Here is a 230,686-nt window from a genome sequence, read left to right as displayed (position 1 = left end):
TGCAAAGTTCCTTCTGCTATATCGTGGGCGACCAGTCTGCCTTCCTCTACCTCGCGCAAAATGGTTCGCTCCGGCAGCATCGTGATTCCGAGCTGGCGTTCGACCATTTTTTTGACGGCGCTGAAGCTGTCCAGCTCCATGATGACGTTTGGAAAAATGCTGTTGCGCGCCAGAAAATGATCGATGCGCTGGCGATAGGGGGCGGTATGGTTGCCGAACAAAATCATCTCCTGCGACCCCCAGCCGGAAAAGCCGGGAAAATGATTGGCCCAAGGATGCTCGGGCGACATGACGAGCAAAATCCGGTCGCTGGGCAAAAACTCCTGGTGGATGTGCGGGTGATACATTTCGCTGCCGAGAAAGGCGATATCGGCTGTTCCGGTCAAGAGGGCGCTGAGCGATTCTTCATACAGCGTAGAGCGCACGTAACAGGTGAAACCGGGATTGGCCTGGCGGTATTCGCCGATCAGGCGGGGAAGCTCGTAGGCGACAAATGCTTTTCCGGCGACGATCGTCATCGACTGGGCTTGCTCCTTTTGTTCGATGAAAGAACGCATCTGCTCGACGATCGAGGCGGCAACAGGCAGCAATCTGCGGCCTTCTCCGGTCAGACTTACGCCAGAGGCGGTTCGCACAAACAGCGGACTGCCGATTTGCCGTTCCAACTGCTTGAGCCGATGGGTCAAAGTAGATTGGGCCAGAAACAGCGCCTGTGCAGCCCGATTGATGGACCCGTGGTGGGCGATGGTCAAAAACACTTCCAAACTTTCTTTGTCCACGAATGCCCCTCCTATCTAAAAACTCGATAACTGGTTATCAGTATTCTATAACAAAACCGCCAACGATTGGAATAGAATACAAGCAGGAGGTGGAACGATGGATAGAAGCGATGAAGTAAAACACGCGGTACAAGAGCAATTCGGCAAAAATGCGCAGCAGTATGTAGAAAGCAAGACACACGCCCAAGGAGATGACTTGCAACTTTTGGTGCAATGGCTCACTCCGCAGACAAGCTGGAAGGTACTCGACATCGCCACAGGTGGCGGACATGTCGCCCGGACGCTTGCGCCGCACGTTGCGCAAGTAGTGGCAACGGATCTGACGCGCCCTATGCTTGCAGCGGCGGCACAAGCCAACCAGGCGGAAAAAAACATTTTGTACGTCCAGGCTGACGCGGAGTCGCTGCCGTTTCTGAACGAGTCGTTCGATCTGGTCACTTGTCGGATCGCGGCTCACCATTTCCCCGACCCGAGCGCTTTTGTCCGGGAAGTCAGTCGCGTGCTGCGACCGGGCGGCTGGTTCCTTTTTATCGACAACGTTTCGCCGGAAGCAAACGAGCTGGCAAGCTTCGTGAACCTTGTCGAGCAAACACGCGATCCGAGCCACGTTCGCTGCCTTTCTGTCACGGAGTGGAGAGAGCTGCACAGCGCGCATGATTTGGTCGAGTGCAAGCAACGGCTACGCAAAAAGCCATTTGCCTTTTTGCCATGGGTGCAAAGAACGTCCGAGTCGCCCGAGCAAGAAAAAGCTGTGGAGCAGATGCTGCTTGCTGCCCCGAAAGACATCCAAGCTTATGTAGAATTGCAGATCGAGCAAGGAAGAGTCATGACCTACCAGATTGACGAATGGATGGTCATGTGCCAAAAACAGGGAGGAACACAACATGACACAAACATTTGAATGGGTAGGATTGGATCACATTCAGCTCGCAGCGCCACCGGGAGCCGAGGAGGAGGCGCGGCGCTTTTTCACCGGATTGCTCGGGATGCCGGAAGTGCCCAAGCCGGAAAAGCTTCGGGCGCGGGGAGGAGCCTGGTTTCGCTGTGGAGCGCAGTTGATTCACCTCGGGATTGAACAAGGTTTTATTCCCGCGAAAAAGGCGCATCCTGCCTTTGTTGTGCAAAATATTGAAGCGCTGATCGCCCACTTGGAAAAAGCAGGCGTTCCGCTCCGGCTCGACGACGAGATTCCTGGACTGATCCGCTTTTTCACCGAAGATCCATTCGGCAACCGATTGGAGTTCATGGAGGCGAAGTAGCATGAAAATGGATTTCCACGCGCAGGAAAATAAGGAAAGCTATACAGGGAGAGCGGCAGACGACACATGGGCGAGCACGATGCTCTCCATCGTCGACCCTTTGCAAAAACGGGTGGTCGATCTTGGCTGCGGTGGCGGGATTTACAGCAAGGCATGGGCAAAGCTGGGGGCAGGCAGCGTCACAGGAGTCGACTTTTCGCAGGTCATGCTGGAAGCGGCGCAAAAAGAGTGTGCAGACGAACCGGGCATCTCGTTTGTCCATGGTGACGCCCTGCACACAGGACTGCCGGAGCGAAGCGCGGATATTGTTTTTGCCAGAGCGCTCATCCACCATCTTGACGATCTGAACGGATTTTTCGCCGAGGTGAAGCGCATCCTCGCACCTGACGGAATCTGCCTGATCCAAGATCGGACGCTGGAAGACTGTGCTGTTCCGGCTTCGCCTGAGCACTTGCGCGGCTATTTTTTCGAGCAATTCCCCCGCTTGCTGGAAGTGGAGGCACAACGGCGACCAAAAGAACAGCAAGTAAGGCAAGCCATGCAGCAGGCAGGGCTGGAGCAAATCCAGATGCGTTCGCTGTGGGAGGTCAGGCGTGTGTATGACGACATCGCTGTTTTGCAGGCCGATTTGCGCTCGCGCAGAGGCCGTTCCTTGTTGCATGAATTGACAGACGGCGAGCTGGAGCAACTGATTTCCGCTATTTCCGCGAAAATGGCGGGACAACAGCCGATTTATGAACAAGACCGCTGGAGCATCTGGATAGGCAAAAACATTTGTGGCACAATAAAATAAAGGAATTGTGAATTTGTTTGTCACAAATTTGGATATGCTTGTCTCTTAATAGGCAAGGAGATATAATAATATTGCCATTGTATTATCGGTTAGCGTCATCATGGTGAAGGAGTTGTCGTACATGAAGATTGTGTTGTTTGATTTCCTGATGTTCGTCTTCACGTTCTTTATTGCTTGGGGCTGTCTTAACTCGATCAAGGCGAAGAACAAATTCGCGATCGGATTTGGCGTGGTTTCGCTGGTAGTATTCCTGTTTGCTGACGGCTTGATTATTTACTACATAACCAAGGGAGCCTAGTCGACCAGGCCAGCGTTTCCGCCAGAAGAGAGGTTGTGCGATACATGCACAGCCTCTTTTTTGCATGCTCCGAGGAAATTTTTAGCATACTAATGGCTGGAGGTGGAAAAGATGGGCAAGCGAAAAAGCCGCGGTTTTCTTACCTATACGGGAGTGATTGCTGCGGATCGAAAAACGAAGCAGCTTTGCAAGCGGCTCCACCCCCACCAGATCGCTGTCATCGATCATCCGGATGTGGATGAAATGGCAGCGCGATCGCTATTGGAAGCGGGAACGCGGGTGATTGTCAATCTTGCCCCTTTTATGACCGGGCAGTATCCAGCCGAAGGAGCGCGATTGTTGCTTGGCGCGGGCGTGGCTTTGTTTGAGGCAGAGTCCGATTCAGCCCAGCCGATCCCGACAGCCTGGGAAGCGTGGGACGGCCAGGATGCCGCGATCCGCGATGGCCGGCTGGAATTGCGGCGAGAAGCGCAATGGGAAATGGCGCTGCCGCTTCGCGAAGTAAGAATGGACGTCGTGGTCAGCAAATGGGCCGAGGCGCAAAGCAGACTGGACGACACCCTTTCTTTATTTATAGATAACACGCTGCTTTACGCGCAAAAAGAAAAAGACTTGTTTCTGAAGCCGCTGCACGCCACGCCGCTGAAAACGCCATTGGAAAAAAAGCATGTCGTGGTCGTTGTGCGCGGCAAGCACTACAGGGAAGACTTGCAGACGCTCTCGTCGTACATCCGCGAATACGATCCGGTTTTGATCGGAGTCGACGGTGGCGCGGACGCGCTGTTGCAATCGGGGTACAAGCCCGACCTGATCGTAGGCGATATGGACAGCATCTCTGATAAAGCTTTGCAATGCGGTGCAGAAATCGTTGTGCATGCCTATGTGGACGGCACTGCGCCGGGGAAAGCGCGAGTCGAGCGGCTGGGGATGGCTCACCACGTGCTGCCTGCTCCGGGGACAAGCGAAGATGTCGCCATGCTTTTGGCCTACGAAAACCAGGCCGAGCTGATTGTGACGATCGGGGCGCATACGAACATGATTGATTTTCTGGAAAAGGGACGCAAAGGGATGGCGAGCACGCTTTTGGTGCGGACGAAAATCGGACCGAGGCTGATCGACGCCAAAGGGGTCAGTCAGCTGTACCAGCCTTCCGGGTCGTGGAAGCTGTGGGGCTGGTGTCTCGCTGCGATGCTTTTGCCCGTTACGGCAGCCTTGATGGTCAATCCGATTGCCCGCCACGCTGCCCAAATGCTCTGGACGCAATGGCGGACATGGGCTTTCTAAGGAGGCGCTATGATTTCTTTCCGGCATCACCTGATTACACTGGCTGCTGTATTCATCGCTCTCGGAGTCGGTATCCTGCTGGGCGGAACAGCGGGACATCCCTGGTTTTCCCAGGGCGCTCAGGAAATTTTGCTGAAAATGGAGGCGAAGTACGACCGGGCACTCAAAAGCAACCAGGACTTGAAACAGCAAATCAATCGGCTGCTTCAGGAAGTCGAGCAACGCAACGAGGAAGCCGTCCACATGATGGCGATGCGCTACGGCAATGAATTGGGAGGAAAAAAGGTATACGTCTGGCAGGAGGGCGACAAGGAAGCCCGGCCTATTACCCGCTTGATGCGCGCCATGGGGGTTGAGGTTGTTCCTTACGAGCAGGGCAAGTCGTGGGAAGACGGTTTGTTGCTCGTCGTTGCCAAGCAGCCGCCGCCATGGCTGCAACAAGGGGCGACAGCAGGGAAATGGCTGCTGGTCGAGCAAGTGCCGGACTCGGTCGGCAAGCAGTGGGCCTTGCTGGAAAAAATGCAGCAGCGACTGACGGAAATGAGGGTAGCGCGTGAAAAAAGTTAGCGTCATCATTCCGGCCTATAACGAAGCAGAGGAGATTGGCGTTACGCTGCGGGCGATTCGCGAACGCTTCTTTTGCGATGAGCTGATCGTCGTGGACGACGGCAGCGAGGATGAGACAGCGACCTTGGCCAAAAAATGGGCAGATACGGTGATATCCCACCCGTACAACCTGGGCAAAGGGGCGGCTGTCCAACTGGGCTGGCAGCACGCGCGTGGCGATGTGATCATGCTTTTGGATGGAGACTTGCGGGAAAGTGCTGCCGAGGCTGAGCATTTGCTCCCTCCGCTTTTGGCTGACGCCTGCGACATGACCGTGGCGATTTTGCCGCCGCCCAAGCAAAAGGCCGGGATGGGCCTGGCAAAAGGGCTCGCTCATCAAGGGATCAAATGGCTGACCGGCTTTGAAGCGCGAGCGCCCTTGTCCGGGCAAAGAGCCATGCGCCGCGACTTGCTGGCCCATCTCGGCAAAGTCGACAAAGGCTTTGGCATCGAGGTCGGGCTTACAGTCGATGCGTTGCGCGCAGGATACCGCATTCACGAAGTGCCTGTCTTGTTTCAGCATCGGGAAACAGGCAACGACTGGCAAGGCTACGCTCATCGCGGCAAAGAATTTGTGGCAATCGGCAGGACGTTGTGCCGAAAGTGGTGGGAGGGAAAAGCTTGGAGATGAAGGTCGTCCTCGGGCTTGCGCTCGCTCTTGGCTTGCCGCTCGTCTGGCATCGCCCGCTGCTCGCGTTTTTTTCGCGGTTTCTGTTGAACCAGGGCATGACTCGACCCAATTACGCCGGAGAACAAGTGCTTACGGCGGGAGGATTGATGCTCGTAGCAAGCATGCTGCTGACAACAGTCGTCCAGCTTGGTTTTATGAGGTGGCGAGGCGCTTTCAGCCCTGTGCTGCTGCACGGCATTCTTCTTGCATGCGGAATGGCGGCAATGGCTTGCTGGGGCTGGATCGACGACCGCTCCAACGATGGCGCGACAAAAGGCTTTCGCGGTCATTTTCGCGTCTTGTGGCAAGAAAGGCGAGTGACCAGCGGCATGTGGAAGCTGATCGGCGGAGGGCTTACCGCAGTGGCTGTCTCGCTCTTCCTCACCAGAGACATTTTCGCCTGGCTGGTCGCCTGCGGCTTGCTGGCGATTTCTCCGAACATCCTCAACTTGTTTGACCTAAGACCGGGGCGGGCGATCAAAGTGTATTGGCTGCTCGTCTGCATGGCGATCGCTGTCGGGGTGCTTGCGGCGACGTCAGAGGAGGCGTTGTTTGTCTGGCTGTTCCTGCTGCCACTTCTCGTGGCCAGCGTCCTGTTGTTTCCGCACGACGCAGGAGGCAGGATGATGCTCGGGGATACCGGGGCAAATGCGCTTGGATTTTCCATTGGCTATTTGTATGTGACGACCGTACCGCTTTTGTGGCAAGTGACATTTCTCGCCGGGTTCGTGACGTTGCAGGTTGCGGCGGAGTTTGTGTCCTTTTCGCGGGTCATTGAACGACAGGCGTGGTTGCGCAGGCTGGATGAGTGGGGGAGATGAGCGGGGCATTAAAAAACAGGCAGATCATTACCTGCCTGTTCTACTCGTCGTCTTCTGGCTCGCGAATCATAAAGCGGGGCTGAACCCGATTTTTTTTTCGTTCATGGTGTAAAATGAAGCCCGCAATAAACAAAATAGGGATGACCAGAGCAAGCACGCCGAGGATCAGTTGACCCCACATGAAACCCACATCGGGTGCCGTGGAATAAAAGAAAGCATCACGGATCAGCTTGATTCCGTACATGGCAATCGCAGCCGGGATGACCATGATTAAAAGGGCAATGACTTTCTGTACGATCACTGGTGGTTCACACCTTTCTCTCTCATTTCTTCATCATAGCGAATGCCTGGTTGCTTGTCCACAAGTCCGTGTGTGCACACGAGCGAGCGCACGTTAGGGAGAAGAGCCTGTCCATCAACGGTTTGTTGCAGTACAATGGTAACGAGTAAGATGAAAAGTGAGGGGTCTAGCGCATGCACAAGCTGCTTATAGTAGGTGCTGGACGAGGCGGAACGGCTCTGCTGCGGATGCTGAACCAGATGGACAGGCTGAAAATTGTAGCCGTAGTGGATCATCGGCCTGACGCTCCCGGAATTGCCCTGGCGAAATCGTTTGGAATCAAGGTCGATGCGGATTATCGGCCTTATTTGGACGACGAGCTGGACGTCATTTTGGAAGCGACGGGCGACTTGAACGAATACGAGCACCTCAGGCAGCTAAAGCAGGACAAGACGGTGCTCATCCCAGGGACCTTTACGAGAATTGTCATGCGGCTCATTCGCGAGCGTGACAAGCTGATTGCCGTCATGATGCAAAACCAGCGGGAGCGCGAAACGATGCTCGACTCCACGCACGATGCGATTATCGGGGTCAATCGGCAAGGCATTATCACGTTGTTCAACAAAGCGGCAGAACGCTTGATGGACATTGAAGCAAGCGAAGTGCTGGATACAAAAGTATCCGAGCGTATACCCAACACCAGACTACATATTGTATTAGAGACGGGCTGTCCTGAACTGAATCAGGAGCAGATTTTGCCCAATCAGACGAGAATCATTACGAACCGCGTTCCCGTGCGAAACGACAAGGGAGAAGTAGTGGGAGCCGTAGCGATTTTCCGCGACATTACCGAGGTCATGGCGCTGGCGGAGGAAGTGACCGATCTGAAAGAATTGCAAAGCATGCTGCAAGCGATTATTCAGTCTTCCGACGAAGCGATTTCTGTCGTGGATCAAAACGGCATCGGTCTGTTAATCAACCCGGCCTACACGAGACTGACCGGGCTTTCGCCGGACGATATTATCGGCAAGCCGGCTACAGTCGATATCTCCGAAGGCGACAGCATGCACATGCAAGTGTTGAAGACGAAGCGGCCTGTCAGGGGCGTGCCGATGAAGCTCGGCCCCAAGCGCAAGGACGTCGTGGTGAACGTCGCTCCGGTCGTGGTTGATGGCGAGTTGAAAGGCAGCGTCGGGGTCATTCACGACGTATCCGAGTTCAAGCGGCTGACCGAGGAACTGGAAAAAGCGAGACGGATCATCCGAACGCTGGAGGCGAAATACAGCTTCGCAGATATTATCGGCTTCAGCGAACAGATGAAAAGCGCCATTGAGCAAGCAAAAAAGGCGGCGTTGACGCCAGCCACCGTGCTGCTGCGCGGCGAATCCGGCACGGGTAAGGAACTGTTTGCCCACGCGATCCACAACGCGAGCGAGCGCAAGTACAACCAGTTTATCCGCGTCAACTGCGCAGCGATCTCCGAAAGCTTGCTGGAGAGCGAGCTGTTCGGCTACGAGGAAGGGGCTTTCACAGGGGCGCGGCGCGGCGGCAAGCGCGGATTGTTCGAGGAAGCAAGCGGGGGCACGATATTTTTAGACGAAATCGGTGAGCTGTCCATGGGGATGCAGGTCATGCTTTTGCGCGTCCTGCAAGAGCGCGAAGTCGTCCGGGTCGGCGGTACGAAACCGATCAACATCGATGTCCGGGTGATCGCAGCCACGCATGTGAATCTCGAAGCGGCGATAGGAGCCGGGAAATTTCGGGAAGACTTGTACTATCGCCTGCATGTAGTGCCCATCCACATTCCTCCGCTCAGACAGCGCCTGGAAGACATCAAGCCGATTGCGATGTACTTGCTGCGCAAGGCGAATCTGGAATACGGCCGCAATGTCGAGGAGCTGCACGAAGAAACGTTGCAAATGCTGTTGACCTATCATTGGCCGGGCAATGTGCGGGAGCTGGAGAACGTTTTGGGCAGGGCGATGATACATATGCGCATCAATGAGCGCACCATTTTGCCTGAGCATTTGCCCCCGCTGGAGCGGAAAATAAGCCATGCCCGCCAGGAAGCAGAAGTGACGGCAAGCTCCACAGGGAAAACATTGAAGCAAGCGATGGAGGAAGCAGAACGTCAGCATATCATCCGGGAGCTGGCTGCGGCCAAAGGGAACCGGACCGTGGCGGCGAAGCGGTTGGGAATTGCCATTCGCAGTTTGTATTACAAGATGGAAAAATTGGGAATCATGGATGAGCAGGAAGAAAGAAATTAAACGTGCAATTTTTTGCATGCAAATTCCTGCGCGACCATGCAAAAACATGCACACTTGACGGATGGAGATTTCATCCACGTCCCTAATAATAAAGCGCTTTCAAAACGCAGAGGGTGTTGGCATGACTTTTGCATAAACTGCTTGACGGGAAATTCTCCACACGGAGCCCACTGTTAACCCAGAAGAATGAGACTAGGGAGGTTTCTTCATTGAACATCTTTGACTACATGCAAAAGTACGACTACGAGCAACTGGTATTTTGCCAAGACGAAAATTCCGGTTTGAAAGCAATCATTTGCATTCATGATACGACACTCGGACCAGCATTGGGCGGCACGCGCATGTGGCCGTACAAAACCGAAGAAGAAGCGATCATCGACGTACTGCGTCTCGGTCGCGGCATGACTTACAAAAATGCTGCTGCTGGCCTCAATATCGGCGGTGGTAAAGCCGTGATCATCGGAGATCCGCGCCAGCATAAAAGTGAAGAGCTGTTCCGCGCATTCGGCCGTTACATCCAAGGTCTGAATGGCCGTTACATCACAGCAGAAGACGTAGGTACGACTGTTGCTGACATGGACATGATCCACCTGGAAACCGACTACGTAACAGGCGTTTCTCCTGCATTCGGCTCCAGCGGCAACCCGTCTCCGGTCACAGCTTACGGGGTATATCGCGGTATGAAGGCATCTGCGAAGCTCGCTTTCGGATCTGATTCCTTGTCCGGCCGTGTCGTTGCTGTACAAGGTGTAGGAAACGTGGCATACAACCTGTGCCGCCACCTGCATGAGGAAGGCGCACACCTGATCGTAACCGACATCAATGAAGAAAACGTAAACCGCGCTGTCAACGATTTCGGAGCAAAAGCAGTTGGCGTCAACGACATCTTTGGCGTAGAGTGCGACATCTTCTCTCCTTGCGCGCTTGGTGCGATCATCAACGACGACACCATTCCGCTGTTGAAAGCAAAAGTAATTGCCGGTGCGGCGAACAACCAGCTGAAAGAAGAGCGTCACGGCGATCAAATCCACGAAATGGGTCTGATCTACGCGCCAGACTATGTGATCAACGCAGGCGGCGTTATCAACGTGGCTGACGAACTGCAAGGCTACAACCGCGAGCGCGCCCTGAAAAAAGTAGAAACCATCTACGACACGATCTTGAAAGTGTACGAAATTGCTGAGCGCGACGGCATGCCATCCTACAAGGCGGCTGACCGCATGGCAGAAGAGCGCATTGCCAGCGTGGGCAAATCCCGCAATACTTTCCTGCAAAACGGAAAAACGGTTTACCACCGCTAATCGTTCTTAAATGAAACCATTCCCCTGCTCCCGCTCTTTCTTTTTCTCGATGAATGGGCGGTCAGGGGGTACATATCCTCTGTTCTTAGAATATTCTCATTCTCATAAAAACGTAGGCAAACGCCACAAAAGAGCAGCAACCAGCTTTTTCGACTGTCTTCGCCAATGCGTGAAGGCGCTTCTATGAAAGGAGAGCTCAAGCATGTCACAAGAATTTGATCTGGTCGTTCTCGGTGGAGGAACCGGCGGCTATGTAGCAGCGATCCGTGCGTCCCAGTTGGGAATGAAAGTCGCGATTGTGGAAAAAGAAAAGCTGGGTGGAACGTGCCTGCATCGCGGCTGCATTCCGTCCAAAGCGCTTTTGCGCAGCGCAGAAGTATTTTCGACCTTGAAGGAAGCGGACAAATACGGTGTATCGGCAGGCGCGGTTGGCTATGATTTCAGCAAAATCCAGGAGCGCAAGCAAGGCATTATCGACCAACTTCATAAAGGGATTCAATACTTGATGAAAAAAGGCAGCATCACGATTTTCGAAGGCTTCGGCCGCGTGATGGGTCCATCCATCTTTTCGCCGCAAGCAGGTGCTGTCCGCATTGAAAAAGAAAACGGCGACCAGGAAATGATCGTGCCGCGCTTTTTGCTGCTCGCGACGGGTTCCCGCCCGCGTACGCTTCCTGGGCTGGTCATTGACGGCTCTTATGTAGTGACGAGCGACGAGGCACTCCAGTGGGAACAGTTGCCGAAGTCGGTCGTGATCGTCGGAGGCGGCGTGATCGGAATCGAGTGGGCGTCCATGCTGAACGACTTTGGCGTCGATGTGACGATTGTCGAGTACGCAGATCGCATTTTGCCATTCGAAGACGAAGAAGTGAGCAAGGAACTGGCTCGCTTGCTGAAAAAACGCAAAGTCAACATCGTCACAGGGGCGAAGGTGCTTCCCGAGACGCTGGAAAAAGGCGAGGGCAAAGTCAGCATTTCGGCTGAGACGAAAAACGGCGTCGACCGTTTTGAAGCAGAAAAAGTTCTCGTCTCGGTAGGCCGCCAAGCCAATGTAGAAAACATCGGCCTCGAAGCGACCGAGATCAAGATCGAGCGTGGAGTCGTCGTGGTCAACGAACATTTCCAGACGGCAGAATCGCATATATATGCCATTGGCGATGTGATTGGCGGCTTGCAGCTGGCTCACGTTGCTTCGCACGAAGGAATTTTGGCTGTCGAGCACATGGCTGGGCTGAATCCGCATCCGCTCGATTACACGAAGGTTCCCAAATGCACGTACAGCCGTCCGGAAGTGGCGAATGTCGGCTTGACGGAAAAAGAGGCGCGCGAGCAAGGCTTTGAAGTAAAGGTAGGCAAATTCAGCTTCAAGCCATTGGGCAAGGCACTGATCCATGGCGAGAATGACGGCTTTGTGAAGTTGGTCGTTGATGCCAAAACGAATGATTTGCTAGGGGTTCACATGATCGGTACGCACGTGACCGACATGATCTCCGAGGCGGGCTTGGCCCGGGTACTGGATGCGACGCCATGGGAGATTGGACAGACCATCCATCCGCATCCATCTCTCTCAGAGGCGATTATGGAAGCGGCATTGGCCGTCGATGGAAAAGCGATTCACAATTAGCAAGGAGGGTATCCACAATGACAACCAAACGGCATGAACAAGTTGGTTTGACAGATGCGCAAGTTCTGGACATGTACTATTACATGCTGCTCGCGCGAAAAATTGACGAACGCCAGTGGCTGTTGAATCGGGCGGGCAAAGTGCCATTCGTCATTTCCTGCCAGGGCCAGGAGGCAGCACAGGTAGGAGCAGCTTTCGCTCTGGAGACGGACAAAGACTTCTTGTGCCCGTACTATCGCGATCTCGGCCTGGTGCTGGTATTTGGTCAGACTGCCCGCGATTGCATGCTCTCCGCTTTTGCCAAAGCAGAAGATCCGAACAGTGGCGGCCGCCAAATGCCTGGTCACTTCGGCGGTAAAAAATACAACATCCTGACAGGTTCCAGCCCGGTTACGACCCAAGTGCCGCATGCGGTGGGCATGGCCTTGGCAGGCAAAATGCAAAACAAAGATTTTGTCGTGTACACCTCTTTCGGGGAAGGCTCCAGCAACCAGGGGGATTTCCACGAGGGTGCCAACTTCGCGGGCGTGCACAAGCTCCCGGTCATCTTTTTCTGTGAAAACAACAAGTACGCTATCTCTGTTCCATTGAAGAAGCAACTGGCTTGCGAAAGCGTGGCGGACCGCGCTCTTGGCTACGGCTTCCCGGGTGTCAGCGTAGACGGCAACGATCCGATTGAAGTGTATCGCGTCATGAAGGAAGCTGTTGATCGCGCTCGTCGCGGTGAAGGAGCAACCTTGATCGAAGCGGTCATGTACCGTCTGGTTCCCCATTCGAGTGACGACGACGACCGCGTCTATCGCACGCGTGAAGAAGTCGAAGAAGCGAAGAAAAAAGATCCGTTGATCGTTTTCGCGGCTTACTTGAGAGAAATCGGCTTGCTCGATGAAAATACAGAAGCGGATATGCTGGCTCGTGTGCAGCTGGAAGTGGACGAAGCGACCGAGTATGCGGAAAACGCACCATATCCGACACCTGAATCGACATTGACTCACGTATACGGGAACTAAGGGGGGATCTTTCATGGCAGTCATTTCGTTTATTGATGCGATTACGATGGCGATGCGGGAAGAAATGCGTCGCGATCCCAATGTGTTTATTCTTGGCGAAGACGTAGGGGTACGCGGTGGCGTATTCCGTGCGACCAATGGATTGATTGATGAATTTGGCGAGGAGCGCGTGATTGATACTCCGCTGGCTGAATCGGCGATTGTCGGGGTAGGGATCGGGGCGGCTGCTTACGGCATGCGGCCGATTGCGGAAATCCAGTTTGCCGACTTCATCATGCCAGCCGTCAACCAGATTGTCAGCGAAGCGGCGAAGATGCGCTACCGTTCCAACAACGACTGGAATTGCCCGCTCACGATCCGGGCTCCATTCGGCGGCGGCGTGCACGGCGCTCTCTATCACTCGCAGTCGGTGGAAGCGATGTTTACGAATATCCCTGGGCTGAAAGTGGTGGCTCCGTCCACCCCTTACGATGCAAAAGGCTTGCTCAAAGCGGCGATCCGCGACGAGGACCCGGTTCTCTTTTTCGAGCACAAGCGTTGCTATCGCCTGATCAAAGGCGAAGTGCCTGAGCACGACTATGTCCTGCCGATCGGAAAAGCGGACGTCAAGCGTGAAGGTACGGACATTACGGTTATTTCTTACGGGCTCGCCCTGCACTTCTGCCTGCAAGCAGCCGAGAAGCTCGCACAGGAAGGTATCAGCGCGCATGTTCTCGACTTGCGCACCTTGTACCCATTGGATAAGGAAGCGATTGCAGAAGCTGCCTCCAAGACCGGAAAAGTGCTGATCGTGCACGAAGACAACAAAGAGGGCGGAGTCGGCGGAGAGGTGGCGGCGATCGTTGCCGAACATTGCCTGTTCGATCTCGATGCTCCAATCAAACGTCTGTGCGGACCGGATGTACCTGCAATGCCGTACAGTCCTCCGATGGAGAAATTTTTCATGCTGAATCCGGATAAAGTGTTGGAAGCAATGCGCGAGTTGGCCAACTTTTAAAGGCGAGGAGGACCACAGGTCATGGCAACGAAAGTACTTATGCCCCAACTGGGTGAGAGTGTAACCGAGGGGACTATCAGCAAATGGCTGGTCAATGTTGGCGATACCGTCAAAAAATACGATTCATTGGCTGAAGTGACGACGGACAAAGTGAATGCGGAAGTTCCTTCTACCGTATCCGGTCGGGTAACGGAGATCGTGGTTGCGGAAGGAGAAACTGTAGCAGTCGGAACGTTGATTCTCTATATCGAAGAAAGTGGCGGAGGATCGGCGGAGCAAGCGAGTCCGGCAGCTGAGGCGGCTACCCCAGCTACACCTGCCGCGGCAGCCAGCCAACCGAGCGCAGCGCCTGCGGTGGCAGCGATCTCGGTGCCATCTGCTCCTGCCGCTGCTCCACAGGCAGCTGGAAACGAAGGGCCTAAGCAACGTTATTCTCCTGCTGTGATGATGCTTTCCCAGCAGCATGGCATTGATTTGTCTCGCGTCGCAGGTACGGGTGCGGGAGGGCGCATTACGCGCAAGGACGTGCAAGCAATTATTGATGCAGGTGGTCAAAAACCTGCTGAACCAGTAGTGGAAGCTGTTGCCCAAGCGCCAGTGGCGGCAACGCCTGCGCCTGCTGCGACAACCCCTGCACCACAAGCGACCGCTGCTCCAACTGCGACACCAGCAGCTTCAATCGACATCCCGGTTGCCAGCGGCGATCAAGTCGTTCCGGTGACGCCTATCCGCCGCACGATCGCCAGCCGCATGGTACAGAGCAAGCACGAAGCTCCGCATGCCTGGACGATGATCGAGGTGGACGTAACCAATCTGGTCAACTTCCGCAACCAGGCCAAATCCGAGTTCGCCAAAAAGGAAGGGCTCAATCTGACTTTCTTGCCGTTCTTTATCAAGGCGGTCGTGGAAGCGCTGAAAGAATTTCCGATGATCAATTCCACCTGGGCGAATGACAAGATCATCGTGAAAAAAGACATCAACATCTCGATCGCCGTTGCGACAGAAGATGCCCTGTATGTGCCTGTCATCAAGGATGCCGATCAAAAATCCATCCTGGGCATCGCCAAGTCGGTTGACGATCTGGCTGCGCGCACGCGCGCCGGCAAGCTGACGATGGACGACATGACTGGCGGTACGTTCACCGTGAACAATACCGGATCTTTCGGCTCTGTTCTGTCCCAGCCGATCATCAATGCACCACAGGCAGCGATTCTCAGCGTGGAATCCATCGTAAAACGCCCGGTTGTCATCAACGACATGATCGCGGTACGTTCGATGGTGAACCTGTGCATGTCTTTGGATCACCGCGTGCTCGACGGGCTCATTTGCGGACGTTTCCTGCAAAGCGTGAAGCAGAAGCTGGAGAGCATCGGGCCGGACACCAAGCTGTACTGATTTTGCCGAAGGACGGGTTACACCCTGCAACCAGGTCGAAGCAGACCTGGTTTTTTGCTTGATAAAAATTTTTGAGCTGTTTCTTTTTGGACTGTAACTTTTTCGCGGGCGACATCGTCTTAGCAATAGTAGCCAATGGGTCTCGAATCTTCCATAGAAGAGATTCCCACCAGATATCATTTATGGTAGACTGGTAGCGACCTGCTAGAGAAAAATTTCCAGATTATAGGCAAATGTGGGAGGAAAAACATGGAGAAAAGTAAAAAAGCACTACCATTAGTGCTGGCATCCGCGCTGGCCGCTACACCTTTTGTTGCTATACCGCAAGAGGCGCATGCCGTAAGCAAGGTGTCTGTCACGGCAAAAGATGACGGGGTAGATGAAGATAGCAAGTACACGATTAAATTTACGATGGAAGACGACCTGGAAAAAGGCGACTCCATCACAATCGAATTTGACTCTGATTTCAAAATCAGCAAAAACATCGATGAAAGTGATATCGATGCCGATTTCGATATAAAAACGGTAAAAGTCAGCAGCAATGAAATCAAGATCACTGTAAACGAGAGCGTTGACGCAGGAAAAATTACCATCGACATCACTTCGGGCATCACCAATCCGAAGAGCAAAGGCACGTACGATGTCACCGTAGGTACAAGCAATGACGACGATGAAGATACGGGCGAGATCGAGATCAAAAAGAGCGGCAGTTCCAGCTCCAGCAGCGGTTCCAGCAACGACTATGCAGTATCGCTCGGTTCCAAGGGAGCTGGCGACGAAACCAGCATCAAGCTGGGAAAAATCTCGCTCAAAGGCAGCGACGAGCTGGAATCGAACGAATACATCACTGTAGTTTTCCCAGACAAAAACATGCTGCCGTCCAGCATTGATTCGAGCGATGTCAAAGTCAACGGAACGACTGCCAAGTCTGTCAGCGTGAGTAAAGGCGAAGTGGAAATTAAAGTTCCAAGCTCCGTTGACGGAGATGACTACATGACCATCGAGTTCAGCAAATCGGCTGGTATTGAAAATCCGAGCAGTGCTGACAAATATACATTCAAAGTGAAGTACGACGGAGTTACATACGAGTCCGAAAAATTCGAGATCACCAAATCCGGTTCCAGCACCAGCACGGCTACCAGTGCTTTCTCCGTCAATTTGTCTGATCCAGCAGCTGGCGCGCGCACCAGCTACACTTTTGATGCGGACTTCGGCAACAAACAGCTCCGAGCGGACGAAGACCTCATTTTGGAATTTCCTTCTTCCGACATGGTGCCAGGCATCTTGAGCGCATCCGAATTTACGTTGAACGGAAAAACAGCGAAGCGTGTAAGCGCTGCGGGCAACAAAGTATACGTAACAGCTCCTTCCAACTTCTCTTCGACCAGCGAAGTGAAAGTCGTTGTTGCTGTGGGAGCATGGATCACCAATCCGAAATCGGCGGGTAGCTACACGCTCAAAGCAACGGTTGCAGGCCGCACTTTGGAATCCAAATCGTTTTCTGTTAGCGGATCTTCGGTAAATCCAACGCCAAATCCGACTCCAACGCCGACTCCAGTGCCGAACACCACAGTGAACAACAGCACTGCGACGATCGGTCTGACTTCCACAGCGGTTGGAAAAGCGACAGGCGTCAATGTGGCAATCAAAACATTGGGTGTAGGGCTTGTGAAGCAACGCGATTTCGTTGAGCTTGTATTCCCGGCAGGTTACAAAGTTCCGGCTTACATCGCTCCGGCGAACGTGTCTGTGAACGGCGTGGCAGCCAACTATGTTGCTGTGCGCGGCCAAAACGTGCTGATTTACCCATCCCAGGACATCCCTGCTGCCACTGCGGCGAACATCAGCATCAATGCAGCGGCGAATATCGTAAATCCAGCGGTGAAAAGCACTTACAGCATCAGCGTGTTTACCTCTGAAGAAAAAGGTCTGCTGTTTGCACGGGCGGTAGGTGTAGGTATGCCTGCTCCAGCTCAACCTGCTCAGCCAGCACAACCTTCTGTAGCTGTGCCTGCAAATGCGGCTCTGTTCAAAGTAGGTACTGCGAACTTCACCGTAAACGGAAAAGCGTATCCGCTGCAAGTAGCGCCTACGATTGTGAATGGCAACACGACAATGGTGCCTGCGCAATTTTTCAAAGAAGCGCTGTCCTTGACTACACAATGGAACAACAAAGACGTCGCGGTAATCAGCGGCACAAAAGTGTTGAAGTTTACTGTTGGCTCCAATAAAGCGAAGCTGGGCGCTCAAGAAATTACGCTCCCTGCGCCAGTTGTTTTGAACAATGGCATGCCGATGGTTCCAATCCGTACGGTAACCGATAACCTCGGTTATAAAGTAGGCTGGGATGCGAAAACATCCAGCGTGTTTGTCTACAAATAAAAACAAGGCAACAAAACGAGAAACCCCCTGCGCAGCTTGACAAAGGCTGCAGCAGGGGGTTTTTGCTTGCAAGACAGTTGAGTCTCGCCGCTTACAGATAGTAAAAGAACGTTGGGATGATCAGGGAGAGAATCAACAACCCGATGAGGATTTTTGCGAACAGGGATTGAAATTTCATAACAGAAAAAACCTCCTTTCAGATCGGAAAATGCCCAAATAAAAGGAAAAGATCAGGTAATTTCGACCCTGGCTATGCTAGAATAAAAAAAGTACGATCGAATGACCTCAACAGGATTGTACCGAAATGTCGCTTTCGAGACAACCATTTGAAAAAGGATGATGGCTGTGAGCACCCCAAACAAAATTGCCCATATCGGGATCGCGGTGAAGAGTCTGGAGAAGACGCTTCCTTTTTACACGGAGCAGCTGGGCTTGCGATTGGTAGGATCAGAAGTGGTAGAAAGCGAGCAGGTCAAGGTAGCGTTTCTGGCAATCGGAGAAAGCCGAATTGAGCTTTTGGAGCCGCTTGGCGAAGACAGCCCGATTGCCAAGTTCATCGAGAAGCGGGGAGAAGGAATCCACCACATCGCACTGGATGTAGACGACGTCACAACCCGTTTGCAGCAGTTGAAGGAACAGGGAGTGCCGCTCATTCACGAAACACCCAAAGCAGGTGCGCATGACGCCCTGATCGGGTTTTTGCATCCAAAAGCGGCTGGCGGAGTGCTGTACGAGCTGTGCCAATACCCGAAAAACGAAAATTCGCATGTGGACGAGCAATGAGTGAAAAAGAATCGCGAGTGATTTCGTAGTAGAAAAAATTTTTTTGCGGTATACTGGAACTTGTGAATATGTACCAAAATCGGGCAAGTAATCGGGAGGTAACGAGTGTGAGTGTGATCAACGAAGAGCGTTTGCTAAACGAGTTTCTGGAGCTTGTGCAAATTGACAGCGAAACGAAAAACGAAGCAGCCGTAAACAAAGTGCTGAAAGAAAAGCTGATCGAGATGGGCTTTACCGTCCAGGAAGACGATGCGGCAGCGAAAACAGGACACGGCGCCAACAACCTGATTGCTACCTTGGAAGGCACAGGAAACGGCCCGGTTATTTTGTTCAGCAGCCATATGGACACGGTAGTGCCAGGAAACGGGATCAAACCGCAAATCCGCGATGGCTATGTATACTCCGATGGCACGACCATTCTGGGAGCGGACGACAAAGCCGGCATTGCTGCGATTTTTGAAGGCATTCGCACGCTGAAGGAACAAAACCTGCCGCATCCAACGATCCAGGTTGTTCTGACAGTCGGAGAAGAATCCGGCCTGGTAGGTTCCCGCGCTTTGGATTCCAGCCTGCTGAAAGCGGAGATGGGCTTCATTCTCGACTCCGAAGGTCCGGTTGGCAAAATCACCGTTGCAGGTGCTGGGCAGTACAGAATCATCACCAAAATCCACGGCAAGGCGGCTCACGCTGGCGTGAATCCAGAGGATGGAATCAGTGCGATTACTGTTGCTAGCAAGGCGATTTCCCGCATGCCTCTGGGGCGCATCGATGCGGACACGACTGCGAACATCGGTCGTTTTGAAGGTGGCCGGGCGTACAACATCGTTACGGACTACGTGGAAATCTGGTCGGAAGCGCGCAGCCTGGTCATGGACAAGCTGGAAGCGCAAGTGAAAAAAATGACGACGGCATTCGAGGAAGCGGCTGCCGAGATGGGCGCTACGTGCGAGAACGAAGTCATTTTCATGTACCATGGCTATAAATTCGATGAATCTACCCCAGTTGTAAACAAAGCGATTGGAGCGGTGAAGCGTATTGACCGCAATCCGGAGCTGGTTGCAAGTGGCGGAGGCAGCGACGGCAACGTATTCAACGGATACAACATTCCGAGCGTGAACTTTGCGATCGGTTATGAAGAAATCCATACGAAAAGCGAGCGCATGCCAATCTCCGAGCTGAACAAAGCGGCAGAACTGGTGCTGGCGATCATCGCAGAAGTACAAGAGTAAACGACAGGTGGCGGAATCCTTCAGAGGGTTCCGCTTTTTTGCTTCTTTTCGGGTTGGATGATTGGGACAATCGTGGTCTGTCATACACTGTAGGAAGGAGCGGACGAGGGGGAAGAGCATGCTGCATTTGGCAACGGGTACGGTCATTCGCGTGTTGGAGCGGCAAACAGGCATGCAAGTGCTGGAGGTAAAGCTGAGCAGGCAAGAAGCGGGAAACCTGCAAACGCAAAAGGCGATTTCTTTTGCCCGGGAGGAATACTCCCCAGGAGACAATCTTTTGCTCAACACGACAGCGCTTCAGTTGCAGTTGGGGACAGGCGGATTTCATCTGGTCGTGGGCAAAAGCGCCGGGGAAGTCGATTGTGATGTGGCTCCGAGCGAATGGGGGCATATTATGAAAATGCGTTATTCCCCGTGGCAATTGGCAGTGGATGCCGTGGAAGAACAGGCAAGCCCTTTTCATGAGCTGTTTTTGCAGGCAGACTTGACGCTGGAAGGTACGCCTGTGTTGATCGGAGAGCTGCACAGCTTGTTGCCGCCAGCTGTTCTTGCCTTAAAAGAGAAACATCCGCAGTTGCGGATCGTCTATGTGATGCCTGACGCTGCTTCGCTGCCGATTGCTTTCAGCCAGCACGTCCGGCAGTTGTCGCGAGCAGGCCATTTGACAGCGACAGTCACGACTGGACACGCCTGGGGAGGAAATCGCGAGGCGGTGACGATTCACAGCGGTTTGCTGGCCGCACGTCATGTGGAAAAGGCAGATGTCATCCTGTGCATGCTTGGGCCTGGCGTCGCAGGTACGGGTACGGCGTACGGATTTTCCGGCGTTCAACTGGCGGAAGTCATTCACGCCGTGTCGGCTCTTGGCGGGACCCCTTTTTTTATCCCGCGCATCAGCTTTGCTGACCAGCGCAGCAGGCATTACGGAATCAGCCATCATACGACCGTAATTTTGGGGCGGTTTGCCCTGGCGCCGACAATCGTGACGTTGCCTGTTCTCGGAGACGAGCGCGATTGTCTCATTGAGCAGCAGGCGCAGGCGATTGTCAACAGTTCCGCCAAACACGTTCTGGTCAGAGGCAAGGCTCCTGCAAGCGAGCGTTTGAAGGCGTTGGAGCAAAGGCACGGCTTGTCCTTTTCTACGATGGGCAGAAGCTGGGAAGTGGACTGCGTGCCGTTTCAAACCGCTGTGTTGGCGGCAGATATGCTGGGAAAAAGCATGCAAAGCGGCAAGCTCGCTGCTAACGGCGAGCCGCGTTTGCCCGTTTCGTCAGGTACTCTTGAAGCGTTAGGTCTTTACTTGACCAGGAACGAAGAGCAGCCTTGATTTCCCAAGCTTTCCCGACCATTCGCAATTGCTTTTCGCTGACATAGGTTTTCATCCACAATCTCCTCCGATACAATAGGGTGGACAAGCTTCATGCTCCCAACTTATGGAGAGACAAGTGGATTTAGAACGCCAAGCTGAAAAAAGGATGATGAATGTGAGCAAGCAAGATCATTTGTACGAAAAAACGATTGCCAGCCAATCGATTTACGAAGGGCGAATCATTAAACTGAAAGTGGATGACGTGCTTTTGCCTAACGGAAATACGGCGAAGCGCGAGATTGTCAATCATCCGGGGGCTGTTGCGGTTCTCGCCTTGACCGACGATAACAAGCTCGTAGCTGTACGCCAATTCCGCAAGCCGCTGGAGCAAACGATCGTGGAAATCCCGGCGGGTAAGCTGGAAGCGGGCGAGGAGCCGTTGACTTGCGCCATGCGCGAACTGGAAGAAGAGACAGGCTATGTGGCGAGCCATTACGAGCCGCTCAGTGCTTTTTACACGTCTCCGGGATTTGCCGATGAGCTTTTGCATGTGTTTGTCGCTACAGGGCTGACAAAGGGCGAGAGCAAGCCGGACGAGGACGAATTTGTGGACACCCTCGAATTGACGCTGGAGGAGGCGCGCGAATTGCATAAAAACGGGGAGATTCGCGATGCCAAAACGGTCGTAGCCTTGTTTGCCTGGGAGAACAAATTGCTGAGAGAGCAGTTGAAGGGCTGATGCACAACTACTTTTGCGACATGCACATCCATATTGGCGGCACGTGGACGGGCAAGCCGGTGAAAATAACGGCTTCACGGCAGATGACGCTGACCAAAATATTGGAGGAAGCTTCGGAAAAAAAGGGCATGGACGTCATCGGGATCATTGATTCGCACTCGCCCGAGGTGCAGGACGAGCTGCTGTCCCTTCTGGAAGCGGGTGTAGCGGCGGAGCACGAGCACGGAGGGATTTTGTACAAGGGAACGATGCTCATCTTGGGCTGCGAACTGGAAATCAAGGAGCCGGGCAGGGGAGAAGCGCATTTTCTTGTCTACTTGCCGACGCTTTGCGCCATGCAGCAATGGACACGCTGGCTCTCGCAGCGCTGCAAAAATGTCCAGTTAAGCTCGCAGCGTGTGTCTGCGCGTTTGCGCGAGCTTCAGGAATGGGTGGAGCACCTTGGCGGCCTGTTGATTCCTGCCCATATTTTTACGCCGCACAAGGGGCTGTACGGCAGTTGTACCGATCATTTGGCTGACGTGCTGGACCCAACCTTGGTACATGCTGTGGAGCTTGGGCTGAGTGCCAATACGGACATGGCGGATCGGTTGTCCGAGCTGCACACCAAAACGTTTCTCACCAATTCGGACGCGCATTCGCTCGGGAAAATTGGCAGGGAGTATCAGAGCATCCGCATGGCTGAGCGTTCTTTTGCCGAATGGGAAAAGGCGATTCGCCGCCAGGACGGCAGAGCTGTTGCGGTCAACTACGGTTTGCATCCGCAACTGGGCAAATATCATCAGACGGCTTGCCAAGGCTGCCAGTCGCTCTTGCCGGCCGATGCTGCGGGGAGATGCCCGGAGTGCGGTCACAAGCGGATTGTGCGGGGTGTGGCAGCCCGCATTGATGAGTTGGCCGATCGAGAGGCGGGAGCGCACCCTGCGTTTCGTCCTCCTTATATCGAGCAGTTTCCGCTGGAGTTTATCCCCGGAATCGGGCCGAAACTGCTTGAGAAGCTGTACCAAGCCTTCGGGACGCAAATGAATGTGGTGCATAGAGCCACGGAGGACGAGTTGGCAAAGGTCGTCGGAGAAAAAATCGCCAAGCTCATTGTCGCGGGCAGGGACGGATCGTTGAACGTGCAAAAAGGCGGCGCGGGTACTTACGGAAAGGTGATTTTGTCATAGCGGTCATAGTCGCCACCCCCGGCGCATAAGCTGTACAGTAATCAGCGAAGCGGGAGGGGACGAACCGTGCGTTCACGAGTCGGACAAACTATCCAATCCTATATGAGAGAACATCAGTCGCTCTATTGGTTTACGATCGTCCTGTTTACCATGGGGATCATCTTCGGTGCTGTGCTCGTCAACTCGCTGCCGCTCTCGCAAAAGCAGGAGTTGTACGGATTTCTCCAATATTTTTTTAACAGCCTGAGCACAAGCGGCATCCCGGAAACGAGCGCCCATTTTCAGCAGTCGTTCGGGCATTATTCGAAGACAGTTGCGATCATGTGGGTATTGGGCTTGTCCATCATCGGCCTGCCAATGATTTTGTTGATGCTGTTTCTCAAAGGAGTCGTCATCGGATTTACTGTCGGCTTTTTGGTCAGCCAGTTGCAGTGGAAAGGAGTAACGTTCGCCATGCTGGGCGTTCTCCCGCAAAACTTGCTCGTCGTCCCGGCCTTGTTCATTGTAGGCGTAAGCGGAATTTCTTTTTCCATGCGGCTGATTCAAACCCGGTTGTTAAGCAAGCGAGACGGGATCATGCCACATTTTATGGGCTACACCGTCCTTGTCATATCGATGCTCGGCGTGCTGACGCTGGCTGCTTTGTTCGAGACTTTTGTTTCACCGAGGCTGATGCAGCTCGTAATTAATTAAGAATTATTATCAGGTAATAACTTATGCATTTGACTTATTCGACGCCCCTCTACTATAATAGGAACAGGTTTCATGCGAGCGGGGAGGGGCATTAATGTTGGAAGAAAAATTAGAGAAGATCAAGCAACAGTTGCATTCACAGAACTACAAGCTGACACCACAGCGTGAAGCCACTGTTCGCGTCTTGCTGGAAAACGAAGAAGATCACTTGAGCGCGGAAGATGTTTATTTGCTGGTGAAGGATAAAGCTCCGGAAATCGGGCTTGCTACTGTATACAGGACACTTGAGCTTTTGAGCGACTTGAAAATCCTTCATAAAATGAACTTTGGCGATGGGGTAGCGAGATACGATTTGCGCGATGACAACGCAGCTTACCACCACCATCACCTGATCTGCCTCAATTGCGGAACCGTGGATGAAATTTTTGAAGACTTGCTTGTCAGTGCAGAAGAAAAGGTCAAGAATGTTTATAACTTTGCTATTACCGACCACCGACTTACCTTTTACGGCGTTTGCAGCCGCTGCATCGATAAAGTGAACGTAGAGGACTTCAAATAAGCCAACTTCTCTGGGAACGGAGAAGTTTTTTCTTTTTCCGGGAGAGCTTTTGTAATGGCCTGCGTTTTCCTGTGGCATCCTAAAACAGTACATGGAGACAGGAGGCGAGATGGCTTTTGATTATTGGTGTGCCAAAAGAAATCAAAAACAATGAAAATCGCGTCGGACTGACGCCTGCTGGTGCAAGTTCCTACAAGCAAGCGGGGCATCGCGTGCTGGTGGAGACGCAAGCAGGTGTCGGTTCCGGCTTTACCGATGAAGACTACGCAGCAGCCGGGGCCGAAATTCAGCCGTCCGCTGAGGAAGTATGGAAAAAGGCGGACATGATTTGCAAGGTGAAAGAGCCGTTGCCAGACGAGTACGCTTATTTTCGGGAAAATCAAATCTTGTTTACGTATCTGCACCTCGCCCCTGAACGGGAATTGACCGAACAGTTGCGGGCGAAAAAGGTGGTGGCGGTTGCGTACGAGACGATTCAAACCGACAGCGGTGCCCTGCCTTTGCTCATGCCGATGAGCGAAGTGGCGGGGAGAATGTCTGTCCAGATCGGAGCGCAGTTCCTGGAGAAGCCGCACGGTGGCAAAGGCGTTCTCCTGGGAGGAGTGCCTGGCGTACTGCCCGGCCATGTCGTCATCGTCGGCGGTGGCATCGTCGGAACGAATGCGGCGCGGATGGCAATCGGGTTGGGAGCGAACGTTACGCTGCTCGATATTAATGCGAATCGGCTGCGCGAGCTGGATGAGATGTTTGGCGGCAGACTGCATACGCTGATGTCCAACTCGTACAATATTGCCGAAGCGGTAAGGCGCGCAGACTTGCTGATCGGCGCGGTACTCATTCCCGGCGCCCGCGCTCCGCGGCTGGTCACAGAGGAAATGGTCAAGTCCATGACGCCTGGCTCTGTCATTGTCGATGTGGCGATTGACCAGGGAGGCTCCATCGAGACGGTAGACCGGATTTCTACGCACAGTGATCCTACGTATGTCAGACACGGCGTTGTCCACTACTCGGTCGCGAATATGCCGGGAGCTGTGCCGCGCACCTCGACGATTGCGCTGTCCAACGTCACGCTGCCGTACGGGCTGTTGCTGGCAAACAAAGGGTACCGGGCGGCGATTGCCCAACACCGTGCTTTGGCGAGAGGCGTCAACGTGCTGAACGGCCATATCGTTTACGAAGCCGTTGCCCGTTCCTTGTCTTTGCCGTACACCCCTCTGGATGATGTGTTGCAGGACTTGCCGCTGTAGGGCAGAATGGGCGAGGTGGCAGATGCATACATATGGAGAGAGCAGGGAGGTGGACAAAATGGGGGTCCCGTATCGCCGGATTATGGAGGCGCTTCGCTTTTTGCTGTTATTCGTGACATGCTCATTGCTCTCGTACGGTATCGTCACCTTGTTGGCGGATAAACTTTTGCCCGCTGATCCTTATCATGAACCGCACGGCAATGCCGTCAAGGTCGTAAAAATCATCAACTCCCCACAGACACAAGATTGGGACGGTTATCTCGCCCGTTTGCAGCTGTTTTATTTGACGGGAGAGTAATTGCACATTTTTTTGTGTACGGGCAGCAGGAGATTTTTACTTGGTGTGGAAAGCAATACTGGATACTTATCACCTTGAAGGGGACAGCTTCATGGACAGTCTGATTGATCAATTTATCCACTTCCTTTCTGTGGAAAAAGGGTTAGCGCGCAATACCCTGGAATCGTATCAGCGCGATATGGTGGCCTACACCTCGTATCTGAACGAGCAGGGCGTAACCCGTATCGAGGAATCGGCGCGGACACATATCATTGGCTATTTGCTCGTCTTGCGGGAAAAAGGACGGGCAACGGCAACGCTGTCGCGCAACATGGCATCGATCCGTGCTTTTTACCAGTTTCTCGTTCGGGACAAACTCATTGACAAAGACCCTTCGATCCATCTGGAGACGCCCAAAATCGAGAAGCGCTTGCCAAAAGTGCTCTCGGTTGACGAAGTGGAGCGCCTTTTGGACAGTCCTCCTGTCAATCATCCTGCCGGACTGCGGGATAAAGCCATGCTTGAGCTGTTGTATGCGACAGGCATTCGCGTTTCCGAGCTGGTCAATCTGGATAAAGCGGACGTCAATCTGGACATGGGCTTTGTCAAATGTATGGGAAAAGGGTCCAAGGAACGGATTATTCCGCTTGGCTCTGTTGCGATTCAAATGGTCCGCCACTACTTGCAGGCCGGACGTCCCAAATTGGTGAAGGGAAGCGGCGACTCCGCGCTGTTCCTCAATCATTTGGGCAAACAGATCACACGCCAAGGATTTTGGAAAATCATCAAGCGCTATGCCTTGAAAGCCAACATCCGGGCAGAGATTACGCCACATACATTGCGCCATTCCTTTGCGACGCACCTGCTGGAAAACGGAGCAGACCTGCGTTCGGTGCAGGAGATGCTCGGGCACGCGGATATTTCCACGACGCAAATATACACGCATGTGACCCGAACGAGAATCAAGGACATTTATGCCAAAACGCATCCAAGAGCGTAAGGCGGATGCGGCAAACAGATGACTCCGCCCGAGTCTGAGGCGGAGCAAACTTATCTCCATCAGGTCAGACGTCTGACGACCTGTTTTTTGGAACACTATTCCTTTTTTGAACTGGAGGCGTTAACATTGCGGTATTCTCGCGTATTTTTAATCGTTATGGATAGCGTAGGGATTGGCGAACAGCCGGATGCTCCGAAATTCGGGGACGAGGGAGCGCATACGCTTGGTCACATTGCGGAGCGCGTCGCCGGCTTTTCCTTGCCGAACCTGCAAAAGCTCGGTCTCGGCAACATTGCGCCGCTAAAAGGAGTGCCTGCGGCAGAAGCTCCTGCGGCTCACTACGGAAAAATGCAGGAAATCTCCATGGGGAAAGATACGACGACAGGCCATTGGGAGATCATGGGTCTGCATGTGTCTACGCCGTTCAATACGTACCCGGACGGTTTTCCCGCCGAACTGATCACAGAATTTGAGCAGCGCATCGGACGCAAAGTGCTGGGCAACAAAGTAGCTTCCGGCACAGATATTCTCGACGAACTTGGCGAAGAGCACATGAAGACAGGTGCTGTCATTGTGTACACTTCCGCTGATAGCGTTTTCCAGGTGGCGGCTCATGAAGAAGTTGTGCCATTGGACGAGCTGTACCGCATTTGCCAAATTGCGCGTGAGCTGACTTTGCGCGATGAATTTGCCGTTACCCGCGTGATTGCCAGACCGTTTGTCGGCGAGCCGGGCAACTTCGCGCGTACCTCCAACCGTCACGACTATTCCGTAAAACCATTCGAAGCGACCGTCATGAACCGTTTGCAGGATGCCGGGCTGACTTCGATTGCGATTGGAAAAATCAGCGACATTTACGCCGAGGAAGGAATCACCCAATCGATCCGCACCAAAGACAACATGGACGGCGTCGACCAATTGCTCGGTACGATGAAGCAGTCTTTTACAGGTCTGTCCTTTGTGAATCTCGTGGACTTTGACGCGAAGTTCGGTCATCGCCGTGATCCGGAAGGGTACGGTCAGGCGTTGATGGAGTTCGATGCGCGCATCCCGGAGATTTTGGCTGCGATGCAAGAAAACGATTTGCTCGTCATTACGGCAGACCACGGCAACGATCCGGTGCACCACGGAACCGACCATACGCGCGAATACGTTCCGCTGATCGTCTATCACAAAGGAATTGCGAACGGCGAGAACCTCGGCATTCGCGAAACATTCGCTGACTTGGGCGCAACGATTGCAGACAATTTTGGCGTAGCTGCTCCGGCAATCGGAAAAAGCTTCCTGAATCGTGTATAAAGGTTAAGTAATTATAAACATTTATATAGAAGAAACAAAATAAAGAGGAGTGTTCAAACATGGCAAACTTGCATGAAGCAGTAGCGTTTATCGAACCAAAACTTTCGGAAAAACCGACAATCGGCCTTGTACTGGGATCGGGTCTTGGCGTTTTGGCGGACGAAATCGAAAATCCGGTCGTCATTCCATACCATGAAATTCCTGGCTTCACCGTTTCCACTGTAGTGGGACACAAAGGACAGCTCGTGATCGGGAAGCTGCAAGGCAAGCAAGTCGTAGCGATGCAAGGGCGTTTTCACTTCTATGAAGGCCACGGACTGGACGCAGTTGTGTTCCCGATCCGCGTGATGAAGCTTCTCGGCGTGGAAACGATTATCGTAACCAACGCAGCGGGCGGCATTAACGAAGGCTACGATCCAGGCGATCTGATGCTGATTTCTGACCACCTCAACATGACTTTCCGCAACCCGTTGATCGGGCCAAACGACGACGAGCTGGGCGCGCGTTTCCCGGACATGTCCGAAGCGTACTCCAAAGAACTGCGCCAATTGGCTCGCCAAGTTGCGTCCGAACAAGGCATCAACCTGCGCGAAGGCGTATACGTAGGTCTGCTTGGTCCTAGCTACGAAACTCCGGCAGAGATCCGCATGCTGCGTCAATTGGGCGGGGATGCCGTGGGCATGTCCACCGTTCCTGAAGTGATTGTGGCGCGTCATATGAAAGTAAACGTGCTGGGCATTTCTTGCATCAGCAACATGGCAGCGGGCATTCTCGAACAGCCGCTTTCCCACGATGAAGTAATGGAGACAACCGAAAAGGTTAAAGCGCAGTTCCTGGCGCTGGTCAACGGGATTGTAGCGAAGCTGTAAGACACAGAAACGGAGGGACCACCTATGCGCATGGTCGATATCATCATCAAAAAGCGGGATGGCGGCGAGCTGACGACTGAGGAAATTCAGTTTCTCGTGGACGGATATACAGACGGAAGCATCCCTGACTACCAGATGTCCGCATGGGCAATGGCTGTGTTGCTCAAGGGCATGACTGCGCGCGAGACAGGCGACTTGACACTTGCCATGGCGGGATCGGGCGAACAGCTCGACCTGTCCTCGCTTTCAGGAATCAAGGTAGACAAGCACAGCACAGGCGGAGTAGGCGACAAGACCACACTTGTCGTCGCGCCTCTGGTGGCGGCAGCAGGGATTCCTGTGGCCAAAATGTCCGGACGCGGCTTGGGCTATTCAGGCGGAACGATCGACAAGCTGGAGTCCTTCAGCGGCTTTCAGGTAGAGCGCACGCGCGAGCAGTTTTTGCAGCAGGTGCGCGATATTGGCGTGTCCGTCATCGGGCAGTCCGGCAACCTGACTCCGGCAGACAAAAAGCTGTACGCCTTGCGCGATGTGACGGGCACAGTAGACACCGTTCCCCTGATCGCCAGCTCTATCATGTCCAAAAAGATCGCAGCGGGTGCTGATGCGATCCTGCTCGACGTGAAGGTAGGCAAGGGAGCCTTCATGAAAAACCTGGAGGAAGCCGAAACGTTGGCGAAAGCGATGGTAGCGATCGGCACCCAGGTAGGACGCAAAACAGTGGCGGTCATCAGCGACATGAACCAGCCGCTGGGCTTTGCCGTGGGGAATGCGCTGGAAGTGAAGGAAGCAGTAGAAACATTGGCTGGCAGAGGTCCAAAAGACTTGACTGAGCTGGTGCTTTCGATCGGCTCCCGCATGCTCGTATTGGGCGGACTCGTTGCAACCGTCGAAGAAGGACGTGCGAAGCTTGAGGACTTGATGGCGACTGGCAAGGCTGTCGACAAGCTGGCTGAAATGGTGGAAGCGCAAGGCGGCGACAAGCAGGACGTGTATGACCTGTCCCGTTTGCCGCAAGCGAAGATCATCCATGAGGTTGTCGCGTCTGAGGACGGCTATGTCGAGGCGATTGACGCCGAAGCGGTAGGCCATGCTTCTGTCGTGCTTGGCGCAGGCCGTTTGACCAAGGAAATGCCGATTGATCTGGCAGTGGGCTTCGTCCTGCACAAAAAGCGCGGGGATCAGGTGCGTGCCGGAGAGGTTCTTGTTACCGTTCATGCAAATGACGAGAAACTTTTGCAAAGCGCCCTGGAAGAATTGGGCAATGCCTTCGCGATTTCGACAAAAATCCCGCCTGAGCAGCCGCTGATTTATAAAATCATCGAAGCGTAAAGCAGGCGGATGTTTGAAAGATCAACAAAGAAAGGAGTGTGCCTCAAGCGGGGTACGCACTCCTTTCTTGCTTAAAAATACAGTTTTTCGAGAAAATATAGTTGATTAAATTGTCATTTTCCTTTTCAATATGTAAGAGGAAGTGCTTGTTTGATAATATAAAAAATTTTTTACTGTTCGGCTTCACTTTATAATGTTTTATAATTCTACTTGTCAAATTTCGTTGACACCGCTATCATTTCAGATTACTTTTAATGTAACAGACAAATTATTAAAGTTTTTTTCGAATTTCGTAAAAATAGGATGGAGGTTCCCGGAAAAACGTATTTATGAAAAAGCTGGACCATGTTGACAAGCAGATTCTGCAAATCCTCCAGGAAGACGGACGAATCCCGTATACAGAAATCGCGCATCAACTTGGCGTGAGCGAGGGAACCATTCGATCGCGCATTACCCGTCTGTTACAAGATGGAGTCTTTCAATTCGTTATTCACCCCGACCCGGCGAAGCTTGGCTTGAAAGTACAAGCGATCATCGGGTTAACCACAAAGCTAGGTTTACAGAAAAGTGTGGCAGAAGAATTGAGCAAATTCTCTGCCGTCCGGTTTGTGGGTGCCTTTAGCGGTAAACACGACTTGATCATCCAAGCGTGTTTCCATAGCAATGACGAGCTGATCACTTTCGTTAACGAACGACTCTCTCAAATTGAAGGAATTGCCGCTGCCGATGTTTCACTGGAGCTGAAGCAGTACAAAGATTCTTTCTCTTTCGTTCCGGATGACGAAGTGACCCTGCAATGAAAGGGGTTGATGCCTTCTAGCCGAAGTCAGGAAGCTTCGGAACATGTTCGTTTTTTTCGTCCTTTATTTTCTGAAAAAAGACAAAAAAGAAAACGTACGGGGGGTTATTGCGTTGAAAAAGAATGTGTTTGCACTTGTAAGCTCGATTGCGGTATTGGGTACGGCATTGGCAGGTTGCGGTGGCGGCCAACAGGCTTCAACTCCAGCTCAACCAGCGAACAATACGACTACCCAGCAGCCTGCGGCAACACCAGAGGCAGAGAAAAAACCACAAGTTCTGAAATTGAACCTGCACTCTGAGCCACCTACGGCTGACCCTGGTCTCTCCGAGGACACAACTTCTGCAGCAATTATCCGCGCTACCTTTGACGGTCTCACCCGCATCGGTCAAGACGGAAAGCCGCAAATGGCTGCTGCTGAAAAAGTGGAAGTTTCCGAGGACATGCTGACTTACAAGTTTACCATTCGCGATGCAAAATGGAGCAATGGAGAGCCTGTAACAGCGAAAGACTTCGAATACGCCTGGAAGCGGGCGCTGGATCCGGCAACCGGAGCCAACTACGCATATCAGCTCTACTATGTAAAGAACGGTGAAAAAGCGAACAAAAAAGAAGCAAAGCTTGACGATATTGGTGTGAAGGCACTGGATGACAAGACGCTGGAAGTAAAACTTGAAAATCCAACTCCATTCTTCCTGGAGCTGACTGCATTCCCAACCTACTTCCCGGTTAACGAAAAAGTGATTTCTGCCAATGCGAAGTGGGCTGGCGAAGCGAAAACACATGTGGGCAACGGCCCGTTCAAAATGGAATCCTGGGAGCACAAGAGCAAGCTGGTGCTCGTGAAAAACGACAACTATTGGGACAAGGATACCGTAAAGCTTGATCGCATCGAGTTCTCCATGGTAGAAGACGAGAACACAGAATTGTCCATGTTCGAAAACGGCGAGTTGGATTGGGCTGGTGCACCGATGAGTGCGCTGCCGACAGACGCGATTCCGGCCTTGAAAGAGCAGGGTAAAATCACTACCCAGCCAATCGCGGGCACGTACTGGTACAAATTCAACGTAGAAAAGCCTCCGTTCGATAATGTGAAGATTCGGAAAGCATTCGCTTACGCGGTTAATCGCCAAGCCCTGATTGACAATATTCTGCAAACGGGACAAATCCCGGCTACAGGCGCAGTACCGCCATCCATGGTTCTCAATCCGAATGGCTACTTCAAGGACAACGATCTGGAGACAGCGAAAAAGCTCTTGGAAGAGGGCCTGAAAGAAAAAGGTCTGACCAAGCTGCCGCCGATCACCCTGTCGTACAACACCTCTGAAGGCCACAAGAAGATTGCCGAAGCGATCCAAGACCAATGGAAGAAAAACCTTGGCGTGGACGTGAAGCTGGAGAACAAAGAGTGGAAAGTATACTTGGAAGACATGCATGCGGGTAACTTCCAAGTGGGCCGCATGGGCTGGCTGGGTGACTTCAACGACCCAATCAACTTCCTGGAGCTGTACAAGGACAAAATGGGTGGAAACAACGATACTCGTTGGGAAAATCCGAAGTTCAAGGAACTCCTGAACCAATCCGCTCTGGAGGCTGATCCGGAGAAGCGTAAGAAAATTCTCGCAGATGCTGAGCAAATCCTGATGGATGAAATGCCAATCATGCCAATTTACTTCTATACCAACTCTTGGGTGGCAAAAGAAAACATCAAAGGCATCGTCATTGGCGGTCTGGGTGACGTTGACTGGAAATGGGCGACTGTAGAGTAACCTAACTGAAGGATCGGGTATTGCGGCAGAGGGTATATGGAAACCCATATACCTTCTGCTATGCAGTCCCTTCCCATAAATACCAGCTGGCAAAAAAGTCAGCGAAGAAAAAATAGAGAGAGAAGCTTCAACGCAAGAGATCATTTGGGTTATTTACACAGCCGATTTTTGCACTGTGTCGGTAACGTCCGCAGTGTAAAGATGGGACGTGAAAGCATTCAAAATCTGTCAAGGGGGTAAGTTAGTTGATCCGTTATCTTGGTAAGCGCATCATCTTCATGCTCATCTCGCTCTTCCTGATTGTAACGGCCACCTTCTTCATTATGAAAGCGGTACCGGGTGGACCATTTACATCAGAGAAAAACGTTCCGGATGAGATCAAAGCAGCTCTTGAGGCTAAATACAAACTCAATTTGCCAATGCATGAGCAATATCTCGAATATTTGAAGGGTGTCGTTACTTGGGATCTTGGCCCATCGTTCACAGAAAAATCTTCTACTGTAAACGAAATGATCAATCGTGGTTTCCCTGTATCTGCTCACTTGGGCGCACAAGCACTGCTTCTTGCAATCTTCGGGGGTATCATCCTTGGGGTAATTGCCGCACTGAAGCATAACAAGTGGCAAGACTACTCCGCCATGGTGATAGCGGTTTTGGGGCTATCCGTTCCAGGATTCATCTTGGCATCATTTTATCAGTATTTCTTCGCGATTCAATGGGGCCTTCTGCCTATCGCAAAATGGGAAGGTTTCGAGTACACGATTTTGCCATCTCTCGCACTCGCCGCGTCGCCAATGGCCTTTATCGCCCGCTTGACGCGTTCCAATATGATTGAAGTTCTTGGACAAGACTACATCAAAACAGCAAAAGCGAAAGGTCTTCACACTTTCACTATCACAGTGAAGCACGCTATTCGTAACGCCTTGCTGCCTGTTATTACTTACCTCGGTCCACTGATTGCCAACATCTTGACTGGTGCATTCGTTATCGAGCGTATCTTTGGTGTTCCTGGTCTGGGTCGTGAGTTCGTACTGTCTATCACTAACCGTGACTACACGGTTATCATGGGGACAACGGTCTTCTACTCCATCATCCTCGTTGTGATGATTCTGATCGTAGACATGGCGTATACCTTGGTAGACCCACGAATTAAACTGGCAGACGCAGGAAAGGAGTAATGTGAACATGCAGCAATTGACTAAAGAGCATTTTCAACCGGTTTCAGTCGATCTTCGTCAAGCTGAAGCGATCAAGCGTCCTAGCCTTTCTTTCTGGGCGGATGTATGGCGTCGCTTGAAAATGAATAAAGTTGCTATGGCTTCCCTGATTTTTATCGTTGCACTGATGGTATGTGCAATCGTCATCCCGATGGTGTCTTCCAATGACTATTTCACTACAGACCTGGCTGGCAAAAACAAAAAGCCGTCTGCTGAACACTGGTTTGGTACCGATGACCTCGGTCGCGACATGTTTGTCCGTATCTGGTATGGTGCTCGTATTTCCTTGGAGGTTGGTCTTGCTGCTGCCTTCATCGACTTGATCATTGGTGTAATCTGGGGCGGTATCGCTGGTTTCTACGGCGGAAAAGTAGATGAATTGATGATGCGTTTCGCTGATATTTTGTTCGCTATTCCTTACTTGCTCGTTGTTATTTTGCTGATGGTCGTCTTATCCCCGGGGGTCGGAACGATTATTATCGCCTTGACGATAACGGGGTGGATTGGGATGGCCCGGATTGTGCGCGGGCAGATTTTGCAGCTCAAATCACAGGAGTTCGTCCTGGCAGCTCGCTCCCTTGGTGCTGACAGCGGTCGCCTGATCTTCAAACACTTGATTCCAAACGCTTTGGGTCCAATCATCGTTACACTGAGCTTGACTGTACCTTCTGCGATTTTCGCAGAGTCCTTCCTGTCCTTTATCGGTCTGGGGGTAGCGGCGCCGGTTGCGTCGTGGGGAACCATGTCCTCTGAAGGCTTGCCTGCCATGAAGTACTATCCGTGGCGTCTGATGTTCCCGGCCATTTTCATCTCCGTGACCATCTTGGCATTCAACTTGTTTGGTGACGGTCTGCGCGATGCAGTAGACCCACGCCTGCGTAAATAGGAGGGATCATCGTTATGGAACGCATTCTCGAAGTAAAAGACCTGCATGTTTCCTTCCATACGTATGCAGGTGAAGTGAAAGCAGTACGAGGCGTTAATTTTCACGTAAATCGCGGGGAAGCAGTAGCGATTGTAGGGGAGTCCGGTTGCGGTAAATCCGTAACCGCTCAAACCCTCATGAAGCTGATCCCGATGCCGCCAGGCGATATTAAAAAAGGCGAAATCCTCTTCAATGGAGAGAATATCGTCAAAAAGTCCAATAAAGAAATGGAATCCATCCGCGGGAAAGATATCGGGATGATCTTCCAAGACCCGATGACATCGTTGAACCCAACGATGACCATCGGGAACCAAATCACAGAAGGTTTGATCAAGCACCAAAACATGAGCCGCGCAGCTGCTCGTGATCGTGCGATTGAACTGTTGACCATGGTTGGCATTCCGCAACCGGAAAAACGTGTGGAGCAATATCCACACGAGTTTTCCGGCGGTATGCGCCAACGGGCGATGATCGCTATTTCCCTCGCCTGTTCGCCCAAGCTGTTGATAGCAGATGAGCCGACAACAGCTTTGGATGTAACTATTCAGGCTCAGATTTTGGATTTGATGAAAGATCTCCAAAAGAAAACGGGTACCTCCATTATCCTCATTACACATGACTTGGGTGTCGTTGCCGAGATGTGTGACCGCGTTATCGTTATGTATGCGGGGAAAGTGATTGAAACCGGAACGGTAGATGACATTTTCTACAATCCGCAACACCCGTATACAAAAGGTCTGCTGCGCTCTGTACCGCGCCTGGACTTGAACCGCGACGAGCCGCTGACGCCGATTTTTGGAACTCCACCGGATCTTCTGCGTCCGCCAGTGGGCTGTGGTTTTACCGCTCGCTGCGAATCGGCTATGCGTGTTTGCCAGGAGATCGATCCTGAGTTGAACGAAATCAGCACGACCCAACGAGCAGCTTGCTGGTTGCAGCATCCGCTCGCTCAGAACCACGCAGGATCGTAGGAGGAGGGTAAACAGTGGATAACCGCGATACACTCATTGAAGTACGCAACTTGAAAAAGTTCTTTTCCATTGGAGATAATACTCTGAAAGCTGTGAATGATATCTCGTTTGAAATTAAACGGGGAGAAACTCTCGGCGTTGTAGGAGAATCAGGCTGTGGGAAGTCCACCGCGGGTCGTACGATTTTGCGTCTATATGACGCGACTGGCGGGGACGTCCTCTTTGAAGGCAAAAGCATCATGAATTTGAATCATCAGGAAATGAAGGCGATGCGCCGAAACATGCAAATGATTTTCCAAGACCCGTACGCTTCCTTGAACCCGCGTATGACGGTTGGAGACATCATCGGCGAAGCGCTGGACATTCACAATCTGGCATCCGGGCAAAAGCGCAAAGAGCGCATCCAAGAGCTGCTCTCTTTGGTTAGCTTGAACCCTGAGCATATGAACCGTTTTCCACATGAATTTTCCGGTGGTCAGCGTCAGCGGATCGGGATTGCCCGTGCGCTGGCGGTAGAACCGAAATTCATCGTTTGTGACGAGCCGATTTCCGCGCTGGACGTATCCGTTCAGGCGCAGGTTGTCAACTTGCTTGAGCAGCTTCAGGAAAAAATGGGCCTGACATACATGTTCATCGCCCATGACCTGTCGATGGTAAAATACATTTCGGACCGTGTAGCCGTTATGTACCTGGGTAAAATGGTTGAATTGGCTGAAAGTGATGCTTTGTATGAAAAGCCGCTTCATCCGTATACGCAAGCTCTGCTGTCTGCAATTCCGATTCCAGACCCAGAGATCGAGCGCAACCGTGAGCGCATCGTCCTGCAAGGCGACGTGCCAAGCCCAATGAACCCGCCAAGCGGTTGCCATTTCCGCACGCGTTGCCCGAAAGCAATGCCGGAATGCGCTGCTTCTGTGCCAGTATGGAAGGAAGTCGAGCCAGGACACTTCGCTGCTTGTCATTTGTACAACTAGTCCTTTCATGAAGAAAGCGAGCTCTCGGTTGAGTCTGACCGGGACTCGCTTCCCTTTCATAAATGGAGGTTTTACCACTTGGAAAACGGGGTATAAGTACCCTTGATAGCTTTCTCAGGGGTATTTTTTTTCAACACCATTACTGGTAAAATGTAGGGTATGAAAAGGGGGCAGCATCATGAGCCGATTTTTGTCGCCGAAATGGAAAAAGAAAGGGGCTGGATTCTCGCTTTCAGGTAAAGTAAACATCAAGAGCCTGCTCGCAACGGAAAAACTGCGCGGCTCCCTGGCAACAAAGATGATAGTCTTTGGCCTGATTCTTGTACTTATCATTATTGGTTCTTTGCAATACATAGCGCTTTCTTTCTCCAAATCAACTTTGTTCTCCATTACATCCAAGCAAGCAAAAATGTTGGCAGAGCAGCACGCAGCCAGCATGGAAGACTGGATACAGACGATCGTCAAAACGAGCGAATCGACAGCATCCAAGCGCGTGATGATGACAGAGCTGGAGCCGCTGATCATGGAGCAGTTCACGCTCATGCGTCAATCCCATAAGGAAATCTCCAAAATTTACTTAGTAGACAGCAATACCGGGAAATCGCTCTACTCGTTGACCGGGAAAAACGAAATCGACTTCAAGCAAAAGCAGTATTTCCAAAGGGTCATGAGTACCGGGAAAACGGTCATTTCTGACGAGGAAATCGCTGAAGGCATTAATAAAAGTTTTCTTTATATTGCGACACCTGTAGGAGAGAAAAACAGCGACAAGAGCCGCTTGTTTATTGTCGGATTCACGATCGATCAAATGATCCAGAAAATCCCTGAAATCTCCTTCATGCAAAATGGCTACGCTTTTGTTGTTCGCCAGGATGGTCTGGTTGTGGCGCACCAAAACCCGCAAAACAACAACAAGCTTGTTTTGGCGGGACAAGCAGACTACGCAGAAATGCTCGAACTGATGAAGCACGATACAAGCAACAGCTTGTTGTACTCCGATCACGGCAAAGGCTCTTTTGCAGCTTTTGCACCGATTCAACTGTTGAAGTGGAATATCGTCCTGTCGACAGGCAGCGATGAAGTATACGGGGAAGTAAACGGAATGTGGCTGTACTTTGTCCTGTTCAGCCTGCCGATTATCGGTTTGTCTGTATGGGCAATCTGGTGGTTCGCCAAGCGGATTCGCCTCTCGCTGTTTGCGATTGCAAGAGACATGGATCGCATCGGTTCCGGTCACTTCGATGTTCATGTCAAAGTAAACGGCAATGACGAGCTGGCGATGGTCGGCCGCAAAATGAATGAGATGGCTGCCGAGTTGCGCAAGCTGATTGCGCTTGTACAAGGACAAGCAACCCAGTTGAACGTGGCGACTGACGAACTGACGCAGTTTGCCCAGGACAACAAAGGGGCAATCAGCGTCATTACGGATAACATCTCGACGATCGCGCAGCGCGTGTCCACTCAAACCAACGAAGTGCAGGCGACGGCAACGACCGTCTCCGAGATTTCGCAAGGGGTTGAGCAGGTAGCGATTGCAGCGGAGTCGACGTCTATTGCGACGACACGGACGTTTGAGCGTGCCCAGGGCGGTATGCAGCTGGTGGAAAACGTAATCGACACCGTTCGCAAGGCGACAGACGAGGTAGAGCGTACCGCTACGCAGATGCACAGTTTGCGCGAGCGTGCGCGCGAGATTACCAGCATTGTCGAAATGATTACGAGTATCGCATCGCAGACCAATTTGCTGGCGTTGAACGCGGCGATTGAAGCTGCACGCGCTGGCGATGCCGGACGCGGCTTCTCTGTCGTAGCAAGCGAAGTGCGCAAGCTGGCCGAGGAGAGCAGTTCTTTCTCCGAGCGGATTGCGGCGATTGCCCATTCGATTAACGACGAAGCGATGGACATGAGCAAGCACATGGACGAAATCGTCACCATGGTCGGCGGCGGACTGAAGTCTGTCGAGTCTGTGGGTACGACCTTCCAAAACATCGTAGCCGAGATTCAATCGGCTGCCGAGCAGAGCGAATCGATGACGGCGACATCTGAGGAAATGGCTGCGGGCAATCAGGTGGTCACCAACTCGATGCAACGTCTGGCAAGCATGTCGGATGAGATCAGCGATTCGATCTCAGGCGTCGTCGAGACGGTCGATGAGCAGCTCAATTCGATTGCACGCATCAATGAAAATGTGGAACAACTGAAAAAGATGGCAGACGACTTGACCGAGAACGTCAGCCGGTTTGTGATCTAAAACGAAACCCTTCTGCGAAATGTGGAAGGGTTTTTTCTTGTGAATATTTTCCTTCCCCCTGGGTGAGAATAAAACCATGAATGGAGGGAAGAGACTGCTATGAAACGGATAGGATACTTGGCTTCTTGCTTCATCATGCTTGTAACCATCTTTTCTCCGATGGGTGCTTTGGCAAAAGAAAAAGCGGCTCCGCAACAAGGGGAGATGAATTTTGCCCCGCATGCCTCGTCTGCCATTATGATCGAAGCAGATACAGGAACGGTTTTGTACGAAAAAAATGCGAATGAAAAAATGCCACCCGCCAGCATCACCAAGGTGATGACGATGCTCTTGATTATGGAGGCGGTGGAGCGGGGAGAGCTTAAATTTACAGATAAGGTCAGGGCCAGCGAACGGGCGGCTTCGATGGGAGGATCGCAAATCTTTTTGCAACCGGGCGAAGAAATGACCGTGGAAGACATGATCAAAGGAATTGCGATCGCTTCCGGAAACGACGCCTCGGTAGCGATGGCTGAGCATCTGGGCGGAACGGAAGAGGGCTTTGTGAACCGCATGAACGAGCGGGCCAAACAACTAGGGATGAAAAACACGCACTTTGTCAACTCCAACGGCTTGCCTGCGGAAAATCACTACTCTTCTGCGGCCGATATCGCGATCATGTCGCGCGAGCTTTTGAAGCACGATGGGATCACGAAGTTTACAGGCACGTACCAGGATTACTTGCGCAAGGATTCGGCAAGTCCTTTCTGGCTGGTCAATACGAATCGACTTGTCCGCTTTTACGAAGGCGTAGACGGCCTGAAAACAGGCTATACAGGCGAAGCCAAGTATTGTTTGACCGCGACGGCCAAGCGCAACGACATGCGGATCATTGCCGTCGTCATGGGCGAGCCGGATGTCAAAACGCGCAACAACGAAGTTTCGACCATGTTCAATTACGCTTTCACCCATTTTCAGGTGATGCCGATGTACAAAAAAGGCCAGGCGGTTCAATCGCTCACCGTGGACAAAGGGCAAGTGCCACAGATTAATGTGGTCACGCCGCACGCTGTCAGTTTGCTGATGAAAAAAGGAGAATCAGCGGACACGTACACGAAAGAAATCGTCATGAATCCTGCTGTCAACGCTCCGATTTCCAAAGACCAGGTCGTCGGCCACATTTTTATTCGTACAAAAGACGGCCGCGAAGTGAACAGGATTGATCTGATGCCTGAGCAACAAGTGAATAAGGCAAACATGTGGGAGATTCTCAAGCGGACAACCAAGAGTGTTTTGATCAGCTACTGACACACGACAACAAAGCGCGAAAAGAATCGAGTTGCCTCGAATGCGATGGCGCGGCTGCTCGATTTTTTTGTTCTTTTGTCGCCTGGCAGGAATTGGTTTGTCCGAAGCAGAAAGAGAGGTTTATTCAAGGGAGAAGGAGTGAGTCAGCCATGAGTTTGCGGATTGCGATGGAGACCCGGCAAGACGTGCTGGTGATCCGCCTGCAAGGAGAGCTGGACCATCATACAGCGGAAGAGCTGCGGAGCAAAGTGGATGAACTTTTGCGCACCCCCAACATTCGTCATATCGTGCTGAGCCTGGCTGATTTGGCCTTTATGGACAGCTCCGGTATCGGCGTGATTTTGGGACGCTACAAGCAAATATCTGCCCGTTCGGGTGAAATGTACGTGTGCTCGATCAACCCGACCATTTACCGGATCTTTGAAATGTCTGGCCTGTTCAAGGTAATCAAGTTCCGCGAAAATGAAGCAGATGCACTGCTTGTTCTGGGGGTGGCGTAAGTGAAGGTACAGCGCAATTTTATGTCCGTATCATTTGCTGCAATGAGCCAAAACGAGGCGTTCGCACGAATTGCTGTCGCCTCCTTTATCTCGCAGCTCGATATCACGATGGATGAGCTGGAGGAAATCAAGACGGTCGTATCGGAAGCCGTCACCAATGCGATCATTCACGGCTATGACGAAAATCCGGAAGGGGTCGTACATATTTCTGTGCGGATCGAAGAGGGAGCCATTGATCTGGTCGTGGAAGACAACGGAAAAGGAATTGAGGATGTGGAGCAGGCGATGCAGCCGTTGTATACGACCAAGCCTGAGCTGGAACGTTCGGGTATGGGCTTTACCATTATGGAGAATTTCATGGATTCTTTGGAAGTCGCGACGGCTGTTGGTAAAGGGACAACCGTTCGTTTGACCAAACGCCTGTCGTTTGCCAAAGCCTTGCAAAATTAGGGGTAGTGCCAATGGGTGCCGATATCAAAAATGCGAGTCAACCATTTCTGACCAATGACCAAGTGAAAGAGCTAATCGCCAAAAGCCAGGCTGGAGATACCGATGCGCGTGAGCTTCTTGTGAACAGCAATATCCGGCTGGTCTGGTCCGTCGTCCAGCGTTTTATCAACCGTGGATACGAAGCGGATGATTTGTTTCAAATTGGGTGTATTGGCCTCTTGAAAGCCGTAGATAAATTTGACCTATCCTATGACGTGCGCTTTTCGACGTATGCGGTGCCGATGATTATTGGAGAGATTCAACGGTTCTTGCGTGATGACGGGACAGTCAAGGTAAGTCGATCGCTCAAAGAGACCGCGAACAAGGTACGACGAACAAAGGATGAGCTGTACAAGCAATTTGGCCGTGCACCCACGATCGCGGAGGTAGCCGAAGCCGTGGGGATCACACCGGAGGAAGTCGTGTTTGCCCAGGAAGCGAATCGGGCGCCTTCCTCGATTCATGAGACGGTTTTTGAGAATGACGGAGATCCGATTACACTGATCGACCAGATCGCCGATGAGGGCGTAAACAAGTGGTTTGAAAAAATTGCGCTCAAAGACGCGATCAGTCGGTTGAGCGAGCGTGAGCAGCTCATTGTGTACTTGCGCTACTACAAGGATCAGACCCAATCCGAAGTCGCAGAGCGGCTCGGAATCTCGCAAGTCCAGGTTTCGCGTCTGGAAAAGCGCATTTTGCAAACGATCAAGGATCAGATTGAACACTGATAGCATGAATGAATGTACGTGCGAAAACACTCAAGCCAACGCGCCTGGGTGTTTTTTCATGTATTCATGCGGGCAGTGCGGTGCTTTGCTCTTTCAGCGCTACCTTTTCGGGTATGCGTTTTGGCTGCGGGTACATACTACCGGATAAATGAGTAGCTCGTAGCAGGGAGGAGATTTCATGAAAGACGCGCTGTTTCTTCGTCTGAGAAAGCGGTTGGCCGTCAAGCCGGAAGCGATGATTGCCTTGGGCGATATTTGCCAGCTTTTTTGGGACGGGGAACGCGAGGAAGCGTTGAAGCGAATGCCGATTTATCAAGTAAAGCCGACAGACGGGAATTTGATCGTCATCGATATTATGCAAGTGATCCAGCGTGTTCGTTCCGTCTACCCGGAGGTGGAGCTGGAGATTCAAGGTTCGCCGCAAATTATCGTGGAAGTGTTGAATCCGCGCAAAAAAGCAAATCCCGTCCTGGTCGCTCTCGTCTGGGTGCTTTTGTTTATCGGCTCTGGCCTTGCGATCATGAACTTTCACACCGATGTCAGCATGCGCGAGGTGCACGAACGCATTTTTTATTTGATCACAGGAGAGCGAAGCGAGCAGCCGCTCTGGTTGCAAATCCCATACTCCATCGGGATCGGCATGGGGATGATCCTGTTTTTCAATCACATTTTCCAGAAAAAAATCAACGAAGAACCAAGCCCCCTGGAAGTGGAGCTGTTCATGTACCAGCAAAGTCTCGATCAATACTACATTCAAAACGAGAATAAAGAAAACCAGCGGACGAAGCTATGAGTGTATGGGAATGCGGTTTGCTGGTCTTGATTGGACTAGGGGGCGGGCTTGCGGTCGGGAGCGGGCTTGTCGCTTTCATCGCCGTGCTGGACATTATTCCGAGGCTGACGCAACTGACCAATGCTCACCGTCACATCCGCGCTTTCGAATGGGCCTTGGTGATGGGGGCGCTTTTTTTTACGTTGATCGACTTTTTTCATCTCGGTGCTCATTGGCCGAATGTGGTTACGGCTGTTTACGGCCTGTTTGCGGGAATCTTCGTCGGGACATTGGCGGCCGGGCTGACGGAAGTGCTGAACGTCTTTCCGATCCTGGCAAAACGGCTCAGCATGGACGGCAGCCTGTTGTTTCTGTTGATGGCAGTCGTGTTTGGCAAAGTGACCGGATCGCTCTTGCAGTGGCTGTTGCATCTGTGAATTGGTAAATACCGCTATTCATAGGCAAAGTTTGAAAAAGGAAAGATAGAGGTATGAGACGTCTTACCTCGCAGGAAATATGGACTCACAAAGGAGTGAAAGGGCATGGCAACCAAAACGAAATCGAAGCCGGCTGGATCGTTGCAGATGACGAAGCAGCTATACCAGCAGCAGGCTTCCAAATTTCAGCCCAAGCGTAATGTCCTCCTGAACTCGTTGCGGGCGTTTTGGGTAGGAGGTACGATCTGCCTTCTCGGACAGGCCGTACAAAACATGTACATCCATTTCTTCGGCTTTACAGAGAAGACGGCGAGCAATCCGACGGTTGCCACGCTGATCTTTTTATCGGTTTTGCTGACGGGGCTTGGCGTCTATGACAACATCGGCCAGTATGCCGGGGCAGGCTCGGCTGTTCCGGTAACAGGGTTTGCCAACTCCATCGCTTCGGCTGCCATCGAGCATCGCAGCGAAGGACTTGTCCTCGGAGTGGGCGGCAACATGTTCAAGCTGGCAGGCTCGGTCATTGTGTTTGGGGTAGTGGCAGCCTTTGTCGCAGGCATTTTAAAAAGCTTGATCAACATGTTTTTCTAAGACGGGAGGGCTGGCTGTGTCGAGCAATCCACATCTGAAACGGGTGAGCCGCCAAACCTGGCACTTCGACCAGAATGTCCGCTTGCAAAGCTCGGCGGTAGCTGTCGGCCCCAAGGAAGGGGAAGGACCGCTCGCCTCTTTGTTTGACGTCATTCACGACGACATGTACGCCGGGCAGAATACGTGGGAGAACGCCGAGCGACAGCTGCTGGAGGACGCTGTTTCGGCTGCGCTGAAAAAAGCGGGGATCGCGGGCAGCGAAGTCGATGCCATTTTGGCGGGCGATTTGCTGAATCAAAACATCACGACCAATTTCACTGCCGAAAAGCTGGAGATCCCGCTTCTGGGCATGTACGGGGCGTGCTCGACGTCCATGCTCACTTTGGCTACGGCTGCCGCTCTGGTGAATGCCGGATATGCCAACAGAGCGATTGCCGCTTGCAGCAGCCACAACGCCACAGCCGAGCGCCAATATCGCTATCCGACGGAATACGGCGGACAAAAGCCGCCCACGGCGCAATGGACGGTCACGGGCGCAGGGGCTGGGCTGGTTGGCATCGGAGGGACGGGACCGCGCATCACGTATGCGACGATGGGCAAAGTAGTGGACATGGGAATCAAGGACCCGCTGGATATGGGCTCAGCGATGGCGCCAGCAGCCGTCTCGACTTTTTTGGCTCATTTTCAGGACACGGGCAGAAAGCCGCAAGACTACGATTTGATCGTGACGGGCGATCTCGCATCGGTCGGCTATCCGATCGTAAAAGAGCTGATGCTGGCGGAAGGCTACGACATGGATCAGGTGTACAACGATTGCGGCCTGATGATCTACACGCCCGATCAGGATGTGTTCGCTGGCGGCAGCGGCTGTGCAAGCAGCGCGGTCGTGACCTACAGCCATATTGTGGATCAGTTGAACCGCGGGTTGCTGAAAAAAGTGCTCGTATGCGCGACAGGCGCGCTGTTAAGCCCGGTCAGCACCCAGCAAGGCAATTCGATTCCGTGCATCGCGCACGCGGTCGCGCTCGAAGGAGGACAATGATGGAATATGTGATTGCTTTTGTCGTGGGCGGGCTTGTATGCGTCGTCGGACAGCTTTTGCTCGACGTCGGCAAGCTCACGCCAGCCCATGTCATGAGTACGTTGGTTGTCGCAGGTGTCGTGCTTGATTTTGTTGGCGTTTACGACAAATTCATCGACTTCGCCGGAGCGGGTGCTACGGTGCCGATCACAAGCTTCGGCCATGCGCTGTATCACGGAGCGATCAGCGAGGCGGAGCAACATGGCCTGATCGGGGTGACTACCGGCATTTTCGAGGTCACCAGTGCAGGGATATCGGCGGCGATCGCGTTCGGTTTTCTGGCTTCACTCGTCTTCAAACCAAAAGGCTGACGTCTAGGCGAGCAGAGGCGGTGAGCAAACGATGGAGCAAATGCGGCGCAAGGTCATTTTGGTAACAGATGGCGATCATATCGCACAAAAAGCTGTAGAAAGCGTCGCGAGAGAGCTGGGAGGCAGATGCATCTCGCTTTCGGCCGGAAACCCGACTCCTGTAAGGGGCGAACAGGTGGTAGAGCTGATCAAAATGACTCCGCATGATCCGGTCATCGTCATGTTTGATGACAACGGCGATTACGGCAAAGGGCGCGGGGAGCGGGCGATTGAGTACGTCGCTTTGCATCCTGACATTGAAGTAATCGGCGTCATTGCCGTTGCTTCCAATACGAAATGGGTTCATGGAGCGACTGTGGCCTATTCAGTCGACAACCAGGGACAGATCGTAGAAGAAGCGGTGGATAAGGACGGATATGCAGACGGGCAGCTCCAGCATCGCATTTACGGCGATACTGTTGACATTTTGAACACGTTGAAGCTGCCGAATGTCATCGGAATCGGGGATATCGGGAAAATGGACGGCCGTGACAGCTTGCAAAATGGCTGCCCGATCACCAAGAGAGCAGTGCAGTGGATCATGGAAAGGAGCGGCGCCTATGACGACAGTCACAGAGAAAAGACGGCCGATCTCAGAGCGGATTGAGGAAAACAAGGAGTATTTGAACGACAGGCTTGGCGTAGGAAAAAGCTTCGACATCGGAGTTCACGAATTTTTTGTGGGCAATACGAAGCTGCTCATGTACTACATAAACGGTTTTGCCGAGAGTATGCTCGTCTCGCAAATCATGCGCGAAATCAACGACTTGCGCGGCCGGGACATCACAGATAGCCTGTTTGAAACGCTGTTTTACAAATTCATTCCTTTCTACCAGCTTGCCAAGGTCGATACGACAGACGAATTTATGGACAAGCTGCTCGTCGGGCAAGTTGGCCTGATCCTCGATCGCTCGAATCACGCGATCATCATGGATACGAAAATTTTGCCGACGCGTTCCCCGCAAGAGCCAGACACCGAGCGGATCGTGCGCGGGGCGCATGACGGTTTCACGGAGACGCTTGTCATCAACACGGTTTTGACGCGCAGAAGAATCCGCGACGAGCGATTGCGGTTTGAAATCATGCAAGTGGGGGAGCGCACCAAAACGGATGTAGCGGTCGCCTATTTGCAAGATGTGGCGAACCCGCAGCTTGTCGATGAGTTGAAAGAACGGCTGCAAAATATCCAGATCGACGGGATTCCGATGGCGGAAAAGACGATTGAGGAGTTTATTATCGGAAAAACGTTGAATCCGTTTCCGCTCGTTCGCTACACGGAACGGCCAGACGTAGCCGCTGTCCACCTTTTGGAGGGGCACGTCCTGATCTATGTGGATACGTCTCCGAGCGTAATGATTACACCAGCGACTTACTTTCATCACGTTCAGCACGCGGAGGAGTATCGGCAAACCCCTGTGGTCGGTGCCTACTTGCGGTGGGTGCGCTTTTTCGGGATTTTCGCTTCCGTCTTCGTCCTGCCAATCTGGCTGCTCATGGTGATGCACCCATCGATGATTCCGGAGCAGCTTGATTTTATCGGAATGAAGGACAAGGGCAGTATCCCGCTGCTGGTGCAGTTTCTGCTCGCAGAGGTGGGGCTTGATCTCATGCGAATGGCGGCGATTCATACGCCTGCGCCGCTGTCAGTGGCCATGGGCTTGTTAGCTGCGATTCTGGTCGGTGACGTTGCGATCAAGGTCGGACTGTTTGCGCCCGAAGTCATTCTCTATCTGGCCGTGGCGGCCATCGGGATGTTTGCGACGCCTAGCTATGAGTTGGGACTGGCGAATCGGCTCGTCCGCATCTTTTTGATTCTGATGGTGGGCTTCTTCTCCACACCTGGCTTGATGATCGGCTTTTTGGCTGTGCTGGTCGGACTCGCTGCGACGCGTTCCCTCAACACGCCGTATTTGTGGCCGTTCATCCCTTTCAACTACAAGGCGATGAAGGATGTGGTCGTCCGGCTTGCCGTTCCTAGCAAAAATAATCGGCCCAGCATCGTTCGCTCCCAAAATTCCTCGCGGCAATAATATTCTGAAAACGGATGCCAACACCCATTGTCAAACGCACAGCCTTGTAGTACATTGAATGGGGAAGCCTTACGATGCTTGTTATGTTTGGCAACTGACGCTTTTTGTCGGTTGCCTTTCTCTATAGGATCTGGGCTATTAGGATCGGCGTGATCAGACTGGGAGGAGCCAAATATGTTTTTACACGGGACAAGTCGAGTAAACGAGCAGGGGCATCTTGAAATCGGGGGCTGTGACACAACAAGTCTGGCGGCTACGTACGGAACACCGCTGTACGTCTATGACGAGGCGCAAATTCGCGCGAAATGCCGCAGCTTTGTGGAGGCGTTCAGCCAGACGGGATTCTCTTTTCAGGTAGCTTACGCAAGCAAAGCTTTCTGTACGATGGCGATGTGCAAGCTGATCGAGGAGGAAGGGCTTTCGCTCGACGTCGTATCGGGCGGGGAGCTGTACACAGCCTTGCAAGCGGGCTTTCCTGCTGACCGCATTCACTTCCACGGCAACAACAAGTCGCTGGACGAAATCAACATGGCTTTGGATGCGAAGATCGGCTGTTTTGTGGTAGACAACTTTTATGAGCTGCACACGCTGGCAGAAGTTGCGAAGGAGCGCGGCGAAAAGGTTGCCGTCCTCTTGCGCGTAACGCCTGGCGTAGAAGCTCATACGCACGAATATATTTCCACCGGGCAAATCGACTCGAAATTCGGCTTCGATGTGCAAAACGGGCAAGCTCTGGAAGCGATCCGCTATGCGCACGAGAGCAATCATCTGCACTTATTGGGCGTTCATAGCCATATCGGCTCGCAAATTTTTGAGACAGACGGTTTCCTTGTTGCGGTGAAGCGGTTGACTGAGTTGCTTGGTGACGCAAAAGACAAGCATGGCTTCCTTCCAGAGGTACTGAATGTCGGCGGCGGCTTCGGAATCCGCTACGTAGAGGGCGATACGCCACAGCCAGCCGAGACGTACATCAAGGCGATTACCGATCTCGTGCGCGAGGAGCTGACAGCGCGTGAAATCCCGCTGCCTGAGCTGTGGATCGAGCCGGGCCGCAGCATTGTCGGAGATGCAGGCACCACTTTGTACCGAATCGGTTCGCATAAAGAAATTCCGAACGTGCGCAAATACGTTGCCGTTGACGGCGGAATGACGGACAACTTGCGTCCGGCGCTGTACAACGCGCAATACGAAGCGGCGATTGCCAACAAAATGAACGAGAGTGCCACAGAAGTCGTCTCCATCGCCGGAAAATGCTGTGAGTCTGGCGATATGCTGATCTGGGACGTGAAGCTTCCTCCTGCTGCGGCTGGCGACATTTTGGCCGTAACCAGCACGGGCGCATACGGATATTCCATGTCCAACAACTACAACCGCATCGCTCGTCCTGCTGTTGTGTTCGTCAAAGAGGGAGAAGCCGAGCTGGTAGTAAAACGCGAGACGTACGCAGATGTCGTCGGCCACGATCTTTTGCCGAAACGGGCGCAATTGCAGCGCTAAGCGATCCAAAAAAGCAGACCAAGACCCTTCCGAAAAGCACAGGAAGGGTCTTTATATTTCCTTCATCTGGCATTCACGAAAAATTAAATCTTCCCTGCCATAATGGAGGTGGCGAGGAGGACAGATACAGCATGTTGTCGACTCTCATCAAAAAGTTTCGGCGCTTTCCCTATTTTTCCCTGGATAAGCGTCAATGGATGAAGAACGTCATTCGGCAGGAAATCGAGAAAGGCCGCAACGTCGTCATGTTTTATGTCGATATTGTCAAAATGACGGAAGTGGAGCAGCGCTACGGCGATACGAGCGCCAAACGCGTGCTGCACATTTTTGAAGGAATATTGCCGGGAGTAGCTCGCCAGGCATTCGAAATAAAAGGCAAGATTTTGGCGATTCAGAAGCTGTGGGGCGACGATTTCGCCATTTATGTGTCTTTTGGCGGACAGGTAAGCGATGAAGATTGCCGCATGCTTTCCATCCATTTTCAGGAGCTGGCGGAGCGGCAGCTGAATCGTCAGGTCAGCTTCGTCAACCGGGAAGACTTGCGGGTGCATATCGGCTATGCTACCATCGCGGGTCATGATATCGTCCGGGAAATGTACACGTCGGTGAAACACGCCGTCCATATGGCGAAGTACGGGATTACATCGGAAAAGTACACGCACATGACCCAATTTCACAAGCTGCTTGCGGAAGAAAATGTGAACATGCATTTTATGCCGATCATTCACCTGCCAGACGGCCAGGCGTTAGGGTGGGAGGCGCTTGCTCGCGGCCCGCAAAACAGTCCGTTTGCGACACCCGCGACATTGTTCAGCTATGCGGAGGAGACGGATACCGTGTTTCGGCTGGAGCATATTTGCCGCAAGCGAGCATTGGAACAGCTGCGCTATTTAAATCCGAATGAAAAGTTGTTCATTAACCTTGATCCAAGGGCGATAGACGATCCCTTTTTGCTGAGGGGAAAGGTTCAGAGCTTGCTCGCCAATTACGGCCTGAACCCGCATAACATCGTCTTTGAAATAACGGAGCGTCACGCGATTACGAACTACGCGGTGTTTCGCAAAATTATCGAAGAGTACCGGAAAAAAGGCTATTTGATCGCCGTCGATGATGCAGGTGCGGGCTATTCCAGCCTGGAATCGATTACGGAGATTTACCCCGATTTCATCAAACTGGACATGTCGCTCATCCGCAATATCGATGTCGACCCGATCAAGCAGGCGCTGCTGGAGACGTTCGTCTCATTCGCGGAAAAGGTCAATTGCAAGATTATTGCGGAAGGCATCGAGACGGAGCGCGAGCTGGAGACGCTGATGGACGTAGGGGTGGTCTACGGCCAAGGCTACTATTTGGGCAAGCCGGACAAAGGGATGGCGCAAGTATCGGGTCAGGCGATGAACTTTTTGCGCTATATGCAGGAGAAGCAAAGAGACGGTGCGAAAGAGACGATCATCGTCGCACCAGACATGACGGAGATTTTGGCCAAGACGATTTGCGTGGAAAAGCACGTCAGGGTGCGGCGCGTCCATGAAATTTTCGAGCAAAACCAGCGAATTGAAAGCGTAGTCGTCCTGGAAGAGGGCAGACCGATCGGGTTGGTCATGCGCTTTTCGCTCTATCAAATTCTTGGCGGCCAGTACGGCATCGCCCTCTATTACGAGCGGCCTGTTTCCCACATCATGAACACGAACCCGCTGAAGGCCAGCAAAAACGACCGGCTGGACGAGGTAGCGAAACGAGCCATGGCGCGCGACGCCTATCATCTCTATGACGTCGTGATCATCGTCGGGGAGCAGAACGAGTATTTGGGCATTGTGACCGTGCAAAATTTGCTCGACAAGATGGCTTCGATCAAGCTGGAGATGGCCAGTTCCGCCAATCCGCTGACAGGGCTTCCAGGCAACGTGCAAATCGAGCGCGAACTGAACGGGCGGATCAAGCAGCGAGAGGCGCAGATGGTGATTTACTGCGATCTCGACCGCTTCAAATGGTTTAATGACCGCTACGGCTTTGAAGTGGGCGATCAAATCATCGTGCGGACGGCGAATTTGCTTCGGGATGCCTCCCGGCGCTTTGGAAGCGGCAATGACTTCATCGGGCATATCGGCGGCGACGACTTTATCCTCATCACCGCGGCAGATCATGTGGATGCGCTTGTCACGTATTTGATTGACTCGTTTTCCTCCTATTTTACGGACATCTACGAAAAATGCCGGATGGGAGACGATGTGCAATTGTCGATGTCCATGGCAGGCGTGGACTTGGGGCCAGGCATGTTTACGAGCGCGGAAGCCGTGGCGCGCCGGGCGGCCGATGTGAAAAAGTGGGCGAAATCGTATCCGGGAACGGTGTTTGTTCGCGACCGCGAGAGGGAAGAGCAGGCGAGTGTGGAGACTGCGGGTGGATGTTGAAAAAATCAAATAAAAAAGACACTAGCAAATTACTGCTAGTGTCTTTTTGTACTAGGTGAGTCTTATTCTCCCAATACCTTGACTTCTTTCATTTTATCGCCTTGCTTGATCGCGTCAACATGCTCCAAACCGGAAGTCACGCGGCCAAATACAGTATGTACGCCATCGAGGTGAGGGAACGCGTCGTAGCAGATGAAGAACTGGCTGCCGCCTGTGTCTTTTCCTGCGTGCGCCATCGAGAGGGCACCGCGTTGGTGTTTGTGCGGGTTTCCTTTGGTTTCACATTTGATAGTGTAACCAGGACCGCCAGTGCCAGTTCCGTATGGGCAACCGCCTTGTGCTACGAAGCCAGGGATGACACGGTGGAAAGACAGACCATTGTAGAAACCTTCGTTTGCCAGCTTTTCAAAGTTGCCGACAGTTCCTGGAGCTTCTTGATCGAACAGCTCCAGCTCGATTTGATTACCATTTTCCATGGTGATGTGCGCTTTTTTCATGGATGAGCCTCCAGACCTTGTAAAGTTAACGTTCCTATTTTACCACGCGTCATGGTTGTCGTCCAATTACATCCCGCTGGTTTAGTTATTTCAGCTTATTCCCCACAACACTGCCATTTTAAGCAAAAGTTATACAGGAAACTGTTAGATTCTGTCGAATCGGTTGTAATCAGGAGGGGGAGAAGAGAGTGGCTATAACGCAAAGAGGTAGACTTGATTTATTGAAAGAAGTGTACAAAAATCAACAGACAGAGGGAAAGTTTACGCATGAGACATTAAATTGCAACGATAAAAGTTCGCTATTAAAATATACAGCCTACTTGTATTTGGAGGATCATGGATGGCTTGCAATAAATGAGGTAAATCAAAGTGAATATGTAGTGAGAATAACTGGAAAAGGGATTGATATTGTAGAAAAGAGAGCCAAAAAGAAGCTCTTAAAAGTGTTTTTAAATTGGGCGGTAGTAGGCTATACACTCTTTGTTATTTGGTTCTTATTTCGATTGTTTCAGTTTGGGGAAATCAGTAACGGTGATAACAGCTTCATTGCTTTGGTTGGTTTCCTATTCACTATGTTGGGTACTTTAATTGCAGTGAATGACAGAGAATAGGACTTAGCCTTCGAATCAATTTTGGCTACTCTATTACTCTATTAATCAACGATTTGCGGCACCGACAGGCTTTTGCTTGTCGGTGCTTTTCTTTTCGCACGCCTGAAAAAGCCAATGACTCGCTCGCATCACGCCCGGCTCTTTCAGCCTGATATGCCAGCCTTGAAGAGACTTGTAAGCCTATCCATCTGCTGGTATCCTAGAAGGTAGACGATTTTTTGCCGAGCGAAGCCTGGGGAATTGCGCTGGGCTTTTTGCGAAGCTGTTAAGGGGGAACCAATGGATCTATTTCATTTTGATTGGAAAACGGTACCGTTTCGCATGATTGCATTCGTTATCGCTTTCAGCTTGCACGAATGGGCGCACGCCTTTGTCGCCTGGAAACTGGGCGACAATACCGCCAAAAACGAGGGCCGCTTAACGATAAATCCGATCCCGCACATCGATCCGTTCGGGTTGATTCTCATTTTGTTTGGACCGTTCGGCTGGGCCAAGCCTGTGCCGATCAATCCGCTGCAATTTCGCGGGAACAAGCGACTCGGTATCGTGTATGTGTCGGCAGCGGGGCCGTTGATCAACCTGGTGTTGGCGATTCTGTTCTGTATTGTTTACATACTTACACGTTATTACGGCGTGATGGACGGAATGAGCGAAAAAGCTGCATTCGCACTGAAAACAACACTGGAATACTGTGTCTTCATCAATGTGGGCTTGTTTGTGTTCAACCTGCTGCCAGTTCCCCCGCTCGACGGGTATAAGATTTTGCGCTTCCTGTCTCCGCGCAGATGGGATGGAGCCTTTTACAATTTCGAAATCTATGGTCCTTGGTTGTTGCTTCTGCTGATTTTCATCCCGGGTGTTAGCGCAACCATTTTCGGTATACCTATGGGATTAATGGTGATGTGGGTGCAAAAAGTTGCCGGAAGCATCATCAGCGTGTTCATTTAAAGGAAACGAGGGGACGTCTTTTGGCCTACAGCATCAAACTTGATTCATTTGAAGGGCCCCTTGACCTTTTGCTTCATCTGATCGACAAGGCAGAAGTAGACATTTACGACATTCCGATTGCGGAAATTACCGAGCAATACCTCGCGACGATCGATCGCATGCAGGAGCTGCAACTCGATGTGGCCAGCGAGTTTGTCGTGATGGCGGCGACCCTGCTTTCCATCAAAAGCAAAATGCTTTTGCCGCGAAAAGAAGAGCATGTGTTCCAGCCTTTTCTCGACATGGACGTCGACGAGGTCGATCCACGGGAAGAGCTGGTGGCGCGACTGTTGGAATACAAGCGCTACAAGCTGCTGGCTGAGCAACTGCGCGAGATGGAAATCGGCCGCAACCAGGTGTTTACCCGCCCTGCGGAAAATTTGGCTCCGTATGCGCGCGAGGAAGATACGACCGTCAAAAACGTGACGTTGTACGATCTAGTCAATGCGCTGGAAAAACTCGTGCAAAAAGCGAAAGACAAGGAACCGATGACAAAGGTTTCCCGCGATGAAATCTCCATCAAGGACCGGATGACGCAGATTCGCCAGCTGGTTCGCGTCGGAGGGGGCATGGTGCGCTTCTCCCAGCTTTTTGCCCAGGGAGCGACCCGCTCGGAAATCGTCACGACGTTTCTCGCTTTGCTGGAGCTGATGAAGGCAAAGCAAATTACGTGTGTGCAAAATCAACTGTTTCAAGACATCATGATCTGTGATGCGGAAGGAGCCCACAACGATGGACTATGACAAGCTCAAAGGCGTGATCGAAGGCTTGCTGTTCATCTCGGGAGATGAAGGAATCGATGCCAAGGAGATTAGTGAAATCGTCGAGGTATCGGAAGAAGAGGTCGTTGACTTGATCGAGGACATGAAAGCGGACTTTCGCCGGGCAGGGCGCGGCGTGCAAATCGTCGAAGTGGCCAAAGCGTATCAGCTGACGACCTTGCCCGAGCATGTTCCTTATTTCGAGCGTCTGGCCACTTCGCCTGGGCAATCGACGCTGTCCCAGGCAGCACTGGAGACGCTTGCCATCATTGCCTACAAGCAGCCGTTGACGCGCTCGGAAATCGAAGAAATACGCGGTGTAAAATGCGAAAAGGCACTCAATACGCTTTTGTCGAAACAGTTGATTCGCGAAGCGGGGAGAGCCGAAGGGATTGGACGCCCGATTTTGTACGCGACCACCAAAGAGTTTCTCGAGCATTTCGGACTGCGCGAAATTGCCGATCTACCCGAACCGCCTGTCAACCTGGATATCGAGGAAGTCCGCATGGAAGCCTCTGCTCTTTTTGGCAGACAGGAAGAAAAAGCAAACGATTAGTCGCTCCGGACAGTTTTTCGTACTACCGCCCGACTCGTCCCCATATATATGTACAAACCTGTGTATCGTTGTACTTTTGGGGATGGGGAGGACGTGTATGAACGTACGAAAACTTCTGTCCGGCGGACTCGTCGTTTTTCTTTTTATACAGCTATTGCTGGCTGGGCCACCCGCAGCACAGGCGCAAACGGTGCAGCCAAGCCTCTCGGCCGAAGGCGCTGCCTTGATTGATGTGGCGAGCGGGCGGATTCTGTATTCGAAAAACGGCACGAAAAAGATGCGGATCGCCAGCCTGACGAAGACGATGACGGCGATTGTCGCCATTGAGATGGGGAAGCTCGACGACCAAGTGACCGTACCGCCAGAAGCTGTCGGGGTCGAAGGCTCGTCTATCTACTTGAAGCGATCCGAAAAGCTGACGTTGGAAGAGCTGCTCTACGGTCTCATGCTGCGCTCAGGCAATGATGCTGCCGTTACGATTGCCACCCACATTGGCGGCTCGGTTCCGGGCTTCACTTATATGATGAACGAAAAGGCAGCCATGATCGGAATGGAGCATACGAATTTTACCAACCCGCACGGACTGGATGACAGCAACCAGCACTATTCTACGGCCGAAGATATGGCGAAGCTGTCCGCCTATGCTTTGCGCAATCCGGTTTTTCGGCAAATTGTTTCCACCAAGGTCAAAGACATCTCCTGGGAAGGGGAGCAGTGGGACAGACGGCTGCTCAACAAAAACAAGATGCTGCATCTGTACAACGGAGCAGACGGGGTGAAAACAGGCTACACGAAACTGGCGAAGCGTTGTCTCGCCGCCTCGGCTACCCGCGAAGGAAGGCAGCTCGCGACCATCACCTTAAATGCTTCGGACGACTGGAATGATTCTGCAAAGCTTTTGGACTACGGCTTTGCCAACTTTCCGGTCAAGCAGTTGGTCGGTGAAGGCCAGGACATCCAGCCAGAAACTCCGGTTACGATGGAAGCGGGCGCCCATTTGGTGACACAAAACGCTTTTCGCTACCCGCTCCAGTCTGCGGAAGAGGCAGCGATCAAACAACGCGTTGTGATGGGACAGTCGACAATCACCCCCCAGATGGAAGGGCAGCTCGTCGGTTTCTTGCAGGTGTACATGAAGGAAAACATGATCGGACAAGTGCCGCTCGTCGTGCGCGCCGACGCTCCGACGGCAAGTCAGCCTGCGAGCGGTGAGCACTTGTTCTGGAAGCAGTTCTGGGACATTGTGGCAGGGGGGCTGTGGCGTGCTTAATGTCATCTGGCTCGCTTTGATCGTCATCTCAATCGTCGTCGCCGCCTTCACAGGTCGCATGGAGGCAATCAACGCGGCAGCTTTTGAAGGCGCGAAGACAGGCGTCACCGTATGCTTCGGCTTGCTCAGCGTCCTCGCCTTTTGGCTGGGCATTATGCGCGTAGCGGAAAAATCCGGGTTGCTTGCGCTGTTGTCCAAAGCGCTGTCTCCGCTTATACAGCTGCTGTTTCCCGATGTGCCAAAAGGCCATCCAGCCATGGGCTATATTTTGTCGAACATGAGTGCCAACCTGCTCGGTCTTGGCAATGCCGCAACGCCGATGGGGCTGAAAGCGATGGAGGAATTGCAGAAGCTGAATCCTGACAAGCAAAAAGCTTCCCCGGCGATGTGCACGCTGCTGGCGATCAACACGGCGAGCATCACGATCATTCCGACGACCATGATTGCGATTCGCATGCAGTACGGCTCCGTCAATCCGGTGGAAATTGTCGGGACGACGCTCGTCTCTTCCTTTGCGGCAACGATCGTGGCCTTGTTGATTGATCGCTGGTATCGCTATCGTCACTTACGACGTCACAATTAGGGGGAAACCGTATGTATCAATGGGTATCCCTGATCTCGCTCTGGGCGATTCCCGTTACGATTGCGTTTGTCCTCTTGTACGGATGGCGCCGACAGGTTCCGGTATACGAGACATTTGTCGAGGGAGCAAAAGGCGGGCTTTCGACGACGATTCGCATTTTGCCCCATCTGATTGCGATGATGGTGGCGGTCAGCATGTTCCGCGAGTCTGGGGCACTTGACATGCTGTTGCGCGGCATAAAGCCTGTGCTAGACTTTCTCCACTTTCCCGAGGAACTGGTGCCGCTCGCTCTGTTGCGTCCGCTCACCGGGACGGGGTCGCTTGCCATCGCTACCGATTTGATCGCGCAGTACGGGCCGGACTCGTTTTTCGGAAGACTGGCGGCTACGATGCAAGGGAGCACGGACACGACCTTGTACGTCCTGACTGTTTATTTTGGGGCTGTCGGCATTCGCAACTCCGGCTACGCCTTGAAGGTCGGGCTATGGTCTGATCTGGCGGGGGTCATTTTCTCCTTGCTGATCGTCTCGTACGTTTTTTCCTGAACGCAAGAATTGTCAAATACGCAGGGAAAACTTCCTCGAAACATGGGGAAGTTTTTCCCTTTTTCTTGTCCACACTGGTAAGAATGGGTATGATGTTGTAGAGGTGATCCAACGATGGAACGATTGCAAAAGGTATTGGCGCATGCTGGAGTCGCCTCTCGCCGGCATTGTGAGGAATTGATCGCACAGGGACATGTGCAGGTAAACGGCAAGGTTGTTCACGAGCAGGGAATCAAGGTCGACCCTGCGACAGACAAGATTACGGTAAAAGGCCGGGAAATCGTGCTGGAGCAGCACGTCTACTATTTGCTGTACAAGCCGACAGGTGTGATTACGAGCGCAAGCGACCCTCAAGGACGCAAAGTGGTCACGGAACTGCTCGCGGGGGTAAAAGAACGCGTCTATCCGGTAGGACGGCTTGACTACGACACATCCGGCTTGCTGCTGTTGACCAATGACGGCGATCTGGCCAACAAGCTTGCCCACCCGAGCTACGAAATCGACAAAGTATACCGCGCCTGGGTAAAAGGCGTACCTAGCCAGGACAAGCTGAAAAAGCTCGCAACGGGCATTCTCCTGGAAGATGGCATGACTTCGCCGGGGGCGTCCAAATTGCTCAAAACCGAGCAAGGGAACGCCAAGGCGCTGATCGAGCTGACGATTCACGAAGGACGCAATCGCCAGGTGCGGCGAATGTGCGCGGCGATCGGGCATCCGGTGCTGACGCTGGAGCGTGTTCGCTTAGGATTTTTGACGCTGGAAGGACTGCGCGCAGGCCAGTTTCGAGCGCTGAGCAAGCAGGAAGTAGACAAGCTGAAGCAAGGATTGGTGCAAAACAGACGGAGCAAAGGGCCAAAAGCGTGATTCGTTCAAAATCTGTTCATAAGTTATGCGCTGGCGGAAAATCTAGGAACGCTATAATAGAATGGATAATGCTTGCAATTTACAAGTAGTAGATGGGAGTATGGGCATCATGAACAAAACCAACCGTACATATGTCAGGGTCGCGGTACTGGGTCTTTTGCTTGTCGCTCTGGTTTTTGCTCTCTATTCCAGCTTCGTGAAGGACCCGAATGCTGTCAAAGTAGGGGGCGATGCTCCGAATTTCAGTTTGGAGCAGCTGAACGGACCAGAACTGGCGCTTGACGATTTGAAAGGGAAGGGCGTCGTGCTCAATTTCTGGGGCACATGGTGCGAGCCCTGTAAAAAGGAAATGCCAGCCTTGCAGGAGCAGTACAACAAGTTCAAGGACAAAGGACTGGTTGTCGTCGGTGTGAACATTGGAGAAGCTCCCGTTGCCGTAGAGCCGTTTGTGAAGCAGTTCGGTGTCGACTTCCCGATTTTGCTGGATCGCCAATCGCAAATTACGAAGTTGTACCGGATCGGTCCTATTCCTACGACGTTTTTTATTGCGCCGGATGGAGAAGTGAAGGAGATTTTCATCGGGCAACTAAATGAAGCAATGATTGCGGACAAAATGTCCAAAATCTTGCCCAAGTGAGGAGCATTATGGATCAGCGAAAATGTGAATGTGGGCACACGAATCCGGTAGGGACGCTGCTCTGTGAGTCGTGCGGGAAGCCGTTGAACGTCGAAGTATACGAGCAGACGGCATTTCCTGACATGCGCTACGAAGGGATGGCACGGCGTTCCCAGACGTATACGAAAAAATGGATTGACCGGATCTGGAATTATTTTTCCTCGGTCAAAATTGCAATCGGTATCATTATTGTCATTCTGGTTGCTTCGGCGGTCGGAACGATCTTCCCGCAGCAGCAATACATCCCCGTTCCGGTTCCGACAGAAGCGGATGTGGCGCGATTCTACACGGATACATACGGAGTGCTCGGGACGGTTTACTACGGACTTGGCTTTCACAATCTGTACTCTTCCTGGTGGTTCGTGACTCTGCTCGTGCTTTTGGGAACATCGCTTGTCATCTGTAGTCTCGACCGGGTCATTCCGCTCTACAAGGCGCTCAGCAAACCGCGTCTCAATCAGCACAAGTCCTTTTTGAAGGGGCAAAAGCTGTTTGCCGAAGGAGAGCTTGCCCCGGATGTCGATCAGGCCGAGCTTTTGGACAGCTCCGCACTGGCTCTGAAGAAAAAAGGGTACCGGATTTTCCGGGCAGAGCGTGCGATCATGGCGGAAAAAGGCCGCTTCAGCCGTTGGGGGCCTTATGTGAACCACATCGGTCTGATTCTGTTTCTGATCGGCGTACTCATGCGCAACATTCCGGGATTTTACATGGACGAGTTTGTGTGGGTGCGGGAAGGGCAGACGGTCGCGATACCGGATACGCCTTATTACATAAAAAGCGAAAACTACCATACCGAGTATTGGTCGGAAGAAGAGATGCCGGCAAAGCTGGAGTTGAATGGAGGCGTCATTCCAAAAAGCTTCCAGACGGACGCCATCCTGTACGTAAACAAAAATGCAGAAGTGCCGGGGAAAAAGCCTGATTTGATCGAAGTGCAGAAAGGCCCTATTATCGTGAACCATCCGATGATGGAGGGGGACCTCGCGATTTATCAGTCTGGCGTTCAGGAAATGCAGCTTGGCGCTCTCAATTTTGTGCTGGTCGATGTGAAACAAGGGAACAAGGAACTGGGGCCAATCAAGATTGACTTGTACAATCCGGCGGCGGAGCAAGAGATTGCGGCGGGCATCAAAGTGCGCGTTCTGGATTACTTCCCGGATTTCGTCATGGGCAAAGACGGCAAGCCTGCTACGCAAACCAATTTGCCGAAAAATCCGATGGTCGCACTGGAAATTGCGGACGAGTCCACGAACCAGAACGAGAAGCTGGTCTACCTGCAAGGTTCGGTTTTGACGCAAAAATCCGATGGCCGCTTCGGGCTGGTTTTCAAAAAGCCTGATCTGATCGATATTTCCGGTTTGAACGTACGGATCGACAAAGCTGTGCCGCTCATCTACTTCGGAGCCTTCATTTTTATGATCGGGGTCGTAATGGGCTTCTTCTGGCAGCACCGTCGGGTCTGGGTGCAGACGCAGGAAGGAACGGTTCTTCTGGCAGCGCATACAAACAAAAACTGGTTCGGGCTTCGCAGGGAGGTCGACGGACTGGTGGAACAGCTCAAGCTTCCTGTAACGGTTGAAGAAAAAACGAAGGCGTAAAGCTCCAAGGGGGTACACTCGACGTGCAGCTCATACAATTGAGTGACTGGTTACTAGATATCGCGTTTTTGCTGTACGTAATCTCTTCGATTGTGTTTGTCGTAGCGATGACGGGGAAAAACTGGGCGGGACGCGATCCAAAGCAACATGAACAACGTTACGGCAGGATCGCGTACTGGCTCGCGGTGGTTGGCTTTTTGGCGCAGACGGGCTATGTCGTGGCTCGCTGGGTTGGGGGAGGACACAGCCCGACGAGCAACATGTTTGAGTTCATGGCCTTTTTGGATTACTGTATTATCCTGGCCTATTTGATCATTTACCGGATTTACAAGCTGAACGTAATCGGGGCGTTTGTGCTTCCGCTCGGGGTCATCATGCTGGCGTATTCGTACGTCTTCCCGAAAGAGGTAACCCCGCTGATTCCTTCGCTGCAAAGCTACTGGCTGCACATTCACGTGACGACAGCAGCGCTCGGGGAAGGGATTTTGGCAGTCGGTTTCGCAGCCGGGCTGATGTATTTGATCCGCACTGTGCCGCAGCACGTATCGGCACGCAGCACCAAGTGGCTGGAATTTGTACTCGCGGTTGTTTTGATGCTTGTCGGATTCATTTTGATGGAATCGACCTTTGCGAGAATGGATCACAAGACGATTTTTGAAATGAACAAAGAGCAGATGAACCCGGTCGGGACGATGGAAAAAGTGCGGGTAGAATACACGATGCCTGCGATTGTCGCTCCTGCCGATTCCAAAATCGTGCAAGCCGGACCGATGAATCCGTGGTTTGCTGCACCAAGCTGGATGGAAGGAAAAGACGCTGCCCGCAAACTGAATACGATGCTGTGGTCGGTCATCACGGGTGTAATTTTGTACGGCGGACTGCGCCTGATTTTCCGCAAGCGTCTGGGTGCTTTGATCCAGCCTTCTGTAGAAGGAATCGAGCCGGATTTGCTGGATGAGATCAGCTACCGGGCGATCAGCATCGGCTATCCTGTCTTCACGCTCGGTGCTTTGATTTTCGCCATGATCTGGGCACAGGAAGCGTGGGGACGATTCTGGGGCTGGGACCCGAAAGAGGTATGGGCATTGATCGTCTGGCTGTTTTACAGCGCGTACCTCCATCTGCGCCTTTCTCGCGGGTGGATCGGCGCGAAATCGGCCTGGATGTCTGTCATCGGATTCGTTATCATTTTAATTACGCTGGTCGTGGTCAACCTGGTCATTGCCGGTTTGCACTCCTATGCAGGCGTGTAACATACCCCTTCAAAAAGCTGGTGATTTTGCCAGCTTTTTGGACTATATTCAAATGAGTACGATAACATGAGGCCAAGAGGTGTTTTTGAATGGAAAAAATGGCACGAATTTTGGTAGTAGACGATGAGGAGCGCATCCGCCGCTTGCTTAAAATGTATCTGGAAAGAGAGAACTTTCTGATTGACGAGGCTGACAACGGCGAGCAAGCAGTAGAAATGGCTGTTGGCAGCGATTACGATATTATTTTGCTCGACTTGATGCTTCCCGGGATGGACGGGATTGAGGTATGCCAGCGCGTGCGCGAGTTCAAGGCGACTCCGATCATCATGCTGACGGCAAAAGGCGAAGAGACAAACCGCGTCCATGGCTTTGAAGCAGGCGTGGATGACTATGTGGTCAAACCGTTCAGCCCGCGAGAGGTCATGTACCGGGTAAAGGCGATTTTGCGTCGTTCCTCGGCTACCGCCTACCTCAAGACGGAGACGTTCAACAGCCATTCTGTGCTCGTCTTCCCTGAACTGACGATTGATCACGACGCGCACAAAGTCATTGCGAGCGGACAGGAAGTCAGCCTGACGCCGAAAGAGTACGAGCTGTTGCACTATCTCGCTTTGTCGCCGGACAAAGTGTTCACGCGCGAAGAACTGCTCAAAGACGTGTGGCACTACGAATTTTTCGGTGATTTGCGCACGGTGGATACGCACATCAAGCGTCTGCGCGAAAAATTGAACCGGGTTTCTCCGCAAGCGGCCAACATGATCGCCACTGTCTGGGGAGTCGGCTACAAGCTTGAGGTGCCGAAATAAGTGGACGTTATTTTTCGCAGCGTTGTCGGAAAGCTATGGATGACGATTATTGCTTTGTTTGCACTCGTTTTGACGATATTCAGCCTGTTGCTGGTGCAGTCTTTTGACAGCTTCTACAGCAACCGCCAGACGAAAAATCTGCAAGAGTTGGCGGAAGGGCTGTCGACAGGACTGGCGGCCAGCACCGACAAGCGCGGGGCGCTGGAGATGGCTTCGACGTTTAGTCTCGTTCACCATACCGGAATGCTGGTCTTGAACGACCAAGGCCAGGTGATTGGCAAAAGCGAAGGAACGGGCCTGCCGAACATTCCGGTTGAGCAACTGTTGAAAGACCAGACTTTACACCTGGCGGATGCATTGGCTGGCAAGCATCCCGCTCCGCAACGCATTTATTTGCAGGTGGCTTCGAACAACCCGAACGATCACATGAGCAGCGTGCAAATGCTCGCAGTCGCCGTCCCGCTTGAGGAAAGCCCTGGCAAGCAAGGGGCGGTCGTGATGTACCAGGCCATCGAAGACTTTGATGATACCGTAAACGAAGTGAGATTTTTGATTTTTGTCGTCGGAGTTATCGCCTTCGTTGCTACCACCGTGTTTGCTTTCTTCCTGTCGTCGCGGATTACGATTCCGCTGCGGCAAATGAAAGAGACGGCCCACCGGATCGCGGAAGGCGATTTCCATGCGGAAGTTCCGATTAAAACTGCGGATGAGACAGGTGAGCTGGCCGCATCGTTCAATACGATGGCGAGCAAGCTGAACCAGCTGGTCGATGCCTTGTCCAAAGAAAAGGAACAGTTGGCAAGCGTATTGCGCTCGATGGTGGACGGGGTTGTCATGATCGACGCGAACGGGAAGGTTGCGGTGACGAACCCGCCAGCCGAACGCTTTTTGCGGGACTGGGAATATGAACACCAGGACGAGCCTGTGCCGTTGTTTACGTTTTACCAGCAGGTGGTGCAGACAGGGCAGGAGGTCATCGAGGACATTCCTGTCCAAGGGCGCATTTGGGCGTTGGTGATGGTGCCGCTGAATGACCGGGAACAAATCCGCGGGGCGGTTGCGGTGCTGCGCGATATTACCCAGGAGCGCAAGCTGGACAAAATGCGCAACGACTTTGTCGCCAATGTCTCGCACGAGCTGCGCACACCGCTGTCGATGCTGCAAGGCTACAGCGAAGCGATCGTCGACGATATTGCGACGTCGCCTGAAGAGCACAAAGAGCTGGCGCAGATCATTTACGACGAGTCCGTGCGCATGACGAAGCTGGTCAACGAGCTGCTCAGTCTGGCGCGGATGGAAGCGGGACACGTGGAGCTGTTCCAGGAAGTGTTGGAGCTGCGCCCGTACATGGAGCGAATCCACCGCAAGTTTACCGGGTTGGCCCGGGAACGCGGAATTACGCTGTTGCTGGAAGTAACGACGACACACACCGATGTGAATATCGATCCGGATCGGATGGAGCAGGTGCTTACCAACCTGATCGACAACGCGCTCAGACACACGCCAAGCGGCGGCAGTGTCACGATTCGCGCTCGCGGAGACAAGACATTGCTGATCGAGGTCAGCGATACGGGCAGCGGCATCCCGCAAGAGGACTTGCCGTTTGTGTTCGAGCGGTTTTACAAAGCCGACAAGGCGCGTACGCGCGGGCGAGTCGGCGGCACAGGTCTGGGCTTGGCGATTGCGAGAAACATCGTCGAGGCACACGGAGGTACGATTGGCGTGCAAAGCAAATTGGGAGAGGGCACGACATTTACGATTGCCTTGGCGTTGCAGGCGAAAAATAAATAGGAGTGTAGAGAGAAAATGATCAAAACGATCTTGTTTGATGTGGATGGGGTTATGCTCAGCGAAGAACGCTATTTCGATGCTTCCGCTCTCACGGTTTGGGAGCTTTTGTTCAGCCCGCAGTATGCCGGTTTGCAAGGCGAGTCGTTTCATCCGGCGCCAGCGGAAGCGGTTATCCGACGCGTTCGCGAGCAAGTGTTTGTGCAGGATGAAGTGCTGAACTTCATCAAATCTCGTGGCATCAACTCAAACTGGGATATGGTCTTTCTCGCTGTTTCCTACCAGTTGGTCCGATTGATCGAAAGGCTTGTGCCGCATGTGCCGGAAGCGGCAAGTTTGCTTGCTGACGAGCTTGGACGGCAAGAGCTTGCCCGTCTGCGGCAGTGGGCAAACGACTACACTCCTGATTTTGCAGTCGATTACGCAGCAATTCTCCCTGATTTCGCCAAAAGCTCAGCGCAAAAGGCGGATTTGCTGCTGTATGTGAATCAATTGGCAAAAGAGCGCTGCGGGGTCGAGACGGACAAGTTTTCGGCTAACTGCGCGCTGTGGCAGCTAGTGCAGGAAACGTTTCAAGAATGGTACCTCGGCGATGAGCGCGTAGCGGCTTCCATTGGCCGTGAGACGATGCAGCCAGGCAAGAAAGGTTTTTTGACCGACGAGATTCCCATTGTTCCCCCGACAGAGATGGCGGAGCTGTTCCGCGTGTTGAATGAGCGCGGGTACACATTGGGACTTGGCACGGGGCGTCCGACGATTGAGACGCATGTCCCGCTGCGGGCGATGAACCTGCTGGAATGGTTTGATCCGAATCGGGTTGTGACAGCCTCGCATGTTCTCGAAGCAGAAGAGGCACACCCCGACTATGTGCCCTTGTCCAAGCCGCATCCTTTTTCGTACGTAAAAGGCTTGCTCGGTCTGGAGACGCCGCATAGCGATGTGCTTCGTCATCCTCTGCCGATCGAGAATGGAGAGGAAGTATTGGTAGTGGGAGATTCCCTGGCCGATCTGCTGGCGGCGCGCTCCATGGGCTGCCAGTTCGCCGCCACGCTGACGGGATTGTCTGGTCAAAAGGCGCGCAGCAAGTTTGCGGAAGAAAAGGCCGACTACATTTTGGATGACATTCGCGGTCTGCTGACGGTCTTGAATGAAAAGTAAAAAGGATGATGGCTGAGACGGCTTGGCGTAAGCAAGTTGTAACGTTGCTCTCTAAACAATCGTCCAAAAGGTTCTCGTAGAAAAAGACTCCACCGTACTTCATCCCGGTGGAGTCTTTTTGCAATTGCTTATGGAATCAAGCCCAGCGCAACGATGTCAGGCATTGAAAACGGAAGGCGTGGATGAGAAACGCGTTTTTCACATCCTCACGAACGATAGCTTCATAAGTGCCGTCCTCCCGCGAGTAAAACATGACATCGGTATAATCGCGGTTCTCATCGAAAAACTGGCGAACCTGCTTTAGCCGCGCTCGCATTTCTTCCGATTTTACTTCGATGACATAAGTCGTATCCTGCTGCGAGGCACGTTCCTGAATACTGATCATTTTTTCATCAAATGTATATTGGAGCAAGCATAGCCCTCCTCACCAAATAAAATAGCGCAAGTAGACGTACAAATGCGAGACGACGATCGACATGATCATCAGCGGGAAAGCCACCTTCATGAAGCTGACAAAGCCGATGTGATGGCCTTCCTTGGCTGCCAGCCCTGCGACGATGACGTTGGCGCTGGCTCCGATGAGCGTTCCGTTTCCACCCAGGCAGGCGCCGAGAGCAAGGCTCCACCAAAGCGGCTCCAGGTTGGTGATGCCCAAAGCGCCCATTTCTTTGATCATCGGGATCATCGTGGCGACAAACGGGATGTTGTCGACAAAAGCGGAGGCAATGGCGCTCATCCACAAAATCAGCAGGGAGGTCTTCAACGAATCGCCGCCTGTCAGCTGGATCGCCTGACTCGCCAGCTTGGCAATCACGCCTGTTTCCACCAGCCCCGACACGAGGACAAACAAGCCGATGAAAAAGAAGATCGTATTCCACTCCACTTTGCTGATCGCTTCCTCCAAATAATGCTCTCCGGTGATGAGGAGAAGCAGGAAAGCGCCAGTGAGCGCAATCGTGGCCGATTCGAGATGGAGCGCGCCGTGCAGCATGAAGCCGACAATCGTCAGAGCCATTACTGTCAGCGATTTTTTCAGCAAGACCGAATCCGTAATTTCGTCGCGCTCATTGAGCTGCATGATTCGCGCACTCAACTCAGGCGACGTATGTAGTTGCTTGCGATAAATGAACACGAGACACAAGATCGTCAGCGCCATGATGATGACAATGACCGGGCTTAAATTGACGAGAAACGCCATGAAATCCAGTTCTGGAACCGAACTGCCGATCATGATATTGGGCGGGTCACCAATCAATGTCGCTGTACCACCCGCGTTCGATGCAATAATTTCGCTGATCAAAAACGGGATCGGATTCAGTTCCAGCTGTCTGGCGATGCTGAAAGTAACTGGAACGATCAGCAGCACGGTTGTCACGTTGTCCAAAAAGGCGGAAGCAACAGCCGTGATGATGCTCAAGTACACGAGGATGCGAACGGGCTTGCCTTTTGCCAGCTTGGCGGCGCGAATCGCCACGTATTTGAACACCCCGGTTTTAGCCGTCACCGTCACGAGGATCATCATCCCGATCAACAGGCCCAACGTGTTGAAATCAATGTGATGTATCGCTTGCTCCTGCGAGACGATGCCAAACAGAACCATCAAAATCCCGCCGCACATGGCGACGATCGTCCTGTGCAATTTTTCGCTGATAATAAATGCGTAGGTAACTAAAAAGATGCCGATGGCGAACAACGCCTGGTTCGTCATAAGAAACTCCTTTCTTGGTGTAAAATCATCTCGTCCCATTATAGCGCTAACAAAAATAAGGGTAAAGGAAAAGACCCGGCAGATGAATAGCCAGGTCTTTTTGGCGATCAGGAGCAAAAGGGGAGGGCCCCTGTCTACAGTTCGATTTGCGTAACGCTTTTCACTTCAGCCAGCTCGCCCATCGTGTCGAGCAGCTCAGGCGTAAGCGGCTTGTCGACGGAGAGCATCATAATCGCGTCTCCGCCAATGTCGCGACGGCCCACTTGCATCGTTGCGATATTCACGCTGTTTTCGCCCAAAATGGAACCGACGCGTCCGATTACACCAGGGCGGTCGTTGTGGTGAATGTAGAGCAAGTAGCCTTCTGGAGCCACGTCGATCGCAAAGTCGTCGATTTTGACGATGCGCGCGCCGTATCCGTTGAGGCGCGTACCAGCAACGGTGCGAGTTTCCTGCGTCGTTTTCAGGCTGACGGTCAGCAGGTTGGTAAAGCCTTTGTTTTGCGCCGTTTTTTGCTCCGTAACGGTGATGTCCCGGACTTTTGCCAGAAGCGGTGCATTCACGTAGTTTGCAACCTCACCCAGACGGAAGGACAAAACGCCTTTCAAGACGGTGCGGGTCAGCGGCGAAGTATCCACATCGGTCAGCTCGCCGCTGTACTTGATCGCGACCTCGGAGATCGAGCCAACCGTGACTTGTGCGAGGAAATGCCCCAGTTTTTCGCCCAGTTGGAAGTACGGTTGCACCTTTTCCATGACGTGCGCAGGGATGGACGGCAAGTTCACCGCATTTTTGAACGGCTCGCCGCGCAGCACCTTCAAGATTTCTTCGGACACATCGACCGCCACGTTTTCTTGCGCTTCGACTGTCGATGCTCCCAGGTGAGGAGTGGTAACGACTTGCGGCAAACCTACGAGCGGGTTGTCTACTGGAGGCTCTTCCTCAAACACGTCCAGGGCGGCTCCGGCAACTTTGCCGCTTGTGATCGCTTCGTACAGCGCCTTTTCGTCGATGATCCCGCCGCGTGCGCAGTTGATCAGGCGGACGCCTTCTTTCATTTTGGCAAATTCGCGCGTGCTGATGATGTGGCGGGTTTCTTTTGTCAATGGGGTATGCACCGTGATGAAATCAGCTTGACGGCAAATGTCATCGACAGTGGCGTGGATGACGCCCATTTTTTGCGCGCGTTCCTCGGTCATGAACGGGTCGAAGCCCATGACGCTCATGCCGAATGCTTTGGCGCGCTTGGCAACTTCAGAACCGATCCGGCCCATTCCGACTACGCCGAGCACTTTTTTGTTCAGCTCGACCCCTTGGAAGCTTTTGCGATCCCATGTTCCGTCCACGAGTTTTTTGTGTGCTTGCGGGATGTTGCGGGCGACCGCCATCAGCATGGCAAAGGAATGCTCCGCCGTAGAAATCGTATTGCCGTCCGGGGCATTGATGACCGGAATACCAGCTTGCGTAGCTGCGGCGATATCGATGTTGTCTACGCCGACCCCGGCGCGTCCTACCGCCTTCAAATTTTTTCCGGCCTGGAGAACTTCCGCTGTCACTTGTGTCTGGCTGCGGACGAGCAAAGCGTCGTAATCGCCGATGATTTCCAAAAGCTCGGCAGGGGAGAGGTTGGTTTTGCGGACGACTTCCACGTCCTCGGCGTCCAGCAATTGTTGAATACCAAATTCGCTAAGTGGGTCAGTAATCAGAACTTTATACATGTGCGATGAGCACCTCCTGGGCAGCTTTGACACCGGCACCCAGCTCGACTGGGGCACCGATTTGGTGAAGCGACATTTCAATGGCAGAGATCACTTGCAGAACATCGAGCGGTTCGCAGTAGCCCATGTGTCCGATGCGGAAAATTTTCCCCTTCATGTGCTGTTGGCCGCCAGCGATGGTGATGTTGTACTGCTTCGTCAATACTTTGCGCAGCGCCTCCGCGTCAAAAGCGCCTTGTGGGTCGCAGGAGGTGACGGTGGCAGCGGCATAGGCGTCCTCGGCCATCAGGTTGACGTTCAGTGCGCGCATGGCAGCGCGGGTCATGTCGCGCATCAGCTCGTGGCGCTTGATGATCGCAGGCAGCCCTTCCTCATCGAGTATATCGAGTACCTCGGCCAGACCAAAAATCAGGGAAACGGCCGGAGTGTACGGTGTTGTCTGATCGGCGAGGCTTTTCCGGTACGCTTTCAGGTCGAGATAGAAAGCGAGCGGCTTGTTTGCCTCAATGACTTTCCAGGCTCGTTCGCTTGCAGCGAGGAAGGCGAGACCTGTCGGCAGCATGAACGCTTTTTGCGAGCCGGTTACGACGATGTCGACGCCCCAGGCATCCATTTCGCAAGCCACTGCGCCCAGGCAGCTGACTGCATCTACGATAAACAGGGCATCGGAATGAGTGCGGATCGTTTTCGCCAGCTCGGCAATCGGATTTTGCACCCCGGTAGAAGTCTCACAGTACGTTGCGAAAACAGCTTTTACTTGCGGCTTTTCTTTGAGAAAAGCTTCGACCAGCTCCGGTGTAACCGCTTCGCCCCACGGTACTTCCAGGCGGTGGGCAATCACGCCGTAACGCTCGCATATTTTCGCAAAGCGTTCGCCGAAAGCGCCGCTGATGAGCACGGCAGCTTCATCTCCGGGTTGCAGCGTGTTGACCACGCCTGTCTCCAGCGCGCTGGTTCCGCTGCCTGCGAGGATGTACACGTCTTGGGTCGTGCCGAAATAAGGTTTCAGTCTTTCCGCCGTGCGTGCGAACAGAGCAGAGAATTTGCCGCTGCGGTGTCCAATCATCGGCTGGCTCATCGCCAACTGCACGCGAGGGGGGATGGGGGTAGGGCCTGGAATGCGCAAAATCAGTTTGTCAGTGAACATGTCTCTCTCCTCCTAAATAAATCAATAAAAAAACCTCCCGTTCTCACACTGCTCCTATTACAGAACAGTGAGGGACGAGAGGCTTGCTTCGCGGTGCCACCCTCATTCGCTCTTCTTTTCTCAAAAAAGAGCCTTGGCAGGTACATGACCTGTAGAGATAACGGATCTACCGTTCGCGCCTACTTGTGACGACTTCATCGCCTGTTCGACGCAGCAGCTCAGAAGTGCTTATCTGTGGAAGAAACCGCCGATTCGCAGCAATTCATCGGCTCTCTGAGGATTTCTTTGGCACAGCATTTCTTCGTCATCGCTGTTGGTGATGTGGTGTTTCCTAAGATTTGTACTTAAGATATCACGGCAAAATGACAGCGTCAAGCAGAAAAACAAGAAAAAATGAACGATGCCAAGAAAAATAGATTTATCGTTCGTGAATATTAGTTGATTGGAGTGTGTTTAATGGTCAAAAACAACCTAAAACCGAACGTTAAGATATTAGTCTCACAAAAAGTGGAAAAAACGCGCGAGAATGTTCGGTTTTTCTGCATGATTTTATCTTACCGAAAAATCAAAAAATAAGAAACGGGAAAATGCCGACTGTCCGTTCAGAATGGCGGAGTAGTGGAAAAAAACTGAAAAACCTCTTACATACAAAGTACGTAAGAGGTTTGGTTGCTGGAATACTATTCCACTTTGATAGAATCGGTCGGGCATCCTTCTGCAGCGTCGCGAACGTCGTCTTGAAGGATATCCGGGATTTCAACGCTGTTTGCGTTGTCATCCAACTTGTTGAACGCAAGGCCCTCGTCGTCGTAATCAAAGACGTCAGGAGCCGTGGCGCCACAAGCACCGCAAGCAATACAAGTGTCTTTATCTACCCATGTAGTCATCGTGGTTTCACCTCCCGTTGCGAAGTGGTACGTCCACTATCATAGACCATTGTATGCTCTTGTTCACAAGATTTCAAGATTGAATCAGTCTAAAAATGTACGACTACTTGTAAAGCGGAATTTCAGGGGTACTTAGGACAGAATAAAGCTTGCCATTCAACTTTTTGAAATCACCAGCATGGACAGCATCTGTGGCGTTCAAAACCTTCACTGCCGCGGCCACGTCCTTGATTCCCAGCGTTTGCGACTCAGTAGAGGCCAGGAGCAGATCCAGACGCGCGGTCAAGTCTTCCGGATTGTAGCTGCCCCATTGTTTGTTCGCCGACATAAACAAAGCAGCCAGATAGGTCCGGTAGTGGAACGGATACTGCTTCCACTGTTCCACAGAAACGGTCGCAGGCGCTGCTTTTGGCATCGGCTTTTTCTCGACGTAGGCCGATTCCCAGGCAGCAACGGAATGGTAGACCATTTCCTGGGCCGTCAGCCAGCTGTTTTGGGCAAGCGTCAAGCCGGAAGCGATGACGGCAGGCGTTGAGGCATTACTATTCTGAGCGGATCGGATATTCTCCATACTATCCAAATAAGCCCGTACACTGTTCGTAAATTGCGTGTGGGCTTGTGCCAGCAGTGGGGAGGTCGGGAGCGGCACGGTTTTGTCCAGGTCTTTGATCGTCTGATCGGCTTGTTTCTCCAATTGCTTGAGCGCATCCGTGCGCGCTTTTTGATCGAGGCTGCCCCAGTTCGCCATCGTTTCGAAATGCGCCTGCTTCAGTTCAAGCACGGGAGCGTAAACCGCATAATAAAACCGGATGAAGTCCTGTTCACTGTAAAGCTTTTGTTCGCGCAGCATCTTTTCCTTTTCGGCTTCTTTTTGTTTGGCTTCCATGGCTGCCGCTTGCTCGGCCTCAATGGATGTCTTCATATAATGTGCGCCGAAAAAAAATCCACCAACGGTACATGCAAGTGTTATGATGATCATGTACGCCATCATAAATTCTGACTTTTTCAATCGTTTTGTCATAAAGAAATCCTCCAAATCCAATCCAGTGAAAAGTGTGCAGTCGTTAGGGCCGCAAAAAGAATAAAAGAACAATAGCAAGGAGTACACATGAACAGTCAAAACAGTGTGGCAGAGGAACGAGAGCTTTTATGCGCTGTCGCTCTGAATGCGATGCTTCCTCTGGCGAACGAAAGAACGCTTCAGGCAGCTTACTACATCCTTCGCGGCAGAAAAGCAAACCAGACTCTTCAGGATGTGCATTTGTACAACCTTTATCCGTATTATCGGATGTTTCCGGGTTTTTCAAAAGAGGATTGGGATAAAATTGTTGCAACTTTGTTTCAAAACGACTATTTGCAACCGTGCGAAGGGGAGGGACCAAGTCCCAAACCGACGTTTTTGGTCACGGCGAACGGACGCCAGTTTGCCGAGCATGCTTATGAGAAGTACGGTTTTGCTGTCTGGTTCGCGCCGTTTACCCGCTTTGATTTGGCAGCCCGCATCGAATCGTTCTGGCAGCGGCTGCACTTGCTTGTGCAAACTGTATCGCAATTGCTTGGAAAAGATCTTGGATTCGTGCCGGTCGTGATGGACAAGTCCGTCCAGCAGTGGGTAAAAGAGCAGGTCGGGCCAGCGAGGTTGCGGGAAGCATGGGAAGCGGGGCTGTCAGAGGAGCTTTTCCGCCTGTGGGAGCCGTTGCAGCCGCAAGTGCAGGAATTGTTGGTCGCTCAGCTATCTGGCGTCTCGCAAGTGGGGAAGACGCTCGGACAGCTGGCGAAGCAAAAGCAATCGTCCAAAGTGTATCTCACGCTGCTGTTTCGGTACGGGCTGGCTGCCTCCATTTTGCGACTGAGCGAGGAGAAGCAGGCATTTCCCCTGCTTTCACGGCTCGTCGTCCAGGAAAACAAGCTCGATCCACGGCTGAGCGACAGCGCGGCCCGCACGTATGCTTTGGTCCAGCGAGGAATACACAAAGCAGAGATTGCTGCGCAAAGACAAGTGAAAGAGAGCACCGTCGAGGATCATTTGGTGGAGATCGCCTTGCGCTGCCCGGAGTGGGACGATGCGGATTACTTGTCTTCGGAAACGCGCGCGGCGATTATGGCCGCCAGCGAGCAGCTGCAAACGAGCAGACTCAGACTCATCAAGGATCGTGTCGGCCCGACTGTCAGTTACTTGCAAATTCGGCTGGCTTTGGCCCGCAGGCAGGAGGAGTCGAATGAATAACGAATGGCAGCAGCAGTTGCAACAGCATTTTGGCTACGGGGAATTTCGACCCGGTCAAGAGTCGATCATAAAGAGGGTGCTGGCGGGAAAAAGCGTGCTTGGCCTGATGGCAACGGGCGGCGGAAAATCGGTGACCTATCAGCTTCCAGCGTTGTTGTTGCCGGGTATCACGGTGGTCGTTTCCCCGTTGATCTCGCTGATGGTCGATCAGGTGCAGCAGCTGCGAACGAAAAGAAAAATTCCGGCTGCCTATCTGAACAGCACACAGGAAGCGGCAGAAGCGCGGGAAGTGCTGCAAAAGATCGCGTCCGGCCAGTGCAAGCTGTTGTATATCTCGCCGGAAAAGCTGCAACAGCCGTATGTCCAGCAAGCGCTCAAACGCGCCACTGTCTCCCTTTTTGCCATCGATGAAGCCCACTGCATCTCTGCGTGGGGCCATGATTTTCGCACGGACTACTTGCGCTTGCCTGATACGGTCAAACAACTGGGGAACCCTCCCGTTTTGGCGGTGACCGCGACAGCTACCACTGCGGTACGTGAGGAAATTTGCTCCCTGTTTGGCATTGACCGGGAAAATGTGGTGGTGCAAACGCTCAATCGCGCCAACATTGCCTACGATTTGGCGGAAGTCGGCGGCGAGAGCGAGCGCCGCCAGCTGACCTTTGATCTGATTGACCAGCTTGCGGGGCCGGGGATCGTCTATTGCAGCACGCGCCAGGCGGTAGAGGTGCTCGTGGCAGCTTACCAGCTCGAAGGAAAACGGCACGTAGACGGCTATCACGGCGGCATGAACAGCATGGAGCGAATGCTGATCCAGACGCAGTTTCTGGCGGGAGAGCTGGATGTCATCATCGCCACGAACGCTTTTGGCATGGGCATTGACAAGCCGGACATCCGCTATGTCATTCACTACCAGCTGCCCGCCAGCTTGGAGGCGTATTCGCAGGAAATCGGCAGGATCGGGCGGGATGGCCAGCCTGGCTATGCGATGCTGCTTTACTCCCAGGACGATATCCACCTTCATCAGTACATGCTGGACAAAGAATATCCCACACCCGCGCAGATTCAGCAGTTTTGCCAACTTTACGGTGCGGGAGCGCCTCCCGATCCAAAAGCACTGGCTTCGATTGACATGTCTGAGGAAATGGCAGCGATGCTCACGTTTTATACCGAAAGAGCACTGGTCAAGGCGCAGGTGAGCACGACGACGGAAATGGCGAATCCTGTGCAGGACATTTGGCAGGAGACGGAAAAACGCAAAGCGGTCAAACAGAAAAAGTTGGCTGAGATGAGATCGTACGTACTGACGGATCGTTGTCTGCGCAAGCATTTGAATCAATACTTCGGGGAATCCGACCTCGGCTTTACCCGCTTTTGTTGCTCGCGCTGCGGCTTGCAGCGGGAAAGCTACGAAGGCAGACAGACAGCGCTTTTGCAAAGAGAAGTACAAAACAGTTGGAACTTGCGGCAGGCGTTGGACATGCTTTTGCCGAAAAAATAAGAAGGAGAGATTACGCAAGTGAAAGAAAGTGGGCTAGAGGTGGATGAAGCCACGCTGCGCATGAATCTGTGGCTGACGCAAGGATTGGTCTTGGCAGCAGCGGCGATAAGCAGCTTCTGGGTCCACGGATGGAAAGGCACGCTCGGCCTGTTCAGCTTTCAAGGCTGGCCGGGAATAGGGATTGCGTGCTGTGTAGCAGTAGGCATCGTTGTGCTTAACCTGGTCATGGAGATTTTTTTACCCAAGCGCTGGCAGGACGATGGCAGCTTGAACGAGAAGATTTTTGGAGCCATGTCTCCGGGCATGACCGTCATGATCTGTGTGATCGTCGGATTTGCTGAGGAGTGGCTGTTTCGCGGCGTGATCCAACCGTTTGCCGGAAATGGCTGGACGAGCTTTCTTTTTACGCTCGTGCATGTGCGCTATTTGAAAAAGCCGCTCCTGATCGTAAGCGTATTTGGCACTAGCTGGCTGTTGGGGATGCTGATGGAGCAGCAAATGACAATATGGCCGCCGATTGTCGCCCATATTGTCATTGATGTTTCGCTGGCGTTTTATTTGCAAAGGACACTCAAAAAGGCAAAGGGGGAGGAAGAGTGAATCTGGAAATGAACCAATTGCCGCCTCGACGCTCCCGGCATAATCGGACAAAAACGTCGTCGGTACGGTTTAAAACATGGGTCAAATCAGGACTCTTCGTATTCGGGATTTTGTTTTTCGGATTGATTGGCTTTGAACTGTATAAAGCGAACGTTGCCCGCAGCACAGAAGGAAACACGGAAGCCGTAGAGACACAAGCGGTTAGCGAGAGCGACGAGACGGTGGCGAAGGCGGAAAGCACTCCAACTACATCAGAGAGCGAACCGACTTCGGTTGTTCTTCCGGCTACGCCTGCCGAGACATCAGCAGCAGCCGAGCAAAAAGGGACAGAGGAAGCGACCAGCAAGCCTGCTCCTGCCCCTGTGGAGCCAACTTCGGGCGTTTCTGCCACCCCTGCTCCGGCCACTCCAGTCGCGAGCAGCACTCCGGCAACCACTCCCAAAAAGGAAAACAAGCCCGTTCAGACGCAAGCCAAGCCACCAGCGGCGCCCGCGACGGCAACTCCTGTGCAGAAGCCGGCAGAGACGGCGCAAAAACCGCGAGTCGTCAAGCATGTCGTGCAAAAAGGCGAGACGCTGTTCATGTTGTCTCGCAAGTACTTCGGCAACAATTCCAACGTTTCGCGCATCGCCAGATATAACGGCTTTCATACGCAGGCACAGCTTGTAGAAGGAAAAGTCGTGCTTGTCCCGCTCGCTCCGTAATGGTTTCGGAGCGCAGCGGTTATGCTAATGGCAAACCGTTGGAGCAGTGGGGGACTTGCGATGTACGATACCATCATTGTAGGCGGCGGAATTGCAGGACTCCAGACGGCAATTCAGCTCGCCAGAAGCTTGCGGCGCGTGGTCGTGATCGATGCGCCGGGAGGACGATCAGCAGTCGCCAAAGCCTACCGGAACATCCTCGGATTTTCCGAAGGGGTCAGTGGCGATTTTTTTCGTCAGGAAGGGCAAAAGCACGCGGCCCGGTTTGGTGCCGAGTTCATCGTGGATGAGGTTACAGACCTTTCAGTTGCTGCGAATGGAGAGTTTTTCGTGACAGTCAAGGGTCAGGCCAATAAACTGCGGGCGAAAACGCTGGTCATGGCAACGGGAATGGCCGATCCTTTCCCGGCAATTGCCGAGCTGCGCGACTGTCTTGGGCTATCGGTATTCATTTGCCCGGATTGTGACGGCTATGAATGTGTCGAGCAAACAACAGCGGTTATCGGCGATGGCAAGCACGCTGTCCGGATGGCCGAGGAGCTGTCGTATTACACGCGCAGTCTGCTCGTGATCAACCATGGGGGCAGCGCGGTCAGCGACCAGGAGCATGCCATCCTCAACCGTCTGAAGATCGACTACCATGAAGCGCGGGTCGAACAGTTGGTGCAAGCCGATGGCCTTCTGCAAACCGTGCAGCTTGCTTCCGGCGAAAAGCTGGCTGTGTCACGGGCGTTTTTGGCTTTCCCTGGTGCGACGGCCAAGACCGGACTGTTGCAAGCCTTTTCTGTACATATCGATGAAAAAGGCCACGTAAGAACGAACCCGCGCACAAAGGAGACGGATCATCCCAACGTTTGGGCAGTCGGGGACATCGCTTGCCACTCCCAGCAGGTTGCAATCGCCATGGGAGACGGCGCGCAGGCTGCTATCTGGATTCACAAGCGGCTGCGCGAACAGGAAAACAAGGCGTGAAGCGGACGCAGAAAGACAAACGGCAAAGCGAAGGGGCAACAGGAGAGCGAAAAAGGATTGCGCGAGAACAAACGCCCAAGCATGCGGCGTTTTTTTCTGTTCGGACTAGGCGCGCCCGGAACCCGAACGAGCGGGATTCAATATATATGGGGGGAAGATAAAAATCGGGAGGCTTTGAAAAATCATGCTGGTCATGGGGAGGAGCTTGTTCGTCGGACTTCTGGCATGGCTATTGGGAAGTGCTGCCCAGCAGGTTTTTCCTGCGAAACATTTGCATGCAGAGCGAATCGGGGATTGGGTGTCCATGTTTCTGTTTTCGCCTGTGGAGATCATTCTGTCTGCGTTCCTGTTCATCGGAGCTACTGCCTTGCTGTTCGGTCTGTTGCATTTTCACATCAGCCAGTACCTGTACGGCCGCATGCTGCAAACGGGCTGGCTCCATGGACCGTTATGCTTCTTCTCCTTTTTTGTCCTGCTGATCCAATTTGTCAAAATGCCCGTTCCCACCTTCCTGGCGGCCACAGTCGCGCTCATGATTGGATGGCGATAACGCGAGCAGCTTTTCCTGGGAAAGCGCAGGAAATGACAGGCTGCTACAAAGTTTGCTTTTCAAACGTCCGAATCGACACGTGTGTGCGAAAGTGCACGAAGAGCCGCGTAGAGTGTCAGGTGGCTATGTTCCCGCTACTAAATGTGATATGATAGGACTACCCCGGATTTTCCCAAATGCGAAAAAAATGGTTGAATGCAGCGCAGGCATTCGTCGGAAAATGCGGAGAACTCTTACAGGCTCAGCATCATATTTTGTAGTACGACTGGATGGCGAGGAGGGACAGTCATGCGTGTTGAACGCCTTGGTCAAGACAAAATACGAATCTTTTTAACGTTTGACGACCTAACAGAGCGCGGGATAGAAAAAGAAGACATGTGGCGTGACATTCCTAAAGTTCATGAACTGTTCAACGACATGATGGAGCAGGCTTATCACGAGTTAGGGTTTGAAGTGTCAGGGCCTGTTGCAGTTGAAGTGTTCGCCTTGCCAGCTCAGGGTATGGTCGTGATCGTTACTCGCGGCAAAACAGGCTCAAAGGACGGAAAAGAAGAAGAATTCGAGGACGAGGAAGTATATGAATTAGAAGTCACCCTAGAGGAAAGCGATCTAATCATTTACGCCTTCCGTGACTTTGAGCATATGGTTGAAGCTGCCCACCGTATCAATGCTTTGCTGACCAATGGAGGGGCGGCCTACTTCTACCAGGGGAAATATCATCTGGTGTTAGAAGAGGTGGAATTGGATCAGGAGCGATACCACAAATTGATTGCGATTCTCTCTGAGTACGGGGAAGCGACGCCGACAACGATTTATGTCCTGGAAGAATATGGCAAGGTTGTCGTTGCCGACGATGCTGTCAAGGAAATATGCAGACATTTCACGTGAGACGCAATGAAATGGTGAAGTGCCTGGGAGAATAAACAGCACCTAGTGGCTACTAGGTGCTTTTGCTGTCTCGATTATTTTCAGACGCCCATGCCCTCGAACAAGTCGGCTTCTTTTTTGTCAGCGGAAACGGAATAGCTAGGCAGATTGTGCCAGGCCAAAATGTAGTGGTTGCTTGGCGGGACTGCGTCAAATCCGCCGGAAGGAACACCCGGGAAGACGCGCTCTACCGAGAGGTGCTGCGTTTTGTGCGCACGCAGGGCGGCTGCCACTTGCGGTTTGTACTCGGGAGCGTTGATGATGGTAGTAATGTTCTCGATCGGATCGGAAAACGGCGGCTCGATCGCTCCGAACGGTCCATTGGAAGGGCGTGTCGCGTAGTAGAGCTTGCGCACGCTCGTCTCAGCACCCAACGTCTGGACAGCCTTGGTTGTGGCTTGGGAAATCGCCTGATGGTCCGGGTGTCCCGAGATGCCATGCGGGGCAAACGTAACGAGGACAGCAGGCTGCAATACCTCGATCGCTTGATGAATGCGCTTGACCAGCTCGTCGACGGGCACTGTATTCAACAGCTTATCCTGATAATCCCACAGCTCCACGCTCGCAAGTCCGAGAAGGGAAGCAGCCTCTCGCAACTCCTGCTCGCGGTATGCGGGCAATTGTTCGATGGAGCAAAGCGGGGGATTGCCTGGCTTGCCAGCTTGGCCTCTCGTGGCGCAAAGCAAGTGGCACTCTGCCTTGTTTTCCTGGGTGTATTTGGAAATCGTGATGCCGGACGCGAAGGTTTCGTCGTCTGGATGAGCGTAAACGAACAAAATGTTATTTTTTTTCATAAAAACGCCTCCATGAATAAACTTCCAGAATTACTGTTTCCATTATGACATAAATCGATGGGTTCGGTAATGAAAGTGTGCACTTTGGGAACACTACAACGACCAAGCAGTGTGCGTTTTTAGGGACAGGAAGCCGCGTCCGGGCCATTCGTTTGCTGATACAAGCGGCTGGTAAATAGTTGTATTTATATGCAGGCAAACAGAAGAAAACGTTTTCGAAATGGAAAAAAAACTTTTTTTCGCTTCTCATACCTGATACAAGCGTGTATACTAAAGGCTGCATTGACCGATAACATTTTTGAGGTGGTAAGTAATGGGTAATCAAGACGTGGTAACCGAAAGCACCGAAGGGAAAGAAAAGCAAGAAACATTGAACTTGCTGCACTCGACTCAAACGGTGATCAAGGAAGCACTGGATAAACTAGGTTACCAAGAATCGATGTTTGAACTCTTGAAGGAGCCGCTACGCGTTTTGACCGTACGCATTCCGGTTCGCATGGATAACGGCGAAGTAAAGGTGTTTACGGGCTATCGTGCTCAGCACAACGATGCAGTTGGTCCGACCAAGGGGGGCATTCGTTTCCACCCGGAAGTTACTGAGGATGAAGTTAAAGCACTTTCTATCTGGATGAGCCTCAAAGCCGGTATCGTCGACCTGCCATATGGCGGTGGTAAAGGCGGTATCATTTGCGACCCGCGTGAAATGTCCTTCCGTGAACTGGAAAGACTGAGCCGCGGTTACGTTCGCGCAATCAGCCAACTTGTGGGTCCAACGAAAGACATTCCGGCTCCGGACGTCTTCACGAACTCGCAAATCATGGCATGGATGATGGACGAATATAGCCGTATCCGTGAATTTGACTCGCCTGGTTTCATTACCGGTAAACCGATTGCACTTGGTGGTTCGCATGGACGTGAAACAGCAACAGCCAAAGGGGTTACCATTTGCATTCGCGAAGCAGCAAAACGCCGCAACATCGATGTAAAAGGTGCACGCGTTGTCGTTCAAGGTTTTGGTAACGCTGGTAGCTACCTGGCGAAATTCATGCACGATGCAGGAGCAAAAGTAGTAGGTATCTCCGATGCTTACGGCGCTCTGCATGATCCAAACGGTTTGGATATCGACTATTTGCTCGATCGTCGCGATTCCTTCGGTACCGTAACGAAGTTGTTCAACAACACCATCACGAACAAAGAGCTGCTTGAACTGGATTGCGACATTCTCGTACCAGCGGCTATCGAAAACCAAATCACTGCTGCAAACGCTCACAACATCAAGGCGCAAATCGTCGTAGAAGCGGCTAACGGCCCGACTACACTCGAAGCAACCAAGATTTTGACTGAGCGCGGCATTCTGCTTGTACCAGACGTACTGGCAAGTGCTGGTGGTGTAACCGTTTCTTACTTCGAGTGGGTACAGAACAACCAAGGTTACTACTGGAGCGAAGAAGAAGTAGAAGAGAAATTGGAAAAAGTAATGGTTCGCTCGTTTGAAAGTGTTTATTCCCTGTCGCAAACGCGCCGTGTGGACATGCGCCTTTCCGCTTACATGGTCGGTGCACGCAAAATGGCAGAAGCTTCTCGCTTCCGCGGCTGGGTTTAATCAAACAAACGACCCTCCATATATTGAGAAGAAACAGGCTTCGCCTCATGTGGGCGAAGCCTTTGTTTTTTGGTTGAACATTGAACATTGGTTGAACAAAGACGGAAAAACAATGAAAACCCCCTCCTTGTCGAAGCAAAGAGGGGGTTTGTTCATTTCATTTTTATTGATCAAACAACTTTTGCAATTCCTGGAAGTCGCGCGTCGTCTGCAAGGTGACGATCAGCTTGAGACGAGCTTTTTGACCATTCAGACCGTTAGAGAAAATAATGCCCATTTCTTTCAGCTTGCGGCCGCCGCCTTCGTAGTCGTAAATGTCCTGAACTTGTCCATTGTAGCAGCGGGACACGAGCACGATCGGGATTCCGCGATCCAGCAGTTGCTGCAGCGTCGGGATGATCGCTGGCGGCAGATTGCCGAGACCGAATGCTTCGATGACCAATCCGTCAATCGGTTGCTCCAGCAAAAATTGCAGCCAAGCTGGCTCCATGCCGGCAACGGCCTTGATCAGCGGCACATTCGCATCGGCGTGGGTGATGTTGTAATGCTCGCGATCCAATGGAGCGTGATGATACTGCACGCTTTTTTTCGCGATTGTTCCGATCGGGCCGTATTGCGGCGATTGGAATGTGGCGACGTTGCTCGTATGGGTTTTCGTCACATGGCAAGCGGCGTGGATTTCATCGTTGAACACGACAATCACGCCTTTGTTCAGACTGGCTGGATCAGCGGCAGCGCGAACGGAGGAAATCAGATTGACCGGACCGTCAGCGCCAAGCTCGTTGCTGCTGCGCATAGCCCCGGTAACAACGATCGGAACATTGACGGAAAGCGTCAGGTCAAGGAAATACGCTGTCTCTTCCAATGTATCGGTTCCGTGCGTGATGACGACCCCATCATACTGCTCCTGGCGAAATTCTTCTTCGATTTGCAGACGCAAGTCGTTCATGATCTTGGGAGTCATGTGCGGGCTTGGCAAATTCAGTACGTTTTTCATGGTGACGTCCGCGTAACGCTCTAAAAAAGGAAGGATTTTGTTTACAGCTTGGTCATCCAGCGGTTTGACGCCTTCTGTGTCATCTACGGACATGGCGATCGTGCCACCAGTATTGACTACCAATATTTTTTTTGTCATGATCTCTCTCCTGTAGCGGGTTTTCATCAACCATTATTCATGGTACGATGAATAACAGCCTTGTGTAAAGGAGCAATAAAAGATGATCGCAATGATCGGCGCGGCAATTGCCCCCGGTATCGCCATCATGAGTTATTTTTACCTGCGTGACAGTCTCGAACCGGAACCGATTTCCATGGTTATCCGGTCGTTTATCTTTGGGATGCTGCTGGTGATTCCGATTATGGTACTCCAGTACATCATGCAGAATGAATGGAACTGGCGGAGCGGAATTGTCGCGGAAATCATCCAGTCCGCTGTAGTAGAAGAGTTTTTCAAATGGATGGTCATCTTTTTCACAGTCTACAAGCATGTGGAATTTGATGAGCCTTACGATGGAATTGTGTATGCAGTCGCCGTGTCGCTCGGTTTTGCCACTTTGGAAAACTTGTTTTATTTGATCATCAACGGGATGAATATTGCCTTCTGGCGCGCCTTTTTGCCTGTCTCCAGCCACGCGCTTTTCGCTGTATGGATGGGCTATTATTTGGGGCGGGCCAAGTTCTCGCAAAACAGCAAGCAGGAAAAAACGTTTCTCTGGCTGTCCATCGTCCTGCCGATTGGACTTCACGCTTTGTACAACGCCATTTTTCTTTCGATCCAAAACTGGCTGGTAGTCATCGTGCCGTTCATGCTGATTCTTTGGTGGCAAGGCTTGAAAAAGGTGCAGCGCGCTCATGAATACGGTTCTAAAAATCTTTCTTCGCGTCCACAATAGACGATAAGGAGGAGACGAGACGTGCTGAAATCCGAACGAGCAAAAGTGACCATTCAATGCAATGTATGTGGAGAAAAATTTACCCTCCGCGGTCGCAGGGAACCAGGCGGGCAAGTGGAAACGGGATTCAAGCAATGCTTGTGCGACAACGACCAGCATTTTCGCATTGACGAATCGTAAAAAACAAATAGCAAGCCAGACAAAAAGACCGATGCCAAGCGTATCGGTCTTTTTGTGCTGGAAGCCTCTGGATTGGCGATTCCTCTCGCATTTTCATGCATAATCCATTCTTCCTCCACTAACACTATGCAAAGATTTCAATTCATGCCAAGGAGGACTTATGCCGTGCAAAAAATCTGGATCGCAGGTGTGCTGATCTTGTTCGTGGTGGCAGGCTTTTGCGGGTACGAGATTTTCTCCAATGAAAACAGCGCGGTGGCCGCACGCGGGACACAGATGGCAGCACCGGCAAAGCAAAGCCAGACAAAGTCCAAAGCGAGCTTTCATCCTTCGCGGATATCGGAGAACGACCTCAAGCTGATGGCGAATGCCGTGTACGGAGAGGCCAGAGGAGAACCGTTTGAAGGCCAGGTGGCGATTGCTGCCGTCATTTTAAACCGCGTCAAAAGCCCGTCCTTTCCCGATACGCCATCGGCTGTCATTTTTGAGCCGCGAGCATTCACGGCAGTGGCGGACGGGCAAATCTGGCTGGCCCCGAACGAGAGTGCGCGCAAGGCTGTCAAAAATGCATTGAACGGGTGGGACCCATCGGGAGGCTGCACCTACTACTTCAACCCGGTAACAGCGACGTCCAAATGGATTTGGAGCAGGCCGCAAGTCAAAAAAATCGGGAAGCATATTTTTTGCAGGTAAAGGCTTTTCAATCAGAATAGAAGGAGTGGCAAGGGATGGTATATGGAGCAACGGCGCGCGTCTTGTTACCCATAGCCTTGGTTGCCTTGGTAGGCGCGGGGATGTGGGGGTACCAGGAGCACAACGAAAAAAACTCGGTTTTGATCAAAGCGGAAAACTCGTATCAGCGGGCTTTTCACGACTTGACCTACCATATCGACAAATTGCATGACGAACTGGGCAAGTCATTGGTCGTCAATTCCCGCCGGCAAATGACGCCGACCTTGACCAACGTTTGGCGACTTGCCTACGCAGCCCAATCGGATGTGGGCCAGCTTCCGCTTACGTTGATGCCTTTCAGCAACACAGAGGAGATGCTTTCGCGTGTAGCCGATTTCTCTTACCGGGTTGCTGTGCGCGATTTGGACAAGGAGCCGCTTAGCGACAAGGAGTACGGCACCTTGAAAAGCTTGCATAAACAAGCCCAGGACATTCAGGACCAGTTGCGCAACGTCCAGGCCAATGTCATCGACAAGCAACTGCGCTGGATGGACGTAGAGACGGCGCTCGCGTCAGACGACAAGAAGTCGGACAACACAATCGTAGACGGATTCCAGACGATCGAGAAAAAAGTGCAGGAGTTTCCGGATTTGGACTGGGGAGTGGGCATCCAGAGCCTGGACAAGAAAAAACAGCAACGAATCCAAGGAATTGACGGCAAGCCCGCCACCGCTGAGGATGCGAAGAAAAGCGCACTGGAATTTTTGCGCATCAACGCGTCTGACGCCAAGGTGGAAGTCGATGAAAACGGAAAAGGACAAACGTACACAGCTTACAGTGTCCGCGTCATTCCGAACGGACAGAAAGCGGCGATCAACCTCGATGTGACCAAACGCGGCGGCAAAGTCGTCTGGATGATGAACGAGCGTGAGATCGGGGAAGAAAAACTCGATATGAAGCAAGCGCAAGAGAGAGGCGAAGAGTTTTTGCGCAAGCATGGCTTCGGGGATATGGTTGTTTCCGAGATCGACAGCTATGACCGCAATGCGCTGTTCACGTTTGTGCCCGTCCAGGATGGCGTGCGCATCTATCCGGATTCCGTGACGATTGAGATCGCGCTGGACAACGGAGAAGTGACCGCATTCAACTCTACGGAATACTTGTTCAATCACAAACAACGCCTGCTGTCCAAGCCGCGTCTGTCCAAAGAAGAGGCGCGCAAAAAAGTAAATCCGAGCGTGAAAGTCACCAGCGAGCGGCTGGCTCTGATCGAAGGAAAAAATGACGGCAAGGAAGTTTTGACCTGGGAGCTGACGGGCAGCTTTGAAGGAAATTCATACATGGTGTACATCAACGCCATGAACGGCGACGAGGAAGAAGTCGTGAAAATGGAGACTGGCACAGACCGGGAGAATCAGCAATAAGCGCGGAAAAATGCAAGGGGAAAGCTGAATTTGACGGCTTTCCCTATTTGCTGATTCGAAAGAAAAGAGTATATAATGAGGGGGTGAGAGGGAAAAGGAGGAACATTTGCTATATGATGCTTCCACGAGTAGGACAAACCATACGACTTCACTTCACGGGTTCCTCTGAAGAAGAAACAGAGTTGGATGCTTTCAAAAGCCGCGTCACCGACTTGACAGAAGAGGTAGCTTCTATCGAATTGCCGACCAGTGAAAACACGGGAAGAACCGGGGTATTTCGGCCCGGCACAAGCTGCCTGGTCTGGTACGTAGGAGAGGACGGCTCTCGCTATGAGTTCCATACCTCCATCGTCGGCAGAGAAAGCGCGCATATCCCGGTGCTGTTGTTGCAATTGCCGAATAAAGAGGAGATTGTGCGCACACAACGGCGCAATTACTTGCGTATCGAAACGACGCTGGACATCGCTGTAAAGCATCAGGACCCGATGCGGCGCTATCATTTTTTGGCGCGAACGATCGACATCAGCGGTGGCGGTCTGTCTTTCAGCTGCGACGAGTCCTATCGTTTGCGGGAAAAGGATTTGCTCCAGGTCTGGATATCGCTGCCTAGCCGAACTGGCCAGGTGCAGCATGCATTTGCCGAACTGGAGGTCGTCAGACAAAAGGCGCCGGAAGAGAAGGGCTTGCATCAGTGGATATCAGGGAAGTTTACGAATATCAGTGAACAGGATCGGGTAAAAGTGGTTAGGGCGTGTTACGAAAGACAGCTAGAGCTTCGCAAAAAAGGCGTCGAGGATTGACGCTTTGCCAAAAGGAAGTGACCCCATTGACCAGTCAGTACGACGAGCGTTTTCGCCGATTTTCCAGACGGGTAGAGAAAGGCATCATGATTGGAATTGTGGCCTGCGCCATCGCGCTGACAGCCGGGGAAATCCTGATACAATACGTTCCTGCTCGCGCTTTTCTGATCGAGACAGAACGCTTGGAAGGCGTGTCAGACAAGCCCTAAAGGTTTGCGCATGCTTCCATACTATGGTACTATTATAGATAACATAGAAAACGGCAACGATCGTTTTCGTAGACCGTTTACGGTCATATGTGTGTTTTTCTCCACATGAATGGGAACAGGCTTCGGGCAGAAGCTTTTCTTGTTTTACTCCCTTTCTGAACTACTGTACATAGCAGGTGAGAAGTGAATGAACATAGCAATTGATGGACCTGCGGGAGCAGGGAAAAGCACCGTCGCACAGAAGGTGGCAGGGCAACTGGAATACGTCTATATCGACACGGGTGCCATGTACCGTGCTCTTGCCTGGGGCGTTTCCCACGAGCAGCTTCCGATCAGCGACGAGTCCGCAGTTTCTGCGCTTTTGAAAAACAACAAGATTGGGCTGGTGCGCCAAGCTGGTCGCCAACGCGTGTTCTGGAATGACATCGACGTAACAGATCAGATTCGTTCCACAGAGGTCAGCCAGTACGCCTCTATTGTAGCGAGCTACGGTCCTGTTCGCGAACAAATGCTGGTACTGCAGAGACAGCTCGCCGAACAAGGGAATGTGGTCATGGACGGCAGAGATATCGGAACACATGTCCTGCCTGATGCCGAGGTGAAAATTTTTCTGACAGCTTCCAGTCGTGAACGAGCAGAGAGACGATGGAAAGAACTGCGTGAAAAAGGAACCGAGACAGACCTTGCCGAGCTGGAAAAAGAAATCGAGGAGCGGGATCGTCGGGATACACAGCGAGAGGTGGCACCGTTGCGCCAGGCGGAAGATGCCGTTTTGGTGGATACAACAGGCATGTCGATTGAGCAGGTGGTTGATCACATCTTGCAAATCTGCGAGCGAACGGGAGAGTCTGCCAAGTGACCTATTACCGTTTATTCCGCGGAATATTCCGCATCATATTTTCGCTTGTCTATCGTTGGCAAGTGATTGGGCGTGAACATATACCTAAGGAAGGCCCGGTGATTTTGTGTGCCAACCACATTTCGCTCTGGGACCCGCCTTTGCTCGGGTCCGGAATTGAACGACAGGTACATTTCATGGCCAAGGAAGAGCTTTTTAAAATCCCGGTATTATCTTTTCTAATCACGAAGTTCGGCGCTTTTCCCGTCAAGAGGGGCGCGGGTGATCGGGCGGCAATCCGCACGACGCTCAAATTGCTCGAAGATGGAAAAATCTTTGGAATTTTCCCTGAGGGAACCCGCAGCAAAACGGGTGAACCGGGAGAAGCGATGTCAGGCGTAGCGATGTTTGCGCTCAAATCGCAAGCCGCGGTCATTCCGGTGGCGATTGTCGGGCCGTATCGCGCTTTTCGTCCGATCAAGATCGTCTACGGAAAGCCGATTGATCTCGCCAGCCTGCGCGAAGCGAAAAGCAGCGCTGAAGTGCTGAAAGAGACGAGCGACCTGATCATGACCCACATCAAAGAATTGCGGAGCCAGCATCTTCCCTAAGTCCGGTATAGAATTGACAAAGGGACGAATACTACATTTGCTGGAACTTACTGGCTATGTCAGTGCTAACTGCCAGCCTTCGGGCGACAGTAAAAAATATACTTGCTCCCGCTTCGTGTAATGTGGTTGCTTACAACCTGTACATAGATGGCCTGGGACTGGATGGTATTCAAGGAGGTTTTTTGGATGATGGATGAAACAAACGTAAGCTTGACGGATGCAACAACCATTTCCGTAGGGGATGTCGTAAAAGCGACGGTAACGAAAGTCGAAGACAAACAGGCTCTTGTGGATGTGGGCTACAAATACGACGGCCTGATTCCGATCAGCGAGCTTTCCCCGCTGCACGTAGAAAAAGTGGCTGACGTCGTTTCGGTTGGCGACACGTTTGAAGTGAAAGTAATCAAGCTCAATGATGAAAAAGAAGAACTCGTCGTGTCCAAAAAAGCTGTCGCGATGGAATCTTCCTGGGCTGATCTGGAGCAAAAAATGCAGGCTGGCACCATCATCGAAGCAACCGTAAAAGAAGTAGTAAAAGGCGGCCTGGTTGTAGATGTAGGCGTTCGCGGCTTCATTCCTGCATCCATGGTAGAGCGTCACTTCGTAGAAGATTTCTCCGATTACAAAGGCAAGTCCCTGACGCTGAAAGTGGTCGAGATGGACAAAGAGAAGAACAAAGTGATTCTCTCCCACAAAGCGGTGCTGGAAGATGAAGCAAAAGCGCAAAAACAGTCCATTCTGGATCAAATCCAAGTAGGTCAAGTGCTGGAAGGAACCGTTCAACGCATGACTGACTTTGGCGTATTCGTGGACATCGGCGGAGTAGACGGTCTGGTGCACGTATCCGAGCTGGCTTGGAACCGCGTTGAAAAACCGTCCGATGTAGTGAAGGAAGGCGACAAAGTACAGGTGAAAGTGCTCAAGATCGACCGTGAAAATGAGCGCATTGGCCTGAGCATCAAGGAAACACAAGCAGGTCCTTGGGCGAAAGTAGCGGAAGAGTTCAAAGCAGGCTCTGTGGCTACTGGTACGGTTAAACGCCTTGTTTCCTTCGGTGCTTTCGTGGAAGTGGCTCCTGGAATCGAAGGATTGGTTCACATTTCCCAAATCGCGAATCGTCGCGTAAACACTCCTGGCGAGGTGCTCAAAGAAGGTCAGGAAGTGCAAGTGAAGATTCTCGATGTCGTTCCGCAAGAGCAGCGCATCAGCTTGAGCATTCGCGCGGTTGAAGAAGAGCGCGTTGAGCAGGCAGAGCGTGCGAGCAAGCGTGAGCAACAACAATTCACGCAAGAAAACAATCAGCCTATGGGCGTGACGCTTGGTGAACTGTTTGCCGATCTGAAAGACAAGTTCAAGTAAGCGGTATAGACGTGAAATGAGGGGGTACGCTTTTGCGTATCCCTTTTTGCTTGGCTGTCAATCAGAGAGGAAAGATAGTTTGACGGGAGGGATACATGCATGGATCGATCCACACGGAAGCTCGATCATATTCGCAACGCGCTGGCAACGGCTGAAAATGGGACAAACTGCTTCGATGATGTCAGTTTTGTCCCAAACAGTGTGCCGAATACAGGATATGAGGAGACGAAGCTTGCGACGGAGTTTGCTACGTTTCGTCTGCCATCCCCATTGGTCATTAACGCAATGACGGGGGGAGCCGAGGCGACGACGCCAATCAATCAAAAGCTTGCGATTATTGCCAGAGAACGGCAATTGGCGATGGCTGTCGGTTCGCAAATGGCGGCGCTCCGGGACCCGTCCCTAGCTTCCAGCTATCAGATTGTCCGCAAAAAAAATCCGCACGGCATCATCTGGGCCAATGTCGGGGCAGAGGCAACGGTTGAGCAGGCGAAAGCAGCGATTGACATGCTGGAGGCGGACGGCCTGCAAATTCATCTGAATGTGATGCAGGAGCTGTTGATGCCGGAGGGAGATCGCGACTTCCGCGGCTATTTGGAGCGCATTCAAAACATCAGCGAAGCAGTAAACGTCCCGGTCATCGTCAAAGAAGTCGGGTTTGGCATGACAAAGGAAACGATGCGCAAACTGCTGGAAGCCGGAATCCGCAGCATCGATGTCGGCGGAAGGGGCGGAACAAATTTTGCCAAAGTGGAAAACATGCGGAGCAGTCACCCGCTGACCATGTTTGAAGACTGGGGCTTTACGACTGTAGAAAGCTTGCTGGAAGCAGACAACCATATCCACGCCCAGTCGTCCGTTATGGCGACAGGAGGCGTGCGCCACGGGCTGGACGCATTCAAGGCAATCAGCTTGGGAGCGAAAGCGGTCGGTGTGGCCGGAGCTTTGCTTCGATTGATTCATACAAAATCGCTTGCAGAATGCCTGGAGGAAGTGGACGCGTGGCACCATCAGATTCGGGTGGCGATGACGGCGCTAGGGATTGTGCAGCTGGCAGACGCAATCAACGTGCCGCTTTTGGTTACAGGGAAAACAGCAGAGCGCGCCCGTTTGCGGGGAATCGTGCTTGATCAGTTGGCCCAGCGCTAAACACGGACAAGCGGGTGATTCATGAAAGGGGAGCGCTTGAGGCATACTTTGGGGAGACAACCACAATTTTGAGGAGATGAACATGAACGAGGGAACCATTGCGCTTCTCATCCAGTGGTCTCTGCTTTGTCTTGTCTGGATGGGAAGCTTTGACGCGCAGCTGCGGGAAATGAACATGGAAAGAAGACGCGTGCTTGCCGTGCTTTGTGTGTTTCTGATCTGCTCCTTTGTCAGCTGGAAATTGTTCTTCGCTCCCATCCAGGTGAGTCTCAGCGGAACGTTGTTGCCCCTTTTTGCAAGTGTGGTCCTCTACACGCGCCTCCCCAAAGCGACGAGAAGACTGTATGTGGTAGGTGCGTTAGGCATCTCTGTCATGGTCTTTTGGCTGCGCTGGCTGTTTTTTACCGATCCGATCTTGCTGTTTTGGGACGAGCGGGTCATTGTGCCAGGAATTAGTGTTGCGGTTGCCTTTTCCATCAGCAAGCTGAACGCGGCCCGGCTGTTCGCGCTTATGCTTGCGCTACCGATGGCGGATGCTCTCCACACGCTCTATTTTTGGCAAGTTTCTGGCACGTGCAGCCTGGGGACGGATTATGCGCAAGATCTTTTGTGGAGCGGCATCTCCTTGCTGGGGCTGGTCAGTTTGCTCTGGTCTGCCATTCGTCGGCTGTTTGGACGGAGAGAGACAGAGCCTTCCCATTCCGACACAGGCAGGTGATCGCGAGTGTTTAAAGAGCTGTTAGCCAATGAATTTGTCGTTCCTTTGACGATTGGATTCGTCTTCGGAATCATGTGCAGAATCAATTTGCTGCGAACGGATTATCGGCAATATCCGACCTATCCGCACGGAAAAATTATTCATGTTTCGCTCGGCGTAATCGCTTCGGCACTGGGGGCACTGGCTGTGCCAGCCTTGCTCAAGGAAAACTATACGGCCGTTACCTTTTTAACCGTGGCCGCTCAACAGTTCAGGGATGTGCGCAACATGGAGCGCACGACGCTGACGGAAATCGACAAGCAAGAACTGGTGCCGCGCGGCGGGCCGTATATCGAAGGGATCGCCATGGTGTTTGAAGGCCGCAACTACATGGTGATTTTTACCTCGCTGGTGGCGACGACTGCTACGATTTTGTTCAACTGGTGGGGCGGAATCATTGCCGGAGTCATCGCCCTTCTCATCTCGCGCAAGCTGCGTTCGGGAAAGACGCTCTCCCTGATCGCCGAGACGAGTCCGGCAGAGGTGCGGGTGGAAGGAAAGGATTTGTACGTCGGGGATATTTACATCATGAACGTGGGACTGGAAGATGCGCAGAACATCATCCGGGAGCATGGCGTTGGGTTTATTGTGAGTCCCAAAGACGCCAATGCCAAGGTGACGATCGCGCATCCCGGCCAGCGACAGGCGATTTTGCATGATGTCGCCACGCAGCTTGGCGTGTACACCGATACGGGGGAGCCTTCCTTGACCCCACTCGTGAAGCGCGACCTGCAATCAGGGCGGCTCGGCGTATTTTTGCTGCCGCAAGAAAAAGACGCGGAGCATGGCAAACAAGTCATCGATGCCGTGCCGATTTTGGAAAGCGTCTTCCGAATGCCGCAAAAGACCAAATTAGCGAAGAAGGAGCTGTAGACCATGACCGGGACCATTTTGGCCGTGATTACCGTGAACAAGGAGAGAATCGCGGGCGGAGCGCCCATTTTCATCGAGTCTACGCACGAGAGCATGCAGCAAACAGCCTTTACGCTGGAAAAGATTCTGGACGCCATGGTGCATGAGGTGAGCAAGGATACCCTTATCATTGTTCGTCACAAGTAGTGTATGGTATGATTAGCTAGTCAAAACGTAAATGAGAGAGAGTGTTGTTGATTATGGGATTACCTGTGGTAGCCATTGTGGGGAGACCCAACGTGGGGAAGTCCACGATATTTAACAGACTGGTCGGCGAGCGCATCGCGATCGTGGAGGATATGCCGGGAGTAACCCGTGACCGCCTGTACGGCAAAGGAGAATGGTTAACTCATACTTTCCACGTCATTGATACGGGCGGGATTGAGTTTGGCGAGACCGATGAAATTCTCACGCAAATGCGCTATCAGGCTGAGCTGGCGATTGATGAGGCCAACGTCATCATCATGATTACCGACAGCCGAACAGGCGTAACGGACGCTGACCTTGAGCTGGCTCGCATGCTGAACCGTACGGGTAAGCCAGTTGTTCTGGCTGTAAACAAAGCGGACAACCCGGACATGCGTGCCGATATTTACGACTTTTACTCGCTTGGCTTGGGTGAGCCGTTCCCGGTTTCCGGCAGCCATGGCCTCGGCTTGGGCGACATGCTGGAGGAAGTGGTTCGCTTTTTCCCGGCAGAAGACGACGAGGAGCGAAAAGAAGACGTCATCCGCGTGTCGATCATCGGACGTCCGAATGTAGGGAAGTCTTCCTTGACCAACGCCATTTTGGGCGAAGAGCGCGTCATTGTCAGTGATGTCGCAGGTACTACGCGCGATGCGATCGATACTCCGTTTGAGCGGGAAGGTCAAAGCTACGTTCTCGTTGACACGGCGGGTATGCGCAAGCGCGGGAAAGTGTACGAGACGACGGAAAAATACAGCGTCATGCGCGCCATGCGTTCCATCGAGGACAGTGATGTCGTTCTCGTTGTCATCAACGGGGAAGAAGGCATCATCGAGCAAGACAAAAAAATCGCCGGTTATGCCCATGAAGCTGGTCGCGGCGTGATCATCATCGTCAACAAGTGGGATGCCATTGAAAAAGACGACAAAACGATGCAGCGCTTTACCGAGCTGATCCGCGAAGAGTTCAAATACCTCGATTACGCGCCAATCATGTATGTATCAGCCAAATCCAAGCAGCGTGTTCACACGATCCTTCCAAAAGTAAACGAGGTAGCGCAAGCACACTCGATGCGCATTCCGACCTCCGTCCTCAACGATATCGTTACGGATGCAACGATCCGCACGCCGCCGCCATCTGACCGAGGCAAGCGTCTGAAAATCAACTACGCGACGCAAGCGACAGTCAAGCCTCCAACATTCATCCTGTTTGTGAATGATCCGGAGCTTATGCATTTTTCCTATGAGCGCTACATAGAGAACAAAATCCGCGAAGCATTTGTCTTTGAAGGTACTCCTGTTCGGATATGGACGCGGAAAAAAACGTAGGGAGAGGAAACCGCCATGGTGTTATTAGCCTGGGTGCTCAGCTATTTGATCGGCTCAATTAGCTTCAGCTATCTTATTGCCAAAAAAGTTGCAGGAATTGATATTCGCTCACATGGCAGCGGGAACGCAGGGGCGACGAATACGCTTCGCGTGCTGGGGAAAGGTCCGGGTATTGCCGTACTGATCCTTGACGCACTAAAAGGGTTGGCGGCGATGGGAATAACACACCTCATGACAGGTGATGCCGCTGCCTATGCAGTAGCGGGCTTGTTTGTCATCGCGGGGCACAATTGGCCTATCTATTTTGGATTTCGCGGGGGAAAGGGCGTTGCAACTACGCTCGGCGTGGTGCTCGGCTTCTCTCCCCTCGCCTTTTTGATTGCAGCGGTACTGGCTGTGCTGGTTATTGCCATTACCCGTTACGTCTCCCTTGGATCGCTTGTCCTCGTTACGGTAATTCCTATTTCTTTGTACCTGCTGGATAAACCGATTTCCTTTGTTTGGACAAGTTTGGTAATCGCGGTGTTTGCGTATGTTCGCCATTATAACAATATCCAAAATCTTATAGCAGGTACGGAACGGAAGCTGGGAGACAAGTCCAATCGCAAGCTGGGATAGATCTGAATGGGTCTGAATCGTTCTCGCAGAACGAAGGATGGAGGGGGATCTATTGAGAAAAGAGGTTACAGTAGTCGGTGCAGGTAGTTGGGGGACGGCTCTCGCTTCTGTGTTGGCTGAAAACGGCCACCAGGTTCGGCTGTGGGTGCGCGATTCCAAACTGGCTGACGAAGTGAACGCAAAGCACACCAATGCCAAGTATTTGCCTGAAGTGAAGCTCGCCGAAAGCATCGTGGCGACAACGGATCTGGAAGCGGCTGTTTCCGGCAAACCGATTGTTCTCTTGGCAGTGCCTTCGCACGCCATGCGGCAAATTTGCAGGCAGTTGGCACCGTTTTTACATAGCGACACACTTTTGATCCATGCCACAAAAGGCTTTGAGTTGGAAAGTCTGAAACGGATGTCTGAGGTCATCATGGAAGAGGTGCCTCGCGAAATATCTGGACGGCTTGCCGTCTTGTCCGGGCCGAGCCATGCAGAAGAGGTAGTCCGCAGGCAGCCTACTACGGTCGTGGTTGCATCCGAGTCGGAGGACAGCATGCTGCGTGCGCAAGATCTTTTGATGAACGCCAATTTCCGGGTGTACACCAACCCGGACTTGATCGGAGCGGAAATCGCCGGGGCGTTGAAAAACATCATCGCACTCGGAGCGGGCATGTCAGATGGGCTGGGGTTCGGCGACAACGCAAAAGCGGCGCTTTTGACGCGCGGCCTGGCGGAAATCAGTCGCCTCGGCATCAAGCTTGGCGCTATGCCGCTTACTTTCTCCGGGCTGGCTGGGGTCGGTGATTTGATCGTGACGTGCACGAGCCGCCATAGCCGCAACTGGCGCGCAGGCTACATGCTCGGACAAGGCAAAAAGCTCGATGACGTCTTGGCGCAGATGGGCATGGTAGTCGAAGGGGTGCGTACGACACATGCGGCACACGCGCTCGCACAGCGGGAGCAGGTTGAAATGCCGATCACGTCCGTTCTGTACGGCATCTTGTTCGAAGGCAAAGAACCGCGCCAAGGGGTAGAGGAACTGATGGGCAGAGGAAAGACGTTTGAAATGGGCTATCTGAATCCGGATGAGACGCAAGCGTAGCGTTTCACACATTTAGGCTCCTGCACATACGATAGGGTGAAAGCCCAGATGCAGGAGGAGAGCGCAGATGAATAACAATCTTTCCAAGCGTTTTTTGGAGCGTTTGCAGGGAAAAGGCAGCGAGAAGGTCGACGAGGGCAAATTGCGGTCGCTTGCGAGTCAGATGAAGCGCAGCGACTTTGAGGATGAAGCAAAGCTTCGGCAAATTTTGCAGACGCTCGCGACCATGAGCGGCAAACAGCTCAATCCGGAAAAGGAAGACAAGATCATCGAGATGTTCCGCAACAAGGAAATCAATTTGAATGACATGTCATCCTTGTCCAAGCTGCTAAAGTGAGAGAAATGGGCGATTATGCCCGTTACCTGCTGTCAAAAGCATCATACAGTAAAATTAGGAACAATCATGGCTCTACAGGGACATGGCTGACCTACAGATACCAAGAAAAAAAGAGGGATCTCATCCCTCTTTTTTTCGTTGCTTGCTTGAGCCGCTCACCGTCTGGGTCAACAGGTTTTGCACCAATGGAGATTGCAGCAGGCCGAGAATTTGCCCGATGTCAATGTTGCCGAGCGGGTTTCCTGAGCCAGAGCCTGAGGCTGCGCTCGATTCCTGGGGTGTTTCCACTGCTTTGGCTGTTTCTTTGCCCTTTGCATTGTCTCTCGCCGTTTCCACGTTTCCTTTGCGCTTGGTCGAGACTGGTTTTTCGGCAGCAACTTCCGGTTCAGCCGTACGTTTGCCCAGGTTCTCGATGATTTCCATGGCACCGTACAGCGTATCCATCGTTTCTTCCACCTGGCGAATCGTGGTGCTGATCCCTTTGATGTTGTTGCGCATTTTGGAGACGGAGGATCTAAGGTCCACGGCTGGCAAGATTTTTTTCGGGGTAATGGCTAATGAGACGTCGGCCACTTGGTCGCTCAATTTTTTGCTCGGTATGGGAGCGTACGGGTTTCGCCATTTTCGACCATTTACTTTGTTGCTCAACATTCATCCCTCCCATGGGCGGATTCATCAGAATAGTCTATGCGAACGTCCAGATAGAGGTTCACAAGGTCAGACGAGAGCTGGGAAGTATGGTATAATGAAGCAAAAAATGCAAAGGATGCTGCAAGCCAGATGTATATCGATCCTATGACGAAGATGAACATTTCACTACTGGCCATCGGCCTGATGTTCGTCTGCAATTTGTTGATGATCTTTGCCAGAAAAATGACGAATGCGCTTGTCAGATTTCTCGTGAAGACTTGCGCTTTCCTGATGTTAATCGCGGTATTTGTCATGATTTTGATCGTGATTTTTGTGTAAGGGGAGGATAGGGGATGTCTCAGGTAACACTGATCACTCGCTCAGGAACGTATGAAGTGCCTGTGGAGTTGAATGAGACGATCGTTGCGATTGCCAAAAAACATAAAGTTCCGTGGGGGCATGCTTGCCAGAGAGGCGTGTGCGCTCAGTGCCGCACGCAAGTGGTAGAAGGCGCGGAGTACCTGAGTGAGATCACGAGCGAGGAAAAGCTGCGCCTGCGCAAAGCAGAGCGGGCCGAAGGGTTCAGACTTGGCTGCCAAATCAAGATCGTCGGGCAAGGAACGGTGAAGCTGGCCCATCGCCCGTATTGAAAAAGGAGTGACGACATGGGGAAGGTGACTTTTCTTCCCGGCGGTAAAAGCGTGAAAGCGAGGGCGGGCCAATCGCTTGTCAGTGTTGCTGGCAATGCCCGGATCGTGATCCCGCAAAGGTGTGGAGGCCACGCCTCCTGTCTGATGTGCCGTGTCATTGTGGAGAGCGGGGAACTTGCTCCTCCGACCGTGCTGGAGCTGCGCAAAATGCCGGAGCAGGACTTGCGGCAGGGGCTGCGCCTGGCTTGTCAGGCCAAGGCGACAGAGAACGACTGCACGGTCCGAATCCCGGAGAGCCGGTTAAAATCGGTGGTGGCTGCGGCACTTGAGCGACAGCGCTTGGAAAACGAAGAATGAGGGTTTGAGGTGTATACATAAGATGTGGCAATCATGGCGTAAAACTTTCAAGCTGACGATCAGCTTGTGCATGCTTTCTGTTTTGTTGTCCGGATGTTTGTATCCGAACGAGCGGAAGGCGGAAAATCAGGTGCCCAGCTCATTTTTTCTGGAGGCGGCGCAAAAAGGTATCGACGAGTTCAAAAAAGATACCGCTGTGCTCCCGATTGTGACGAAACCGCTGGACACTCCCATTTTTGAGAAATACGAGATTGATTTTCGCAAAATGATTCCCAAGTACATCCCGGATGTGCCTGGAAACGCCTTTGAAAAGGGCGGACTGTACAAATACGTCCTGATTGACGTGGAGACGAAGCCAACGGTCAAGCTCATCCATCTGGGGGCTGTCAGCACGGTTGCCGATGTACAGACGGCTGTAGACCGCTATCGCGGCTATTTTAACAAGCTGCCGGTGCAAGCCGACCTCGGCAACGGCTACTACTCGATCGACCATACGGAGATCGGTGTGAAGGCGTGGCAAGTGCCATCGACCATGGGCAATTATTTGCTGCCGCTGGTCATGAATGCGGATGGGCAAGTAGGAATTGACTACGCGGCAGATATTGCGACGATGCTGCGCGAGAACAAAGCGACTGTCACGCCAAACACAGACCCGAGATACGTCCTGTCGCGCGTATCGATGTTTGTTCCCGCCAAATCGTTCCCGTACGAGTTGGTAGACGGTGAGCCGAGGCTGCTGCAAATCAAATAGCGAACACAAAAAACAACTCTGATCGGAGTTGTTTTTTTGTTCTAGTTGGTCCAGTCGCACATATACTTGTACTGTCCACGAAACTAGTACGAGATTCCCTACGAAAATACTGACGGTCAGGGATAATTCGGAAAATCGGTCATAGTGTAAAAATAGACAAATAGAAGGAGGTCATCGATGGTGGAACGAGTCGACATCTTTAAAGACATTGCCGAACGGACGGGCGGAGACATCTACCTCGGGGTAGTAGGCCCGGTTCGTACGGGAAAGTCGACCTTTATCAAACGGTTTATGGAGCAGGTCGTCATCCCGAATATCCAATCGGAAGCAGAGCGGATCAGAGCGACAGATGAACTGCCGCAGAGTGCTTCTGGCCGAACAATCATGACGACAGAGCCGAAGTTTGTTCCGAACCAAGCCGTAAACGTACATGTGACAGAAGGACTCAGCATCAATGTCCGCCTCGTTGACTGCGTAGGTTATACGGTTCAGGGGGCAAAAGGCTTCGAGGATGACAACGGTCCACGAATGGTGAACACTCCGTGGTATGAGGAGCCAGTGCCATTCGAGGAAGCAGCTGAAGTCGGAACGCGTAAAGTCATCCAGGAGCATTCGACTATCGGAATCGTTGTTACGACAGATGGCAGCATCGCGGAAATTCCGCGTGTAGGATACATTGACGCGGAGGAGCGGGTCGTCAATGAACTGAAGGAAGTGGGCAAACCGTTCGTCATCGTGGTGAACTCGACGCGTCCACGCTCTGACGAGGCGCAAAACCTGCGTTTGCAGCTTCAGGAAAAGTACGACGTGCCAGTAGTGGCCTTGTCTGTCGATCACATGACAGAACAGGAAATCCTCCTCTTGATGCGAGAAGTGCTGTTCGAGTTCCCTGTGCATGAAGTAAACGTGAACCTGCCTAGCTGGGTCATGGTGCTGGAGAACGGCCACTGGCTCCGTCAGAACTATGAAGAAGCCGTACGTGAAACCGTGCAGGATATCCGCCGGTTGCGCGACGTGGACCGCGTCGTCGGCTTCTTCAATGACTATGACTTCGTGGAGCGGGCGTCTCTTGCGGGAATGCACATGGGCCAAGGGATTGCGGAGATCGACCTGTTCGCGCCGGATGAACTGTATGATCGCATCCTGATGGAAATCGTGGGCGTCGAGATCAACGGCAAGGACCATTTGCTGAAGATTATGCAGGAATTTGCCCACGCCAAGCGAGAGTACGACCAGGTAGCGGAAGCCTTGCATATGGTGCGCAGTACGGGCTACGGAATCGCTGCTCCGTCGCTGCATGAAATGACCTTGGACGAACCTGAGCTGATCCGCCAGGGACCGCGTTTTGGCGTCAGACTGAAAGCGACTGCGCCATCCATTCACATGATCCGCGTCGATGTCGAATCGGAATTTGCTCCGATCATCGGGACCGAGAAGCAGAGCGAAGAGCTTGTCCGTTACTTGATGCAGGACTTCGACAAAGATCCGCTGTCGATCTGGAATTCGGACATTTTCGGCAGATCGCTGCACTCGATTGTGCGGGAAGGCATCCAGGCAAAAATTACGATGATGCCGGACAATGCGCGGTATAAATTGCAAGAAACATTGGGGCGGATCATCAACGAAGGCTCCGGCGGTCTGATTGCCATCATACTTTAAGGACTAGGTAAATAGACCTAGACAATTGATTCCAAAAGGGGGCACCCGGCGTGACGGGATGCCTTTTTTTCTTGTATTTCGTTCAATTTCGACAGGAGGGGCTTGAATTTAAGAAATCGGTGTATTACTATAAGCTTGTCAGATCGGTAAATACCACCAATCGTGTATAAAACGCTTCGTTTCGGTTAAGAAAAATAATAGCTAGGACTTGGTGTTCTTTGAGGGGAGGTGAAGAAAATGAACAAAACAGAATTGATTGCAAAAGTGGCTGAAACCACCGAACTCACCAAGAAAGATGCAACTAAAGCAGTTGACGCTGTTCTCGATGCAATTGCTGATGCTTTGAAAACTGGTGATAAAGTCCAACTGATCGGCTTTGGTAACTTCGAAGTTCGTGAGCGCGCGGCTCGTAAAGGTCGTAACCCACAAACAGGTGAAGAGATCGAAATCGCTTCCAGCAAAGTACCTGCGTTTAAACCAGGTAAACAACTCAAAGACTCCATCAAGTAGTTGTTTCTTTTGAGAACGAAGCACTTACATAAAAAAATCCACATTGATGAAATGTGGATTTTTTTTAACGTCCGGGATGCGAACGTTTGTGCACGTAGAGGACGGCTGCCCTTTTTGGTTGAAGACAGGCAACAAAGGGCGGACAACTTTGGCTTGGTGTACATACAGTTGTCTTGTCAGATGTTTTTGTTTTTTTGAAATGAGTATGGTAAGATTGGCGTGGGTTCGGCTGCGTACAACGGAGCATGACAAACGGATCTGGTCAGGGCCAGCCTGAGAAGCCGCAAGCTTCGCAAACGGGATGGGCCGCTAGGTAGGAGGTACAAATAATGAACGTTGATTTGGATAAAATTCAACAGGCTGTCCGCATGATTCTGGAGGCGGTCGGAGAAAATCCCGATCGCGAAGGATTGCTGGATACCCCTAAACGCGTCGCAAAAATGTATGCAGAAGTATTCGAGGGCATGCATATCAACGAGGAACAGTACTTTGAGACCGTTTTTAGCGAAGATCACGAAGAAATGGTTTTGGTCAAAGACATTCCTTTTTACTCCATGTGCGAGCATCACCTGGTTCCGTTTTTCGGCAAGGCGCATGTGGCCTACGTTCCACGCGGTGGACGGGTTGTCGGTTTGAGCAAGCTGGCGAGAGCGGTTGAAGCAGTAGCCAAGCGCCCGCAGCTGCAAGAGCGAATTACGACGACGATTGCCGAGTCGATCGTCCGCAAGCTTGACCCTCATGGCGTGATCGTCGTGGTTGAAGCAGAGCATATGTGCATGACCATGCGCGGCGTGAAAAAGCCCGGCTCGAAAACGATCACCTCTGCGGTGCGCGGCATGTTTGAAAAAGATGCGGCGGCGCGTGCAGAAGTATTCAGTCTCATCCGCTCCTGATCGGACAGGCGCTAGGCCTGGGATGAACTGCCAAATCCAGCAATTTTCTATTGACTCTACAGGTAAAATATTGTAAAGTACAGATGTACAGTCGGGATGTGGCGCAGCCCGGTAGCGCGCACCCTTGGGGTGGGTGAGGTCCAGGGTTCGAATCCCTGCATTCCGACCATCTGAATAAAAAACCAGGAAGCCTTTTGCGAGGCTTCTTTTTTTGTTCTTGACAATTGCCATTTTTGCTATTGGCTTCCTGATCTTTCTTTTTTATAATAGTAGGGAGACAAGCAAGGGAAGGGTTGTTTAGTGCCATGAAGGTGCCTGTATCGCTTCAGCCGTATTTACAATCAACACAGCAATCCTATTCAAGCAATCGCGCAGCTTCCTCCTTGTCCTACGAGGAGCAGGATCTCTTTTCTGACGTGTTGCAATCACAGTTGGCGCAAGGACAGCGTGTCATCTCCTCGCAAGAGATTTTGGCCAAGCTCGACGGCAGCAGAGAATGGAAGCTGGCCGCAGACTATGAGTCAGAGTTGAATCCGACGATGGAAAAAGGAGCAGCGGTTGCTCCCGGAGCTATTTTGGAGAAAATTGAACGAACCGCCAAATCGCTTGGCGTCGATCCCGATCTGATCCGGGAAGTTGTCAGAGCCGAGTCGAATTTCAATCCGAATGTCGTGTCCAAAGCGGGTGCCAAAGGTTTGATGCAACTGATGGACAAAACAGCACAGGCGATGAGTGTCCGCAATTCATACGACCCGGATGAAAACCTGGCGGGTGGAACGAAATATTTGAAATCGCTTCTCGACCGCTACGACGGCAATGTCAAGGTGGCGCTGGCGGCGTACAATGCAGGTCCGGGCCGGGTAGGCCGGCTGGGTATCGACAGTGACGAGGAGCTGGAGGCAAAGTACAGCCAGCTGCCTCGGGAAACGCAGAAGTATGTAGCAAAAATCATGGGCCGTTTGGAGACAGACGGGACATCATACTAGACGAGGCGCATCACGCACTGGTCAGGAGGAAACAACTTGTCACAGCCAACAATCAACCAGGACTATTTTGTCGTCAAAGCCAAGGAAAACGGCGTGCATGTCATCGGGCTTACGAGAGGCTCGGACACCCGTTTTCATCACACAGAAAAGCTCGACAAGGGCGAAGTGATGATCTTTCAATTCACGGAACATACTTCGGCCATCAAAGTTCGGGGAAAAGCCGTCATTTACTCGCAGCACGGTGTTGTCGATACGACAGAATAAACAGCTCCAGCGGAAAAGCAGGCATAGCCTGCTTTTTTTGTTTGTACAATGGTGAAGAGGAGGGATGTCTATGCCGCGCCAACTGCTCATGGCGATCGCTGTTTCCACTTTTCTGGCTCTGATGCTGTCGATGGTCCCGAGTGCTTTATGGAGGCAGGCAGATGTGCCCACTTTTCAGACATCACACCCTGTTCAACTGAGCGAGCGAAATGTCCTGGATTTGTTTACATTGACGCCCACACATTATAAAATGAAGCGTATAAAATGGGAAAATCCGTCGGTTTATGTCGATTTGATCGTGAAACCGGGTGAAAAAGTGGATGAAAGTCAAGTTTATCGTGATTTTTACGGATTGACATACGGCTTGCTAACGCACACGGATAATGTTGGTCAAGTGTATTTCCGTTTGCTGGAAGAAAGCGAACAGCCAAAAGAGTCGAGACTCCTTGTTGCCATTCAAACAACTGGGACGAATTTGAAGTCATTTTCCAAACCGGCGGCGGAGATCGCCGATGTGGATTCGTTTGTGAAAAACACATTTCCCGTGCGAATCGATCCGTATTTTTATGAGAGAATTAGTCCCTGATGGTAGAAGTATGGTATGATAGCAAGGACGGCCTTTTGACCGGATGGTAAAGGTAGACGGAAGTGTACGGAACAGGCAGACATCTTTAGGTTGCGCAGCTTGTGGAGGAGGACGCATGAGCAAAGAACATACCCCCTATGTAGAAGAGGTTCGATCGATCATCGAGCAGATCTACAAGCGAACCACCCATTCCTATGTAGAATATTACGTGGACGTTCCTTCCATGGCGGAGAATCGCCTGGAACTCTTGTATTTGTTTTTGCTGGAGCAAGGCATGACGAAGGAACGGGCATCCATTTTCTGCACAGCGACTGGACTTGTCCAGCTGGGACTGGACATGCATGAAAATGTGGAAAATCAATACGAACATTCCTTGAGCGCAGAGCGAAACAGACAGTTGACTGTGCTCGCCGGAGATTACTACAGCAGCCGCTACTACAACCTGCTGGCGGAAACGGGCGAGATTGAAGCGATTCAAGTGTTGTCCGGAGCCATTCAGCGCGTGAATGAAGCCAAAATGAAGCTGTACATTGCGGGACGCGATTCCAGAAGCTTGTCGGATGAAGAGTACTGGGAATTGCGCAACGCCATCGACACAGGTTTGTACGTAGCAATCGTAGAGAAGTATGCCGATTCGGATGATCGCCGCCGCCTGTGGGTCGATCTGATGAAAGAAACGGCCAAGGTAGAAAGCGTTATCGGAGAGTGGGAGCAAATCAAGTGGCAAGAGCAGGTTCCCTTTGGTTTTGCTCGTTTTTTGCTGCAAAAACCGGGTGCTACGCTTGCCCAGGTACTGTCGGGCGTTGAGATGAAAGCCATGGAAATGATCGGCATGTGCGAGCAAATGGTGCGTTCGCTGCCAGCAGAAACACGCAATGTGCTTGCTTCCATAACAGCTCGTTACTCCCATCGAGTGAATCGCCTGAAACGAGTTATTGAGGAGATGTAGCCTAGTGGACCAGACACAAATGAACGAGAAGGCAAAATACGTTCACTCCGTATTTGAAAGCATCGCGAGCGACTACGACAAAATGAACAACGTCATCAGTTTTGGCAGCCATCTGGCCTGGCGCAACTACACCATGAAGCAGATGAACATTCAACCGGGCCATACCGCATTGGATGTAGCCTGCGGCACGGCGGACTGGACGATCGCGCTTGCCAAGGCAGTAGGGAAAGACGGCCGGGTGGTCGGGCTCGACTTCAGCCAGAACATGCTGGATGTAGGCGCGTACAAGGTGGCGAATGAGGGAGTCAGCAACAACGTCAAGCTGGTGAATGCCGATGCGATGAATTTGCCTTACGAGGATAATACATTCGATTTTGCCACGATCGGCTTTGCCCTGCGCAACGTTCCGGATGTGCAGCAAGTGCTCAATGAAATGGCGCGCGTAGTCAAACCGGGCGGGAAAGTCGTTTCTCTGGAAGTGTCCAAGCCTCCATTCATTCCGTATCGCAAGCTATTTTACTTATACTTCTATAAAATTTTGCCATTGATTGCGAAAATGACCGTGAACAAATACGAGGAATATGCCTGGCTTCCGCACTCGCTGACCAATTTTCCAGACAGTCGCGAGCTTGCCGGGATGTTTAGAAAAGCAGGCTTGGACCCGGTTCAAGTCAAGCTGTTCATGGGCGGCGTATCTGCGCTGCACATGGGCACGAAGCCGTAACCGCGCCTCGACAACAACGGTATTTTTTCAGTAGATAGGAAGTGTCATAGATGGGTCTACGTAAATTGAAAATCATCTTGGAAATGATAAAATTCGAGCATTCCCTGTTTGCTTTGCCGTTTGCTTTTATGGGGGCGGTTTTGGGAAGTATTGTAGTGGAGAAGGCGTGGCCGACCTGGATGGAGATTTTCTGGGTGACGGTTGCGATGGTCGGGGCGCGCAGTGCAGCAATGTCGTTGAATCGGCTGATTGACCGCGTCATTGACGCCAAAAACCCGCGGACAGCTACACGAGCGATTCCGGCGGGGCTTATTTCCGTCCTGGAAGTTGTTTTGTTTATCGTCGTTTCGTTCGCTGTGCTGTTCATTGCGGCGTTCCAGTTGAACGATTTGGCAGTCAAGCTGTTGCCGCTTGCTGTGTTTGTCCTGGTGCTGTATTCCTACACCAAACGCTTCACCTGGCTGTGCCACTTTGTTTTGGGAGTAGCAATCGGGTTCGGACCGTTGGGAGGATGGGTCGCCACGACAGGTCAGGTAGACGCGGTTGGCTTGCTCCTGTTTGTGTCCGTTCTGTTTTGGACGGCGGGCTTCGATATTATTTACGCCTGCCAGGATGCTGACTTTGACCGCAAGGAAGGGCTGTTTTCCATGCCGAGCCGCTTTGGGGTTGCCAGCGCCTTGGTTGTGGCGAGACTGTGCCACATCATCACTTTTGTTGGACTGATGTCGCTGTATGTAGTGGCTGACTTGTCGATCTGGTTCCTGCTCGGCGTACTCATTTCCGGTGCGATCCTGATCTACGAGCACACGCTGGTGAAGCCGACGGATTTGTCCAAAGTAAACGTTGCGTTTTTCAACATGAACGGCATTTTGAGCGTGGTCATGTTCGTGTTTACTATGATTGATCTGGTGATCGCATGAGCCAACAAAAATGGGTAGTCGGAATTACAGGGGCAAGTGGCGCGATTTACGGTGTGCGTGTGGTGACCGAGCTTTTGCGCGCAGGTCATATCGTTCACTTGATGATTACCGAGGCAGGCTGGCAAGTCTTTCACGATGAGCTGGACTGGCATTCAGACGACCGGGAAGGTTTGCTGCGAGAAAAGCTGCAACAATCCTTCCCGGGAGAGCTGCACTACTGGGGGCTTCGCGATTTCAACTGCCCGGCGGCGAGCGGATCGTATCGCTGCGACGGCATGATCGTGGTTCCGTGCTCGATGGGAACGGTTTCCGGGATTGCACACGGCGCTTCGGGCAATTTGCTGGAACGCGTCGCTGACGTTATGATCAAGGAAGGCAGACGACTGGTCCTCGTTCCGCGGGAGACGCCGCTCAATGCGATCCAGCTGGAAAACATGCTGACATTGAGCAAGCTGGGTGTGCGGATCTTGCCAGCCATGCCTGGTTATTATCAAAAACCGCAAACGATGGATGACTTGATTAATTTTGTCGTGGGGAAAGCTTTGGATGCACTTGATGTACCACATTCGCTGTTTCGGCGTTGGGGGGAATAGACGCATGCAAAAGTCTTTGCGGATCGGGCAAATCTTGTATACCAACGTACTGCCTGTTTACTATTATTTTGAACAAGCAAAATTCGAGGATCGCATCGCGTTCATCCGCCAGGTGCCTGCCCAGTTGAATCTGGCGATGGCCAAAGGCGAGATTGACATGGGGCCGATTTCCTCGTTTAGCTATGCTGAGCATGCCTCCCAATATGTGGCATTGGCAGACCTGTCTGTCAGTGCCAACGGGAGAGTAGGCTCCCTTTTCTTATTCAGCAAAAAGCCGATTGAGCAACTGAACGGGGCCAAAATTGCCCTGACCAACACGTCGGCAACGACAGTGAACTTGCTGAAAATCATTCTCCACAAGTTTTACGATTACGAGATCACCTACGTTACACAAGAGCCGAATCTCGCACACATGCTGCAAGACGCGGATGCTGCCCTGCTCATTGGCGATGATGCGATTACCGCAGAGCGGACAGCTGGTGAGCTGCACGTATACGATCTCGGCGAATTGTGGCACCGCTTCACAGGCTATTCCATGACGTTTGCCATTTGGGCGCTGCGACGCGAGGTGATTGACGAGCATTTTGCGTTGATTGCGGAAGTGCACGCCTCTTTTTTGACGAGCAAGAAGAAGACGAAAGCAAATCCTGGCCCGTTGGTCGATTACGTATGCACGCATTTTGGCGGGACAAAAGAGGAGTGGCTTCGTTACTTCGCGGGACTGCAACACGATTTTGGCGAAGTGCAGCGGGTAGGACTGGAGTATTATTACCGATGCGCGGCAGAGCTGGGGCTTCTTGCGGCACCCGCGACAGTCGAGTTGTGGCAGGCGGATGGCCACAAGACCAATATTACGCTTGCGAGATAGGTGGAACGGATAACGGATGAACCTAGTCGATATTTACTTCAAGATGAAAAAGGATGTCCAGTACATTGAAGATGAGCTGGAAAAATCGATTGATACGGATGTGCGGGAACTGTATCAGTCCTCGACTCATTTGCTTAAAGCTGGGGGAAAGCGCATTCGTCCGGTTTTTGTGCTGCTCGGAGGCAAATGGGGCAAGTACGATGTAAAAGTATTGAAGCACGTAGCTGTGCCGCTTGAGCTGATTCATATGGCTTCGCTGGTTCACGACGACGTCATTGACGACGCCGACAAGCGTCGGGGCAAAGACACGGTGCGCATGAAATGGGACAACAAGGTGGCGATGTACGCAGGCGATTACATTTTCGCCCGTGCGCTTGCAGTCGCTTCCCAATTGCCGAATCCGAAGCTGCACCAGATTTTGTCCAGAGCGATTGTCGAGGTGTGCAAAGGCGAGATCGAGCAAGTCAAGGATTTGAACAACTGGGATCAAAACTTCCGGACGTATTTGCGCAGAATCAAGCGGAAAACGGCGCTGCTCATTGCGATCAGCTGTCAGTTGGGTGCCGTTGCCAGCGGTGCTACCGAAGAGCTGGTGCGCAAAATGTACTGGTACGGGTACAACGTGGGGATGGCTTTTCAAATTACCGATGACATTCTCGATTTCACCGGAACGGAGAAGCAGTTGGGAAAACCGGCAGGGAGCGACCTTTTGCATGGAAACATCACGCTGCCAGCCCTTTACACCGCTTTTCATGGCAAGGCGAGCGGACAGTTCCAGGAGTGGATCAAGGAAAATACGTTTTGGGAGCACACGGACGAAGCGATTCGCCTGGTGCGCGCCGACGAAGGAATCGCGTTTTCCCAGCGGCTGGCCGAGCGCTATATTGCCCGCGCGCATGCCATTATAAGCGATTTGCCCAATACGCAGGCGAAAACATCGTTGACAGGAATTGCCAATTTTATCGTCGATCGCAAATTTTAATGAGATTTTAACGGTCTGACTGTTGCTTGACCACCCCAGTTTTGATAAAATTTTCGTTGGTGTTGTATACACCAATACATAGCTTTGATGGAGGCATACTTACAATGGAAAAAACATTCCTTATGGTAAAACCTGACGGCGTACAACGTAACCTGATCGGAGAAATCGTATCCCGTTTCGAGAAAAAAGGCTACCAACTCGTTGGCGCTAAGCTGATGACTGTAAGCCGCGAACTGGCTGAAGAACATTATGCTGAGCACAAAGAGCGCCCATTCTTCGGCGAACTGGTTGACTTCATCACTTCCGGTCCTGTATTCGCTATGGTATGGCAAGGTAACAACGTGATCTCCACAGCTCGTGCTATGATGGGCAAAACAAACCCAGTAGATGCAGCTTCCGGCACAATCCGTGGCGATTTCGCTACTTCCGTGGGCATGAACATCATCCACGGTTCCGATTCCCCAGAAAGCGCTGAGCGTGAAATCGGTCTCTGGTTCTCCGCTGAAGAAGTTCTCTCCTTCGAGAAAACAATCCAACGCTGGATCTAAGATATCACCACAAAAACCCCTTTTTGGGGTTTTTTCTTTTTTTCGTCAAAAACTCCCGCGAAATGGATAGGAATTTGGCGAACGATAGCGAAATGATGAACAACAGGTATGAAAGGGGGTACGATTCTGAATGGAAGATAAAGACTTTCTCCAATTTATTGCAAGCGTTAAAAAAATGACCGGAATTGATCTTGCCCTCTACAAGGAAGCACAGATGAAGCGGCGCCTGACTTCGTTGCGGCAAAAGCGGGGCTACGGCACGTTTGTCCAATATTTTGATGCGATTGCAAAGGACAAGGAGCTTTTTTACGAGTTTCTCGATCGGATGACGATCAACGTCTCCGAGTTTTTCCGCAACCCAGGTCGTTGGGAGGTGCTGGAGAACAAAATTTTGCCGCGGCTTGCCAAGCAATCGTCGCGTGTCAAGTGCTGGAGCGCGGCTTGCTCCACTGGCGAAGAACCGTACACGCTCTCCCTGATTTTGCTGCGCAAGCGTCTGGATGCTACGGTGCTGGCATCGGATATCGATGAGGGCGCTTTGTCCAAGGCAAAGCAAGGCGTGTACACAGACCGTTCCTTGCAAGATTGTCCGAAAGAGCTTGTGGACAAATACTTCGTCAAAGACACGCTCAGCTACCGGATTTCCGAAGAGGTGAAAAAGCGTGTCACGTTCAAAAAGCATAACTTGCTGGCGGATACGTTTGATACCCAGTTCGATTTGATCATTTGCCGCAATGTGATGATCTATTTTACAGAGGAAGCCAAGCACGAGCTGTACCACAAATTCAGCCGGGCGCTCAAACCGGGCGGCGTGCTGTTTGTGGGCAGCACGGAGCAAATCTTCCAGCCGCAGCAATACCAGCTGGAGACGGAAGACACATTCTTTTACCGAAAAATGGGATGATTCTCTATGGCCGTGTGTATAACTCTGCTCCTTTTTCCCAAGACTAGGAATACTTACTTTGCCAAGGGAGGCAGCAGATGGATAAGCACAAGGTCATCGAAGCATACCGTCGGGGTTTGATTACGTTGCAAGAATGCGGACAAATACTTGGGGCTGAAAAAACTCAGCTGGATGATTTGATACGTGTGGATCATTCCAGAAGGCCGCTGAGCCCCAATCCATTTTTGATGGTCGATCCTTTCTAGTCAGCGCCATCTGCAAGCGAAGCGCTTCTCCATTGGAGGGGCGTTTTTTCTTCAAGCGAAAGGTTTTCGCGTAGGATTGTACTTTTTGTGTTTCCAGAGCGAGACAGGTATGATATTATAGCGCTTAAAAGTGATAAAGGACAGCGACCCGAACCGGAAGGAACTGGGGACATGAGCTGCCTGGAGGATGGAGGAAGGAAGAGATGCGTTACTTGACAGCGGGGGAGTCCCACGGACCGCAGCTTACAGCGATCATCGAGGGAATCCCAAGCAACTTGCCGATTTCCATTGAGGCAATCAACGAACAGCTGGCGCGCCGCCAAAAAGGTCACGGGCGGGGCCGGAGAATGCAAATTGAAAAGGACCAGGTGAAAATTTTGTCTGGCGTGCGCCACGGGTATACGACAGGAGCGCCGATCACGCTGGTTGTTGAAAATAAGGATTGGACGCACTGGCAGACGATCATGAGTGCCGAGCCGGTAGAAGAGGGCGCAGAGGAAAAACGCCGCGTGTCTCGCCCGCGCCCAGGCCATGCTGATTTGAACGGTGCGATTAAATATCATCAACGGGATATGCGAAATATTCTGGAACGTTCCAGCGCCCGCGAAACAACTGTGCGTGTTGCGGTCGGCGCCGTAGCGCGTCAATTGCTCGCCGCTTTTGGCATCCAGATCGGCGGACAAGTGTTGCAGATCAACGATGTCGTGGCAAAACGCCAGGAAGTCAGCCTGGAAGAGCTGATCGCCCGCACGGAAGAATCACCTGTCCGTTGCCTGGACAAAGAAGCGGAGCCGCTTATGATGGCAGCGATCGACAAGGCCAAAGAAGACGGGGATTCCCTCGGCGGCGTGGTTGAAGTCATCGTGGAAGGCGTGCCGATCGGCTTGGGCAGCCACGTGCAATGGGACCGCAAGCTGGACGGACGACTCGCTCAGGCGATCATGAGCATTCAAGCCTTCAAAGGCGTGGAGATCGGAATCGGGTTTGAAGCTGCGGATTTGAAAGGCTCCCAAGTTCATGACGAGATCGTTTGGAACGAGGAAACAGGCTACAGTCGCAAAACAAACCGGGCAGGCGGGCTGGAAGGCGGCATGACCACAGGCATGCCTGTCGTTGTCAGAGGCGTGATGAAGCCGATCCCGACGCTGTACAAGCCGCTGATGAGCGTCGATATCGACTCCAGAGAGCCGTTCTCGGCCAGCATCGAGCGCTCCGACAGCTGCGCGGTTCCGGCAGCGAGTGTCGTGGCAGAAGCTGTGGTGGCATGGGAAATCGCCCAAGCGATGTGCGAAAAATTCCCGAGCGATTCCATGGACGACATGATTGAAAACGTGCGTGAATACCGCGCGTACACGGAGAAATTCTAATGGATACCAACAGACTGACAGTAGAGCTGGGAGAGCGTTCCTACGAGATTGTGATCGGTGATTCTCTATTGCAGCAGGTGCCTGGTTTGCTTGCGGAGGCAGGGGTTGTCTCCACAAGCAAACTCATGATTATAACAGATGAGCACGTGGCGGTTCGTTACTTAGAGCCGCTGCGTGATGCTCTGCGCGCTGCCGGATACAACGCGACAGCGAGCGTAGTGGAAGCGGGCGAGCAATCGAAAAGTCTGCCTGTCTATGAGCGGCTGATGACCGAAGCGATTCAAGCGGGATTGGATCGCCAATCTGCGATTCTCGCATTGGGCGGCGGAGTCGTGGGAGATTTGGCTGGCTTCGTGGCAGCTACGTTTATGCGCGGCATTCATTTTGTCCAGTTGCCGACTACTTTGCTTGCCCACGACAGCTCCGTCGGAGGGAAAGTGGCGATCAATCACCCATTGGGGAAAAACTTGATCGGCGCTTTTCATCAGCCTCGCGTCGTGATCTATGACACAAAAGTGCTGCACACTTTGCCCAAGCGTGAAGTGGCTGCCGGCTTTGCCGAGGTAATCAAGCACGCCCTTATTTCCGATGCTTCCTTTGCAGATTGGCTGGAGGAGAACGCCGCAAGCCTGTGGGAGCTTGATTCAGAATTGTTAGGGAAAGCGATTGAAAAAGGCTGCGCAGTGAAGGCTGCGATTGTCTCTGCTGACGAGACGGAGCAGGGCCCGCGGGCGCTATTGAATTTGGGGCATACGTTCGGGCATGCGTTTGAAGCGTTGTCAGCTTACTCCACGCTGAATCACGGCGAAGCGATTTCAATCGGGATGTGTCTGGCTGCCAAACTAGCAGAGCGAATCGGTCTTGCGCCAAACGGTGTGTACGACCGCACGAAGCACTTGATTGGTTTGTACCATTTGCCTACGGCTTGGCCAAAAGGACTGCTGCCGCAAGATGTACTCGATGCGATGAAGCGGGACAAGAAGACCGTTGGCGGCAAGCTTGCCCTCGTATTGCCTAGCGCAATCGGGCAGGCGGAGATTGTGAAAAATGTAGACGAACAGCTCATCCTGACAGTAATGAGTGAAGAAGCGGGGGCTTTGTAATGGGAATGCGAGGAATTAGAGGCGCAGTCACGGTGGAAGCCGATACGCGAGACGAGATTGTCTCTTCCACCAAGTGGCTGCTGGAAGAAATGGTTACGCGCAATGAAGTGAATCCTGAAGAGATTGGCAGCATCATCATCACGACGACAGAGGATTTGTGTGCGACATTTCCCGCCCAGGCGGCACGTCTTCTTGAAGGGGAAGCGTGGCAGTATGTTCCCCTGATGTGCGCACGCGAAATTCCTGTACCAGGCAGCTTGCCGCTCTGTATACGTGTCATGATGCATGTCAACACAGAGAAATCGGCAAAAGAGATTCAACACGTCTTCTTGCGGGATGCTGTAAAGCTTCGACCTGATTTGACAAATCGCAGTTGACAATCAGGGCGCTCTCTTTTACCATAAGTGAAACGAGAGCGCCTCGTTTGTTCGTGAAGAGCCAATTCCGGCTGAGATGAGAATGAGTAGAGCAGAGTAGAGATGAGTTAGGTTGAGGAGAGAAGAGCAGGCTGGGTACATATTTATCTACCCGATCCAGTTCTTTTTGCTGGATTTTTTTGTATATTTTTTTCTCCCCCTACCTCTCGCTCTAGAAAGCGGGTGGTGAAAAGACGGGTGTCTTCGTCCTTTTCGCTCCCACTAAAAAGGAGATGAGAGTTCCATGTATTTTCCCTCCCTTGCCGAGGTCAAGACCCTTTCGGCGTCGTATTCCCTGATTCCTGTGAGCTTGAAACTTCTAGCTGACCAGGAGACTCCTATCCGTTTGTATCAGAAGATTCGCACCAGCGATTCGTTTTTGCTGGAAAGCGTAGAAGGCGGCGCGCGCTGGGCACGCTTTTCCTTCATCGGGATGAACCCTTTTCAGATCGTGGAAGCAAAAGGAGAAGACATCTCCGTTGTGTCGCGAAGCGGTGAGCGCAAAGCGATGACAGGCAACCCCGTCGACTTTTTGCGCGAGGAGACAGATCGCTTCAAAAGTCCCAAGCTGCCGGGCTTTCCCCGGCTTAGCGGCGGAGCGGTCGGCTTTTTTGGCTACAATACGTTGCGCTATTTTGAAAACCTCCCGGCCCATCGCAAGGAAGCGGTTCAAGCTCCTGACATGCGTTTTCTGTTCGTCGACGAGATGATCGCGTTCGACCACCTGAAACAAGAAATTCAGTTGATCGTGAATTTGCACGTCGAGCCAGGAGATTCGCCAGCCATTATTGACGAAAAATACAGGCTAGTCTGCGAACGGCTGGAGCAATTGGCGGAAAAAGTCACCGCTCCGCTGGAACAGGACAGCCGGATTCAAGTGGCAGTCGATTCGCCCAAACCGCTGCAGGTCGAGCCAAACATGAGCCGCGAGCAATACGAGCGCATGGTCGAACAGGCGAAAGAGTACATCGCCGCAGGAGACATTTTTCAGGTCGTGCTCTCCCAGCGCTTTTCCGTGAAGACCGATGTCGACCCGTTTGCCGTGTACCGGCTGCTGCGTACGCTGAATCCTTCTCCGTACATGTACTACCTCGAATACGCAGGCGAGACGGTGGTCGGAACATCTCCCGAGCTGCTCGTGCGGGTGGAGGATGAAAAAGTCGAGATGCGCCCGATTGCCGGGACGAGAAAAAGAGGCGCGACACCGCAAGAGGACGAGGAGCTGGCCGCAGACCTTTTGGCAGACAAAAAAGAGCGGGCCGAACATTACATGCTGCTCGATTTGGGCCGAAATGACGTCGGCAAAGTCTCCGCGTACGGAAGCGTGCAAGTGGAGGAGGCGCTCGTCATCGAAAATTACTCGCATGTGATGCACATGGTATCGCATGTGACAGGCAAGCTGCGCGAGGGACTGCACGCGTTTGACGCCCTGTTGAGCGCCTTTCCTGCGGGAACTGTCTCAGGCTCGCCGAAGCTGCGGGCGATGGAAATTATAGCCGAGCTGGAACAGGATGAGCGCCATTTGTATGCGGGAGCGATCGGCTACATTTCCTTTGACGGCTCGCTCGACAGCTGCATTACGATTCGCACTTTGTTCTTCCAGGATGGATACGCGCATGTGCAGGCTGGCGCAGGCATCGTGGCGGATTCCATTCCGGCAAGCGAATATCAGGAAACGGTAAACAAGGCGGCCGCGATGATTTCGGCTCTGGAAAAAGCAGAACAGCTATTTGCGCGCAAGGAGGAATTGCTATGCTGACCTATGCACTGGAACAAATTTTGCAAGGAAGCGATTTGACACGAGCAATCGCTGAGGAAGCAATGGGGGAGATCATGGACGGCAAAGCGACTCCTGCCCAGATCGGCGCCTTTTTGGCCAGCATGCGGCTCAAGGGAGAGCAGGTTGAGGAAATTATCGGGTTTGCCCAGGCGATGCGGGCACGAGCGATGCGTTTTCCGATCGATCATCCCGGCTTGGTCGATACGTGCGGCACCGGAGGAGACGGCAGCAACACGTTCAACATCTCGACGGCGAGTGCGATTGTGGCGGCAAGCGACGGCGTGCGGATCGCCAAGCACGGCAATCGTGCCGTATCGAGCAAGAGCGGCAGTGCGGATGTGCTGGAAGCGCTGGGAGTCCCAGTCAACCTGTCGCCAAAAGAGGCTGCGGATTGCTTGCGTGCTACCAATCTGTGCTTCCTGTTTGCGCCGCTGTACCATCAGGCGATGAAGCATGCAGCCGGACCGCGCAAGGAGCTGGCTGTACGCACCGTGTTTAATTTGCTCGGCCCTCTGACCAACCCGGCAAACGCCAGTCACCAACTCATGGGCGTCTACGATGCGAAGCTGCTCCCGACGGTTGCGGCTGTACTGCGAGAGCTGCACGTAGAGCGGGCGCTGGTTGTGGCTGGCTCGGACGGACTCGATGAGCTGACCGTGACGGGAACGAGCCAGATCGCTGAACTGCGAGATGGCCAGATTCGCACGTACGAGATCGATCCGGAGCAGTTCGGATTGCGCCGACACGACAAAGAGGCGCTGCGCGGCGGGGATTCGAGCGAAAATGCCGAGATCATTCGCGATGTATTCGCTGGCAAGCGCGGTGCGGCACGCGACATCGTGCTGTTGAATGCAGGAGCGATCCTCTACTTGTCTGATCGCGTGCGTTCCATTGAGGCAGGAGTGATTCGGGCGGCAGAGCTGATCGACGACGGACTGGTCATGCGCAAGCTGGAGCACATCCGGCAAATTGCAGGAGGAATGATTCATGCTTCTTAACATTGTGGAAAAGAAACGCGGAGAAATTGCTCACCTGAAACAAGTGACGACGATCGCAAACTTGCTTGAGCAAGCGAAAAACCAGGATCGTCCGCGCGGCTTCCATCAAGCGCTTGTGCAAAGTTCCCGTCCAGTCAGCGTCATCGCAGAAGTGAAGAAGGCGTCTCCGTCCAAAGGGCTGATTCGCCCGGATTTTGATCCGCTGCAAATCGCGCAGGCGTATCAAGCTGCCGAAGCAGAATGCTTGTCCGTCTTGACCGACGAGACATTTTTCCAAGGAAGTCTGGCCTATTTGCAAGGCATCCGCGAAGTGGTAAACCGTCCGCTCCTGCGCAAAGATTTTCTCATCGAGGACATCCAGGTCGTGGAAGCGCGGGCAGCGGGCGCGGATTGCATTTTGCTCATCGCGGCGATTCTCGATCACGAGCAACTGCGGCATTTGTATCAAACCGCAGAAGAGCTGGGGATGGACGTACTTGTCGAAGTGCATGACAAGCCGGAATGCGACCGCGTATTCCGGGCGATCGAACCGAAGCTGCTCGGAATCAACAACCGGAATTTGCGCACATTCGAGACGAATCTCGCTGTGACAGACGAACTGATTGGCGGACTGCCTGCCTCGTTGACAGTCGTGAGCGAAAGCGGCATTTCCAAAGCGGAGGATGTCGAGAAGGTAAGGAGAGCAGGTGCGCGCGCCGTTTTGGTGGGAGAGCATTTCATGCGTCAGCCAGACGTAGCGCAAGCGGTGATCGAGCTGGTTGGAGCGAAAGCGGGGGTGAGTTTGTGACCCGATTAAAAATTTGCGGGATCAAACGCCCGGAAACGCTTGCGCTTTTGAAAGAGCTGGATGTCGACTACGTGGGCCTGGTTTTTGCCTCGAGCAAGCGCAGGATCGACGCACGGACGGCTGGAGAGCTGCTTGCAGCCGTCCCGGCTCATCCGCCAGCGGTAGGCGTGTTCGTCAACCCGACGCTGGACGAGTTGGCGGAGGTGTTGCAGGAAGTGCCGCTCGCTGCCGTGCAGCTGCACGGGCAGGAGACGCCGGAATTTTGCCGTCAAGTGCGGGAACGTTTTTCCGTGGAAGTGTGGAAAGCGCTGGCTGTCGGCGGCGAAGAGGATGCAGCCCGGGCGATTGGAGCGTATCAAGGGATCGTAAGCGCCTTTTTGTTCGATACGTATGACCCTGCCCAAGCCGGGGGAACCGGGAAAAAGTTTTCGTGGGAGCAGATTCCTCTGTTGAAGGCTGCGTGCCAAGCGGCTGATTGCATCATCGCGGGCGGCATTCACGCCGAAAATGTCGGAGAGCTGCTCGAAACGTATCAGGCCCCTGTGATCGATGTGTCCAGCGGAGTGGAAACGGATGGAGAGAAAGACGGAGAAAAGATAAAAAAACTGGTGGAGAGGGTGAAGGCGCATGCCAAGCAATACACAGACAACCGCGCGGGTCGTGCCTGACGAAAATGGACGTTTTGGAGCGTTTGGAGGGAAATTCGTACCGGAAACGTTGATGAACGCTTTGTACGAGCTGGAGACTGCTTTTGAGGAAGCGCGACGTGATCCACAGTTCGTAGCAGAGCTGAATGAGCTGCTGAGCAAATACGCTGGGCGTCCTACGCCGTTGACGTACGCTGAACGGTTGACGCAAGAGCTTGGCGGGGCGCAAATCTACCTCAAGCGCGAAGACCTCAACCATACCGGGGCGCACAAACTGAACAACGCGCTCGGTCAAGCCCTTTTGGCAAAACGGATGGGCAAAAAATCGATTATCGCGGAAACAGGAGCGGGCCAGCACGGTGTCGCGAGCGCTACTGTGGCAGCGAAGCTGGGGCTTTCCTGCAAAGTATTCATGGGCGAGGAAGACATTCGCCGTCAGTCGCTGAACGTGTTTCGCATGAACTTGCTCGGAGCGGAAGTCATTCCGGCGGTATCGGGTTCGCGCACACTCAAAGACGCGACGAATGAAGCGATTCGCCACTGGGTTTCTCACGTAGAGGAAACGTTTTACGTCATCGGATCGGTCGTCGGCCCGCATCCTTATCCGTACATGGTCCGCGAGTTCCAGAAAATCATCGGAGAGGAAACCCGGCGTCAAGTGTTGGAACAGCTCGGCAAATTGCCCGACGAAGTGGTCGCGTGCGTAGGAGGCGGAAGCAATGCGATCGGCATGTTCTATCCGTTCATCCAGGATGAGTCTGTTGCGCTGCGCGGCGTGGAAGCAGCGGGAAAAGGAATCGATACGGACAAACACGCGGCAACCTTGACGCTTGGACGTCCAGGAGTGATTCACGGCTCGCTTACCTACTTGCTGCAAGATGAGCATGGTCAGGTGCAAGAAGCGCATTCCATCTCCGCCGGGCTGGATTATCCGGGTGTCGGCCCCGAGCATGCGTATTTGAAAGATACGGAAAGAGTGACGTATACGTCTGTCACAGATGCGGAGGCGCTGGCGGCAGTCGAGCTTTTGTGCCGGACGGAAGGCATCATCCCCGCGCTGGAGAGCGCTCATGCGATTGCGGAAGTGATCAAGCGCGCTCCGCAAATGTCTCCTGAGCAAGTGCTGGTCATTTGCCTGTCGGGGCGCGGAGACAAAGACGTGCTGACCATTCAGGAAGCGTTGGCAGAACGGACAGAAGGAGGCGAGGCGTAATGACGGCAGCTACCAATCGAATCGACCGTTTGTTTGCGGATCGCAGCCGCAAGCGTTTTATCCCGTTCATTACGGTGGGCGATCCAACTATCGAAGCGACTTTTCAGCTTGTGACCGCCATGGCGGAGGCCGGAGCCGATGTGATCGAGCTGGGCATACCTTACTCTGACCCGCTGGCAGACGGCCCTACCATTCAGCGAGCTTCCCAGCGCGCACTGGAAAACGGCGTGTCGATTGCAGACGCTTTGCAACTGGTGAGCCGTTTGCGCCAGTCGAAAGTAGAAGCGGGCATCGTGTTGTTCTCCTACTTCAACCCGGTGCTGCAATATGGAGTCGAGCGGTTTTTTGCGGAAATAGCGGCACACGGGGCAGATGGCGTCGTCATTCCCGATTTGCCGATTGAAGAAAACGGCCCTTGCGTTGCGGCGGCGAAGCAAAACGGCCTTCACGTTATTTCGCTGGTCGCGCCGACTTCCGAAGCGCGCATCCAAACGATCGGCGAACAGGCGACAGGCTTTTTGTATTGCGTCTCGTCGCTCGGCGTGACAGGGGCGAGGACGGATTTGCGCGAGGATCTGGCAGACTTTTTGCAACGGGTGAAGGCGAGTACGAGTGCGCCGACTGCTGTCGGATTCGGCATTTCTACACCAGAGCAGGTGCGGGCCGTGGCTCCTCATGCGGACGGGGTAATCGTGGGCAGTGCGATTGTGCAGCAGATTGAAAACTACGAGAACGAACTGAAAGATCCGGCACGAATGCCAGATGCTGTTGAAAAAATAAAAACGTTTGTACATCAGTTGGCGAGTGCGCTACAATAGTGGGAAAAATGTGACTGGAGTGAACGTGGATGCAACCGAAGCAACGCATACTCAATGCCCCGGTATATCAGCCAGGGAAACCCATTGAAGACGTCAAACGGGAGTTTGGTTTGACAGAAGTGATCAAGCTGGCGTCCAACGAGAATCCTTATGGCTGCTCGCCAAAGGCAAAGGCAGCTATTGCGGAACAACTGGACAATCTCGCTCTTTATCCGGACGGCGCAAGCCTCAACCTGCGTTGGGACTTGGCAGATGCCCTCGGTGTGAAGCCTAGTCAACTGATCTTCGGAAATGGTTCCGATGAAATCTTGTTGATGATCTCTCGCGCTTTCCTGAGCGAAGGCACGAACACCGTCATGGCTACGCCGACGTTCTCCCAATATCGCTCCAATGCGATTATCGAAGGGGCAGAGCTGATCGAGGTTCCGCTCAAGGATGGCGTGCACGATCTGGAAGCGATGGCGGCTGCCATCAACGAGCAGACGAAAGTCGTCTGGGTATGTAATCCGAACAACCCTTCCGGCACGATCGTTACGGCGACAGAGCTGGAAGCGTTCCTGCAAAAAGTGCCGAGCAGCGTTCTCGTCGTCATGGATGAGGCTTATTACGAGTATGTCGTTGATTCCGCGTATCCGCAAACCGTTCCGATGCTGTCCCAGTATCCGAACCTGATCATTTTGCGCACGTTCTCCAAGATTTACGGCTTGGCAACGCTGCGCATCGGCTACGGCATCGCCTCCGAAGAGCTTGTGTCCGCTCTGGAGCACGTCCGCGAGCCGTTCAATACCGGAGCGCTTGGTCAGGTGGCAGCGCGTGCGGCCCTGCACGATCAGGAGTTTGTCATCTCTTGCCGCGACCGCAACCGCGAAGGCTTGAAGCAATTGACTGACGCATTCGACGATTGGGGACTTTCCTACTTCCCGACGCAAACCAACTTCATTTTGGTAGACCTGAAAATGGATTCCGATGAAGTATTCAAAAAGCTCTTGATGAACGGAATCATCGTTCGCTCGGGCAATGCGCTCGGCTTCCCTGGATATCAACGGATTACAGTGGGAACAAAAGAACAGAACGAAAAGATTTTGTCTGTGCTAAAAGAAATCGTAACTGGCGCATTGAAATAACGGACACGAGATGCCGGGCGTTCCCCGGCATCTTTGTCTACGCGCATATGAGGAAGGACAGGAAGTGGAGATGAAAAAAGTAACCATCACTGTAATCGGTGTCGGATTGATTGGCGGTTCGATCGCTTTGTCCATGCGACGTGACCCCAATATCCGTGTTGTCGGTTACGATGTACGACAAGAACCATTAGATAAAGCGTTGACACTTGGAGTGATTCACGCTGGAACGACTGATTTGCAAACGGCTGTCCGCGAAGCCAATGTCATTTTCCTCGCAGCCCCCGTCGAGCAAATCGTAGCTACACTGCGCTTGTTGCAAGACATGGAGCTGCAACCAGACGTCATCGTCACAGACGTGGGAAGCACCAAGTCAGGCATTGTCAGACAGGCGGTAGAAGTCATTCCGCCGCATGTGACGTTTATCGGCGGGCATCCGATGGCCGGATCGCACAAATCAGGCGTGGAGGCGGCTTCGGACAGACTGTTGGAAAATGCCTACTACGTTTTGACGCCAGCCCCTGGCACGGCAGCAGAAAAAGTGGAGCGTCTAACCGAGCTTCTCTCCCTCACGCGGGCAAAAGTAGTACAGATGGACGCGGATTCCCACGATCAGGTAGTGGGAGCAGTCAGCCATTTCCCGCATGTCCTGGCATCTGCTCTGGTCAACCTGGTCGCCGGATACGACGAAGAGAACGCGTGGCATGCGCGTCTGGCCGCAGGCGGCTTCCGTGACATTACCCGCATTGCTTCGAGCAATCCGCGCATGTGGCGCGACGTATTGCTGCAAAACCGCGAGCATATTGTGAAGATCGCCAAAGACTGGGCAAAAGCTTTGGAAGATGTCGTCGAGCTTGTGGAAGAAGGCGACCCGGATGGAATCGAGCGGTTCTTCCAGACAGCCCGCGATTTCCGCGACGGTTTGCCTGAGCGCAAAACAGGAGCTTTGCCGCCTTTGAACGATTTGTATATCGACATTCCTGACCATCCAGGGGAGATCGGGCGCATTACGACGCTGCTCGGTGCGAAGCAAATCAACATCACCAACCTGCAAATCAGGGAGACGCGTGAAGATATATACGGTGCGCTGCGCATCACCTTCCATTCCCAGGAGGAGATGGAAAAGGGGGAGGAACTTCTCCGCTTTTTCGATTACAATGTATACAGGCGTACATGAGCCTGGTCGCGCAAACACGCTTTACAACGAAGACGCTTCACAGTATGACTAACGGGTGAAGAGAAAAAGGGGAGTGGCACTGTGCTTCGAGTTCGTCCAGCAAAAAAAATAGCAGGAACCGTACGTGTTCCGGGAGATAAATCCATTTCGCACCGTGCTGTCATGTTCGGAGCCTTGGCAGAAGGCGTTACGACGATCGAAGGCTTCCTGCCTGGCGCGGATTGCCTCAGTACGATCAGTTGCTTCCGCCGCATGGGCATCGAGATCGAGCAGCAGGGTGACAAAGTAACGGTACAAGGCAAAGGCTGGTACGGCTTGCAAGAGCCGATGCAGCATCTGGATGTAGGCAACTCCGGCACCACGATTCGCCTGATGTCCGGCATTTTGGCGACACAGCCGTTTCATACGGTCATGGAAGGCGACGAGTCGATTGCCAAAAGACCGATGCGCCGTGTCATCGGACCGCTGCGCCAGATGGGGGCAAAAATTGACGGCAGAAAAGACGGGGAGTTTACCCCTTTGTCCATTCGCGGCGGCAAGCTGCAAAGCATGGCGTACCAGTCTCCGGTCGCGAGCGCGCAAGTCAAATCGGCGATTTTGCTCGCCGGCTTGCAAGCAGAAGGCGTGACCAGCGTAACCGAACCGCACTTGTCCCGTGACCATACGGAGCGGATGATGCAAGCGTTTGGCGTTTCTGTCGTTCGCGATGGGCTGACGGTCTCTGTAGAGGGCGGCCAAAAGCTGACCGGACGAGCTATTTCCGTCCCGGGCGACATTTCCTCTGCGGCCTTTTTGATCGCGGCGGTCATGGTAGTGCCAGGCAGTTCGCTTTTGATTGAAAATGTCGGGATCAACCCGAGCCGTACAGGCATCATCGACGTGGTGAAAGCGATGGGCGGAAGCCTGGAGCTGCAAAACGAGCGAATTGTCAACGAAGAGCCGGTCGCCGACCTGCTCGTGACCCATTCGCAGCTGCACGGGATCGAAATCAGCGGGGATATCATCCCGCGACTGATTGACGAGATTCCGGTCATTGCCGTCATGGCTACGCAGGCAATCGGACAGACGGTCATTCGTGATGCAGAAGAACTGAAAGTAAAAGAAACCGACCGGATCGCTACAGTCGTGAGCCAGCTGTCCAAATTCGGAGGCCGGGTCACGCCGACAGACGACGGAATGATCATCGAAGGACAGACAGCCTTGACAGGGGCGATTATCGACAGCATGGGCGATCACCGTATCGGCATGGCGATGGCGATTGCTGGCCTTGCTGCGACAGGAGAGACGGGGATTGAGAACGAGGAAGCGATCAATGTATCGTTCCCGGGCTTTGAAGAACTGCTGAAAAACATCAGCCAATAAGGGAACCGGAGAGAGAGCCTGTTGTTGACGAGACAGCAGGCTCCTTTCTGTATGAGCAATGGGGCCTAGAAGAGGAGGAACTGCTCTGACGTTTTTTAGCAAAAATGATTTGACAAGCGCTTACATTCCGTTTATTATAAAAATACAGTATGGTTTCTCTCCACTCCTATCCAATATTATAAAAGCACACATGTGCTACCGCCGTTTGAATGCGCTTACAATCAACGGCGGTCTTTTTTTTGTGAAAAACGTCTCGACGTTTTTCATGAAACGGGATGTGACCGCTTGCGGTCAACAAAACGGCCATGGCCGTCTTGCATTTTTCCCCTTTTCCGCGCATATGCTCGTACAAATCGCAGCGCGATGCGAGGGTCGGGAGGGGACAAGCATGTCGGAGCAAGGAATGGTCATTCGAGGGGGAGCCGTTGTTACTGCATACGGAATCAAGGAAGCGGATTTGTGGGTGCACGAAGGAAAGATCGTCCGCATCGCCAAAGACACCTTGCCCAAGACGACAGGCGAGACTGCTTTTGCCGAAGTAGACGCGTCCGATATGTATCTTTTGCCTGGCTTTGTCGCACTGCCGACACAATCTTTATATAAAATAAAAGATAGGCACACATACATAGAAGTGATGCAGGGATTTGTCAGGAGCGGCTGCACCAGTTTCGCCGATGTGTTTTTGCACGAAAGCTGGATGAGCAAGCCGCAGATGGAATACCAGCAAACCTGCCATTTCAACAGTCCGCTGGATTACGTCTGGCATGTCGGGGTCGGGGCTGACCAGCTACAGGCGAAAACGGTGGCGAGATACGGTGAACATGGCTTGGCAGCCTTTCACGTATCGGTTCGCAGCCCAGAAGAAATTTCCACAATAAAATGGGAAACGCTTTTGCAACTTCATACGTCTAAACAAACGATTCTGCATTTGCACATACAAAATGATGCGTCCGTAAAAAAAGAACAGCGTGATCAAATTCGGCAGCTTTGGCTGGACGCTACTAAATACTGGAAGGTGCGTACCGTCATCGCTGATCCGTCAGTGGCCTTTGAAACAAGAGAACACGATCCGTTTTTGCACATTTTTCGTTTGCCAACAGAAGTGACAGACCGGGCCATTCGCCACATGCACCAGCACTTTTACGACAGTTGGCAAGTCGCTGCTCCTCTTCACGATGTTCGCATTGATTATCGCCGGAGATGGTGTTCGCCGGAAAGGTTGCTTTGTCTACTCGTCAGACTTGCTTCGACAAACGTTGCCAAGGCAGTCGGGCTTTATCCGCAAAAAGGGAGCTTGACACCAGGGGCAGACGCTGATATTGTCTTCCTGAAAAAGGAAAACTGGTTGACAAAGTATGATCTTTCCACTATTCTCAATTTTAGCGAAATGCATCTTCCAACATCTGTTATGTCGAACGGTAAATGGTTGTATCGAAACGCGCAGTTTAGCTCGTCTGTTGGGATGGGCAGACGCCTTTTCGACACAAAGCCCTACGCATATGTCATTTAACCCCAAAAATGGGGGTTTTTTCGTGAAGGATTCCCGCAGTCTGACGAGAAAAAGAATCGTAAGGTCGCGCAACTTTTTACATCCCCAGCAGTCTAATGTTACAAAGGCCGCTGAGGGATCGGAATCGCAAGGAGGTAATCCTGATCATGACCGATTCCCAGCTTATCCGAGAAATTAAAGAAGGTAATCTGGAATGCTATGCTGAACTGATTCGTCGATATGAAAAAAAGATCCTCTCATTTGTCACTCATCTTTTGCGTCAGGCACATCTGGAGCATATTGCTGAGGATATTTGTCAGGAGACGTTTTACAAGGCGTATAAGAGCATTCATTCTTTCCGTGATGTAGAAGCAACCTTCTCTACTTGGCTCTATACGATTGCCCGTAACTCTGTACTCAGCGAATTGCGCAAAAGCCGCAACTCCGACGTGTATCTCGATGATACACTGCAAGTGCCGATGGCATCTCCCAAAACTTTGCCCGAGCAGGTTTTGTTGCGCAACGAGCGGGAGAGCATGGTCAGACTGGCTATTAACAACTTGCCGGAGAAGCAGCGCTCAGCCTTGATTTTGCGAGAGTACGAACAAATGGATTACACAGAGATCGCCACGATTCTCGATTTGACCGTCAGCTCCGTGAAATCCTTGCTGTTTCGGGCACGCCAAAGTATAAAAGGCCAGCTGGAAACCTACATCCTGGACCCTCAATTGGATGAAGCTGAAGGGATGAATCGATGATGAAATGTGAAGAAGTTCAGGAAATTCTGCCTGAATACGCCGAAAATCTGTTGTCAGAGGTGACCCAACGCCGTGTTGATCACCATATGGCATCGTGTTATGCCTGTCGTGCCGACTATGAAATCTGGTCGGACAGCGGGGAGTGGATGGAAATGGACAAGGAAGAGTACCATTCCGTTACGCCTTCCCGTTCCATTGTTGATGCTGTCATGGCCCGGATTTTGTCCGAGGAGCAATGGGCGATCCCGATTGGCAGAAAAATTTTCAGTGTAACAGCCAGAATGAGACGCATGGGAGCAAGTGTAGCCGTTTTGTTGCTATTGTTGTTTACTTTTACTTTATATGTCAATTCCACTTCGACCGAGCAAGCCAATTCCCTCGTGATCAACGGGGAAGTGATGGCGATGAACACGCCAAAAGCGCAAGTCATCTCCTCTTCCATGCAGACAGACGATGGTACATACGTGGTAGAAGCACAGCCGCTCACTTCGCAAAGTGATGCACTGGCTAGTGCGACCGCCTCGATCGTTCCGCTGGATGGAAAACCGGCAGCAACGGATTCAGCGAAGCCGAACTACCCGATTGTGCTCAGTGTGTTCGGGATTTTGATGACCGTATTGACAATGAGCTGGCTTACACGTGCATAATGGTATATGATCAAGAGAAATGAAAAGACCGTCTTAGGACGGTCTTTTGTGGCTATTCATCCAGAATACGGCCTAAGCATAATACATATGAGGTGAGCACGATGCCAAAAAAATGGCTGTATGTCATAGATGAGGCAATTAAGCGAATTGAGAACGACGAAGTGGAACTGGGTTTGACAGCCTTGCAAAAAGTGCAGGAGCACGGGGCTGACTTGCCTGATGTCATGATGTATTTGGCGGAAGTGTGGTACCGTCTGGGCCATTTGGACGTGGCAGGCAAACTGTTGTCGGAGGTTCTGGAAAACAATCCGCAGCTGGACCCTTCCTTGCGCAGAGAGTGCCAATTGCTGCTTGCCGAAATCGCGCTTGATTCCAGTGATTTTGAAACGGCGCAGCATCTGCTCTATGAGTGCAAAGAATCGGGCTATGACAGCATTCAGCTCGATTTGCTATTGGCAGATTTGTACGCGCTGCAAGATTTGGACGAGGTGGCTGTCAAATATTTGGAGCAGGCCAGACAAAAAGAGCCTGACAATCAGGACATTTTGGCTGCGCTCGGCAACCTGTATTTCCGCATCGGGGAAGATGAAGTAGCGATGCAGCTTCTGGAGCAGGCGGGCAGTGAAAGTCTGGAGCTGCTCTTGACCAAAGGACGCTCGTTGGCGCAAAACGGGCAGTTCGAGCAGGCGTATCAAGTATTCCGCCAGGCGCTTGTGCTCGATCGCTCGCCGGAAGTGCTGTATGGAGCGACACTGATGGCTTTCCACGTGGGACGACTGGAGGAAGCGGTGGAGCTGGTAACCACGCTGCAAGCCATTGACGAAGAGTACGTGGCTTCGTACCCGCTGGCGGCAGACATTTACTTGTCGCTGGGCAAAACCGAGCAAGCTATCGACGCCTTGAAGCAATACGTGACGCTGTCCGGCTTTGACCTCGATCAAATTCGCCGACTGATTGCGCTGTTGACGCAAGCGGGACGATACGACGAAGCGAAAGAATACCAGCAATTGCACGATCAGTGGGATCACGAAACAGAAGAAGAGTAAGCAAAAAAAGCTTCAGTGCATAAAAAAATCGACGAACAGGAAGTCACTCATGTGGCTTCCTGTTTATTTTTCCGCTTATTGGCAAGAATGAGGGATACAAGAAAGCCATCGCAAAGAAGGGATGCACAGATGAACTTGGCTGAGATCTTGGTCTACACCGATATCCGGCAGCTCCATCAGATTGCCAACCACTACGGATGCGAATGCAACCCTCATTCCAAAAACGAATTGATCACTTCTCTCTTGTCCAGTCTGCGTCACCGGTTGACAATCTCTCAGGAAGTAGCGCAGTTGTCTCAAGCCGAAATACACTTTTTGCTGCAGCTTTTGCTCGACAAGCGAACCGTCATGTCGCTGGAGGATTTGCTCGCCAAAGCGGGCGTGGCTCTTTTGGCAGCAAAAGAAAAAAAGCAGGATTCGGCAAGGCAATTTGTCGCGGCGGCGATGAAAAGAGGCTGGATATTTCCTGCCAAAAGCAAAACGGTCGGGCAGTATCAAATTCCGTTGGACATCCGAGAACCTTTCATACAAGCCTGGCTCGATCAGTGGCGCGAGGAGAACGATCTGGTGATCCCCGGCCCGCAGGCGTACAGGGACGAAGGAACGGCTCTTTGCGACGATATCATGCAATTTTTACAATTCCTTCAGCAGGAGCCTGTACCGCTTACGGCTGAGGGAGGCATGTACAAACGGCATCAGCAGCAGTTGTTTCAATTTTTGTACGTGAAGGAAGAGCCGCTTTTGCCGCAAAAATGGCGCTTTGGATACGGACTGCACTTCGATGTATACCCGGATCGCTTCTCTTTGCTTTACGACTTCTGCTACTACAACAAATGGATGGAGGAGGCGGAGGGGAGAGTAGGCATTACCGAGGCGGGACGGGAGCGGTTGGAACAGCCGTATTCCGATCAGCTTTACCATGATGTGATCCGCTTCTGGATGCGATTGTACAAGCGGGCGATCCCGAATTTGCCGATGCTTGTCCAGTTGATTCCGCTCATCGCCTCTGGCGGCTGGGTGCGGCAGGAATCGCTGCTGCATACGCTGGTTCCCTGGATCAAAGAGTTCTACTACGATGCACCCGCAGATATTTTGATCAATCGAGTCTGCAAAATGATGGTGCATCTCGGATTGCTTCGAGTCGGCCAAGACGAGCATGAACAGTGGTTGTACACTGCCACCTATGCGAGCCAGACTTGGCTTCGAAAATACAACGGCTTTACGGAAACGACTATTTTATTGAAGTGAGGGATGGGTATGGAGTGGCCAAATTTCTATTCCAACGCGTACGGAACGAACAATCAAATGGTGTCCGGGTTGCTGTCCGAGATGGTAATCGACGAGCAAATGCGGCAGTACCGCAAGCGGACGCTGTACCAGGAAATTGACGAGGCGTTGGCTACGAAAAACAAAGAGCTGTTCATCCGCCTGACGGGCGAATTGAAAGAGATCATGGCTTACGAAAAGGCGTAGCTGCCTTGGCCGGAAGCTGTGTTGCGAGACTTTGCCGATTCATGGTACGCTAGTTTCCAGAATCTACACGAGAAGAGGAGACGGCGTTATGCAATGGAATGTAAACGAATTTGAAAATTGGGAGGAGCTGCGACCCTATGTGGATACCGCGCTGCTCCCTCTTTATTTGTACAAGGACGGTATCGGGGTAGAAGAACACGTGCTGCGCATGAACTATTTGCTGAATATAGCGGCAGGCATCGAACAGCGGCTCAAGGGGCGAGTTCTCCTGTTTCCGCTCAGCTATCAGTTTGCAGAAGCGAGTCAAGGCCAGAAGACGCCGCGAGACTTCGCTTTTTCAGTCGGATTGCATTTTTCGCAGGACAAAATTCGCTTGGACGAGCCGGGGCAGGAAGGCTGTCTCATGCTTCCGGTCGGAGAAGAAGATCTGGACTCAGCCTTGCGTTTTGAAGTGACTGTGGATGTTTTGGTCCAGGAAATTATTCGTCTGTGGCAGCGAAAGACCGCGCAATAGAGAAAGCGTTTTCCGGTAATACTACAGGAAAACGGGAGGGACAAGGAGCAAATTTTGACAAAATGGCAACAATCTATCAGCAGGCAGGGGTTGGCTTCTACCATGCCCGCTGGACATTCTTGACATCTTTATAGGCGTTAGCTATGATTGGGATTGACCTAGTGTATATGTATGAAAACGCCATCGTAGCGCTATTTTACAGGATAAGGAGGGAAAAAAGAGATGGGAGACAAACGCGAAATTTCCAGACGTACTTTTTTGAACTACGCTCTGATGGGAACTGGCGGGTTCCTTGCTGCGGGTATGATCACCCCGATGATTCGCTTTGCGGTTGACCCTTTACTGCAGGGACATGCAGGTGGAGATAAAGTAGCAGTTGGTTCTCCAGATGAATTCAGCGCAGTACCTAAGCGCGTTGAATTTAAGGTACATACCAAGGACGGTTGGTATGAATCCGAATCTACGTTGTCTGCATGGGTAACCAAAAACGACAAGGGTGAGATCCTTGCTCTGTCCCCAATCTGTAAGCACTTGGGCTGTACCGTTGACTGGAATACCAGTCCGGAACATCCAGATCAGTATTTCTGTCCATGCCACTTGGGCCGTTACACGATCAACGGTGAACACATCTTGGGTACACCGCCGACAGCATCTCTTGATGAGTACGAAACAGAAGTAAAAGACGGCAAGCTTTATTTGGGTAAGGTAAAGGCAAATCCTCGTCCGGGGGTGAACGGCTAAGATGTTACAAAAAATGTATGATTGGGTCGATGAGCGCCTGAATATCACTCCGATGTGGCGCGACTTGGCCGACCACGAAGTACCTGAGCACGTGAACCCGGCACACCATTTCTCTGCTTTCGTTTACTGCTTTGGGGGCCTAACGTTCTTTATTACGGTTATTCAAATCTTGTCTGGTATGTTTTTGACGATGTACTATGTACCAGACATTATCAACGCCTACGAGTCTGTTAAATACCTCCAGAACGAAGTTGCATTCGGGGTAATCGTACGCGGTATGCATCACTGGGGCGCGAGCTTGGTCATCGTGATGATGTTCCTACATACTTTGCGTGTTTTCTTTACAGGTGCATACAAAAAGCCTCGCGAGCTGAACTGGGTTGTGGGCATGCTGATCTTCTTCGTCATGCTGGGCCTCGGTTTCACAGGCTACCTCTTGCCATGGGACAACACCGCATACTTTGCGACAAAAGTAGGTTTGGAGATTGCAAACTCCGTTCCGCTCATCGGTCCGTATGTAAAAATGTTGCTCACAGGTGGAGACATCGTAGGTGCGCAAACGCTTTCTCGCTTCTTCGCGATTCACGTATTCTTCCTGCCAGGCGCATTGCTCGGCCTGTTGGGCGCTCACTTTGTTATGATCCGTTCGCAAGGTATCTCGGGTCCACTATAATGGGTCTTCGATAAAAAGGAGGAAATAGCATGGCAAAACAAGATAAAGATGCTACCTTCGTCGGAGATTCCCGAGTATCGGCGAAGCGTATCCCTAATATTTCTCCATCCTACTCCGACTTTCCGGGAAAAAATGAGCCGTTCTGGCCTAACTTCCTGCTGAAAGAGTGGATGGTGGCAGCTGTTTGCTTGGTCGGCTTCCTCGTGCTGACGGTTTCTCATCCATCGCCGCTGACTGACAAGGCAAACCCGAATGATACGTCATTCGTTCCGTTGCCAGACTGGTACTTCCTGTTCCTGTACCAAATGCTGAAATACCCTTGGGCTGCGGGAGATTGGGTAGTCCTCGGTACGATCATTATTCCGGGTATCGCCTTTGGCGGACTGATGCTTGCTCCTTGGCTGGATACCAGCAAAGAGCGCCGTCCTTCCAAGCGTCCGGTAGCAACTGGTTTGATGCTGACAGCTCTGGTAGGCGTTTTCTACCTTACGTGGGCTGCGGATCACGAGCACTCCCTGAGCCATCCATCCAGCAAGGATTCTGGTGGCGCTGGTCATGGCTCCAACGCAACGGCTCCGGCACCTGCTGACACCAGCTTTACAGCAGATGCGGTATGGAAAGCTCAAACAAGCTGCATGGGTTGCCACGGCAAAAACATGGAGGGCGGCATGGGTCCAAACCTCCAGAAGATCGGTGAAAAATACGATGCAACGCAGATTGCCGATATCATCAAAAATGGTAAGCCACCTGCAATGCCAGGCGGCATGATCAAGGATGATGCGGAAATCACGAAGTTGGCCGAGTACATGGCAACCTTGAAATAAGCTAATAGAGAAAAAGCTGGCTGACGATGCGGTCAGCTTTTTCTTTAGCGGCGTACACAGCGGGAGACGATAAACATGATCTGGATATGGGAGTGGTTCAAGCATTCTTTGGGGAAAAGATGGTTTCTATGGACGCTGTTTATCGTAAACCTGCTGGGAACTATATACGGATTCATCTGGTATAAAAACCAGCTGGCAGAAACGCCAGCGTACTTGACTCCTTTTGTCCCAGACAGCCCAACAGGTAGTGGCCTTTTTACTTTGGTCATCCTTACCTATTTGTTGGGTCGCCACATCCCGGTACTGGAAGCACTGGCAGGCATCACGAATTTCAAGTATGGTGTATGGGCCGTTTGCATTATCTTGGCGGGTTGGATGATGGGGAATGAAGTACGCTGGACAGATGTGATGTTAATTATTTCACATGCTGGAATGGCGGCTGAATCGGTGCTGTATGCACGCTTTTACAAATTGAGCATCCTGCCAGTGGGGATCGCTGCGCTGTGGACTTTAAACAACGACTTTTTGGATTACGTGATGGATATCCACCCATGGCTGCCGAGTGTGCTTGACCCGTACGATGGTTTCGTCGGGCTGTTTACTGTGCTTCTCAGCCTGGTATCCATATCGGTTATTTGGATTGCAAACAGCAAGCACACGATAAACAAGGTCTAATCTTGTCCTCCTTTCCATAGGCTGTACTAGGGGAAGGAGGTTTTTTGCGTTGAAGAAAAACATCCGGTTTTTACTGTTCTTTTTGGCGATCGGATTGTTTTTGTCCTGGCCGATACACAGTTTGTACTCCAAGCTGAATCAACCGATCGAAGCACAGCAATTAGTGGCTCTGGATCAGATTGCCAATGATTTTTTGAATTACGCAAAAAAAGGGGATATTGAAGGCGCACAAGAGCGGATTGTGCAACTGGCGGAGAAGTTCCCGAACCAGCATTTGACGTCTCCGCTCAAAATCGAGAGCCTGAACGCGGTAACGCAGTCGATTTTGGCGGCGAAAAAAAGCTTTTCTTCTGCCAACGTGAGCGAGCAGCAGCTGTTGTGGCACGCCACGCAAGTTCGGGTAGCGATTGATGCTTTGACGCATGAACATCAGCCGATGTGGCGCAGCTATTATCCCTCTCTTGTCACCCAAGTGCAAAACTTGCAGCAATCTGCGGTAGAGCGTAATTTCACCCAATTTCGCGAGCAGTTCGACGAGAATTATCGGCTGTTTTTGGCGATCAAACCGGGCATGAGCATCCAGCTGCCGGAGGAGCAATTGGCTTCGATTTCCTCGGCTTACGATGTCATTTCCAAAGAGATGAGAAACGCGCAAATGGACTGGCAGCTCATCAGGGAAGCTTTGCGCGATTTGAACGGTTCCATCCAGACGGCATTTGTTGGCGAGGAGAAGAGCACCTTTGCCCGCCTGATGATGCGGCCTGATTCGCCCATGACGATGCTGCTCTCGATTGCGATTGCGCTCGTTGCCGCTTTGGCTTATGTGGCGTGGAAAAAGTACGATGGCGAAATTCGCTCCACCTGAAAATGGAAGGAAGCGTACACAAAAAACCTTGCCCTTATGCTCAGGCAAGGTTTTGTTGCGTTTGAAGCTTTAATCATGCAGCGGTTTTTTATTCTCATCAAGCGTAAAGCCTTCGCCCAGCACCTCGTGCACGTCATTGACGATCACGAAAGCGTGCGGATCGATCTCTTGCACGATGTTTTTAAAGCGCATGACTTCGTTGCGGCTGACGACGACGTAAATGACTTTCTTTTCTTCCCCGGAGTAAGCTCCTTTACCCGCCAGAAGCGTTACGCCACGGCCGAGATCGAGAATTTGCTTCGAGATTTGCTCGGCGTGATTGGAAATGATGGTCAGCGCTTTTCCGGCGTAAGCCCCATCCTGGAAAAAGTCGATGACGCGCGCTGCGATAAACACGACGACGAGCGTGTACATCGCGCTCTCCAGGTTCAAGTAGATGAGCGATGCGCCGATGACGAGGATGTCGCCGAAAAACAGCGTTCTACCCATGCTGACACCCATGTATTTTTGCAGCAAGCGGGCGATGATGTCTACTCCGCCAGTCGTTCCGCCATAGCGGAAAATAATGCCCAAACCGACGCCGACAGCTACACCAGCGTACAGGGAAGCGAGCAGTCGGTCTTTCATCACGAGCGGCATGACGCCGTCAAAGACGGAGAGAAAGACGGAAAGGGCGACCGTTCCTAAAATCGTGTAGAAAAAAGACGTGCGGCCGAGAATTTTCCAACCTAACAAGAACAGCGGTACGTTCAAGACGAAGAAGACAATCCCTTGATCTACGACCGGGAACAATAGCTTGATCAAAATGCTAATCCCCGTGATACCGCCCTCGGCAAGATGGTTGGGGATGTTGAAGGCGTTAATGCCGAATCCCATGATGGCAGAACCGATAATGATGGCGATGATGCTCTTTAAACGGATGTTCATAGTGTCCTCCTGTTTTGCCGGAGCCGAAATGGATGCTTTTTTTGTCCGACATGTTGTGCAGTTGTGCGGGCGAAAACCTTGATGCCTGAGGGTCATACGAAAGCCATTATAAATGACCGATTATTTGATTGTCCATATGTTGGAAGAGGAAGTATTGAGATTTGGCAAACGCAGCCTTTTTGTGTACGATAGGTGAAAGAGAGAAGGATGAAAACAACAAAGGAGTGGGCGAATGGAACGGCAAAAAACGATGCAAGAAATCCAGCAGGAAGTGGACCAATACATATCGCAATTCAAGGAAGGGTATTTTTCACCGCTGTCCATGCTGGCTCGCATGACGGAAGAAGTCGGGGAACTGGCACGGGAGATCAATCATTTTTACGGCGAAAAGCCCAAAAAGAAAGACGAAGGCGAGAAAACGGTCGAAGAAGAACTGGGCGACGTCCTGTTTATTGTGATCTGCTTCGCCAACTCGCTTGGCATTGATTTGCAGGAAGCGTTTGATCGTATTATGCACAAATTCAACACACGCGATAAAGATCGCTGGACAAGAATTGAGGAGAACGATCCGCATGAATAAACAAATACGCGTAGCGGTGGCGGGCGCCAACGGACGCATGGGACAGGAAGTTGTCAAAATGCTGGCGCAGGACGACCAGATGATCTATACCGGCAATCTGGATACGCGCCTTGACGCGGAACAAATTGCCAAACAAATGGAAGAAATGCAGCCTGACGTGCTTGTCGATTTTACGACACCGCATAGCGTGTACAAAAACATGGAGCTGTGTTTGGCACACGGCGTTCGACCTGTGATCGGGACGACCGGGTTGACTCCCGAGCAGTTGCAGGAAATGACCGATCGCTACAAAGAAGCGGGTCTGGGGGCGATCATTGCTCCGAATTTTGCGATTGGGGCCATTCTTTGCATGAAATTTTCCGCGATGGCAGCGAAGTACATGCCGCATGTGGAGATCATCGAGCTGCACCACGACCGCAAGCTGGATGCGCCAAGCGGCACAGCACTAAAGACGGCGGAAATGATCGCTGCTGTGCGCCAGGAGCTGAAGCAGGGACACCCGGAAGAAGTGGAGACGATTCCGGGTGCGCGGGGAGCCGAGTACGAAGGTTTCCGCATTCACAGCGTCCGCTTGCCGGGAATGGTTGCTCACCAGGAAGTGCTGTTCGGTGCGACCGGGCAAACGTTGTCGATTCGCCACGATTCCATCAATCGCGAGTCGTTTATGCCAGGCGTCAACTTGGCGATCAAAGCTGTGATGAGCATGTACGGTTTGATTTACGGGCTGGAACATTTGATTGATTAAACGTTTGATTAAAAAAGCGATCTCTATCGAGACATAAGGGAGAGTTTCTCGTGAAAATTGCATTGATAGCGCATGATCGAATGAAAGAAGAGATTGTCCAATTGGCAACGGCCTACGAGTCGATCCTGGCCGAGCATGAGCTGTATGCCACGGGTACGACAGGCGCAAGAATCATGGATGCCACTTCGCTGAAACTCACCAGATTTTTGTCAGGACCTCTGGGGGGCGACCAGCAAATCGGGGCGAAAATTGCCCGAAACGAGATGGATCTGATTATTTTCTTGCGTGATCCGCTTACTTCGCAGCCGCATGAGCCGGACATTATTGCGCTGCTCAGGCTGTGTGATGTGCATAAAATTCCGTTTGCCACCAACCTTGGGTCTGCGGAAATCATGCTCAAGGCGCTGGAGCGCGGGGAGTTGTCCTGGCGCGAGGTGCTGCACGAGGAGAATGAGGCATGAGTTCACTCGACATTTTGGCGATTGGTGCGCATCCTGATGACGTGGAGATCGGCGCGGCGGGGAGCCTGCTTTTGGCGGCGCAATCCGGGAAGCGTACAGCGATTCTCGATCTGACGTACGCCGAGCTGTCGTCGAATGGCACGGTGGAGCGCAGACAACAGGAAGCGGCTGCGGCTGACAAGCTGCTAGGGGTTGCGGCGCGCTACAATTTTGGCTTGCCTGACCGCGGGCTGGAGAGCGTCAGGGAGCAAGCGATCGAGCGGGTCGTGAAGCTGATCCGCGAAACGCGTCCGCGTACAGTGCTCGCTCCGTATTTTTCCGATCGGCATCCCGACCATGAGAGCGTAAGCCGCATCGTGCGGGAAGCTATCTTCAATGCGGGTATCCGCAAGTATTTGCCTGATTCGGAGCTGCCAGCGTATCGCCCTGCTCAATTTCTGTACTATTTTATTAATTCGACAGTCACACCCCAGTTTGTGGTCGACATTACCGCGATCTACCCGCAAAAAATGGAAGTGCTCCGCTGCTACCGCAGTCAATTCGAGCTGGAAGAAGGCAGTGTGCAGACTCCGTTGACCAACGGGTATCTGGAATCGGTCGAGTATCGCGAGCGCTTGTTTGGGCAACAAGCAGGCGTGACGTATGCAGAAGGATTTGTCAGTGCTGCGCCTTATGTATTGAACAGCTTGTGAAAAGGGGTGACACCTAAGAAATGAACATTGGGATTACTTGTTACCCATCTTTGGGAGGCTCAGGGGTTGTCGCGACAGAGCTTGGCAAGCTGTTGGCGGAGCGCGGGCATCAGGTGCATTTTATTACCGGCGGGATGCCTTTTCGCCTGGGAGCCTTCCATCCGAATATTTTTTACCACGAAGTAGAAGTGAACCATTATGACGTGTTCAAATATCCGCCGTACGATTTGACGCTGGCAAACCGGATGGCGCAGGTGGCCAAAAATGAAAAGCTGGACTTATTGCACGTACATTATGCCGTGCCACATGCGCTGTGTGCGTTTTTAGCGAAACAAATGGTCGGGGATCATCTGAAAATCGTCACGACTCTGCACGGGACCGATATTACCGTGTTGGGGTATGACTCGAACTTGAGCGACATGATTCGCTTCGGCATTGAGCGCAGCGATCTCGTGACGGCTGTATCCAAAGATTTGATCAAGCAGACAAAAGAGCTTTTGCACGTCGAAAAAGAAATCGTTCCGGTGTACAACTTCGTCGACAAGCGGCGCTACTACCCGAAAGAGGTAGAGCACCTGAAAAAAGTGTTCGCTCCAAACGGGGAGAAAATCCTCATGCACATATCCAACTTCCGTCCGGTCAAGCGCGTTCCGGATGTCATTGACATCTTTGCGCGAGTCAGACAAGAGATGCCTGCGCGTCTGATCCTGATTGGGGAAGGACCGGAGATGGGGGCCGTCCGCAAGCAAATCGCCGAGCAAGATTTGACAGAGGACGTATGCTTTTTGGGCAAACAGGAGGACGTAGCGGAAGTGTTGTCCATGGCAGACTTGATGCTCTTGCCGTCGGAAAAGGAAAGCTTCGGCCTGGTTGCGCTGGAGGCAATGGCGTGTGGCGTTCCTGTCGTGGCTTCCGTGGCTGGCGGGATTCCCGAAGTGGTTGTCGATGGCGTCAACGGCTTTTTGCGTCCGATCGGAGACGTCGAAGGCATGGCGCAAGCGGCGATTCGTCTGTTGCAAAATGAAGAAATGTATCGCCAGTTTTCCGCGAACAGCATCGAACGCTCCTGCAAAACGTTTTGTCACGAAACGATTGCCTCCGAGTACGAGGCGCTCTACGCCAAGCTGCTCGGATAAGCACTCGATACGGGCAACAACAGCTATTGGCGGGACAATCGGCTTTTCACCAATTGATGCAACTTGGATACAAAAATGAACAGCCCATACAAAAATCTCATGAGTGTCGCCTCCTCATAACATCGGGTGAACCATGCGAGAAAGGGGGGAGCGGTATGACGCTCCATCTGGCAAACCGGGTTCTTGAGACGTTGGAGAATCACGGATTTGAAGCTTACTATGTCGGCGGATGCGTCCGCGATTGGCTGCTGTCTCGGCCCGTGCACGATATAGATATATGTACGAATGCCCATCCTGGCGACGTCATCCGCTTGTTTCCCGATCACGTTCCGACCGGACTCAAGCATGGGACAGTGTCTGTCAGGATCGAGGGGCAATTTTTTGAAGTGACGACTTATCGGACGGAAGGCAAGTATGAAGACTATCGCCGTCCGGCAGACGTCCAGTTCGTGTCCGATCTCAGACTGGATTTGGAGCGCAGGGATTTTACGATGAATGCCATGGCGATGAATCGGATGAAAGAGCTTCAGGACCCGTTTGGCGGTCAGGCAGATATGGCAGCGCGACTGGTCAGGGCCGTGGGACAACCGCTGGAGCGCTTTCGGGAAGATGCGCTGCGATTGCTCCGAGCCGTTCGCTTTGCGGCGCAGCTCGGTTTTGCGATTGAGGCCAGGACGCTTGCTGCCATGAGCGAGACGGCTTCGCTTTTGGCGCATATCGCTGTGGAGCGTGTCCGGGAAGAGCTGAATAAAATGCTCGGCAGCCAAGCCCCGCAAATCGGTTGCGATCTGATCAACGAAACGGAACTGTTTGGCTATTCACCTGTCTTGCAGCGATTGTTTCGCGATTCGGCTTCCCAATTTTGGCGGAGTGCGCATGTAAACAGTCTGCCGCAAAAATGGGCGCTTCTGTTCTACGCAGCGCAGTTTACCTCCGAGGAAGCGATCGCTGCCTGCCAGCTTTTGCGAATGTCCAAGCGGGAGACGGAAGCAATCGGTTTTTTTGTGGAGCAATTGCGGCATTTGCAACCGGAGTGGGATCAGCCAAAACCGCTTGAGTGGGGGCAGTTGTTGCTCGAAGCAGGCTGGGAAAAATGCGAGCAGCTCGCCCAGCTTTTGCTGGCATGCTGGTGGAATCAACAGCCGCAAGCCATGCTGGCGAGCCTGTCCGAACAATATCACGCGATGCCGGTCAAAACCATGAAGGAACTTGCGATAACCGGGCTTGATCTGCAACTCGCCCTGCAAAAGAAACCGGGGGAATGGATTGTCCACGTGTTGCGGACGCTGCTGCGGCAAGCGGCCCTGCACGGATTGCCGAACACCCCCCATGATTTGATTGAAGCTGCAAAGAAAGAGGTTGCGCAAGATGAACATTAAACAAGTCATTCTTCAAGCCTTTCGCGATCAGCCGGGACGCTTTATTTCCGGCGAAGAGCTGAGCCAGACGTGCGGCTGTTCGCGAACAGCGGTCTGGAAGCATATCGAGGAGTTGCGGCGGGATGGGTACGAGGTAGAAGCTGTCCGCAAGTCGGGCTATCGCTTGCTTGCAGCGCCTGATCGGCTGTCTGCGGCAGAAATCATGGCGGGGCTGTCTACCGCGCGGATCGGTCAGCATGTCATCGCCCATGACGAGGTCGTCTCCACGCAGCCGCTCGCGCACGAGGCTGCGGCAAAAGGCGCACAGGAAGGCACGCTCGTTTTGGCGGAGCAACAGACGGGAGGAAAAGGGCGGCTGGGACGTCCCTGGCACTCTCCGAAAGGGACAGGCATCTGGATGAGCCTGATCGTCCGCCCTGCGATCCCGCTGCCGAAAACGCCGCAGATGACCTTGCTGACAGCGGTGACTGTCGCGAGAACGATTCGCGAGGAAACAGGGCTTCCTGTCAAGATCAAGTGGCCGAACGATATTTTTATCGGGGACAAAAAAGTGTGTGGGGTATTGACCGAGCTGAACGCGGAATCGGATCGCGTCAATTACTTGGTGATCGGCATTGGGCTGAACGCCAACAGTGTACAGGCTGACTTTCCCGAAGAGTTGTTGTCTATCGCGACTTCTTTGCGAATCGAGTCAGGCACTCCGATCAAGCGCGTTTCGTTCATCCAGCGCTTTTGCCAAAACTTCGAGGAAGAGTACGACCATTACTTGCGCGCAGGCTTCGCGCGTGTGAAGCAAGAGTGGGAAGCCAACTCCTATTCGATTGGCCGCTGGGTAACCGTCCAGACGATCTCGCAAAAGCTGGAAGGTCAAGCGATAGGGCTTGATGAGGAAGGCGTGCTCATGGTGGAAGATCGGGCAGGCCAGATCCATAAAGTGTATTCGGCGGACGTCAATTATCGTGCAAATGTGTAGATGATTTGCTATACTCCAAAAGGGAGGCTGTATCTTTTCAAGAACGGTACTCCCGGAGTATTTTTGCAGCAAATGGTGTATAGATAAGGCAAATACGCAAGGACAAAAATCTGCTCAGAGCCTTTGTGGACCGAGACAGAAGGAATCCGTTCAAGACAAGTATGTCTCTTTGGCATGGACAACCTTCTCCCTTTTATGAGCGAGAAGGTTTTTTTATTCCTCTCTATCCACGAAGCTTGGCGCGAAAGAGGAGAAGACGCAAATGACAAAACAAGTCACGACTTCGGACATCCGCAAAAAGAAAGAAGCGGGCATTCCCATCACGATGGTGACAGCTTACGATTTTCCATCGGCAAAGCTGGTGGAGGACGCTGGCGCGGACATGATTCTCGTTGGCGACTCGCTCGGCATGGTCGTGCTTGGCTACGACTCCACGCTGCCTGTGACGATGGACGATATGGTCCACCATACGAAGGCGGTGACAAGAGCGGCCAAACGCGCTTTTGTCGTTTCGGACATGCCGTTTCTCAGCTATCACGGCACGATCGAAGAAGCGGTGAAAAATGCGGGAAGACTAATGCAGGAGGGACTCGCCAGAGCAGTCAAGCTGGAGGGCGGAAGCGAACTTGCGCCTCTGATCACCCGATTGGTTCAGGCAGGCATTCCGGTAGTGGGACATATCGGCCTGACTCCGCAGTCGGTTCATCAGCTTGGCGGTTATAAAGTGCAGGGACGCGATCTGGAAGCGGCAAAAAAATTGCTGGATGACGCATTGGCTTTGCAGCAAGCTGGCGCTTTTGCGATTGTGCTGGAATGCGTGCCGCAAGAGGTAGCCAAAATGATTGCCCAAAAGCTGGAGATTGCCGTAATCGGCATCGGTGCTGGGGCAGACTGTGATGGACAAGTGCTCGTGTTCCACGACCTGGTTGGTTACGCTTCCCAATTGACGCCGAAATTCGTCAAGCGCTACGCTGACATCGGCACATCCATTCGCGAGGCAGTCGCCACGTACGTCAAAGAAGTCGAGCTTCGTCACTTTCCGGGGCCTGATCACGTGTTTCGTGCATCGGAAGAGACGATCAAGGAGCTGTACGGAGAAGGAGTGACCCAATCATGATTCAAACGATGCAGCAGCTATCCACAATCGAGGATGTGCGCGTTCAAATACAAGCAGCACGGCGGCAAGGCAAGACAATCGGCTTTGTGCCCACGATGGGCTTTTTGCATGAAGGACACCTCAGTCTGGTCAAGGCAGCGAGAGAAAAGTGCGACCTCGTCGTCATGAGCATTTTTGTCAATCCGCTGCAATTTGGCCCGAATGAAGATTTTGAACGGTATCCGCGCGATATCGAGCGTGACAGCCGGATGGCGTCTGAAGCGGGAGTCGATCTGCTGTTCACACCAACTGTCGAAGAAATGTATCCCAAGCCGATCTTGACGACGGTATCGGTAGCGAACGTCACGACACCTTTGTGCGGCGCTTCCCGGCCGGGGCATTTTGACGGAGTGTCGACGGTGGTCTTGAAGCTGTTCTCCATCGTCCAGCCTGACTATGCGTTTTTCGGTCAAAAAGATGCACAGCAAGTAGCCGTGGTCACGCAAATGGTCAAAGACTTGTCCGTTCCGGTCGAGGTAGTGCCATGCCCGATCGTTCGGGAAGCAGATGGACTGGCGATGAGCTCGCGCAATGTGTATTTGTCCGCAGAAGAACGCTCACAGGCACTCATCCTGTCGCAAAGCTTGCAGCAGGCAGCAGAGTGGCTCGCAGAGGGCAAGCCGCTTGCCGAGATCAAAGAGCGTATCGAGCAAATGATTGCAGCAAAACCGCTGGCAGATATCGACTATATCCAAATTTTGGGTTATCCTGATTTGGAGCCAATCGAAAAAGAGACATCCGGACAAGACATTATCGTGGCGCTTGCTGTCCGTTTTGGCAAGACACGTTTGATTGACAACCTGATCGCGTCTGTCCGTTAATCATACGTGGTAAGCGAAAAAGTTCCATAAGGATGACAAGGGAGGTAATGCCTGTGTTTCGCACTATGATGAAAGCGAAAATCCATCGCGCAACAGTGACAGAAGCGAACCTCAACTACGTGGGGAGCATCACGATCGACAAAAATATTTTGGATGCGCTCGATATTTTGCCCAATGAAAAAGTGCAAATCGTGAACAACAACAACGGGGCGCGTCTGGAAACGTATGTGATTGAAGGAGCGCCAGGAAGTGGCGTAATTTGCCTGAATGGCGCAGCAGCCCGTCTCGTTCAGGAAGGCGATATCGTGATCATTATCGCCTACGCCATGATGACCGATGAGCAAGCTCGTACGTACAAGCCAAAAGTGGCGATCATGGACGAGAAGAACCGGATCAAGGAAATGCTTGGCGAGGAAGTACACGCGACGATCCTGTAGACAAAGCATTTGCCTTTGGCTTTGCGCATAGAGCCACCTGCCTTGTGAGACAATGAAACTACTCATGCCTCACAGGGGGGTGGCTTTTTCGTGAAGATCGAAGACTGGTTTCAGACGTTGCGCACAAAAGCACAGACGATAGAGGAACGGTGGCAGGAAGCATCGGAGCAGGAAAGGCTTCAATTAGCGGATCAACTGTTTTACTTGCGGCAGGTCAGCGATACGGTCGTCGATTTGTGGCTGCAATTTGAAGAGAAGCTGTCCAACGCGATCCGGCACATCAAGCAAATGGAAGGGCAGCTGCCGACAGAGACGCAAGAGGAAAAGGCCAAGCCCGTTTCCTTAAAAAAAGAACCGTTAGCGACGGACCATAAACAGGATGGCCAAAAAGGGACGGCAAGCGAGGCCAAGAACGAGACTAAAAGCGAGTCAAAATCCGAGCCGAAATTCGAAGCCAAAGCCGACAAACTGCCGCAAGCGATGCACGCCTATGAGCCTGTATTTCGCCGCGGAGAAGGGTTTTACCATCTGCGCATGTTCCAGGACGCGAAAAAGTGTTTTGCCGAGCTGGTGAAAGAAGCGCCGGACTGGGAAAGCGGTCGGCTGTATTACGCTTACAGCCTGTTGTTTTGCGACGACAAGGAAATGGCTTTTCGCGAGTTTCGGCTGTTGGGAAAATCGGCAAGCTCGCCTGCGATCGTGGCGATCAGCAGCAATGCCATCGGCTGCATATTAGCGGAGGAGAAGCAGTGGCTGGAGGCCGCGCAAGCTTTTAAAACCTCGCTGGAAGTAAAGCCTGAGCAGGACGAAGCCAAGTACAACCTCGCTCTCTGCTACTTGATGGACGGCGATGCCCAGGAAGCGCTCGATGAGATCGAATGTTATTTGCAAAAGCACGAGCAAGATTGGGAGGCACAGCTGTTATGGCTTCGCGCCGCCAAACTGCTGATGCAGATGGACGAGACGGCAGAGCTTGTTGCCCCATCAAGCCTGACTTTGCCCAACCGCGAGCTCGATAACGAGACGTTGCAGGAAATGGCTCATTTGTACGAAGCTGTGGGCAATTACCACCGGGCACAAGTGTGCTATCATTTTTTGACGGAACGGTTGCCCAAGGAAGGCTGGACGTGGCACGGGCTGGCATGGAACACCTGGCTGATCGCCGGGAGCAAACGAGCGCTGACGCTTGTGAAAAAAGCGATCAGTCTGGCGCCAGAGCAGGATGATTTCGTGTTCAGCTACGGCTGGATGCAGCTGTTTGATGGCAATATCCCGGGGGCCATTGCAGCGTTTCGCGGCATTTTGGCAAAAAACAGCGAAAACCGCCTGGGGCAGTCCGGAATGATCTCCGCTTTTGAAAAAGTCGGGGAGACGCTGGAAGCGAAGCGGTTGGCCAAGCTGTTTCTGGATGATGCGGACCCGTATATCCGTTCTCTTGGGTACTTCCACTTGGGGAGACTGGCGATGGTGGAGGAAAACTGGCGGCTGGCTGAGCAGTATTTCCAGCGAACGTTGCCCCACGCAGACCAGTTTCGGGAAATCCCGCTTTACTTGCAGCTGTGCGCGAGCAAGCTCGGCGCAGAAGCTGTGCAAAACGAGCTTGTGCAGCCGTAATTGCAGTCGGAAGCAGGAATATTTCCCACTGTTGCCGAATGTGAATGAGTGCGGATGACAGGTTCCGCCCAGGTTACGAGGTGACAACGCTTGAATCGATTACTGGTAGTAGACTTTGAAACGACGGGGAGCCATCCGCGGCAGGGAGACAGCATTATTCAGATCGGCGCTGTGGCGATCGACGACGGGCAGATCACAGAATGCTTCTCGACCCTGATTCATCCCGGACAGGACATCCCCCCTTTTATTACGCAACTGACAGGGATCACCAATGAAATGGTGGCTGACGCGCCTACTTTGGAAGAGGTGTTCCCGACATTTTTGCGCTTATTGGATGGACGAGCTTTTGTTGCCCATAATGCAAGCTTTGATCTCCAATTTTTACAAGAAGCCCTGCTGAGCCAGGGCTATTATGCGTTTGACGGATATGTGCTCGACACAGTCGAGTTGTCCCGCTTGCTTTTGCCGATGCAAAACAGCTACAGGCTTGGGGAACTGGCGTCGGAGCTTGCGATCGAGCATGACAATCCTCACCAGGCCGACAGTGACGCGCTGGCAACCGCCCAGCTCTTCTTGCACTTGCTCGATATTTTGCAGCAGTTGCCGCTCGTGACGATTCAACGACTGCAAATGCTCGTATCGTCGTTTCGTTCGGACATCGCGACACTTTTGCGGCAAATGGAAATGGAAAAGCTGGCGGAGCTGCCACAACTGGGCGACGAGCCAGCACGGCAAGCTTCACCGCTGTGGGATATATACCGCCAACTGGCTTTGAAAAAGCGCGAGGAAAAGCTGAAGGCGAGTTTCCAGCGCCCGCAGACGGAACGGAGCTACGGAAAAGCGTTCAGCGAGCAGCTGGAAGAAATGCTGAACGAAAAAGGCCAGATGCATGCCAGCATGAGCGGCTACCAGCGTCGGGAAGCACAGGAAGCGATGATGCACGCTGTCTTCGACGCCATGCAGGAGGGCACGCACCTTTTGGTGGAGGCAGGGACAGGCACGGGGAAGTCGCTGGCGTACTTGCTGCCCGGGATCATTTGGGCGTATCAAAATCAACAGCAGCTTGTAGTGAGCACGAACACGATTCAACTGCAAGAGCAGCTGTTCCATAAAGAGATCGCCACGTTGCAGCAGACACTTCCTTTTGCTTTTACGGCGTCGACGTTGAAAGGCCGGGGCAACTATTTGTGCCTGCGCAAATTCGAGATGGCACTGGAGGAGCCGGTAGAGGGCAGCAACCAGGAGATGCGGCTGGCAAAAGGTCAGCTTCTCACGTGGCTAACGCAGACCGAAACGGGCGATGTGGAGGAGCTGAGCCTGCCTCCGAGCGGACAGCTTTTCTGGCAGCAGGTGAAAAGCGATACAAGCTCTTGCTTGAACCGGGCCTGTCCGTGGTTTAGCCGCTGCTATTATTTTCAGGCGAAAGACCGGGCAAAAGAAGCAGATGTGCTCATCGTCAACCACGCTCTCTTCATCAGCGACTTGCAGGCAGAGAACCGGATTCTCCCGCCGTACGAGGTCGCGATTCTCGACGAGGCACACCATCTGGAAGATGCCGCGACACAGCACTTGGGCAAGCAACTGACAACGACACAGGTGATGTTTTTGCTGGATCGCGCTTCTGTCGAGGAGGGGGGAGCGATTGCACGCTTTGCCGAGGAAATGCAAAGCTGGCAGCCGTCTGTCCAGGAAGAGCTGTCCGCGGTTCTTCTGGAGTGCAAGAAGCTGTCTGCGTCTTTGCGCGACAAGGCTCAGCAATGGACGCAGTTTCTGTACGCATGGGCTTCCGAGCGCGCCGAGGAGACGACAGATGCAGGCAGGGAGACGGTGCGGTATCGGGTAGCTTCTTTCACAGGAAAACAAGAAAAAATTCGCAAGGTGACGAAAAAGCTGATCGACGCCATGACAGACTTCGCCTCCAGACTGGAACAGATGCTGAAGCTGGTTCCCGTTCCCCAAGAGGAGAAGCCGCCCTTCCTCATCCGCAGCTTGCAGACGGATTTGTTCGGGCTGGTGAAGGAATGGCAAAATGTGATGGAGCTGTTGCATTTCTTTTTGCAAGAGCAAGATCCGAACTACGTCTACTGGATGGAGGTCGAGTCGCGCACGGCCCGCAAGCAGGTGCACTTGTCTGCGGCGTTGCTCGATGTCGCGGATTCGCTTGCCGAGCCGCTTTTTTCCCAGAAGCGCAGCCTGATCATGACTTCCGCTACGCTGACGGTCAGAAACAGCTTTTCTTACGTCATGAGCCGCTTTGGCCTCGACAAGCTGCCTGCCGAACGGGTACGCACGCTGTCGCTGCCATCGCCGTTCCATTACGAAGAGCAGGGGCTACTATTGATACCTTCCGATTTTCCGGCGCCGGGAAAAGAAAACGACCAGACGTATCTCGAAGCGATCATCCAAGGCTGTGTAGACGTGGTTGTGGCATCAAAAGGCAGGACGCTGATTTTGTTCACCTCGCATTCGATGTTGCGGCTGGTGTACCAAGCCATGAAAGAGCGTCTGGCCGGGGAATCGGAGCCGTACACGCTGTTTGGACACGGCATCGACAGCAACAACCGCAGCAAGCTGGTCAGTCTGTTTCGTTCGATGGAACGAAGCGTTTTGCTTGGCACGAGCAGCTTCTGGGAGGGCGTGGACATCCAAGGAGAGTGGCTGAGCAGTCTGGTTATCATCAAGCTGCCGTTCACGCCGCCCAACCACCCGGTTTACCAGGGACGCGCGGAAGCTTTGAAAGCAGACGGAAAAAACGCATTCATGTCGCTGGCGCTGCCGCAAGCCGTCATTTTGTTCAAGCAAGGAGTCGGACGGTTGATTCGTCACCATTTGGACCGGGGCGTTGTGGTCGTGTTCGATACGCGTGTGGTCGAATCCCGCTACGGCCGTTCCTTTTTGCAATCGCTCCCGCCGTTTCAGGTGGAGACAGGCTCCTGGCCGACGCTGCGCGAACGAATTGAACCGTTCTTACGTATGCAATCCCTGCCAGATTCATAAAATGAAGCAATAGTCTAGCAGGGATTTAGGTGATAAAATAAATGTTATGGAAAAAAAAGTGGGCCTGGCTGCTTCTCGTCGCATGTGTGGCATTGCTATGTTCATGCTCCATCGATACCCATTTGCAGGAAGCCGTTAAGGTGGACGACCCGTTTGCAACCGAGAACGAAGCGGAGTTTACGGGTCTTGTCATCACTTACTGGGCGCTTCCTCATGGAGAAAGCACGCTGGTGCGGATGCCGAGCGGGAAAACCATGCTGATTGATACGGGCAGCGCGGAAGATTGGCCAGCTTTGGCTGCGCATCTTTCCGCTGCGAAGTTGACGCGCCTGGACTATCTGGTCTTGACGAACGATCAGCCTGAACATGCAGGAGGATTCCCTTTTTTACACCAGCAAATCATCATTGATTCCGTCATTGTGCCCAAGCTGATTGCGCCTTCGATTCGCCAGTTCGTTCCGTACGACAAGATCGCGAAGCAAAGAGAACTCGAGGAGAACCAGGAACTGATTCTCGATACCGACATCACGATGGATGTATTGCTGCCCAGCGAGCCGCTGTTTTTATCGCCGCAAAACAATTCGCTCGTTTTTGCGCTGACGCATGATCAGTTGCGCTTTTTGTTTGTGAGCGGCATCAACGAACAGGCCGAGGAGCGCTTGCTCGCCCGCCATCCCGAGCAGTTGAAGTCGGCTGTGCTGAAAGTGGGAGACCAGGGCAGCAATCAAGGAACTTCGCAGCCTTTTCTCTCTCGGGTTGATCCTCAGGTCGCCATCATCCAGAGCAATACAGAGCGCGACATGCAAAAAGAGGGCAAGACCGAGGTGCTGGAGCGGTTGGGCGAGTCGTGGGCGGAGACGTATATGACGGGCCGGGACGGATCGATCACGATCTTGTCCAACGGGAAAGATTACAGGGTATTCAAGCAAAAGAAATAGGGGGGAAGACCGAGCGTGGCTAAACACGAAAAGATTTCGGAAGCGGTCGTCCGCCGCCTGCCGATTTATCTGCGTTACCTCAGCTATTTGCAGCAAAACGAGGTAACTACTGTTTCCTCCCAGCAAATGGGCAAAAACTTGGATGTGAATCCGGCCCAAATCCGAAAAGACCTGGCAACATTCGGCGATTTCGGGAAAAAAGGAATTGGCTATGACGTCAATTACTTGGTGGAAAAAATTCGCCAGATTTTGAAGCTGACGGATGAGATACGCGTCGCGCTCGTTGGAGCAGGCCATTTGGGCCATGCGATCAGCAACTACAACGCTTATTTGAAAGATAACATGCGGATTGCGGCCATTTTTGACAACGATCCCGGCAAGCTGGGAAAAGAAGTGGCGGGCATCCCGATTCAGCCATTGAATGAGCTGGCGGACACGATTGCGCAAAGACAAATCAAGCTGGCGATTATCACCGTGCCCGCACCGGCTGCGCAATCCGTATGTGATCAGTTGACTCAAGCGGGTATCAAGGGAATCCTCAATTTTGCTCCTACGACAATTCGCGCGAAAAAGGATGTGCGCATCCACTATGCGGATGTGACTTCCAATTTGCAGAGCCTGGCCTACTACTTAACGTAAGAATGGAGTGTAGTCATGAAAAAGACCATCCTCATCCACGCAACAGTGATTACGGTAAATGAACAAAACGAGGTTATCCACGATGGAGCTGTCGCGTTCGAAGGCGACAAAATCACATATGTAGGCCCTACCCCTGAAGACCTTTCCGATGCAGGCTACGATGAAGTCATCGACCAAAAAGGCGACTTCATCCTGCCTGGTTTGATCAATACACACGGACACGCGGGCATGTCGCTTTTGCGTGGCTATGCGGACGATTTGCCGTTGCAACAATGGCTGGAAGAGAAAATGTGGCCGCTGGAAGCGCAATTTACCGCTGATTCTGTCAAATGGGGAACCCAACTGTCCCTGATTGAAATGATCCGTACCGGAACCACGACATTCGTCGATATGTACGATCATATGGACGAAGTAGCCAAGGCAGTCGATGCATCCGGCATGCGTGCCCGCCTGTGCCGCGGCATGATCGGTCTGTGCTCCGAGGAAGAAAGACAGACCAAGCTGCGCGATGCGACCGCTTTTGCCAAAGAATGGCACAACCAGGCGGATGGCCGTATCACCGTAATGATGGCACCGCATGCACCGTATACGTGCTCGCCTGAGTTTATCAGCCAAATTATTGAAAAAGCGGACGAGCTGTCTTTGCCGCTGCATATCCACATGTCTGAAACGGCATGGGAAGTGGGGCAAAACGAGAAAGATTACGGTTTGCGTCCAGTCGCTCACCTGGAAAAGCTGGGCATGTTTAACCGCCCTACGCTGGTTGCCCACGCCGTGCATTTGACGGATGAAGAGATTGACATTTTGGCAAAATATCAAGTGAAAGTTTCCCATAACGTCGTCAGCAACCTGAAGCTGGCAAGCGGGGTAGCACCTGTACCGAAAATGCTGGCAAAAGGCGTGAGCGTTTCGCTCGGAACAGACAGCTCGGCGAGCAACAACAACCTCAACCTGTTTGAAGAATTGAAGCTCGCAGCGATTTTGCACAAAGGCGTGAACAACGACCCAGTAGCCGTTCCGGCTGAAGAGGCGCTGCGCATGGCTACTCGCTACGGGGCAGACGGTGTGTTCCAGGCTGATACGCTCGGCAGCATTGAAGTAGGCAAAAAGGCTGACCTGATCGTTCTCGACAGCCACCAGGCGCATTTCCATCCTGCCCATGAGCCGATTTCCCATGTCGTGTATGCGGCAAACGGCCGTGATGTCAAAGACACAATCGTTGCGGGCAAGTTCCTGATGCGCAACCACAAGCTGCTCACCATCGACGAAGAGCGTGCCATCTACGAAGCCAATCGCGTATTCGCTGCGCTGAAACGGTAAAAGGCTCCTGTCTGGTGTGGGACAGGAGTAAGGGAGTGTAGGTGTAGGTAGGGGAATTTGGGTATTACATCGTGCCGTGCTCATTTTCGCCACAGCTCTGTCAGGGGATGATGGCGAAAATGCAGTGTGGGTGTGTGCGACAGTTGACGCAAGGGAGAAGACAGTCCAGCCCAGGAGACGCGGTATTCTTGTAGCAAAAACCCAAGTATGTCAGGAGATGCGTTTTGTTGCGGCGACTTCACGCGCTCACCTCCTTGCGGGTGTATAAGTAGTATGACCGCTTGGCCCCGAGCTATGATTAGCAAGTTTTCCGTGCCGTTCTAAAACCTTCCCGTATAGCATAGGCTATGACAAAAATGGGACAGGGGGAACGCCAGATGTACGTCCGGCCCAAACAGCTATGGTGGCTGATCCCGATCTTTCTCGGCCTGTTTGGCCTCGGGATGGCGCTCGGCTCTTTTGGTTTGTGGAACCGTTCAGCTGCCGATGCCGGGAATGAACAGGGCTTGATTGGCAAACGAGAGGCGTATGCCGTGCCGCAACTTTTGGAACAGCTGACTCGGTCAGAGGAGCGCTCGTTTCTCGTTTACATGCAGGACCAAGCGCTGAATGGCCGCTATCGGCATGAGACATTCAGCCTGGACGGAGAAATCGGCGGGCACAAGCTGGCCATCAGCCGTAACCAGGAGCAGCCGGTTACCGTAACAATAGACGGACAAGTTCAGGATCATGCAGCACTCCCTTACGCCCTGTTTACGCCGTATGAACACGCTGTCCTGTTGCAAAGCGTGCTGTCATCGGTCGAGCCGCAGACGATCGCCGATACTTCGGGAAGCGACTGGAGCGGTTATCGTCTCACGGTGCCGCCGGAAAAAGTGACATCCTTGTTGGCGATGTGGCTCGGGCCGTCCTTTCCGATCGCTGATATTACCCCTGAGCTTGCCAAAGGGATCAACATCGAATATCAGCTCTGGTATGAGCCTGACACAGGCGCGCTTCGCCAACTGGAGCTGGAAATGCAAATCAGAACCGTGGCGGGGATCAAACAGGACCAGCTTCGTTTCCGATTGTAATGTCAACCGCATAAAGGAGTTACCAAAAACGTGTTAGTGAGAATTATCGTGGGAGTAATCGCCGCGCTGTTGTTGACAATCGCGGGATTCGCCTATCATTTGACTGCTTCCGTAGCAGGAGAGCGCACGCAATTCGATGCGACCGTACGTGAGTGGGTGCAGACGAGGACGACGATTGCCGAAATCGAATCCATCGACGAATATCGCGGTACGGAAAGCTATGCCGTGGTGATCGGGAAGAACAAAGCCGGTACGCCTGTAGTAGCCTGGATGACCGCAGACAAAGTATCGTTTGATCGCATGGATCTTGCCGTTCCGCGCAAAAATGTGGAGGATGCGGTAAACAAGGCTTTTCCGAAGTCCGAGATTACCCATATCGTGCCCGGACTTGAAAAGGACAAGAAGTTTTGGGAAGTGACCGTGAAGGATGCAAACGGTCGCTATCATTACTTGCACTATGACTTGTTCAGTGGCGCCCTGCTCGCTTCTTATGTATTGTCGCCTACCTGATTGCTTGTTTTGACCCAGATGGTATATACGCTCGCGACAGGTCTTTTCCTTGTTGGAAAAGGCCTGTTTGGCATGCCACCCAACATCTGTATAAAAAATTGATATACTCATGTGATATACTGGGTTCGTTGACAAGAGAGAAAACGAGAACGCGATATGGGGGGACTAGCTGTGCAGTTGAAAAAAAGTGCAATCGGGTTGTCCTTGCTGGCGACACTGGCTCTCCTGTTTGGAGGATGGTTCTTGTATCAGAAGATGGAGATTGAAGAGCCGATCCGTACAGAAGTCAGCCAGATGCAATCAGCTACACTCAGTAATTTTCATGTAGGCAAAGATAAAATTCAGATAGATGTAAAAGTGACGAATCCGCAGGCATTTCCGGCGGAGTATCGCGATCTGGTTGCGCGAACGAAAAATATTGCGGGCGACAAGCAAGTCGCTATCGTGGTAGCGAATCAGTCGGAAGCCATGACACAGGTTTGGAAAAGCGGCCAGTTTATTTTCACCGAAGCGCTGGATTTGCATCAATACAGCCGCATTCCTGCCTTGATTGCGGAGTGGAAACAGACGAACAAGCTCGATGCGGCAGATGCTTTTATGGATGACGCAAACATCTACGTTTATTTGAAAAAAGGAACGGAGGACTTTTATACGATTGTTCCCCGTTCCGAGGCAAAAGAGGTGACGGCTCGTGGGTAAAGAGGTACTGATCGGCGTCGTTCCTGCGATACTCGTTTTTCTTGTGTTTCTGGGCGTGAATATCACACCGTTTATTTTGTTCGCCGCCGTGCTGGGGGCGATTTATTTCCTCGTCATCCGTCAGCAAAACGGTCAGGGCGGCAATGTGGCGCTCGGCGGCAAACGGAAGCAGAACAAGCACGAGATTCCCAAGTCGGACGTGCAGTTTGCCGATATCGGCGGTCAGGAACGCGCCAAAAAAGAGCTGAAAGAATCGCTTGATTTTCTCGTCTACAAAGACAAGATTGAGCAATACGGCATTCGTCCGATCAAAGGCGTGCTGCTGACCGGGCCTCCTGGTACCGGGAAGACGTTGATGGCAAAAGCGGCAGCGAACTACACCAACTCTGCCTTTGTCGCGGCTTCCGGCTCGCAATTCGTGGAGATGTATGTAGGTGTCGGAGCGCAGCGTGTCCGTGAGCTGTTTAAAGAGGCGAAGACGATGGCCGAGAAAAACGGACAGGACAGCGCGATTATTTTTATCGATGAGATTGATGTTGTCGGCGGAAAAAGGGATGGGCAGCAACAACGGGAGTACGACCAAACGTTGAACCAGCTGCTGACCGAGATGGATGGCGTAGCGACGAGCGAGAAACCGCGCATTTTGGTCATGGCGGCAACGAACCGCAAAGACATGCTGGATGCCGCGTTGCTTCGACCAGGACGTTTTGACCGGCACATTACGGTAGATTTGCCTGACAAGCCTGCGCGCGAGCAGATTTTGACCATCCATACAGCAAACAAGCCGCTGGGCGCGGATGTGGTGTTGGAAAAGGTGGCGCAGGAGACGTTCGGCTTCTCGGGCGCGCAGTTGGAAAGTGTCGCAAACGAGGCAGCGATTTACGCCATGCGCGACAAAAGCGACAAGATCATGGCCAAGCATTTTGCTTACGCCGTAGACAAGGTCATGCTCGGAGAAAAAGTCGACCGCCAGGCTTCCGAGGAAGAGAAAAAGCGCGTCGCCTTGCATGAATTGGGACATGCGATCATCAGTGAGGTCGTGCGTCCGGGTTCTGTCTCGCAAGTAACGCTCAGCCCGCGCGGCAAAGCGCTCGGCTACGTTCGGCAAAATCCGATGGAAGACCGCTATTTGTACACAAGGGACGCTTTGGAGAAACAGATCATGGTCAGCCTCGCCGGAGCAGTAGCAGAGGAAATCTACTACGGCGGCCGCAGTACCGGCTCCAAAAACGACTTCGAGCAAGCGCTGGGCATGTCTCAGGAAATCGTGTCCAGCGGGATGTCGGACCTCGGGATTGTCCACCTGCAATACGTAGACAAAACGAGGATTCACGATGAGGTAGAGCGACTCTTGTCCCGTTTGCTGGAGGAGACGCACCGCTTGCTTCGCCAGTACGATGCGGTGTTCCAGACTGGTTTGGGTACGCTGCTGGAAGCAGAAGTGCTGCAAGGAGATGAATTTAGGGCGCTCTTGTCCCAAACGAGACAGGAAGCGGCTGTATCGTAATCAAATCGCGACGAAAAACCTGCTAGACAGCAGCTGATGTTGGCCTGGCAGGTTTTTTTGCGTGGGGAAAACTTGTGAACGGGCGAAACAAATTTTGCGTTGCGGTGCCAAATGCCTATAGGGTTGAATATCTTACAGAATGATCCGGGAATGACATCAGGAGGCAAGGAGACTCTATGGCAAACGCGAACCGAAAAAAAATGAGCAGAGGTCTGTCCAAAACGTTCAGGCAAACCTTGCATGAAATTCCGCTTATGCAAACATCTTCTACATCGGAGCAGGATTGGATGGCTGATCTGGAGCTGGAACTGCTGGAGTCCGCTGTCAACAGCCCCAAGCCAAGCTCCCATGCACCGACAAGCCCGATACAACAACCATTGCAGAAAATGCCCAAGCAGGGTGTGTCGTCCAACCAGACGACTTTTTCCAAGATCATCAAAGATCGCAATGATGACCGGGTGCAATCGTTTGTTTATACCGATGATTTGACGGATCAGTCTGTCACTACGGAAAAAATCGCCAACCGCGCTGTCGATTCGTCCAAAATCAAGCCGGGAACGATTGATACGTCGCTGTTGAAGGACTACGCCGTCGACAGCAACAAGCTGGCAGACAAAAGCGTCACTTCAAACAAAATCGCTCCGTACGCGATCCTCGGAGAGCATCTGGGACGACATGTGGTCACCAGCGAAAATGTGCAGGACCATTCCATTACCGGGCAAAAGCTTGTCAACAACAGCATTACGTCCGACAAATTGGCTGACAAGACCATTGATTCCATGAAGTTTGCAGAGTCTGCGATCCAGACGAAGCACATCCAGGATCAGGCGATTACGAATGAGCTGCTTCAAGATCAGTCTGTCACATCGGACAAAATCAAGATGGGCAGCATTCAGACTCGCAACCTCGCCAACTATGTGATCAACTCCGTCAAGCTGGAGGACGGCGCGGTCACGACCGACAAAATCCGGGATGGGGCCGTGACTTCCACCAAGCTGGAGGAGGATTCGATCGAGTCCCAGCATATTCGCGAGGGAGCGATTTTGCATCATCATCTGGCGGAGAACAGCGTAGACGGCGGGCATCTTTCGGCGGGCTGCGTCACGGATCAGCACATCGCTTTTCATTCCATTTACAGCCAGCATTTGCAGCCGGAAGCGGTCACAAGCGATAAAATCAGTCCTTACGCCGTCCTCACCGAACATCTGGATCACGCCAGCGTCACTTCGGAAAAAGTGGCAAAAGAGTCGATCGCAAGCGTCCACGTGCAAGCAAGCAGCATTCAAACGACGCATCTTCAAGATGGACTCGTCACGACCAGAAAAATCGGGGAGCAACAGGTCACGGCAGCCAAGCTGGCGGACAAAGCCGTCACGCTCGACAAATTGGCCAATCGCAGCGTAGGCGAGCAGCAATTGGTGGAGGAGAGCGTCAACAGCAGGCATTTGGCTGACGGGGCTGTTCGTGCGGAGAAAATCGCGCGGCGCTCAATCGAGGAGCAGCATATCGGTGAACGCGTCATCGGCAGCAGTCATCTGCGGGAATATGCGATCCAGACGCAGCATTTGCACGATCATGTAGTGACGACGTCAAAACTCGCTCCCGAGTCTGTTTCGACCGACAAAGTGACGGATTTGAGCATTACCGCAAACAAACTGGCCGATTCGGCGGTTACGTCTCCCAAGCTGGCGACAGAGGCCATCAAGACAAGGCACTTGGGCAAAGGAGCCGTCACTGGCGAAAAAATCGGCGAAAAAGCAGTGACCGCCCAGCATCTTGCCAATCAATCCGTGCAGCACGAACATATCCAGCCCAAGTCCATCTCCAAAGAAAAGCTGCAAGAGAATAGCGTCACACGCGAAAAACTGGCGGATCACGCTGTCGACGGAAGCAAGCTCGAAATGCATGCGATTACAGGCATACATGTGGAAAAGAGCAGCCTGAGCGGTGACCATCTCGTCAAGGGAACACTCACGGGCGAGCATCTTGCCGTCAACTCCATCGAAAGTCAGCACCTGCAAACAAATACGGTAACGGAAGAAAAGCTGGCCGATCATGCCGTTAGCGGAGCGAAAATAGCGCCGAGAACCGTCACGGCAGAGCATCTGGCAGACAAGTCGATTACGCGGGAGAAGCTGGCTTTTCAAACGGTTGAGACGAATGTTCAGCTGGGCACGACGCTTCAGCAGTTTGGCTTTGTCCCATTCCGCATCCCGGCGCAAAGCCAGACGGCAGACGTCACGGTCCGCTTGCCCACGCCCTATGCAGACGTCCATTATTGCCTGGTTGCGATGACGAATCAGGTCGGGGTGTCCGTGTCGCTCAAATACACCAAACGCACCTCGGCTGTGCTTACCGTCTTTCGTCAGGAAACCGGGCAGGAAGACAGCGGCGTTTTGCAGTGGATCGCCATTGGCGAAAAAGGCGAGCAGGTGCATGACGAGGTGACAGCCCTACATCATGAGCAGCAAGAGGATGACGACTTGGGGGAAGAATGGGAAGAGGGCGAGTACGAAGCAGATGAAGATGCCGGCGAGGAAAAAGCAGCGGATGAGCATGAAACATTTCGTGATGAGGACGATTTGCGTTCCTGAGCAATGAGAAACAAGAAGCGAGGGGCCGTTGGCGGGAAGTGCAGTCGGCTTCCTCGTTTTTTGTTAACATAATTATATTATGGTAACCATCCGTTCAAGGGAGTCTTTGATTGAATTTGCCTGCCCCCAATAGTATAATTGTTGGGTACACTTAGTCTGTTGTGTGGCATGGTAAATGGAGGGAATTATTCGATGTTGACGACGATTGCCCAAGTAGGGCAGCATGTTGGACAAGAAGTACGCATTGGATGCTGGCTGTACAACAAGCGCAGCAGCGGGAAAATTCAATTTCTGCAGCTTCGCGACGGGTCCGGCTTCATTCAGGGCGTAGTAGTGAAAGCAGAAGTAGCGGAAAACGTTTGGGAAAATGCATCCCAACTGACTCAGGAAAGCTCTTTATACATAACCGGCGTCGTTCGCGCAGATGATCGTGCACCAAGCGGTTACGAACTGACGGTAACAGGCGTTGAAATCATTCAGATCGCCCAGGAATACCCGATCTCCCTGAAGGAGCACGGTGTAGACTTCCTGATGGATCATCGCCACCTGTGGCTGCGCACTCCGCGCCAGCGTGCGGTTATGGCGATTCGTTCCGAAGTGATTCGCGCTGTATACGAGTATTTCCATGAAAACGGATTTGTGAAAGTAGACCCGCCAATCCTGACACCGACTTCAGCAGAAGGAACAACGAACCTGTTCCATACCAAATATTTTGATGAAGACGCGTATTTGTCCCAATCCGGTCAGCTCTATATGGAAGCGGCCGCAATGGCATTGGGTCGCGTTTATTCCTTCGGTCCGACCTTCCGTGCAGAGAAATCGAAAACGCGTCGTCACTTGATCGAGTTTTGGATGATCGAGCCGGAGATGGCTTTCGTCGATCACGAGGAAAACTTGCGCATTCAGGAAGCTTTTGTGTCCCATGTGGTGCAATCCGTCCTGAAAAACTGCCAGCGCGAACTGAAAACGCTGGAGCGCGATACAACCAAACTGCAAAACGTAACGGGTTCTTTCCCGCGCATCACGTATGACGATGCGATCAAGCTGTTGCAGGAAAAAGGCAGCGAGATCAAGTGGGGCGACGATTTCGGAGCGCCAGACGAGACATTGATTGCGGACCATTTCGACAAGCCTGTGTTCATCACGCACTATCCGACCGAGATCAAGGCATTCTACATGAAGCCGCATCCTGAGCGTCCGGAAGTAGTGCTGTGCGCAGACATGATCGCGCCGGAAGGCTATGGCGAAATCATCGGCGGCAGCCAGCGCATCGACGATCCGGAGCTGTTGGAAAAACGGTTTGCCGAGCACGAGCTGTCCGAGGAAGCGTATCGCTGGTACTTGGACCTGCGCAAATACGGAACCGTTCCTCACTCCGGCTTCGGTCTGGGGCTTGAGCGGACAGTTGCCTGGATTTGCGGTCTGGATCACGTGCGTGAAACGATTCCGTTCCCGCGTATGCTCTATCGTCTCTATCCGTAAGTTCGTGTTTCTCATACACCCTGTTGCGAGAGGGCAGCAGGGTGTTCCTATTGTGTGACAGCGCGTTTTACGCACTTCCTTGTTAATCCAACCCAGAGGTGAACATGCGTTATGGATTCCCATATATTGCAATTGTTGCAAGAAGGTGCAACATCCGTCTCCAACCTTCTTCTAAAGATGTACAAACGAATGTCTCTGGCAGACGACGAAATGATGCTGCTCATTCATCTGCTTTCTTTTCAGCAGGAAGGGAATCGCTTTCCGACCTTGACCGAGCTGGAGGAGCGCATGTCCATGTCCAGCATGAGATTGATCCAATCGCTGCAAAAGCTGCTGAAGGAAGACTGGATCAGCATTGACGAATTTATCGATCCGCAGACGGGAATGCGCCATGAGCAGTACAATTTGACTCCTTTGTATAAAAAGCTGTATCAGACCTGGCGCGAGCAGCAAGCTGATCCGCGGATGATGGAGCCGTTCATGGAGGCTGCTGCGACATTGGATGCAGAGCCGGTTGCGATTTATTCCCGTTTTGAGCAGGCGTTTGGTCGACCTTTGTCTCCTTTTGAGTTGGAGAGTATCCACATGTGGACAGAGCAGGACGGTTACCAGGAAGAGCTGATCCTAACAGCATTGCGTGAGGCCGCAACGGTAGGCAAGCTTCATATTCGCTACATCGACAGAATCCTTTTGGAGTGGCAAAAGCAGCAAATTACCACGGTAGAGCAAGCCCGCTTGTACAGTTTGAATTTTCGCCGCCAAAATCAGTCCAAAGATTATCGACAGCCGCTTTGATGCTACCAATCAAAGCGGTTTTTTCTATTGTCTGTCTCCTTTGTACACGTACCCATTTTCCGCGTTTGTCATAGCATATTACGTAGAAGCACGTTGCAGGAGGGAAGGCTTATGGAAAAGCGGAAAAAAGGGGATTTGCCCCACTGGGTAACACCAGGCGTTTTTTCGGGGCATTTTGTCGTCGATGAAGCGGTGGAGCGCATCTCGATTGTGAAACCCGTGGAAAAAGCCCAGGAGGCCGTGATCGAGCAAGTTCCAAAACAGCCGGCAGACGAAAAGCCGGATGAGGAAAAACAACTGGTGCTTGAGCCTACATTCGAAATTATTATGCGAGAAACCGACGTGGCGACGAGCGAACAGCTGGAAAAGCTGGAGCAGGAAGTGGCAGCACTGAAGGAATCGCTTGCGGCATGGGAAAAACGCTGGAAAAAGGCAGAGGAGGAACAGTCCAAAGAGAGACAACATCTGTATCAGGTGGTTCTGTCCTTGAAAAAGGAGTGGGAGAGCGAGCGGAATGAACATCGCCATAATTAGCCCGGGGCCATTTTCCGTACCACCCGTCAAAGGAAGCTCGGTGGAGCACGATATCGACGAAGTGACCAAAATGATCGATCCCGAGCACAAAGTGACGATTTACACCCGGCGCTGCGCGACTTACCCCAAGTCGACGGTAGAGGAAAACCGCGAGTTCATCCGTTTTTCCTACGATGGCCCAGGTCCTTATTTGCGAAAGATCATCAAGCATATCCGCAAGCACAAGCCGGATGTCATTTTGGTGGAAAATCGGCCGATTTACGTGCTCCAGCTCAAGAGGCATTTTCCGAAGATTCCGGTCTTTGTCAATATGCATTCCCATGTGTACGGATCGCCAGGCATGATCAGCAAGGAAAAAATGAAGCGTGTCGTTCGCCTGGCGTCCGGCTTTATTACGAACAGCGAATTTTTGCGGCAGCATTTTATCAAGTCATGCAAAATTCCCGCGGAAAAAATTCATGCGGTTCATCTCGGGGTAGATGTGTCGCCTTATCAGGTGGCAAAGCTGCATTACACGATCAAAAAGCTGCGCAAGCAAGTCGGTTTGTCGCCGGATGACCGCGTGCTTTTTTACGCGGGCAGGCTGATGCGCGGCAAAGGCGTCCATATTCTGATCAAAGCGTTTCACCAGGTCAGCAAGCAAGACCCACGCGCCCGTCTGGTCATCGTCGGAGGCACAGGCTACGGCAGCAATCGCCTGAATCCGTACGTGCGGGAACTGAAAAGGCTGGCGAAGCCGCTCGGCGACAAAGTCCGCTTCGTCAATTTTGTCCCCAGTGCCCAAATGCCGCTCTACTATCAGATTGGCGATGTGGTAGCGACTCCGTCGATTTGGAAAGAGGCATTTTGCCGCGTCAATCTGGAGGCGATGGCTTCGAGCAAGCCAGTGATTTCCACGACGCGCGGCGGGATCAAAGAGGTTGTCACCCATCAGGGCAGCGGCTTCTTGATTCCTCCCAAAGATTGGGAAAAAGAATTGCCAGCGGTTTGGGAGCTTTTGTGGAGCGCGCCCTATGTTCGGACGGAAATGGGGAAACAGGCGCTGCTGCGTGCCAAGCAGTTTTCCTGGTACGCGACGGCGCAAGGCTACCTGCGAGTCTTTGAGAATGCAGTCGGAAAGCGCCAAAAAGAAAAGCTTCCGCTCCTCAAAACCGGATAACTTTTTTTCGGGCATCGCTAGGTTTATGCCCTTTCTTCAAGGAGAATGGACGTCTGCCCTGTCCAGATATCACGAGACGCATACCTTATAAGTATCGCAGAGCACAACTGGGGAGTGATACTTGTGAAAGGGTTAATCTTGTGTGCTGGACGTGGTACGCGACTGCACCCGTTCTCCTATTCGCAACCAAAAACCCTCCTCCCTGTGGCCAATCATCCGGTATTACACTACTGCATCAGCAAACTGCGTGAAGTGGGTGTGCAAGAGATCGGAATTGTCATACACCCTTCCCAAGTGCAGATTCCTCCTTTGGTGGGCAATGGTAGTCAATTTGGGGCTACCATTACTTTTATCGAGCAGGAGGTGCCGCTTGGAATCGCACATGCTGTCCATTTAGCGCAACCGTTCTTGCAAGACGAACCGTTTATTTTGTTACTTGGTGACAACTTGTTGATGGATTCGCTGCACGGGCTCATGCGTGCGTTTACCAGTGATAATTCAGACGGTGCTGTGATGCTAAGTGAAGTGGAGAGACCACAGGATTATGGGATTGCCGAAGTACAGGAAGGGCGTCTGGTCTCGGTCGAGGAAAAACCCCGCCAGCCGAAGAGTAATCTGGCTGTCATTGGCGCATACCTGTTTACCCCACCCATTTTTGAGTCGATTGCTACACTACAGCCATCCGCCCGTGGTGAATACGAGATCACGGATGCGATCCAGTCCATGATTGACCGCGGTTTCCATATCGCGCACGCCCTTACAAGCGGCAAGTATTCAGATGTCGGAACGATTGACCGTTGGCTGGAGGCCAACCGCTGGATGCTGGCAAAAGATTTGGGCAACACTCATCGGGTTGGCGAAGGGTCAATCGTCACAAATTGCGAGATCGTCGGGCCTGTGTTGATCGGCGAGGGCTGTCATATCGAAAACTGCCGATTGGGACCGTACGTATCGATCCAAAACGGGGTACATCTGCAAAATTGCGCCCATATCGAAAATAGTATTATGTTGGAAAACAGTTCGCTTATGGATGTCGCTTGGAGCATTACGGACAGTGTATTCGGGCGTTCCTCCCATCTGGTCGGGCAGTCAACGGATACGAGCGGGGTCTTTATTTTGAGCGACAAGTCATCGATTCGCATTCCAGCTGTGAAGAGGGAGGACACATGAACCCAACTTTTACTGTGGTCATCCCGACGTACAATCGTGCCAAGTTCATCCGCAAAGCAATCAACAGCGTCTTGAAGCAGACGTCAAAAGACTGGAAGCTGCTGATTATCGATGATGCATCGACTGACAAGACGCGCAAAAAGGTCGAAAAGTATTTGTACCATCCCAACATCATGTACTACCGGATGGAGAAAAACTCAGGCATCGGCAAAGTGATGAATCAGGCTTTGTCGATGGTTGATACTCCGTACTTGTTGCAGCTGGATTCGGACGATTGGCTGCCCAAACGGACGCTGGCGGTCATCAAAAGGTACATTCGCAAAAGCAAGAAAAGCACCGCGCTTTACTACGGGAACGTGAAAATTTGGCGCGTGCGGCGCGGGAAGTATTACAATCCGTTTCTCGTCAAGCACAAGCATTTTCGCAACAAATACCAATTTTTGAAATACAATCGCTGGATGGTCGCGCCGCGCTGCTACCGGGTCGAAGCGCTTCACGAAGTAGGGGGCTGGGACACCTCTGACAAATACGAAGGCCGCATCATGGAAGATCGCCGCATCATTTTGCGGCTGATCGAAAAATACCGCGTCCGCTTTATTAACAAGAAGCTGTACAACCGGACGAAACACAGAGGGCAGCTGACCGACAATAAAATGAAGCGCAGACGGAATCATTTGCGCAAAAAGACGTTCAAATACTACCTCAAGCGTTGGGGCAAAAAGTACAAAGCTGTCTACGGCTACAAGGACGGATATCTCGTGATCAAAAGGTTGAAGAAAGTGAGGCGGCGGAAGCGATGACAAAAGCGCTTGTCACCGGTTGTGCTGGTTTTATCGGGTCACATTTGACTCAGCGCTTGCTAAATGACGGGGTGACAGTGATCGGCATCGATGGCTTCGTCGACAACTACGACGTTGCTGCCAAGCTTCGCAATCTCGCTGAGATCGGAAGCCATCCCGCCTTTACTTTTCATTCAACCATGTTGCAGGCAGAGCGTTGGAACGATTGGTTGGACCAAGTCGATGTCGTCTATCACCTGGCTGCGCTGCCCGGCGTGCGGAACAGCTGGGGCAAGGCATTCTCCGAGTACGTCAGCCACAATATTTTGGCGACCCAACTGCTGCTGGAGGCATGCCTGCAAAGACCGAAACCGCCTGTCATCGTAGTCTCTTCCTCCTCATCTGTATACGGAACGATGCAAGGGACGCTGACGGACGAATCCGCTCCGCTGCGTCCCGTATCGCCTTATGGGGTGACGAAGGAAGCGATGGAGCAGGTTTGTTCCGTCTATGTGAAAGCGTTCGGTTTGCCGATTACGATGTTGCGCTACTTTACCGTATACGGCCCGAGGCAGCGGCCGGATATGGCGTTTCACCGCTTTTTCCGGCAGATGATGAAGGGAGATCCTGTCGTCATTTATGGAGATGGCCAGCAATCGCGGGACTTCACCTACGTAACCGATGCAGTAGAGGCGAACATACTCGCTGGCCGCCACGCTGCGCCCGGCGAGATTTTCAATGTAGGCGGCAACCGCGAAATCAAGCTGATCGATGTCCTTACCATCATGGGCACGCTCTTGAACACGACGCCCAACATCCGGTTCCAGCCTGGTCCGGCCGGTGATTCGCAGCGGACTTGCGCAGATATACGGCTTGCCGAGCAACGGTTGGGCTATCGTCCGCAAGTTTCCCTGGAAGAAGGGCTGCGCCGACAGTTGGCGGATATGCGTTTCCAACCGAGGAGCTAAAACTCGAAAATAGGAGGCCAGTTGCATGCATCGGGTCCTCGTCTATCGGAGAAAATTTCTGCCCAGAAGTGAAACCTTCATCTACGAGCAGCTGCTCGGACATCAGAGAGTCAAACCTGTCGTCTTGACCAGGCAGCGGCCGTTCAATCGCAAACAGTTCCCGTATGCGCCTGTCTATGTGCGAAATTCCATGGCAGGACTCTCCGGGTGGATGAAGCGCAAAAAAATCAAATGCTTGCATGCCCGCTTTGGTCCCGCTGGCCTGGAGCTTCTTCCCTACGCGCGAAAAGCGGGGTTGCCGCTGATCACTTCTTTTCACGGCTTCGATGCGACCAAGCGCGTACGGGAAAATCCGGGCTATCGTCGTTCGCTCAAGCGCCTGTTCAAAAAGGGCAAGGCGTTTACGGTCGTCAGCAACCATATGAAAAAGCGTCTGATCCGCCTGGGCTGTTCGGGTGACAAAATCACACTGATTCGCTCGGGGATCGACTTGCGCAAATTCCCGATGCTGCCACCGCAGCCTGTTCAGAACGGCGAGTATCGCCTGCTCAGCGTCGGCCGCCTGACGGAGAAGAAAGGCATGGACACATTGATCAAGGCGTTTGTGCAAGTGCACGAAAAGCATCCGCGAGCCAAGCTGATCATCGTCGGGGATGGCGACGAAAAGAAAAAACTGCGGCGCATGATCAAAAAATACAAGCTGGGCAAGCAAGTCGTGCTCAAGGGAGCCTTGCCGCATCAGGACGTGCAGCGCGAACTGGCGAGATGCCACTTGTTTGTCATCGCCTGCAAAACGGCTCGCAACGGCGACCAGGAAGGGATTCCGAACGTGCTGATGGAAGCGATGGCTTCCGGCCGCCCGGTTGTTTCCACCTACCATTCCGGGATTCCCGAGCTGATCGAGCACGGAGAGTCGGGCTATCTCGTGCCGGAGCGTTCGCCTGCGAAGCTCGGCAGAATGATCAACCATGTCCTCGCCTCCGAGCACGAGTGGCCGGAAATGACCGCCCGAGCCAGGATGAAGGTGGAGAAAAACCACGATGTTTCCAAACAGCGACTGAAGCTGGAAGAACTGTATTTGCGCGTGATGAAAAAATGATGAGGTGAAGCAATGAAAGTTGCCGTGATCGGTACCGGCTATGTAGGTTTGACGACTGCCGTTTCCCTTGCCATGAACGGCCATCATGTGATCGGGATTGATCTTGTCGAAGCGAAGATTGTCAAATTGCGGCAAGGCATCTCTCCGATCTATGAGCCGGGATTGGAGGAAGCGCTGCGACAAGTGCTTGCAGCAGGTACCCTGGCTTTTTCCACGCAGCTGTCGGAAGCGAAAGACGCGGATGTTTTTTTCGTCTGCGTAGGGACTCCCGAAGCGGATGACGGAACCGCTGATTTGACTTACTTGTACAGCGCGGTAGCAGCGATCAAAGAAGTGCACAACTCAGCTTTGCAAAAACGGGTTGTGGTGATCAAAAGTACGGTGCCAGTAGGGACCGGAGACAAAGTGGCCGACCTGCTCGACGGCTGCCAGGAACTGTCTGTCGCGTCCAACCCGGAGTTTTTGCGGGAAGGGAGCGCCTTGCTGGATGCCATCGAGCCTTCGCGAATTGTCATCGGCGTGAGCGATCCGTCGACGGGGGAAGTGATGGAACAACTGTACAAAGGCGTGAATGCCCCGCGCGTGGTGACGACCAGGGCGAATGCGGAGCTGATCAAGTACGCTTCCAACGCCTTTTTGGCGACACGCATCTCGTTCATGAATGAGCTGGCGAGACTGAGCACGGCACTGGGTACAGATATCGCCACGATCGCGCACGGGATGGGGCTCGACAGCAGGATTGGCCCGGAATTTTTGCGGGCGGGTGTCGGCTACGGCGGCTCCTGTTTTCCGAAAGACACGATCGCTTTGCTGCAACTGGCAGCCCAGAACGGCATCTCGCTTTCGATTCTGGAAAAAGTACGGGAGGTCAACGCCACACAGCCCGTGTGGTTTTTGCAGCAGTTGCAAAAGCTCGTGCCGGATTGTCGCGGCAAACGGATTGCCGTACTGGGGCTGGCGTTCAAACCGGATACGGACGACATCCGGGAGGCTCCGTCTCTTTCCATTTTGCATGAGCTGACAGAGCAGGGAGCTGCCGTCTTTGCCTATGATCCGGTTGCCGAAGACGCTGTGAAGCAATCTTTTCCGAATGTGACCTATACGAAGACAGCCGAAGAAGCGTTAGCGGGCGCCGATGCTGCGCTTTTGGTCACCGAGTGGAAAGAGTGCGTGCAGCTAGATTGGGAGCGAATCCGCCAGAGCATGGCTCAGCCCGTGCTGCTCGACGGACGCAACGCCTGGCCTGCCCAGACCGTCAAGCAAGCAGGCTTTACGTATATCGGGGTAGGAAAAAGCTGACTTTTCCTTGGGAAAGCTCAGCTTTTTTCTTTTGGCTGGCAACTTGGCGCAAGTGCAGGCTAATGATTTGAACAAGTTGGCATAATACGGTAGGATAGTCACATATGGATGATTTGACCATCTAGCGCAAATTACGAGGGAGTGATCACGGTGAACAAAAGCAAAACACTGCCAAAACGCAGTGACGTCCCCGCTGAATACAAATGGCGGTTGGAGGATATTTACCCAACCGACGCGGATTGGGAAAAAGATGTGCAAAAGGCGAAACAACTCACCGAGCAAGTGGCTGCCTTGAAAGGGACGCTGGCCCAGTCCGGGGAGCAGCTGCTCGCAGCATTGACGCTTCAGGACGAGCTGACGAAGACGCTCGATACGGTGTACGTCTACGCTCGCATGCGCCGTGACGAGGATAACGCAAACAGCACGTACCAGGGACTGACTGATCGTGCTACCAGCCTGAGCACGCAAGTATACGGTGCGCTCGCTTACATACAGCCGGAGATTTTGACCATCCCGACGGATAAGCTGGAAGCGTGGATCAACGAAACAGAAGGTCTGGCGCACTACCGGATTTTGCTGGACGAGATTACGCGCTTCAAGCCGCATACGCTTTCCTCGGAGGAAGAGGCGCTCCTGGCGAACATGAGCGAACTGGCTTCGGCTCCTTCGAAAATTTTTGGCATGCTGAACAACGCCGACATGAAGTTCCCGATGATTACGGACGAAAACGGCGAAGAAGTCGAGCTGACAAAAGGTCGCTACACGCAGTTCATGGAGAGCAAGGACAGACGCGTGCGCAAGGAAGCTTTTGAAGCGCTGTACACCACGTACGGCAAGTTTCGCAATACGATTGCCGCATCGCTGACCTCGGCGATCAAGGGCGATGTGTTTTACGCCCGGACGCGCAAATATCCGTCCGCCTTGTATGCGGCCCTGTTCGCGGACAACGTGGACTTGTCTGTGTACGACAACCTGATTTCGACGATTCACGAGCACTTGCCGCTGATGCACAAATACATCGCGCTGCGCAAAAAACTGCTCGGGGTCGACGAGCTGCACATGTACGATTTGTACGTGCCGATCGTGCCCGAGGTAGACATGAAAATCCCGTACGATCAGGCGGTCGCAACGATCAAGGAGGCGCTCCATCCGCTGGGCGAGGAGTACGGTCGCGTGCTGGCGGAAGGCTTCTCCAACGGCTGGATCGACGTGCATGAAAACGAAGGCAAGACGAGCGGGGCGTACTCATGGGGAGCATTCACGACCCATCCGTACGTGCTCATGAACTACCAGGACAACGTGAACAACATGTTTACGCTGGCCCACGAAATGGGGCATGCCCTGCACAGCTACCACTCCAATCAGGCCCAGCCATACACGTATGCCGATTACAAGATTTTCGTGGCGGAAGTAGCTTCCACGCTCAACGAAGCCCTGCTGATGCACCACCTGCTCAAGACCACGACAGACAAGAAGCAGCGTCTGTACCTGATCAACTACTATCTGGAGCAATTCCGCGGCACGGTTTTCCGTCAGACGATGTTCGCCGAGTTTGAGAAAATCGTCCATGCCAAAGAAGAGCAGGGCGAACCGCTGACAGCCGACTCGCTCAGTGCGATCTACCGTGAGCTGAACGTCGCTTACCATGGACCAGACATGGTTGTAGATAAAGAAGTAGATTTGGAGTGGGCGCGCATTCCTCACTTCTATCGCAATTTTTATGTCTACAAGTACGCCACGGGCTTCTCGGCGGCGACTTCCTTGTCCAAGCAGATTTTGGAGGAAGGACAGCCAGCTGTTGACCGCTACTTGGAGTTCCTCAAGGGCGGCAGCTCCGACTATCCGCTCAACCTGCTGAAAAAGGCGGGCGTCGACATGACCTCTCCCGCCCCGGTTGCAGAAGCGTTGAGTGTTTTCAAAGAGTTGCTGGACGAAATGGAGCAGCTCTTAAACGAGAAGTAAAGCGATGCTAAAAAAGCAGTCAAGTAATTCTACTTGGCTGCTTTTTCCTGTTTTAGATTTTTTCTGCTGAAAGCCCAAAAAACGGTAACGGTCTTCTATGTTGTTCGTATATACTTATGAAACTGGTAGGGATTATGTCCTCCTCCGCCTTGGGACGGAGACGAAATTCCAACCGCTGACTGTTTTGCAGCGAAGGTAAAAACTGGCACAATTACGCAAGGGGAACAGATTGTGAAAATTTGGAGGAATCATTGTGAAAAAACGGGCATCGATCATCATGGCCTCTCTATTGCTGGTTACGGCTGGTTGCGGAGGCCCAGCACCAGAGCCTCCAACGCAGGCTGAGGCAAAAGCGAAAGTCGTTGAAGTGGTTACGGTTCAAAAAGCTGCACAGCCAGTCGTGCTGCGTGTTACCGGAATGGTAGAGGCAAAGCGTGACGCCGTACTGCCTTTTGGAACGGGAGGAACGATTTCATCCATCCCGGTAAGTAAAGGGATGAAGATCGCGCAAGGCCAGTTGTTGGCAACGCTTGACTCGCGTTACTACCAAAAGGAAGTAGAAGCAGCTGCAAGCCAGGTGGAAGAGGCAGCGGCGCGCAAAAACAAAGCATTGAAGGGAGCAACTGCCGAGGCGATTGAACAGCAACGACTGCAAGTGCAAAGTGCCCAAAGCCGTCTGGAAAAAGCAAAGCAGGACCTGACAGCAGGCGAAAAGCTGTTTGCTGGCGGAGCTATTTCACAGACCGAAATAAATGACTTGAAACGCGCCCTGACTCAAGCGGAAATTTCTGCGCGAGACGCACAACTGTCCCTCACCGAATTGCAACGCGGTGCGCAGCCAGAGGACATCGCCATGGCCAACGCATCGATCAAATCGGCAGCCGGACAGGTTGAGCGGGCGAAAAAGAGTCTGGATGATGCGAAAATTCATGCTCCTTTTGCCGGAACGGTCGTGGATGTATACAAACAAACAGGCGAACAGGCTTCGCCAGGCGATCAAATCATTCATCTGGTGGACTTGAGCGAAGTGAAAGTCACTCTTGATATTACCAATGATCTCATCAGTCAATTCCAGGAAAAAACGAAGGTGCAGGCTGTATCCGATGACGGCAAACAAAGCCAGGGAACGATTACTTTTGTCTCCCCGGTCGTGAGCAAGGAAACAGGCAAGTATCGGGTGGAAGTAACGATCCCGAATGCAGATGGATTCTGGCGCGGCGGAATGGCTGCAACGATTGAGGCTCCGCGCAAAGTGAACGGATTTTTGGTGCCGCTGGAAAGTGTCGGAGTTAACTCTACAGAGCACTATGTCATGGCGGTGGAAGATGGCCTTACTGTGAAGAAGGAAGTGAAGACCGGACAGATCGTGGACGATCAAATCGAGATTCTCTCGGGCGTCAAAGAAGGCGACCAGCTTTTGCGCAGCGGCATTACTTTCTACGTCGAGGGGCAAAAAGTAGAGGCGAAGGGAGAATAGTAGCATGGAAAAGTTGATTCTCTTTTTGCTGAAACGACGCCTGATTGTGTACTTGTTTACCTTTTTGCTTGTGCTTGCTGGCTTGGGCTCGCTGTTCAGCTTCAATGTCGAGCTGCTTCCGAAAACAAACTTCCCATCGATCTTCGTCAATGTATCGGGTGGGGCACTTCCCCCGGAAGAGATGGAAGAGAAGGTAACGAAGAACATCGAGCAAAATATCAAGTCAATTGCAAACATTAAAGAATACTCTTCTACTACAGGTACAGGTTACGCCAATATTACGATTATCGCCTTGGAAGGCAAAGGGGAACAAGTTAAGCAAGATGTGCAAAATACCGTTAACCGGCTGCGCAACGGCTTCCCGAAAGCGATTGACACGGTCAGCGTAACCCAGAACAGCTTCGGGGACGATCAAATGATCGACTACGCGCTTGTGGGAGCCGATCCGAAAGCGATGCTGAGCCTGGCAAAAACAACGCTCAAAGACCGGATCGAAGAAGTGCCAGGCGTAAAAGAAGTGTCTGTATCAGATCGCAGCTTTGAGAACAAAATCGCGATCACTTTGCGCCCTGAGAGACTGAACGCCTACCGCACAACGCCATCCGAGGTTGTTTCCCAGCTACAGGAAACGAACTGGAAGCAGGCGATCGGCACGCTCGAAAACACAGGCTTTGACACGGTCATCATGATCGACAACAGCTTCCATTCTGTACAGGAAATGAATGTGCTGCCGATCAACACGCCAAACGGAACCGTCACGCTGGAGCAATTGGCGACTGTGGAAGACATGCGCGGAAAAGTGAAAGACTCGGTAGCGCTGACTGATGGCATGGTATTCGTACACCTTAGCGTGTCGCGCTCAGACGGTTACGATCTGATTACTACCCAGCGCAATGTCGAGCAACTCATCAAGCAGATCAATACGGAAGCCGATGGAAAATATCAAATAAAAGTCATGTTTGAGGCTGCTTCCTTCATCGAGCATGCGGTATCGAACCTCAGCCGCGATGTGGCCATTGGTGGGGCATTGGCGATCATCATCCTGTTTGTGTTCTTGCGCAACTGGAGGGTGACGCTCGTCATCGCAACGACATTGCCATTGTCAGCTCTCATGACCTTTATCGCCATGAAAATGGCTGGCTACAACATCGACATGGTCAGCTTGCTCTCGATGAGCTTGTCGGTCGGCTTGATTGTCGACGCCGCGATCGTCGTACTGGAGAGCATCTATCATTTCCGTGAAAAAGGCGAGCAGCTGAAACAGGCGATCATCAAAGGAACGAAAGAGGTACTGACGCCTGTATTTACTTCGCAGCTTACGATCATCGTCGTATTTTTGCCGCTCGTTTTTGCAGACTTTGCCGATTGGCTCAAACCGATCATGGCGACGATTGCCTTTACCGTATCGGCTGCCATCATCGCTTCGACCATTGCCGCGTTCTTTTTCGTACCCGTGTTTTCCGATCGATTTTTGCAGAAAGATAAAAAGGTCTCGCTGGAGGGCGAAGGAAAAGAACACGCTGTCAATCGGTTGTTCAACGGGCTGTTGAATATGGCTTTGCGCCACCGGGTCAAGACGATTATCGTGGCGGTGCTCATGCTTGTCGCCGTAACTTTCCTTACCCCTTTTGTGAAGATGGGGAACGGACTCGATCCGAACGAAAACTTTATTTTTGCCACGCTGAAGATGCCGACGGGTTCAACGCTGGAACGCACGCAAAAAGCTGCGGTGGTCGGAGAAGAAGCACTGCGGGGCATTCCCGAAGTAAAAGACGTCTTCTTCATAGCGTCCAAAAGTGATTCGGACATCTTCATCTCACTCGTGCCGAAGTCGCAACGCAATCGTACCAAGGAAGCTTTGACGGCTGATATCAACGAGCGCCTGAATGCGATTCCAGGCATTGAGTCCATCTCCATGTCTTTCGGACAACAAGGTGGATCAGCCCCGGTTCAGCTCAACATCACCGGGGACGATATGGAGCAAATGCGCAAGATCGCCACGGAGCTTGAGGGCATGCTGTCCACGATCAATGGCGTAACGAATATTCGCAACGATTTCAAAGAAGGAAAAGAAAAAGTAACGCTGATTCCGAAGCAAGATGCACTGGCCAGACTGAACGTTGACCATCGCTCCTTGCTCCAGCAACTGAGCGTTCTGATTGGCAACCAGCACATTACGTCCATCACAAAAGATGGCATCGATGTGGATGTGGTCGCCAAAATGCCGGACAACTGGCTGAAGCATCCAGAGCAGCTCAAGGGGATTACGGTAACATCCGAGAAAGGGGCACAAGTGCCGCTTGCTGACCTCGTAGATTGGGTCTACAGCAAATCGCCGATTACGCTTACACATCAAAAAGGCGAACGGATCATCAGTGTGTCCGCAGAGCTGTTGGGAAGCGATTTGGGTACGGTTGGACGTGAAATCAACGAGAAGCTGCCGGGCATGGTCATTCCAGAGGGATACAAAGTGGAAATTGCCGGCCAGTTGAAAGAACAAAGCGCCAACATGACACAAGGGATTCTTGTTTTCCTCGGCGTTCTTGCGCTGATCTATGTCATCATGGTCGCGCAGTTCGGCCGACTGTCGCAGCCGTTCATCATTATGCTGACAATTCCGATGGCACTGGTTGGCGTGGTACTTGGCTTCGTGCTCACGCAACGAACGTTTGGCGAGATGGCGATGATCGGGATTATCATGCTGGTCGGTATCGTGGTCTCCAACGCGATCTTGCTGATCGACCGGATCAACCTGCTGCGCGGTCGCGGCATGGCTACGGCAGAAGCGATCGTGCAAGGAACGAAAGACCGCGTGCGTCCGGTTATCATGACGAAGCTGACAGCAATCCTGGGGATGCTGCCGATGGGATTGGCAATGGCGGAAGGCTCCGACATGGAAGCTCCGCTTGCGACAGCCGTTATTGCCGGCTTGATTTTCCATACGATGGTTACCTTGATCCTCGTGCCTGTGCTGTACTCTTTGTTCGAAGGGGCAAAAGAAAAACGCCTGGCTCGCAAGGCAGCGCGTCAAGCGAAACGGGAAGCCAAGCGTTTGGCGAAACAAAACAAAAACAACGAGGTTTCCAAAACCGAGCTGTAGCACGTGAGCAATCAGACTGCTTTGCTTGCCGCAAGCAAGCGGGGCACATCTGATCAACGAAGTGCGTTCCAATACGATAGCGAAAAGAAGAGAAGGGAAGGTGTGCTTTTGCCCCTTCTCTTTGCTTTTCGTTCGTCAGAAAGTTCTGTAGAATAGAAACTAAGGAAGATACATACGCATCGCGAAAGGAGTCTGACTATGGATCTGCAACTGAAGGGTAAGACAGCTCTTGTGCTTGCGTCGACAAAAGGGCTGGGAAAAGCGACAGCGCTTTGCCTCGCTCACGAGGGAGCAAACGTAACGATTTGCGGCAGAGACGAAGGCGCTCTGGAAGCTGTTCGCGCCGAGATTGAACAGGCAACAGGAAAAGCTCCGCTTGCCGTGGTCGTCGATGTGACCAAGCCGGAAGATATCGAGCGGGTTGTGCAGGCGACCGTCAGCGAGTTTGGCAGCGTGGATATTTTAATCAACAATTCAGGCGGGCCTGCCGCGGGCAAGTTTGACCAGTTGACGGACGAGCAGTGGATTTCCGCCTTTGAGCTGAACTTGCTGAGCTATGTCCGGGCGATTCGCGCCGTTTTGCCGCATATGCGCGCCAACCAGTTTGGGCGCATCGTCAACTTTGCCTCTTCTTCGTTCAAGCAGCCGTTGGAAAACTTGATTTTGTCCAACACGTTCCGCACGGGCGTTTTGGGCTTGGCGAAAACGTTGTCTTCCGAGCTGGGGCCGGACGGCATTTTGATTAACACAATCGGCCCGGGACGAATCGCCACAGACCGCGTGCAGCAACTGGACGGACTAAGCGCGAATGCAAAAGGCGTTACGGCAGATGAAGTCCGCGCAAACTGGGAGCAGCAAATTCCGCTTGGCAGGTACGGTCACCCGGATGAATTTGCCCGCACGGTGACTTTTTTGGCGTCGCCAGCCAACAGCTATGTCACCGGACAATCGTTTCTCGTTGACGGCGGCCTGGTCCGGGCGATCTAGGGCACTATTTCCCATTCAAAGGAGGAAAGAAAATGAGCAAAGAAAGCTCGTTTGACATCGTATCCAAGGTGGACTTGTCGGAAGTGAACAACGCCATCCAGACGGCTTTGAAGGAAATCGAGAATCGCTTTGATTTCAAAGGGAGCAAAAGCAGCATCTCATTGGAAAAGGAAGAGCTTGTCCTCATCTCGGATGACGAATTTAAGCTCGGCCAGGTCAAAGACATTTTGCTCGGCAAGCTGGTCAAGCGCGACGTCCCGATCAAAAACCTGGACTATCAAAAAGTGGAGCCGGCAGCGGGCGGGACGGTTCGGCAGCGCGTGAAGCTGGTGCAAGGAATCGACAAGGAAAACGCCAAAAAGATCAACAGCATCATTAAAGACGCAGGGTTGAAGGTGAAAACGCAAGTGCAGGACGATCAAATCCGCGTGACCGGAAAAAGCCGGGATGAACTGCAACAGATCATTCAGGCGATCCGCAAGGCAGATTTGGCGCTCGACGTGCAATTTATCAACTACCGCTGATTGCTAGAAAAGTTTTGCGTCTAACTCTCTTTGCTCTCGCATATGCATGTACAAATAAGTGACAAGCACTTGCGAAAGGGAGAGTAGAGACATGAAGGTCTTTATTATCAGTATGCGCAATCTCATTTTGGGCGGGATCGTCTTCGTAGTTGTTTTGGTGGCGGGAATCGTGCTATTGGTCAAAGACCCGTTGCACGTCTCTGACTCCTATCGACCAGGTGACACGAGTGTGCCGACTACCACGGCCAACACTCCGGTGAGCCAGCCGACCGATGCCGCCAAGCCGTCTTTGAACATGGATATTTCCGTGGACGGGACGACAGCAGAAGTGTCGCTTTTGACGCAAAACTTCGAGTTCGTTCAGGAGAGCAGCGAGCTTGGGCAAACCCCGGTGTTTGGCAAAGGCCACGCCCATCTGTACCTCGATGGAGAATCCAAAGGAATGATCTACCATCCGGAGTTCATGCTGAAAAAGCTGCCAAAAGGCGAGCACGAAATCCGCGTGGAGCTGAATTACAGCAACCATCTGCCATACAAGGTAGAAGCGACGCAAAAAATTGTGGTGAAATAAGCGAAAAGCGTTCCGATGAGGGCGCTTTTCTTTTTCTGTTCGGAAGGAATATGATGGAAGAGAACGAATCCTAGTTGATAAAGATGGAATAGTCTGAATGTTTTTGGGGGTGCTTGCATGCTGCGGATGATTACGATTGGCAACTTGCTGGATGAGACAACCAGACTTTATCAGGATAAGGAAGCGCTAGTCTACCATGAACGATCGTTGCGTTATTCGTTTGCCGAGTTTCAGGAAGTGTGCAACCAGGCGGCAAGGGGATTTATGTCGCTCGGCATTCAAAAAGGGGAGAACATCGCGATCTGGGCGACAAATGTGCCGGAATGGGTGATTTCCCAGTTTGGAACGGCCAAGATGGGCGGGGTGCTTGTGACGGTGAATACAAGCTACCGCGTCCATGAGCTGGAGTATTTGCTGCGGCAGTCTGAATCGACGACACTGCTGCTCATCGACGGGTATCGGGACGCGAACTACCTCGACATGATCAAGGAAATTTGTCCCGAGCTGGAGACGTGTGAGCCGGGCGCTCTCCAGTCGAAGCGGCTTCCCCATTTGCGCAATGTCATCTACTTGGGCGAGGAGCGGCAGCCGGGGATGTTTTTATGGGCAGATTTGCTCGCGCGGGCCGAGCTGGTCAGCGAGGAAGAACGGCGTTTGCGGCAAGAGTCGCTTTCGCCCGACGACGTTATCAACATGCAATATACGTCAGGGACGACTGGCTTCCCCAAAGGAGTCATGCTGTCGCATGTGAACATCGTCAACAACGCCATCAAGGTAGCGGAATGTCAAGGGCTCGGCATCGAAGACCGGGTGTGCATCCCCGTGCCGTTTTTTCACTGCTTTGGCTGCGTGATGGGCACGCTTGCCTGCGGTGCCACGGGAGCGACGATGGTCCCGGTCACCGCTTTCGATCCCGGACTGGTGCTCTCGATTGTCGAAGCCGAACGATGCACAGCGCTGTACGGAGTGCCGACCATGTTCATCGCCGAGCTGAACCATCCGTCTTTTGCCGAGCGCGATCTCAGTTCGCTGCGCACGGGCATTATGGCGGGTTCTCTTTGCCCGATCGAGGTAATGAAAAACGTAGTGGACAAAATGGGCATCCGCGACATCACGATCGCCTATGGACAGACGGAAGCTTCCCCGGTCATCACCCAGACGCGGCCAGAAGATTCCATCGAGCGCAAAGTGTCCACCGTAGGCAGGCTGCACGAAGGAGTGGAAGCGAAGGTCATCGACCCAGCGACGGGAGAGACGCTGCCTCCTGGCGTCCAGGGCGAGCTGTGTACGCGCGGATATTTGGTGATGAAAGGGTATTACAATATGCCGGATCAAACCGCGAAGGCGATCGACGAAGAGGGTTGGCTGCATACGGGAGATTTGGCGACGGTCGACGAGGAAGGCTACTACCGGATCACAGGCAGATTGAAGGATATGATCATTCGCGGCGGGGAAAATATTTATCCGCGTGAGGTCGAGGAGTTTCTGTACACGCATCCGAAAATACTGGACGTGCAAATCGTCGGTGTTCCAGACGCCAAATACGGAGAGCAGGTGCTGGCCTGCATTCGGGTAAAACCGGGCGAGACGCTGACAGAGGAGGAAGTGTTGGCGTACTGCGAAGGCAAAATTGCCCGTTTCAAAACGCCGCGCTACATCCAGTTCGTCGCCGAATACCCGATGACAGCGTCTGGCAAAATTCAAAAGTTCAAGCTGCGTGAACAGGCGCTGGCATCGTTTGATCTTGCCGATTCGGCCCGGAACGAGCTTGCCTGAGCAACGAATAAGTGGTGAAAAGAAGCGCCGGGGGATGCTGTCCTGGCGCTTTTTGTTCCGGTCAGGCTGGTGATCTGGAAGCATAGCCGCTTTGTGCCGACCGGACAGCCGATCCAGTAGCGGTACCGCTTCGTTCCGTCAGCAGTGGAGAAAATGCAGCTTCCAGTTCCGCAACACCGTTTGTTGTCTCTGTAGCTTGGCGGGAAAGCGGACGCACCTTCCAAGAAAACTGTTCTCTGTGACAAAAATGGTTAAAAAAGGGTTTTTCCAACCTTTACAACCTGGCAACTCTTTACTATCATGAGTTGAAATGCGAGGAGAGAGGGGAAACGCACAATGGAAGTCCGCCGATTGGGGCCAGAAGATGCAGAAGCTTTTGTAAAAGTAAGATTGGAAGGGTTGCAAACCGACCCGGATGCATTCGGTGCTACGTATGAAGAAGATGCAGCACGGCCTATGGCGGAGTGGAAGGAGCGGCTGTCTCAGGGACCACAAGGCGACAGCGGTTATTTTGGCGCTTTCGTCGCAGGGGAACTGGTAGGGATCATCGGCTATTTCCGCCATCGCGGCATCAAGGCGCGGCATAAGGCAGCGGTCGTGTCCATGTACGTCCGGGAAGCGCATCGCGGGACAGGTATCGCGCAAGCGTTGATGCACGAAGAGCTGGCGTATTTGAAAGCGCGCGGAGACATTAGCCAGGTTCAGCTTGCGGTTGTGACGAGCAACCCTGGGGCCGTACGTTTTTACGAGAAAATGGGTTTTGTGCCGTACGGTTATGAAAAACAAGCTTTGAAGGTAGGGGAGCGCTACGTCGACGAGACGCTGATGTATGTACTCTTGCACGAGTAGTGGCTACCGCTTGAAAACGAACGCTTGACCAGACGAAAAAGCGAAGGCATGTGTGGCAGCATGCCTTCGCTTCTGTATGGAAAAACATGTTTCGAGCAAAAAGATTAACGATTCGCTTCGTAGGCAGCGATTTTGTCCTCGTATTGCAGCGTGATCCCGATGTCGTCGAGGCCGTTCAACAGGCAGTAGCGGCGGTACGGGTCAACCTCGAACGGATAGGACAAACCATCGCTGTCGCGCACGACTTGCTGTTCGAGATCAATCGTCAGCTCGTAATTTTCGCGGCTTTGTGTGCGCAAGAACAGTTCGTCGACTTGCTCTTCGCTGAGCTTGATCGGCAGGATGCCGTTTTTGAAGCAGTTGTTGTAAAAAATGTCGGCAAAAGACGGAGCGATCACGCAGCGGAAGCCGTAGTCGAGCAAAGCCCACGGAGCGTGCTCGCGCGACGAGCCACAGCCGAAGTTGTTGCGGGCGAGAAGCACAGTCGAGTCTTTGTAGGCAGGGGTGTTCAGGATGAACGAGTCGATCGGCGAGCCATCGACGTTAAAGCGCCATTCATAAAACAGGAACTGGCCAAAGCCGCTGCGCTCGATGCGTTTCAGGAACTGTTTCGGGATGATTGCGTCTGTATCTACGTTGACACGGTCCAGTGGCGCGACCAGTCCGGTGTGGATGACAAATGGGTTCATTGGAATACCTCCTCGCTTGCGCTCTCTCTTTTCCATTCACGTACGTCTACGAAGCGGCCTGCGATGGCAGCCGCGGCAGCCATTTCCGGGCTGACGAGGTGAGTGCGTCCGCCACGGCCTTGACGTCCTTCGAAGTTGCGGTTGGAAGTGGAAGCGCAACGCTCTCCTTCTGACAAGATATCCGGGTTCATGGCGAGGCACATGGAGCAGCCGGATTCACGCCAGTCAAAACCGGCTTCCTGGAAAATGAGATGCAAGCCTTCTTGCTCAGCCAACTGCTTGACTGCCTGGGAGCCAGGTACGACCATCGCGTGTACGGAAGGGGAGACTTTGCGTCCCTTGGCAACTTCCGCCGCTTTGCGCAAGTCTTCAATCCGTCCGTTTGTACAGGAGCCGATGAAGACGCGGTCGATTTTGATTTCGCTCATAGGCGTTCCCGGAGCAAGATCCATGTAGGCGAGAGCGTCCTGAGCCGCTTTGCGCTGTGCCGTAGTCTCGAAAGCTTCCGGGTCTGGAACCGTGCTGGTGATGTTCGTGCCCATGCCTGGGCTGGTGCCCCATGTCACTTGCGGTTCGATGGCAGCGGCGTCGATTTCGACACATGTATCGTACGTAGCGCCTTCGTCTGTGCACAGCTCTTTCCATGCTTCCACTGCTGCCAGGAAGTCTTCGCCTTGCGGAACGTAGCGGCGGCCTTGCAGATAGTCAAACGTCGTTTGGTCCGGAGCGATCAGCCCGGCGCGTGCGCCACCTTCAATCGTCATGTTGCACACGGTCATGCGCTCTTCCATTGTCAGCTTGCGGATCGCTTCGCCTGTGTACTCTACGACGTACCCGGTTGCAAAGTCAGTTCCGTATTTTGCGATAATCGCCAATATTAAGTCTTTTGCGCTGACACCGAAAGGCAGGTCGCCGTTCACGCGGACTTCCATCGTTTTTGGCTTCAGCTGCGGCAAGCATTGTGTGGCGAGTACGTGTTCGACCTCGCTCGTCCCGATCCCAAAGGCGAGGGCGCCGAATGCCCCGTGCGTGGAAGTGTGGCTGTCGCCGCACACGATCGTTTTGCCGGGATGTGTCAGGCCAAGCTCAGGGCCGATGACGTGGACGATTCCTTGATCCGGGCTGTTCAGGTCAGCGAGTGTAATGCCAAATTCCCGGCAGTTATCAGTCAGTGTTTCCATTTGCTGACGGGAGATCGGGTCTTTGATATTGAAGCGATCCGCTGTCGGCACGTTGTGGTCCATGGTGGCAAAAGTCAGTTCTGGACGGCGGACTTTGCGGCCAGCCAGGCGGAGCCCTTCAAACGCTTGCGGAGAAGTCACCTCGTGCACCAGATGCAGATCAATGTACAAAAGGCTCGGTTTGCCAGCTTCCTCGTGAATCACGTGATTGTCCCAAATCTTTTCAAACATTGTACGGGGTTTCATTAGTGAATGCCTCCTTCGTGCGAAAACTCTTAACAAGGTTGTATCATGGCAAAGAAAATAGTTCAAAGATATAATAATTATGAGAAGGATAGCTTTTGCCTATCGGGAGGTTTTTTATGGAGTTACGACAGATTCGTTATGTGCTTGCAGTAGCGGAGGAACGCAGCTTTTCGCGTGCGGCCAACCGCTTGCATCTGGCTCAGCCATCGCTTAGCCAGCAAATCGCCAAGCTGGAAAAAATATTGGGTGTGAGTCTGTTTCATCGTTTGCCCCAGCATGTGGAGCTGACAGATGCGGGCCAACGTTTTGTGCAGGTGGCGCAGACGCTGGTAGACATGTCGGAAGGGCTGGAGCGGGAAATGCGCGCGTATGCAGTGGGGGAGAGCGGCCGACTGCTGGTTGGCAGCTTGCCGATCACGGGCGCTTACGTCCTGCCGCGTGTGTTGCCGACGTTTACCAAGTTGTTCCCCGGAGTCGAGCTGCAACTGATGGAGGAAACATCCAGCCATCTGGAACAGTTGCTCGTGCGCGGAAAAATCGACGTCAGCTTGCTGACGATGCCGATCAGCGACCCTTCGCTGGAGATCATTCCGGCGATCAATGAAGAAATTTTCCTGGCGGTGCCGCCGAATCATCCATTGGCTGGCAAAAAGCAGGTCGACTTGGCCGAGCTTGCGGATCAGCCGTTCATTTTGCTGAAGGAAGGGCAAGGCTTCCGGACGATTTCCTTGCGGTTGTGCGAGCAAGCTGGCTTCCGTCCGCGCATCGTCTTTGAAAGCACCAACATCCAGACCGTCCAATCGCTGGTCGCGGCGGGCATGGGGCTGTCTTTTGCCCCGGAAATGATTACGCTGGCGCCAGGGACGATAGAGCCGCCCGCCTACGTGCGGCTTACGACGAAGCCATACCGGACACTCGTCGTTGCCTATCGCAAAGACAAGCCGCTGTCGCGCCCGGCTGAAGCGTTTGTGCGCTGTTTGGTGGAGCAGGGCGGGGCGTTGTAAAAAGCGGATGAAGTGTCAGCCGCGTGCGACAAACAGGCAGGCTTTGTGCTACACTGTTTCCAAATCATTCTAGGAAGGAAGATCCATGATGAGAGAACTCAAGACAGAAGCAGAATTTGAACAGGCGATTGCCGCCGAGAAGCCCGTCGTGGTCAAATTTTTTACCGATTGGTGCCCGGACTGTCACCGCATCGATCCGTTCATGCCGGAAGTGGAAGAACAATATAAAGAGCAAGTGGACATGGTCGCTGTCAATCGCGATACGCTGCCTGATTTGTCCCAGAAGCACGATGTGTTCGGGATTCCCAGCTTCATCGCGTTCAGCCGGGGCAAAGAGCTCGTTCGCTTCGTCAGCAAGCTCGGCAAAAGCCGCGAAGAGATCGAGCGTTTTCTCGACCGCGCCGTTCAGGTAAACAACGGTTTGAACGCAGAGTAATGCAACGAACATAAGGCAGGGAGATTGACCATGCGATCGATGAAAAAAGAAGGGGAATGGCTCGTCTGCCACTTGCAGGCGGAGGACGACGCCATTCCGATCGGGAACCTGCTGCGCGAGGGATGGAAGCTGCCACGCAAGCAGGTCCATCTTTTGTTTCAGCATAAAGAAGTGCTTGTAGACGGCGCTCCTTGTGCCCAGCACACGCAAGTGCGAGAGGGACAGGAAATTCGCATGCGCTTGTGCCAGCCAGAGCCGCTCGGACTGGACCCGGCGAGCGAAACGGTGCCGATTTTGTACGAAGACGACCATCTGCTGATCGTGAACAAGCCTGCGGGCATGCTGCTTCATCCAACCGAGCCGAACCATCACCTGACTTTGGATCATTTGGTGTCCGGGCACTTTTTCCGCACCGGACTGCAAGCGAAAGTGCGTCATGTGCACAGGCTGGATCAGGATACGTCCGGGGTGGTTTTGTACGCCAAGCACGCCTGGGCGTCGGCCTTGCTGGACGAGATGCTGCGCGAGCGCAAAATCAAGCGGACATACCTCGCTTTCGTCTCCGGGCAGATGGCAAAAGGGAACGGCAAAATCAATGAGCCGATCGGCAAGGACAGGTATCATGCCACCCGCAGAAGAGTCGCGCCCAACGGCGATTCTGCTGTCACGCACTATGAAGTCAAGGAACGCTACAAGACGGCGACAAAAGTCGAGTGCAGACTGGAGACAGGGCGCACGCATCAAATTCGCGTCCACCTGAGTCATATCGGGCATCCGTTGCTGGGCGACGAGCTGTATGGAGGGAAACAAGATTTGATCAGAAGACAGGCGCTGCACGCGGCGGTGCTGACGCTTGCCCATCCGTTCGGGGGAGAGTTGGTGCAGGCGTCGGCCCCGCTGCCGCTCGACTTGCTCGCACTGGAAAAGAAGCTGCGCTAAGCGCCATTTTGCCGGATGGTGAATAAACTGCCAAGGAAGAAACGAGAGAGGGTGGCAGGATGAAACGACCCACAATCGGCATCTTGACTTGGCGGGAGGGCAAGCGATTCGCGGAGCCAACCTATTTTCGCCGATTGCTGAAGGCGGGACAAGAACTGGGCTGCACCGCCTTTTTATTTTCGCCAAAAGACGTGCTGGCATCAGGCAAGCAGGTGAGAGGGTACGTCCTGGATGCAAACGGCAAGTGGCAATCGCGCTTGTTTGACCGTCCGGACGCTGTGTTCGACCGTTACCGCTACACACCGACCCAGGCGTTCAAGGATTATGTGGCATTTCGCCGCACAAGCCCGTTCTTGTACGCCAACAATCGTCTGGCGAACAAATGGCGCGTCCATGAGGTATTGCACCGCGATTCGCGCATGCATCGCTGGCTGCCGGAAACGCTTTTGTACAATCGGCAAAATCTCATCAAAATGCTCGGCAGGCATTCGCTCTTGTACGTAAAGCCGTTGAATGGAACAGGCGGACGCAATATCCTCTCGATCGAGAAGCACGGCGGAGGGTATCGTCTGCTTGGGCGCGACAAGCAAAGGGCGAAGATTTCCAAGGTCTTTTCCGACATCTCCGCCGTTTTGCGCTGGACGGATCGGTGGACAAGGCAAGAGAAGTACATCGTTCAGCAAGGCTTGCGGCTGCAACTGGTGCCAGCGCGAGCTGTAGACATGCGGCTTTTGATCCAGAAAAACGGCCAAGGCGAGTGGAGCATCACAGGCCACGGCTTCCGGGTAGGGGGGGAGCGCAGCGCTACTTCCAACCTGCACGGGGGCGGAAAAGCTGTGCCGGTTCCCGCCTTTTTAAAGCCCAAATTCGGCGAGGAACGCTCGGCGCAAATCGTCCGCGACTGTGAAGACCTCGCCCATCAAACAGCGGAGACGCTGGAAGATCACTTTGGGCGAATGGTGGAGTTCGGACTGGACATCGGGATCGATGTAGACGGCCGCGCCTGGCTGATCGAAGTCAACCCCAAGCCAGCGCGAGAAATTTTTCGCGAGATGGGGGCTACGGAACAGTACAAACGCGCGATCCAACGGCCGCTGGAGTACGCCATCTACCTGGCGAAAACGCAAGGGCGCGAAGGACGCGAGCCTTTGCTGAAACGAAAGGTTGCGAGTCGGTAAGAAAGCAAGCAGAAAGCGGAGCAAACAGCCGGGCTGATGAAGCTGCGGCTGTTTGGTGCGGGTAAAAGCGGGTGAAGCGGGAGATCACTTGATTATCTGATTTGCTTCGCACACGCAATGATCGTCTCGATGACGAGCTGCGGTTCCGTAAATTGCGGGAAATGTCCGCTGTTTTTGGCGACGACATGCTGGCTTTGCGGGGAGAGGGCGAGCAATTCCCGTTGGTTCTCCCACCTTTTTCGCCGCGCTGCTTCTGGCATCATGCGGTTTTCCTTGCCTCCGGTGATGACGTACAGCGGGATGTCAGGGAATGCCGCGTGATCATTCAGCTGGGCGACGGTTTGCTGGACAAAATGCACCTCACTGAACTTTTTGTGTGCAGACCAGGAGTCGAACAGGGCGAGTAGTCTGTTGATTGCCTTGACCGCGCTGGTTTGGTAGTCCCCGAGCAGGAGATCTTTCGGATGGCTGGCTTCAATCAGGACCATCCCGGATACTTCAGCAGGATAGCGGCGGGCATACAAATTGGCGTACAGCCCTCCCAAAGAATGTCCCACCAGCAAAAAGGGCGGCTCCCAGCCGGCAGCGGCTAGTGCTTCGCGCAGCGTTTCCACAATCGTGACGCCGTCCTGAGGCTCTTGCGGTTTGTCGCTGCCCGAGACGCCCAAGCGATTGTAGGAAAAAACGGAACTTTCCGCAGCCAGAGCGGGGAGGACTCGCATCCAGCCTTCGATGGGACCAGACCCGCCGTTGATCAGCACCAGCTTGGGCGAGTTGTCGCCGCTGATGTTGTATTGCAGCATTCCTTTTGAAGTACGGATGTTCTTGATCTCGATCGCCAAAGCAAGCCACCTTCTTTTAGGTTGATATGGTTACATACGTGGACAAACCGATCAAGTTCCGCAAAATGGAAAAGGTTTTTAGGGGGAATAGAGAGAGTAGGATCGTGCTGTTAGGTGAACCATAATTTAATTATGTAAACTTAATGCTGGTTTCCAACATGCCAAAGTGGAGTTGCCAACTTGCCAGATACCTCGTCTGGCTGTTTTGTCTGAGTGAGGGGAGAGTGGTTGGGCGAATTGCCCAATGCTTGCCAAGATGGAGTTTGGGGGAAGATTTCGGAGTGTTCGATACAGCTAAACAGCCAGGACCACCCGCTTTCTTGACTGGAACTGGGCATCGCAGAGAGTTTGATCTTAGTGAATATCGCGCCTGATCAAAAAACGATGCGCAGAAAAAGTTATAAACCTCCCATATAAAAAATTCTACGCGATACAACCGCACGGGAAATGATTTGTTGTTTCGCAAAAGAACAGGAGCTTGCGGTCTTTCAGTGCCAGATGCTAGATTGTTGTTCAGTAACATATCCGCCTTTTCCCCATAAAAAACCTCCCTTGCCACGCCATGGTGGAGGGAGGTGAACCTGAACCGACCGGCAAAGCTATCCGTTTTTCACCGCTTCTGCCACTTCCGGGAGCGGCAGGCGCTCGTACTGGATTACCCGATCGCCCTCATAAGTAAAAACGTGCTGGATCGGCTGCTCGTGTTCCAGCATGTACGGCAAAAACTGCGGAACATTTTCGGCGATCCCTTCGTTCTTCGGATGCAGCATCCAGTCGAGACTCAGCCAGTCCAGGATGCCTTCCTCAACGCGACGTGGCGTCAGCGGACGCTCAAACGTCTCAGGCAGTTCCGCCACATAGGCGTACATGCCGCCAACGACATCTCCGTCCAGCTTCCACGAAACGACCCCTTTGTAAGTGGCGGAGGACAAGGCAATACCTGTCTCCTCGAAAACTTCGCGCAGCACGCAGTCAAGCGGAGACTCGTTTGGCGCGAGCTTGCCGCCGACGCCGTTCCAGCGGCCCATCAGCGGCGGTTTGCGCCGATTCAACAGAAGGCATTCGTTTGCATGTTTGAGAAAACAGATGGTGTACGTGTACATATCGTTCCTTTCCAGGTGACGCCCGCTCTCAAATGTCTTGGGAGAAGCGAACCATGTCTGTCAGCTGAATGCCGTTTTCATAGATTTCTTCCTCATAATGGCGCAGAAAGAAGTCCCGGTCAATCCAGGTCATGCGAAAGCCGCATTTTTGGTAGAGGGCCAGTTGATCCAGGCTGGAGTTGCCTGTGCCGACCTCAATCGTTTTGTAGCCGGACACTTTCGCTGTCTCGATGGCATGCAAAACGAGCTGCTTGCCGATGCCTTGTCCTTGACGCGCTTCGTCTACAGCGACGTTGACCAGCTCAATCGTATCGGGGCGCGTAGAGATGAGGACATAGACGCCAACGAACTGTTCATCCTGGGCGGCAACATAGCACTGGCCCGTTTGCAAATAGTCTTCCACCAATTTTTGCGAAGGATCTGCGAGCAAGAGCAGATCCATGGGCGCTTCTTCATGGGGAGCCAGCTTTCTGATTTCCATTTCGTTCTCTCCTTTTGCCAAAAACCTATCCACATCGGGGAAAAGGAACCGCGCTGTCAGCGGCCATTCCTCGCGTGTGGAAAGCTTGTGATTTGTGCTATTATAACAATCGTTGCGAAAGTTTGTAAAATGTGCCAATCCAAAAGCGGAAATCAAGCTACAAGATGGGACCAGTCAAGTCGAGAAAAGAGAGGAAAGCAGCTATGGATTTGATTCACGTAAATGTGGCCTACGTCTTGCTGTATGACCAAGATACCGATAAAGTGCTTATGGTGCAAAATGAGGAGTATTGGAGTTTGCCAGGCGGGAAGCGGGAAAATGGCGAGCTGCTCTGCGACGCAGCGAAGCGTGAGGCCATGGAAGAGACGGGGCTGTCCGTGCAGGTCGGCAAGATTGTGCATGTCAGCGAAAAGGTCATTGGCCGCGAGTTTGCGACATTTGTCACGTTTATGGGCGAGATTGTCGGCGGCGAGTTGGGAACGACCGATTCCGAGATTCAGGCGATCGAGTGGAAAAGCATTGCCGAAGCAGAAAAGTTGATGCCGTATTTGCCCAACATCCGTGAACTGATGCGCAATCAGGCACACTACCAGGTAGAATAAATTGCCCAAAAAAGCTCACGGTTGCAACAGCCGCGAGCTTTTTTCATGTGCACACTGATCCACTCCGTGCAAAAAACACTATGAAGTTTGCCCGAGCAGCACAGGCAGTTCGTCGAGCAAATACTGCTTGGTGATCGGATCGTCGTAGTTCCATTTGTCGTCGATCAGGTAAGCCTGTCCGTTTTGCACGGCTGGCAGATTGCTCCACTGAGCCGTCCGCTCCAGCTGTTGGCGGGTCTGGCTGTCATTGGCCGACTGAATCAAGTAGACGCGGTCGCCGGCGAACAAGGGCAGTTGCTCTGGCGTGACTTCGGCAAAGGCGACATGTTGCGCGATCAGCTTCCGGATGTTGGCCTGAGCGTTCACCATGCCCGAGCCGTAAAGCGTAGAGAGCAGCCCTTTTCCGGCCATGACGAACAGTTTCCCATCCTGACAAATGAAAGAAGACGCCGTTTCTTCCCGATTCGGCAAAGGCAAGTGCCGTTTGAGCGCATTCAGCTTCTGCTCATGCGTTGCGATCCATTCCTCTGCAAGCTGTTGCCTACCGACGATCGTGGCAATCGTCCGAAAGCGTTGGTACAGCGGGGCGTATTTGTTGTACGTCACAATCGGGGTGATCCGGGAAAGCTTCCGGATCAGCTCTTCGTCCTCGCAAAAACCGAGCAGGATCAGATCGGGCTGCAACTCCGCGATCTTTTCCCAATCGACCGGGTGACCGATGTCAGCGACGCCAAAGAGTTGTTCCTGGTACAAAATGCCCGAACTGTTTGCTTTGTTGATACCGACGGGACTTACGCCGAGCGCGAGCAGTTCCCCCGGGGCATCGCCGATCATCACGATCCGCTCCGGGGCAGGGGGCAGGGCGATTTTGCGTCCAGTTGCGTCCCGGTAGCTCAGTCTCTCCTGCTGCATGCGGATGAACTGCCGCGGCGTCACCCCGGTGGCTTGGCGGAAGCGACGGTTAAAGTAGTATTGGTCTTTGAAACCGACCTGGTCCGCAATCTCGTAAAGCCGATCATCCGAGTAGAGCAACAGTTCCTTTGCCCGCCTGATCCGCAAATCGGTCAAGTAATCGAGCGGCTTTTGCCCTGTCAGCGACTTGAACAGATGAGAGTATTGCCAACGGGGAAGGTGGGCGAGAGAAGCCAGCTGTTCCACGGTAATCGGCTCTTGAAAGTGCGTGTGCAAAAAAGCGCGTGTTTGCTCGACAGCAAGCTCCGGCGACAGGCGCGTATCCGCGTTCCTTTTGGCAGCGAAAATCAATTCCAGCAGCTCATGAAACAAAATGCGCTCGCGCATTCCGCCGGGATCGTTGTCCGGGTGACGAGTGGAATACAACGTTTGCAGTTTTTGCAAAACGGGTGAAAACGGATGAACGACAAAATCATCCGCCCCGGCGACTTCGCCGAGCCGTTCTTTGGAAAACTCCTCAAAAGACACGCCGTTGTCCAGCATTTTTTGAATAGCCCCGGTAGGCTTGAAGCCTTTTTCGTGATACAGGCTGGAGGACAGTCCTTGCGTGCCAAGCGCGTAAAGGCTTTTGCCGCCGTCGTAAAAAATAAAGACGCTGGCCGTTTCGTTCGGCTTCACCTGACCTTGGGCTTGCATGTTGCTCCAGAACTGCTCTGTTTGCTTTTCGTAGTCGGCGATCCACGCCTTGGCTTCTGGTTGTCTGTCCAAAATGTCACCCAACGTCAGCAAGCGCTCCTTCACAGGCCGATATTTGTCAAAAGCGACGGTCGGAGCGATTTTCGAAAACACTTGCAGCCGCTCTTCCTCGATGTTCACACCGAGAATAATCAGATCGGGATTGAGCGCGAGCATTTTTTCCGGATCGCCCGGATGGCCCACGTCCTCGACGCCTTGCAGCTCGTCGCCGAACACGGTCGGCTTCGCATCGATCATATTCAGCCCGACAGGCTTGACGCCCAGGGCGAGCAAATCTCCAGCCGTATTGCCGATGAAGATCACGCGTTCGGCGTGCGCGGGAATTTCCACTTCGCGATTCATGAAGTCTTTGTACAGTCGCGTTTGCTTTTGGCTGTCGCCCGTCGGTTGCGTGGTTGCAGCGGCTCCTTTTGCAGTGGCGGGCGCTTCCGCTGTCTGCTGGGCAGCATCGGTTGGGGCGGGGGTAGGTGCTGATTGCCCGCACCCGGAGAGCAAGAGCGCTGCGGAGAAGAAGACAGCTTGCAAGGTGGCGATGAGTGGTCGTACCTGTATCATTTTGCGAGGACATCTCCCTTGTAAAAATGTATCGATAATGATTATCAATCAACCTCATCTTAGGAGATCGCAGGAGGTTGCTCAATGGACAAACGTAAATTCTTTTAATAGAAAAACAAGAGAACAAGGCTGGCAGTGTAATGCTTGCGTCCGAAAAGAGGGCTTTCTTTTCCGGCAAATGGGTTGCTTCCCGCTTCCTTGTTGCACTATCATACTAAAGGACAAGCTTCATCACACAGATGACTTACAACGGTTGAAAAGACGAAATATTCCCGAATATCAAATGCCTAAGGGTGGAGGTTTGCGATTGCGATGGAAAACGGTGTGAGAGTTGAAGGAAAAACAATCGAGCAATGGAAAAGCGAGTATCCATTGTTGTCCGAGCTGATGGCAACAGCGGAAGTATTTTGGACAAATCCGCGTCTGACTCCGGTGGCGGAAGCAGAAATGACGGTTACGGCGGAAGAGGTGCAAGATGCAGAGGAGCGTTTGCGCCGATTTGCCCCGTTTATCCAGCAGGCTTTTCCGGAAACGAGCTCGGCTTCCGGGCTGATCGAGTCGCCGCTTGCTTCGATCCCCAACATGCAAGACGAGCTGGCAAGGCGTTTTGGTCAGGCAATACCGGGTCGTCTCCTGCTGAAGTGCGACAGCCATTTGCCGATCGCGGGTTCCATCAAGGCGCGAGGCGGGATTTACGAGGTGCTTGCCCACGCAGAAGAACTGGCGAAAAAGTACGATAGGCTGCCCGCAGACGGCGATTACTCCGTGTTTGCCACAGAAGAGTACCGCGGGTTCTTTTCCCAATACTCCATCGCCGTAGGATCGACAGGCAATCTTGGACTGAGCATCGGGATCATCAGCGCGAAGCTCGGGTTTCGGGTGACGGTTCATATGTCTGCGGATGCAAAAGCGTGGAAAAAAGATTTGCTGCGCGCAAAAGGCGTGCAAGTCGTCGAGTATCAATCCGATTACGGCAAAGCGGTCGAAGAGGGAAGAAAGCAGGCAGAAGCCGACCCGCAGTGCTATTTTATTGACGATGAAAACTCCAAGCGGCTGTTTCTCGGCTATGCCGTCGCCGCCGGACGGTTGCAAAAGCAGCTGGAGGAGCAGCAGGTGATCGTGGACAGCGAGCATCCGCTTTTCGTGTACTTGCCGTGCGGGGTAGGCGGCGGGCCGGGTGGCGTTGCCTACGGATTGAAGCTGCTTTACGGCGATCACGTCCACTGCTTTTTTGCGGAGCCGACTCATTCGCCTTGCATGCTGCTCGGCTTGATGACGGGATATCATGACAAGCTGGCTGTGCAAGACTTTGGCATCGACAACAAGACAGACGCAGACGGACTCGCCGTAGGACGTCCTTCGCGCTTCGTCGGCAAAGTCATGGAACCGTTGCTCAGCGGCGTCTACACGGTGGCGGACGGGGAGCTGTACAGGCTGCTGCGGGCTTTGCGCGACAGCGAATCCGTGCGGCTTGAGCCGTCTGCGCTGGCTGGCATGCCAGGGCCGATCCGTTTGCTTGCGCAAGCAGCGGGGCAGCAGTACATCGAGCAGCACGGTCTTGCGGACAAAATGAAAAACGCAACCCATATCGTCTGGGCGACAGGGGGCAGCATGGTGCCTGCGCATATTCAGGAAGCGTACTATGCCAAAGGATTGGAATGCGAAGAGCAGAGCCATTCGTAACATCGTTTCATTCATACACGAGAACGCCGTTGGTCTGCGAGGAGCGAGGGCGTTCTTTTTTTAGGCGATGCGTTATCTGGTGTAGAAAAAAATATAGAGAAACGCAGAAAGGGCAGAGAAGTTTATATATATAACTTTTTCTGCTCTCGTTCTTGTGAACTGGAGGGAAAAGCTGTTACTTCGCTGCATTAACGGATGATTCTGGCTCTGGTCAGCTTTGATAAGAAAGTCTATTCGTCAGAATTTTATAGAAAAAATTATATTTTATCTTGAATAAATTATATGGACAAGTATAATGAGGGATAACAAATAGCACCACCATCCCGGAGGAAAGGAGAGTGAAGCATGGGAAAATACGCCGAGGAACTGCGCCGATACATTCCGATCGCCGATGCCATGGCTCAGACGTTTGGCAAAAACTGCGAAGTTGTGCTCCACGATTTGAGTTCGCCGCAGTCGTCTGTCATCTACACCGCGAACAACCACGTCACGGGCAGAGCTGTCGGGCAATCGTTCAACCATTTGATCACACAAGTTCTTTTGTCTCAAAAGCTGCAAAATGACGTCGTCGCCAATTACCGGACCGAGACGGAGGATGGGCGGACGATCAAGTCGACGACCGCGCTGATCCGCAATGCAGACGGGGAAGCCATCGGCGCTTTTTGCATCAACATCGACATTCACCCACTGGTGAGCACCCGCGAGTTCATCGAGGACTTCATCCGCATGGACGAGGAGCCGCTGGAGCGCGAAGAAGTGGAAGTGGTGCAAAATGTGTGGGAGATCGTAGAGCAGATGATTAACCAGATGATCGCCGAGAAAGACGTGGAGAAAATCGACAAGAACGAAAAAATGCAAATCGTCCAGTTCATGGACAAAAAAGGGGTATTTCTGATCAAGGGCGCGCTGGAAAAAGTCGCTGCCGAGCTGAAAATTTCCAAGGTAACCATGTACAGCTACCTAGACGAGCTGCGCAGGAATCAGAAGCAGGAGCAAGAGGAGTTGAGCAGATGAAGCTGATCGGATCAAGCGTGGACGAACTGGACACGCCCGCTCTGCTCATCGATCTGAACCGTCTGGAGAAAAATGTGCAGGAGATGCAGTCGCTCGCCGATTCAGGAGGGGCTGCTCTTCGCCCCCACATCAAGACGCACAAATGCGCAAAAATCGCCCAGATGCAGATCGATGGCGGAGCACAAGGGATTACCGTGGCAAAGCTTGGCGAGGCGGAAGTCATGGCCGACTATGGACTGACAGACATTTTTGTGGCGACGCAAATTGTCGGGAGAAAAAAGCTTGCCAGACTGGAAGCACTGGCGAGGCGAGCACGCATCAGGCTGGCGGTCGATTCGCTTGTTCAGCTAGAACAGCTTTCCGAGTACGGGGGAGAGGCTCGCTCCGTCGGAATCATGATCGAGGTCAATACCGGGTTGCAGCGCTGTGGCGTGGAACCGGATCAGGTAGAGAGCCTTGTCGAGAAAATTATCAGAAAATTCCCTGAAACAAAAATAGATGGAATATTCACTCATGAAGGACAAGTGTATAACGCGGCAGACAGAAGCGAGCTGGAAAAAGTGGCGCGCCAAGCGCAGGAGACAATGGTCGAGATCGGGAGGCGAATCCGCTCGCGCTGGGGCTTTCCTTGCGAGGTCAGTGTCGGTTGCACGCTCGGTTTGCTTGGGGCAGGCGTCGTTCCCGGAGTCACCGAGATACGTCCGGGCACCTACGTGTTTTACGACAGGACGCACGCCGCCTTTTTCGGAGATACGGAGCACTGTGCCGCGACGATTCTCGGCACGGTTATTTCCAGGCCGAATGGCGAACGTGCTGTGGCTGATGCAGGGGCGAAAGCGATGACAATCGACTCGCGGGCGAGCGGCCTGCTTGCGACCAGCGGTTTTGGGCAGGTACGAGGGCAGCAGGATGTACACATCCGCAAACTGTCGGATGAGCATGCGATTATGGTGCCGGGAACGTCCTTTTCCATCGGCCAGCGCATCGAAATCATTCCGAACCACATTTGTCCAACCGTCAATTTGTACCAGGTGGCTTACGGAATACGCGACGGAAAAGTCGAAACCGTGTTTCCGATCCATGCGCGAGGATGCAATCAATAGGGGTGTAGTCATGGCAAAAGTGCTCGTAATCAATCAGGAACTGTTTGCGGAGATGTTGAGCTTCCGTGAAGCGATGGAGACGGTGGAGCTGGCCTTTTCCCAGTTTGCTCAAGGCAAAAGCGCCGTTTTCCCGTCCGTTCGCGAAAAAATCGGGGAGCACAACGGGATTTACAGCATCAAATCAGCGTATTTGAGCGAGGAGTCAGCGATTGGCCTGAAGACAGGCGGCTTCTGGAGCGACAATTGGCAAAGCGGCAAAACAAACCATCAATCCGTCATGCTGCTGCTTTGTCCGCAAACGGGCGAGCCGACGTGCCTTCTGGACGCCAATCTGCTGACGGCGATCCGCACAGCGGCGGCAGGGGCGATTGCGGCCAAATATTTAGCCCGCCAAAAGAGCAAGTCGGTCGCACTGATTGGCGCGGGCGTCCAGGCAAGAGCGCAGCTGGAAGGGCTGCTGCACCTGTTTCCGCTTGAAACCGTTTCCGTCTACTCCCGCACAGATGCTTCGGCAGCCAGACTGACCGAGGAAATCACGCGGATGGGACTCGGCGCCAGACAAGCGGCTTCGGCGCAGGAGGCGGTCGAGCAAGCCGATATTGTCGTCACGACGACACCTGCCTTTTCGCCCGTGCTCAAGTCGTCGTGGCTGCAGGCGGGAACTCATGTGAATGCGATGGGAAGCGATACGAGCGGGAAAAGGGAGATCGAGCTGGATCGGCTGCCGGACAAGCTCGTCTGCGATTGGTGGGAGCAAGCTTCGCACCTGGGAGAATTGCAAGGACAGCCTTCCCGCGACGGTTTGTTTGCAGAGCTGGGACAAATTACGAGCAAGGAAAAGCCGGGACGCCAATCGGCGAGCGAGATTACCTTGTTCGACTCGACGGGGATCGCCGTTCAAGATTTGAGCGTTGCCGCGTTTGTGTATCGCAAGGCGAAGGAGACGGGCAAGGGCATGTATGTAGACTTGTAAGGGGGGACAGCCTGTTATGCACGTAGTTGATCTGCATTGCGACACGTTGTTGAAAATGTGGCTGTCAAAAGGCGAGCTTGCTTTCGCCAGTGCGCCACAGTTGGAGTCGAACAAAGCGCGTTTGCAGCAAGGCGGAGTAAAAGTTCAAGTTTTCGCGCTGTTTCCGCCGCCGGACTTGTCTGTGGAGCAAAAGCTTTCGTCTGTGCTTGCGCAAATGGATTATTTCCATGAGGAAGTCTTGGGGAAAAATCCCGAGATGAAGCAAATCAAGGAATGGGACGACATCGATCGGCTGCGAGACGGAGAAATCGGAGCGCTGCTCTCGCTGGAAGGAGTGGATGCGATCGGAGAAGACTTGTCCATGTTGACGACACTGTATCAGTTGGGGGTGCGCTCTGTCGGATTGACCTGGAATCATGGGAATCTCGCTGCGGGCGGAGCGTTGGACAAAACGGCTACGGGATTGACTTCGTTCGGCGTAAAAGTAGTGAATTTTCTGAATGAAAATCGGCTTTTTACAGATGTCTCGCATTTGCATGAACAGGCTTTCTGGGACGTGATCGAGCTGGCGGCCCATCCTATCGCAAGCCACTCCAATGCAAGGGCGATCCTCGACCATCCGCGGAATTTGTCTGATGAACAGGCGCGGGCGCTGTTCGCCAAAGGGGGTCTGGTCCACGTGTTTTTTTCTCCGGCCTTCGTCAAGGAGGGACGAAAGGCTGCGATCCCGGATTTGATCCGCCATATCGAACATTTTTGCGGGTTGGGCGGTGAGCGGTACATCGGAATCGGCTCCGACTTCGACGGCATCTCGATTCCCGAACGCATCGAAGAACTTTCCCATGCAGGCATGATGCAAAATTTGCTGCACGAGCTTTCGCGGTACTATACAGACGAGCAAGTGCGCGGGTTTGCCTCGGAAAATTTTATGCGCAACAGGCCACAAAAACGGTAAACAGACAGGAGCATAAGGGGGAAAAGAATCATGAGGGTAGCAAGCAAGCGGTTCCTTTGTTTCGTGACAGCCGTTCTCGTAAGCGGTGTGGCGCTCGCAGGATGCAACTTCGGGTCGGCTGGGAAAAATGACACTTCTCCTGCCAGTGAAGGAAAGCAGGGCGAAGCGAGTGCCGTCAAGCAAGTGCTGAATGTGTCCGAAGGCGCGGAGATCGCCACGCTCGATGTGGCCCAGATTTCCGATGCGGTCAGCTCTACGGTGCTCAACAACATCAACGAAGGGTTGTTCCGCTTCGACGACAAGCACCAACCGATCCTCGCGATTGCGCAGGAGCATAAAACGAGCGAGGACGCTTTGACGCATACGTTTTTGTTGCGGGATGCGAAATGGGCGAACGGCGATCCGGTAACGGCCCAAGATTTTGAATACGGCTGGAAGCGGGTGTTGCGGGAAGTGGGGCCATTCGGCGTATTTTTCGAAATGGCCGGGATTGCCAATGCCGACAAGATTTTGCAAGGCGAGAAGAAGCCGGACGATTTGGGCATCAAGGCGATTGATGCGAAGACGCTGGAAGTGAAGCTGGACAGAGCGAATCCACTGTTCCTGCCGCTTCTGCCACTTGCCCCGTTTTTGCCGCAAAACGAGAAATTCGTGGAAAAAGCAGGCGACAAGTATGGCCTGGAGTACGACCAGGTGCTGGCGAACGGACCTTTTGTTCTGAACGACTGGAAGCACGAGCAAAGCTGGCAATACAAGAAAAACGAATCCTACTGGGACGCCGCGAACGTCCAGTTGGACGAGATCAATGTCTATATCGTAAAGGAACCTTCGGCAGCCGTCAACCTGTATGAAACGGGGAAGCTTGACCGCGTGACAGGTTTGACCTCCTCTTTGGCCGACGCTTACAAAGGCAAGGAAGACTACCAAAAAGTAGCGACTCCGACGACCATTTTTATGCGTCTGAATCCCGATGTTGCCGCTTTCCAAAACGAAAATATCCGCCGGGCGATCGGCATGGCGATTGACAAGGAAAGCTTGACAGATGTCGTGTTAAACGATGGTTCAATCCCGCTGTACGGCTTGGTGCCAGCAGCGTTCTCGCTCTCGCCGGACATGAAAGATTATCGTGTGCTGAACGGGCAACTGAACAAAGGAACGGTCGAAGAAGCGAAAACATTGTGGCAAAAAGGCTTGGCTGAAATCGGACAAAGCGGCCTTGCGACGTCCATGATTGTGGCGGATCAGGAATACATGCGACAAACTTCCGAGTATTTGAAAGCGCAGCTGGAAACGAATTTGCCCGGCTTCAAGCTCAAGCTGAAAACCGTTCCGTTCCAGCAGCGGATCAAACAGGAAAAAGCGTTTGAGTATGAGATCGCTTTGTCCACATGGGGGCCGGATTACATCGACCCGATGACGTATTTGGACATGTGGGTGACGGGCGGACCGGCGAACCGGATGAAGTATTCCAACCCGCAGTTTGACCAGCTGGTGGCACAGGCCAACAAGGAGCTGGACCCGCGGAAACGGTACGACATCTTGCTGCAGCTAGAAAAAATCATCATCGAAAAAGATGCGGCGGTCGTCCCGCTGTATCAATACGGGGAAGTCATTTTGCAGAGCCAAAAAATCAAAGGGCTGATCTGGCATCCGAGCGGTCCGGAGTTTACGTACAAATGGACGCATATGGAGTAAGTTTGAAAAGCCAGGCGCGGAAATGGGAGGCATGCGAATGAGACTGTATTTTTTGAAACGACTGGGAGTCATGCTGACGACTTTGTTCATCATTGCGACCGTGACCTTTTTCCTGATGAAATTGCTTCCAGGCACCCCGTACAGCAACCCGGACAAGCTGTCCGAGCAGCAATTGGCTTCGTTGAATCAAAAATACGGACTGGATCAGCCGCTGCCCGTTCAATACGCCCGCTACCTGGGGAATTTGGTTCAAGGTGATTGGGGCGTCTCCTTTCAATTCAAGGGGCGCCTGGTCACGGACATCATTTTCAAGCGGATCGGTCCGTCTGTTTTGATCGGCTTTCAAGCCATGCTGATCGGCTCGATTGTCGGACTGGGGCTGGGGATTCTCTCGGCGCTGCGTCAGAACAGCCTGTTTGACCTGGGAGCCGTCACGATGGCTGTCCTGGGCATGTCGATCCCTTCGTTCGTATTCGCGGCGCTGTTGCAATATTACGTGGGCGTCAAGCTCGGCTGGCTGCCGCCCGGACTTTGGGAGGATTACTCTTATTCCATCCTGCCTTCCTTGGCGCTATCCGTGACGGTGATAGCGGCAGTCGCCAGGTTCATCCGCACGGAAATGCTGGAGGTGCTCACGCAGGACTATATTTTGAGCGCGCGGGCCAAAGGGATTTCGGAGTTTGCCGTGGTGTGGAAGCACGTCGTGCGCAATTCGCTGATCCCGGTCGTGACCATGCTTGGGCCAATGGCGGTGTCGATCATGACCGGAACATTGGTGATTGAGAAAATTTTTTCGGTGCCAGGGCTGGGGGAGCAGTTCATTTTATCCATCATGGTGAACGACTACAGTGTGATCATGGGCATTACGCTCTTTTACAGCACGTTGTTCATTCTGGTCGTGCTTTTGGTCGATATGATCTACGGGATTTTGGACCCGCGCATTCGTGAAAAATGGGGGGAAAGCACATGAGGACTTTGCCGGCAACCGGGACGTCCCCGCATGAAATAACAGACGATTTGTTTGTGCACGAGCCATTTGCAGCAGAAGCAGCGATGGAGGTTGCGGCTTCAGCTGCGGATTCGCCCTGGAAGGCTGCGCTCAAACGGCTGGGAAAAAATCGCGGAGTCGTCCCTGCCTTCGTGTTGATCATGGTCATTACGGTGCTGGCTTTTGTCGGGCCGCTGCTGACCCCATACACTTATGACGGGCAAAATGTGGCCCATTCCAACCTGCCGCCGAAAATAAGCGGGCTGGGGTGGCTCGGGTTTGACGGGCTGGACAGCAACGGAGCCGATCTGTACGCGAAACGGAATATAACGGAGGCGCACTGGTTCGGCACGGACGAATTTGGCCGGGATATGTGGATGCGGGTGTGGAAGGGCACGCAAATTTCGCTGTTGATTGCCCTCGTAGCTGCCTTGCTGGACTTGTTCATCGGCGTCCTTTATGGCGGGATCTCGGCTTATTACGGCGGAAAAATCGACAACGTCATGCAGCGCATCATTGAAGTGCTCGTCGGCATCCCCAATCTGATCGTCATTATCTTGTTCATTCTCATCTTGGAGCCGGGAATCACGTCGATCATTTTGGCGATGGCGATTACAGGCTGGGTCGGGATGGCGCGGATTGTCCGCGGACAAATTTTGCAGCTAAAAGGTCAGGAATTTGTGCTGGCTGCGCGGTCGCTCGGGGTTTCCAACAGCCGGATCATGTTCAAGCATTTGATCCCGAACGCGCTGGGGCCGATCATCGTCACTTTGATGTTCACACTGCCGACCGCGATATTTTTTGAAGCGTTTCTGAGCTTTATCGGGCTTGGTCTACAGGCGCCGCTCGCCTCGCTTGGGGTTCTGATCAACGACGGCTACAAAGGGATGCGGCTGTTCCCTTACAAGCTGGTGATTCCCGCCGTGATGATCAGTTTGATCATGATCAGCTTCAACCTGCTTGCGGACGGGCTGCGCGATGCGCTCGATCCGAAAATGACGAAATAAGGAGGGGATGTCGATGAATCAACCGATCCTGACAGTAGACGGCTTGCATGTTGCGTTTCATTCCCAGCGAGGCGAGGTGCATGCGGTAAGAGGGGTCAGCTTTTGCTTGCAAAAGCAGGAGACGCTCGCCATCGTGGGTGAATCCGGCTCTGGCAAATCGGTCACGGCCAAAGCGATCATGCGGCTTTTGCCGAAGCAGAGCACGAGCATCCCCGCCGGGCAGATCACCTATGCAGGGCAAAACGTGCTGGCGTTGCCTCCGCGAGAGCTTCAGTCGCTTCGGGGAGCGGAAATCTCCATGGTGTTCCAGGACCCGATGACGTCGCTGAATCCGACGATGACGATCGGCCAGCAACTGGTAGAAGGGATCAGCAAGCACCAGCGGCTCGACAAAGCCGCCGCCTATGAAAAAGCGGTCAACATGCTGCAACTGGTCGGCATTCCGAACGCGCAGGAGCGGATCAGGGCGTACCCGCACCATTTTTCCGGGGGAATGCGCCAGCGTGTCGGGATTGCGATGGCGCTTGCCTGCGACCCGAAAGTCCTGATCGCCGACGAGCCGACGACTGCGCTCGACGTGACGGTGCAGGCGCAAATTTTGGAGCTGATGAAGTCGCTTCAGCAACGGACGGGGACGGGCATCATTTTGATCACGCATGACTTGGGCGTTGTCGCCAACATGGCGCAAAAAGTGGCTGTGATGTATGCCGGAGAGGTAGTGGAGACAGGGCTGATTGCGGAAATTTTTTACCGTCCCAAACATCCGTACACGTGGGGATTGCTGCGCTCGATGCCTCGTCTGGATGCCGCTGGCACCGAGCCGCTCATCCCGATTCCGGGTACGCCGCCTGATCTCGCCCGCCAGCAACAAGGCTGCCCGTTCGCCCCGAGATGTGCGCACGTGATGAAGGTGTGCAAACATTTTTCGCCGCCACTCACAGAAGTGTCGAGCGGGCATACAGCCAAGTGCTGGCTGCTCGATCAGCGGGCGCAGCAGCAAGAGCGGCTGGCAGGAGTCGCAGGAGGGTGAATGAGGCCATGAACAACCGCGTACTACTTGAAGTGAACCATCTCAGCAAGCATTTCCAGCTCGGGCCGAATCAGACGCTGCGCGCAGTCGATGATGTCAGCTTTCACATTTGGCAAGGAGAGACGTTGGGACTGGTTGGAGAGTCCGGGTGTGGCAAATCGACGGTGGGCCGGACGCTGTTGCAGCTGTACAAGCCGACTGGCGGCGAAATTCGCTTTGCGGGCGAGCGTGTAAGCGACATGACCGAGCGCAAGGGGCACAAGGCGTACACCAGCCAGATGCAAATGATTTTTCAAGACCCGTACTCGTCGTTGAATCCGCGAATGACTGTCACCGAGATCATTTCCGAAGGGCTGATGATCCATCGTCCGAATCTTGCGAAAAAAGAGCGGAAAGAGCAGGTCAGCGCGCTTCTGGAGCTTGTCGGACTCAGTTCCAGACAGGCGAATCGTTACCCGCACGAATTTAGCGGCGGGCAGCGTCAGCGGATCGGGATTGCCCGGGCGTTGGCAGTCGAGCCTTCCTTTATCGTGGCGGATGAGCCGATTGCCGCCCTCGATGTGTCGATTCAGGCGCAAATCGTCAACCTGCTGATGGATTTGCAGCGGCAAAAACAGCTGACCTATTTGTTTATCGCCCACGACTTGTCCATGGTGAAGCATATTAGCGACCGGATCGCCGTCATGTACCTCGGGCAACTGGTCGAGCTTGCCGCAAGCGATGAGCTGTATGCGCGACCGCTGCATCCGTACACGGAAGCGCTGCTGTCCGCCATTCCCTTGCCTGACCCGGTTCAGGAGCAGTCCAGAGAACGAATCGTTTTGCAAGGCGAGATTCCCAATCCGCTGAATCCGCCAAGCGGTTGTCGCTTTCACACGCGCTGTCCGAAAGCGTTCGACATTTGCGCCAAGGAAATACCGAGCTTTGCGGAAGTGCTTCCGCAGCGTTATGTCAAATGCCATTTGTATGGGGAGAAGGGGGAGTGACACAGATGGCAGTGGAAAACTGGCCTGAGTTCGAAGCATACGTCACCAAGCGGATGGACGAAGAGCAAATTCCGGGCATCGCCATCGCTGTTGCGAAAAACGGAACGGTTGTATACGAGCGCGGCTTTGGCTATGCCGATTTGCAAACGAAGCGGCCGATTGGCCCCGACACGCTGTTCGGGTGCGGCTCCGTCACGAAGTCGCTGACGGTGCTGGCGCTGCTTTCGCTGGTGGAAGCAGGGCGCTTATCCCTGGATGATCCGGTATGCGCGCATCTTCCCGAGTTCAAGCTGTGCGGCATGGATGACCCCGGCATGGTAAAAGTCCATCATTTGATGTCGCACACGAGCGGCTTGCCGCCTCTTCCCCGCAAACCGGAAATCAACAGGCTGGAAGACCACCTCACGTACATCGCGGGGCAGGAGTACGAGCTGTTGGGCAAACCGGGCGAGTATTTCAGCTACTCGAGCGATGCCTTTTTGCTGCAAGGCGCGATCATCGAACGGCTGACGAACCGTCTCTACCGCAGATTCGTCACGGAAACGATCCTCGCTCCGCTTGGCATGCACCGCTCCACGTACAGTCTGGAAGAAATTGCGAAAATGGCTGACGTCTCTGTACCGTATATGAAAAACAACGAGACAGGCAAGCTGGAAGCGGTGCCGTGGCCGAGTCTGGGAAATTACGAGGTGGGCGGCGGCTTGCGCTCTACGGTCAACGATCTGTTGCGCTACGGCGCGGCTTTTGTAGGCGGCGAAAATCCGGTCGCAAGCGAAGAGCTGCTGCGCAAAATGTGGCAGCCTGTTCATCAGGTTGGCCGCAAGCAATTTTACGGACTGGCGCTGGAGATCGTTCCCGATTATTCGGGCGTGACGCTCGTCAGCCACGGCGGAAGTCAGCAAGGGGTATCGTCTTGCTTCGGTTTCGTCCCGGAACAGGGGCTTGTCGCAGCTGTCCTGATCAACGCGACGGATATGCCAGCAGGAGACATTTGGCTGGCGGCGGTCAACCAGGCGCTCGGCTTGCCGCTCACGCAAAAAGCAAGCCAGGAGCCGCACTATACGGCGACAAAGGAACAACTGGAAAAGCTCGCAGGCACGTATCAGTCCAGAGAGGGGGGCAGCTTGCAGATTGAGCTTGCCCAAGACAAGCCGACTCTCGTTTTTGGCGGCGAGCGCTACGATTTGCGCGCCAGCGACAGTCAGACACTTGTCATGGAAAAGGACGAGTACCCGATCCGGTTTTTTGCCAATGACGACGAGCAGGCGTGGGCGGCCTTTTTCGGATTTCGCATGTGGACTCGTCAAGAGAAGGGGAGGAAGGCATGAGTGTACATCCGCAAGTAAAGGAAGTATTTCGCAAACAAAGCTTGCTTGGACTGCCAGATACCGAATCTATGACGCCCGCAGAAGCGCGTCTCGCTTTTTCACGAGCGCGGGCCAATCTCTCGGAGCTTGAGACGTCTGTAGCAGCGGTAGAGGATCGGGTGATTGCGGTGGCAGAACAAGGGGGAGCAGAGCTGCCGATTCGTTTGTACACCCCAGGCGGGGAAGGGTTGCCGGAGCTTCTGCCTGTGTTCGTCTTTTTTCACGGGGGCGGCTTCGTGCTCGGGAATATCGAGATAACCGATCGCATTTGTCGCTATTATGCACAAGCGGCGAGCTGCATCGTCGTCTCTGTCGACTATCGCCTCGCGCCTGAGCACAAGTTCCCGACAGCCGTCTCGGATGCGTATGCGGCGACCAAGTGGGTAGTTGAGCATGCGGCTTCCTTCAACGGAGACAGCAAGCGAATCGCTGTTGGCGGAGAGAGCGCAGGCGGCAACTTGGCGGCTGTCGTCTCCTTGCTGGCGCGCGATCGCGGCGAGTTTGGCTTGTGCTGCCAGCTGCTGATCTATCCGGTTGTCTCGTTTGCCCTCGATACGGCGTCTTGTCGGGAATGCGGGAATCAATACAACTTGACTTACGACGAGATGCTCTGGTTCCGCGCTCATTACTTGCAGGATGAGGAACAGATCAACGACCCGCTCGCCTCTCCCTTGCTTGCTGCCGATTTAAGCGGCTTGCCGCAAGCTGTAATCGTCACGGCCGAGTTCGATCCTTTGCGCGACGAAGGAGAGCTGTATGCCGAGCGGCTGGCTTCGTTCGGTGTCGCGGCAAAAGCAAAGCGCTACCTTGGCATGGTGCACAGCTTTTTCAACTTTTCCGGCGAGGTAGACGCGAGCAAAGAAGCGTTGGCCGAAACGGCTGCCGAGCTGAAACGCGTGTTTTACACCTGACAGACAAGGAGGTCGACGATGTTTATTCCCCCATTTTATCGCGAAAACGATATAGAGACGCTAGTAGCCTTTATGAAAAAGTACCATTTTGCTACCATCGTCAGCTTCGACGGGACGATTCCGCTGGCGACCCATTTGCCTTTTTTGGTGGAGCATGAGCACGAGCAGGCGAAGATCACGCTGGTCAGCCACATGGCTTTGGCGAATCCGCAATGGCGAACGTTTGCGGAGCAGGACGTGCTGGTCATGTTCCAAGGGCCGCATGCGTATATTTCGCCGCAATATTATGAAAGCCGCTACGGTGTGCCGACTTGGAACTACGCGGCTGTGCACGTCTACGGCAAGCCTGTCATTTATTCGCAGGCAGAAGACGTCGCGCAGACGCTGTTGCAGACGATCCGCACGTTCGAGCCTGCTTATGAAAAGCATTTTGACGCCATTCCACAAGATTATACAGAAAAGCTGAAACAAGAGCTGGTTGCTTTCGAGATCCAGGTAACGAAAATCGAAGGGGCGTTCAAGCTGAGCCAGGACAAGCCGCTGCCGATTCGCCAACGGGTGGCGGACGCGCTGGCACAAAGCCCGGACACGGTGGTGGCAGAGCTAGGGAACATGATGCAGCGCCAGTTGCCCAAAGCAGAATCAGGAGAGGAGCAATGACATGAGTTTGCAAAAATGGCTGACCGAACTGGACGCGATCCCCGGTGTGGCGGGGGATGAGGAGCGGGTTGCCGCTTACTTGCGGGAAAATTTGCTGGATGTGGTGGACGAGCACCAAAGCGATGCGCTAGGCAACCAGTTTTTCATTAAAAAAGGGAGCGATCCCGACCTGAAAATCATGTTGTGCGCGCATATGGACGAGATCGGCTTTATCGTCAGCTACATTGACGAAAAAGGATTTGTCTGGTTTCACCCGGTCGGCGGTCACGATAGCCGCATGGTGATCAACCAGGTGCTGGACATTCATACGGACAAAGGCGTCGTCAAGGGAGTCACAGGAGCGAAGCCGTCCCATATCGTGACGGCGGAAGAGGCGAAGCTGGCGATTCCGCTTAGCGAGCTGTATGTGGACGTAGGGACGGCGAGCCGAGAGGAAACAGAAGCGCTTGGCGTCACGGTCGGCGATTTCGTCACCTTTTCGCGGGAGGGGCAATTTTTGAACGGCGGCAAAGTGTTTACCGGAAAAGCAGTCGATGACCGCTCCGGCTGCGCCGTCATGCTCGAAGTCATGAAGCGGCTCGCGGGCAAACAGCTCACCGCATCGGTCTATGCGGTCGGCTCGGTTCAGGAAGAAGTCGGGATGCGCGGCGCAGGCCCTGCCGCTTTTGCCGTTCAGCCGGACGTTGCGCTGGCGCTCGATGTCGCGCTCACTGGCGGAACGCCGAAGATCGAAGAGAAAATGATTCCGCTGACGCTTGGCGGCGGCCCGGTCATCCTGTTTTACGAGTGGGTCACCGACAACTGGGCGGGAAGCAGCGTCCCGAAAAAGCTGACGAGAAAGCTGGTGCAAACGGCAGAAGAAAATCACATCCCGTACCAGCGTGGCGTGTATTTGAACTGCGTGACAGACACGTACTCGATCAGCCTCGCTGGCAAAGGAACGGTAGCCGGATGCATCTCGGTCCCGTCCCGTTACATTCACTCTGCGACTGGACTCGTGCATCTGGACGATCTGGAAAACGCGGTTCAGCTCCTCGTCGCTTTCATTGAAAGCTTTCGGCAGAAGTGGTAGAGTTGGGAAAAAGAGGCAGAGGTCGACTGATGTAACAGGAAGCTGGTCTGCTGAGCCAGAGGAGGCAAGGTTGTGAGTAGATATGATGCGGGGATAGCGGCAAAAATCGATGACTTGTTCGCGGATTGGCAGCAAGGCGTATGCCCGGGCGGACAGGTTGTGGTTCGCAAAGGCGGGGAAATCGTCTACGAAAACTGCTTTGGCTACGCCAGCGTGGAGCATAGGTTGCCGATCACGGGCGAGACGGTGTTTCATGTTGCATCGGTGTCCAAGCAAGTGACAGTGATGTGTGTACTGCTGCTTCAGGAAGACGGTCTACTGAACGTAGATGACGACATTCGCAGCTACGTGCCGGACATGGTTTCGTTCGCCGAGCCTGTATCGGTGCGCAATCTGATGAACAACGTGAGCGGCATCCGGGATCAGTGGGAGCTGCTCATGCTGCAAGGAGTCCGGCTTGATGACACGATCACACAGTCTGACGCCAAAGACGTTATTTCCACGCAAACGGAGCTGAATTTTCCGCCACTTACCCGCTATATGTACTGCAACTCGAATTTTACCCTCCTGGCCGAAATCGCTGAAAGAGTGTCCGGCAAAAGTTTGAACGAGTTTGCCCGTGAGCGGATTTTTGCCCCGCTCGGCATGGCGCAAACGTGCTTCAAGGATCGGTATTGGCAGGTGATTCCGAATGGCGCGGATTCTTACAAGCGCGTCGGCGGGGAGCTGATTCATGCCGTGCTGAACTACGGCACGTATGGCGCCACTTCGCTGCACACGACCGCAACTGATTTTATGAAGTGGATGGCCAACTTCAAGGAGCCGGTCATTTGCAAACGGGAGACACTTTCCGAGATGTTTGACTGCCCGACGCTGCTGGACGGAACGAAGATTCATTACGCGGGCGGATTGATCGTGAATGATCCTGCTCTGTACCAGGGGCGTCCTTTTATCGGGCACGACGGTTCAGACGCGGCATTCCGCAGTTGTACCGTCCGGTTTCTGGTAGAGGATATCGATATCGCCATTTTCAGCAACACGGATACGGTAGCAATCGGCAGGGCTGCGGAGAAAATCGTCGACTTGCTGCTGGGGGTGGAGCGGAGCGAGGTGGAGCCGCAGGTTTTGCCTGACTTTTACGATGCCGATTTTGCAGACGAGGACGTGGCCGGGACGTATTATTCCGACGGAACGTACGCGCTCATCGCGCAAGTGGTGGGCAAGGGAGATCAGCTGTATTTGCTTGAGGAGTACGGAGCTGCGCCCCTTGTTCAGGTGGAGGGAAACCGCTATCAAGCGGGAACGGCCAACTACGAGCTGTATCTCGGTTCAACAGCCGGATTTCGCTTTGGAACGCGCTGCATCCCACTGAAAAAATGGCAGCCTGATCAGGAATGCGAGGCAGACGGGCTGGCATATGCGGGCACGTACGAGAGCGCGGAGCTGGGAACCGCCTACGAGGTGCTGGTCGAGGACGGGGCGCTCTATCTCTCGCATCGCCGGAACAAAAAGCAGCAGTTGCTGCGCACGGCCCCTGATCAGTTTATCGCCGGAGTCGGGGGAAGCTTGTATGGCGTAACTCTCACTTTTGCGCGAGCAGCCAATCAAGCGGTCAGCGGGTTCCGGGTGTCGACGGGCAGAGCACAAGCAGTAGCCTTCGCCAAAAGGAACTAAGCAGGCACTAAGCCAAAAGAAAAATAGGCTGCCGTACGGACTGGAAAGGTTATCCGTACGGCAGCCTTCTTTGCGCTTGTCTCCACCATCAGCTTTCCCGCATTTGTCATTGATTTGTCGCCGTTTTTGCGCTTCGTGGCAGGACTCGATGCGGCAGTTGTCGAATGGTGTTACAGATTGAAAAGTTGTGCCGAAAGAGTCCGTCCGCACCTTTGCGGCGGTTTTTTCTACTTTTCAAAAACAAGCGCCATTTTCTCTGTCGTCTGTGATTAGGGACCGCCCTTTTTTGGCGAAAATGAAATGGTGAAGGAGTGATGAGGATGGAGCAAGTTCTTCAACTCGTGAAAGATTACTGGCCCGTCGCGGTTTGTATCATAGTCTTGATCTTGGCAGCTCAATGGGTCGTGCGCAGCTTGATTCGGATCATCTCGCTTGCAGCCATCATCGGAGTCGTACTGGTGTTGTTTTTTCACTTCAGCCCGGAGGAAGTCATCCAGATGGGACGGCAAGCGGCGGTGGCTACGCAGGAAGTGGTGGACAAGACGATCGCACCTGTGCTCGACAGCGAACTGAAGGATGCAGACATTACGTTTCAGCCGGATGGTACCTACGAGGTCAAGACGGCGAGCATTCGCATCGTAGGCAAAAAAGGCGAGACGAAGGCGACCGTCTACTACAAGGACGACAAGTGGGAAGTGGACATCGGCCAGCTCGGCAAGCTTTTCGAGGATCGACTGGGCAAGGCAGAACAGCAAACGACCATGTAAAGAAAAACGCATGCACCGATTCGGGTACATGCGTTTTTTTGTGGGCGGAAACAGAAAGGGCAGTCAGGGCGCTCAGGCTGTCAACCAATCAGCCAGTACCCGCCCCAGTAGAGCACACCGCTGATGACAACCAGACCGAGAAAAAAGCCGAGACGCATCCGCCATTTTCCCGGAAGCAGTTATAGTCGGGAAGCTAATTGGATTTCATTTACAGTTTGTTGCAAATTAACTACTATTAAGAAGAACAGAATCAGTGGGGCATGAGCTGCGCTTTTGTAGTCGGAGCTTTTTTTATGTTAAGGTGCATATTTAATTCAAACAGCTTTAAATAGTAAGAAGCAGGAATAAAATGGATAGTTGTCGAATACGTCAACAAGATTCGACGTTTTATGCAAGATTATTATGAATATATAATATGGGCTTAAACCGTAGCAATGAAGAGATTGTAGGTGAATATAATGCAAGATAACAGACGTGAATTCAGCCAGAATGAAAAAATGATATTATTCAATGAGGTAGGCGGATATTGCCCATTTTGTGGAGATGAATTAACTCATCGAAAGAATGGGAAAATCTTCAAATCCTTTGAAGTTGCACATATTTATCCTGCTAATCCATTGCCAGAAGAAGTTGAATTATTGAAAGGTGAAATTAAGCTGTCTGAAGATGTCAACGACTTGAAAAATGTGATAGCTGCCTGCAAAAAATGCCATGGTCTTTTTGATAACCCACGAACTGTAGCGGAATATCGAAAATGGTGTAGATTAAAACAGGGTTTGATTCAAGAAGCACAGTTAAAGAGTACCTATTATATGTTTAACATAGAAAGTGAAATCAGAGTAGTATTGGAGAATTTGCAAAATATTGATGGTAACATTATCCCCTTAAGCTATGACTCTTTAAAGATTGATCAAAAAACTAACCATACGTTGCCGTTTATTTTGAAAAGAAAAATTACTAATGACACCGTTGACTACTTTGATTTTATTAGAAACATTTTTATTACGCTTGACCAGGAGACTCCACATAAATTTGATACATTGGCATCACAGATTAAAAGCTTCTATTGGAAATGCATGCAGACAAATGAGAGCCAAGAGTACATTTACAATGCTTTAGTGGAATGGCTGTTTGAAAAAACAGATCGTTATTCACAGAGGGCATGTGAAATTGTAATTGCTTTTTTTGTGCAAGATTGTGAGGTGTTTTCATGATACTACCGAATAAATTAATCCCATTTAAAGACAGCATTCTCGCTAAAATGGTGTATATCCTGAACGTTTTAGTGGTCAACGATGAAAGTGTTGAAATTTTGTTTGAGAAAACGAAACAGTATCTTGAAGATATTAACCAATTCATATTGGTCTTAGATGTCTTGTTTGCTCTGGAAAAAATTGAATTTGATCAAGAATTGAAGGTGATTAGATATGTTAAGGCAGATCCTTTGTGATAAATTTGTACAACAAAAAATCATTTTTCATAGTGGATTAAATGCTGTGGTAGGAGATGAAATTGCTTCTAATTCAATTGGTAAATCTACGATGTTGATGATTATAGATTTCGTTTTTGGTGGTGACGATTATATTACTAGAAATCATGACACTGTGGATAACTTAGGACACCACATTTTTAAATTCTCTTTTACTTTCGAAGATGGTGAACTCTTTTTTAGCCGTTCTACAAACGAATTTAAATTTGTTGCTGTCTGTAATAGAAATTTTGAAGTGCAAGACACTATAAAAATTAATGACTATACAAAGCTTCTTCAGGAAAAATATAAATGCCAAATTGATGAGATGTCATTTCGAAGTATTGTTGGCCGATATTTTCGGGTATATGGAAAAGAAAATTTAAACGAAAGAAAACCAATTCAATACTTTGAAAAAGAAAAGAAGAAGGATTCTATTGTCGTATTATTGAAACTTTTCGATAAGTATCGAAACATCAAAGAGTATGAAAAGCAAATTCAAAAACTGACGGATGAAAAAAATGTATTGCTTGATGCTGCAAAAAAAGAGTTAATTCCCAAAATTAACAAGGCGATTTTTGGTCAAAATACGAAAAAAATAGATGCCTTAAATGAGGAGTTAAAAAAGTTAAAAGATAGCATTGTAAGCTCCTCAGTAGATATTGAAGCACTCGTTTCTAAAGAAATTTTGGAATTGAGAAAGAAAAAAAGTAGTTTGACTATACAAAAAAATGTGTACGAAAGCCGTTTGAAGAGAACCTTAACCAATATCGCAGACAAAAATATCAAAATTGATTCTGAGCTAGAACGATTGGTCGATTTTTTTCCGAATTTTAATGTTGAACAGGTAAAGAAGATTGATTCTTTCCATGCTTCAATTACGAAAATATTAAAAGAAGAACTTCAAAAGACTGAAAAAGAAATCAGAAAGCAGATTGCTGTTATTGTTAATGAAATTACAAAAATTGACCAAGAGATTGCAGATAACTTAACAATACAGAATGCCCCCAAATATGCAATTGAGAAGGTGGTTGAACTTGCCTCTCAAATCAAGCAGTTGACTGAAGAAAATGGTTTTTATACAAAAAAGAAAAATCTAGATGATTCCATTGTAGAAGCGGGAAAAGAATTGGATGAGTTAAAAGTAACTATATTAGATGAGGTATGCAATCAAATTAATATTAAAATGCATGAGCTCAATAAACGAATTTACTCAGATAACAGACGTGCTCCTACTCTAAGCATACGTGGTGAAAGATATACATTTAATACCTATGGAGATACAGGAACTGGTACAGCATTTGCGAATCTTATTACGTTTGATTTGGCACTTTTAGAATTAACATGTTTGCCTGCAATCGCACATGACTTGCCACTTCTAAAAAATATAGAAAATCATGCACTGGAGAACATAGTTGAACTTTATAGTACGAGCAAAAAACAAATATTTATAGCTATCGATAAGATTAATTCGTATAAGGCAGAAACGGAAAAAATCATCACAGATCATAAAGTATTGCAGCTTTCGAAAGATAAATTACTATTTATTAAGAATTGGAAACAAGATGGGCAGTAGAAAAACAAAAATCTGAGTTCACTCTTTTATATAGCCTCTTTCAATTCTAAATACGGTCGAAATTAACAGTCGACAAAATGGGTCTAAAGAAAAACGTAAAAAGTTAATTTTACTTGCTAGTGATCTGCGTCAAACAGTTACTTTATGAATATAAGATTGGAGGATTTTTATGACAACTTGTTTTGTTATTCAACCATTTGACGGTGGAGCTTTTGATAAAAGGTATGAAGATATTCTTGTGCCCGCAATTACTAATGCTGGATTAGATGCTTACAGAGTCGATAGAGATCCAAATGTAAATATACCAATCGAGGATATCCAAAATGGAATAAAAAATGCCGATGTAGTTTTGGCTGAAATTTCTTTGGACAATCCAAATGTTTGGTTTGAGCTTGGTTATGCTATTGCAAGCCAAAAAGAAGTAGTATTAATTTGTTCAGACCAGAGGAATTCAAAATTTCCTTTTGATATTCAACACAGGAAAATTATTACTTATACAACTGCTTCTCCGAGAGATTTTGAGAATTTAACTACTCAAATCACCGATAGGATACTTGCAATTAAACAAAAACAAGTCAAACTGGGATTGATTTCTACACAATCATCTATTGCGTTAACAGAAGGCTTATCACAGCATGAAATGACTTTATTAGTATCAATAACTCAGAATGTTGATAGTCCAAATGAAGCGGTGAGTGCATACATAATTAGGCAAGATATGAACAAGGCAGGATTTGCACCTATCGCTGTGGCGCTAGGATTAGATTCCTTATTAAATAAAGGGTTTATACAGTTTTCTGAACAACAAGATTATCAAGGTGAGTACTATAAAGCTTATAATGTAACTAATCAGGGAATGACTTGGCTTCATAACAATATTGATAAATTAATCTTAAGGCAGGATTCACCTAAACCTAGCGACCCATTTAAAGACGCAGAATTGCCATTTTAGCTCGGAACAATGTAGTTTCTTGATCTAGAATTATCTTAAAAACTTAGAAGAAATTAAGGGAAGGGCTGAGGGAATGAACGAAGCGCAAAAAAATCAGAAGCTAAAGTATTTACGCGAGCAAAGGGAAAATCCTACTGGCAATTATCGAAGGTATTTAGTTAATACCTATAATTACATTTTGAATGACTCAAGAAATAATAATAAAGGCTGGAGTAAAGCTAGTTCAAGGGAAATGGTGAATTATGTTTATGAAGGAAGTCCCGACCATATGGGCTACGAATTAGTGGAGGAATATAAGAAGACGCTTAGGGACATGGGATATATAAAATTTCAAAAAGAAAATAACGAATGGCGCACATATGTTATAAAAGATTTAGATTTTTAGTAACTGCTACTGGGATAGTGGGAAAAAGATCGCTTACTTATTCTTTAGTTCATAAAATATTTCAGTATGAGAAAAAGGAAGAAACAGAATAACTCGTACCTTTAGGTACGAGTTATTCTGTTATTTTAAGCTTGTGCTAAAAAGTTATCCATTCCATAAAACCAAAAAGGGAGGTGTCTATGACAACTAACATTTACCCACTGTATTGATGAAAGATAAGCAACCCCATAATTAGTTACGTCAACCTTCCCGCACCATGATCAGCTCCTCGACATCACAGCCGCGGGCATTGGAAAATCCCGCGTCTTCTCCTGCCTGGCGGAAGCCGCATTTGTGCAGGACGCGGATCGAACCGACGTTGTCTTTGGCGACGCGGGCGTAAACAGGTCGGACGGGGAGAAGCGCGAGAAAGGCGGTAAGCGCCTGTGTCGCGATCCCTTTGCCCCAAAATGGTTTGCCAAGCCAATACGCGACAGAAGGGCTGCCGAATTGTTCAAAGAAAACCAGGTAGCCTGCAATTTGCCCGTTGGCAAGTACGGTCATATTCTCAATCGAGTTGTCTGCCAAAATTTTGTTCCAATGGGCGGTAAAAGCTTGCCTGTCACTCGGGTCTTTAGCGGTAAAGGCGGCCATATGGTTTGCCTCCGGGTCGAGCTGCTGCTCAAACAAAATCGGCAAATCTTCCGCAGTGGTCGGGCGCAAACGAACGTTTTCCAACAAAAATTCACCTCCGATCCTACTGAGCTTGGGATTGGCGTTCTGGCGATTGGTTTGCGACACGAATGGGCGAGAGCAGTGTATCGTCTGTGCCGCTCGCCAGGTTCTCAACAAGGAGTTAAGCTATCAAGCTTGCTCCGTCAAGACAGGCGGGACACGCAGCAAAGTCGCTTGCTCGTAGGCGTAGCCCATGCGCAGAAGAGCAGGCTCCGAGAAGGCCAGTCCAGTCAGCATGATGCCAAAAGGCTTTCCTTGCGCAGTGTAGCCAGCGGGAAGGGCAATGGACGGGTAGCCCGCTTTCGCCGCAATGTCACAGCCCGTGTCTCCCGGGAACAGCAGAGCGTCCAGGTCGTGTTCCTTGAGTGCGGCGTCGATCCCTTGGCGTTGCGACATTTCCAGATCGTACAGCCTTTGCCGCAAATAGGCAGGATCGGTCAAGGTGCCGCTGGTTTGCTCGGACTGCTCCAGTACGCTTTGCCCAAACCGGAGCGCTCTTGCTTCGTGCTTGCGATTGAAGGCGACAATATCTTTCAGGGTGCGGATTGGGAAAGAGGCGGGCAATATTTTCAAATAGGCATTTACACCTGTCTTAAACTCGTGATACAAAACTTGCGAGTTCCAATCGGCATTTTCAGAAGGAATGCTTACGGAATCGATGACAGTAGCGCCAGCCTGCCGCAGCTGCGAGATAGCGGCTTCGTAAAGAGCGGCTTCTTCCTCGTCGCATTCAGCCAAATAGCCGGAACGCACGACACCGATTCGGGCACCTTGCAGTCCGTTTGCGTCGAGGAAGGGAAGATAGTCGCGGTGGGCCAGCCCTGCACTTTTTCCGGTCGCCGCGTCCTGCGGATCGACACCTGTCAGGACACCGAGCAAAATGGCCGCGTCCGTTACGTTTCGCGTCATCGGGCCTGCCGTGTCCTGGCTGTGGGAAATCGGGATAATGCCCTGGCGGCTGATCAAGCCTACCGTCGGTTTGATACCGACGAGCGAATTTTTTTTGGCAGGGCCGAGGATCGACCCGGAAGTCTCTGTTCCGACAGCGGCTACGGCAAAGCCTGCCGCGATTCCCGCGCCTGAACCGGAGCTGGAGCCGCCGACATCGAACGCAGGGTCATACGGATTGAGGACTTGTCCGCCGCGCGAGCTGTAGCCGTTCAGCATGTTGTCAGCCATGAAGTTAGCCCATTCGGTCAGATTGGTTTTGCCCAACAGGACGGCGCCTGCTTCGCGCAGACGTGCGACGACAAACGAGTCTGCTGACGCGTACGAATCGGCCAAGGCGAGCGACCCGGCTGTCGTGTGCATGTTGTCTCCGGTCGCAATGTTGTCTTTAATCAATATCGGAATGCCGTGAAGCGGCCCGCGACTGCCGGATATCGCCCGTTCCCTGTCCAGAGCTTCGGCAATATGCAAGGCATCGGGATTGATTTCACTGATGGCGTTAATGGTCGGTCCCTGTTTGTCGTAGGCAGCGATCCGTTCCAAAAACAGAATGGTCAGCTCACGGGACGTCGTTTGTCCTGCTTCTAATGCAGCTTGCCATTCCAGGATGCTTGCTTCATGGTTCGGCGACATAATTTTCACCTTTTTCTGTTTGATTTGATCATTCTTAGTTTACCAAATGCAGGGAAGCGGGCAAATGGTTGTGGAACAATTACATGCGGGAATGTTCGTATCATTCAAAAAGGAGCGTGATGCAGATGATACAAGCGGTACTATTCGATCTGGACGGCACTTTGCTCGACCGCGACACTTCGCTCATCCGGTTTGTCCACGACCAGTATGAGCGAATTTCCCAGCTTCAGCACGTCCGACAGGAAACATTCGTGCAACGTTTTATCGAGCTGGATCAGCACGGATACGTATGGAAGGACAAAGTGTACGCGCAGCTCATTGAGGAGCTTGCCATTGCGAAGCTGGAAGCGGCCTTTTTGCTGCAAGACTACCTCTGTCATTTTCAAAAGCATTGTGTCGCGTTCCCGCATCTGCATGAAATGCTTGCCGACCTGCAAAAGCAGGGCATGCGGCTGGGCTTGATCTCAAACGGTTTCGGGCAGTTCCAGTACGACAATGTCAAGGCACTGGGCATCGCGCCTTATTTTGACGAGGTGCTCATGTCGGAATGGGAAGGCTTGCGCAAGCCTGATCCGGCGATTTTTCACCGGGCATTGGACAAGCTTGGAGTGCCTGCTGAACAGGCGATGTACATAGGTGACCACCCCGACAACGATGTTCGCGCCAGCAGGGCGGTCGGTATGAAGGCGGTATGGAAACGCAGCCCCCAGTATGCAGCAGTTGCCGAGGCTCATGTCGTCATTGACGATTTGGCAGAGATCAGCGCATGGGTGCTTCCGTCTTTTCAAGGCCAGATGGGGAGAGGCGCAGACTTCACCTGACAATCGGCGGGGTCACTCCATGTAACCAGTCCAAAATGAACGGAGCCTGATGGGGGTTCAGACTGTCCGGCAATTCGTTTTTGGCAAAAAACTGTTGGCGGGTGCTCTCTTCATTTGTCTGGAGCACGCCTGCGTAGTCCGTGACGCGAAAGATCAGCTGGACGCTAAACACTTTATCCCCATTGGCATACTGGGCGAAGCCGTTTTTTCCTGAGTAGAGGCCAAACAATTGCCACTGCAAGACAGTCAGACTGGTTTCCTCCAGCACTTCGCGTTTGAGCGTCTCCGCGAACGTTTCGCCAAGCTCCAGCAGACCGCCGGGAATGCCCCAGATGCGGTTGTGTTTTTGTTGCAAAAGGATGCGTCCCGATTCGTCTTCCAAAATGGCTCCGCAGCCGACTGTGAGCAGCGTTTCGTGGCCGATGAGCTTTCGCATGGTCGAGATATAGTCATTCACAAGCGTTGTTCCCTCCATTATCAACTGGACCGAATGGCTTTCCAGGCGTCGAATAGCAAGGTGAGTCCACAGAACAAAGCGCCTACAAAACCGATTGTCTTGACGGCCGCTCGCACAAAAGCAGGATCGATATTCATTTCGAGCAGAAAAGAATAGTCAAAGTCGAAGTTGACGAACACAAGCCCGACAATGAAGCCGAGAATGATGCTGAGCTTTTTTTCCATGGCATACGTCTCCTGTTTTTTTGACACTTTGCCAAGTAATACGAGTGAGGGAGCTTTTTGGCAACGACCAAACAAAAAAATCAGAAGAAAGCAGCAGGGGGAAGAGTGGGATGACCGAACACCGATTGTGCAGCTCGCCGCGTTTCGCACCGAATCAGACAGCGGCAAATAAAAAACAAGCTGACTGGCACAAAGGCACGGTCAGCTTGTTTCCTTTTCGTATGGTTATGCGTTCGCTCCAGCGGCTTGCAGCTTCGCTTTTTCTTCCTCTTCAACGAAGCGGTTGCGCGGATGCTCGCGGCATTCGTCGGAGCAGGAACGCTTGAATTTTTGCTCGCACTCTGTGCAGCAGAAGTGCTGTTTGTTGCAGAAAGGGTTGGCGCAGTTCACGTAGCGGTCTTCCACAGTGCCGCAGTAGTGGCAACGGCCGATAACTACATCTTCTTCGGTATGGTTGATCGGTACGGAGATACGCTCGTCGAATACGTAGCATTTTCCGTCCCACAGGCGGCCTTTTACTTCCGGATCTTTTCCGTAGGTGACGATTCCGCCGTGAAGCTGGTACACATTTTCAAAGCCTTGATCCAAAAGCACGCCTGTCAGCTTTTCGCAGCGGATGCCGCCTGTGCAGTAGGTGAGGACTTTTTTGTCTTTGAATTGGCTCATGTTTTCCGCAATCCACTCAGGGAACTCGCGGGAAGAATCTACTTCTGGACGAATCGCGCCACGGAAGTGTCCGAGGTCGTATTCGTAGTAGTTGCGGCCGTCGAGGATGACAACGTCCTCTTGCTGCATCATTTCGTAAAACTCTTTCGGGCTCAAATAGTGTCCTGTTTTCTCATTCGGATCAACGTCGTTTTCCAGACGCCAGGTCACCAGTTCTTTTTTCGCGCGAACAAACATTTTTTTGAATGCGTGTTCTTCCGATTCATCTATTTTAAACCACATGTCCGCGAAGCGCGGGTCTTTTCGCACGTATTCCATGTAAGCGTCGGTCTGCTCGACAGTGCCGGATACCGTTCCGTTAATTCCTTCCGGAGCGATGATGATCCGTCCTTTGAGTCCGTTTTCCTTGCAAAATTGCAAGTGTTCAGCAGCATACTCCTCGTAGTTTTCCAACGGAGTATACTTGTAGTAGAGCAAAATGCGGTATGGTTTTTGTACTTGCAAGGTACAATCCACCTTTCTTTTTTCAATTGTAGTTTATGACGCAACGGTGATTATATCATAATCCGCAAACAAAAGTGTAGAAAAAGACAGGAATTTGTGATCGTTCTATGAAAACGCGGGCAAGTGGCTGAACTTGCTGGATGGTGGCCCATCTTGTACACTATGGAAGGACATTAGCAGAATGGTGATAGATGAGGAGAGACTTTTGATGAATCAGACAAATGATCGCCTGGTTGCCCAGGTCAAACTAAAAAAACTGCACCCGGAGGCAGTCATTCCCCAATACGCCCGTGCCTTGGACGCGGGATTTGACCTCGTTGCCGTCGAAGACGTGTTGATTGCCCCGGGGCAAACCGTCAAAATCCCGACCGGACTTGCTTTTGCACTGCCAGAGGGCTACGAGCTGCAAGTGCGTCCGCGCTCCGGCATTGGCGCGAAAACAAAACTGCGCCTGCCGAACGCTCCGGGCACGATCGATGCGGGATACCGCGGAGAAGTGTGCGTCTTGATGGAAAACATCCGCATTCCGTCCGGCAAGATCGGCAACGTCTGCCTCGATGCGGGAGAAAAAGAAGTGACGGTAGACACAGAAGTGGATTCTCACAGCTATTTCATCAAAAAAGGCAACCGCGTCGCGCAAGGTGTAATCGGTGTCGTGCCTGTTGCCCGTTTCGAAGTGGTAGACGAGCTGGATGAGACTGAGAGAGGCGCTGGCGGCTTCGGCAGCAGCGGCATTAACGGATAAGACAGCCCTAAAAAAGAACAGACCCCTGACTCCGGGCAAGTGTGCGAGACACATGCGCTGACGGAGGAGGGGTCTTTTTGTTTTTGGCAGCTGCTATTTTTTGGCGGCGAGAAACTGGTCGATGACACGAATGTCGTCCTCGCTAAGAGAACGGCCGTCTGCCTTGACGAACACACACGGGCCATATACCCAGTCGAGGTAGCCGTCTGCGGTAATCGGAAAATTGTTGGCCAATACACCTCGTCCGTCTTCATTCACGATCAGCGAGATTCCTTCCAGATGGTCGTCCGTCACCACTTCAAAATCCCCATCGACCAGCTCGGATAAAGCATTCGTATCGGCAATTTCAGCAATCGTTGCGTCCTCATGCGGACGTTTGACATAAACGGTGATCACGATCATTCACTCCTTTTGTCCCATCATAACCGAAAGCAAAAAAATGCGCGAGAGTGTTGGCTGGGATTGCGCGGAATATGCTGCGAGCGGATGGAAAAAGCGGCAGTGCGGAAGGGCAAAAAGGCGGCGAGAAGCGAAAAAACGGTGGTGCGAAGTGGAAAACGGCAGCAAGAAGCGAAAAAACGGTGGCGCGAAGTGGAAAACGGCAACGAGAAGCGAAAAAACGGCTGTGCGAAGCGGAAAAACGGTAGCGAGAAGCGAAAAAACGGTGGTGCGAAGTGGAAAACGGCAACGAGAAGCGAAAAAACGGTGGTGCGAAGTGGAAAACGGCAGCGAGAAACGAAAAAACGGTGTGCGAAGCGGAAAAAGCAGTACGAAGCGGAAAACCGATAGCGAGAAGCGAAACAGCGACAGCGGGGAGCAATCACTGGGATTAGGAAGCTGCTCCCCCTGCTTACCGAGTAGCTAAACGAACGTACAGCCACACGCCATACGTCTTTTTTGCGCCGCCGTTTCTCACCTCGCCCAGCTAGTGGGCATAAAGTGGATGGGAATATGATTGACAGCGATAAAAAGGCAGGTATAATCGTAGATAACTAAGTATTCCGAGTAAAATAGTATAGATTAAAAACGGGGAGTGAAGGTCACCAGTATGAACACCACAAAGGGCAATATTCAGTCCATCCTGAAACGCATCGGGATCGTTGCCGTAGCTATCGCTTTGGGAGGATGCTCGGCTGCGTCGCAAGGAACAGGGACAAACGGGAGCGGGGAAGCGGGCGGCTCACAGACCGTCGAGCTGCTGAACGTCTCGTATGACCCGACCAGAGAGTTTTATCAGGAAGTCAATGCGGAATTTGCCCAGGAGTGGAAGGCGAAAACCGGACAGACGCTCAACGTCAAGCAGTCGCACGGCGGCTCCGGCAAGCAATCCCGATCCGTCATCGACGGTTTGGAAGCGGACGTGGTGACATTGGCTTTGGCGTACGACATCGACGCGATCGCCGAGCAGGGACTGATTGCGGCAGACTGGCAAAAAAAGCTTCCGGAAAACAGCTCTCCCTACACGTCTACCATCGTTTTTCTCGTGCGCAAAGACAACCCGAAGCAGATCAAAGATTGGGATGATCTGGTCAAACCGGGCATCTCCGTCATCACGCCGAACCCGAAAACTTCCGGTGGCGCCAGATGGAACTACCTCGCCGCATGGGGATACGCCCTGAAGAAAAATGGCGGTGACGAAGCCAAGGCAAAAGAGTTCGTGGGAGCCTTGTTTAAAAACGTGCCTGTGCTCGATTCGGGAGCGCGCGGATCGACGACGACGTTTGTCGAGCGCGGGATTGGCGATGTGCTGATCGCCTGGGAAAATGAAGCGTACTTGGCTGTGAACGAGCTGGGCAAAGACAAATTCGAAATCGTCAATCCGTCTCTCAGCATACTGGCAGAACCTCCGGTAACCGTCGTCGACAAGTATGCGGAAAAGCACAAGACAAAAGAAGTCGCCGACGCCTACTTGCAATTCCTGTACACGAAAAAAGGGCAGGAAATTGCGGCGAAGCATTACTATCGCCCACGTTCCGCGGAAGTGCTCAAAGCGCATACGCCTGCGTTTCCTGAAATCGAAATGTTCACAATAGATGAACTTTTTGGCGGCTGGACAAAAGCTCAACAAACGCACTTCTCCGACCAAGGCGTCTTTGATCAGCTGTACAAACCGTAATCCAGTCCATAACCTATCCTGCCATCAGAGGAGTTAGCTCCATGAGAAAATCATTTTTGCGCAGGGGGTTCCTGCCGGGCTTTGGCATGACGATGGGCTATACCATCATCTACTTGAGCCTCTTGGTATTAATCCCCCTGTCCGTCCTTTTTTTGAAGGCCACTACCATGAGCTGGGAGCAGTTCGTGGGAACGATCCTCGATCCGAGGGTGATCGCTTCGATTCGCGTCAGCATCCTCACGTCTTTTTTTGCCGCTTGTGTCAATGCGGTATTCGGTGTACTGGTCGCCTGGGTGTTGACCCGGTACGATTTTTTTGGCAAGCGGATCATTGACGGAATTGTCGATCTGCCTTTCGCCTTGCCGACAGCGGTAGGCGGGATTGCTCTCACCTCCATCTACGCCGAAAACGGCTGGATCGGGCAGTATTTGGCCGAGTGGGGCGTAAAAGTGGCGTATACGCCGATCGGCATCTGGGTTGCTTTGACCTTTATCGGGCTGCCGTTTGTCGTGCGAACCGTGCAGCCTGTCTTGCAGGACTGGGACTTGCAGATGGAGGAAGCGGCTGCGACACTGGGAGCCACGCGGTTTGCCACGTTTACCCGCGTCATTTTGCCGCATTTGCTGCCAGCGATCATTACGGGCTTTGCCCTCGCTTTTGCCCGGGCGCTTGGCGAATACGGCTCTGTCGTCTTTATCTCCGGAAACATGCCGCTCAAGACGGAAATCGTGCCGCTTTTGATCATGACCAAGCTGGAGCAGTTCGATTACGCGGGAGCTACCGCCATTGCAACCGTCATGCTCGTCGCATCGTTTGTCATGCTTCTGCTCATTAACTACTTGCAATGGCGAATCAACAAGTTCGATGCGGCACGATAGGAGGTGGGACAAATGAAACATGTAACCGAGCCAGCCTACGTTCGCTGGAGCTTGATCGCAGTCGCTTTTCTGTTTTTGGGCCTGTTTCTCATTTTGCCGCTGATCGCCGTGTTCACTGAGGCGTTCAAGCAAGGGGCGGGTGTTTTTCTGGCTGCGATTGCCGAGCCGGAAACGCTGTCTGCGGTCAAATTGACCTTGCTCGTAGCGGCGATTAGCGTACCGCTGAACGTCACGTTTGGGATTGCCGCCGCTTGGGCGATTGCGAAGTTTTCGTTTCGCGGCAAAAATGTGCTGCTTACGCTGATCGATCTGCCTTTTGCCGTGTCGCCAGTCATCGCCGGGCTGATTTTCGTCCTGTTGTTCGGCAGTCAGGGGGTTGCTGCGCCATGGCTGGCTGCGCTTGATCTGAAAATCATTTTCGCGGTGCCCGGGATCGTGCTTGCGACGACTTTTGTGACGTTTCCGTTCGTGGCCCGCGAGCTGATTCCGGTGATGGAAGCGCAGGGCAAAGACGAGGAGGAAGCGGCTGTATCGCTGGGAGCGAGCGGCTGGAAAACGTTTTGGCGCGTCACGCTGCCAAACGTCAAATGGGGGATTTTGTACGGTGTGATCCTCTGCAACGCCAGGGCGATGGGGGAGTTTGGCGCGGTATCGGTCGTCTCCGGCCATATTCGCGGCATGACCAATACGCTGCCGTTGCACGTGGAGATTTTGTACAACGAGTACCAGTTCGCCGCTGCGTTTGCCGTCGCAACGCTGCTCGCTGTGCTGGCGCTGGTCACGCTGGTGCTAAAAAGCTTGATCGAATGGAAAACCGAGCGGAAGTCCAAGGCGGAAGAGGATTATTACTTTGACGCGTCAGGGGAGAAAGCAGGATGAGCATAGAAGTTGTCAACATTACCAAGTCGTATAAAAATTTTACCGCGCTGGAAAATGTCAATCTGCACATACCCGAAGGGGAGCTGGTTGCGCTTCTGGGGCCTTCCGGTTCAGGCAAAACGACCTTGCTCCGGCTGATTGCCGGGCTGGAACAGGCGCAGCAAGGAAGCATCCTGTTCAACGGCGAGGACAATACGAACCGCGATGTCCGCGAGCGCAAAGTCGGCTTCGTCTTTCAGCATTACGCCTTGTTTCGGCACATGAACATTTTTGACAACATCGCGTTCGGGTTGACGGTTCGTTCACGCAAAACCAGACCGAGCAAGGAAGAAATTCGCGAAAAAGTGCATTCATTGCTCAGGCTCGTGCAATTGGAAGGGCTGGCGCACCGCTATCCGTCGCAGCTGTCCGGGGGGCAGCGTCAGCGCGTGGCGTTGGCAAGAGCGCTTGCGGTCGAGCCGAAATTTTTGCTGCTGGATGAACCGTTTGGCGCCTTGGATACAAAAGTCAGACAGGAGTTGCGGCGTTGGTTGCGGCACTTGCATGGAAAGCTCGGCTTGACGATTTTGTTCGTCACCCACGACCAGGAAGAGGCGATGGAGCTGGCTGATCGCGTCGTCGTCATGAACGAAGGGCGCGTCGAGCAGGTCGGTTCTCCCGAAGAAATTTATCTCAAGCCAGCCAACCCGTTTGTGTACAGCTTCCTGGGGCGCGTCAATCTGTTTCGCGGACGCATTCAAAACGGGCGGATCAAACTGGGCGAGGCGGAGTTCACAGCAGAGCAAGGTGTCAGCGAAGGCCCGGCGATCGGCTACATGCGTCCGCATGATGCGGAAGTGTCGCTGCATCCGCCACAATCAGCTGCCGCTACGGCTGTTCAGGCGCATATCGAGCGGATTACGCTGCTCGGCCCGCTCGTGCGTCTGGAGTTGAGACGCCTCGATACGAAAGAGGTGTTTGAAGCGGAGATGGGCCGGCAGCGCTTCCTCGAACTTCTCGTGGAAGAAGGCGACGTCGTGTATGTCACGCTGAACAATTTGTCCATCTACGTGGAATCCGAACTGCAATCTGTACCGACACCTGCCTTGACTCCCGTTCACGTCACCGTTTGATTTCGCGCTTCGCACTCCGCCATTCGTCATGGCAAAAACCAGTCTGCCGTTTACTCATCAGCAGACTGGTTTTTGTGTGAGGAAACGAACCTCAACGAATTTTACTCGCCGCGCTGCTTGGAGCGGGTTTCTTCTTTGCCTACAGTAGTGGAAGATCTGGTTTGCGAAGGATTTTCCTTGTTTCCCATCTCATTTTTCACACCGTTTTTCTTGGACATAACCCCAACCTCCCTCGCTCGAGATACAGAGACATCACATAATGTGCCCGAGCGCCCTGATTTTTATTTATCAGGGATTTTCTGGTAAAATAGACAAGGTGGAGGAGGGGAGATTGTCACGTATTTGTCGGCCGACGCCGGAGAAGCGCGCGGCGTTTTCGCCCGATATTTTTTGCAAAATGCAGCTATCTCTGATAAGATAAGTGTTTGAACGATTCAAAAAAGGCAGGTATTGCGACGATGATAAGCACTCAGAACGTGACGCTGCGCTACGGCAAACGCGCACTGTTTGAAGATGTATCGATTAAGTTTACCCCTGGTAACTGCTACGGCCTCATCGGTGCGAACGGTGCCGGGAAGTCTACGTTTGTCAAAATCCTCTCCGGAGAGATCGAGCCGACAAGCGGACACGTTTCGGTGACACCAGGCGAGCGTATCGCTGTGTTGAAACAGAACCACTTCGAGTTTGACGAGTATGAAGTTTTGAAAACGGTCATCATGGGCCACAAGCGCCTCTATGAGATCATGGAAGAAAAGACTGCGCTCTACATGAAAGAAGACTTCTCCGAAGCGGACGGCAACCGTGCCTCCCAACTGGAAGGGGAATTTGAAGAGCTGAACGGCTGGATGGCGGAAGCAGATGCAGCGAGCCTTTTGATCGGTTTGGGCATCCCGACAGACCTGCACGACAAGCTGATGAAAGACCTGTCCGGTACGGAAAAAGTACGGGTATTGCTCGCGCAAGCGCTGTTTGGCAACCCGCACATCCTGCTCCTGGACGAGCCGACGAACCACTTGGATATCGAGTCGATTCGCTGGCTGGAAAACTTCCTCGCCGATTATGAGAACACCGTCATTGTCGTATCCCATGACCGTCACTTCCTGAACAAAGTGTGCACGCACATTGCGGATATCGACTTCGGCAAGATTCAAATGTACGTGGGGAACTACGACTTCTGGTACGAGTCCAGCCAATTGGCGCTGAAGATGGTTCGCGATCAGAACAAGAAAAAAGAAGAGAAGATGAAGGAACTCCAGGAGTTTATCGCGCGTTTCTCCGCCAACGCTTCCAAGTCGAAGCAAGCGACCTCGCGGAAAAAGCTGTTGGAAAAAATTACACTGGAAGACATTCGTCCGTCCAGCCGTAAATATCCGTTCATCAACTTCAAGCCGGAGCGCGAAGCAGGCAAAAATTTGCTTGCCATCGAAGGCTTGAGCAAGACAGTCGAAGGCGAGAAGCTGTTTGAAAACTTGCACCTTGTCATCAACAAGGGAGACAAAGTAGCGTTTGTCGGACCAAACGAGCTGGCAAAAACGACTTTCTTCCAAATTTTGATGGGCGAAGTACAGGCAGACAGCGGTTCTTTCGAATGGGGCGTAACGACTTCGCAAGCGTACTTCCCGAAAGACAACGCTGAATACTTCAACTCCGAGCTGAGTCTCGTGGATTGGCTCCGTCAATACTCGAAAGAGCAGGATGAAACGTTCATCCGCGGCTTCCTCGGCCGCATGCTGTTCTCCGGCGACGAAGCGCTGAAAAAAGCAAACGTGCTGTCCGGAGGCGAAAAAGTTCGCTGCATGCTGTCCAAAATGATGCTGGCGAGCGCAAACGTCCTGATCATGGATGAGCCGACGAACCACTTGGACTTGGAATCCATCACAGCCTTGAACAACGGCTTGATCGATTTCGACGGAACCTTGCTGTTCGTTTCCCATGACCACCAGTTCGTACAAACGATCGCCAACCGCATCATCGAGTTCACTCCGAAAGGCGTTATCGACAAGATGATGACGTATGACGAGTACCTCGAAAGCGACGAGATCAAGCGTCTTCGCGACGAACACTACGCGTAAAACCTGCTTGTTTCCATAAAAAATCCCGTGTCAAAGGCAGTAGTCAGATGCCAGACACGGGATTTTTTGCGTGGGTCAGTTCGGGGGTGCTGCTTCTTCGACGAACTCGATTTTGTTCAAAAAAGCTTCCTTGCTCGAAAAAATGACGCGTTCCTTGCGCGGCAACGTAAAGAAAACAACGATGTACTGATCATCTATGTATTCGACGATTCCTCGCTTTTTGGGCCGTTCCTTCGTCTTAACCGGCTTGTTCAGCCACTCATCCATCTACATTCCCCCTAAGTCGCTCTGTTGCCATTATACCAGCTTAGCCTTTGGCAAAACCAATCGATTGCACTGTCATGGCGATGCGCAGCAACAGCAAGTCATGGCCGTGATCCGGGTTTAAGCCCGTCAGTTCGCGAATGAGCGCCAGCCGATATTTGATCGTATTTTTATGCACGTACAGCCGTGACGCCGCTTCTGCGTGATTGCCGTCCACTTGCAAAAAGATGTGAAGCGTATCCAGCAGTTGCCCGTTTTTTTCGCGATCGTATTCGTTGATTTTGTCCAAGTATTCCTGAGCGAGCAAGCGTGCCTCTCTGTCCGGCTGCTCGGCAAACAGGATGCGCTCCAGCCCGAGGTCGTGAAAAGCGACGATGGTGGTATTCGCTGCTGCCTTGGCATCAAGCCCGCGCATCGCCGCACGAAAGCTGATTTGCGCCTCGCGATAGCTGGCAGCAATGCCCGTGTGTCCGGCGTGAAACCGCCCCAGGCCGACAAACACGCGCTGTTGCCACGAAAAAGCGAGCAAAGCAGCGAGAACTTGTTTGGTGCTGGTCAGGCAAGCAGTGGAATCACTAGAGCCACTGGCTGTCGGGATCAGCAGCACGATGCGGTTTTGCTGATCGAGTCCCAGCAAAATGGCGTCATCAAGGGCGGACAGGGAAGGAGTCAGAGCCAAAAGCAAGTCGCGGTTGTCGTTCCAGTTCTCGATCCCTGTCCGCTCCAGAGGGGAGACGCCGAGAACAGCGACCGTGTAGTGATCGGCGAGCTTCCAGCCTACCTCATCCGCTTTGCGCGTGAGCACGTCTCGCGCGTGCATCTGATCGCTTAGCAACAGCTGCAAAAAGTCATTGCGAAACCGCTGGTACGTCTCGTTTACGGAACGCTGCCGCTCGATTTCCAGCGACAACAGGGCGGCGCTTTGCTCGATCGCGACTTTTTCCCAGGCGTATAAATCTCGTTCGATGATTCCGGTGCAGATCGCGCCTTGTACGTTCCGCTCCTGAAGCAGCCAGCGCACGTGACGGCCATCTGCCCTTTTGACGAGCGGATTTTTCAGCATGGAAGGCGAAGCGGCTTGTCCGAGCGGGATGTCGTGCCCCTCGTCGGTTGCAAAGCCAAAGCCGCCAGGGGGAACATCAGGCGAAGCGGCCCACTTCCATCTCAGGCTCGGCACTTCGATGCTGATCGGCGTTTGCAGCAAGTCTGCGAGCAGTGCCGCGAGCTTGGACACCGGATCATTGGCAGTCAGATGCAGGTGAAACCGCTCGTAGATCGCATGTGTGCGATTCAGCTCAAGGCGCTGTTTGTCGTTGATGTACTGCGTGACAGGCACGATGACGTCCGACCACGCTTTATCCATCGGAAAGGACAAAATCGGCATTTGCCTTTTCGCGGCGTGGGCGAGGACGGCAGCAGGCACGCTCGCCATGTAGCGGCCGAGTTTGATCGCCAGACCAGGCGTTCCGATGGCAGCCAACTCGTCGATCAATTGAATCAAGGTAGCTTCACACGTATTTTGGCGGATCAGAAAAGGAAAGCCTGTCGTCAGCACAAATTCGCCTGCGCGCAGCCATCTGTGTCCATCCGGCGAGTCAAACGAGGTAACCCCAAGCAGTTCTTTGTCGAGAAAGTCTTCCCCGGCAAGCACGGATTCTTCCGTAAAGCCTCCAACTTCGATCAGTTCACGGACTGTTATCACGCCATTTCCCTCCGTCTTTCAATGCTTTTGGCTCAAGAAACAAAAGAACGCGATGTTTTCTGGTCAGCAGGACAAAGGAGAAAATTGAATTTTTCGATAATAATAGAGTACATGTCCAAAGCGCGCGCAGGCAATGGGACAAATCGAGTAAACAGGGGGATCTGCATGAAAGCAAGAGATTGGCTTGGAGTCGTGCCGTTTATCGGCATGCTTGGCGGAGTGCCGTTTGTGAACCGGGTGGAGCCTTATGTGCTGGGCATGCCTTTTGTCTTGTTCTGGATTGTCCTGTGGGTTGTGCTGACTTCTGTCATTATGGCGGTCATCCATCAACTCGATCCGGCTACAAAAGAGGAGGAGAGTTCATCATGAACATTGCTCTGCTGATCATTTTTGCCTTCCTGCTGCTGTCGTTCTACTCCGGGATTCGCGCACGCCAAGGCAAAGACATGAACATGGAGCAATGGACAGTAGGCGGCAGAGGCTTTGGCTCGATCTTTATTTTCCTGCTGGTCGCCGGGGAGATTTACACGACGTTCACCTTCCTCGGAGGAAGCGGCTGGGCTTACTCCAAAGGAGCGCCGTCTTACTACGTCCTGTCCTATATTTCGCTTGCCTACGTCATCTCCTACTGGCTGTTGCCCCCGATCTGGCGCTATGCCAAAGAGCACAAGCTCGTTTCCCAATCCGACTTTTTCGTGAGCAAGTACAACAGCCCGATGCTGGGGATTCTCGTCGCCGCCGTTGGCGTGATCGCGATCATTCCTTACCTCGTGCTGCAATTCAAAGGGCTGGGCATCATCGTTTCCGAAGCCTCGTACGGCACGATCTCGCCAGCAGCCGCTGTCTGGCTCGGAGTCATTGCCGTTACCATCTACGTCATGCTCTCCGGCATCCACGGCTCGGCCTGGACGGCGGCGATCAAAGACATCATGATTTTTTTCGTGGTCGTTTTTCTCGGGATTTATTTGCCGTATCACTATTACGGTGGCATCCAGCCGATGTTTGCAGCCGTGCATGCGGCTAATCCGGGCTTTTTGACCTTCCCGACAGAAGGGCTTAGCACCTCCTGGTATATTTCTACCGTACTCATCACGGTTTTTGGTTTTTACATGTGGCCGCACACGTTCGGTTCCGTGTTTTCCGCCAAAAACGAAAACGTGTTCCGCAAAAATACGATCATGCTCCCGCTGTACACCTTGATGCTGTTGTTTGTGTTCTTCGTCGGCTTTACGGCGATTTTGCAAGTGCCCGGCTTGAAAGGGGCAGATGGGGATTTATCGCTTTTGCGTTTGTCGCTGAAGACGTTTGACCCGTGGATCGTCGGCATCATCGGCGCGGCTGGGCTGCTGACGGCTCTCGTTCCAGGCTCGATGCTGCTGATGACGGGAGCGACCCTTTTGGCGAAAAACGTCTACAAAGTCATGGCGCCAGCCACCTCGGATGTCCAGATCGCCAAAGTCGCCAAGCTGCTTGTTCCGGTTTTGTCGCTCGTCTCGCTGTACTTTACGCTCAGCGGCGGAGACACGCTCGTCACCTTGCTGTTGATGGGCTACAGTCTGGTGACCCAGTTGTTTCCCGCTTTGCTGTTCAGCTTGGGCAAACAGCCGCTCGTCAATAAATATGGGGCGTTTGCCGGAATTGCAGCCGGAGTGTTGACGGTCGCCTATACGACGGTCTCGCAGGCGACGCTCGCGACGCTGTTTCCGCACTGGCCTTCCGTCATCCAGGATCTGAACATCGGGGTCGTGGCGCTGCTGGTGAACATCGTCGTGATGTTCGGCGTGACGCTTATCACCAAACCGCTGTTCGTCAACGGACAGCAGGCGGCCAATACGGAAGGAACGCCTACGTTCAAATAAAGCAAAAGGCCCAAACACGGCTGACGACAAAAAGGAGGAAATGAAATGGCAGAAACGGTGTTTCTCAATGGACATGTAGTGACAGTGGATGCAAACAATCGGATCGCAGAGGCGGTAGCTGTCAGAGAGAACCGCATTGTCGCGGTCGGAACGACGGAGGAGATCAAGCGCTGGATCACCCCGCAGACAAACGTGATCGATCTGCAAGGCAAAAGCCTTTTGCCAGGCTTTATTGACGCGCATTTGCACATGACGATTTACGGCACGAACAAATTGGGGGTGGACTGCAAGGCGCGCGGCATTCGCTCGATTGAAGAGCTGCTCGCCGCACTCAAAGAGCAGGCGCAAAAAACCCCGGCGGGCGAGTGGGTGCGAGCGTGCGGATTCGATGAAAACGGGATGGCAGAGCAGCGCTATCCCACTTTGGCCGAGCTGGACGACGTCTCGACCGATCATCCGATTTTTGTCATGCGCACTTGCGCCCATCACAGCGTCGTCAACAGCAGGGCACTGGCGCTTGCCGGCTACGATCGGCACACGCCTGACCCGCAGGGCGGACGGATTGACCGCGATGAGCATGGGAACCTGACAGGCTTTTTGGTCGAGACGGCACACATGAAAATGTTCGAGCAGGCTGCTTTTACCGAAGCGGAATACAGGGAAGGGCTGCGGCTGGCTTCGGAAGACTTTGTGGCGGCAGGGATCACCAGCATACACGACGCGGGCGGGTATGGCCCTGAAAACTTCCGGGCGATGCAAAAGGCGGTGCTCGCCGGAGACGTCAAGGTGCGCATCTACGCCATCGTCTGCTCGTTGAACCAGTCGGAGGAATTTGTGCGGCGGATGATCGACGCGGGAATGGTGACAGGTACTGGCGATGAGCGCTTTCGCATCGGCCCGGCGAAAGTTTTTACAGATGGAGCGAGCATTGCGCCGACGATGGCGATGCGCGAGCCGTTCACCAGTCGCCCCGACGATTGCGGAATCCTCTACTATGAGCAGGACGAGTTGAATACGATTTTGGGAGAGGCCCATGCAAAAGGGTTCCAGATTACTGCCCATGCACAGGGAGATCGTGCGATTGACATGCTGCTCACTTGCTTCGAAGCCGCTCTCGCTGCCCATCCGCGCGAAAATCACCGCCACCGGATCGAGCATGCGGGTGTCTCTTCTCCTGACTTGCTTGCGCGGATGGCGAAACTTGGTGTCGTGCCGATCCCGAACCCGGCGTTTATTTACGACCATGGCGATTCGTACGTGCGAAATATCGGGGAGCGGGTTCGCCACATGTTCCCGGCCAAGGATCAGTTTGCGTGCGGAATCGTGGCCGCAGGCGCTTCGGACAGCCCTGTTACCGATTTTAACCCGCTGATCGGGATTCATGCGGCGGTCAACCGCCAGAGCAAATCGGGCCAATCGGTGGGAGCCAACCAGCGAGTGAGTGTGCCGGAAGCGATCCGCATGTTCACCTGGAACGGGGCGTACGCCAGCTTTGAGGAAGGGCAAAAAGGCAGCATCGAACCTGGCAAGCTGGCTGATCTGGTCGTGCTCAGCGGCAATATTCTCGCCACTCCGCATGACCGGATCAAGGAACTGAAGGTCGAACAGACGATGATCGACGGCAAGCTGGTTTACCAAAGACAAGACGAGGAGGTTATCCAGGCATGAATGAAAAAGCGAGGACGCTTGCGATCAACGCAGAACGATTGCGCAAACGGATCGAGGTGCTGGCCCAAATCGGCAAAATCGGCGAGACGGGCGTATGTCGGCTGGCTTTGTCCGCAGAGGATCGGGCAGGGGTGGACTTGGTGCGCTCGTGGATGGAGGAAGCGGGACTTGCTGCCCGGGTGGATCATTTTGGCAACCTGATCGGGCGAATGGCGGGGAAAAGCCCGGAAGCGCCTGTGCTGATGATCGGCTCGCACATCGACTCCCAACCGTACGGCGGCCGATTCGACGGCGTGATCGGCGTGCTGGGCGCTCTGGAAGCCGTGCAGACGATGCGCGAACAAGGGATCGTGCCGCAGCAACCGATCGAGGTGGTCGCGTTTTGCGACGAGGAAGGCTGTCGGTTTCAAAAAGGCTTGTTCGGATCAAAAGGAATTTTGGGACAATGGGCTGAGGAAGATTTGGCGCGAGCCGACAAAGATGGCGTGACACGCAGGGAAGCGCTCGTCGCCTTTGGCTGCGACCCGGATCGGTTGGCCGAATCTGTCTATCCGGAAGGCAGCATCGGGGCTTACCTGGAGCTGCATATCGAGCAAGGCCCTGTGCTCGATGGCGCGGACGAGCCGATCGGCATTGTCTCCGGGATCTCCGGCCCGCTCTGGTGGACGGTGGAGCTGACGGGCTTTGCCGGACATGCCGGATCGGTGCCCATGCCGATGCGAAAAGACGCCTTGGTCGGCGCAGCGAAGGTCATTCTCGCGGTCAACGAGCTGGCGAAGCTCGACCCTGCGGCGCCTACTGTCGGCACGGTAGGGCATTTGCAGGTGTTTCCTGATTCGCGCAACATCATCCCGGAGCGCGTGCGTTTTTCCGTCGACTTGCGCGACATCGACCTGGCCCGGCGCGACGAGCGGGAAAAGGCGCTGCGCGAGGCGATCGCGACGGCAGCAGAAGAAGGCGGCCTGCAATACACGATTACCGAAGATACGAACAGCGACCCTCGCTACTGTGCGGACTGGATCAAGGCGATCATGCACGAAGAGAGCCGCGCACTCGGCCTAGAGCCGCGGGAATTGATGAGCGGCCCGTTTCACGACGCCCTGGCTTTGTCGTACGTATGCGACTACGGGATGATTTTTGTCCGCTGCAAAGACGGAATCAGCCATAACCCGCAAGAGTTTTCCACCTACGAGGATATCGCCCTCGGGACAGAGCTGCTGTACCAAACGGCGCTGCGTATGAGCGCGAGCAGCTAGACGGACACCGCGCCGCGGCCGCATAAAAAATCGCCTGCCGATCCACTGGCAGGCGACTTTTCGTGAAGCGAAACCTTTGCGGCGCATGGAAAGGAAGACTTTGCCGATCGTTTTTGATATATTTTAAGGATAAGAAAACAGGAAGGAAGAATGCAATGAAAATGCGCGTTTCCGCTGTGCAGTACCACTTGCACACGATACATAGTTTTGCAGATTTTGCGAATCAGGTCGAGCACTACGTTCGCAACGCCGATGAGTACGAAACCGAGTTTCTGCTGTTTCCCGAGCTGTTCACCACCCAGCTGATGTCCATTGGCGATGAGCAGGGACGCGCTTTGCCGATTACCGCGCTGCCTTCGTTCACCGAGCGGTACGTCCAGCTGTTTTCTTCCTTGGCGGCCAAGTACAACATGCACCTGATCGGGGGCACGCACATCATCGAGGAGAATGGCAAGCTGTACAACACGGCTTTTCTGTTCTACCCGGATGGCCGAGTCGGCCAGCAAAAGAAAATCCACATCACCCCGTGGGAGGTCAAAGGCTGGAACATGGGCGCGGGCGACTCCCTGCAAATTTTTGAAACCGACAAAGGTAAAGTCGCGATGATCATTTGCTACGACATCGAGTTCCCAGAGTGGGTGCGGATTGCCAAAGCGCGCGGAGCGGATGTCATTTTCTGTCCGTCCTGCACAGACGACCGCCACGCCTTCCATCGCGTGCGCTACACCAGCCACGCGCGCACGATCGAAAATCAGGTGTACGTCGTGCTGACAGGCACAATCGGTTCGCTGCCGACTGTCGACTTTATGCGCGCCAATTTTGGCCAGGCAGCGATTCTGACGCCAAACGACGTGCCGTTCCCGCCGCGCGGAGTGCTTGCCGAAGGGGAAATCAACCACGACATGCTTGTGACTGCCGACCTCGACCTGTCGCTTTTGTATGAAGTGCGGGAAAAAGGCTCCGTGACGACCTGGCGTGACCGCCGGACAGACTTGTACACCGATTGGAACTAGCGTCAGCGCACGTAAGGAGGATGGCAATGTACCGCAAAGAGCTGTATGTGTTTGAAGGGGACAAGCCGCGCAAGGCTGTGATCCGCAACTACAACCGCTCCGACTTTTTCGAGCTGATCCAGATTCAGGCGGAGAGCTTCCCGCCGCCGTTTCCATCCGAACTGTGGTGGAACCAGGAGCAGCTCACCAACCATATCACGCTGTTTCCCGAGGGCGCGATTTGCGTTGAGGTAGACGGAGTGCTGGCCGGATCAATGACGGCGCTGCTCGTGTCGTTCGATCCGGCGCACCCCGAGCACAAATGGGCGGACGTGACGGACGACGGCTATATCAGGAGCCACAATCCTGGCGGCGACACCTTGTACATCGTGGACATATGCATTCGGCCAAGCCACCGCAAGCTCGGACTGGGACAGCTGATGATGCAGGCGATGTATGAGCTGGTTGTGCAAAAAGGCTTGACGCGCTTGCTCGGCGGCGGAAGAATGCCGGGCTACGGACGCTATGCGAACCAATGGACGCCAGAGCAATACGTGGAGCATGTGGTTTCGGGCGAAGTGAAAGACCCCGTCATCACGTTTCTGATGCGCTGCGGGCGCGTGCCTGTGCAGATCGTGGCCGATTATTTGGAAGACGAGGAATCCCGCAACTACGCCGTGCTGATGGAATGGAAAAATCCGTTTCTGGCACGATAAGCCAAAAGAGAATCATTTTTTCAGGAGGACGAAACCGATGGAATTTGTACGCATTCAACATATCGACAACCCGCTGTTCGCCAACATGCACCGCTTGATGCAGGACGTTTTCCCGCCGGAGGAAGTGCTTGACTACGATCTGTGGAAAGAACCGCTCGAAGACCCGTCCATCCGCGTGTTTGTGGCCGTTCATGAAGGAGAAGTGGTAGGCGCTACCGAATACCGTTATTATCCGGACATGAACGTCGCCATGACCGACTTCACTATCATCGGTCGCGAAGGACTGGGAGTGGGCCGCTTCCTGGCGAGAGAGCGCCAAAAAGACTTGCTCGCGCTCGCTGCGGAAAACGGCAAAGAACTGTACGGCATGTTTGCGGAAATTTACGACCCGTACCGCGTGGAAGAGCACAGCTTCGGCGGCATCAAGCCGATGGACCCGTTCGTTCGCCGCGAAGTGCTGTCCCATCTCGGCTACAAGCGCACCAATTTCCAATACGTCCATCCATCCTGGCAAAACGACGGGGAGGCAGTCGCAGGACTGGACCTTGGCTTCATGCCGACCAATGAAGAGCAAACCACGCTGGAAGCTGATTTGATCGTCACTTTCCTCAAGCGCTACTACGCCGTCCTCCCGCAAAAGCCGCAAGCTTGGCTGGACATGGTCGCAGAGCTTGAAAGCAAAGACAGCGTGGAGCTTTTGCCGATCTAAACGAAACGATCTGACAGCAAGAACCGACACTCCTGTGGGGCTATTCATCGTGGCTTCACGGGAGTTTTTCTTCTACCGCCCCCAACATTGTCCATAGAGGAGGGAAGAGAGTGAATGCGCCAAATCTCGCATCCATTCTTCTCTACATAGCCGTCCTGCTCCATCTGTTGCTCATGAGCGGCTGGGTCAGCGCGAAAATGTCTCAGCCCATCCAGCTTGCGATGCTCGCTTTGATGCTGCTCGCCCTGTTCGTCTTGCGGAAAAAGAAGCGAAAAACGAAGCGCCGGCCCAGACGGCCGCCAGCAGAAGTGGCTGC

235 protein-coding genes, 1 tRNA gene and 1 pseudogene (2 of these 237 only partly in view) are annotated in these 230,686 nt (G+C 52.7%); 210 read left to right on the top strand and 27 right to left on the bottom strand.

What is annotated here, in order from left to right:
* Positions 1-779: the 5' portion of a LysR family transcriptional regulator gene (locus IRJ17_RS20845; RefSeq protein ID WP_173595774.1), read on the bottom strand. The gene continues 88 nt to the left of window position 1, outside the view; 779 of the gene's 867 nt are visible here — the first part of the coding sequence; its start codon is at positions 777-779; the stop codon falls past the left edge of the window.
* A gap of 97 nt (positions 780-876) precedes the next feature.
* Between IRJ17_RS20845 and IRJ17_RS20840 the strand changes: the two genes are divergently transcribed.
* From IRJ17_RS20840 to IRJ17_RS20805, 8 genes are all read left to right on the top strand, one after another.
* Positions 877-1,680: a class I SAM-dependent methyltransferase gene (locus tag IRJ17_RS20840; RefSeq protein WP_242771781.1), complete on the top strand. Its 804-nt coding sequence runs from the start codon at positions 877-879 to the stop codon at positions 1,678-1,680.
* Positions 1,664-2,038, top strand: a complete 375-nt coding sequence (locus tag IRJ17_RS20835) for a VOC family protein (protein WP_122965860.1) — start codon at positions 1,664-1,666, stop codon at positions 2,036-2,038. Before IRJ17_RS20840 ends, IRJ17_RS20835 begins: the two co-directional genes overlap by 17 nt.
* A 1-nt stretch (position 2,039) precedes the next feature.
* The gene (locus IRJ17_RS20830; protein ID WP_217021755.1) at positions 2,040-2,831 is read left to right on the top strand and encodes a class I SAM-dependent methyltransferase; all 792 of its coding nucleotides are present in this window, start codon (positions 2,040-2,042) and stop codon (positions 2,829-2,831) included.
* Between the two features lie 121 nt (positions 2,832-2,952).
* Positions 2,953-3,129 (top strand): DUF2759 family protein, encoded by a 177-nt coding sequence (locus tag IRJ17_RS20825; RefSeq protein ID WP_122965862.1) that lies wholly within the window; start codon positions 2,953-2,955, stop codon positions 3,127-3,129.
* Between the two features lie 111 nt (positions 3,130-3,240).
* Positions 3,241-4,413: a putative cytokinetic ring protein SteA gene (gene steA, locus IRJ17_RS20820; protein ID WP_122965863.1), complete on the top strand. Its 1,173-nt coding sequence runs from the start codon at positions 3,241-3,243 to the stop codon at positions 4,411-4,413.
* A gap of 9 nt (positions 4,414-4,422) precedes the next feature.
* Positions 4,423-4,980, top strand: a complete 558-nt coding sequence (locus IRJ17_RS20815; RefSeq protein WP_122965864.1) for a copper transporter — start codon at positions 4,423-4,425, stop codon at positions 4,978-4,980.
* On the top strand, positions 4,967-5,650 hold the full coding sequence (locus IRJ17_RS20810; protein WP_122965865.1) for a glycosyltransferase family 2 protein: 684 nt from the start codon (positions 4,967-4,969) through the stop codon (positions 5,648-5,650). Before IRJ17_RS20815 ends, IRJ17_RS20810 begins: the two co-directional genes overlap by 14 nt.
* Entirely contained in the window at positions 5,647-6,510 is an 864-nt protein-coding gene (locus IRJ17_RS20805; protein WP_242775310.1) for an MraY family glycosyltransferase, read from the top strand. The genes IRJ17_RS20810 and IRJ17_RS20805 overlap by 4 nt, the downstream gene beginning before the upstream one ends.
* 40 nt (positions 6,511-6,550) lie before the next feature.
* Here IRJ17_RS20805 and IRJ17_RS20800 read toward each other — a convergent pair whose 3' ends face one another.
* A complete protein-coding gene (locus IRJ17_RS20800; RefSeq protein WP_063226857.1) occupies positions 6,551-6,811 on the bottom strand; it encodes a DUF2627 domain-containing protein in 261 nt (86 codons plus the stop codon).
* Positions 6,812-6,984: 173 nt separating this feature from the next.
* Here IRJ17_RS20800 and IRJ17_RS20795 point away from each other — a divergent pair, with 173 nt between their 5' ends.
* The 40 genes from IRJ17_RS20795 to IRJ17_RS20595 all read left to right on the top strand — a co-directional run bounded on the left by IRJ17_RS20795 (position 6,985) and on the right by IRJ17_RS20595 (position 51,353).
* Positions 6,985-9,060 (top strand): sigma 54-interacting transcriptional regulator, encoded by a 2,076-nt coding sequence (locus tag IRJ17_RS20795; RefSeq protein ID WP_242771779.1) that lies wholly within the window; start codon positions 6,985-6,987, stop codon positions 9,058-9,060.
* Between the two features lie 209 nt (positions 9,061-9,269).
* Positions 9,270-10,361 carry a Glu/Leu/Phe/Val dehydrogenase dimerization domain-containing protein gene (locus IRJ17_RS20790; RefSeq protein WP_063226859.1) on the top strand — a complete coding sequence of 364 codons (1,092 nt, stop codon included), beginning with the start codon at positions 9,270-9,272 and terminating at the stop codon, positions 10,359-10,361.
* A 202-nt stretch (positions 10,362-10,563) separates the two neighbouring features.
* Positions 10,564-11,985, top strand: a complete 1,422-nt coding sequence (gene lpdA / locus IRJ17_RS20785) for a dihydrolipoyl dehydrogenase (RefSeq protein ID WP_122965867.1) — start codon at positions 10,564-10,566, stop codon at positions 11,983-11,985.
* Between the two features lie 17 nt (positions 11,986-12,002).
* Positions 12,003-12,995 carry a thiamine pyrophosphate-dependent dehydrogenase E1 component subunit alpha gene (locus IRJ17_RS20780; protein ID WP_063226861.1) on the top strand — a complete coding sequence of 331 codons (993 nt, stop codon included), beginning with the start codon at positions 12,003-12,005 and terminating at the stop codon, positions 12,993-12,995.
* 13 nt (positions 12,996-13,008) lie between these two features.
* Entirely contained in the window at positions 13,009-13,992 is a 984-nt protein-coding gene (locus IRJ17_RS20775; RefSeq protein ID WP_063226862.1) for an alpha-ketoacid dehydrogenase subunit beta, read from the top strand.
* 21 nt (positions 13,993-14,013) lie between these two features.
* On the top strand, positions 14,014-15,387 hold the full coding sequence (locus IRJ17_RS20770) for a dihydrolipoamide acetyltransferase family protein (RefSeq protein ID WP_173599145.1): 1,374 nt from the start codon (positions 14,014-14,016) through the stop codon (positions 15,385-15,387).
* A 249-nt stretch (positions 15,388-15,636) separates the two neighbouring features.
* Positions 15,637-17,769, top strand: coding sequence for a copper amine oxidase N-terminal domain-containing protein (locus IRJ17_RS20765; protein WP_242771777.1), 2,133 nt, complete (start codon positions 15,637-15,639; stop codon positions 17,767-17,769).
* Between the two features lie 345 nt (positions 17,770-18,114).
* Complete coding sequence (gene mce / locus IRJ17_RS20760; RefSeq protein WP_122965897.1) at positions 18,115-18,552, top strand: methylmalonyl-CoA epimerase; 438 nt, start codon at positions 18,115-18,117, stop codon at positions 18,550-18,552.
* 107 nt (positions 18,553-18,659) lie between these two features.
* Positions 18,660-19,781 carry a M20/M25/M40 family metallo-hydrolase gene (locus IRJ17_RS20755; RefSeq protein WP_122965870.1) on the top strand — a complete coding sequence of 374 codons (1,122 nt, stop codon included), beginning with the start codon at positions 18,660-18,662 and terminating at the stop codon, positions 19,779-19,781.
* Between the two features lie 118 nt (positions 19,782-19,899).
* The gene (locus IRJ17_RS20750) at positions 19,900-21,108 is read left to right on the top strand and encodes a DUF3866 family protein (RefSeq protein ID WP_242771774.1); all 1,209 of its coding nucleotides are present in this window, start codon (positions 19,900-19,902) and stop codon (positions 21,106-21,108) included.
* Positions 21,109-21,265: 157 nt separating this feature from the next.
* Complete coding sequence (locus IRJ17_RS20740) at positions 21,266-21,829, top strand: NUDIX domain-containing protein (protein ID WP_122965898.1); 564 nt, start codon at positions 21,266-21,268, stop codon at positions 21,827-21,829.
* Positions 21,829-22,998 (top strand): endonuclease Q family protein, encoded by a 1,170-nt coding sequence (locus IRJ17_RS20735; RefSeq protein ID WP_173595782.1) that lies wholly within the window; start codon positions 21,829-21,831, stop codon positions 22,996-22,998. Before IRJ17_RS20740 ends, IRJ17_RS20735 begins: the two co-directional genes overlap by 1 nt.
* Positions 22,999-23,064: 66 nt before the next feature.
* Positions 23,065-23,691, top strand: a complete 627-nt coding sequence (gene spoIIM / locus IRJ17_RS20730) for a stage II sporulation protein M (protein ID WP_122965874.1) — start codon at positions 23,065-23,067, stop codon at positions 23,689-23,691.
* A 94-nt stretch (positions 23,692-23,785) separates the two neighbouring features.
* The gene (fur, locus tag IRJ17_RS20725) at positions 23,786-24,250 is read left to right on the top strand and encodes a ferric iron uptake transcriptional regulator (protein WP_063226868.1); all 465 of its coding nucleotides are present in this window, start codon (positions 23,786-23,788) and stop codon (positions 24,248-24,250) included.
* A 116-nt stretch (positions 24,251-24,366) separates the two neighbouring features.
* A complete protein-coding gene (gene ald / locus IRJ17_RS20720; RefSeq protein ID WP_122965875.1) occupies positions 24,367-25,497 on the top strand; it encodes an alanine dehydrogenase in 1,131 nt (376 codons plus the stop codon).
* 58 nt (positions 25,498-25,555) lie between these two features.
* Positions 25,556-25,795, top strand: coding sequence for a YqzK family protein (locus IRJ17_RS20715; RefSeq protein WP_122965876.1), 240 nt, complete (start codon positions 25,556-25,558; stop codon positions 25,793-25,795).
* A gap of 91 nt (positions 25,796-25,886) precedes the next feature.
* Positions 25,887-26,774: a site-specific tyrosine recombinase XerD gene (xerD, locus tag IRJ17_RS20710; protein ID WP_122965899.1), complete on the top strand. Its 888-nt coding sequence runs from the start codon at positions 25,887-25,889 to the stop codon at positions 26,772-26,774.
* A gap of 126 nt (positions 26,775-26,900) precedes the next feature.
* Positions 26,901-28,073: a phosphopentomutase gene (gene deoB / locus IRJ17_RS20705; protein ID WP_173595783.1), complete on the top strand. Its 1,173-nt coding sequence runs from the start codon at positions 26,901-26,903 to the stop codon at positions 28,071-28,073.
* Between the two features lie 59 nt (positions 28,074-28,132).
* The gene (locus tag IRJ17_RS20700; RefSeq protein ID WP_122965878.1) at positions 28,133-28,942 is read left to right on the top strand and encodes a purine-nucleoside phosphorylase; all 810 of its coding nucleotides are present in this window, start codon (positions 28,133-28,135) and stop codon (positions 28,940-28,942) included.
* Positions 28,943-28,966: 24 nt separating this feature from the next.
* A complete protein-coding gene (locus IRJ17_RS20695) occupies positions 28,967-30,274 on the top strand; it encodes a pyrimidine-nucleoside phosphorylase (protein WP_173595784.1) in 1,308 nt (435 codons plus the stop codon).
* A 329-nt stretch (positions 30,275-30,603) separates the two neighbouring features.
* The gene (locus IRJ17_RS20690) at positions 30,604-31,074 is read left to right on the top strand and encodes an Lrp/AsnC family transcriptional regulator (protein WP_063226874.1); all 471 of its coding nucleotides are present in this window, start codon (positions 30,604-30,606) and stop codon (positions 31,072-31,074) included.
* A gap of 112 nt (positions 31,075-31,186) precedes the next feature.
* On the top strand, positions 31,187-32,842 hold the full coding sequence (locus IRJ17_RS20685) for a peptide ABC transporter substrate-binding protein (RefSeq protein ID WP_242771772.1): 1,656 nt from the start codon (positions 31,187-31,189) through the stop codon (positions 32,840-32,842).
* Positions 32,843-33,087: 245 nt separating this feature from the next.
* Positions 33,088-34,020, top strand: a complete 933-nt coding sequence (locus IRJ17_RS20680) for an ABC transporter permease (RefSeq protein WP_063226875.1) — start codon at positions 33,088-33,090, stop codon at positions 34,018-34,020.
* A gap of 7 nt (positions 34,021-34,027) precedes the next feature.
* On the top strand, positions 34,028-34,945 hold the full coding sequence (locus IRJ17_RS20675) for an ABC transporter permease (protein WP_122965880.1): 918 nt from the start codon (positions 34,028-34,030) through the stop codon (positions 34,943-34,945).
* Between the two features lie 14 nt (positions 34,946-34,959).
* On the top strand, positions 34,960-35,955 hold the full coding sequence (locus IRJ17_RS20670; protein ID WP_063226877.1) for an ABC transporter ATP-binding protein: 996 nt from the start codon (positions 34,960-34,962) through the stop codon (positions 35,953-35,955).
* A 14-nt stretch (positions 35,956-35,969) separates the two neighbouring features.
* Positions 35,970-36,929 carry an ABC transporter ATP-binding protein gene (locus tag IRJ17_RS20665; RefSeq protein ID WP_122965881.1) on the top strand — a complete coding sequence of 320 codons (960 nt, stop codon included), beginning with the start codon at positions 35,970-35,972 and terminating at the stop codon, positions 36,927-36,929.
* Positions 36,930-37,107: 178 nt separating this feature from the next.
* Positions 37,108-39,180, top strand: coding sequence for a methyl-accepting chemotaxis protein (locus IRJ17_RS20660; protein WP_122965882.1), 2,073 nt, complete (start codon positions 37,108-37,110; stop codon positions 39,178-39,180).
* A 99-nt stretch (positions 39,181-39,279) separates the two neighbouring features.
* Positions 39,280-40,467: a D-alanyl-D-alanine carboxypeptidase family protein gene (locus IRJ17_RS20655; RefSeq protein WP_217021760.1), complete on the top strand. Its 1,188-nt coding sequence runs from the start codon at positions 39,280-39,282 to the stop codon at positions 40,465-40,467.
* A 149-nt stretch (positions 40,468-40,616) separates the two neighbouring features.
* On the top strand, positions 40,617-40,967 hold the full coding sequence (spoIIAA, locus tag IRJ17_RS20650; RefSeq protein ID WP_063226881.1) for an anti-sigma F factor antagonist: 351 nt from the start codon (positions 40,617-40,619) through the stop codon (positions 40,965-40,967).
* A 21-nt stretch (positions 40,968-40,988) separates the two neighbouring features.
* Positions 40,989-41,417, top strand: coding sequence for an anti-sigma F factor (gene spoIIAB, locus IRJ17_RS20645; protein ID WP_173595994.1), 429 nt, complete (start codon positions 40,989-40,991; stop codon positions 41,415-41,417).
* An 11-nt stretch (positions 41,418-41,428) separates the two neighbouring features.
* Positions 41,429-42,184: an RNA polymerase sporulation sigma factor SigF gene (gene sigF, locus IRJ17_RS20640; RefSeq protein WP_063226883.1), complete on the top strand. Its 756-nt coding sequence runs from the start codon at positions 41,429-41,431 to the stop codon at positions 42,182-42,184.
* Between the two features lie 178 nt (positions 42,185-42,362).
* On the top strand, positions 42,363-42,977 hold the full coding sequence (locus tag IRJ17_RS20635; protein WP_173598780.1) for a stage V sporulation protein AA: 615 nt from the start codon (positions 42,363-42,365) through the stop codon (positions 42,975-42,977).
* Entirely contained in the window at positions 42,974-43,393 is a 420-nt protein-coding gene (locus IRJ17_RS20630; protein WP_122963635.1) for a stage V sporulation protein AB, read from the top strand. The genes IRJ17_RS20635 and IRJ17_RS20630 overlap by 4 nt, the downstream gene beginning before the upstream one ends.
* Positions 43,394-43,498: 105 nt before the next feature.
* Positions 43,499-43,984, top strand: a complete 486-nt coding sequence (spoVAC, locus tag IRJ17_RS20625; protein ID WP_122963634.1) for a stage V sporulation protein AC — start codon at positions 43,499-43,501, stop codon at positions 43,982-43,984.
* A gap of 16 nt (positions 43,985-44,000) precedes the next feature.
* Positions 44,001-45,026 carry a stage V sporulation protein AD gene (spoVAD, locus tag IRJ17_RS20620; RefSeq protein ID WP_122963633.1) on the top strand — a complete coding sequence of 342 codons (1,026 nt, stop codon included), beginning with the start codon at positions 44,001-44,003 and terminating at the stop codon, positions 45,024-45,026.
* Positions 45,026-45,376 (top strand): stage V sporulation protein AE, encoded by a 351-nt coding sequence (gene spoVAE / locus IRJ17_RS20615; RefSeq protein WP_063226888.1) that lies wholly within the window; start codon positions 45,026-45,028, stop codon positions 45,374-45,376. The genes spoVAD and spoVAE overlap by 1 nt, the downstream gene beginning before the upstream one ends.
* 31 nt (positions 45,377-45,407) lie before the next feature.
* Positions 45,408-46,022, top strand: a complete 615-nt coding sequence (gene spoVAEA / locus IRJ17_RS20610) for a stage V sporulation protein SpoVABEA (RefSeq protein WP_122963632.1) — start codon at positions 45,408-45,410, stop codon at positions 46,020-46,022.
* Positions 45,976-47,445, top strand: coding sequence for a spore germination protein (locus IRJ17_RS20605; protein WP_122963631.1), 1,470 nt, complete (start codon positions 45,976-45,978; stop codon positions 47,443-47,445). The genes spoVAEA and IRJ17_RS20605 overlap by 47 nt, the downstream gene beginning before the upstream one ends.
* A 174-nt stretch (positions 47,446-47,619) precedes the next feature.
* A complete protein-coding gene (gene lysA / locus IRJ17_RS20600) occupies positions 47,620-48,942 on the top strand; it encodes a diaminopimelate decarboxylase (protein ID WP_173598782.1) in 1,323 nt (440 codons plus the stop codon).
* A gap of 131 nt (positions 48,943-49,073) precedes the next feature.
* A complete protein-coding gene (locus IRJ17_RS20595; protein ID WP_122963629.1) occupies positions 49,074-51,353 on the top strand; it encodes a GGDEF domain-containing protein in 2,280 nt (759 codons plus the stop codon).
* A gap of 62 nt (positions 51,354-51,415) precedes the next feature.
* Here IRJ17_RS20595 and IRJ17_RS20590 read toward each other — a convergent pair whose 3' ends face one another.
* Complete coding sequence (locus IRJ17_RS20590; protein WP_122963628.1) at positions 51,416-51,850, bottom strand: peptidylprolyl isomerase; 435 nt, start codon at positions 51,848-51,850, stop codon at positions 51,416-51,418.
* Positions 51,851-52,038: 188 nt separating this feature from the next.
* Between IRJ17_RS20590 and IRJ17_RS20585 the strand changes: the two genes are divergently transcribed.
* The 14 genes from IRJ17_RS20585 to IRJ17_RS20520 all read left to right on the top strand — a co-directional run bounded on the left by IRJ17_RS20585 (position 52,039) and on the right by IRJ17_RS20520 (position 65,306).
* Entirely contained in the window at positions 52,039-52,461 is a 423-nt protein-coding gene (locus IRJ17_RS20585; RefSeq protein WP_122963627.1) for a hypothetical protein, read from the top strand.
* Between the two features lie 279 nt (positions 52,462-52,740).
* Positions 52,741-53,409, top strand: a complete 669-nt coding sequence (locus IRJ17_RS20580) for a site-2 protease family protein (RefSeq protein WP_173595788.1) — start codon at positions 52,741-52,743, stop codon at positions 53,407-53,409.
* A 20-nt stretch (positions 53,410-53,429) separates the two neighbouring features.
* Positions 53,430-54,191, top strand: coding sequence for a segregation/condensation protein A (locus IRJ17_RS20575; protein WP_242771770.1), 762 nt, complete (start codon positions 53,430-53,432; stop codon positions 54,189-54,191).
* On the top strand, positions 54,181-54,765 hold the full coding sequence (gene scpB, locus IRJ17_RS20570) for an SMC-Scp complex subunit ScpB (protein WP_063226896.1): 585 nt from the start codon (positions 54,181-54,183) through the stop codon (positions 54,763-54,765). Before IRJ17_RS20575 ends, scpB begins: the two co-directional genes overlap by 11 nt.
* Before the next feature lie 97 nt (positions 54,766-54,862).
* A complete protein-coding gene (locus IRJ17_RS20565) occupies positions 54,863-56,035 on the top strand; it encodes a D-alanyl-D-alanine carboxypeptidase family protein (RefSeq protein ID WP_242771768.1) in 1,173 nt (390 codons plus the stop codon).
* Positions 56,028-56,618 carry a nucleoside recognition domain-containing protein gene (locus tag IRJ17_RS20560; RefSeq protein WP_173595790.1) on the top strand — a complete coding sequence of 197 codons (591 nt, stop codon included), beginning with the start codon at positions 56,028-56,030 and terminating at the stop codon, positions 56,616-56,618. Before IRJ17_RS20565 ends, IRJ17_RS20560 begins: the two co-directional genes overlap by 8 nt.
* An 11-nt stretch (positions 56,619-56,629) precedes the next feature.
* Positions 56,630-57,163 (top strand): spore maturation protein, encoded by a 534-nt coding sequence (locus tag IRJ17_RS20555; protein ID WP_122963622.1) that lies wholly within the window; start codon positions 56,630-56,632, stop codon positions 57,161-57,163.
* Positions 57,164-57,277: 114 nt separating this feature from the next.
* On the top strand, positions 57,278-58,027 hold the full coding sequence (locus tag IRJ17_RS20550; protein ID WP_242771766.1) for a pseudouridine synthase: 750 nt from the start codon (positions 57,278-57,280) through the stop codon (positions 58,025-58,027).
* Between the two features lie 109 nt (positions 58,028-58,136).
* Positions 58,137-58,664, top strand: a complete 528-nt coding sequence (resA, locus tag IRJ17_RS20545) for a thiol-disulfide oxidoreductase ResA (RefSeq protein WP_122963620.1) — start codon at positions 58,137-58,139, stop codon at positions 58,662-58,664.
* An 8-nt stretch (positions 58,665-58,672) separates the two neighbouring features.
* Positions 58,673-60,301: a cytochrome c biogenesis protein ResB gene (resB, locus tag IRJ17_RS20540; RefSeq protein ID WP_122963619.1), complete on the top strand. Its 1,629-nt coding sequence runs from the start codon at positions 58,673-58,675 to the stop codon at positions 60,299-60,301.
* Between the two features lie 23 nt (positions 60,302-60,324).
* On the top strand, positions 60,325-61,554 hold the full coding sequence (ccsA, locus tag IRJ17_RS20535; protein WP_122963618.1) for a cytochrome c biogenesis protein CcsA: 1,230 nt from the start codon (positions 60,325-60,327) through the stop codon (positions 61,552-61,554).
* 89 nt (positions 61,555-61,643) lie between these two features.
* A complete protein-coding gene (locus IRJ17_RS20530; RefSeq protein WP_012686105.1) occupies positions 61,644-62,360 on the top strand; it encodes a response regulator transcription factor in 717 nt (238 codons plus the stop codon).
* Positions 62,361-64,151 carry an ATP-binding protein gene (locus IRJ17_RS20525; RefSeq protein ID WP_122963617.1) on the top strand — a complete coding sequence of 597 codons (1,791 nt, stop codon included), beginning with the start codon at positions 62,361-62,363 and terminating at the stop codon, positions 64,149-64,151. It abuts the gene before it with no gap.
* Positions 64,152-64,166: 15 nt separating this feature from the next.
* Positions 64,167-65,306, top strand: coding sequence for an HAD family hydrolase (locus IRJ17_RS20520; protein WP_242771764.1), 1,140 nt, complete (start codon positions 64,167-64,169; stop codon positions 65,304-65,306).
* Between the two features lie 136 nt (positions 65,307-65,442).
* Here IRJ17_RS20520 and IRJ17_RS20515 read toward each other — a convergent pair whose 3' ends face one another.
* From IRJ17_RS20515 to IRJ17_RS20490, 6 genes are all read right to left on the bottom strand, one after another.
* Entirely contained in the window at positions 65,443-65,718 is a 276-nt protein-coding gene (locus IRJ17_RS20515; RefSeq protein WP_242771762.1) for a hypothetical protein, read from the bottom strand.
* Between the two features lie 12 nt (positions 65,719-65,730).
* A complete protein-coding gene (locus IRJ17_RS20510) occupies positions 65,731-67,014 on the bottom strand; it encodes an ArsB/NhaD family transporter (RefSeq protein WP_122963614.1) in 1,284 nt (427 codons plus the stop codon).
* A 134-nt stretch (positions 67,015-67,148) separates the two neighbouring features.
* On the bottom strand, positions 67,149-68,732 hold the full coding sequence (serA, locus tag IRJ17_RS20505; protein WP_242771760.1) for a phosphoglycerate dehydrogenase: 1,584 nt from the start codon (positions 68,730-68,732) through the stop codon (positions 67,149-67,151).
* A complete protein-coding gene (locus IRJ17_RS20500) occupies positions 68,725-69,879 on the bottom strand; it encodes a pyridoxal-phosphate-dependent aminotransferase family protein (protein ID WP_122963612.1) in 1,155 nt (384 codons plus the stop codon). Before IRJ17_RS20500 ends, serA begins: the two co-directional genes overlap by 8 nt.
* A gap of 680 nt (positions 69,880-70,559) precedes the next feature.
* Complete coding sequence (locus tag IRJ17_RS20495) at positions 70,560-70,766, bottom strand: ferredoxin (RefSeq protein ID WP_031305339.1); 207 nt, start codon at positions 70,764-70,766, stop codon at positions 70,560-70,562.
* Between the two features lie 103 nt (positions 70,767-70,869).
* A complete protein-coding gene (locus tag IRJ17_RS20490) occupies positions 70,870-71,787 on the bottom strand; it encodes a hypothetical protein (protein WP_122963611.1) in 918 nt (305 codons plus the stop codon).
* Positions 71,788-71,874: 87 nt separating this feature from the next.
* Here IRJ17_RS20490 and IRJ17_RS20485 point away from each other — a divergent pair, with 87 nt between their 5' ends.
* The 7 genes from IRJ17_RS20485 (at position 71,875) to IRJ17_RS20455 (ending at position 78,208) form a co-directional block, all read left to right on the top strand.
* Complete coding sequence (locus IRJ17_RS20485; protein WP_173598785.1) at positions 71,875-72,993, top strand: YpbB family protein; 1,119 nt, start codon at positions 71,875-71,877, stop codon at positions 72,991-72,993.
* Positions 72,986-74,494, top strand: a complete 1,509-nt coding sequence (locus tag IRJ17_RS20480; protein ID WP_242771758.1) for a RecQ family ATP-dependent DNA helicase — start codon at positions 72,986-72,988, stop codon at positions 74,492-74,494. The genes IRJ17_RS20485 and IRJ17_RS20480 overlap by 8 nt, the downstream gene beginning before the upstream one ends.
* Before the next feature lie 18 nt (positions 74,495-74,512).
* Positions 74,513-75,094: a CPBP family intramembrane glutamic endopeptidase gene (locus tag IRJ17_RS20475; RefSeq protein ID WP_122963608.1), complete on the top strand. Its 582-nt coding sequence runs from the start codon at positions 74,513-74,515 to the stop codon at positions 75,092-75,094.
* Complete coding sequence (locus tag IRJ17_RS20470) at positions 75,091-75,798, top strand: LysM peptidoglycan-binding domain-containing protein (protein WP_173595798.1); 708 nt, start codon at positions 75,091-75,093, stop codon at positions 75,796-75,798. Before IRJ17_RS20475 ends, IRJ17_RS20470 begins: the two co-directional genes overlap by 4 nt.
* A 60-nt stretch (positions 75,799-75,858) precedes the next feature.
* On the top strand, positions 75,859-76,770 hold the full coding sequence (locus IRJ17_RS20465; RefSeq protein WP_173595799.1) for an NAD(P)/FAD-dependent oxidoreductase: 912 nt from the start codon (positions 75,859-75,861) through the stop codon (positions 76,768-76,770).
* A 184-nt stretch (positions 76,771-76,954) separates the two neighbouring features.
* Positions 76,955-77,320 carry a hypothetical protein gene (locus IRJ17_RS20460; protein ID WP_122963605.1) on the top strand — a complete coding sequence of 122 codons (366 nt, stop codon included), beginning with the start codon at positions 76,955-76,957 and terminating at the stop codon, positions 77,318-77,320.
* 288 nt (positions 77,321-77,608) lie between these two features.
* Entirely contained in the window at positions 77,609-78,208 is a 600-nt protein-coding gene (locus tag IRJ17_RS20455; protein ID WP_122963604.1) for a genetic competence negative regulator, read from the top strand.
* Between the two features lie 80 nt (positions 78,209-78,288).
* Here the strand turns inward: IRJ17_RS20455 and IRJ17_RS20450 are convergent, their stop codons facing one another.
* The gene (locus tag IRJ17_RS20450; RefSeq protein ID WP_173595801.1) at positions 78,289-79,041 is read right to left on the bottom strand and encodes a PIG-L deacetylase family protein; all 753 of its coding nucleotides are present in this window, start codon (positions 79,039-79,041) and stop codon (positions 78,289-78,291) included.
* Between the two features lie 313 nt (positions 79,042-79,354).
* Here IRJ17_RS20450 and IRJ17_RS20445 point away from each other — a divergent pair, with 313 nt between their 5' ends.
* Complete coding sequence (locus IRJ17_RS20445) at positions 79,355-80,644, top strand: Glu/Leu/Phe/Val family dehydrogenase (protein WP_063226919.1); 1,290 nt, start codon at positions 79,355-79,357, stop codon at positions 80,642-80,644.
* A gap of 163 nt (positions 80,645-80,807) precedes the next feature.
* Here the strand turns inward: IRJ17_RS20445 and IRJ17_RS20440 are convergent, their stop codons facing one another.
* Complete coding sequence (locus IRJ17_RS20440; protein ID WP_122963602.1) at positions 80,808-81,779, bottom strand: asparaginase; 972 nt, start codon at positions 81,777-81,779, stop codon at positions 80,808-80,810.
* Positions 81,780-81,861: 82 nt separating this feature from the next.
* Here IRJ17_RS20440 and prsW point away from each other — a divergent pair, with 82 nt between their 5' ends.
* From prsW to IRJ17_RS20355, 17 genes and pseudogenes are all read left to right on the top strand, one after another.
* Positions 81,862-82,536, top strand: a complete 675-nt coding sequence (gene prsW, locus IRJ17_RS20435) for a glutamic-type intramembrane protease PrsW (RefSeq protein ID WP_063226921.1) — start codon at positions 81,862-81,864, stop codon at positions 82,534-82,536.
* Between the two features lie 21 nt (positions 82,537-82,557).
* Positions 82,558-82,716, top strand: coding sequence for a hypothetical protein (locus IRJ17_RS20430; protein WP_005831362.1), 159 nt, complete (start codon positions 82,558-82,560; stop codon positions 82,714-82,716).
* A gap of 95 nt (positions 82,717-82,811) precedes the next feature.
* A pseudogene (locus tag IRJ17_RS20425) lies at positions 82,812-83,409 on the top strand (cell wall hydrolase).
* A gap of 35 nt (positions 83,410-83,444) precedes the next feature.
* The gene (gene ypeB / locus IRJ17_RS20420) at positions 83,445-84,812 is read left to right on the top strand and encodes a germination protein YpeB (protein WP_122963600.1); all 1,368 of its coding nucleotides are present in this window, start codon (positions 83,445-83,447) and stop codon (positions 84,810-84,812) included.
* A 113-nt stretch (positions 84,813-84,925) separates the two neighbouring features.
* On the top strand, positions 84,926-85,612 hold the full coding sequence (locus IRJ17_RS20415; RefSeq protein ID WP_122963599.1) for a flagellar brake protein: 687 nt from the start codon (positions 84,926-84,928) through the stop codon (positions 85,610-85,612).
* 26 nt (positions 85,613-85,638) lie between these two features.
* Positions 85,639-85,821 carry a hypothetical protein gene (locus IRJ17_RS20410; protein ID WP_122963598.1) on the top strand — a complete coding sequence of 61 codons (183 nt, stop codon included), beginning with the start codon at positions 85,639-85,641 and terminating at the stop codon, positions 85,819-85,821.
* Positions 85,822-86,008: 187 nt separating this feature from the next.
* Complete coding sequence (cmk, locus tag IRJ17_RS20405; protein WP_063226926.1) at positions 86,009-86,680, top strand: (d)CMP kinase; 672 nt, start codon at positions 86,009-86,011, stop codon at positions 86,678-86,680.
* Positions 86,677-87,270, top strand: a complete 594-nt coding sequence (locus IRJ17_RS20400; RefSeq protein ID WP_063226927.1) for a lysophospholipid acyltransferase family protein — start codon at positions 86,677-86,679, stop codon at positions 87,268-87,270. The genes cmk and IRJ17_RS20400 overlap by 4 nt, the downstream gene beginning before the upstream one ends.
* A 186-nt stretch (positions 87,271-87,456) precedes the next feature.
* Complete coding sequence (gene rpsA / locus IRJ17_RS20395; RefSeq protein WP_122963597.1) at positions 87,457-88,629, top strand: 30S ribosomal protein S1; 1,173 nt, start codon at positions 87,457-87,459, stop codon at positions 88,627-88,629.
* Between the two features lie 99 nt (positions 88,630-88,728).
* On the top strand, positions 88,729-89,778 hold the full coding sequence (fni, locus tag IRJ17_RS20390) for a type 2 isopentenyl-diphosphate Delta-isomerase (protein ID WP_242771756.1): 1,050 nt from the start codon (positions 88,729-88,731) through the stop codon (positions 89,776-89,778).
* Positions 89,779-89,860: 82 nt separating this feature from the next.
* A complete protein-coding gene (locus IRJ17_RS20385; protein ID WP_242771754.1) occupies positions 89,861-90,496 on the top strand; it encodes a YphA family membrane protein in 636 nt (211 codons plus the stop codon).
* Positions 90,497-90,502: 6 nt separating this feature from the next.
* Positions 90,503-91,408 (top strand): YIEGIA family protein, encoded by a 906-nt coding sequence (locus tag IRJ17_RS20380; RefSeq protein ID WP_122963595.1) that lies wholly within the window; start codon positions 90,503-90,505, stop codon positions 91,406-91,408.
* Between the two features lie 3 nt (positions 91,409-91,411).
* A complete protein-coding gene (locus IRJ17_RS20375; protein ID WP_122963594.1) occupies positions 91,412-91,594 on the top strand; it encodes a capping complex subunit for YIEGIA in 183 nt (60 codons plus the stop codon).
* Between the two features lie 53 nt (positions 91,595-91,647).
* Positions 91,648-92,961 carry a ribosome biogenesis GTPase Der gene (gene der, locus IRJ17_RS20370; protein ID WP_122963593.1) on the top strand — a complete coding sequence of 438 codons (1,314 nt, stop codon included), beginning with the start codon at positions 91,648-91,650 and terminating at the stop codon, positions 92,959-92,961.
* A gap of 15 nt (positions 92,962-92,976) precedes the next feature.
* Positions 92,977-93,579 (top strand): glycerol-3-phosphate 1-O-acyltransferase PlsY, encoded by a 603-nt coding sequence (gene plsY / locus IRJ17_RS20365; protein ID WP_063226933.1) that lies wholly within the window; start codon positions 92,977-92,979, stop codon positions 93,577-93,579.
* A gap of 37 nt (positions 93,580-93,616) precedes the next feature.
* Complete coding sequence (locus IRJ17_RS20360; protein ID WP_242771752.1) at positions 93,617-94,666, top strand: NAD(P)H-dependent glycerol-3-phosphate dehydrogenase; 1,050 nt, start codon at positions 93,617-93,619, stop codon at positions 94,664-94,666.
* 67 nt (positions 94,667-94,733) lie between these two features.
* Positions 94,734-95,003 carry a stage VI sporulation protein F gene (locus IRJ17_RS20355; protein WP_122963591.1) on the top strand — a complete coding sequence of 90 codons (270 nt, stop codon included), beginning with the start codon at positions 94,734-94,736 and terminating at the stop codon, positions 95,001-95,003.
* A gap of 120 nt (positions 95,004-95,123) precedes the next feature.
* Here IRJ17_RS20355 and IRJ17_RS20350 read toward each other — a convergent pair whose 3' ends face one another.
* Positions 95,124-95,654, bottom strand: coding sequence for a hypothetical protein (locus tag IRJ17_RS20350; RefSeq protein ID WP_242771750.1), 531 nt, complete (start codon positions 95,652-95,654; stop codon positions 95,124-95,126).
* A gap of 129 nt (positions 95,655-95,783) precedes the next feature.
* Here IRJ17_RS20350 and IRJ17_RS20345 point away from each other — a divergent pair, with 129 nt between their 5' ends.
* The 44 genes from IRJ17_RS20345 (at position 95,784) to IRJ17_RS20130 (ending at position 131,516) form a co-directional block, all read left to right on the top strand.
* Positions 95,784-95,972 (top strand): DUF2768 family protein, encoded by a 189-nt coding sequence (locus IRJ17_RS20345; protein WP_063226937.1) that lies wholly within the window; start codon positions 95,784-95,786, stop codon positions 95,970-95,972.
* A 14-nt stretch (positions 95,973-95,986) separates the two neighbouring features.
* Complete coding sequence (locus IRJ17_RS20340; RefSeq protein ID WP_122963589.1) at positions 95,987-96,283, top strand: 2Fe-2S iron-sulfur cluster-binding protein; 297 nt, start codon at positions 95,987-95,989, stop codon at positions 96,281-96,283.
* 15 nt (positions 96,284-96,298) lie between these two features.
* A complete protein-coding gene (locus IRJ17_RS20335; protein ID WP_063226939.1) occupies positions 96,299-96,640 on the top strand; it encodes a 2Fe-2S iron-sulfur cluster-binding protein in 342 nt (113 codons plus the stop codon).
* Between the two features lie 22 nt (positions 96,641-96,662).
* The gene (locus IRJ17_RS20330; protein WP_173598794.1) at positions 96,663-97,391 is read left to right on the top strand and encodes a hypothetical protein; all 729 of its coding nucleotides are present in this window, start codon (positions 96,663-96,665) and stop codon (positions 97,389-97,391) included.
* A gap of 180 nt (positions 97,392-97,571) precedes the next feature.
* The gene (spoIVA, locus tag IRJ17_RS20325) at positions 97,572-99,050 is read left to right on the top strand and encodes a stage IV sporulation protein A (RefSeq protein WP_063227114.1); all 1,479 of its coding nucleotides are present in this window, start codon (positions 97,572-97,574) and stop codon (positions 99,048-99,050) included.
* 237 nt (positions 99,051-99,287) lie between these two features.
* The gene (locus IRJ17_RS20320) at positions 99,288-99,560 is read left to right on the top strand and encodes an HU family DNA-binding protein (protein WP_005831316.1); all 273 of its coding nucleotides are present in this window, start codon (positions 99,288-99,290) and stop codon (positions 99,558-99,560) included.
* 326 nt (positions 99,561-99,886) lie between these two features.
* Positions 99,887-100,453: a GTP cyclohydrolase I FolE gene (folE, locus tag IRJ17_RS20315; RefSeq protein WP_173595995.1), complete on the top strand. Its 567-nt coding sequence runs from the start codon at positions 99,887-99,889 to the stop codon at positions 100,451-100,453.
* Positions 100,454-100,545: 92 nt separating this feature from the next.
* Positions 100,546-100,622, top strand: a tRNA-Pro gene (locus IRJ17_RS20310).
* 136 nt (positions 100,623-100,758) lie between these two features.
* Positions 100,759-101,439 (top strand): lytic transglycosylase domain-containing protein, encoded by a 681-nt coding sequence (locus IRJ17_RS20305; RefSeq protein ID WP_122963586.1) that lies wholly within the window; start codon positions 100,759-100,761, stop codon positions 101,437-101,439.
* Positions 101,440-101,475: 36 nt separating this feature from the next.
* The gene (gene mtrB, locus IRJ17_RS20300; protein WP_063226943.1) at positions 101,476-101,703 is read left to right on the top strand and encodes a trp RNA-binding attenuation protein MtrB; all 228 of its coding nucleotides are present in this window, start codon (positions 101,476-101,478) and stop codon (positions 101,701-101,703) included.
* A 70-nt stretch (positions 101,704-101,773) separates the two neighbouring features.
* A complete protein-coding gene (locus tag IRJ17_RS20295; RefSeq protein ID WP_173595808.1) occupies positions 101,774-102,289 on the top strand; it encodes a hypothetical protein in 516 nt (171 codons plus the stop codon).
* 115 nt (positions 102,290-102,404) lie between these two features.
* A complete protein-coding gene (locus tag IRJ17_RS20290; protein ID WP_122963584.1) occupies positions 102,405-103,238 on the top strand; it encodes a heptaprenyl diphosphate synthase component 1 in 834 nt (277 codons plus the stop codon).
* 4 nt (positions 103,239-103,242) lie between these two features.
* Entirely contained in the window at positions 103,243-103,962 is a 720-nt protein-coding gene (locus IRJ17_RS20285) for a demethylmenaquinone methyltransferase (protein WP_278189448.1), read from the top strand.
* A gap of 50 nt (positions 103,963-104,012) precedes the next feature.
* Positions 104,013-104,882, top strand: a complete 870-nt coding sequence (locus IRJ17_RS20280) for a UbiA-like polyprenyltransferase (protein ID WP_122963582.1) — start codon at positions 104,013-104,015, stop codon at positions 104,880-104,882.
* Positions 104,879-105,475, top strand: a complete 597-nt coding sequence (locus tag IRJ17_RS20275; RefSeq protein WP_122963581.1) for a UbiX family flavin prenyltransferase — start codon at positions 104,879-104,881, stop codon at positions 105,473-105,475. The genes IRJ17_RS20280 and IRJ17_RS20275 overlap by 4 nt, the downstream gene beginning before the upstream one ends.
* A 4-nt stretch (positions 105,476-105,479) precedes the next feature.
* Positions 105,480-106,343: a menaquinone biosynthesis protein gene (locus IRJ17_RS20270; RefSeq protein ID WP_122963580.1), complete on the top strand. Its 864-nt coding sequence runs from the start codon at positions 105,480-105,482 to the stop codon at positions 106,341-106,343.
* A gap of 16 nt (positions 106,344-106,359) precedes the next feature.
* A complete protein-coding gene (locus IRJ17_RS20265) occupies positions 106,360-107,325 on the top strand; it encodes a polyprenyl synthetase family protein (RefSeq protein ID WP_122963579.1) in 966 nt (321 codons plus the stop codon).
* A gap of 104 nt (positions 107,326-107,429) precedes the next feature.
* Positions 107,430-107,873 (top strand): nucleoside-diphosphate kinase, encoded by a 444-nt coding sequence (ndk, locus tag IRJ17_RS20260; RefSeq protein WP_063226951.1) that lies wholly within the window; start codon positions 107,430-107,432, stop codon positions 107,871-107,873.
* A 130-nt stretch (positions 107,874-108,003) separates the two neighbouring features.
* Positions 108,004-108,777 carry a CheR family methyltransferase gene (locus tag IRJ17_RS20255; RefSeq protein ID WP_122963578.1) on the top strand — a complete coding sequence of 258 codons (774 nt, stop codon included), beginning with the start codon at positions 108,004-108,006 and terminating at the stop codon, positions 108,775-108,777.
* A 77-nt stretch (positions 108,778-108,854) separates the two neighbouring features.
* Positions 108,855-109,022, top strand: a complete 168-nt coding sequence (locus IRJ17_RS20250; RefSeq protein WP_007785434.1) for a hypothetical protein — start codon at positions 108,855-108,857, stop codon at positions 109,020-109,022.
* Between the two features lie 203 nt (positions 109,023-109,225).
* Positions 109,226-110,389 carry a chorismate synthase gene (gene aroC / locus IRJ17_RS20245; protein ID WP_122963577.1) on the top strand — a complete coding sequence of 388 codons (1,164 nt, stop codon included), beginning with the start codon at positions 109,226-109,228 and terminating at the stop codon, positions 110,387-110,389.
* On the top strand, positions 110,389-111,492 hold the full coding sequence (gene aroB / locus IRJ17_RS20240) for a 3-dehydroquinate synthase (RefSeq protein WP_173595811.1): 1,104 nt from the start codon (positions 110,389-110,391) through the stop codon (positions 111,490-111,492). Before aroC ends, aroB begins: the two co-directional genes overlap by 1 nt.
* Positions 111,492-111,869, top strand: a complete 378-nt coding sequence (aroH, locus tag IRJ17_RS20235) for a chorismate mutase (protein WP_122963575.1) — start codon at positions 111,492-111,494, stop codon at positions 111,867-111,869. Before aroB ends, aroH begins: the two co-directional genes overlap by 1 nt.
* 283 nt (positions 111,870-112,152) lie before the next feature.
* The gene (gene trpE / locus IRJ17_RS20230; protein WP_242771748.1) at positions 112,153-113,667 is read left to right on the top strand and encodes an anthranilate synthase component I; all 1,515 of its coding nucleotides are present in this window, start codon (positions 112,153-112,155) and stop codon (positions 113,665-113,667) included.
* A complete protein-coding gene (gene trpD / locus IRJ17_RS20225; protein ID WP_242771746.1) occupies positions 113,661-114,686 on the top strand; it encodes an anthranilate phosphoribosyltransferase in 1,026 nt (341 codons plus the stop codon). Before trpE ends, trpD begins: the two co-directional genes overlap by 7 nt.
* Complete coding sequence (gene trpC, locus IRJ17_RS20220) at positions 114,676-115,473, top strand: indole-3-glycerol phosphate synthase TrpC (protein ID WP_122963572.1); 798 nt, start codon at positions 114,676-114,678, stop codon at positions 115,471-115,473. Before trpD ends, trpC begins: the two co-directional genes overlap by 11 nt.
* Positions 115,470-116,141, top strand: coding sequence for a phosphoribosylanthranilate isomerase (locus IRJ17_RS20215; RefSeq protein WP_122963571.1), 672 nt, complete (start codon positions 115,470-115,472; stop codon positions 116,139-116,141). The genes trpC and IRJ17_RS20215 overlap by 4 nt, the downstream gene beginning before the upstream one ends.
* The gene (trpB, locus tag IRJ17_RS20210) at positions 116,101-117,333 is read left to right on the top strand and encodes a tryptophan synthase subunit beta (RefSeq protein ID WP_173598798.1); all 1,233 of its coding nucleotides are present in this window, start codon (positions 116,101-116,103) and stop codon (positions 117,331-117,333) included. Before IRJ17_RS20215 ends, trpB begins: the two co-directional genes overlap by 41 nt.
* Positions 117,333-118,151, top strand: coding sequence for a tryptophan synthase subunit alpha (trpA, locus tag IRJ17_RS20205; protein WP_242771743.1), 819 nt, complete (start codon positions 117,333-117,335; stop codon positions 118,149-118,151). The genes trpB and trpA overlap by 1 nt, the downstream gene beginning before the upstream one ends.
* Before the next feature lie 29 nt (positions 118,152-118,180).
* On the top strand, positions 118,181-119,275 hold the full coding sequence (gene hisC, locus IRJ17_RS20200) for a histidinol-phosphate transaminase (RefSeq protein WP_122963568.1): 1,095 nt from the start codon (positions 118,181-118,183) through the stop codon (positions 119,273-119,275).
* Positions 119,276-119,345: 70 nt separating this feature from the next.
* Positions 119,346-120,449, top strand: coding sequence for a prephenate dehydrogenase (locus IRJ17_RS20195; RefSeq protein WP_122963657.1), 1,104 nt, complete (start codon positions 119,346-119,348; stop codon positions 120,447-120,449).
* A gap of 81 nt (positions 120,450-120,530) precedes the next feature.
* Positions 120,531-121,811: a 3-phosphoshikimate 1-carboxyvinyltransferase gene (gene aroA / locus IRJ17_RS20190; RefSeq protein WP_242771740.1), complete on the top strand. Its 1,281-nt coding sequence runs from the start codon at positions 120,531-120,533 to the stop codon at positions 121,809-121,811.
* Positions 121,812-122,199: 388 nt separating this feature from the next.
* Entirely contained in the window at positions 122,200-123,321 is a 1,122-nt protein-coding gene (locus IRJ17_RS20185; protein WP_242771738.1) for an amidohydrolase family protein, read from the top strand.
* Between the two features lie 146 nt (positions 123,322-123,467).
* Entirely contained in the window at positions 123,468-124,058 is a 591-nt protein-coding gene (locus IRJ17_RS20180) for an RNA polymerase sigma factor (RefSeq protein WP_063226965.1), read from the top strand.
* Entirely contained in the window at positions 124,055-124,705 is a 651-nt protein-coding gene (locus tag IRJ17_RS20175; RefSeq protein WP_122963566.1) for a zf-HC2 domain-containing protein, read from the top strand. Before IRJ17_RS20180 ends, IRJ17_RS20175 begins: the two co-directional genes overlap by 4 nt.
* A gap of 101 nt (positions 124,706-124,806) precedes the next feature.
* Positions 124,807-125,751, top strand: a complete 945-nt coding sequence (locus IRJ17_RS20170) for a tetratricopeptide repeat protein (protein ID WP_122963565.1) — start codon at positions 124,807-124,809, stop codon at positions 125,749-125,751.
* A 129-nt stretch (positions 125,752-125,880) separates the two neighbouring features.
* Positions 125,881-126,999, top strand: a complete 1,119-nt coding sequence (locus IRJ17_RS20165) for a hypothetical protein (RefSeq protein WP_122963564.1) — start codon at positions 125,881-125,883, stop codon at positions 126,997-126,999.
* Positions 127,000-127,008: 9 nt separating this feature from the next.
* Positions 127,009-127,224, top strand: a complete 216-nt coding sequence (locus IRJ17_RS20160) for an IDEAL domain-containing protein (RefSeq protein ID WP_063226969.1) — start codon at positions 127,009-127,011, stop codon at positions 127,222-127,224.
* An 88-nt stretch (positions 127,225-127,312) separates the two neighbouring features.
* Positions 127,313-127,738 carry a DUF2487 family protein gene (locus tag IRJ17_RS20155; protein WP_242771736.1) on the top strand — a complete coding sequence of 142 codons (426 nt, stop codon included), beginning with the start codon at positions 127,313-127,315 and terminating at the stop codon, positions 127,736-127,738.
* 222 nt (positions 127,739-127,960) lie between these two features.
* Positions 127,961-128,479 carry a Rieske (2Fe-2S) protein gene (locus tag IRJ17_RS20150; protein WP_063226971.1) on the top strand — a complete coding sequence of 173 codons (519 nt, stop codon included), beginning with the start codon at positions 127,961-127,963 and terminating at the stop codon, positions 128,477-128,479.
* 1 nt (position 128,480) lies between these two features.
* Complete coding sequence (gene qcrB, locus IRJ17_RS20145) at positions 128,481-129,152, top strand: menaquinol-cytochrome c reductase cytochrome b subunit (protein WP_049740092.1); 672 nt, start codon at positions 128,481-128,483, stop codon at positions 129,150-129,152.
* Positions 129,153-129,181: 29 nt separating this feature from the next.
* Positions 129,182-129,976 carry a menaquinol-cytochrome c reductase cytochrome b/c subunit gene (locus IRJ17_RS20140; RefSeq protein WP_122963562.1) on the top strand — a complete coding sequence of 265 codons (795 nt, stop codon included), beginning with the start codon at positions 129,182-129,184 and terminating at the stop codon, positions 129,974-129,976.
* 75 nt (positions 129,977-130,051) lie between these two features.
* On the top strand, positions 130,052-130,651 hold the full coding sequence (locus IRJ17_RS20135) for a DUF1405 domain-containing protein (RefSeq protein WP_063226973.1): 600 nt from the start codon (positions 130,052-130,054) through the stop codon (positions 130,649-130,651).
* A gap of 49 nt (positions 130,652-130,700) precedes the next feature.
* Positions 130,701-131,516, top strand: coding sequence for a sporulation protein YpjB (locus IRJ17_RS20130; RefSeq protein ID WP_122963561.1), 816 nt, complete (start codon positions 130,701-130,703; stop codon positions 131,514-131,516).
* Between the two features lie 69 nt (positions 131,517-131,585).
* On the opposite strand, the gene IRJ17_RS20125 is transcribed toward IRJ17_RS20130, so the two are convergent.
* Positions 131,586-132,443, bottom strand: a complete 858-nt coding sequence (locus tag IRJ17_RS20125) for a YitT family protein (protein ID WP_063226975.1) — start codon at positions 132,441-132,443, stop codon at positions 131,586-131,588.
* A gap of 232 nt (positions 132,444-132,675) precedes the next feature.
* Here IRJ17_RS20125 and IRJ17_RS20120 point away from each other — a divergent pair, with 232 nt between their 5' ends.
* The 37 genes from IRJ17_RS20120 to IRJ17_RS19940 all read left to right on the top strand — a co-directional run bounded on the left by IRJ17_RS20120 (position 132,676) and on the right by IRJ17_RS19940 (position 175,245).
* Positions 132,676-133,023: a nucleotide pyrophosphohydrolase gene (locus tag IRJ17_RS20120; protein ID WP_122963560.1), complete on the top strand. Its 348-nt coding sequence runs from the start codon at positions 132,676-132,678 to the stop codon at positions 133,021-133,023.
* Complete coding sequence (gene dapB / locus IRJ17_RS20115) at positions 133,016-133,768, top strand: 4-hydroxy-tetrahydrodipicolinate reductase (RefSeq protein WP_122963559.1); 753 nt, start codon at positions 133,016-133,018, stop codon at positions 133,766-133,768. The genes IRJ17_RS20120 and dapB overlap by 8 nt, the downstream gene beginning before the upstream one ends.
* A gap of 50 nt (positions 133,769-133,818) precedes the next feature.
* Positions 133,819-134,229, top strand: coding sequence for a methylglyoxal synthase (locus IRJ17_RS20110; RefSeq protein WP_063226978.1), 411 nt, complete (start codon positions 133,819-133,821; stop codon positions 134,227-134,229).
* Positions 134,226-134,921, top strand: a complete 696-nt coding sequence (gene bshB1 / locus IRJ17_RS20105) for a bacillithiol biosynthesis deacetylase BshB1 (protein WP_122963558.1) — start codon at positions 134,226-134,228, stop codon at positions 134,919-134,921. Before IRJ17_RS20110 ends, bshB1 begins: the two co-directional genes overlap by 4 nt.
* A gap of 20 nt (positions 134,922-134,941) precedes the next feature.
* Positions 134,942-136,057, top strand: coding sequence for an N-acetyl-alpha-D-glucosaminyl L-malate synthase BshA (gene bshA / locus IRJ17_RS20100; protein ID WP_122963557.1), 1,116 nt, complete (start codon positions 134,942-134,944; stop codon positions 136,055-136,057).
* 155 nt (positions 136,058-136,212) lie between these two features.
* The gene (locus IRJ17_RS20095) at positions 136,213-137,436 is read left to right on the top strand and encodes a CCA tRNA nucleotidyltransferase (RefSeq protein WP_122963556.1); all 1,224 of its coding nucleotides are present in this window, start codon (positions 136,213-136,215) and stop codon (positions 137,434-137,436) included.
* Positions 137,426-138,409, top strand: a complete 984-nt coding sequence (locus tag IRJ17_RS20090) for a biotin--[acetyl-CoA-carboxylase] ligase (protein WP_122963555.1) — start codon at positions 137,426-137,428, stop codon at positions 138,407-138,409. The genes IRJ17_RS20095 and IRJ17_RS20090 overlap by 11 nt, the downstream gene beginning before the upstream one ends.
* Before the next feature lie 262 nt (positions 138,410-138,671).
* Positions 138,672-139,526 (top strand): 3-methyl-2-oxobutanoate hydroxymethyltransferase, encoded by an 855-nt coding sequence (gene panB, locus IRJ17_RS20085; protein WP_122963554.1) that lies wholly within the window; start codon positions 138,672-138,674, stop codon positions 139,524-139,526.
* A complete protein-coding gene (panC, locus tag IRJ17_RS20080; protein WP_122963553.1) occupies positions 139,523-140,386 on the top strand; it encodes a pantoate--beta-alanine ligase in 864 nt (287 codons plus the stop codon). The genes panB and panC overlap by 4 nt, the downstream gene beginning before the upstream one ends.
* A 53-nt stretch (positions 140,387-140,439) precedes the next feature.
* On the top strand, positions 140,440-140,823 hold the full coding sequence (gene panD / locus IRJ17_RS20075) for an aspartate 1-decarboxylase (protein WP_122963551.1): 384 nt from the start codon (positions 140,440-140,442) through the stop codon (positions 140,821-140,823).
* A gap of 90 nt (positions 140,824-140,913) precedes the next feature.
* On the top strand, positions 140,914-142,437 hold the full coding sequence (locus IRJ17_RS20070) for a tetratricopeptide repeat protein (RefSeq protein WP_242771734.1): 1,524 nt from the start codon (positions 140,914-140,916) through the stop codon (positions 142,435-142,437).
* A 90-nt stretch (positions 142,438-142,527) separates the two neighbouring features.
* Positions 142,528-145,434: an ATP-dependent DNA helicase DinG gene (dinG, locus tag IRJ17_RS20065; protein WP_242771732.1), complete on the top strand. Its 2,907-nt coding sequence runs from the start codon at positions 142,528-142,530 to the stop codon at positions 145,432-145,434.
* Positions 145,435-145,475: 41 nt separating this feature from the next.
* Entirely contained in the window at positions 145,476-146,372 is an 897-nt protein-coding gene (locus tag IRJ17_RS20060) for a ComEC/Rec2 family competence protein (RefSeq protein ID WP_122963547.1), read from the top strand.
* A gap of 15 nt (positions 146,373-146,387) precedes the next feature.
* Positions 146,388-147,011, top strand: coding sequence for a redox-sensing transcriptional repressor Rex (locus tag IRJ17_RS20055; protein WP_122963546.1), 624 nt, complete (start codon positions 146,388-146,390; stop codon positions 147,009-147,011).
* A gap of 15 nt (positions 147,012-147,026) precedes the next feature.
* Positions 147,027-148,331, top strand: a complete 1,305-nt coding sequence (locus IRJ17_RS20050; protein WP_063226990.1) for an amidohydrolase — start codon at positions 147,027-147,029, stop codon at positions 148,329-148,331.
* Positions 148,332-148,708: 377 nt separating this feature from the next.
* Positions 148,709-149,404, top strand: coding sequence for a hypothetical protein (locus tag IRJ17_RS20045; RefSeq protein WP_122963545.1), 696 nt, complete (start codon positions 148,709-148,711; stop codon positions 149,402-149,404).
* Between the two features lie 30 nt (positions 149,405-149,434).
* Positions 149,435-149,914 carry a cell wall elongation regulator TseB-like domain-containing protein gene (locus tag IRJ17_RS20040; RefSeq protein ID WP_122963544.1) on the top strand — a complete coding sequence of 160 codons (480 nt, stop codon included), beginning with the start codon at positions 149,435-149,437 and terminating at the stop codon, positions 149,912-149,914.
* A gap of 171 nt (positions 149,915-150,085) precedes the next feature.
* A complete protein-coding gene (locus IRJ17_RS20035; protein ID WP_122963543.1) occupies positions 150,086-150,613 on the top strand; it encodes a hypothetical protein in 528 nt (175 codons plus the stop codon).
* A complete protein-coding gene (locus IRJ17_RS20030) occupies positions 150,606-152,120 on the top strand; it encodes an AAA family ATPase (protein WP_122963542.1) in 1,515 nt (504 codons plus the stop codon). Before IRJ17_RS20035 ends, IRJ17_RS20030 begins: the two co-directional genes overlap by 8 nt.
* A gap of 176 nt (positions 152,121-152,296) precedes the next feature.
* Positions 152,297-154,714 (top strand): WIAG-tail domain, encoded by a 2,418-nt coding sequence (locus IRJ17_RS20025; protein ID WP_229049901.1) that lies wholly within the window; start codon positions 152,297-152,299, stop codon positions 154,712-154,714.
* 192 nt (positions 154,715-154,906) lie between these two features.
* Positions 154,907-156,196: an asparagine--tRNA ligase gene (gene asnS / locus IRJ17_RS20020; RefSeq protein WP_122963540.1), complete on the top strand. Its 1,290-nt coding sequence runs from the start codon at positions 154,907-154,909 to the stop codon at positions 156,194-156,196.
* A gap of 111 nt (positions 156,197-156,307) precedes the next feature.
* Entirely contained in the window at positions 156,308-156,991 is a 684-nt protein-coding gene (locus IRJ17_RS20015) for a DnaD domain-containing protein (protein WP_063226996.1), read from the top strand.
* A 111-nt stretch (positions 156,992-157,102) separates the two neighbouring features.
* Positions 157,103-157,525, top strand: coding sequence for a hypothetical protein (locus IRJ17_RS20010; protein ID WP_122963539.1), 423 nt, complete (start codon positions 157,103-157,105; stop codon positions 157,523-157,525).
* Complete coding sequence (locus tag IRJ17_RS20005; protein WP_122963538.1) at positions 157,506-158,684, top strand: glycosyltransferase family 4 protein; 1,179 nt, start codon at positions 157,506-157,508, stop codon at positions 158,682-158,684. The genes IRJ17_RS20010 and IRJ17_RS20005 overlap by 20 nt, the downstream gene beginning before the upstream one ends.
* Before the next feature lie 123 nt (positions 158,685-158,807).
* The gene (locus IRJ17_RS20000) at positions 158,808-159,854 is read left to right on the top strand and encodes a glucose-1-phosphate thymidylyltransferase (RefSeq protein WP_122963655.1); all 1,047 of its coding nucleotides are present in this window, start codon (positions 158,808-158,810) and stop codon (positions 159,852-159,854) included.
* Positions 159,851-160,654, top strand: coding sequence for a glycosyltransferase family 2 protein (locus IRJ17_RS19995; protein WP_063226999.1), 804 nt, complete (start codon positions 159,851-159,853; stop codon positions 160,652-160,654). The genes IRJ17_RS20000 and IRJ17_RS19995 overlap by 4 nt, the downstream gene beginning before the upstream one ends.
* Positions 160,651-161,601, top strand: a complete 951-nt coding sequence (locus IRJ17_RS19990) for an NAD-dependent epimerase/dehydratase family protein (protein WP_242771730.1) — start codon at positions 160,651-160,653, stop codon at positions 161,599-161,601. The genes IRJ17_RS19995 and IRJ17_RS19990 overlap by 4 nt, the downstream gene beginning before the upstream one ends.
* A 25-nt stretch (positions 161,602-161,626) precedes the next feature.
* On the top strand, positions 161,627-162,700 hold the full coding sequence (locus tag IRJ17_RS19985; RefSeq protein ID WP_173595823.1) for a glycosyltransferase: 1,074 nt from the start codon (positions 161,627-161,629) through the stop codon (positions 162,698-162,700).
* Between the two features lie 12 nt (positions 162,701-162,712).
* Entirely contained in the window at positions 162,713-163,999 is a 1,287-nt protein-coding gene (locus tag IRJ17_RS19980; RefSeq protein ID WP_122963535.1) for a UDP-glucose dehydrogenase family protein, read from the top strand.
* Between the two features lie 150 nt (positions 164,000-164,149).
* A complete protein-coding gene (gene pepF, locus IRJ17_RS19975) occupies positions 164,150-165,961 on the top strand; it encodes an oligoendopeptidase F (protein WP_242771728.1) in 1,812 nt (603 codons plus the stop codon).
* A gap of 253 nt (positions 165,962-166,214) precedes the next feature.
* Positions 166,215-167,438 (top strand): efflux RND transporter periplasmic adaptor subunit, encoded by a 1,224-nt coding sequence (locus IRJ17_RS19970; protein WP_122963533.1) that lies wholly within the window; start codon positions 166,215-166,217, stop codon positions 167,436-167,438.
* 4 nt (positions 167,439-167,442) lie between these two features.
* Positions 167,443-170,538: an efflux RND transporter permease subunit gene (locus IRJ17_RS19965; RefSeq protein ID WP_242771726.1), complete on the top strand. Its 3,096-nt coding sequence runs from the start codon at positions 167,443-167,445 to the stop codon at positions 170,536-170,538.
* Between the two features lie 198 nt (positions 170,539-170,736).
* The gene (locus IRJ17_RS19960; protein WP_242771723.1) at positions 170,737-171,525 is read left to right on the top strand and encodes an SDR family oxidoreductase; all 789 of its coding nucleotides are present in this window, start codon (positions 170,737-170,739) and stop codon (positions 171,523-171,525) included.
* A 32-nt stretch (positions 171,526-171,557) separates the two neighbouring features.
* Positions 171,558-172,049, top strand: a complete 492-nt coding sequence (locus tag IRJ17_RS19955; RefSeq protein ID WP_063227007.1) for a YajQ family cyclic di-GMP-binding protein — start codon at positions 171,558-171,560, stop codon at positions 172,047-172,049.
* 91 nt (positions 172,050-172,140) lie between these two features.
* Positions 172,141-172,620: a hypothetical protein gene (locus IRJ17_RS19950; RefSeq protein ID WP_122963528.1), complete on the top strand. Its 480-nt coding sequence runs from the start codon at positions 172,141-172,143 to the stop codon at positions 172,618-172,620.
* 117 nt (positions 172,621-172,737) lie between these two features.
* Positions 172,738-174,396: an AMP-binding protein gene (locus tag IRJ17_RS19945; protein WP_242771720.1), complete on the top strand. Its 1,659-nt coding sequence runs from the start codon at positions 172,738-172,740 to the stop codon at positions 174,394-174,396.
* A gap of 336 nt (positions 174,397-174,732) precedes the next feature.
* A complete protein-coding gene (locus IRJ17_RS19940) occupies positions 174,733-175,245 on the top strand; it encodes a GNAT family N-acetyltransferase (protein WP_122963523.1) in 513 nt (170 codons plus the stop codon).
* A gap of 104 nt (positions 175,246-175,349) precedes the next feature.
* Here IRJ17_RS19940 and leuD read toward each other — a convergent pair whose 3' ends face one another.
* Both leuD and leuC read right to left on the bottom strand, forming a co-directional pair.
* Positions 175,350-175,934 (bottom strand): 3-isopropylmalate dehydratase small subunit, encoded by a 585-nt coding sequence (leuD, locus tag IRJ17_RS19935; RefSeq protein WP_122963521.1) that lies wholly within the window; start codon positions 175,932-175,934, stop codon positions 175,350-175,352.
* On the bottom strand, positions 175,931-177,361 hold the full coding sequence (gene leuC, locus IRJ17_RS19930; protein ID WP_122963519.1) for a 3-isopropylmalate dehydratase large subunit: 1,431 nt from the start codon (positions 177,359-177,361) through the stop codon (positions 175,931-175,933). The genes leuD and leuC overlap by 4 nt, the downstream gene beginning before the upstream one ends.
* A 116-nt stretch (positions 177,362-177,477) precedes the next feature.
* On the opposite strand from leuC, the gene IRJ17_RS19925 reads away from it, so the two are divergent.
* The 4 genes from IRJ17_RS19925 (at position 177,478) to IRJ17_RS19910 (ending at position 180,918) form a co-directional block, all read left to right on the top strand.
* Positions 177,478-178,365, top strand: a complete 888-nt coding sequence (locus IRJ17_RS19925; protein ID WP_122963518.1) for a LysR family transcriptional regulator — start codon at positions 177,478-177,480, stop codon at positions 178,363-178,365.
* 88 nt (positions 178,366-178,453) lie between these two features.
* Positions 178,454-178,801, top strand: coding sequence for a thioredoxin family protein (locus tag IRJ17_RS19920; RefSeq protein ID WP_122963654.1), 348 nt, complete (start codon positions 178,454-178,456; stop codon positions 178,799-178,801).
* A 30-nt stretch (positions 178,802-178,831) separates the two neighbouring features.
* Entirely contained in the window at positions 178,832-179,740 is a 909-nt protein-coding gene (locus IRJ17_RS19915; RefSeq protein ID WP_173595830.1) for an RluA family pseudouridine synthase, read from the top strand.
* 59 nt (positions 179,741-179,799) lie between these two features.
* Positions 179,800-180,918, top strand: coding sequence for a YheC/YheD family endospore coat-associated protein (locus tag IRJ17_RS19910; protein ID WP_122963516.1), 1,119 nt, complete (start codon positions 179,800-179,802; stop codon positions 180,916-180,918).
* 92 nt (positions 180,919-181,010) lie between these two features.
* Here IRJ17_RS19910 and IRJ17_RS19905 read toward each other — a convergent pair whose 3' ends face one another.
* From IRJ17_RS19905 to IRJ17_RS19895, 3 genes are all read right to left on the bottom strand, one after another.
* Complete coding sequence (locus tag IRJ17_RS19905) at positions 181,011-181,760, bottom strand: alpha/beta fold hydrolase (protein ID WP_242771717.1); 750 nt, start codon at positions 181,758-181,760, stop codon at positions 181,011-181,013.
* 599 nt (positions 181,761-182,359) lie between these two features.
* A complete protein-coding gene (locus IRJ17_RS19900; RefSeq protein WP_242771714.1) occupies positions 182,360-182,812 on the bottom strand; it encodes an NUDIX hydrolase in 453 nt (150 codons plus the stop codon).
* A 79-nt stretch (positions 182,813-182,891) separates the two neighbouring features.
* The gene (locus IRJ17_RS19895) at positions 182,892-183,344 is read right to left on the bottom strand and encodes a GNAT family N-acetyltransferase (RefSeq protein ID WP_242771711.1); all 453 of its coding nucleotides are present in this window, start codon (positions 183,342-183,344) and stop codon (positions 182,892-182,894) included.
* 203 nt (positions 183,345-183,547) lie between these two features.
* Between IRJ17_RS19895 and IRJ17_RS19890 the strand changes: the two genes are divergently transcribed.
* Positions 183,548-183,946, top strand: coding sequence for an NUDIX hydrolase (locus IRJ17_RS19890; RefSeq protein ID WP_173598805.1), 399 nt, complete (start codon positions 183,548-183,550; stop codon positions 183,944-183,946).
* Between the two features lie 78 nt (positions 183,947-184,024).
* On the opposite strand, the gene IRJ17_RS19885 is transcribed toward IRJ17_RS19890, so the two are convergent.
* Positions 184,025-186,169 carry an ABC transporter substrate-binding protein gene (locus IRJ17_RS19885; protein ID WP_242771708.1) on the bottom strand — a complete coding sequence of 715 codons (2,145 nt, stop codon included), beginning with the start codon at positions 186,167-186,169 and terminating at the stop codon, positions 184,025-184,027.
* Between the two features lie 312 nt (positions 186,170-186,481).
* On the opposite strand from IRJ17_RS19885, the gene IRJ17_RS19880 reads away from it, so the two are divergent.
* From IRJ17_RS19880 to IRJ17_RS19780, 21 genes are all read left to right on the top strand, one after another.
* The gene (locus IRJ17_RS19880; protein WP_242771704.1) at positions 186,482-187,852 is read left to right on the top strand and encodes a D-serine ammonia-lyase; all 1,371 of its coding nucleotides are present in this window, start codon (positions 186,482-186,484) and stop codon (positions 187,850-187,852) included.
* Positions 187,853-188,197: 345 nt separating this feature from the next.
* Positions 188,198-188,866 carry a helix-turn-helix transcriptional regulator gene (locus IRJ17_RS19875; RefSeq protein ID WP_122963509.1) on the top strand — a complete coding sequence of 223 codons (669 nt, stop codon included), beginning with the start codon at positions 188,198-188,200 and terminating at the stop codon, positions 188,864-188,866.
* Positions 188,863-189,969, top strand: coding sequence for an alanine racemase (locus tag IRJ17_RS19870; RefSeq protein ID WP_242771702.1), 1,107 nt, complete (start codon positions 188,863-188,865; stop codon positions 189,967-189,969). The genes IRJ17_RS19875 and IRJ17_RS19870 overlap by 4 nt, the downstream gene beginning before the upstream one ends.
* A 10-nt stretch (positions 189,970-189,979) precedes the next feature.
* Positions 189,980-190,942: an ornithine cyclodeaminase family protein gene (locus IRJ17_RS19865; RefSeq protein ID WP_242771700.1), complete on the top strand. Its 963-nt coding sequence runs from the start codon at positions 189,980-189,982 to the stop codon at positions 190,940-190,942.
* A gap of 16 nt (positions 190,943-190,958) precedes the next feature.
* A complete protein-coding gene (locus IRJ17_RS19860; protein ID WP_242771698.1) occupies positions 190,959-191,897 on the top strand; it encodes a dipeptidase in 939 nt (312 codons plus the stop codon).
* Positions 191,898-191,927: 30 nt separating this feature from the next.
* Positions 191,928-193,592, top strand: a complete 1,665-nt coding sequence (locus IRJ17_RS19855) for a peptide ABC transporter substrate-binding protein (protein ID WP_173598812.1) — start codon at positions 191,928-191,930, stop codon at positions 193,590-193,592.
* 37 nt (positions 193,593-193,629) lie between these two features.
* Positions 193,630-194,562 (top strand): ABC transporter permease, encoded by a 933-nt coding sequence (locus IRJ17_RS19850; protein ID WP_173598813.1) that lies wholly within the window; start codon positions 193,630-193,632, stop codon positions 194,560-194,562.
* Positions 194,559-195,587 carry an oligopeptide ABC transporter permease gene (gene opp3C, locus IRJ17_RS19845; protein WP_242771696.1) on the top strand — a complete coding sequence of 343 codons (1,029 nt, stop codon included), beginning with the start codon at positions 194,559-194,561 and terminating at the stop codon, positions 195,585-195,587. Before IRJ17_RS19850 ends, opp3C begins: the two co-directional genes overlap by 4 nt.
* A 13-nt stretch (positions 195,588-195,600) precedes the next feature.
* Entirely contained in the window at positions 195,601-196,617 is a 1,017-nt protein-coding gene (locus tag IRJ17_RS19840; RefSeq protein ID WP_217021785.1) for an ABC transporter ATP-binding protein, read from the top strand.
* 8 nt (positions 196,618-196,625) lie between these two features.
* Positions 196,626-197,603 carry an ABC transporter ATP-binding protein gene (locus IRJ17_RS19835; protein ID WP_217021786.1) on the top strand — a complete coding sequence of 326 codons (978 nt, stop codon included), beginning with the start codon at positions 196,626-196,628 and terminating at the stop codon, positions 197,601-197,603.
* Between the two features lie 5 nt (positions 197,604-197,608).
* On the top strand, positions 197,609-198,931 hold the full coding sequence (locus IRJ17_RS19830) for a serine hydrolase domain-containing protein (protein WP_242771694.1): 1,323 nt from the start codon (positions 197,609-197,611) through the stop codon (positions 198,929-198,931).
* Positions 198,928-199,881: an alpha/beta hydrolase gene (locus IRJ17_RS19825; RefSeq protein WP_173598817.1), complete on the top strand. Its 954-nt coding sequence runs from the start codon at positions 198,928-198,930 to the stop codon at positions 199,879-199,881. The genes IRJ17_RS19830 and IRJ17_RS19825 overlap by 4 nt, the downstream gene beginning before the upstream one ends.
* Positions 199,882-199,899: 18 nt before the next feature.
* Entirely contained in the window at positions 199,900-200,541 is a 642-nt protein-coding gene (locus tag IRJ17_RS19820) for an FMN-binding negative transcriptional regulator (protein ID WP_242771692.1), read from the top strand.
* Between the two features lies 1 nt (position 200,542).
* The gene (locus IRJ17_RS19815; protein WP_242771689.1) at positions 200,543-201,613 is read left to right on the top strand and encodes a M42 family metallopeptidase; all 1,071 of its coding nucleotides are present in this window, start codon (positions 200,543-200,545) and stop codon (positions 201,611-201,613) included.
* 72 nt (positions 201,614-201,685) lie between these two features.
* On the top strand, positions 201,686-203,287 hold the full coding sequence (locus IRJ17_RS19810) for a serine hydrolase domain-containing protein (RefSeq protein WP_242771687.1): 1,602 nt from the start codon (positions 201,686-201,688) through the stop codon (positions 203,285-203,287).
* 320 nt (positions 203,288-203,607) lie between these two features.
* The gene (locus tag IRJ17_RS19805) at positions 203,608-204,054 is read left to right on the top strand and encodes a hypothetical protein (protein WP_063227022.1); all 447 of its coding nucleotides are present in this window, start codon (positions 203,608-203,610) and stop codon (positions 204,052-204,054) included.
* A 458-nt stretch (positions 204,055-204,512) separates the two neighbouring features.
* The gene (locus tag IRJ17_RS19800; protein ID WP_122963494.1) at positions 204,513-205,268 is read left to right on the top strand and encodes an ABC-three component system protein; all 756 of its coding nucleotides are present in this window, start codon (positions 204,513-204,515) and stop codon (positions 205,266-205,268) included.
* Positions 205,265-205,504 (top strand): ABC-three component system middle component 7, encoded by a 240-nt coding sequence (locus IRJ17_RS19795; protein WP_122963493.1) that lies wholly within the window; start codon positions 205,265-205,267, stop codon positions 205,502-205,504. The genes IRJ17_RS19800 and IRJ17_RS19795 overlap by 4 nt, the downstream gene beginning before the upstream one ends.
* A complete protein-coding gene (locus tag IRJ17_RS19790) occupies positions 205,482-207,098 on the top strand; it encodes a DUF2326 domain-containing protein (RefSeq protein WP_122963492.1) in 1,617 nt (538 codons plus the stop codon). The genes IRJ17_RS19795 and IRJ17_RS19790 overlap by 23 nt, the downstream gene beginning before the upstream one ends.
* Positions 207,099-207,267: 169 nt before the next feature.
* A complete protein-coding gene (locus IRJ17_RS19785) occupies positions 207,268-208,050 on the top strand; it encodes a nucleoside 2-deoxyribosyltransferase (RefSeq protein ID WP_122963491.1) in 783 nt (260 codons plus the stop codon).
* A gap of 73 nt (positions 208,051-208,123) precedes the next feature.
* Positions 208,124-208,435 carry a hypothetical protein gene (locus IRJ17_RS19780; protein ID WP_122963490.1) on the top strand — a complete coding sequence of 104 codons (312 nt, stop codon included), beginning with the start codon at positions 208,124-208,126 and terminating at the stop codon, positions 208,433-208,435.
* A gap of 240 nt (positions 208,436-208,675) precedes the next feature.
* On the opposite strand, the gene IRJ17_RS19775 is transcribed toward IRJ17_RS19780, so the two are convergent.
* Both IRJ17_RS19775 and IRJ17_RS19770 read right to left on the bottom strand, forming a co-directional pair.
* Positions 208,676-209,152, bottom strand: a complete 477-nt coding sequence (locus IRJ17_RS19775; protein WP_242775305.1) for a GNAT family N-acetyltransferase — start codon at positions 209,150-209,152, stop codon at positions 208,676-208,678.
* Between the two features lie 126 nt (positions 209,153-209,278).
* On the bottom strand, positions 209,279-210,730 hold the full coding sequence (locus IRJ17_RS19770) for an amidase family protein (protein ID WP_242771684.1): 1,452 nt from the start codon (positions 210,728-210,730) through the stop codon (positions 209,279-209,281).
* Between the two features lie 125 nt (positions 210,731-210,855).
* Between IRJ17_RS19770 and IRJ17_RS19765 the strand changes: the two genes are divergently transcribed.
* Complete coding sequence (locus IRJ17_RS19765) at positions 210,856-211,551, top strand: HAD family hydrolase (RefSeq protein WP_242771682.1); 696 nt, start codon at positions 210,856-210,858, stop codon at positions 211,549-211,551.
* Here IRJ17_RS19765 and IRJ17_RS19760 read toward each other — a convergent pair.
* The 3 genes from IRJ17_RS19760 to trhO all read right to left on the bottom strand — a co-directional run bounded on the left by IRJ17_RS19760 (position 211,544) and on the right by trhO (position 213,402).
* A complete protein-coding gene (locus IRJ17_RS19760; RefSeq protein WP_242771679.1) occupies positions 211,544-212,008 on the bottom strand; it encodes an NUDIX hydrolase in 465 nt (154 codons plus the stop codon). The genes IRJ17_RS19765 and IRJ17_RS19760 overlap by 8 nt on opposite strands.
* 20 nt (positions 212,009-212,028) lie before the next feature.
* On the bottom strand, positions 212,029-212,232 hold the full coding sequence (locus IRJ17_RS19755) for a hypothetical protein (RefSeq protein WP_242771676.1): 204 nt from the start codon (positions 212,230-212,232) through the stop codon (positions 212,029-212,031).
* A gap of 225 nt (positions 212,233-212,457) precedes the next feature.
* Positions 212,458-213,402 carry an oxygen-dependent tRNA uridine(34) hydroxylase TrhO gene (gene trhO / locus IRJ17_RS19750; protein WP_122963485.1) on the bottom strand — a complete coding sequence of 315 codons (945 nt, stop codon included), beginning with the start codon at positions 213,400-213,402 and terminating at the stop codon, positions 212,458-212,460.
* A 208-nt stretch (positions 213,403-213,610) separates the two neighbouring features.
* Here trhO and dut point away from each other — a divergent pair, with 208 nt between their 5' ends.
* Positions 213,611-214,147 carry a dUTP diphosphatase gene (gene dut, locus IRJ17_RS19745; RefSeq protein ID WP_242771673.1) on the top strand — a complete coding sequence of 179 codons (537 nt, stop codon included), beginning with the start codon at positions 213,611-213,613 and terminating at the stop codon, positions 214,145-214,147.
* A gap of 93 nt (positions 214,148-214,240) precedes the next feature.
* Here dut and IRJ17_RS19740 read toward each other — a convergent pair whose 3' ends face one another.
* Positions 214,241-214,549 carry a DUF3846 domain-containing protein gene (locus tag IRJ17_RS19740; RefSeq protein WP_423751926.1) on the bottom strand — a complete coding sequence of 103 codons (309 nt, stop codon included), beginning with the start codon at positions 214,547-214,549 and terminating at the stop codon, positions 214,241-214,243.
* Positions 214,550-214,648: 99 nt separating this feature from the next.
* On the opposite strand from IRJ17_RS19740, the gene IRJ17_RS19735 reads away from it, so the two are divergent.
* The 6 genes from IRJ17_RS19735 (at position 214,649) to IRJ17_RS19710 (ending at position 221,204) form a co-directional block, all read left to right on the top strand.
* Complete coding sequence (locus IRJ17_RS19735; protein ID WP_242771666.1) at positions 214,649-214,936, top strand: hypothetical protein; 288 nt, start codon at positions 214,649-214,651, stop codon at positions 214,934-214,936.
* Positions 214,937-215,195: 259 nt separating this feature from the next.
* Positions 215,196-216,263 (top strand): sulfate ABC transporter substrate-binding protein, encoded by a 1,068-nt coding sequence (locus IRJ17_RS19730; RefSeq protein ID WP_242771664.1) that lies wholly within the window; start codon positions 215,196-215,198, stop codon positions 216,261-216,263.
* A 41-nt stretch (positions 216,264-216,304) separates the two neighbouring features.
* On the top strand, positions 216,305-217,141 hold the full coding sequence (cysT, locus tag IRJ17_RS19725) for a sulfate ABC transporter permease subunit CysT (RefSeq protein ID WP_141254161.1): 837 nt from the start codon (positions 216,305-216,307) through the stop codon (positions 217,139-217,141).
* A 12-nt stretch (positions 217,142-217,153) separates the two neighbouring features.
* Positions 217,154-218,020 carry a sulfate ABC transporter permease subunit CysW gene (gene cysW, locus IRJ17_RS19720; protein WP_141254163.1) on the top strand — a complete coding sequence of 289 codons (867 nt, stop codon included), beginning with the start codon at positions 217,154-217,156 and terminating at the stop codon, positions 218,018-218,020.
* Positions 218,017-219,132, top strand: a complete 1,116-nt coding sequence (locus IRJ17_RS19715; RefSeq protein WP_122963481.1) for a sulfate/molybdate ABC transporter ATP-binding protein — start codon at positions 218,017-218,019, stop codon at positions 219,130-219,132. The genes cysW and IRJ17_RS19715 overlap by 4 nt, the downstream gene beginning before the upstream one ends.
* A 458-nt stretch (positions 219,133-219,590) precedes the next feature.
* Complete coding sequence (locus IRJ17_RS19710) at positions 219,591-221,204, top strand: ABC-F family ATP-binding cassette domain-containing protein (RefSeq protein WP_122963480.1); 1,614 nt, start codon at positions 219,591-219,593, stop codon at positions 221,202-221,204.
* A 75-nt stretch (positions 221,205-221,279) separates the two neighbouring features.
* Here IRJ17_RS19710 and IRJ17_RS19705 read toward each other — a convergent pair whose 3' ends face one another.
* On the bottom strand, positions 221,280-221,471 hold the full coding sequence (locus IRJ17_RS19705; RefSeq protein ID WP_063227034.1) for a hypothetical protein: 192 nt from the start codon (positions 221,469-221,471) through the stop codon (positions 221,280-221,282).
* Between the two features lie 40 nt (positions 221,472-221,511).
* Positions 221,512-223,170: a PucR family transcriptional regulator gene (locus IRJ17_RS19700; protein WP_242771662.1), complete on the bottom strand. Its 1,659-nt coding sequence runs from the start codon at positions 223,168-223,170 to the stop codon at positions 221,512-221,514.
* 165 nt (positions 223,171-223,335) lie between these two features.
* On the opposite strand from IRJ17_RS19700, the gene IRJ17_RS19695 reads away from it, so the two are divergent.
* The 8 genes from IRJ17_RS19695 to IRJ17_RS19660 form a co-directional block, all read left to right on the top strand.
* On the top strand, positions 223,336-223,539 hold the full coding sequence (locus IRJ17_RS19695) for a DUF3311 domain-containing protein (RefSeq protein ID WP_063227036.1): 204 nt from the start codon (positions 223,336-223,338) through the stop codon (positions 223,537-223,539).
* Positions 223,536-225,029: a sodium:solute symporter family protein gene (locus IRJ17_RS19690; protein ID WP_242771660.1), complete on the top strand. Its 1,494-nt coding sequence runs from the start codon at positions 223,536-223,538 to the stop codon at positions 225,027-225,029. The genes IRJ17_RS19695 and IRJ17_RS19690 overlap by 4 nt, the downstream gene beginning before the upstream one ends.
* Positions 225,030-225,074: 45 nt before the next feature.
* Positions 225,075-226,697, top strand: a complete 1,623-nt coding sequence (locus IRJ17_RS19685) for an amidohydrolase (RefSeq protein WP_242771658.1) — start codon at positions 225,075-225,077, stop codon at positions 226,695-226,697.
* A complete protein-coding gene (locus IRJ17_RS19680) occupies positions 226,694-227,953 on the top strand; it encodes a M20 family metallo-hydrolase (protein WP_242771656.1) in 1,260 nt (419 codons plus the stop codon). The genes IRJ17_RS19685 and IRJ17_RS19680 overlap by 4 nt, the downstream gene beginning before the upstream one ends.
* A gap of 155 nt (positions 227,954-228,108) precedes the next feature.
* Positions 228,109-228,966 carry a carbon-nitrogen hydrolase family protein gene (locus IRJ17_RS19675; RefSeq protein WP_173595860.1) on the top strand — a complete coding sequence of 286 codons (858 nt, stop codon included), beginning with the start codon at positions 228,109-228,111 and terminating at the stop codon, positions 228,964-228,966.
* Between the two features lie 26 nt (positions 228,967-228,992).
* Positions 228,993-229,661 (top strand): GNAT family N-acetyltransferase, encoded by a 669-nt coding sequence (locus tag IRJ17_RS19670; RefSeq protein WP_173595861.1) that lies wholly within the window; start codon positions 228,993-228,995, stop codon positions 229,659-229,661.
* Positions 229,662-229,698: 37 nt separating this feature from the next.
* On the top strand, positions 229,699-230,370 hold the full coding sequence (locus IRJ17_RS19665) for a GNAT family N-acetyltransferase (RefSeq protein ID WP_242771654.1): 672 nt from the start codon (positions 229,699-229,701) through the stop codon (positions 230,368-230,370).
* A 110-nt stretch (positions 230,371-230,480) separates the two neighbouring features.
* Positions 230,481-230,686, top strand: partial view of an LPXTG cell wall anchor domain-containing protein gene (locus IRJ17_RS19660; protein WP_242771651.1) — the 5' portion only. The gene runs 40 nt beyond the window's last position; the window shows 206 of its 246 coding nt (coding positions 1-206); it begins with the start codon at positions 230,481-230,483; its stop codon lies beyond the right edge, outside the window.

The sequence above is a fragment of the Brevibacillus parabrevis genome, assembly GCF_022701015.1.
Taxonomy (GTDB): Bacteria; Bacillota; Bacilli; order Brevibacillales; family Brevibacillaceae; genus Brevibacillus; species Brevibacillus parabrevis.
This window is presented reverse-complemented; position numbering and strand designations above follow the sequence as displayed.

Coding starts and splice junctions, on each gene's coding strand:
- IRJ17_RS20840 (WP_242771781.1), top strand. CDS start 877: ATGGATAGAAGCGATGAAGTAAAACACGCGGTACAAGAGCAATTCGGC.
- IRJ17_RS20835 (WP_122965860.1), top strand. CDS start 1,664: ATGACACAAACATTTGAATGGGTAGGATTGGATCACATTCAGCTCGCA.
- IRJ17_RS20830 (WP_217021755.1), top strand. CDS start 2,040: ATGAAAATGGATTTCCACGCGCAGGAAAATAAGGAAAGCTATACAGGG.
- IRJ17_RS20825 (WP_122965862.1), top strand. CDS start 2,953: ATGAAGATTGTGTTGTTTGATTTCCTGATGTTCGTCTTCACGTTCTTT.
- steA (WP_122965863.1), top strand. CDS start 3,241: ATGGGCAAGCGAAAAAGCCGCGGTTTTCTTACCTATACGGGAGTGATT.
- IRJ17_RS20815 (WP_122965864.1), top strand. CDS start 4,423: ATGATTTCTTTCCGGCATCACCTGATTACACTGGCTGCTGTATTCATC.
- IRJ17_RS20805 (WP_242775310.1), top strand. CDS start 5,647: ATGAAGGTCGTCCTCGGGCTTGCGCTCGCTCTTGGCTTGCCGCTCGTC.
- IRJ17_RS20795 (WP_242771779.1), top strand. CDS start 6,985: ATGCACAAGCTGCTTATAGTAGGTGCTGGACGAGGCGGAACGGCTCTG.
- lpdA (WP_122965867.1), top strand. CDS start 10,564: ATGTCACAAGAATTTGATCTGGTCGTTCTCGGTGGAGGAACCGGCGGC.
- IRJ17_RS20780 (WP_063226861.1), top strand. CDS start 12,003: ATGACAACCAAACGGCATGAACAAGTTGGTTTGACAGATGCGCAAGTT.
- IRJ17_RS20775 (WP_063226862.1), top strand. CDS start 13,009: ATGGCAGTCATTTCGTTTATTGATGCGATTACGATGGCGATGCGGGAA.
- IRJ17_RS20770 (WP_173599145.1), top strand. CDS start 14,014: ATGGCAACGAAAGTACTTATGCCCCAACTGGGTGAGAGTGTAACCGAG.
- IRJ17_RS20765 (WP_242771777.1), top strand. CDS start 15,637: ATGGAGAAAAGTAAAAAAGCACTACCATTAGTGCTGGCATCCGCGCTG.
- IRJ17_RS20750 (WP_242771774.1), top strand. CDS start 19,900: ATGCTGCATTTGGCAACGGGTACGGTCATTCGCGTGTTGGAGCGGCAA.
- IRJ17_RS20735 (WP_173595782.1), top strand. CDS start 21,829: ATGCACAACTACTTTTGCGACATGCACATCCATATTGGCGGCACGTGG.
- fur (WP_063226868.1), top strand. CDS start 23,786: ATGTTGGAAGAAAAATTAGAGAAGATCAAGCAACAGTTGCATTCACAG.
- IRJ17_RS20715 (WP_122965876.1), top strand. CDS start 25,556: ATGGGGGTCCCGTATCGCCGGATTATGGAGGCGCTTCGCTTTTTGCTG.
- xerD (WP_122965899.1), top strand. CDS start 25,887: ATGGACAGTCTGATTGATCAATTTATCCACTTCCTTTCTGTGGAAAAA.
- IRJ17_RS20700 (WP_122965878.1), top strand. CDS start 28,133: ATGGCAAACTTGCATGAAGCAGTAGCGTTTATCGAACCAAAACTTTCG.
- IRJ17_RS20695 (WP_173595784.1), top strand. CDS start 28,967: ATGCGCATGGTCGATATCATCATCAAAAAGCGGGATGGCGGCGAGCTG.
- IRJ17_RS20690 (WP_063226874.1), top strand. CDS start 30,604: ATGAAAAAGCTGGACCATGTTGACAAGCAGATTCTGCAAATCCTCCAG.
- IRJ17_RS20675 (WP_122965880.1), top strand. CDS start 34,028: ATGCAGCAATTGACTAAAGAGCATTTTCAACCGGTTTCAGTCGATCTT.
- IRJ17_RS20670 (WP_063226877.1), top strand. CDS start 34,960: ATGGAACGCATTCTCGAAGTAAAAGACCTGCATGTTTCCTTCCATACG.
- IRJ17_RS20660 (WP_122965882.1), top strand. CDS start 37,108: ATGAGCCGATTTTTGTCGCCGAAATGGAAAAAGAAAGGGGCTGGATTC.
- IRJ17_RS20655 (WP_217021760.1), top strand. CDS start 39,280: ATGAAACGGATAGGATACTTGGCTTCTTGCTTCATCATGCTTGTAACC.
- spoIIAA (WP_063226881.1), top strand. CDS start 40,617: ATGAGTTTGCGGATTGCGATGGAGACCCGGCAAGACGTGCTGGTGATC.
- spoIIAB (WP_173595994.1), top strand. CDS start 40,989: ATGTCCGTATCATTTGCTGCAATGAGCCAAAACGAGGCGTTCGCACGA.
- sigF (WP_063226883.1), top strand. CDS start 41,429: ATGGGTGCCGATATCAAAAATGCGAGTCAACCATTTCTGACCAATGAC.
- IRJ17_RS20635 (WP_173598780.1), top strand. CDS start 42,363: ATGAAAGACGCGCTGTTTCTTCGTCTGAGAAAGCGGTTGGCCGTCAAG.
- IRJ17_RS20630 (WP_122963635.1), top strand. CDS start 42,974: ATGAGTGTATGGGAATGCGGTTTGCTGGTCTTGATTGGACTAGGGGGC.
- spoVAC (WP_122963634.1), top strand. CDS start 43,499: ATGGCAACCAAAACGAAATCGAAGCCGGCTGGATCGTTGCAGATGACG.
- spoVAE (WP_063226888.1), top strand. CDS start 45,026: ATGGAATATGTGATTGCTTTTGTCGTGGGCGGGCTTGTATGCGTCGTC.
- spoVAEA (WP_122963632.1), top strand. CDS start 45,408: ATGGAGCAAATGCGGCGCAAGGTCATTTTGGTAACAGATGGCGATCAT.
- IRJ17_RS20605 (WP_122963631.1), top strand. CDS start 45,976: ATGACGACAGTCACAGAGAAAAGACGGCCGATCTCAGAGCGGATTGAG.
- lysA (WP_173598782.1), top strand. CDS start 47,620: ATGTTTTTACACGGGACAAGTCGAGTAAACGAGCAGGGGCATCTTGAA.
- IRJ17_RS20595 (WP_122963629.1), top strand. CDS start 49,074: ATGTTGTCGACTCTCATCAAAAAGTTTCGGCGCTTTCCCTATTTTTCC.
- IRJ17_RS20590 (WP_122963628.1), bottom strand. CDS start 51,850: ATGAAAAAAGCGCACATCACCATGGAAAATGGTAATCAAATCGAGCTG.
- IRJ17_RS20580 (WP_173595788.1), top strand. CDS start 52,741: ATGGATCTATTTCATTTTGATTGGAAAACGGTACCGTTTCGCATGATT.
- scpB (WP_063226896.1), top strand. CDS start 54,181: ATGGACTATGACAAGCTCAAAGGCGTGATCGAAGGCTTGCTGTTCATC.
- IRJ17_RS20565 (WP_242771768.1), top strand. CDS start 54,863: ATGAACGTACGAAAACTTCTGTCCGGCGGACTCGTCGTTTTTCTTTTT.
- IRJ17_RS20555 (WP_122963622.1), top strand. CDS start 56,630: ATGTATCAATGGGTATCCCTGATCTCGCTCTGGGCGATTCCCGTTACG.
- IRJ17_RS20550 (WP_242771766.1), top strand. CDS start 57,278: ATGGAACGATTGCAAAAGGTATTGGCGCATGCTGGAGTCGCCTCTCGC.
- resA (WP_122963620.1), top strand. CDS start 58,137: ATGAACAAAACCAACCGTACATATGTCAGGGTCGCGGTACTGGGTCTT.
- resB (WP_122963619.1), top strand. CDS start 58,673: ATGGATCAGCGAAAATGTGAATGTGGGCACACGAATCCGGTAGGGACG.
- IRJ17_RS20530 (WP_012686105.1), top strand. CDS start 61,644: ATGGAAAAAATGGCACGAATTTTGGTAGTAGACGATGAGGAGCGCATC.
- IRJ17_RS20520 (WP_242771764.1), top strand. CDS start 64,167: ATGATCAAAACGATCTTGTTTGATGTGGATGGGGTTATGCTCAGCGAA.
- IRJ17_RS20510 (WP_122963614.1), bottom strand. CDS start 67,014: ATGACGAACCAGGCGTTGTTCGCCATCGGCATCTTTTTAGTTACCTAC.
- serA (WP_242771760.1), bottom strand. CDS start 68,732: ATGTATAAAGTTCTGATTACTGACCCACTTAGCGAATTTGGTATTCAA.
- IRJ17_RS20500 (WP_122963612.1), bottom strand. CDS start 69,879: ATGTTCACTGACAAACTGATTTTGCGCATTCCAGGCCCTACCCCCATC.
- IRJ17_RS20495 (WP_031305339.1), bottom strand. CDS start 70,766: ATGACTACATGGGTAGATAAAGACACTTGTATTGCTTGCGGTGCTTGT.
- IRJ17_RS20490 (WP_122963611.1), bottom strand. CDS start 71,787: ATGACAAAACGATTGAAAAAGTCAGAATTTATGATGGCGTACATGATC.
- IRJ17_RS20485 (WP_173598785.1), top strand. CDS start 71,875: ATGAACAGTCAAAACAGTGTGGCAGAGGAACGAGAGCTTTTATGCGCT.
- IRJ17_RS20480 (WP_242771758.1), top strand. CDS start 72,986: ATGAATAACGAATGGCAGCAGCAGTTGCAACAGCATTTTGGCTACGGG.
- IRJ17_RS20465 (WP_173595799.1), top strand. CDS start 75,859: ATGTACGATACCATCATTGTAGGCGGCGGAATTGCAGGACTCCAGACG.
- IRJ17_RS20460 (WP_122963605.1), top strand. CDS start 76,955: ATGCTGGTCATGGGGAGGAGCTTGTTCGTCGGACTTCTGGCATGGCTA.
- IRJ17_RS20455 (WP_122963604.1), top strand. CDS start 77,609: ATGCGTGTTGAACGCCTTGGTCAAGACAAAATACGAATCTTTTTAACG.
- IRJ17_RS20450 (WP_173595801.1), bottom strand. CDS start 79,041: ATGAAAAAAAATAACATTTTGTTCGTTTACGCTCATCCAGACGACGAA.
- IRJ17_RS20445 (WP_063226919.1), top strand. CDS start 79,355: ATGGGTAATCAAGACGTGGTAACCGAAAGCACCGAAGGGAAAGAAAAG.
- IRJ17_RS20440 (WP_122963602.1), bottom strand. CDS start 81,779: ATGACAAAAAAAATATTGGTAGTCAATACTGGTGGCACGATCGCCATG.
- prsW (WP_063226921.1), top strand. CDS start 81,862: ATGATCGCAATGATCGGCGCGGCAATTGCCCCCGGTATCGCCATCATG.
- ypeB (WP_122963600.1), top strand. CDS start 83,445: ATGGTATATGGAGCAACGGCGCGCGTCTTGTTACCCATAGCCTTGGTT.
- IRJ17_RS20415 (WP_122963599.1), top strand. CDS start 84,926: ATGATGCTTCCACGAGTAGGACAAACCATACGACTTCACTTCACGGGT.
- cmk (WP_063226926.1), top strand. CDS start 86,009: ATGAACATAGCAATTGATGGACCTGCGGGAGCAGGGAAAAGCACCGTC.
- rpsA (WP_122963597.1), top strand. CDS start 87,457: ATGATGGATGAAACAAACGTAAGCTTGACGGATGCAACAACCATTTCC.
- fni (WP_242771756.1), top strand. CDS start 88,729: ATGGATCGATCCACACGGAAGCTCGATCATATTCGCAACGCGCTGGCA.
- IRJ17_RS20385 (WP_242771754.1), top strand. CDS start 89,861: ATGAACGAGGGAACCATTGCGCTTCTCATCCAGTGGTCTCTGCTTTGT.
- IRJ17_RS20375 (WP_122963594.1), top strand. CDS start 91,412: ATGACCGGGACCATTTTGGCCGTGATTACCGTGAACAAGGAGAGAATC.
- der (WP_122963593.1), top strand. CDS start 91,648: ATGGGATTACCTGTGGTAGCCATTGTGGGGAGACCCAACGTGGGGAAG.
- plsY (WP_063226933.1), top strand. CDS start 92,977: ATGGTGTTATTAGCCTGGGTGCTCAGCTATTTGATCGGCTCAATTAGC.
- IRJ17_RS20360 (WP_242771752.1), top strand. CDS start 93,617: ATGGAGGGGGATCTATTGAGAAAAGAGGTTACAGTAGTCGGTGCAGGT.
- IRJ17_RS20355 (WP_122963591.1), top strand. CDS start 94,734: ATGAATAACAATCTTTCCAAGCGTTTTTTGGAGCGTTTGCAGGGAAAA.
- IRJ17_RS20350 (WP_242771750.1), bottom strand. CDS start 95,654: ATGTTGAGCAACAAAGTAAATGGTCGAAAATGGCGAAACCCGTACGCT.
- IRJ17_RS20345 (WP_063226937.1), top strand. CDS start 95,784: ATGTATATCGATCCTATGACGAAGATGAACATTTCACTACTGGCCATC.
- IRJ17_RS20340 (WP_122963589.1), top strand. CDS start 95,987: ATGTCTCAGGTAACACTGATCACTCGCTCAGGAACGTATGAAGTGCCT.
- IRJ17_RS20335 (WP_063226939.1), top strand. CDS start 96,299: ATGGGGAAGGTGACTTTTCTTCCCGGCGGTAAAAGCGTGAAAGCGAGG.
- IRJ17_RS20330 (WP_173598794.1), top strand. CDS start 96,663: ATGTGGCAATCATGGCGTAAAACTTTCAAGCTGACGATCAGCTTGTGC.
- IRJ17_RS20320 (WP_005831316.1), top strand. CDS start 99,288: ATGAACAAAACAGAATTGATTGCAAAAGTGGCTGAAACCACCGAACTC.
- IRJ17_RS20305 (WP_122963586.1), top strand. CDS start 100,759: ATGAAGGTGCCTGTATCGCTTCAGCCGTATTTACAATCAACACAGCAA.
- IRJ17_RS20295 (WP_173595808.1), top strand. CDS start 101,774: ATGCCGCGCCAACTGCTCATGGCGATCGCTGTTTCCACTTTTCTGGCT.
- IRJ17_RS20290 (WP_122963584.1), top strand. CDS start 102,405: ATGAGCAAAGAACATACCCCCTATGTAGAAGAGGTTCGATCGATCATC.
- IRJ17_RS20280 (WP_122963582.1), top strand. CDS start 104,013: ATGGGTCTACGTAAATTGAAAATCATCTTGGAAATGATAAAATTCGAG.
- IRJ17_RS20275 (WP_122963581.1), top strand. CDS start 104,879: ATGAGCCAACAAAAATGGGTAGTCGGAATTACAGGGGCAAGTGGCGCG.
- IRJ17_RS20270 (WP_122963580.1), top strand. CDS start 105,480: ATGCAAAAGTCTTTGCGGATCGGGCAAATCTTGTATACCAACGTACTG.
- IRJ17_RS20265 (WP_122963579.1), top strand. CDS start 106,360: ATGAACCTAGTCGATATTTACTTCAAGATGAAAAAGGATGTCCAGTAC.
- ndk (WP_063226951.1), top strand. CDS start 107,430: ATGGAAAAAACATTCCTTATGGTAAAACCTGACGGCGTACAACGTAAC.
- IRJ17_RS20255 (WP_122963578.1), top strand. CDS start 108,004: ATGGAAGATAAAGACTTTCTCCAATTTATTGCAAGCGTTAAAAAAATG.
- IRJ17_RS20250 (WP_007785434.1), top strand. CDS start 108,855: ATGGATAAGCACAAGGTCATCGAAGCATACCGTCGGGGTTTGATTACG.
- aroC (WP_122963577.1), top strand. CDS start 109,226: ATGCGTTACTTGACAGCGGGGGAGTCCCACGGACCGCAGCTTACAGCG.
- aroB (WP_173595811.1), top strand. CDS start 110,389: ATGGATACCAACAGACTGACAGTAGAGCTGGGAGAGCGTTCCTACGAG.
- aroH (WP_122963575.1), top strand. CDS start 111,492: ATGGGAATGCGAGGAATTAGAGGCGCAGTCACGGTGGAAGCCGATACG.
- trpE (WP_242771748.1), top strand. CDS start 112,153: ATGTATTTTCCCTCCCTTGCCGAGGTCAAGACCCTTTCGGCGTCGTAT.
- trpD (WP_242771746.1), top strand. CDS start 113,661: ATGCTGACCTATGCACTGGAACAAATTTTGCAAGGAAGCGATTTGACA.
- trpC (WP_122963572.1), top strand. CDS start 114,676: ATGCTTCTTAACATTGTGGAAAAGAAACGCGGAGAAATTGCTCACCTG.
- trpB (WP_173598798.1), top strand. CDS start 116,101: ATGCCAAGCAATACACAGACAACCGCGCGGGTCGTGCCTGACGAAAAT.
- trpA (WP_242771743.1), top strand. CDS start 117,333: ATGACGGCAGCTACCAATCGAATCGACCGTTTGTTTGCGGATCGCAGC.
- hisC (WP_122963568.1), top strand. CDS start 118,181: ATGCAACCGAAGCAACGCATACTCAATGCCCCGGTATATCAGCCAGGG.
- IRJ17_RS20195 (WP_122963657.1), top strand. CDS start 119,346: ATGAAAAAAGTAACCATCACTGTAATCGGTGTCGGATTGATTGGCGGT.
- IRJ17_RS20185 (WP_242771738.1), top strand. CDS start 122,200: ATGTCGGAGCAAGGAATGGTCATTCGAGGGGGAGCCGTTGTTACTGCA.
- IRJ17_RS20180 (WP_063226965.1), top strand. CDS start 123,468: ATGACCGATTCCCAGCTTATCCGAGAAATTAAAGAAGGTAATCTGGAA.
- IRJ17_RS20175 (WP_122963566.1), top strand. CDS start 124,055: ATGATGAAATGTGAAGAAGTTCAGGAAATTCTGCCTGAATACGCCGAA.
- IRJ17_RS20170 (WP_122963565.1), top strand. CDS start 124,807: ATGCCAAAAAAATGGCTGTATGTCATAGATGAGGCAATTAAGCGAATT.
- IRJ17_RS20165 (WP_122963564.1), top strand. CDS start 125,881: ATGAACTTGGCTGAGATCTTGGTCTACACCGATATCCGGCAGCTCCAT.
- IRJ17_RS20160 (WP_063226969.1), top strand. CDS start 127,009: ATGGAGTGGCCAAATTTCTATTCCAACGCGTACGGAACGAACAATCAA.
- IRJ17_RS20155 (WP_242771736.1), top strand. CDS start 127,313: ATGCAATGGAATGTAAACGAATTTGAAAATTGGGAGGAGCTGCGACCC.
- IRJ17_RS20150 (WP_063226971.1), top strand. CDS start 127,961: ATGGGAGACAAACGCGAAATTTCCAGACGTACTTTTTTGAACTACGCT.
- qcrB (WP_049740092.1), top strand. CDS start 128,481: ATGTTACAAAAAATGTATGATTGGGTCGATGAGCGCCTGAATATCACT.
- IRJ17_RS20140 (WP_122963562.1), top strand. CDS start 129,182: ATGGCAAAACAAGATAAAGATGCTACCTTCGTCGGAGATTCCCGAGTA.
- IRJ17_RS20135 (WP_063226973.1), top strand. CDS start 130,052: ATGATCTGGATATGGGAGTGGTTCAAGCATTCTTTGGGGAAAAGATGG.
- IRJ17_RS20125 (WP_063226975.1), bottom strand. CDS start 132,443: ATGAACATCCGTTTAAAGAGCATCATCGCCATCATTATCGGTTCTGCC.
- IRJ17_RS20120 (WP_122963560.1), top strand. CDS start 132,676: ATGGAACGGCAAAAAACGATGCAAGAAATCCAGCAGGAAGTGGACCAA.
- dapB (WP_122963559.1), top strand. CDS start 133,016: ATGAATAAACAAATACGCGTAGCGGTGGCGGGCGCCAACGGACGCATG.
- bshB1 (WP_122963558.1), top strand. CDS start 134,226: ATGAGTTCACTCGACATTTTGGCGATTGGTGCGCATCCTGATGACGTG.
- bshA (WP_122963557.1), top strand. CDS start 134,942: ATGAACATTGGGATTACTTGTTACCCATCTTTGGGAGGCTCAGGGGTT.
- IRJ17_RS20095 (WP_122963556.1), top strand. CDS start 136,213: ATGACGCTCCATCTGGCAAACCGGGTTCTTGAGACGTTGGAGAATCAC.
- IRJ17_RS20090 (WP_122963555.1), top strand. CDS start 137,426: ATGAACATTAAACAAGTCATTCTTCAAGCCTTTCGCGATCAGCCGGGA.
- panB (WP_122963554.1), top strand. CDS start 138,672: ATGACAAAACAAGTCACGACTTCGGACATCCGCAAAAAGAAAGAAGCG.
- panC (WP_122963553.1), top strand. CDS start 139,523: ATGATTCAAACGATGCAGCAGCTATCCACAATCGAGGATGTGCGCGTT.
- IRJ17_RS20060 (WP_122963547.1), top strand. CDS start 145,476: ATGTTATGGAAAAAAAAGTGGGCCTGGCTGCTTCTCGTCGCATGTGTG.
- IRJ17_RS20050 (WP_063226990.1), top strand. CDS start 147,027: ATGAAAAAGACCATCCTCATCCACGCAACAGTGATTACGGTAAATGAA.
- IRJ17_RS20045 (WP_122963545.1), top strand. CDS start 148,709: ATGTACGTCCGGCCCAAACAGCTATGGTGGCTGATCCCGATCTTTCTC.
- IRJ17_RS20025 (WP_229049901.1), top strand. CDS start 152,297: ATGGCAAACGCGAACCGAAAAAAAATGAGCAGAGGTCTGTCCAAAACG.
- asnS (WP_122963540.1), top strand. CDS start 154,907: ATGTTGACGACGATTGCCCAAGTAGGGCAGCATGTTGGACAAGAAGTA.
- IRJ17_RS20015 (WP_063226996.1), top strand. CDS start 156,308: ATGGATTCCCATATATTGCAATTGTTGCAAGAAGGTGCAACATCCGTC.
- IRJ17_RS20010 (WP_122963539.1), top strand. CDS start 157,103: ATGGAAAAGCGGAAAAAAGGGGATTTGCCCCACTGGGTAACACCAGGC.
- IRJ17_RS20005 (WP_122963538.1), top strand. CDS start 157,506: ATGAACATCGCCATAATTAGCCCGGGGCCATTTTCCGTACCACCCGTC.
- IRJ17_RS19995 (WP_063226999.1), top strand. CDS start 159,851: ATGAACCCAACTTTTACTGTGGTCATCCCGACGTACAATCGTGCCAAG.
- IRJ17_RS19990 (WP_242771730.1), top strand. CDS start 160,651: ATGACAAAAGCGCTTGTCACCGGTTGTGCTGGTTTTATCGGGTCACAT.
- IRJ17_RS19985 (WP_173595823.1), top strand. CDS start 161,627: ATGCATCGGGTCCTCGTCTATCGGAGAAAATTTCTGCCCAGAAGTGAA.
- IRJ17_RS19980 (WP_122963535.1), top strand. CDS start 162,713: ATGAAAGTTGCCGTGATCGGTACCGGCTATGTAGGTTTGACGACTGCC.
- IRJ17_RS19965 (WP_242771726.1), top strand. CDS start 167,443: ATGGAAAAGTTGATTCTCTTTTTGCTGAAACGACGCCTGATTGTGTAC.
- IRJ17_RS19960 (WP_242771723.1), top strand. CDS start 170,737: ATGGATCTGCAACTGAAGGGTAAGACAGCTCTTGTGCTTGCGTCGACA.
- IRJ17_RS19955 (WP_063227007.1), top strand. CDS start 171,558: ATGAGCAAAGAAAGCTCGTTTGACATCGTATCCAAGGTGGACTTGTCG.
- IRJ17_RS19950 (WP_122963528.1), top strand. CDS start 172,141: ATGAAGGTCTTTATTATCAGTATGCGCAATCTCATTTTGGGCGGGATC.
- IRJ17_RS19945 (WP_242771720.1), top strand. CDS start 172,738: ATGCTGCGGATGATTACGATTGGCAACTTGCTGGATGAGACAACCAGA.
- IRJ17_RS19940 (WP_122963523.1), top strand. CDS start 174,733: ATGGAAGTCCGCCGATTGGGGCCAGAAGATGCAGAAGCTTTTGTAAAA.
- leuD (WP_122963521.1), bottom strand. CDS start 175,934: ATGAACCCATTTGTCATCCACACCGGACTGGTCGCGCCACTGGACCGT.
- leuC (WP_122963519.1), bottom strand. CDS start 177,361: ATGAAACCCCGTACAATGTTTGAAAAGATTTGGGACAATCACGTGATT.
- IRJ17_RS19925 (WP_122963518.1), top strand. CDS start 177,478: ATGGAGTTACGACAGATTCGTTATGTGCTTGCAGTAGCGGAGGAACGC.
- IRJ17_RS19920 (WP_122963654.1), top strand. CDS start 178,454: ATGAGAGAACTCAAGACAGAAGCAGAATTTGAACAGGCGATTGCCGCC.
- IRJ17_RS19915 (WP_173595830.1), top strand. CDS start 178,832: ATGCGATCGATGAAAAAAGAAGGGGAATGGCTCGTCTGCCACTTGCAG.
- IRJ17_RS19910 (WP_122963516.1), top strand. CDS start 179,800: ATGAAACGACCCACAATCGGCATCTTGACTTGGCGGGAGGGCAAGCGA.
- IRJ17_RS19895 (WP_242771711.1), bottom strand. CDS start 183,344: ATGGAAATCAGAAAGCTGGCTCCCCATGAAGAAGCGCCCATGGATCTG.
- IRJ17_RS19890 (WP_173598805.1), top strand. CDS start 183,548: ATGGATTTGATTCACGTAAATGTGGCCTACGTCTTGCTGTATGACCAA.
- IRJ17_RS19885 (WP_242771708.1), bottom strand. CDS start 186,169: ATGATACAGGTACGACCACTCATCGCCACCTTGCAAGCTGTCTTCTTC.
- IRJ17_RS19880 (WP_242771704.1), top strand. CDS start 186,482: ATGGAAAACGGTGTGAGAGTTGAAGGAAAAACAATCGAGCAATGGAAA.
- IRJ17_RS19875 (WP_122963509.1), top strand. CDS start 188,198: ATGGGAAAATACGCCGAGGAACTGCGCCGATACATTCCGATCGCCGAT.
- IRJ17_RS19870 (WP_242771702.1), top strand. CDS start 188,863: ATGAAGCTGATCGGATCAAGCGTGGACGAACTGGACACGCCCGCTCTG.
- IRJ17_RS19865 (WP_242771700.1), top strand. CDS start 189,980: ATGGCAAAAGTGCTCGTAATCAATCAGGAACTGTTTGCGGAGATGTTG.
- IRJ17_RS19860 (WP_242771698.1), top strand. CDS start 190,959: ATGCACGTAGTTGATCTGCATTGCGACACGTTGTTGAAAATGTGGCTG.
- IRJ17_RS19855 (WP_173598812.1), top strand. CDS start 191,928: ATGAGGGTAGCAAGCAAGCGGTTCCTTTGTTTCGTGACAGCCGTTCTC.
- IRJ17_RS19850 (WP_173598813.1), top strand. CDS start 193,630: ATGAGACTGTATTTTTTGAAACGACTGGGAGTCATGCTGACGACTTTG.
- opp3C (WP_242771696.1), top strand. CDS start 194,559: ATGAGGACTTTGCCGGCAACCGGGACGTCCCCGCATGAAATAACAGAC.
- IRJ17_RS19840 (WP_217021785.1), top strand. CDS start 195,601: ATGAATCAACCGATCCTGACAGTAGACGGCTTGCATGTTGCGTTTCAT.
- IRJ17_RS19835 (WP_217021786.1), top strand. CDS start 196,626: ATGAACAACCGCGTACTACTTGAAGTGAACCATCTCAGCAAGCATTTC.
- IRJ17_RS19830 (WP_242771694.1), top strand. CDS start 197,609: ATGGCAGTGGAAAACTGGCCTGAGTTCGAAGCATACGTCACCAAGCGG.
- IRJ17_RS19825 (WP_173598817.1), top strand. CDS start 198,928: ATGAGTGTACATCCGCAAGTAAAGGAAGTATTTCGCAAACAAAGCTTG.
- IRJ17_RS19820 (WP_242771692.1), top strand. CDS start 199,900: ATGTTTATTCCCCCATTTTATCGCGAAAACGATATAGAGACGCTAGTA.
- IRJ17_RS19815 (WP_242771689.1), top strand. CDS start 200,543: ATGAGTTTGCAAAAATGGCTGACCGAACTGGACGCGATCCCCGGTGTG.
- IRJ17_RS19805 (WP_063227022.1), top strand. CDS start 203,608: ATGGAGCAAGTTCTTCAACTCGTGAAAGATTACTGGCCCGTCGCGGTT.
- IRJ17_RS19800 (WP_122963494.1), top strand. CDS start 204,513: ATGCAAGATAACAGACGTGAATTCAGCCAGAATGAAAAAATGATATTA.
- IRJ17_RS19795 (WP_122963493.1), top strand. CDS start 205,265: ATGATACTACCGAATAAATTAATCCCATTTAAAGACAGCATTCTCGCT.
- IRJ17_RS19790 (WP_122963492.1), top strand. CDS start 205,482: ATGTTAAGGCAGATCCTTTGTGATAAATTTGTACAACAAAAAATCATT.
- IRJ17_RS19785 (WP_122963491.1), top strand. CDS start 207,268: ATGACAACTTGTTTTGTTATTCAACCATTTGACGGTGGAGCTTTTGAT.
- IRJ17_RS19780 (WP_122963490.1), top strand. CDS start 208,124: ATGAACGAAGCGCAAAAAAATCAGAAGCTAAAGTATTTACGCGAGCAA.
- IRJ17_RS19770 (WP_242771684.1), bottom strand. CDS start 210,730: ATGTCGCCGAACCATGAAGCAAGCATCCTGGAATGGCAAGCTGCATTA.
- IRJ17_RS19765 (WP_242771682.1), top strand. CDS start 210,856: ATGATACAAGCGGTACTATTCGATCTGGACGGCACTTTGCTCGACCGC.
- IRJ17_RS19755 (WP_242771676.1), bottom strand. CDS start 212,232: ATGGAAAAAAAGCTCAGCATCATTCTCGGCTTCATTGTCGGGCTTGTG.
- dut (WP_242771673.1), top strand. CDS start 213,611: ATGAATCAGACAAATGATCGCCTGGTTGCCCAGGTCAAACTAAAAAAA.
- IRJ17_RS19740 (WP_423751926.1), bottom strand. CDS start 214,549: ATGATCGTGATCACCGTTTATGTCAAACGTCCGCATGAGGACGCAACG.
- IRJ17_RS19730 (WP_242771664.1), top strand. CDS start 215,196: ATGAACACCACAAAGGGCAATATTCAGTCCATCCTGAAACGCATCGGG.
- cysT (WP_141254161.1), top strand. CDS start 216,305: ATGAGAAAATCATTTTTGCGCAGGGGGTTCCTGCCGGGCTTTGGCATG.
- cysW (WP_141254163.1), top strand. CDS start 217,154: ATGAAACATGTAACCGAGCCAGCCTACGTTCGCTGGAGCTTGATCGCA.
- IRJ17_RS19715 (WP_122963481.1), top strand. CDS start 218,017: ATGAGCATAGAAGTTGTCAACATTACCAAGTCGTATAAAAATTTTACC.
- IRJ17_RS19710 (WP_122963480.1), top strand. CDS start 219,591: ATGATAAGCACTCAGAACGTGACGCTGCGCTACGGCAAACGCGCACTG.
- IRJ17_RS19705 (WP_063227034.1), bottom strand. CDS start 221,471: ATGGATGAGTGGCTGAACAAGCCGGTTAAGACGAAGGAACGGCCCAAA.
- IRJ17_RS19695 (WP_063227036.1), top strand. CDS start 223,336: ATGAAAGCAAGAGATTGGCTTGGAGTCGTGCCGTTTATCGGCATGCTT.
- IRJ17_RS19690 (WP_242771660.1), top strand. CDS start 223,536: ATGAACATTGCTCTGCTGATCATTTTTGCCTTCCTGCTGCTGTCGTTC.
- IRJ17_RS19685 (WP_242771658.1), top strand. CDS start 225,075: ATGGCAGAAACGGTGTTTCTCAATGGACATGTAGTGACAGTGGATGCA.
- IRJ17_RS19680 (WP_242771656.1), top strand. CDS start 226,694: ATGAATGAAAAAGCGAGGACGCTTGCGATCAACGCAGAACGATTGCGC.
- IRJ17_RS19675 (WP_173595860.1), top strand. CDS start 228,109: ATGAAAATGCGCGTTTCCGCTGTGCAGTACCACTTGCACACGATACAT.
- IRJ17_RS19670 (WP_173595861.1), top strand. CDS start 228,993: ATGTACCGCAAAGAGCTGTATGTGTTTGAAGGGGACAAGCCGCGCAAG.
- IRJ17_RS19665 (WP_242771654.1), top strand. CDS start 229,699: ATGGAATTTGTACGCATTCAACATATCGACAACCCGCTGTTCGCCAAC.